This is a genomic window from Nesterenkonia sp. HG001, from assembly GCF_034438835.1.
Taxonomy (GTDB): Bacteria; Actinomycetota; Actinomycetes; order Actinomycetales; family Micrococcaceae; genus Nesterenkonia; species Nesterenkonia xinjiangensis.
In genome coordinates, this window is sequence record NZ_JAOSZD010000003.1 from 56,023 (window position 1) to 286,708 (window position 230,686).

Genomic DNA, 230,686 nt, shown 5'->3' on the forward strand with positions numbered 1-230,686 from the left:
TGTCACGGGCCCGGCCGGCGTCGTCGAAGCGTCGGCGTTCCACGGGAGTCACCAGCACCGGGATTCCGCCCTGCTCGCGGGCACGGTCCACATATCGGGTCAGGTACTCCCGATAGGTGGTGTCGGGGTCCGTGCCGCGATCTGGGTCCTCCGTCTTGGAGTCGTTGTGGCCGAAGGAGATGAGCAGCACGTCCCCGGGCTGCATGAGGTCCAGGACGACATCGAACTTGCCGGCATCGTGGAAGCTCTTGGACGAGGCCCCCGACCACGCGTAGTCGAAGGTCCGTGCACCTTGTCCCATGAGCAGCGGCAGCGCCTGACCCCAGCCGGCCCGAGGTCGGATCGCGTGCTCGTACACCGAGGCTGTCGAATCTCCGACGACGAAGACAACCAGGCCGCGGCCCTCGGGAGGCTCGGTGGGGGACATGGTCGAGTCTCCTCTGCGAGCTCGGCGGCGACTCCGGCGGCGACTCCACACCGGGGCCATGAGGTGCGTCACTGCCTGTGACGTCTCGACACGCTATCGGGATTCGGCCGCATATGGCAGAGGTCATGCTGGATGGGTACAGCATGAGTCGCGTCAGGACTCAACGGCGCCGTCAGGCTCACATCCCGCCAGCCGTTAGGCTGAGGGCACCGGGCTGGGCAGGGCCTCGTCCTGCTGACCGGCCCGGCGCCTGACCGTGCGCGCCTCCCGCTGCGCACGCCACCCTTGAAGAGGAGCCGAAGATGAGTGCAGAGACCAGCGCCTCCGCCGAGACCGGTGCCGCTTCCGGCGCCGGACGTCTGCTGATCGTCAACGGGCCGAACCTGAACCTGTTGGGCACCCGCGAGCCGGAGATCTACGGCGCCGAGACCCTCGAGGACATCCACGAGCTCTGCAGGACCTCCGCCGCGGAGCTCGGGTTCGCCGTCGACGTCGTGCAGTCCAACCACGAGGGCGAGCTGGTGGACGCGATCCAGGCAGCCCGCGGAACGGCCGCGGGCATCGTGATCAACCCGGCCGCCTACACCCACACTTCGGTGGCCATCGCCGACGCCCTGCGGGCGGTGGGACTGCCCCTGGTGGAGGTGCACCTGTCCAACGTGCACGCCCGCGAGGACTTCCGCCGCCACTCCTACGTCTCCTCTCTGGCGCAGGCCGTGATCGCCGGCGCCGGAGTGCGCGGCTACAGGTTCGCGATCGAGCTGCTGGCCACGACGCTCCGCCGCTGACCGGGGCTCAGCGCTCCACGCACTGACCGGTGGAGACCGTCTCGGTGTAGGCGTCCGGGCCGGTCAGCACCTCGCCGGCCTCCTCTGCGGTGAGCGCGAAGCCGACCGAGCTGCCCTCCATCGCGCGGGCGAAGACCACACCGACGACGTCGCCGTCGCCGTCGATCAGCGGTCCGCCGGAGTTGCCCTGCCGGACGTCGGCGTTGAGCTGGTAGATCTCCAGCGCGGCGGGGGCGCTGCCGTAGATGTTGTTGACCTGTGAGACGTCGCGGGCCTGGACCACTGCGGTCCCCGCCTGGAACGGACCTCCGGCGGGGTAGCCCATCACGAAGCCGGACTCGCCGGCGTCGAGGGGCTCGCCGACCTCCAGGGGCGCGGCGTCCACGGGGTCCACAGCGAGCAGCGCGAGGTCCTCGGAGGCGTCGAAGTGCACCACCCGGGCCGAGACCACCTGCCCGTCACGAAGCTCCACGGTCGGCTCCACCACACCTGCCACCACATGCGCGTTGGTCACCACGCGGGTGGGTGAGACGACGAAGCCGGAGCCGGACTGGCTCAGCCCGCACTGGTCGGCGACTCCGGTGATCCTCGCCACCGACTGGGAGGCGCGCTCGGCGTCTCCGCTGAGGTCCTGCGCATCCGGGGTCTCGTCGCTCTCGGGCACCAGGGTCTGGGTGAGCTCGGGGATGTCCGATTCCATGACCGTGCTGCGGATCTGCGCGATCCACGCCTCAGCGCGCTCGGGCATCACCGAGGTGATGCCCATCAGCACGGAGGACTGCCGCATGTGCTGGTTGACCTGGGGAAACCCCATGGCGCCGATGGAGAGCGAGAGCGCGGCGATGACGACCACGGCGACGACGGCGTTGAGCGCCCCGCCGATCAGCGATCCCAGGGTGCGCAGCGCCGGTGAGCGGAACATCCGCTGCACCTCGGCCCCCGCGGTGGTGCCGAGCGCGTGGCCGGCGACGACCAGCACGATCGCGGCGGCGATCACCGCGATGATGCGCCACAGCGGGTCGGGAACCCACCCGGCGACCAGGGGGATCGCGAAGAACGCGGCGACGGCTCCCACCAGGAACCCGGCGATGCCGCCGACGGTGATCCAGATTCCCTTGTGCAGGCCGGCGATCAGGAATCCGAGGAGCACGAGCACCAGGATCACATCGAGCAGGGTGACACCCATCTCTGGGCTCCTCTCAGCAGGGGCTGGGCGGCAGCCACCAGGATGACACACCGGCCTGACAGGGCCTGGATGCGCGCTCGGAGCCGCGCCGAGGCTATCCTGGACGTTTCCCAGTTCGCCCCTGACCTGATACTTTCTTACCAGCGAGAAAGCATGCATCTCGGAGAGGAAGAACGGAAGACCATGGATCTTGAAGTACTGCGTCGCGCACCCCTGTTCGCGACTGTCGACGACGACGTCTTCGCCGCACTGACCGCGGAACTCTCCGAGGTGGACCTTGCGCGTGGGAGTTCCATCTTCCACGAAGGTGATCAGGGCGACCAGCTCTATTTCATCATCTCGGGCAAGATCAAGCTCGGCCGCACCACTCCGGACGGCCGCGAGAACCTGCTGGCCGTGCTCGGCCCGGGTGAGATCTTCGGCGAGATGGCGCTGTTCAACCCCGCACCGCGCACAGCCACTGCCACGGCCGTCTCCGAGACCCGCCTGGCGGGCCTGCGGCACGAGAGCCTGCGCGAGATCATCACCTCCACCCCGGAGGTCTCGGTGCAGCTGCTCCAGGCCCTGGCCAAGCGCCTGACGCGCACCAACGAGTCGCTGGCCGACCTGGTCTTCTCCGACGTGCCCGGCCGTGTGGCCAAGGCCCTGCTGGACCTGGCGGACCGTTTCGGACGTCCGGCTCCGGACGGGGTGCTCGTCGCCCATGAGCTCACCCAGGAGGAGCTGGCCCAGCTGGTCGGCGCCTCCCGGGAGACGGTGAACAAGGCGCTGGCCGAGTTCGTCCAGCGCGGTTGGCTGCGTCTGGAGGCACGCGCCGTCGTGATCCTCGACATTCAGCGCATCCGCCAGCGCTCCCGCTGACCACAGCGCCGAGGCTGCCGACGAAGAAGGGGACCGGAATCATCCGGTCCCCTTCTTCGTGCCTGATGTGTCTTCGCCCCTGACGTGCATGCCTCAGGGGCTCAGGACGGTTCAGCGGAAGTGCGCGATGACGTCCACCTCGACCGGGGTGTCCAGCGGCAGGACGGCGACGCCGACGGCGCTGCGGGCATGCTGACCGAGGTCGCCGAATGCCTGCCCGAACAGCTCGGAGGCACCGTTGAGCACTGTGGGCTGCCCGGTGAAGCTCGGGTCCGAGGCCACGAAGCCTCCGACCTTCGCGATGCGCGTGATGCGGTCCAGATCACCCACGGCGTGCTTGAGCGCCGCAAGGCAGTTCAGCGCACACTGGCGGGCGAGGTCGTGGGCCTGCTCCGCGGTGACCTCGGCGCCTACCTTGCCGGTGAGCGGCAGCTCGCCGTTCACCAGGGGCAGCTGGCCGGCGGTGTAGACCACACCATCGGCGACGACGGCGGGCTGGTAGGCGGCCACGGGAGGGACCACCTCGGGGACGCTGAGTCCGAGGTCGGCCAGCCGGGCTTCCACAGTGCTGGTGGTCTCAGCCATGGGTCAGCTCCTCTCAGCCGTTCTTCGCACGCTTGAGATAGGCCACAGGCGCATTGCCGTCCGGACCGGGCAGCACGGTGACGAGCTCCCAGCCGTCCTCGCCCCACTGGTCCAGGATGGCCTTGGTGTTGTGGATGATGAGCGGAATGGTCGCGTATTCCCACTGGGTCACTGAAGTCATGCGTCCAGCCTATCCCCCAGCATCCGTCCAGGGACGGAATTGACCATCCCGGCTACCATGGAGCCTATGGCGCCACGTAAGTCTCCCCTCTTCGACACTGCCACCACACTCGGCAAGATCATGTCCTTCCTGGGTGTGAGTGCGCTGTGCGGTGTGCTGGCCGCGGGACTCATCTTCCCCCTGGCCGCGACCGGCGGTGCGGCAGCCACTGCCGGCTCACAGATGCTGGAGGAGCTCCCGGCTGAACTGCTGGAGGAGCCCCTGAGCGTGCCCTCGAAGATCCTGGCCGAGGACGGCACGGAGCTTGCGCAGTTCTACGCCGAGAATCGCAAGCCGGTCGGCATCGAGGACATCTCCGAGCCGATGCGTGACGCGATCATCGCCATCGAGGACGAGCGCTTCTACGAACATGGCGGCGTGGACGCCCGCGGTCTGAGTCGCGCGATGGTCCACAACGTCACCTCGGACTCGCAGCAGGGCGCTTCCACGATCACCCAGCAGTACGTGAACAACGTGCTCATCAACGCGCAGTCGCTCCGCGGGGAACGCACCACCATCTCCGGCACGAAGACCTACGCGGACAAGCTGCGCGAGATGAAGCTCTCCGTGTCCATCGAACAGGAGATGACCAAGGACGAGATCCTCGAGGGCTATCTGAACATCGTGCTCTTCGGCGGTCGCAACTACGGCGTCGAGGCCGCCGCCCAGGCCTACTGGAGCGTCCCCGCCGCCGAGCTGGACATCGCCCAGGCCGCCACGCTCGCAGGCCTGGTGCAGAACCCCAACGGCTATAACCCCCTGGTGAACCCGGACGCGGCGGAGAGCCGCCGCAACACCGTGCTCTCGGCGATGCTCCGCAACGACTACATCACCCAGGAGGAGTACGACGAGGCCGTCGAGTCCGACCTGGGCCTCGACCCCGATCCGGAGAACGCCGGGTGTTACCACGCCGAGATGGGCAACTACTTCTGCGACTACGTCGTGGAGGCCTACCTCAGCAACTCGGACATCGCCCCGACCCGCGAGGCGCGCCAGCAGCTGCTCGAGCGCGGCGGGCTGCAGATCACCACCACCCTGGATCCTGACGCCCAGGAGGTCGCCGAGGAGGAGACGCGGAACGCAGTCCCGGCCGGTGACCCCTCAGGTGCCGCGTCGTCGCTGGTGTCGGTGGAGCCGGGCACAGGCAACATCAAGACCATGGCGCAGAACTCCGAGTACGGACCCGAGGACGACGGCGGCGTGCTCGTCAACTACAGCTCCGACTTCACCTTCGGCGGCAGCCGGGGCTTCCAGGGAGGCTCGACGCTCAAGCCGTTCGTGGCCGCAGCCTGGCTGGAGGACGGCAACTCGATGTCCGACATGATCGATGCAGGGCACGGAGAGTATCCGGCCTACACCTCATGGGAGGCCACCTGCCTGGACAACGGGATCGCACGCAACACCGACCCCTGGGACCCGGCGAACGTCATCCGCGACATGCACCGGGAGATGACGGTGGACTATGGCCTGTACTGGTCCATCAACACCGCCACCGTGGCCACCGCCCACGAGCTCGACCTGTGTGACATCACGGATCTGATGACCCGCGTGGGGTACCGCAACGCCTACGACGGCTCGGAGCTGAACCCCGCCAACCCGTCCTTCGTCCTGGGCGCCTACGACGTCTCCCCGCTGGTGCAGGCCAACGCCTATGCGACGCTGGCCAACGACGGCGAGTACTGCCGTCCGCGGGCGATCACCGAGATCACCGACACCAGCGGCAACACCTACGAAGTCCCGGAGGCGAACTGCGAGCAGGTCATCGATGAGGAGGTCGTGGCCGAACTCAACGAGACCCTGATCCGCATCGCCGAGGACCGGACCGCCGACGGCGACCCGGAGTTCCCCATGGCGGGCAAGACCGGTACGAACAACACGGAGACCTCGACCTGGTTCATCGGATACTCCCGAGGGCTCTCCACCGCCAGCTGGGTCGGCAACCCCGAAGGCTCCCATGAGAGGTACTCGCTGAACGGCCAGACCATCGGAGGCGTGCTCTTCGAGGACGTCTGGGGCTCGCTCATCGCCGGACCGCTGTGGCTGGACTACATGAACCGAGTGGCCCCTGACTACTCCACCGACGAGTTCCCCGAGCCAGAGGACTCCCCCTGGGAGAACCCGGAGTCCTCGGACCGCTACTCCTGGGAGAACGACGGACGGGAGACCGGTGGAGGAAGCTCCGACAGCGACGACGTCCCGGACGTGGACGACGGAGATGCCGGGGACGACGACTCCGACTCGGACTCCGGCTCGGACTCTGACTCAGACTCTGACTCCGACTCGGATTCCGACTCGGACGACGACTGAGCAGGGCGCCGCTGATGAGCCCGTCGACGCCTGAGGCGACCCTGCCCTCCGCGCTGCGCGTTCTCAGCAGATTCGGCGCCGGCGCGGCCGCAGCCGGCGCCGTCCTCGGCGTCGGCCTGGTGGGCTATGCGAATCGAGTAGGCCTGAGCCGGTTCACCACTCGGTACGAGCAGCTGGAGATCCTGCAGGCCGGCCGCGGGCCGCTCCGGATCCTCCACATCTCAGACATCCACTATGTGCCTGGGCAGCAGAAGAAGTTCGCCTGGCTGCAGTCACTGGCGGACCTGCAGCCGGACCTGGTGGTCAACACCGGGGACAACCTCTCCCACCCGGATGCGGTGGACGAGGTGCTGGAGGCGCTGGGGCCGCTGCTTCAGTTCCCCGGAGTGTTCGTACCGGGTTCGAACGACTACTACGCGCCCCGGCTGAAGAACCCGCTGGCCTATCTGGTGGCACCCTCACGGCACAGCGAGAACCGCCCGGAGCTGCCGTGGCGCCGACTCTTCGCCGGCTTCAACGCCTCGGGCTGGGTGAGTCTGCGCAATCGCCACCACGCGATGACGCTCGGTCCGCATGCGGTGCTGCTGTCCGGAGTGGACGACCCACACATCGATCGAGACAGCTTCGCCGGGTGGCCCCGCGGAGTGGCCTCGCACCGGTCACTGCGACTCGGGGTCGCGCACGCGCCGCTGTCACGCGTGCTGGGCCGCTTCGCCGACACCGGAGCGGATCTGATCCTCTCCGGGCACACCCATGGCGGCCAGGTCTGTCTGCCGGGCGGACGGGCGCTGACCACCAACTGTGACCTGCCGACCGCGCAGGCCAAAGGCCTCTCCACGGTCACCTCAGCCACCGGGCGCGATGTGCCGCTGCACGTCTCGGCCGGGATCGGCACCTCCGCCACCGCACCGGTGCGCTTCAACTGCCCGCCGGAGGCGACGGTGCTCGACCTCTTCCCTCAGCGCTGATCTGCCCCGTCCCCACCCGGCGCGCGAGGTTCCGGGAACGACGGCGTCGCAGGTCCGAGCGATGCGGAAGCGTCTGTCACCGGCCAGGAGTAGTATGTGTCACACGGGCACTCCTGACGCGCGCTTGTTCTGCGAGGAACGGGATCACGCGCGGATCGACGGGAATGGATACGACGTCGCCAGCGCTGGGAGAAGCACCGGCGACATCGACCTCGCGGCGCCGACCCAGGCCGCAGGGTGCGACGCAAGAACGCTCGCGGCGTCGGCCTCCGCCGTGAGTCAGTACCGCCTGCTGCTGCGCCCACGGGCGCACCCGAGCGGACCGACCGTGACGCCGTCGTCCTTGCCGCCATGGAGCGCAGCCCGCCACGGGGACAGTGCTGCGCCGCTGAAGTCGCCCGCGCACCACAGCGCCCCAGTCCCAGGAATGCTCCGCACGCGGAGGGTTCCGATGCCGACCTCCGTAGACTAGGATCAGTTGCCCGATGCAACGAGAATCACGAGACCTGGAATCTGAGAGTTCCACACGCCGCCGCACCCTCTGGCAGGCGCTGGGGCGCCTCAATCCATACCTGCAGGGCATCCGCCTGCGCTGGACCCTGGGCCTGCTCTCCGCAGTCGGCGCAGGCATCGTGGCACTCACCATCCCTCAGGTGCTGCAGGTGCTGGTGAACTCCGTGCTCGCCGAGGGGGCGGAGACCGCCGCCGTCTGGACGGCGGCCGGAGTCATCCTCGCCCTGGGCATGCTGGAGGCGTTCCTGTTCTTCCTGCGTCGATTCTTCGTGCTGCCGCCGGCCTCCGACGCCGAGAGCGCCATGCGCACCCGACTCTTCGAGAAGCTGCAGCACCTGCCGGCCTCCTTCCACTCAGCCTGGGGTGCCGGCCAGCTCCAGTCCCGCGCCATCGCAGACCTGAATCTGCTGCGCCGCTGGTTCGCCTTCGGCTCCATCATGTTCGTCTCATCGGTGATCAGCGTGATCGTCGGGTTCGCCCTCATGATGCGGCTCTCCCCGCTGCTGACCGTGGTCTTCCTCGCCGCGGCGATCCCGATCATCATCTACGGGCCCACGTTCCGCACCCGGTTCGTGCACTACTCCCGGCGCGCCCAGGACCAGGCGGGCGACGTCGCCACCTCGGTGGAGGAGTCGGTGCACGGCATCCGCGTGCTCAAGGCCTTCGGCCGCGGCGAGCATGCGCTGAAGGGCTTCGTCCGCCAGGCCGACCGGCTGCGCGGCACCGAGGTCGCCAAGGCACGCACCCTGGCCCGATTCCTGCTGGTGATGATCACCCTGCCGGAGACCGTGCTGGGCATCTGCCTGCTCATCGGCCTGTGGCAGGTCGCCCACGAGGACACCACCGGGGTCACCGTCGGCGCCCTCGCGGCGTTCTTCGCCACCGCAGCAGTGCTCAAGGGCCCCATCGAAGGTGTCGGCATGCTGCTGGGCATGACCTTCACCGCGAAGACCGCCATCGACCGGCATGCCGATGTGATGGACACGACGAACACCATCACCTCCCCGGCGGAGCCGATCCGCGCCCCGGAGCACGGCACACTGGAGCTCGACGACGTCCACTTCCGCTACCCGGACGCCAAGCCCCATGAGCGCGACCAGATCGACGGCGTCAGCCTGCGCATCGAGCACGGAGAGACCATGGCGCTGGTGTCCCACACCGGCGGCGGGACCTCCACACTGCTGAACCTCATCCCCCGGCTCTACGACGTCACCTCCGGCACGGTGCGGATCGACGGCGTCGACGTGCGAGACTTCGACCTGGCCGACCTGCGCTCGCGGATCGCCGTGGCCTTCGAGGACCCCACGCTGTTCTCCTCCTCGGTGCGGGCCAACGTGCTGTTGGGAACCGCCCACGACCGTGACGAGGACGACCCGCAGCACCCCGACCGGGACGGCGCTCCTCGTCCGGATCAGCTCGAGGAGGTGCTGGCCCGCGCCCTGCGCACCGCCGACGCCGAGTTCGTCGAGGACCTGCCCGGCGGCGTCGACACCGCCATCGGCGAGGAAGGGCTCAGCCTCTCCGGCGGCCAGCGTCAGCGCCTCGCGCTGGCCCGCGCCATCGCCGCCGCGCCCTCGGTGCTGCTGCTCGACGACCCACTCTCCGCCCTGGACGTGCGGACCGAGGAGCGCGTCACCCACCGACTGCGAGAGGTCCTCGAAGGCACCACCACCCTCATCGTGGCCCACCGCCCCTCCACGGTGGCGATGGCCGACAGAGTGGCACTGCTCCATGAGGGTCGGATCGCCGACGTCGGCACCCACGACGAGCTGCTGAACCGTTCCGCCCTGTACCGGGATGTGATGAGCACGAGCCCTGAAGCTGAGGAGATCATGGACTCGATCCCTGCCGAGCAGAGGACGGACGACACCGAGGCAGACACCACCGGTGACACCGGTTCCATGGAGGAGGTGAGCACCCGTGGCTGAGACCCCCCAGAACGGCCGCCGCGGCCCCACCCGCCGCAATGAGCAGGTGCCGGACTTCGACGTCGACCCCGTCGCCGCGACGACCCGCACCAGCGTGCCCGAGGCGATCCGCCATGGCAGCTTCTCCCCGTCAGACCCGCGCTTCGACCACCTGCGGGGAACCGCCGGTGAAGAACAGATCGACATGGACAAGGAGGAGCGGAAGTTCATCCGACGCCGCTCCTGGAAGCTGCTGGTCCACCTCTCCCGAGGGGTCCGGCTGAAGCTGCTGATCACCGCGCTGTTCGTGATGGTCGCCCAGGCCGCACAGGCCGCCACCCCGCTGATCATCGCCTGGGCCATCGACTGGGGCCTGCCCCGGATGATCGACGGCCAGACCTCCGGGATGATCCTGCCCGGGGTCAGCTATGTGGCCGCGGCAGTGATCGCCGGGGTGCTGACCTGGGCCTACACCCGGATGACCGCCGAGGTCTCGCAGCAGATGCTGTTCACCCTCCGCGGCGAGGTCTTCCGCAAGACCCAGCATCTGAGCCTGGACTTCCACGAGGACTACACCTCCGGGAAGGTCATCTCCCGGCAGACCTCCGACCTCGAGTCCCTGCGCGAGCTGCTCGACCAGGGCATCAGCTCGCTGGTGTCCGGCCTCATGTTCATGTCCTTCACCGCGATCTCCATCGTCATCCTCGACTGGCGCTCCGGGCTTCTGCTGGTCGCCGCGGCGGTGCCGATCGTGTTCCTGGGCCGCTGGTACCAGCGCCGCTCCGAGGTCGCCTATCGGCAGACCCGCATCTCCTCGGCGCGGATGATCGTCCACTTCGTGGAGACCATGACCGGCATCCGCGCCGTGCAGGCCTTCCGCCGCGAGACCTCCCGCTCCCGGCAGTACGACCGGCTGGCGAAGAACTACCGCAACGACATGGTCCGTTCCCTGGGGCTCTTCGGCATCCTGCAGCCCGCGCTGCTGGCGCTGGGCAACCTCACCGTGGCCGCGGTGCTCGTCTGGGGCGGATTCCGCGTGCTGCAGGGCGATCTGGAGGTCGGGGTTCTCGTGGCCCTGCTGTTGGCCACCAAGCGCGTCTTCCAGCCGCTGGACATGATCGCCATGTTCTACAACGCGCTGCAGTCCGCCACCGCCGCCCTGGAGAAGGTCTCCGGGCTGCTGGAGGAGAAGCCCACGATCACCGAGGACCCGGAGCCGGAGCATCTCGACGAGTCCCGCGGCGAGGTGGAGTTCTCCCAGGCCGCGTTCCGCTACTCCGCAGAGGGCCCGGTGGTGCTGCACGAGATGGACCTGCACATCCCGGCTGGACAGACCGTCGCCGTCGTCGGGCGCACCGGGGCCGGCAAGTCCACTCTGGTCAAGCTGCTGGCCCGCTTCTACGACGTCACCGCAGGGTCCCTGACCCTCGACGGCGTCGACGTGCGGAAGCTCGCCGTGGCCGACCATCACCGGCACGTGGCCATGGTGACCCAGGAGGCCTTCCTGTTCTCGGGGACGATCACCGAGAACATCGCGCTCGGCCGTCCGGAGGCCCCGCAGGAGGAGGTCGTCGCCGCGGCTCGCGCAGTGGGAGCCCACGCGTTCATCATGGACCTGCCGGAGGGCTACGAGACCGACGTGAACAAGCGCGGCGGTCGGCTCTCCGCCGGTCAGCGGCAGCTGATCTCCTTCGCCCGGGCGTTCCTCGCCGACCCGGCGGTGCTGATCCTGGACGAGGCGACGTCGTCGCTGGACCTGCCCAGCGAGCAGCTGGTCCAGCAGGGCCTGCAGAGGCTGCTGGGCCACCGCACGGCGCTGATCATCGCCCACCGACTCTCCACTGTGGCGATCGCCGACCGGGTGCTGGTGGTCGACGAGGGCCGCGTGGTGGAGGACGGCTCCCCGGCCGAGCTCATCGCCGACGGCGGCTACTACGCCAAGCTGCACGCCGCGTGGGAGGCCACGATGGGTTCGCCCAACTGACGCCTGAGGAACCCCCGTTGAGATGGTGAGTTTCCGCCCGAACTGGGCCCGTCAGATGGCCATTCGGGCGGAAACGCACCATCTCAACGGGCTCAGGGAGCGGCTCAGACTCGTACCAGAGGCAACACCTCGGTCAGATCCGCGCGGATGCCGGAGGCCGAGACCCGTCCGGCGTCACGTGCCTCGGACCACGTCAGCCGGCCGGTGGCCAGCTCCAGCCAGGTGCGGGCGTCCAGCTCCACCACGTTCGGCGGCGTGCCGCGGGTATGTGTCGGACCCTCGAGGCACTGGGTGACCCCGAAGGGCGGCACCCGGACCTCCACCGAGTTCCCCGGCGCCCGCTCCGCCAGCTCCTCCAGGAGGTGACGCACCGCCGTGGCCAGGGTGCGGCGGTCGACGTCCTCCGGCGATGCGGCCCAGCGATCCAGCGCGGAGGCGCCTACCTCGGCGGTGATGCGTCGTCGTGCCATGTCTGCTCGTCTCCGTGATCTGATCTCCCCCAGGGCCGGCCCGTATGCTCAGAGCCGCTCGAGCACCGTGTGGGACAGCCGGATGCTGCCCACCTGGGCGTCGTCGACCCCTCCGGTGATCGGACGGATGATCTTCTTGAGCACCGCCCCCAGAGAGTCGACGTCGATGACGTCATGGGCCGCGAGCAGGCTCAGCGCCACCAGGTTGTTGGCCCGCTGGCTGCCGTCCAGGGTCTTCACCGCCACCGTGGTGCCGTCCGGAGCACCGATGACCAGCACCCCTTCGGCGCCGAGCTTGGCGAGCAGCCCCAGCTCCTCCATCACCACGGTGTTGACCTCGCCGCGGCCGTGGACCGCCCAGGGATAGTCGAGCATCGCCTGCGAGACGGTGAAGGCGTGGACCTCGGCGTCACGACGGGAGGTGGCGGAGGCGATCTTGGAGAATCCACGCGCCAGGCCGGTCAGGCTCATCGACGGCGCCGGAGCGCCGCAGCCATCGGTGCCGATGACTCCGGGGGTCTCCTCGCAGTACTCCTCCAGCACCGCCATCACCGCCTGCTGCATGGGGTGCCGGGCCTCGGTATAGGTCGCCAGCCGCCAGCCCTGCGTGCGGGTGGCGGCGAGGAAGGCGGCGTGCTTGCCGGAGCAGTTGAACGCCAGCGGGGTCTTCTCCCGGCCGGCGGTGATGTGGTCCACCAGGTCCCGCTCCCGGGAGGGGTAGGCGGCCGGGCAGCGCAGGTGCGACTCGTCGAGCTTCTCCTCGGCGAGCACCCCTGCCGCGACCTCCTGGTGCCGGCGGGACCCGTTGTGGGAGCCGCAGGCCAGCGCCACGGCCTCCTGCGAGATCAGCGCACCGGACCGCAGGGAGGCGATCGCCTGGAACGGCTTGAGCGTGGACCGCGGGAAGATCGGCCGCTGCGGGGCGCCCAGGGACTCGAGCACGGTGCCGTCGGGCCCGAGCAGCACCGCTGAGCCGATGTGCCGCGATTCCACGGCCCCGGCCCGGGTCACCCAGGCCAGCTCTGCCGACTCTGCGGCGGCCGCGGTGTGCGGAGCCGGAGTGTCCGGAGCGGGGGTTGCGAGGGAGGCGGCGGATGCGGTGCGGGCGGTGCGGAGGTGGTCGGCGCTCATGCGGCTAGTCTAGGGCGGCGGAAGGCGCCATGCCGTAGGCTTGACGACCGTGAAGGTACTTGTTGTGGGGCCGGGAGGCCGCGAGCACGCCATTGTCCGAGCACTCCTGCGTGACGACTCCGTCACCGACGTCGAGGCGGCCCCCGGCAACGCCGGGATCGCGCAGGATGTCCCCTGCCACCCGGTGGACGCCTCCGACGGCGAGGCCGTCGCCCAGCTGGTCACCGACCACGGCTATGACCTCGTCATCGTCGGCCCGGAGGCCCCGCTGGCCGCCGGAGTCGCCGACGCCGTCCGCGACGCCGGGGTGCCGGTGTTCGGTCCCTCCGGCGCGGCCGCCCAGCTGGAGGCCTCGAAGGCCTTCGCCAAGGAGGTCATGGGGGCCGCTCACGTGCCCACCGCGGGCGCGGTGCACGCCGCCGAACTCACCGCCGCCGAGGTCGGCCTGGACCGTTTCGGCGCTCCCTACGTGGTCAAGGACGACGGTCTGGCCGCCGGGAAGGGCGTGGTGGTCACCTCAGACCGCGACGCCGCCCTCGCCCACGCGCAGGCCTGCTTCGAGGCCGGCGGATCCGTGGTGATCGAGGAGTTCCTCGACGGCCCGGAGGTCTCCCTGTTCGTGCTCTCCGACGGCGAGCACCTGGTCCCGCTGAGCCCCGCCCAGGACTTCAAGCGCATCTTCGACGGCGACGCCGGCCCCAACACGGGCGGCATGGGCGCCTACACGCCGCTGGACTGGCTGACCGGCTACACCGAGACCCACGACGACGGCGCCACCCGCGACTTCGTGGCCACGGTGATGGACCGCGTCGCCCGCCCCACCGTGGCCGAGATGGCCCGCCGCGGAACCCCGTTCGTCGGCGTGCTGTACTGCGGCCTGGCCGTGACCTCCCGCGGAGTGCGCGTGGTGGAGTTCAACGTGCGCTTCGGAGACCCCGAGACCCAGGCCGTGCTCGAACGACTCGCCACCCCGCTGGGCCGGCTGCTGCTGGACTGCGCCACCGGCTCGCTGGGGGCGGACCGCGAGCTGGACTGGCGTGACGGCTACGCGGTCGACGTCGTCATGGCCGCCGAGAACTACCCGGACGCCCCCCGCAAGGGCGATGTCATCTCCGGCCTGGACGCCGCGGAGGAGCTCGACGGCGTGGCCGTGCTGCACGCCGGCACGGGCCGGGACGAGCAGGGGCGGCTGCTCTCCGCCGGCGGGCGCGTCCTGGCCGTGGTCGGCACCGGCTCCACGCTGGCCGAGGCCGTGCAGCGCTCCTACGCGGGCGTGGACCGCATCAGCTGGCAGGGCGCCCAGCACCGCACCGACATCGCCGCCAAGGCGCTGGCCGGGGACATCCGTGTGCACGCCCAGCTGCCCGGCTGGACGCACGCCGTCTCCGGGAAGGTCCGGGACCTCTACCGCCCCGCCCCCGGCTCCGCCTGGGACGGGCAGGATGTGGTGCTGGTGGTCGCCAGCGACCGGATCAGCGCCTACGACCACGTGCTCTCCACCCCCATTCCGGACAAGGGCCGCGTGCTCACCCAGCTGAGCCTGTGGTGGTTCGAGCGGCTGCGCGAGGCCGGAGTGGCCACCCATGTGGTCTCCACCGAGGTGCCCCCGGCGGTGGCCGGCCGGGCGATGATCTGCCGCGATCTCCAGATGGTCGAGGCCGAATGCATCGCCCGCGGCTACCTCACCGGCTCAGGGCTGGCCGAGTACCGTGGATCCGGCACCGTCACCGGCATCACACTGCCCGAGGGGCTCACCGACGGCTCCCGTCTCCCGGAGCCGATCTTCACCCCCTCGTCCAAGGCCGAGCAGGGCGGACACGACGTCAACATCAGCTTCGCGGAGCTCTCTGCGTCGGTGGGAGACGAACTGGCCGACCAGCTGCGCGAGGCCACGCTGCGGGTCTACCGCCTGGCCGAGCAGACCTGCCGCGAGGCCGGCGTCGTGCTGGCCGACACCAAGCTGGAGTTCGGCCACGACCGCGCCACCGGCGAGCTGGTGCTCGGCGACGAGGTGCTGACCCCGGACTCCTCCCGGTTCTGGCCGGCCGAGTCCTGGGAGCCGGGCACGGCCCAGCCCTCCTTCGACAAGCAGTTCGTGCGGGACTGGCTGACCTCGTCCGCCTCCGGCTGGGAGCGCGGCTCGGGCATCGCCCCGCCGGCACTGCCCGAAGACGTCGTCACCGCCACCCGCGAGCGCTACCTGGACGCCTACCGGCGGATCACCGGCGAGGAGCTGGGGCAGCGGACCTCCGGCGCCTGAGCACGCGGGGCCGACCGCAGCCCCCGCACGTTCTTCCGGCCCGTGCCGAGCCAGTAGACTGGAGTCCATGTCCTCCAGCGAGCAGCACCGTCGGGTGATGGTCCGCCCCACACCCCGGCTCGTCCCGTTCCTCGTGGCCGGTGTGGTCGTGGCGTTCGCGGCCGCCGTCGTCGTGGTCCTGGTGTCCGGCTCGGCGGAGGACTACACCGTGGCCGGGAACATCGGCTATCTGACCTTTGCGCTCTCCCTGCCGGGTCTGGCGCTCGCCGCCCTGTCCTGGCTGCTCCTCGAGCGCCGTTCGCGCCGGCTGACTCGCACGTATCGCGCAGTCCCCGCTGACCCCGCCCCCTCCGAGAGGACCGACGAGAATGGCCCGCGCTGACGGTCGCCTGAACTTCAATCTGCTCGACGACGACGCCGCCCCGCAGGACGAATGCGGCGTCTTCGGTGTCTGGGCGCCCGGCGAGGAGGTCGCGAAGCTCGCCTACTACGGCCTCTACGCCCTCCAGCACCGTGGACAGGAATCGGCCGGCATCGCCGCCTCCGACGGCAGCAGCATCCGCATCTACAAAGACATCGGCCTGGTCTCCCAGGTGTTCGACGAGTCCACCCTCACCGCGCTGAACGGCCACATCGCCCTCGGTCACTGCCGCTACTCCACCACCGGAGGCGGGCAGTGGTCCAACGGCCAGCCGACCCTCGGAGAGACCCCGCACGGCACCGTGGCCCTCGGACACAACGGCAACCTGACCAACTCCGCGGAGCTCTACGACAGGCTCGTGGAGCGCAACGGCGGGGTGACGCCGTCGTTCGGCGAGCTCGCCCAGGGCAACACCACCGACACTGCGCTGGTGACCGCACTGCTGAAGGACGAGGAGGGCGACAGTCTCGAGGAGCAGGCGATGGCGCTGCTCCCCACGCTGAAGGGTGCGTTCTGCCTGGTGTTCATGACCGAGAACACCCTTTACGCGGCGCGCGACCCGCAGGGCGTGCGCCCGCTGGTGCTGGGCCGGCTGGAGCGCGGCTGGGTGGTCGCCTCGGAGCAGTCGGCGCTGGCCACCGTGGGCGCCTCGGTCATCCGTGAGATCGAGCCCGGCGAGTTCATCGCCATCGACGCCGACGGCGTCCGTTCCCAGCGATTCGCCGCTGAGAAGCCGGCCCGTTGCGTCTTCGAGTACGTCTACCTGGCCCGGCCGGACGCCAACATCAACGGCCGCTCGGTCTACGAGTCCCGGGTTGAGATGGGACGCCAGCTGGCCCGGGAGGACACCCACGACGCCGAGATCGTCATCCCGGTGCCGGAGTCCGGGACGCCGGCCGCGGTGGGATACGCCGAGGCCTCCGGCCTGCCCTTCGCCCAGGGCTTCATCAAGAACGCCTATGTCGGACGCACCTTCATCCAGCCCTCACAGACGCTGCGCCAGCTGGGCATCCGGCTGAAGCTCAACGTGCAGGAGCACGTGGTGCGGGACAAGCGGGTGGTGGTGGTGGACGATTCGATCGTGCGCGGCAACACGCAGCGGGCGATCGTGCGCATGCTCAAGGAGGCGGGCGCGAAGGAGGTCCATGTGAAGATCTCCTCCCCGCCGATCAAATGGCCGTGCTTCTACGGGATCGACTTCGCCACCCGGGCGGAGCTGATCGCCAACGGAGCCAGCATGGACGAGATCCGGCAGGCCGTGGGGGCCGACTCGCTGTCCTACATCTCGGAGGCAGGCATGATCGCCGCCACCGAGCAGCCCCGCTCCACGCTGTGCACCGCCTGTTTCTCGGGCGAGTACCCGATCGAGCTGCCGCCGTCGAACCGTCGCGGCAAGCTGCTGCTGGAGCAGCCGGAGCTGCCGGGCATGGACCCCTCCGCAGCCTCTGCGTGCGAGCCGGGTCCGGATGCAGAGTTCGACATCGACGACCAGTCCCTTGCGGAGGCCACTTCATGACCGATCAGCCGGCACCGATCACCTATGCATCCTCCGGGGTCGACGTCGAGGCGGGAGACCGCGCCGTCGAGCTGATGAAGGCTCATATCGAGGCGACACACACGCCCGCGGTGATGGGCGGCGTCGGCGGTTTCGCGGGGCTCTATGACGCGTCGGCGCTGAAGGCGCTGCCGCGGCCGCTGCTGGCCACCTCCACCGACGGGGTGGGCACCAAGGTCGCGATCGCCCAGGCGATGGACGTCCACGACACGATCGGGTTCGACCTGGTCGGCATGGTGGTCGACGACATCGTGGTCATGGGTGCCGAGCCGCTGTTCATGACCGACTACATCGCCACCGGCAAGGTGGAGCCGGCGCGCATCGCCGCCGTGGTCTCCGGGATCGCGAAGGCCTGTGCGGAGGCCGGCACCGCGCTGGTCGGCGGGGAGACCGCTGAGCATCCGGGCCTGCTGGCCGAGGATGAGTACGACGTCGCCGGGGCCGCCACCGGCGTGGTGGACGCCTCCGCAGTGCTGGGCCCGGAGCGGGTCCGCGCCGGGGACGTGGTGATCGGCATGGCCTCCTCGGGCATCCATTCCAACGGATACTCTCTGGTGCGCCGCGTGGTGTCCTCCGCCGGCTGGGGCTACGAGCGCGAGGTGCCCGAGTTCGGACGCACTCTGGGCGAGGAGCTGCTGGAGCCGACCCGCCTGTACACCACGCCCTGCCTGGACCTGGTGAAGGCGCTCAACGGCGACCCGGCTCAGGGCGAGCTGCCCGCGGACCTGCCGGTGCGCGGGTTCAGCCACGTCACCGGCGGCGGCCTGGCCGCGAACCTGGCCCGGGTGCTGCCGGCCGGCCTGATGGCGACGGTGGAGCGCTCCACCTGGTCCTGGCCCGCCGTGTTCTCCGTGGTGGCCGAGCTGGGGCGCGTGCCCCAGGCGGACCTGGAGCGCACCCTGAACCTGGGCGTGGGGATGGTGGCCGTGGTGGCCCCGGAGAAGGCCGTCGAGGCCCTCACCCAGCTGAGCGCCTCGGGCCAGACGGCCTGGGTGATGGGCGAGGTCACCGAGTACTCCCCCGAGGACGTCGCAGGTGCCGGCGAGGACTTCGTCCAGGGTGCCAAGGGGGTCGACGGCGGCGGCGTGCTGCTCACCGGCGCCTACGCCTCCTGATCACCCCCCCACCCCTCATCGAGTGGGGGAATCCACGACAGCTAGGCCGCTCGTGAGGCCATTTAGCTGTCGTGGATTCCCCCACTCGATGCGTGTCAGCGGGACTGGCCCGCCGTAAACCCCGCGACGCGCTCCTGGGCCTCGAGGCGGCGGGCCTCGGCGAGACGCTCGTAGACGCCGTCGTCGACGTTGCCCCGGTAGACCGCGTAGAACACCAGGGTCAGGACGTAGAACACCGTGACACCCGGCAAGGACAGCCAGCGATCCCAGGCGTCGAGGGGCGCGCTGGTGGCGCGGCTCAGGAACGCGACGAGCTGGGCCGAGGCGATGAACAGACACGCCCCCACCTGAAACTTCACCTGTCCCGGTGAGACCGCGGCCGTGCCCAGGCCCCACCGGCGCCAGCCGCTCAGCCCGAGCCGGGCGGCGTCGTGCTCGGAGAGCCGGTGCCGCACCTCCTGCGGGGTCAGATGGGCCCCGGTGTGATCCAGTTCGACCATGACCAACCTCTCCCCGTCGTCGACGACGCCGACCCTCGCCGTGGGATCCACGGCGCCCTTGCTGTCACGCGTCAGCCTATCGGTGAGGGCAGGTCATGACCAGGGCCGCCCTCATCGCCCTCGCCGCACCGTGGACCTCCTCCCGCGTGAGACCTAAAGTGACATGCATCACGTCACCTGCGGCCTGCCCGGCGGCCTCGCCGCTCGACAGCGCCACGCCGGTGACCGCCGTATCCCGAGGCGCAGGAGGGCGACATGAGTGACACCCGGCAGATCCCCGAGTCATTCCACACCGGCCAGGCCCTTCTCCTCGCCTCCGTGGCAGCACTGGGCGGCTTCCTGTTCGGATTCGACACAGCGGTCGTCAACGGGACGGTGACCGCGGTCCGTGAGGGATTCGGGCTCAGCGCCGGGTTGACCGGCTTCGTGGTGTCATCGGCCCTGCTGGGCTGCGTGGTGGGCGCGTTCACCGCAGGACGCCTGGCGGATCGCATCGGCCGCATCCGGGTCATGCTGATCGCCGCCTCGCTGTTCCTGGTCAGTGCGGTCGGCTGCACCTTCGCCGTCGGCGCCGCAGACCTGATCGTCTGGCGGGTCATCGGCGGCCTCGGCGTCGGCACCGCCTCGGTGATCGCCCCCGCCTACATTGCCGAGATCTCCCCGGCGCAGATCCGCGGACGCCTCGGCTCCATGCAGCAGCTGGCCATCGTCACCGGAATCTTCGTGGCCCTGCTGTGCAACGCCTGGCTCGCCGGGCTCTCCGGAGGAGCCGCGGAGCAGCTGTGGTTCGGGCTGGAGACCTGGCGATGGATGTTCTTCGCCGAGGTGGTGCCGGCGCTGGCCTACGGCGCGTTCGCCCTGATGATCCCCGAGTCGCCCCGATTCCTCGTGAAGAAGGGTTCACCGGCCAAGGCCCGCGAGGTCCTCAGCCGGGTGCTCGAGACCGGCATCGACCAGCGGATCGAGGAGATCCGACAGTCCCTGGGCACCGAGGCCCGCACCCGCCTGAAGCACCTGCGCGGCCCGGCACTCGGCCTCCTGCCGATCGTCTGGGTGGGCATCCTGCTCTCCACGTTCCAGCAGTTCGTGGGCATCAACGTGATCTTCTACTACTCCTCCACCCTGTGGCAGGCGGTCGGCTTCACCGAAGCCGATGCCCTCGCACAGACCGTCATCACCGGCGTGACCAACATCGTGGTCACCATCATCGCGATCGCCCTGGTGGACAAGATCGGTCGTCGTCGGCTGCTGATGATCGGCTCCACCGGCATGACGCTCACCCTGGGCCTGCTGGCATGGATCTTCGCCACCGCTCCGGTGGTGGAGGCCGCCGACGGAACGCTCACCCCGCAGCTGACCGACACCGGCGGAGTCGTGGCCCTGCTGGCCGCCAACGGGTTCGTGGTCTTCTTCGGCATGTCCTGGGGCCCGGCGGTGTGGGTGCTGCTGGGCGAGATGTTCAACAACCGGATCCGCGCCACCGCGCTCGGCATCGCCGCGGCCGCCCAGTGGATGGCCAACTTCACCATCTCCACCACCTTCCCAGCGCTGGCTGACATGAGCCTCGGCGTCGCCTACGGCTTCTACACCACCTGTGCGGCGATCTCCCTGTTCTTCGTCATCAGGTTCGTCCCGGAGACCAAGGGCAAGCAGCTCGAAGACATGGAGTAGCTCGTGCGCCCGAACACCCCTCGAGCGCGCCTCAGCCACCCGTCGAGTGGGGGATTCCGCTACGGCTAACTCGCCCATGGGGCCAGTTAGCCGTAGCGGAATCCCCCACTCGACGCATATCGGGGTGCCGCCTGAGCAGGGCAAGCAGCTCGAGGACCTGCAGCGAGGCGCTGAGGCGGCGCAGGACGACGGGGGCTGGCCTGAGGACGGCACCATGGCGCCCTGGGCGGTGATCGACGTCGCCAGCGGCACCCCGGTCGGGATGACCACGTTCATGCACATCGACGCCCGCACTCCGCGCCTCGAGATCGGCTCCACCTGGCTGCTCTGCGCCGGGCCCAACGCACCGGCGTCAACGCGCCTATGAAGCGCCTGCTGCTGGCCCGGGTCTTCGGGGATTTGGGGTGCCTGGCGGTGGAGTTCCAGACGCACTTCCACAATCGTCAGTCGCGTGCCGCCCTCGAACGCCTCGGGGCGAAGCAGGACGGGTGCTGCACCAGCCGGATCAGCCGAGGATCGACTCCACGGTGTCCACCGCGGCGGGCACCAGGGAGACCACCAGCAGACCCGCCATGACCAGGTTGAACACCCGCAGATGCGCCGGCTTGGAGATCAGCCGCCCCGCGCCGACTCCCATCAGCGTCCAGGTCACGGTGCAGGGGGTGCCGAAGATCAGGAACACCGCGCCGATCACCAGCACTTCGCCGGTGAAGGACTCCCAGTGCCCTGTATAGGCGGCGATCGCGCCCACCGCCATCGTCCAGGCCTTGGGGTTGACGAACTGGAACAGCGCCAGCTGCAGGAACGACGGCGGCCGAGCACCGTGGCGCACGGACAGGTCCGTGGGCCCGGAGGCGATCTTCCACGCCAGGTACAGCAAGTAGGCGATGCCGATCGGACGCAGCACGTCGAGGATCACCGGCCACTGCGCCAGCGCCTGCCCCAGGCCGAGTCCGACGAGGACCACCATCACCGGGAAGCCGATGTTCACGCCGACGATCGCCGGTACTGTGCGGCGCAGGCCGTAGGTCGCGCCGGAGGCCATGGCGATCGTGTTGTTCGGTCCGGGGGTCCCCGCCGTCGCCAGGGCGAAGAGGATCAGGGAGAGGATGGTCACCCGGACGAGCCTAGCGCGCGCCGTGCCGACGATGCCGCGCGTGCCGCCGACGCCCGGATTCTGAGACTCCGTGCGGGGTCCCGGATCCCCCGCACCACCTGCCGTCTTCCCCGAAGGGCTGCGGTGCGGCCGGTATCATCAGGGAAGTGACCACTCGACCCCAGCACCCCGGGCCCCGCGGAGCGCAGCAGCTGACTGTGCATCCGATCAGCGCCGACGAGCACGCAGCGTTCCTGGCGCAGCACCCGACCGCCTCTTTCCTGCAGAACCCCCGGTGGCCGCAGGTGAAGACGGACTGGCGCGGAGAGTCCTTGGGCGCCTTCGACGGTGACCGGCTGGTGGCCGCCACCCTGGTGCTCCACCGCCGTCTGCCTCTCCCTTCCGCCGTCCCGGTGCTGGGCCGCAAGAGCCTCGCCTATCTGGCCGAAGGCCCGGTCTTCGACGCAGAGGAGGTCGCGCTCAGCGCTCTGCTTCCGGCGCTCGTGGACCATCTGAAGGGTCAGGGCGCCTTCCTCATCCGCATGGGCCTGCCCGGGGTGACCCGCCGGTGGGCCGCCCAGGACGTCCGCCGCGCGCTGGCCTCGGGGGAGCACACGGTGATCTCCGAGCTGGAGCCCCTGCAGGTCGACGACGACGCCGTCGCGGTCCGCGCCGAGCTGGAGGGCCTGGGCTGGCAGCCCCCGCAGGAGTCTGAGGAGTTCGAGGCCGGGCAGCCGCAGTTCCAGGCCCGCATCCCGCTGACCGACGAGGAGGGCGGCGCGCTTGACGTCGACGCCGTCCTGGCGCGGATGGACCAGACCTCACGACGGCAGACCCGTAAGTCCACGCGCTCGGAGCTGGTCATCACGACCGGAGGCGAGGAGGATCTCCCCGCCTGGCAGGCGCTCTATGCGGAGACTGCTGAGCGGGACGACTTCACCGGCCGCCCGCTGAGCTACTTCCAGCGGATGTTCCGAGAGCTCAACGCCGCCGAGGACACCGAGTGCACCTTGTACTTCGCCCACCACGAGGACGCGCTGCTCGCCGCAGCCATCTACGTACGGCAGGGGAAGTTCGCCTGGTACGTGTACGGCGCCTCCTCCTCCCAGGAGCGCAAGCGCTACGCCCCGCGAGCCCTGCAGCTGCGCCAGATCGAGGATGCCCTGGCCGCCGGATGCCGGTGGTATGACCTCGGCGGACTCAGCCCTTCGCTGGATCCCGAGTACCCGCTGGCCGGGCTCACTCGGTTCAAGACGACCATGGGCGCCGACGTGGTGCAGACCTACGGCGAGTGGGACTACCCGGTGAACCGCCTGCTGACCAGGGCGTTCACCCTCTACATGGCTCGCCGCTGAAGCGCAGGCTGAGCGGCCCGCCGACCCCGTCAGGGTGATCTCGGCCTCCCACCCCTGCCCACCGAACCATACATCCAGTACAGTTTGATGTCATGGCGACCGCATCCCTCCCCCTGGTGGACCCCGGGCCCGTTCCCCAGCTCTCCCGCTGGCAGCGCTGGACCGTGCTCGTCATCGTCTCCTCCGCCCTGCTGCTCATCACCCTGGACAACACGGTCCTGTACACCGCGCTGCCCCGGCTGACCGAGGATCTGGGCGCCTCGACCTCCCAATCCCTGTGGATCATCAACGCCTACCCGCTGGTCATCGCCGGTCTGCTTCCCGGCTCCGGCGCGCTGGGCGACCGGCTCGGCCATAAGCGGCTCTTCCAGTACGGGCTGGTCATCTTCGGGGTCGCCTCACTGGCCGCCGCCTTCTCCCCCACCCCAGAGGCTCTGATCGCCGCCCGCGCATTCCTGGCCGTGGGAGCGGCTGCGATGATGCCGGCCACCCTGGCGCTGATCCGGGTGAGCTTCCCGATGGAGAAGGAACGCAACCTGGCGATCGCCGTCTGGGCCTCGGTCTCCGTGGTGGGCATGGCCATCGGTCCGATCGTCGGCGGACTGCTGCTCGAGCGGTTCTGGTGGGGCTCGGTGTTCCTGATCAACGTGCCTATCGCCGTGGCCGGGTCCCTGGCGATCATCCTGGCCGGACCGCGCAACCTCACTAACCCGGCCAAGCGCTGGGACGGCCTCTCCTCCGCCCAGGTGATGATCGGGCTGACAGCGGCCGTGCTGGCCATCAAGTCCCTGGCCGAGGACGGGGTCGACTGGCTGCTGGTCATCGGCTCGGCACTGGTCGCCGTCGTCGCGCTCACCGTGTTCGGGCGGCGCCAAGCCAGGTTGGAGGAGCCCCTGATCGACTTCACGATCTTCCGCAACCGAGCCTTCGCCGCCGGTGTGGCCGCCGCCGGCGCCAGCATCTTCGCGATCATGGGCACTCAGCTCGCCAGCACCCAGCGCTTCCAGCTGGTCGAGGGCTACACCCCGCTGCAGGCAGGACTGCTCGTCTCGGCGATCGCCGTCGGGGCGCTGCCCATGGCGCTGATCGGTGGAGCGATCCTGCACCGCACGGGCCTGCTCGTGCTGATCTCCGGAGGGCTGTCCGTGGCGGCGCTGGGAGCAGGCGTCTCGGTCGCCGGAGCCGCGCAGGACATGCTCTCCGTGCTGGTGCTGGGATTGCTGATCATGGGAGTAGGCCTGGGCGGTTCGATCTCCGTGGCCTCCACCGCGATCATGGGCAATGTGCCGCCGCGCCGGGCGGGGATGGCCGCTTCGATCGAGGAGGTCTCCTACGAGTTCGGCGGCCTGGTGGCGGTCGCCACCCTGGGCAGCCTGCTGCACTTCGCCTACTTCCGGTTCCTCGCCCTGCCCGCCGGGGCAGACCGCTTCACCGCGGCCAGTCCCACTGAGACGCTGACCAGCGGGGAGGGCGACGTCGTCGCAGCGGCCTCCCAGGCGATGGACAGCTCCTTCCTCGTGGTGCTGGCCGCAGTGACGGCGGCGCTGGCCGCCGGCACTCTGATCACCGGTTCGCTGCTGCGCCGGCACCTGCCCGGCACCGCCTCCCAGGCGTACCCCGGGAACCACTGAGCAGATGCGCCGACCCGGGCACTCAGCCTGCGGCCCCTGCCCGGGCCGGGCCGAGCGGCGGGCTGCCACGGGCCGCTAGGCTGGGGCATCATGCGACAGTCCAAACGCACCGAGATCCTGCAGGCCGCCCAGCACATCGTCCAGCGTGACGGCGTCACGGCGATCACCTATGAATCGGTGGCCGCCGAGGCCGGCCTGACCAAGGGCGGACTGCTCTATCACTTCCCATCCCGGGAGGACATGCTCCTGGCCCTGCATGAGCACGTCGCGGGCCAGTGGGAGGCCTGCATGGAGTCTGAGGCGGGGGCTCCCTACGAGGAGCTCACCGCGGGGCAGCGGCTCGACGCCTACATCCGCGCGTCACAGAACCCGGACCGGGCGGAGCTGCTGCTGATGCTCGAGTCCGCCGGGGATCCCGCCGCCCAGGCGGCCTGGGACACGGTGCACGATCGGTGGTCGCCCCCGCCGCCCAGCGGCACGCCCGACGACGCCGGCGTGCCGGGCCGTGCGGCCGGCGTCGACCCGGACCTGCTGCCCTTCCTGGCACGGCTGGCCGCGGACGGGCTGTGGTTCTATGAGGCGCTGGCGCCCGGGCATTTCACCGAGGCGCAGCGCTCCACGATCGTGGAGGCGATCATCCGGCTGGGCGCCGGGGAGCACACGCAGACCTGACCGGCAGCTCACCTCAGCGCGGCGTCGAGACTCTCCAGCGCAGGGGCGATCCGCGTCCGCCACCGCCAGTCGGCCTTCACGTCGGCCCGGGACGGCCCGCCATTGATGATGCCGATCGGTCGCCCCGCCCGGTGCATCTGCAGGGCGATCTTGAAGCCGCTCATCACCGCCATCGACGAGCCGACCACCAGCAGACCGGAGGACCGCTCCACGAGCTCGTCCACCAGGACCTTGCGCTCAGCAGGGACACCCTCGCCGAAATAGACGACGTCAGGCTTCAGCCGGGTGGATCCGCAGACCAGGCAGCCGACCATGTGGAAGCGCTGGACCCAGGAATCCTCGAGGGCGACGTCGCCGTCGGGATTGACGTTCTCCGCGGCCTGGAGGGCCTCCTCGGCGTAGCCGGGGTTGGCCTCCTCCAGGCGGGTGTCCAGGTGTCGGCGGTCCTCCCGGTTTCCGCAGGTCAGGCAGGCCACAGTGGCGAGATCCCCGTGCAGCGGGATCAGCGGAGACTGCACTCCGGCCTCATGGTGGGCCATGGCGTGGAGGCCGTCCACGTTCTGGGTGACCAGCCCGGAGAGTGTGCCCCGCCGCTGCCAGCCGGCGAGCAGGTGGTGCGCCGGATTCGGCGTGGCCTGGTCCATATGCCGCCAGCCGACGAAGCTGCGCGCCCAGTACCGGTGGCGAGCGCCTTCGTCGTGAAGGAACTCCTGGTACGTCATCGGCCGGTGCCGGTGCAAGGATCCCTGAGGGCCGCGATAGTCGGGTATGCCGGAGTCGGTGGAGACTCCGGCGCCGGTGACGGCGAGCACCCCGCCGACGCGCAGCATCTGCAGAATACCGGCCTGGGCTGCGTCCCTGGCCTGCGGAGGCGCGGTGTCTTCGACGACGCGCTCGATGGACCGCAGCGCGGCCCGGTGGGCGTTGGCCACGGGGAGGGTGAACGACTGGGAATCGGTGACGCTGCGCACCTCGTGTGCGCCGAGGCCTCCGGCGGACTCCTCGGACACAGCAGAATCCGACCCGGCGATCATCGCCGGATCGGATTCACTGCTGCTTGTGACGGCCTGAGTGCTGGCGGGAGCAGTGCGTCCCTGCTCCACGGTCTCAGCGTCCGTAGCGTTCCGAGAGGTCGTCGTAGCCGTACGACTCATCCTCCGGTTCGGGTGAGATGGCTTCCTCGGCGGGGATTTCACCACGGGACTGAGCCAGCTCTCTCTCGAGAGCTGACAGGTCGGTGTTCGGGGTGAAGTACTTGATCTCCCGCGCCTGCTTCGTTGCTTTCGCCTTCTGACGGCCGCGCCCCATGAGCGAGACCCCCTCTGTCTTCTCAGGTCCTCGCGATGCCGGGCAGGGTGCAACGCGGGAGTATCTCTGCGATCTACTGGTTCGTGTACCTAGGTTAACATGATTGGGAACGGTGCGTCGCACGTCCGCCCAGGGCGAAGTCATCCAGGATGGCCCGCCCTGCGGTGCGTTGCGCGCCGGAATGGTCCAGTTCTCGGGGTGCTATGCCTGTCCGACGCCCGCCGGATGCTCATCGTCGACCTTCGCCGACGGCTCCACGGGCATCCGGATGGGACGGACATCACCTTCGCCTGCGCTCCGCCGGGACGCCGTTCGACACGTACCGCCGATCCCGCCACGACGCGCACAGGAGCACCGCCGCAGTGGAAGACAGCACTGAGTCGCCCGACCATTCCTCAGGTGAGCCCGCCGAACCTCTCCCCCCGACGCGCCGATCGCGCCGTGAGGCCCGGAGCCGGGCCGACCGGAGGACCACCGCAGCGGAACCCGCGGCCCGCGAGGGAGCGACGGCGGAACCCGCCGAGGACTCCCCGGAGGAGATCTCCCTGAATGACTCCGGCCACCTGGAGTCCTTCGACGTCCGGGAGACCGCGAATCGTGATCCCCGACGCCCGAACGTGCTGCCCTTCGTCCTCGCCGGCGGACTCGTCGTGCTGATCACCCTGTCCCTGCTGTGGTGGTTCCTCGTCCGAGACGAGCCGGCCGAGCTACCGGAGACCGTCGCCGAGCGCGAGGAGGATCCCGGCATCGACGGCGTGATCCTGCGGAACGCCGATCCGGACCAGTGGCTGGCCGGCGACTGCCTGACAGGCTTCCAGCCGCAGGACGAGACCGCACCGGCCACGATCATCGAGTGCGGACACAGCTATGACGTCCAGGTCATCCACTGGGAGGATCTGGAGGTCGGCGAGTACCCGGGTGACGAAGACGTCTCAGAACGGGCGCACATGGCCTGCGAGGACAACGGGCAGCTGGACCAGGACGCCGTGGACGCCGTGGACTTCGAGCTGCAGGTCCGCATCTCCCACCCGACCGAGTCCACCTGGCGCCGCGAGGGCGACCGGCGGATCAACTGCCTGCTGCAGCCGGCCAGCGGAGTCACCATGACGGGGAACTTCGTGATGGACCCCGAGGAGCACTCCTCCGCCGACGACGCCGAGGACGCCGCGCCGGGTGGCGGCGACGAGGACGACGCCTGAGGCGACGGCTGAGGCCACGACTCCCCTCAGACAGGCACCCCTTCCACGTTCTGCCTCACCATCTGATCGACACTGCACCTCCAGGGCGTCCCGGGCAGTGCGCCGGCGAACTCTCCGCTCGGGACCAGGACGCTTCGACGCCACCAGATCGGCCGGAGCCGCGCGAGCTCCAGCGCAGTGCGGCTGACCAACCCTGCGGCGCGCAACACTGCATGGGGCAGCACCCAGGGAGCCACAACAGGACGACCGGCGACGCCGGACGCACGCTCGCCGACTTCGCGCAGGGTCGGCGCCTGGGACGGTGCGATCAGCAGCCGATGCCCACCGGCTCCTGCCACCACCTCAAGCAGCTCCTCGGCGTACTCCGCACCATAGATCATCGCCGCACTGAGATCGGCGATGTCGGTGAGAGCATGCGGCACATCGGGGTCCGCCGGAATGATGGGGCGTCGGCCCGCCGCCACGCGGTCAGTGATCATCATGCGGACCACACTCGTCGCGGGCGCAGCATCCGGACCGACCAGATCTCCCGCCAGCACGCTGAGCGCGGGGGCGGGATGGGCCGACCGTGCCTCCATCAGCTGCTGACGGACCCGCCCCTTGTCCTCTGCAGGCGCGAACTCGGCGTCGTCTCTGAGCTCCTCCGCCTGGGCCGCGAAGGCGTAGGTCGACTCGGGAAAGATCACCACGCTGCCCTGCTCGGCAGCGACGTCGAGCACCACCTGTTCCAACCCGGGCAGGACATCTGCCCATAGCCGGGAGTCATACCCGGTGTGGAAGCATGCAAAGATCGCCTCAGCCCCCGCTGCGGCGCCCGCGATGTCGCCCCGACGTCCGGCATCGCCGATCACATGCCTCGCCGCTTCCGGCACCGAGGCTCCCGCAGAGCGCGTCACCACCGTCGTCTCCACGCCCTGACTCAGCAGATCCGCGACGATACGCGCCCCGATCTGCCCATAGCCGATCACCATTGCTGTGCGCATTGTCAGCCTCCCGTCGATATCCCTCACCACGAATGAGAGCACTGCTCTCCGATGACGAATCGACCATAGTCTCCTCAGAGCCCTAAAACAAGAGCGCTGCTCTCGTATGTGACTGGTGATCTCCGTCTCCTGCTAGCCTCGTGCCATGAAGTCCGACGCCGGCATGACACCTCGCCAGAAGAACCGGCAGGCCACTGAGGCCGCCGTACTCGAGATCGCCAACCGCCACCTCGACGACGACGGCGCCCAAAGCCTGTCGCTCCGCGCAGTGGCTCGGGACCTCGGCGTGGTCTCCAGTGCCGTCTACCGCTACGTGCGGAGTCGGGACGAGCTGCTGACGCTCCTGATCACTGACGCCTACGATCGCCTGGCGGACGCGGTGGACGCCTCCGTGGCACGTGACGACTCCTTGGAATCGGTCGCCTTCGCGATGTTGGACTGGTCCCGGCGCTATCCCCGACGATGGGAACTCATCCATGGGTCCCCCGTGACGGACTACCGGGCCCCACAGGACACCGTCGTCCCCGGGACACGTGTCGCCGTCCAGGTGGCTCGGCTGGTCGCGGCCCTTGACGACGACGCCGACGATCCGCGACTCTCCTCCGAGTCGGCCGCACGGGACCCAGCGGCCCTCTGGCTCGTCAGGGATCTGGAAGAGCTCGGCCTGGCCATACCCCCTCATTCAGCCTTGCGGGCCGTCTCCGTCTGGGCGAGCCTTCTCGGCATGGTCAACATGCTGCGCTTCGGTCAGCTCGGGCCGGAGAGCGCCACCTGGGAGGACCATCTGATGCGCACACACATGCTGCGCCTGACGTGCGGCACCGGAACCCCTGCGTCTGAGACCCTGGGGTCACCTCATGTTCCACCGCGCCAGGAGACCCGATGACCACCGACCCTTCCACACCGCTGCCCGAGCTGCGCTGGTGCTCCGCCTCGCTGGGCGAGCTGGGCTCCGTGGTGGTGGTCCATTCCCCCGAAGACGACACCATCCGTGCGGCGAGCCTGGCACGCCCGGAAGGAGCAGAGCCCGAGGTCGCCGCGATCGGCCGCGCCCTGGAGCAGATGATGGACCGTCTGGAAGCAACGGCCCCGGAGACCGCGGACCGGGAGATGAATCCATTGCCCACCGACCGTGGCGTCGTCGCCGAGGCGGTGGCCGCCTACGTCCAGGGCGACCATGAGGCCTTCGACGACGTCGCCGTCGTCCAACCCGGCTCCGAGTATCGGCAGCAGGTGTGGGCCGCCCTGCGCGAGGTGCCGGCCGGCGAGACGGTCTCCTATGCGGAGCTGGCCCAGATGGCGGGGCGGCCGCTGGCACACCGCGCGGCGGCGAGCGCCTGCGCCCACAACCTGGTGGCCTTCGCCATCCCCTGCCACCGGGTGATCAAGGCTGACGGCTCCATCGGCGGCTACGGCTTCGGCGGTGTGGGCACCAAGCGCAGACTGCTCGCCCGCGAGGGGATCCACCTCTGATCCACACCCCCCCCCTCGACGTCGAGTGGCCACGAATCACGGCATCTCACCTCTGACGACGGCGTGTCATCGGGCAGACGCCGCGATTCGTGGCCACTCGGTGGTCCAGGCGACGAGAATCAGGCCTTCTTCGTCACGGTGAGCCCGTGTACCGTGTGCTCCTCCAGGGAGAGCTCCTGACGGTCGACCAGGACCGTGTCACCATCCTCGACCTCGCCGCCCAGCAGCCGCTTGGCGAGCTGATCCCCGATCTCGCGCTGCACCAGCCGGCGCAACGGGCGCGCCCCGTAGGCGGGGTCGTAGCCGGTGAAGGCCAACCACTCGCGGGCCGGGTCGGTGACCTCCAGGACGAGCCGGCGGGAGGCCATCCGCTCCTGCAGAGAACCGATCTGCAGATCCACGATGCTGGCCAGCTGCTCCATGGAGAGCGGATCGAACATCACGATGTCATCGAGCCGGTTGAGGAACTCGGGCTTGAAGGAGCGGTTGACCACCTCCATGACGGCCCGGTGCTGGGCGTCGGCGTCCAGACTCTGGTCCACCAGGAACTGGGAGCCCATGTTGGAGGTCAGGATCAGCACCACGTTGCGAAAGTCCACGGTGCGCCCCTGGCCATCGGTGAGGCGGCCGTCGTCGAGCACCTGCAGCAGAATGTCGAAGACCTGCGGGTGAGCCTTCTCCACCTCGTCGAGCAGCACCACCGAGTAGGGGCGTCGGCGCACCGCCTCGGTGAGCTGGCCGCCCTCGTCGAAGCCGACGTAGCCGGGAGGCGCACCGACCAGCCGGGCCACCGAGTGCTTCTCCGAGTATTCGGACATGTCGATGCGGATCATCGAGCGCTCGTCGTCGAAGAGGAACTCCGCCAGGGCCTTGGCCAGCTCGGTCTTTCCCACGCCGGTGGGCCCCAGGAACAGGAAGGAACCGGTGGGTCGGTCCGGGTCGGCGACGCCGGTGCGTGCCCGCCGGACGGCGTCGGAGACACTGGCCACGGCCCGGTGCTGGCCGATCAGCCGCGAGCCGATCAGCTCCTCCATCTGGAGCAGCTTCTGCGTCTCACCCTGCATCAGCCTCCCGGCGGGGATCCCCGTCCAGGCGGAGATGACCTCGGCGACGCCGTCGGCGTCGACCCCTTCTGACACCATCCGGGAGCGCTGCCCTCCTGCGGAGCTCTCCTGCTCCTCGGCGTCGGCAAGCTTCTGCTCGAGCTGCGGGATCTCACCGTAGAGCAGCCGGGAGGCCTCGGCGAGATCCCCCTCCCGCTGGGCCTTCTCCGCCTGGCTGCGCAGGTCGTCGAGCTGGACCCGCAGCTCACCGGAGCGGTTGAGCTCGGTCTTCTCGACCTCCCATCGGGCGGTCAGCTCAGCGAGGTCCTCCTTCTTGTCGGCGAGGTCCGCGCGCAGCACCTGGAGGCGTTCGGCGGAGCCGGCGTCGGTCTCCTCAGCAAGAGCCATCTCCTCCATGGTGAGACGGTCCACTACACGGCGCAGCTCATCGATCTCCACCGGCGCAGAATCGATCTCCATGCGCAGCCGAGAGGCGGCCTCGTCGATCAGGTCGATGGCCTTGTCCGGCAGCTGCCGGCCGGTGATGTACCGATCCGACAGGGAGGCGGCGGCGACCAGCGCGTTGTCCGCGATGGCCACCTTGTGGTGGGCCTCGTAGCGCTCCTTGAGCCCACGCAGGATGCCGATGGTGTCCTCCACCGAGGGCTCCCCCACGTAGACCTGCTGGAAGCGGCGCTCCAGGGCGGCGTCGGACTCCACGTTCTCCCGGTACTCGTCCAGGGTGGTCGCACCGATGAGCCGCAGCTCCCCGCGGGCCAGCATCGGCTTGAGCATGTTGCCTGCATCCATGGAGCCCTCGGAGGCTCCGGCGCCGACCACGGTGTGGATCTCGTCGATGAAGGTGACGATCCCGCCCTCGGCGGACTTGATCTCCTCCAGCACGGCCTTGAGCCGCTCCTCGAACTCCCCGCGGTACTTGGCCCCGGCGATCATCGCACCCAGGTCCAGGGAGATCAGCGTCTTGTCCCGCAGCGACTCGGGGACGTCACCTGCGACCATGCGCTGGGCCAGGCCCTCGACGACGGCGGTCTTGCCGACCCCGGGCTCGCCGATGAGCACCGGGTTGTTCTTGGTGCGGCGGGAGAGCACCTGCACCACGCGCCGAATCTCGGAATCCCGGCCGATGACCGGGTCCAGCTTGCCGGAACGGGCGATCTCGGTGAGGTCCGTGCCGAACTTCTCCAGCGACTGGAAGGTGTTCTCCGGATCCGGGGTGGTGACCTTGCGGTCGCCCCGGAGTCCGGGCAGCTCGGCCTTCAGCGGCTCGGGACCGGCTCCGGACTCGGCGAGCGCGCGACCAGAAGGTCCGGCGTCGGCGGCGACCCCGAGCAGGAGGTGTTCGGTGGAGACGTATTCGTCGCCCATCTGCTCGGCCTCGGCCTGGGCGGCCTTGATGACGGCGAGACCCGCCTGGGAGAACTGCGGGGCCGCGACGGCGTCGCCGCTGGTGGCCGGCAGCTGCCTGATGGCGGCGGAAGCCCGGGTGGAGATGGCCTCGGGGTCCGCACCGGCGGCCCTCAGCAGCGCCACGGCGACAGACTCCCGCTGGTCCATCAGAGCCTTCAGGATGTGGGCAGGCTCGATCTGCGGGTTGCCTGCGGTGTTGGCGTTCATCGCAGCCGCGGAGACGGCTTCCTGCGACTTGGTGGTGAGCTTGACGTCCATGGGGTGAAGGCTCCTTTCTCAGCGCCTCGGCGGGCCCTCACCTGCTGTCCAACCAGACCTGGCGAGCCCTCTCATTCGAACTTGAGTCCATCCTACTCAACTTTGGGTGAGAAGCACATATTCCCGCACGACGGCGCCGAGAATCTCACCGTCTCAGCCCGGAGGCAGATGATCGGTGAACACTCGACGCCGTCGGACATCGATCACCAGCCTGCCCCGCCTGACGCTCGTGCCGGCGGTGCCAGGACGAGCGACAGCGACGCGAACCCTATGCCACGGCGGTGCCCTCGAGCTCTACGAGCTGGCCGGGCACGGCCAGCCGCGTGACACCCAGCATCGTGGTGGTGGGGGCGACCCCTGCCGCCCCCAGCCGGGATGCCAGCACCCCGTAGTGCTCGAAGAGCCGATCGACATCGGTGGTGAAGACGTTCAGCCGGATCAGATGCTGCACCGTCATCCCAGCCGCGCCGAGCACAGCTTCAAGGTTCTCCAGGCTCAGCGCCAACTGCGCCCCCATGTCCCCGTCATGCTGCGGGACGCCATCATCGTTCATCGCGGTCTGACCGGAGCAGTACAGCGTCCGCGTATGTCCTGAGACCACCTCCCCCTGGTTGAAGCCCAGTGCTGCAGACCACGTCACGGGATTTACTGCTGTGCGTTCCATCTCCAGATCCTCCTCGTTCGGTTCCTGTGCCGCACAGCTCCTGCTCTGCGCGCCGGGCGCCTCGGTGCGCCGTGAGATCGAGCTTTCCGGCAAATCACGACACCTCATGTCAGGTATTCCGGTAGGGTTCAGATATGCGTGCAGACCGGCTCGTCTCGCTGGTGCTCCTGCTGCGTCAGCGCGGCAGACTCTCCGCCCCCACGCTGGCCGAAGAACTCGAAGTCTCCATCCGCACCGTTCTCCGAGACATCGAGGCGCTGTCCGCGGCCGGGCTGCCGGTCTACGCGGAACGTGGACGCCATGGGGGTTTCGCGCTGCTGCCGGGATTCCGCACTGAGCTCACCGGGCTGAACTCTGAGGAGACCCTGGCGCTGCTGACGGCAGGCTCCGGCCGGGGACTGCAGGCGTTCGGGCTGAGCCCCGCGCTCGAGGGGGCGATGCGCAAGGTCGTGGACGCCCTGCCCGAGTCCCAGCGCTTCGCAGCGCGAGCCGCCGCCCAGCGCCTGCTCATCGACCCGGAGACAGACCTGCTCGCGCGCCGCGCCACTCCGGAGGACATCCCGGACGCCACCCTGCACGAGGTCCGAGGCGCCGTGCTGGCCGGGCACCGGCTGCGCATCCGCTACGCCGCCACTGGCCAGAAACCGGCGTGGCGCACTGTGGATCCCATCGGCCTGGTCACAGTGCGCAGCCGCATGTACCTGCTGGCCACCCGCTCCGGCATCGATCGGACGTACCGCGTCTCGCGGATCCTGGACGCCGAGGAGCTCTCGGAACCCGCGCAGCGCCCGGAGACGGTCGATCTGGACCACATCTGGCGCAGACGCAGCGAGCAGTTCCTCTCTGGAGGCGATCACTTCCCGGTCACGGTCCGCGTCCGTCCGGGGCGGCGGGAGGAGCTGATCGACACTGTCCTGGCGGTCCGGGCGGAACAGCACGCCAGCGGCGACTGGGCGCACCTGGAGGTCATCTTCCAAGACCTACGCCATGCGGAATGGGCACTGTGGCAGCTCGGCCTCGACGCCGAGGCCCTCGCTCCGGCCACTCTGCGCGACGCCCTGGGAGAGCGCGCCGCCAATCTCGCCGCCCGCTATCGCGGCACGGGTTGATCAGCGGCGTGGGACGAGAGACCGGTCAGCACCCGTGAGGTGCCTCAACCACCGCGGAGCCTCGAACACCCAGTCCTGCCTGAACCACTGCGCCACGGCGTAGATCACGAGCGGACCGATGACTCCGATCACGGTGGACCCCACCACGTGGATCCAGAGGACATCGATGCCCATCGTGCTCAGCGCGATGCGCGTGCCAGCCGTGAAGAACACATGAGCGACAAATATCACCAGTGAACGTTGCCCGATCCACGCCAGCCACTGCATGGTGGCTCCCATCCGGGCGAGCAGCAGCGAGAGGGCAAGGATCGACACGACGCCGGCCAATGAGCCGAGAGCCCCGAGCGTCACGCTCGACACGGTGCGGATGTTCCCATAGGCAGTGGGCGGGGTGCCCAGCAGCGTGGCGCCGAGGACCACCCACACGGCGCCGGCCACGAACACAACCACGACGGCGTGGCTGACGAGAATCCCCTTCATCCAGCCGAGCAGCCGCCGACCGGTCAGCACCACCCCGGAGAAGAAGAAGATCGTCAGCGCGAGACCCTCCCCGCCGAGGATGTTCCAGTTCAGCCCCCACACCGCCAGAGAGCCGGCCCCGGCCAGCCCCAATGTCGCGGCGGCGGCCCTGCGGCTGCGCCACGGCCGCGTCGCGGCAGTGAGCAGCATCATCAGGACGAGCCACCCGAAGAACCAGAACTGTTCCTTCGGTTCCCAGATCCTCAGGAGCTCCACGGGCGACACCGGGTCGTTGACCGCGGAGCCCACCGCGATCTTCATCAGCAGCTGCAGGGTGGACCACAGCGTGTAGAGCCAGAGGAAGGTGACCGTGCGGGCGCGGGCGTAGTGCCAGGGCCCGTCGCGGCGCATCCCGCCGGCCACGAACAGTCCGGCCACGAAGGCGAAGACCGACAGGTGCGACATGTAGATGACGGAGTCGACCCGAGTCAGCAGGGGATCCTGCACCAGTCCCGCCGGTTCCAGCGCGCGCCACACGTGCCCGACCACGATGAGGATGATGGCCAGTGCCTTCGCGATGTCGAGGGTGGCGTCGCGCACCGGCGGGGATGGGTCTGGACTCACATCTCAAGGAAACACAGGAGGCCCCGTCTCACAAGGGTTCCGGCCCGTGATCCGCCCTCGCCCCGATCCGGAGGACCGCAGGACGCATCACCGCGCACAACGTTCCCTCTCGTACCTCGCTCCGACAGGGGCTGCGACTCTCGCCGCCGGCGGACGGGACGCTGCCGCCTCCTCCCCGCTCTCGGCCCGGTCTCGGTCCGTCGCCGGCTGACGCACGGACGGTGCTCGACGAGGTCCGACTGCGTGCTGACCACGCCCTGATTCGGCGGTGCTGAGAATGATCAGCCCAGCTCCCAGGGCGAAGGCTGCGTAGAGGAATGCTCCGAGCCCGAGGGCGGCGTCGACTCCAGGACCGTAGATGGCGGCCGCCGAGGCACCGGACCCCGTGCCGGCGCCCTGGCCGATGACACCGTGGTGGATGGCAAGGGTCCCCAGGGCGGCGATGCCGGTGCCGGCGCCGAGCGCGAAGGAGGTCTCCTGGATGGCACCGGCGTCAGCGGTGCGACTCTCAGGGGCAGTGCTCATGATCGCGTTCGCCGCAATGGCCATGATGATCCCCGAGCCCAGCCCCAGGATGACCAACGCGGCCAGCTCCCCGGCCGCATCCAGAGTGGCCAGCAGCAGGAACCCTCCGGCGGCCAGGACCAGCCCTGCGGTGATGATGCGCTGCTGGCTGGACCACCGGAGCAGCAGAGGGCCGAGGAGTCCGCCGGCGGCGCTGGACACGGCGAGGGGGATCAGCGCGACGCCGGCCTGCACAGCGGAGAGCCCCTCGATGACCTGGTAGCGCTGGGTGAGCAGGTACAGCACGCCGCTGAACACGCCCAGGGTGGCCGCAATGACCGCCGCAGAGGTTCCCAACAGAGCATTGGTCAGCAGGCTCACGTCGAGGAAGGGCCGCGGCAGGCGCGTCTGCCGCACCACGAACATCACCGCTGCCGCGGCACCTGCCGCCAGGGCCGCGAGGCTGAGCCACAGGGGCAGCTGGGGCTGAGCCATGGCCTTCAGCCCCGCGATGACCAGACCCACCGCGAAGCCCGACAGGGCCGCGCTGATGCCGTCCAGGCTGGGAGGATCCGGATTCTTCGAGTCCTGCAGCACGAGCAGGGCCGCGATGAGGCAGAGCGCCAGCACCGGGACATTGATCCAGAAGACCCACCTCCAGTGGGCCAGCTCCACGAGTCCGCCGCCCAGGAGGGGCCCCAGCGCCGAGCCGGTGCTGAACGCGGTGACCCAGACCCCGTAGGCCAGGGCCCGTAAGCGCACCCCGGGGAAGCTCACCCGGATGATGGCCACAGTGCCGGCGATCAGCAGCGCCGCACCGACACCTTGACCGATGCGCCCCGCGATGACCAGACCTCCGCCCGGCGCGAACCCGACGATCATGGCGCTGAGGATGGCGATGACCAGCCCCAACACATAGATGCGTCGGCGTCCGAACCGATCGGCGGCGACCGCGCTGAGCACCAGGGCCACCCCCGCGGCCAGCGGGTAGACATCGGCGACCCACAGGGAGGTGGCCGCACTCAGAGAGAGCTCCTCGGCCAACTCCGGCAGGGCGACGACGACCTTGGTCATGTCCGTGCCTCCCACCAGCATCACTGCACCGAGCACCAGCAGGGTGCCTAGGAGATGGCGGCTGAGGGGGTGCGCGCGGGCCTGCGTCATGGGAGCGTCCTTCGGTGTCGTCGGGTCAGAGGGCATACCTCCGTTCTACGGGGAGCAGATCATTGCCGTCCAGGTTCATTTTTGACGTGGAATCATGCACGATAGGTACATGATTGATTCCAGACTCCAACTGCTCATCGCAGTGTGCGAGCACGGCACGGTCACCGCCGCGGCCGAGGCGCTGTATCGGACACCATCAGGGGTCTCCAGGCAGCTCAAGGAACTGGCCCAGGAACTGGACGTCGACCTGCTGGAGCGTCATGGCAGACGCGTGAGACTCACCCCGGCCGGCCGACGCCTGGTGACCCATGCCCGTACCCTCAATGCCCAGTGGGAGACAGCGCTGGGCGATGTCACCGCAGCAGCCAGGGAGCTCTGCGGACCGATCAGCATCGGCGGTTTCCCGACAGCGATCTCCGCGATCATCACACCCGCACTGATCCGGCTGAGAGCACGGCACCACCAGCTGCGGCCGATCGTCAAGGAAATCTACTCGCGTCAGCTGATCGCCGCGCTGGAGTCCGGGACCATCGACCTGGGGCTCTTCGTCGCCGACGAGTCCACCAGCCACCTCACGGACAGCCACATCGACGTCACCGGCCTGCTCGACGACCCGATCGACCTCCTGGTCCCGAGAGACCACCGCTTCGCCGCCGCCGGTGAGATCCAGCTCGAGGAGGCGGCGCAGGAGGACTGGATCACCGGTCACCCGCACCAGGACGCCTATACCGAGCTGCTGAGCGCCACACGGGCCGTCGGCTACGCGCCCAGGGTGGCCCACTTCGCCCAGGAGCTGACCGCCACCACGGCGCTGGTGGCCGCCGGAGCGGGCATCGCCGCCGTCCCCAGGATCGCGATGACCATCCCTCACCCGCACGTGGTGCAGATCCCGCTGAGCGGTGCGCAGGTACCGCGACGCAGGATCATGCTCGCTCAACGCCGCGGATCCGCCCAGAACCCCCGCATCGCCGCCGCGATCACCGCCCTGGAGCATCACACCGGATCCTCGGAGCCGGCCGAGGGGCCTCATACAATGAATCCGTGACGCGCACCGCTGAAGGACCCGATGCCTCCGCCGCACGTCCCCACAGGCTCGGCTCCTGGCTCCCTCCCGCCCTGGCACTCGGGCTGGCCGGCAGCTCGGTGGCGATCGGCGGCGTGGGGTATGAGCGGGTCACCGCCGAGCCGGAGGCCCAGGTGTCCTTCCTCGTGGAGGACGATCTCCCCCACGGGATCACCCAGGAGACGGTGGAGGCCGCCGCCGAGGGCCGGGCGCTCAGCTACGAGCCCTTCACCGTCCATGTGGTGGAACGCGAGCTCGACTGGGACGAGTACATGCACGGCGAGATCGAGGACGCCGAGATGATCCTCTCCGTGGGTGACGACCCGGAGGATCCGGACCTGGTGCTCGCCGACGCCACCCGCGTGGGCATCAGCGGCCTCGACTCCGACGATCGCTACGCGGTGGCCTCCACGGTGCGCGAGACCTTCGTCAACAACCGCACCATCGGCCACGGACCCAACGCGGTGGTCGGGGCGGCGCTGACGGCGGCGGACATGCACTTCGACGAGGGCGGCCGCTCCCCGGCGACGTGGGTTTCGGCGGCCGCGCTGCCGCTGCTGGCCGGCGTGGCGATCATGTTCCTGTGGGTCCGCTCACGCGGCCTCGAACGGCAGCGCCTGCAGCGCTTCTCACGGGCCAGGCTGCGCCTGGCCCGCGTGGTGCTGGAGCTCGACGTCCTGGAGCTGCGCTTCGAAACCGCCCGGGCCGCTCTGAGCAGTGCCGGCGACGCCGTCGCAACCGACTCCTTGGCCGCACTGGAGGCCGACTGGGACCGCATCCGGCAGGACAGTCTGCGACTGGCCCGCCGGGAGCAGGAGCTGGAGTATGCCTGGCTGGGCGGCCCGGCTCCCCGCGGCTCCTCGGGCCAGACCGTCGGTGAGACTCCGGATTGGTCCGACCTGGAACGGTTCGAGGAGCAGACAGCCGAGCTTCAGCGACGGGCCGACGCCCTGGCCGCCGCCTCGGAGCTGCGCGCCGGGCACGCCGGCTCCGGCTCGGTGCTGGACCGGCTGGCGCTGCCGCTGCTGCAGTCGGTGGACGAGGTGCTCGCCCAGCGGAGCCGACTCGCCCGGGCCGCCGGTGAGGGCACCGGGGAGAGCCTGGACTGCCTCCGTGGTGCCCGTGACGAGCTCCTAGCCCTAAATCAGGAGGCCGCGACGATCCCCGCGAGGAGCGGCGGTGACGACGGCGACGACGGTGCGCGGCTGGTCGCCGAGCACGCGAATCTGCTGGACCGGTGGGAGGCGGCGGAGCGGCGCATCGTCGGCGCCTGCACCGCACTGAGCGGGACCCTGAAGGCCCACCGGCGTGAGGGCCACCCCGGGAAGAAGGCGCTCCGCCGTGACGCGGAGGAGCGGGTCCGCCGTCGTGTGCAGGCCAGCTCCGCAGGCGCCACCGACTCGCTGGACGAGCTGCGCGCCACCCTGGGACTGAAGCATGGTGCCGCAGGTGGGCCGATGTGGGCCGCCGAGCGCGTGCTGGCCGCCCTCGAGCACACCAAGCTCGCTGCGGAACCTGCGACGGGAGGCATCAGCGAGGAGGGCTGGCAGGCCGTGATCGCCACCGTCGGCATGATCCTCCCGGTGGCGGCGGGGCTGCTGACCGGATGGGCCGCCGTCGAGCGCGCCGACGTCAACACCGCCTTCGGCCGGACCCTGCAGGGTGACCAGCCGCTGGCGGCCCTGGATGTCGTCGGCGACCTCGGCGCCGTGCCGGAGTTCGAGGAGCCCTCCGACCTCCGACCCTCCAACCAGGATTCCCTGACCCTGGAGTACGTGCAGGAATCCATGGCGCGCAGCGTCGAGTTCAGCGAGGATGCCGCCCTGCTGCCGGACCACCTTGAGCTGCATGTGGCGCTGCTGCCCGCCGATGACTACATCAGCTACACCCCGCGGGCGGACCACGACTACCGCATCGACATCGACTACTGGGACATCGTGGACGCCCACGCGCGGATCAAGGAGGAGGTCGGCGCCGAGGACCCCGAGGTCCTCGACCCCGCCACCGGGGAGGTGGCCTTGGGCCACGGGATCCTGCCGGTCTGGCTGCTGGACGAGGCGACCTTCGCGGTGGGCTACACGATGACCGGAGAGATCAGCTCGGGCGTGGACAGCCGCCTGGGCACCTACTCCTTCCGCGCCACGGACCTGCTGGTGTCCGGCACCGGCGACTTCGAGATCACCCTGGGCGACCAGGTAGCCAACACCCTGCAGGACCTGGGCCGCGCCATGGAGTACAACCACCAGGAGTCGGTGAAGGTGGACACCACCTCCCTGTTCTGGCTCGTGGCGGTCGCCGTGTGGACCGGGGCCCAGACGCTGCTGATGATCGGCGTCGCCGTCGTCGAGGCCGGTCGTCGGGGGATCGGGACCCGCCGGGTGCGCCGTCAGCTGGCCGGGCTGCGCGGGCGCCTCGACGACCTCGCCCTCGGCCTGGACCTCTCCCGCCTGGACATGGTCGCCGTGCTCGGCGCCGACTCCGCCATCGACGGTCGCGCCGAACAGGCCGACCAGCGCCTCCACGAGGCCGGCCTGGTCACCGCCTGGCGCGAGGTCCAGGCCCTGGAGCGCCTGCCACGCCGGGAACAGCGCGGCGCGGACTGGGAATCCCGGGTCACACACGTGGAGAAGCTCATCGACACCCTCGCCGCCCGCGAGACCGACGTCGCTACCCGCGCCGAAGAGCTGCTGCGCACCCAGCGCGACGGGTGAGCCGCCTCACCAGCCGAGCATGTCCAGGGCCGCCGAGGCGATCGAGTCCTCGTCGATGCCGTGCAGCCGGTGCATCTCCGCCATGGTGCCGGCCTGCCCGAACGCGGTGACCCCCAGCGTGTGGGTCGGGTCCCCGCGCACACCGGCCAGGAACGCGAGCGTATGCGGGTGGGCATCCATCACAGTGACCAGCGGCCGGGGGTGCTCCGCCGGGAACAGCGTCTCCAGGATCGCCGAGCGCCGCGTCGCGGCCACCTCACGGCGGGCCCGCAACGCCCGGAACAGCAGGCTCGGGCTGGTCACGCACACCACGCCGGCGCGCACACCGTGCCCGGCCAGGGACTCGGCGGCCGCGCACACCTCGGTCATGATCGCGCCGGCCCCCACCAGGGTGACGTCGTCCTCAGCGGCCGGATGCGCGGAGAGCCGGTACCCGCCGGCCACCACCTGCTCTCGACGACGACGGCGCAGCAGCTCGTCCTCCGGCACCTTCGCCAAGGACTGCTCCACCGGACGAGTGGACAGCCGCAGATAGGCGGAGCCGCCGTCGGGGTCCAACAGGTCCCGCATGGCCTCGAGCATCACCCACTCCACATCCTGGGCGAAGGCGGGCTCCCAGCTGGTCAGGCCGGGGATCTCCAGGGTCGCCGAGGGTGTGTTGATGGACTGGTGTGCCCCGCCCTCCGGCGCCAAGGTCACCCCGGACGGCGTGCCGATCATGAGGGAGCGGCCTCCCGCGTAGAGCCCGAAGGTCCACGGCTCCAGCGCCCGGTTGATGAACGGGTCGTAGAGCACCCCGATGGGGATCAGCGGCTGACCCCAGCGCTCACCGGTGAGCCCCAGTTCGCCGGCCAGGCTGACCAGGTTGACCTCGGCGATCCCGAGCTCGATGTGCTGGCCCTGCGGCTTCTCCTGCCATTTGAGCAGCCGCTCCCTGTCATCCGAGAACCAGTCGTGCCTCCCGGCCAGGGACCACACCCCGGTCTTGTTGATCCACCCGCCCAGGTTGGTGGAGCTGGCCACGTCGGGGCTGACGGTGACCACCCGATCCGTCACCTCAGGGGCTGCGCGGCGCAGGTCGGAGAGGAACCGACCCAGGGAGGCCTGGGTGGAGGTCACCGCCTTCGGGTTCCAGCCGAGCTCGGCAGGGACGGTCGGGGGCACGGCCGGGGTGAAACGCTCCCGGCGCAGCCGCCGGGCGACCTCCGCACACAGCTGACCGGCCGCAGTGTCCTCGGGGAACCGGACCCACGGGTCCTGAAGCGAGGTGCCGGAGGCCTCGGCCAGCTCGTGCATCTGCTCCTCGGTGAGCTGTGCGGCGTGGTTGTTCGGGTGACCCTCGGTGGCCAGTCCGCGACCCTTGATCGTGTAGGCGAACACCACAGTGGGCCGGGTGTCGTCGATGGCGGCGAACGCGGCCTGCAGCTCTTGAAGGTCATGGCCTCCGAGGTCGCGCACGAGCTCGGCGAGCGCACCGTCGTCGTGACCGGCGAGCAGCTCGGTCAGCGCGGCGGCGTCCTGCGCGGGGCAGCCACGCAGCAGCCGGTCACGGATCTCGGCGGGGTGGGCGCGCAGGATCCGTTGGTACTCCTCGTTGGGCATGGTGCGCATGCGCTGCTCGAGCACCTCGCCGCCGGGGCGGGAGAAGGTCTCCTGGAGCCGGCGGCCCCACGGGCACGTGATGACCTGCCAGTCGGCGGCGGCGAACATCCCGCGCAGCCGCTGGATCTGCGAGTCCGGGATAACGCGGTCCAGAGACTGCCGATTGAGGTCCACAATCCACACGACCTCACCCAGCTGGCGCACCTCGGGGTCGATGATGGCCTCCCACACCGCGCCCTCGTCCATCTCGGCGTCGCCGAGCAGCGAATAGAAGCGGCCGGCCGGAGGGGTGTCCTCGATGCGGCTGGCCAGGTAGCGGTGGGACAGGGCCGCCCAGATGGGTGCGGTGGCGCCGATGCCGACCGACCCCGTGGAGAAGTCCACGGTGTCCGGGTCCTTGGACCGGGAGGGATAGGGCTGCAGCCCGCCCAGGGAGCGCAGCCGGGTCAGATAGGAGGCGTCGAGGTCGCCGAGCAGGTAGTTGATGGCGTGCAGCACAGGAGAGGCATGCGGCTTCACCGAGACCCGGTCCCGGCTGGTCAGCTGAGAGAACCACAGGGCCGTCATGATGCCGACCATCGAGGCCGAGGAGGACTGATGCCCGCCGACCTTGAGGCCGTCGGCGTTCTCCCGCCCGCGGTTGGCGGCGTCGATGATGCCGGTGGCCAGCCACAGCGTGCGCTGGGCGATCTCGTCGAGCACGGTGGCGTCGGCGGAGGAGGAGGCCCGCAGCGGCCGCGAGTTCGTCGTCGGCGGATCATACTGGTCCGAGGTCTCGAACTGCCGGTCCTCGTCCATCGGGTGCGTCGTCATCGGTCTGTGGTCCACGTCACCGATCCTCCCCGATCAGCGCCGGAACCACCAGCGCACGGGCCAGGTCAGCGATCAGATCCTCCGGGGACTCCAGCCCGATGGAGAGCCGGACTACATCGGCATCGGGCTTCGCCTCGGCGGCCACCGGTCGGTGCGTCAGCGCCGCCGGATGCTGGATCAGGGAGTCGACTCCGCCCAAGGAGACCGCGTGGGTGAACAGCGAGACGTCGCCGGTGAGCTGCTCGGCGGCCGCGTAGCCGCCGCGCAGCCGGATCGCCATCATCGCACCGGTGCCGCGCATCTGCGCCCCCAGGATCCCGGTGGGATCGCCGTGGAGCCCCGGGTAACAGACTTCGGCGACGGCGTCGTGACCGGTGAGCCAGTCCACGATCCGTCGGGCGGAGTCCTGCTGCGCGCGCATCCGCACCGGCAGCGTGGCCAGCCCCCGGTGGAACAGATAGGCGGCCAGCGGGTGCAGGATCCCCCCGGTGATGGCGCGGACCTGCCGCAGGTGGGCGGCGATCTCCTCCGAGCAGGCCACCACGCCGCCGACGGCGTCCCCGTGGCCGCCGAGGTATTTGGTGGCGCTGTGCAGGCTCAGCGCGGCCCCGTGGTCCAGCGGATTCTGCAGCACGGGCGTCGCGAAGGTGTTGTCCACCAGCACCGGAACCTGCCCCGCCTGGGCGACGACGGCGGCGATGTCCACCAGCTCCAGGGTCGGGTTGGCCGGGGTCTCCAGCATGATGAGGCCCGTGTCCGGCCGGATCGCGGCGGCGACCTCGTCTGCGGCACAGAAGGTGACCTCGGTGCCCACCATCCCGGAGGCCAGCAGGTGGTCGGTGCCGCCGTAGAGCGGGCGGACCGCCACCACATGCGGCTTCTGCTGGCCCAGGCACAGAGCCAGCACCGAGGCGGTGACGGCGGCCATCCCGGACGAGAACGCCACTCCGGCCTCGGCATGCTCCATGGTGGCCAGGGCGTCTTCGAAGCGCGCCACGGTGGGGTTCCAGAGCCGCGCGTAGACCGCGCTGCCACCCTCGGGCACCGCACCCCCGGAGGCCAGGGACTCATAGGAGAGCCCGCCGGCCTCGATGCCGGGCAGCGGGTTCGTGGTGGAGAGGTCCAGGGGCAGGGCGTGGACGCCCAGGCCGGCGAGGTCGTCGCGACCGGCGTGCACCGCCGCCGTGTCCAGGCTGCGTGATTCACGTCTCATAGGTCATGATGGTTGCTGAGCGCACAGCACTGCGCAATGAGTCTTGCTGAAGATCCCATCGAGTGGCCCTGATGCTGTGCTCTCACCATGTCGACGCGAGAAGGGAAGGGTCATGTCGTCGAGTCGACAACTGACACCGGAGGGTCTGGACGGGCTCGACCACGCCCTCATCGCAGCACTCAGCGCGGCCCCGGAGCTGACCAACAAGGCGCTGGCCTCCCGGCTCGGCGTGGCAGAGTCCACCTGCGCGTACCGACGACGGCGGCTGCGCGACGCCGGCACCATCGGTCCCCCGCGGATGGACCTGGACCATGCGCAGCTCGGCTACGCGCTGCAGGCGGTCATCACGGTGTATATGAGCAGCCATTCGCGGGAGGCGGTGGACCAGTTCCTGGACAGCATGGTCACCACCCCGCATGTCCTGCAGGTCGTGCATCTGACCGGGCGGGCCGACTTCATGCTCACCGTGGCGATGCGCAGCGCGGAGGAGCTGAAGAACTTCGTGCTGGACCACATCACGGTCCACCCGGCCATCCGCAACACCGAGACACACATCGTGTTCGACTCCCGGCGCGGGACCTGGATCCCCGAGGCGCCGTGAGCGCAGCGCGCGATCAGCCGCCGTCGCGCCCCTTCAGCCGTCGTCGGGACCCAGGCCGAAGCGGATCGGCTGGCGTGAGGCGACCATGGTGGAGACCACCAGGTCGTAGGAGGTCACCACCAGCTCCTCGATCAGCTCGGCGGTCACGCCAGGTCCTTCGGCCACGGAGATCCAGTGCCGCTTGTTCATGTGATAGCCGGGGCGGATGCTGGGGAACTCCTCGCGCAGCACGTCGGCGGCGTCGGGCTGGACCTTCAGGGTGATGATCGGCTCTCCGGTGGCGTCGGTGGCCATGAGGAAGACCTTCTCGCGGACCTTGTAGACGTCGTGCTCCTCCCCGAACGGGTGGGTGCACGTGACCCAGGGCAACTGCCGGGCCGTGCTCGCCGCCGTCTCCTGGATGCGGCGTCCGGTGAGGGTCTCCTCCATGCCTCCACTGTAGGGGCATGCCCGCTGCTGGAGCCCTCAGGCGGGCTGCTTCAGACCGATCACGACGCCGGCAGGGTCGGAGGCGTATCCGACCCGGCCCACCCCGGGGAGGTCGTGGACCTCTCCGGCCGCCGCGCCGCCGGCCTCTGTGACGGCGGCGAGGGCGGCGTCGATGTCCTCGACCTCGATCCACATGATGGTGTGCTGGCTCTGGTAGTCGCTGCTCATGATGGCTGCGTCGATCCCCGGCCCGTCCCCGGTCTCGGCCGTGAGGTAGTCCGGGATGAACGGCGAGGCCGTCGTGCGCCAGCCGAAGGCTCGGGCGTAGAAGTCAGCGGTCGCCTGCGGCGCCGCACTGGTCAGTTCGACGTGGATGATATGTCCCATGCGTTCAGCGTAGGGAGGCGAACGCCGGATGCCTTGAACGAATCGGTCAACGCGAGGCGAGCTCGTCAGTGCGGGCCATGAGCCGGGCGATGCCGTCATAGGTGTCCCGGAAGGAGGACACCGTCATGCCGGTGAACCGGGAGAACTCGCGCACCGCATGCGGCTGGTCGGCGTATCCAGCCAGGGCCGCGGCCAGCGCGGCCGGCTCCCCGGCGGTCTCGGCCAGGAGCCGGTCGGTGAACGCCCGGTGCCGCATGACCTGGATGTACTGCTTCGGGGAGAGACCGATCCCGCGGCGGAACGCACGGTACAGCGTGGATGCCGAAGTGGCGAGCTCACGGCACAGGGTGCTGACCTCCACAGCGGAGGGATCGGCGTCGATGCGCCTGACCGCGGAGGCAAGCAGCGCTTCCTGAGGGACCGGTGGGGGCGCCAGGGCGCTGAGCCAGGCATCGAGCGTGCCGACGGGATCCTCGGCGAGCCCTTCCCCGTCCGGCAGCGCGCCGGCGGCGACCTGCACCTGGACAGGCTGCCCACCCGTGAGCTGCGGGAACAGCGCCCGGCCTCCCCACGGGGTGCACTGCACACCGACATAGTGGGAGGGGCCCTCCTGCTCAATCACCAAGGGGCGGGTGCTCACCGGCAGGTAGACGTCCGCATTCGGCACCGGCGGGGCGTCCAGGGCGCGGCGGGTCCCGGGAGTGCCGAGACAGAACTGGAGAGTGGGCCGGCCGTTGGGGACCAGCACCGCGACCAGTCGTTGCGACGCCGCCGGAGAGACCGGCCCTTCCGAGATGACAGACCAGTAGTGCTCGACGACGTGGGTCAGGGCCGCGGCGGGCCGGAACCTCCTGTACTCGGTCACACCGCGCAGTCCACCACGCCTCCACCCCACAGGGAAGGAGCCCCGACTGGTTCCGCACCCTATGTGTGAGATCGCACCGCCAACGTTGAGGGTGCGATCTCACACACAGGGTGCACCGGGATGGCAGGTCGGGTGAGCAGGTCTGGGGCGGGCTTGTCAGCGGCGGTAACGCTGCACTCCACGGACGTAGGTGCTGCGCACCTGTGTACCCAGCAGGACCTCCGGTGCCTGCTGGCGCGGGTCGGCGTCGAGCACCAGGAAGTTCGCCTCCAGCCCGGGCCGGATCCGTCCGCGCAGGCGCTCCATCTCTCCGGCCCACGCTCCCCCTGCGGTGAGCGCGGTCAGCGCCTCCTCCGGGGTGAAGGCCCGCTCCGGGTGATACGGCGGCAGCTCGGGAGACATCGCGGAGCCGCCGGTCAGGGCGATGTAGAGGTTCGGCAGCGCCTCATGCGGCGCGGTCGGCGCGTCGGTGCCCAGGGTGAGGGCCACTCCGGCGTCGCGGACCTTCTTCCAGGGGAAACCCTCCTCGCTGCGGTGGTCTCCGAGCACGGCCTTCCAGTTGTCCATGATGGCCGGGTCGCAGTGCACCGGCTGCATGGAGGCGGTCACTCCGAGGCGGGCCATGCGTCCGATGGTCTCCTCGGTGACGGTCTCCAGGTGCTCCACACGGTGGCGCCGGGGGTGCCGCCGCCTCGCGCAGTCCTCCAGCAGGTCGAGGGCGATCTCACTGGTGCGGTCCCCGATGGCGTGCATCGCGATCTGCAGCCCGGCCTCGTCGGCCGCCTGCGCCACCGGACGCAGCCGCTCGGCGCTCCAGATCGGGTCACAGTTCGTCCCGTCTGCGTAGGGGACCCGCATGGTCGCCGTGCAGGCGTCGATGACGCCGTCCATGATGAACTTCACCCCGGCGATCCGGAACCACTCCGCCTCGGACCCGACGGCGATCTCCTGCTGCAGGGCCACGATCTCCTCGATCCCGGCCAGATCCGCCACGGTGTCCGCTCCGGGCTCGATGATCATATGCGCGGTGACCGGGAACGGCAGTCCGCCGTCACGGGCGATCAGGGCACGGATCGCGGCGACGTCGGCCTGGTTCATGGCCATGTCGGTCACTGTGGTCACCCCCGACTCCAGATAGGCCTCGAAGGCGAGCTCGAGGAAACGGACCTGGTCCTCCGGCGTGCTGAGGCTCTCCAGAAAGTTCCGGGCGTACTGCCGCCCGGCGGTCTCGTAGAGCATGCCGGTCGCGCGCCCCTCGGCGTCGCGGGCGATGCGTCCACCCACGGGGTCCTGGCTGTGGGCGTCGATGCCCATCTCCTCCAGCGCCGCGGTGTTGACCCACACCGAGTGCAGATCGTTGGCATCTAGATACACCGGCACATCCGGGAGCGCCTCATCGAGCATCGCCGCGGTGGGGTGCTCGTCCCCGACGGCGTCGAAGAGCCAGCTCGCACCCAGGATCCGCGGCGCCCCAGGGTCGGCCTGGTGGGCGGCGAGCAGCCGCTGCCGGATCTCCTCCAGCGTCCGACAGTCGCGCAGCTGGACTTTGCCCACGGCCTCCCCGAACGTGGTCAGGTGCGTGTGGGAGTCGATGATGCCGGGCCCGACGAACCGTCCGCCGAGGTCCACCTCGGTGACCTCCCCACCCTCGGCGGCGACGTCGGCCCGCACCTGATCCAGAGGGCCCACGTGGGTGAACCGGCCCGCGGAGACAGTGAAGGCCTCCGCCTGAGCACCGGCGGAGCCGGCGTCGTCGGCGGTGAAGATCGTGGCGTTGCGGTAGATCGTGGTGACCATGGTGGGTGAGGCTCCTCGTGGCTCAGGTGAGATAGGTGGTCAGGCGACATGGGCGGTCAGGCGCGTGCGAGAGAGCAGGACGTAGCTGCCGGCGGCGATCACGAGCCCGGCCGGAATGGACAGGTCCAGTCCCGTGACCGCGGCCACCGGACCCACATAGACCTCGCTGTTGAGGCACATCGCGGAGGCGACGCCGCCCAGCACCAGGCTCAACAGCCCAGCCAGGTTCCAGCCCTTCCGGTACCAGAAGGTGCTCGACGGCGAGGCGTCCAGGAGGTCCACACCGTCATACCGGCCACGGCGCATCAGCACGTCGGCGACGAAGACCGCCATGAGCGGCCCGGCGGCGACCACGATGACCTGAAGCATCTGGGAGACCGCCGTGGTGAAGTCGTAGATCGCCACGGAGACGATGGTCAGAACGGTGCCGATGACGGCGATGATCAGCGCCGAGGGGATCCGGCGGATCGGGATGCCCAAGGCCTGCAGGGCCATCGAGGCGCTGTAGGTGGTCATCGCGTTGAGGGCAATGGCCGCCACGATCACTGCGATGGTGAACAGTGGGAAGAACCAGCCGGGCAGTCCGGCGTCGAAGGCACCCATGGGGTCCAGGACCATGTCGAATCCGGCCCCGGTGGCGATCAGCGCCCCGACCGAGGTGAAGACGATGCCGGGCAGCGCGCCGCCGAGCGCGGTGGCGGCGGCCACCCGCCAGCCGGGTGTCGCCTTCGGCAGGTAGCGGGCCATGTCAGGGCTGTTGATGAAGGACACCGGCGTGGAGACCAGCATGGTGAAGCCGATGGTCATCATCATGGCCAGGTGCATGCCGCCCAGCGGCTCCGCCGGGGCGTGGCTGATGTCGAAGTGCGGGATCATGAACAGCGAGGTGATCACGAACATGACCACCAGGAAGTTGGTGATGTACGGGTAGGTCTTCAGGATCAGCCCGTGCCCGTAGACGGCCACCAGCACGGTGAGCCCGGAGACCACCAACACGACGACGACACCGAGGGTCGCCGTCTGCGCCAGGCCCATCCGGCCCAGCAGACCGAGCCCGTTGATGGAGGCCGCGGACCAGGTCAGCGAGAGGTAGACGGCGGCCAGCAGCCAGCCGTAGAGGCCCACGACGATCCTGTTGCCCAGCACCCCGTACATGGCGCGGCTGATGACGGAGCCGGACGTGCCGGCGGCCGGGCCGCTGACCGCGATGATGCCGGTGAGGATCCATCCCACGGAGGCCGCGGCGATGACGATGAACGCCTGGACCAGGGAGAGGCCCAGCACCGCGATCATCACGGCACCCATGGTGAAGGTCAGGAAGCTGGCGTTGGGCGCGGCCCAGACCCAGAAGAGGGCTCCGGGGCGTCCGCGGCGGCTCGACTCGTCGATGAGCTCGATGCCTCGGGTCTCCGGCTGGGTGGGGGTTCCGGACTCGGTCGGACGGGCTGCGCCGGCGCTGGTCGCGGCCGGTCCGAGCCGGGTCTCCGGCTCCTCGACGGGTGTGGAGGGCATGGGATGCCTTTCGGTGGGCGGTGCGGGACAGGCCGCGAGCTCCGCCCGATGGCGGAGAGCGGCTCGACGGCGGCGTGGCAGGTCAAGGGGACGCCCGCCCGACGATGCCCGGGCGGGCGGGCGGGTCAGGCGGCGGCCGCCGCGCCGTTGAGGCGGCCGCCATATGTGACCCGCGTCATGCGTCAGGCCTCACAATATGACTGTCGTTCATTTAATGCAAGAGGGGCATCTGCCCCGGAGCCTGACACCGCCCTCGGCCCACGCCCTCAGCTCCGCACTCTCGCCCGCCGTCTGCGACCCCTCCTGCGACCCTGCGACGGCGGAGTCCCTCACATGGTTAAGTGGGCACATGCCTGCGCGGATCATCTCCATCGGGACGGCGCTGCCGGAGACCTCGGCGCCGCAGCCGGATCTGCGCGCCTTCTTCGCCGGGCAGCCCGGCGCGGACCGACTCACGCGCCGCCTCATCGGGGGCGCCTTCGACGCGTCGGGGATCGAGACGCGGCACACCGTGCTGGAGGGCCTTGCCGGCTCGCCCGACGGGGTGTTCATCGCTGAGGACGGCACGCTGCTGTCACCCACGACCGGCGTCCGCAACGACCTCTACCGGAGTGCCGCGCCTCCGCTGGCCACGACAGCCGCCCGCGACGCCCTGACCCGCGGCGCCGTCGCCGCCGATCAGATCACCCACGTGATCACGGTGTCCTGCACCGGGTTCTTCGCTCCCGGCCTCGACTACCACCTCGTGCGTGACCTCGGCCTGCGCGAGGACGTCGAGCGCGCTCATCTGGGCTTCATGGGCTGCTCGGCGGCGCTGCCGGCGCTGCGCCTGGCCTCGCAGATCGCCGAGGGACGCCCCCGAGCCGTCGTCCTGGTCGTGTGCGTGGAGCTGTGCTCGCTCCACGTCCGCGAGACCTCGGACCCGGAGCAGGTGGTGGCGGCCTCCGTGTTCGCCGACGGGGCGGCCGCGGCGCTGGTCACCGCCGGCGACATCCCCGGCGACCCGGGCGGGCTGGTCCTGGACCGTTTCGCCACTGCGCTGACCAGGGAGGGCGAGTCGGACATGTCCTGGACCATCGGGGACCATGGCTTCCAGATGACGCTCTCGGCCGAGGTCCCGCGGATCATCGGACGCGAGATCCGTGACGCCGTGGACCGGTTCCTCGGCGACGATCCCCCTCCGGGCATCTGGGCGGTCCACCCCGGTGGGCGCAGCGTCCTCGATCGGGTCGAGACGGGACTCGGGCTGGAGCCCGCGGCCCTGCACGCCTCCCGTGCGGTGCTGAGGGACTGCGGCAACATGTCCAGCGCGACGATCCTGTTCATCCTGCGACGGCTGCTGGAGGACCCGGCCGTCGAGGGGCCGATCGCCGCCCTCGCCTTCGGACCGGGCCTGACCGTGGAGTCCGCGCTGATGCACAGGAAGAGGTGACACCTTCCCCGATGGACCTCTCGCGACGCGATGACCTGCTGCGCGAACTCATGGACGATCCCGACTGCGACCCCGAGCGGCTGCACGCGACACTTCGCCGCTTCGGGATCGTCAACCGTGTGGTCTCCGGCTGGGACACCGTCTACCGCAGACATCTCCGTCCGGTGCTGGCCGGCCTGGGCCGACCGGCTCGGGTGCTCGATCTCGGCTCGGGCGGCGGGGACGTCATCGCGCGCCTGGCCGGCCTGGCGGTCCGGGACCGCCTCGCCGTGCACTGGACAGGAGCCGATCCGGACCCCCGGGCGCACCGGGCGGCATGCGCACGGGAGGTCCCCGGAGCCACGTTCGTCTGCGCCGACGCCGAGACCCTCCTCGCCCGAGGCGAGACCTTCGACGTCGTGATCTCCAACCATGTGCTCCACCACCTGGAGGCGCCCGAGCTGGTCGAGTTCACCGGCGCCTCCCGGGCGCTCTCCTCCGGTCTGGTCCTGCACAATGACATCGCTCGGAGCCGGCGGGCCTACTGGCTCTACGCCGCCGGCATCACCCCGCTGGCCCCAGGGACGTTCCTGCGGGTGGACGGGCTGCGCTCGATCCGCCGCAGCCACCGGCGCGAGGAGCTAGCGACCCACCTGGGCCCGGAGTGGACCGTCTCCTCGCCGGCACCGTTCCGGCTGCTCGCCGAGGCGTCGGGCCATGCCTGAGGTGATCGTCGTCGGCGCCGGCCCCGTGGGGCTGCTGATGGCCAGTGAGCTGCGGCGTCACGGGGTCGACGTCGAGCTCCTCGAACAGCGCGCGGAGCCGAGCCCCGGCACCCGTGCCATCGGTGTGCACCCGCCGGTGCTCACCGCCCTGGAGGGCTCCGGGGTCACGGAGGGCCTCCTGGAGCACGCCGTGCGGGTCGGCCACGGGCAGGCGCGCTCACGCGGGCGCCTGCTCGGCACTGTGCGCTTCGACCGGCTCTCGGCGCGCTTCCCTTTCGTCGCGACGCTCCCCCAGGCCGCCACCGAGGCGGTCCTCGCGCGCTCAGCGCCGGAGCCGGTGCGCGGGGTCCGGGTCACCGGCCTGACTCCCGCCGGTGATGCCGTGCAGCTGAGCACCGACGCCGGGGAGCGGCACGCCCCGCTGGTCGTCCTCGCTGGAGGAGCCCGCTCACGGAGCCTCGTGCACCCGGAGCTGCAGCCACACACCTACCCCGACCGCTATCTGATGACCGATGCAAAGGTGCCCGACGACGGCTCCCGCGCCACCGCCGTGGTGCACCTCGCGGAGACCGGCGTGCTGGAGTCCTTCCCCCTCCCCGCCGGGCGCCGACGATTCGTCGCCTGGGATCCTCCGGGCGCGGCGCAGGATGCGCCCGCACGTCTGGACCGCATGAAGCAGGCGCTGATCGACCGCGGGGCGGCCACCGACGGTGAGATCACCGTCGGCGAGGTCACCGGCTTCGGGGTGCGGCGCATGGTGGCGCCGACCATGCGACAGGGACGGATGCTCGTCGTGGGCGACGCCGCCCATGAGGTCAGCCCCATCGGGGGTCAGGGCATGAATCTGGGACTGCTCGACGCCGTCGCCTTAGCCCCGTTGCTGGCCACCTGGCTCCGCACGGACGTCCCTCCGGAGGCCGACCTGCGACGCTGGGAACTCTCGAGGATCCGCTCGGCCCGCCGCGCGGCCCTGCTCGCCGGGGTGAATCTGCGCCTCGGCCGCCCTGCGCCCCCGGCACTGGACGCTCTGCGGCGCTGCGGCCTGCAGGGGATGCTGGGCCCGGGCGTCGGCGGGCTCTTCGCCCGTGCCTATGCCATGGGATTCGACTCCGGAGCCAGAGCGTGGAACAGGCCTGCTGCGCGCCACTGATCAGCAGGTCACCCGGGCAGGTCATGTCAGGTCGCGAGCGAGTGACCGGAGGCCACCAGCTGCGCGGCCAGCAGCAGGGCGGCGAGCATGACGAGGCGGAAGAGCACCCGACCCGAGGATCCTGCCCGCGCGAGCACCAGGCTGACCAGCACGACCGCGACGACGAGGACGAGCACCACCCAGCCGATCGCGGTGACTTCGGGGATGCTCCCGCCGGCGGGCCCGAGTGTGGCGGAGGCCGCGCCCAGCAGCACCGAGGCCGCCGCCAGCCGGACGGAGGCCTTCGGCCCCAGCCGATGGGGTGTGCCGCGGACCCCGGTGCGGGCATCGTCGTCCAGGTCGGGGAGCACGTTCGTCAGGTGCAGCGCCGCGCCCAGCGCGCCGCCGGCGAGCCACGCCCACCCGGGGGCGAGCTGCGGATCCGCGGCCGCCAGGGTGGCCAGTGAGGGGAAGCACCCGAACGCCAGGACGTAGGGCGCGATGGACAGCGGCCCCGTCTTCAGCCCGGCGTTGTAGGACCATCCGCACACCAGCACCACGGCGTGGGCGCCGGCGAGCTCCACGCCGAGCGGAGCCGACAGTCCCAGGGCGAGCAGGGCCAGCACGACGGCGGCGGTCCATGCGGTGCGCAGAGCGACCTCCCCGCAGGCGATCGGCTTGTCCGTCCGCCCCACGGCACGGTCGCGCTCGGCGTCGATGGCGTCATTGGAGATCCCGATCGAGAGCTGCCCCGAGAACACCGCCGCGGCGAGCAGCAGGATGCGCCAGACCTCCAGCCCTGAGGCGAGTGCCAGCGCGGCCGCCAGGGTCGTGACGACGAGCGTCGGGCCGGGGTGCGAGGACCGCCACAGGCCAACGATCGACCTCAGCACCGGACCCATCACAGGACTCCTCACCGGACTCATCACGGTGCCAGTGTCTCACTCACCTCTCCAGCGTGGTGGACAGCGCCTGCTCCTTCACGAAGAGCAGGAACACCGTGGCCAGGAGCGCCAGCGGCACCAGCGCGAGGAACAGCGGCATCAGGGCGTCGTTGTAGGACTCCACCACCAGGGTGTGGACCGGCTCGGGCAGCTCGCCGACCAGCGCGGGTGTCAGCGAGCTGGCTCCGCCCTCTCCGACGGCGTCGGCAGACAGTTTTCCGGAGAGGGACTGGGTGAGCCGGGTGGCGAAGAGCGAACCGATCACCGCCGATCCCAGGGTGGCGCCCACCTGCCGGAAGTAGTTCTGCCCGGCGGTGGCGGTGCCCACGAAGCGCAGGGCGAAGGAGTTCTGCGCCACCAGCGTCAGCAGCTGCATGGTGGCGCCCAGACCCAGACCCATCACACCCAGGTACAGGCAGACGAGCACGACGGGCGAGTCAGCATGGACGGTGGAGAGCAGGCCCAGCCCGGCGGCGGTGATCACGCTGCCGATGATCATGAAGTGCCTGTACCTGCCGGTCAGTGTGACCCGACGCCCCACGACGATCGAGGTGACCAGCAGGGTGCCCATCATCGGGATCATCAGCAACCCGGCCTCGGCGGGGCTGTAGCCGGTGACCATCTGCAGATAGGTGGGCATATAGCCCAGGGCACCGAACATCGCCACGCCGGTGATCAGCCCGGCGGCCATCGTGAGGTTGAAGTTGCGATTGCGGAACAGCATCAGCGGCATGACCGGCTCAGCAGCCCGCGACTCCACCCAGATGAACAGCCCGGAGGCGACCAGGGCGAGGGCGATCAGCGAGAGGATCACCGGTGAGGTCCAGGCGAAGTCGCCGCCGCCCCACGTCGCCACGAGCACGACGGCGGTGGTGACACCGCCCAGCAGCGCCATCCCCCAGTAGTCGATGCGGCCGTTCTCGGCACGCGGATGCCGGGGCAGCTTCAGCAGCAGGGCGATCCCGAGCAGGGCGAGCACTCCCAGGGGCACGTTCATCCAGAGGGTCCAGCGCCAGCCCGGTCCGTCGGTCAGCCAGCCGCCCAGCAGCGGCCCCGCCACCGAGGAGAAGGCGAACACCCCGCCCATCACGCCCATGTAGCGGCCACGCTCCCGTGCAGGGACGACGTCGGCGATGGTCGCCTGGGAGAGGATCATCAGGCCGCCGCCGCCGATGCCCTGCACCACGCGGGCTGCGATGAGCACGTCCATGGACGGAGCGGCGCCGGCGAGCGCGGAGCCGAGGACGAACACCACGATGGCGATCAGGAAGAGCGGCTTGCGGCCGAACATGTCACCGAGCTTGCCGTAGACCGGCATCATGATGGTCGAGGCCAGGATGAAGGCGGTGATCACCCAGGCCATGTGCTCGACCCCGTGCAGCTCTCCGACGATGGTCGGCAGGGCGGTGGCGAGCACGGTCTGGCTCAGGGAGGCCATGAGCATCGCGATCATCAGCGCGGCGAAGATCAGGACCAGGCCGCGCCCTCGGGGAAGGGGGGCGTCCGGGGCCGGCGTGGCGCGCCTCTGCTGCGCAGTGGAGTCGGGGGTTTTCATCGTGTGGTGTCGACGACCTCTCGGAACATGGCGATGGACTCGTCGAGGAACTCACGCGGGTCCTCGGCGGAGGATTCTTGGTATCGGTGGAAGGCGTACTTGGCGATGACGCCGGAGAGCATGAGCAGCGCCTCGAGACGGGCGCCGTCACCGGGAGCGGCCAGCGCGACGTCGTCGCCGTCCTCCACGCGGGCCTGGATGACTTCCGCGACGATCCGCTCCACCTCGGAGAGCAGGCGGAGCACGCGCCTCTGCAGGCTGGGATGTTCACCGATGATGCGGCGACGCTGCGGGGATGTGGCCTCGGGGATCGCGGTGCGCACCACGGCCACGAAGAGGTGCACCACGCGGGTCAGCTCGTCCTCGTCCGAGGTGCGGAAGCGCTCGATGTCACCCTCGGAGACCTCGGGGGTCCGGGTGCCGAGGATCGCATCCTCCTTGGTGGGGAAATAGTTGAAGAAGGTGCGTCGTGAGACCCCGGCCCGGGCGGCGATGGCTTCGACCGCGGCCTCCTGCGGCCCCTCCTCCCAGGCGATCGCTTGGGCGGCCTCGTGGACGGCGTTCCAGGTGTCGAGGCGATTGCGCTCGCGTTGAGAGATCGTTGATTCGTGCACGCGTCCACTATATGCACGAGTGCAATATTGCACCAGTGCAAGGCGTTGTCTGGTCCATCACATGCTCTCCGTCTCCTGTTCATCAGCTGGTCACAGGCCGTGAAGATCGGCTCCCTAGGGTTCTGTGCGGCAGAGAAGCCATCCCACGAAGAAGGAGAAGCATGTCCGATCGGCACCCCCGCCTCACCCGCGGCCTGAGCCTCGCCGCAGCCGTCGTCCTCGGAACCGCCGCTCTGGGCGTCACCACACCTGCGGCCACGGCCGGGGTCGGCGCCCCCGCCCCACTCAGCGCGTCCGAGGCCGAGCAGGGGCCGAAGAACGTCATCTACATGGTCGGCGACGGCATGGGCTACAACCACCTGGCGGCGACCAACCTCTACGAGACCGGCCAGACCCGTTACCAGGTCGAGGGCGACGCGGACCCCGAGGTCCTTGAGGAGCTTCCCGGCGAGGCCGTGCAGACCTACGAGGACTGGGACCTGCTGGCCCTGAGCACCTACGCCGCCGGCGGCGAGTATGACCCGCAGGCGGCCTGGTCCGACCATGACTGGGTGCAGACCGGTGCCACCGACTCCGCCGCGGCGGGCACCGCGATGGCCACCGGGGAGAAGACTGACAACGGCGTCATCGGCCTGGATGCGGACGGGGAGTCCGTCGAGAACCTCTCCGAGCGCGCCATCGAGACCGGCCGCTCCGCCGGCGTCGTCTCCTCCGTGCCCTTCAGCCATGCCACTCCGGCCGCCTGGGCCGCGCACAACGAGTCCCGGAACAACTATCACGAGATCGCCGAAGAGATGATCGAGTCCGATCTGGACGTCATCTTCGGCGCGGGGCACCCCTACTACGACGACGACAGCAAGAAGCTCAAGGAGCCCGAGTTCACCTACGTGGCCGAGGAGGACTACGAGCGGCTCTCCTCAGGTGAGACCGAGTTCGACTTCGCCGACAAGGACTCCGACTTCGCCAAATACGCCCGCGGCAAGCAGCAGCACCTGCCCGAGCGTGCCTTCGGCATCGCCCAGGTGGCCTCCACCCTGCAGCACGGCCGCTCCGGCGAGTCCGAGCAGCCCTATGACGTGAAGCAGAACAGGGTGGTCGACCTGCCGACCATGTCGCAGGCCGCGCTGAACGTCCTCGGACAGAACGACGACGGCTTCCACCTGATGATCGAAGGGGGCGCCATCGACTGGGCGGGCCACGCCAACGACACTGCGCGCGACATCGAGGAGGTCCAGGACTTCAACGACGCCGTGGACGCCGTCATCGAGTGGGTCGAGACCGAGTCCTCCTGGGACGAGACTCTGATGATCGTGACCTCCGACCACGAGACGGGATACCTGGCCGGCCCCGATGACCAGCCTGGCTTCACCCCGATGACCGGCGAGGCGGGTCAGCTGCCTGAGCTCGGATGGTACTCCGGCAACCACACCAACCAGGTGGTGCCCTTCTTCTTCCGCGGCGCCGGCTCCGAGGCGTTCCACGAGGAGATCGTCGGCACCGACCCGGTGCGCGGCGACTTTGTGGACAACACGGTGGTGGCCGACGTCCTCATGGACGGGTTCTGGGCACTGGAGGACTGACGCTTCACTCCCGCACACACGCATTGGCTCCGCGGTTCGGACCCTTATCAGCGCCGATCGCGCGTCATAAGGGCCCGAACCGCGGAGCCAACTGTGGGTGGTGACCGATCAGAGCGCGCGGAACCGGAACCGCAGGGTCCGCGCCTGGGGCCGCAGCATCGCGGTGGGCCAGACATCGGGACCGCAGGCCCGGGATCCGAGTCCGTGCTGGGCGGCATCCAGGTAGAGATGGGTGACCCCCGACTCCGGCAGCTCGTGCGGATGGGCCGCGGCGGTGATCTCGTGGGCCGAGTGCCGACTCAGCGTGAACCCGGGACGACGCCCTGCGGCATCCGGCTCGGCGATCACCTGCAGCCAGTCCTTCCCTCCGCGGCGCAGCACCAGCTCACGCAGTCCGGGCCGATGGCCGGATTCCTGAGGGCGGGCATAGTCGACGGTCAGCTCGTCGATCGCGGCGGAGAAGCGCCCCGTGCGCACCGACCGGCGGGTGTCCGGGTAGGAGTCGTGCGGACCGAGCCCGAACCATGAGGCCCCGTCCACGTCTCCGGGCAGCTGCAGGTGCAGGCCCAGGCGCGGCCAGACGTCATCCCATGCCCGGTTGGGGACCATGATCACCTCGCAGAGGGCCTCGACGACGCCGTCCTGGGCCCACTCGGCAGTCCAAGTCTCGGTGACGTCCAGCGCGGCCCGGGACTGTGCGGCCGAGACCCGACGCCGCACAGTCACCGCCTGCTCGCCGGCGTCCACCGACTCGATCCGGCGCACCAGCCGGTCCAGTCCGGCCCGCCGCCAGCGGTCCGCCGCGGAGACGTGCCGCTCCTCATCGGCGCGGTAGTCGAAGGCGTCCACCGCGTCATAGTTCGGCCCGGAGGCGCCTTCGTCGTTGTCCGTGGGCGCGCGCCACAGCTCCACCTCCGGGCCGACGACGGCAGCTCCGGCCAGCTCACGCAGCCGGGGCCCGTCGAGCACGGCCGGGGAGTCCGCGAGCGCCGCGACGCCCTGCGCACCCGCCGGGCCGCGGGCGGTCCGGGCCGGCGACCTGCCCAGCTCCCACTGAGCACGCGCCACGGCGTGACCCTCCGGCGCCCAGGAGGTCTGCTCGGCCAGCACCACAGTCAGGTTCAGGTGCAGCTCTGCGGCCCCGCCTAAGGGCTCTCCCTCCCCGTCCTGTCCGGTGAGCGCCGACCGCACCTCGGCCAGGTCCAGCAGGCCCTCGCCGCCGGCCGGCACAGGAGCGCCGCCGTCGTCGGCCAGCGGGGCCTGGCCCTCGGCCACCGGGTGGCCGTCCCGCTCCACGGCCCAGCGCAGCAGCAGGTCCGAGGTGTCGGCGGCGAACCGCCGGCTGCGGATCCGCACCTGCCCCGGGGCCTCCCCCGGGGTCAGCAGGATCGGCTGCTCCACGGCGGCATACTCAGCCAGCCCCGGGGTGGGGGTGTGGTCGGAGAGCACCATGCCGTCCATGACGAAGTTGCCGTCATGGACCACCTCGCCGAAGTCTCCGCCGTAGCCGAAGTACCCCACGCCCTCGTCCGTCTGCGTACGGATGCCGTGATCCCGCCACTCCCAGATGAATCCGCCGTGGAGGCGCTCATAGCGGTCCACCATCTCCCGGTAGGCGTCCAGGGCGCCGGGGCCGTTGCCCATGGCGTGGGCGTATTCGCAGTGGATGAACGGCTTGGTGCGCTGCCGGGCAGACTCGGCCACCGAGCAGCCCAGCAGCGGGGTGAAGTCGTCATCGCGGGCGATGGATTCGGTCTCCGGGACCTTCGCGTACATCCTCGAGTACACATCGGTGTACTCGCCGGCGTAGTCGCCCTCGTAGTGCACGGGCCGCCCGGGGTCGCGGCGGTGGACCCACTCGGCCATGGCCGCCAGGTTCTGCCCGGTGCCGGATTCGTTGCCCAACGACCACAGCACGATCGAGGGGTGGTTCTTGTCCCGCTCGACGGTGCGGGCGATGCGGTCCAGATAGGCCTCGCGCCAGCGCGGATCGTCGCTGGGGTTGTCCGCCCAGCCCCCGGCCTCGAAGCCGTGGGTCTCCAGGTCACACTCCAGCACCACCCAGAGGCCGAACTCGTCGGCGAGGTCCAGCAGCCGCGGATGCGGCGGGTAGTGGCTGGTGCGGATGGCATTGACGTTGTGCCGCTTCATCAGCGCCAGGTCCTCACGGGCGTGCGCCTCGTCGAACACGCGTCCCCGGTCCGGATGGGTCTCGTGACGGTTCATCCCGGAGAAGGTCACCGGCCGGCCGTTGACCAGGAACCGGTCGCCGTCGATCTCCACCCGGCGGAACCCGGTCCGCAGCCGCAGCGTCTCGGCCGCGCTGGAGACCACGACCTCATACAGCTCCGGTTCCTCGGGCGACCACGGACGCACACCCTGGCCATCACCGCCGACGACGACGGCGCCCACCTCCTGCGCAGAGCCCCAGGTGACATCCACGCCCAGGTCGGGGATCTGCAGACGGACCGGGTAGGAGACGTCCTCGGCGGTGATCTCTGGGATCACAGCGCCGCGGCCGGTGGCGACGTCGTAGTCGGTGGTGAGCCAGACGTCGTCGATCCCGCCCTCGGGCCGGTGCAGCAGGGTGACTTCGCGGAAGATCCCAGGCATCCACCACTGGTCCTGGTCCTCCAGGTAGCTGCCGGAGGAGAATTGCACCACCCGCACCGCCACCGTATTGGTGCCGGCGACGACGGCATCGGTGACGTCGAACTCATGGGCCAGCCGGGAGCCGAAGGCCTCCCCGACCCGATGCCCGTTCACCCAGAGCTGCAGGAAGGACTCCACGCCGTCGAAACGCAGCAGCACCCGCCCGGCATCGAGCCAGGACTGCGGAACCTCGATCTGCCGACGGTGGTCGCCGGTGGGGTTCTCATCCGGCACATGCGGCGGCTCCACCGGGAAGGGGTACTGCACGTTGGTGTAGGCGGGCTCGCCGTAGCGGCCGTCGAGCACCCAGTGGCAGGGCAGCTCGAGGGTGTCCCAGCCGGCGTCGTCGTAGTCCGGGGCGGCGAAGGCCCCGGGAGCTTCGTCACCGATCACGCCGTGCCCGCCGGGAGTGCCGGGCACCGCCGGGGAGAGCCGGAAACGCCACGGCCCGCTGAGGTCGATCCTCTCAGCGTCGCTGGCCTCCACCAGCCAGGAGCGTGGGGCCTCCAGCGCTCCTGCCCCGGGTCGGTGCGAGGTGTGGCCCAGCGGCACGGAGGCCATGCCGGCTGCGCCGGGCCGAACGGCTGCGCCGGGCCGAACGGTTGCGCCGGGCCGAACGGCTGCGTCGGTGGGGTGGACGGTGGGGGCAAGGGTCATTTCACAGCACCTTCGGTCAGGCCGCCGCGCCAGAAGCGCTGCAGCACGATCATCGCGATGGCCAGCGGGATCACAGAGAGCAGCACCCCGCCGGTGGTCAGTTCGTAGAACTCGGGCAGCCGGTCGGTCTGACTGCGCCAGTGGTTGAGTCCCAGAGTGATGGGGAAGAGCCGCTCGTCGGTGAGCATCACCAGCGGCAGGAAGTAGTTGTTCCAGATGCCCACCAGCTGGAAGAGGAACACCGTCACCAGGGCGGGGACCATGATCCGCAGCCCGATGAGGTGGAAGATCCGGATCTCTCCCAGCCCGTCGAGCCGAGCGGCCTCGACCAATGAGGGGTCCACGGTGGCGTCGGCATAGATCCGGCACAGGAAGAGACCGAAGGGCGAGACCAGCGAGGGGATCAGCACGCTCCAGTAGGTGTTGACCATGCCCATCTGGCTGAACAGCAGGAACAGCGGCAGGGCCGTGGCGGTGCCGGGGACCAGCACTCCGCCCAGCACCAGGCCGAAGATGAGGTTGCGGCCCCGGAACATGTACTTGGAGAGCGCGTAGCCGGCCGCGGCGGCCAGGTAGGTGGCGATCAGCGAACCGACCCCTGCATAGAGCAGCGAGTTCCCCAGCCAGCGGATGAAGACGCCCCCGTCGAAGCTGAGCACCTGGGCGAGGTTGCTGAACAGCGCGACGTTCTCCGCGAAGAGGAACCCGTGGGTGCCGAAGAGATCGTCGGTGGTCTTCGACGCCGCCACCACCACCCAGTACACCGGCACCAGGAAGTACAGGGCGACGATGGTCAGCAGGCCGGTGACGATGATCGTCCGGGCCCCGCGGGCTCGACCGCCCGGGGCGGGGACCCGGCGGGCGGCGCCGTCGGAGCTCGTCTCAGGCCGGCCGTTCCCAACGACGGCGTCAGGCCCGGAGCCCGAGGCCCGGGTCTCGGCGGTGCCGGCGGTGGAGGTCATCGCGAGCTCCTGTTCGTCAGGCGGAGGAAACCGAAGGAGAGCACGAAGGCGACCAGGGCGATCAGCACGGCCTGGGCGGCAGCCACCGTGTAGTCGTTGTAGGCGAAGGCTGTGGTGTAGGCCGAGAGGTTCGGGGTGTACTGGGAGTCGATGGACGGAGCCACCTGGGCCAGCAGTTGGGGCTCCGCGAAGAGCTGGAGCGTCCCGATGATGGAGAACACAGTGGTCAGCATCAGTGCCGGGCGGATCAGCGGCAGCTGGATGCTCCAGGCCAGCCGGGCCGGGCCCGCGCCGTCGACCCGGGCCGCCTCATAGAGGTCCTGGGGGATGGACTTCAGCTGGGCGATGATGATCAGCATGTTGTAGCCGGTGTAGGTCCAGGTGACGATGTTCGCGATGGACCACAGCACGGTGTTCGCCCCGAGGAAGTCGATCTCCAGCCCGAACCACGCGTGCGCGGTGTCCACTATCGGGCTGAGCCCGGGCACATAGAGGAAGGACCACAGGATGGTGGCCAGCACCCCGGGGACGCCGTAGGGCAGGAAGTAGGCGGCCCGGAAGAATCCGGGCCAGCGGGCCGAGGCCGATTCCAGCATCAGTGCCAGCACGGTGGCCAGGGTGATCATGATCGGCACCTGCACGACGCCGAACAGCAGCATCCGCCCGATGGAGGCGACGAACGCGCCGTCGCCCAGCGCCTGCCGGTAGTTCTCGAACCAAGCGAAGGTGCTGGTCACGCCCTCCTCACCGAAGAGGCCGTCGCGCTCGACCATCGTGAAGCTCTGCCCGAGCGCCATCAGGATCGGCATCACGAACGTGAAGATGAACAGCAGCAGGAACGGGGCGACCAGGATCCAGGGGGCGACCGTGGTGGGGGCGATCCGGCGTCCGGCGGACACGGCGGTGGGGCGCGTGCTCATCTCTGCGCCCTCCGAACGGTCAGGCCCTTGTTCTGGAAGACCTCGATGGTGGCCGCCTCGGCGCGGATCACAGCGTCCACCAGGGACGCTCCACCGGCCTTCCGCCGGAACTCATCGGCCAGGATGTTGAAGGTCTGCTGGGTGGTCGGCCACCACTGCCAGTCCGGGTTCTGGTCCGCGGCGGCCGGCTCGAAGATCTCCGTGTTGTAGGACTGGCCGCCGAAGAACTCGCTGGATCCTTCACGTGGGGTGCCGATGTGATCCGGGTTGGTGGACCAACCGATGCCGCTGTTCTCGATGAGCCCGTCGATGCCCTCGGCGCTGGAGTTGAGCCATACGGCGAACTCCATGGCCTCCTGCGGATGAGCACTGTTGGCCAGCACGGCGGTGGATGAGCCGCCCAGATGGGAGGAGCCATGGCCCGTGGGCCAGGTGGGCAGCGGTGCCACCCGCCACAGGCCCTCGGCTCCGGAGACTCCGGCGAGCAGGGCGTCGCCCCAGCTGGCGGAGACCAGGGAGGCGATCTGGTCGTCCGCCGCGGCGGCGAACCAGCCCGGGGAGAAGGCCTGGTTCTGTGTGGTGACGAGGTCGGCGTCGACGACGCCGTCGAAGAACCGGGCGACCTCCAGGGTGGACTCACCGGCCATGTCGATGACCCAACCGTCCTCCTCGGCCTGGAACCAGGTGGCACCGGCCTGCATGGCGTGGGCGGCGAAGACCGACGTGTCGGCCAGCGGGAAGGCGTCCATGTACCGCCCGGTCTGGCGGATCTCCGCGGCGATGTCCGCCCATTCCTCCCAGGTGGCCGGCGGCTCGGCGCCGACCTCGTCGAAATGGTCGGGACGGTAATACATGGCGGTGGGGCCGGAGTCCTGAGGGATGCCGTAGACGCCGTCGGCGAAGCTGACCTGACCCCAGAGCGTGGGGTCGAAGCGGTCCGCATGCTGATCGACGCCGTAGCGACGCAGGTCCACCAGGCCGTTGACCATCATGAACTCGGGGATGCTGCGCAGCTCCACCTGGGCGAGGTCCGGTCCGGCTCCGGCGGCGAGCGCGCTGTACAGCTTCTGGTAGCCGCCGTCGTTTCCGCCCGGGATCCAGGCGATCTCGACCTGGATGTGAGGGTTCTGCTCGTTCCAGATGTCAGCGACGATCTGCAGGTCCTTGAGCCAGGCCCAGCAGGTCAGGGTGACGGTCTCCCCGACGCCTGCGGCGGGGATGGCGGGCTCAGCGTTGACCGAGGTGGTGCCCGGCACCGCGCATCCTGCCAGGGCCATCGCGCCGGCACCCAGCCCGAGGCCGCCGCGGAGCAGCTGGCGTCGGGAGAACGAGGTCATCGTCGGTCACCTCACTGTGTCGGCACGCGGTGCCTGCACGCACCGTGTGCAGTCACCTTTTCCAACATCTACGAACATTCTCGACCAACTATCAACGAGAGCCGACGGTGTGTCAAGGACCACACTTCGGTTCGGGCAGCGTCTCACCGGGCGTCTCATGGGGCGTCTCACAGGGCGGCCCGGACCCTGGCAGACTGGGGAGATGCGCATCGCTCTGCTGCAGGACACCGCCGTCCCGCTCGACATCAACCACAACCTCTCGCTGATCGCGCGCGCTGCGGAGCGCGCCCGCTCCGCCGGCGCCGAGCTGCTGGTGACTCCGGAGCTCTTCGCCACCGGCTACGCCCCGGCCATGATCCGCGAGCGCGTCAGCACCGAGACCGTGATCTCCGCTCGCGAGCGCCTCGCCGACATCGCGCGAGAGTCGCAGATCGCCCTGGTGCACAGCCTGCCCGGTGACGGCCCGGCCGACGCCCGTCCGATCCAGGGCACCCTGGTCTCCCCGTCGGGCGAGACCCTGGCGGTGCACACCAAGGTCCATCTCTTCGGACCTGAGGAGAAGGACTCCTTCATCCCCGGGGAGGACGCACCCCCGGTGGTGGAGTTCGGCGGCCTGACCCTGGGCCTGCTGGTCTGCTACGACGTCGAGTTCCCGGAGATGGTGCGCGAGGTCGCCCGCCGCGGCGCCGACGTCGTGCTCGTGCCCACAGCACTGGCCGGCGGCTTCACCGGGGTGACCAGCACCTTGATCCCGGCCCGCGCCCTGGAGAACCAGCTGACGGTCGCCTATTCGAACCACTCCGGGGAGGAGGCCGGGCTGGTCTTCGACGGCGCCAGCGTGGTCGCCGGACCCGACGGCGCGGTGCTCGCCTCCGCGGGCGCCGGCCCGGAGCTGCTCCTCGCCGAGGCGGGGCCCGCGGAGGGCGGACGCGCTCCGGAGGAGTCCCCCGACGGACCTTGGTACGTGCAGGACCGCCGGCCTGGGCTCTATCGCCGCTGGGCGGACGCCTGAGCCTGGCCTCCAGACCCTCGACAGCCGACAGAATCATCCCGGGGATACGCCTCCGGGATGATGAACTGCGCCTCAGGGTCCACCAGGATGAGCACCATGGAGACCATCACCCTTCTTGAACTGGCCCACCACGGCACCTTCGCGAACGCCGCCGTGCCGATGATGCCCGAGGACAGCTTCTACGGCCGCCTCCACACCTGGACGGAGGCCCTGCACCCGACCTGGCAGTGGCTCGGGCTGATCCTCATCTCCGCGATTCCGTTCGTGGAGTCCTACGGGGGCGGATTCCTCGGCGTGCTCGCCGGGGTCCACCCGGCCGTGGCGATCAGCGCCGGCGTCATCGGAAACATGATCTCTCTGATCCTGGTGGTCTACCTGGCGCATTGGATCCGCGGCTCGGTGCTCAAGCGGCGGAACCCTGAGGCCGTGGATCCGCGCAAGAGCGCCAAGCGGGAACGCGTGATCCGCATCTTCGACAAGTTCGGGGTGCCGGGCGTCTCGATCCTGGGTCCCTTGGCACTGCCCTCTCAGATCACCGCACCCCTGATGGTGTCGGTCGGGGCCTCTCGGAACGCGGTGATGGGCTGGATGCTGGTCTCAGTGGTCCTCTGGGGCGCAGCCTTCGGCCTGCTCGGCCTGGGCTTCCTGCAGCTCCTTGCCTGAGCCCCTCGCCTGAGCCCGAAGGGCCGGCACGGCACCCGGCCCTGTGGCGCGTCAGCGCTGCTCCTCGTCACGGGGGTACCGCTGCCGCTCACGGGTGCCCTGCGTGAGGTTCCGCAGATCGGAGTCATCGTCGAAGTTGGACCCGATCGCCCCGGCGAACGTTCCCAGGGAGGCTGCCAGCCAGGCGATGTCCCGGTAGTTGGAGAAGGCAGGCTCGACCTCCAGGCTCTCCGCCATGTACCCCGGCTCGATCAGCACCAGCGATATGACCAGCACCCCGAGGTAAAGCACGACGTACAGGGAGATCACGCTGACCAGCAGGCTGATCACTGTGGAGGCGTTGTACACCACAGCCAGCCTCTTGCCGCCGACCGAGGCGGGGTGGTCCCAGAGCCGGTTCCGCAGCATCAGCCACATCGTCAGGAACAGGATGCCTGACACCGTGATGATCGCCAGCCGCCAGCCTGGCAGATGGATAGCCATGTCCCAGATGGAGTCGTAGAAGATGCCGAAGGCACCGGTGGCACAGCCGGCGGCGAACACTCCGGAGAGCCGGGGCAGGGAGAGGAGCGGCTCATTATTGGCCACCATGCCCAGGGCCATCCAGGTCCGTCCGGGGAACGGCCTGCCCGGCGCGATGTAGACCGTACTGGTGTCCTCCTGAGTCTCCACGCGGGCGAGCGGGCAGCCATGTGCCCGCGCCTCGTCCAAGGACTCGTACATCAGTGCGTCCACGGCGCGGCTGACCTCACGGCGCAACCCTCGCATGACCGCCACCGGGCCCAGCGCGGCCACGGAGATCACCGCCAGATGGGACTCGAAGTCCATCTCCATGGCCTTCGCGCGGCTGCCGTTCACCCGCGGGATCTCCGTGACCACCACCGTGATGTCACTGCCGTCCTCCCGAGCCCAGCGTTGGATCTCCTCGAGGTCCAGAATGCCGTCCTCCTGCAGCGGCAGCAGGATCTGCTGGTGGGTGACCTCGCTGTTCTCTCGCCAGTTGGGGTTGTCCTCGAGCAGCTTCCTCACCAGCAGCGAGGACCGGCCCGGATCGGAGTAGATCGCGATGGTCCGTTCGACCCGCTCCTCGCCGTGGGGCGCGCCGTCGTCGGGCTCGGGCCGGTATTCTTCGCTCTGCCCCTGGTTCTCGGTGTCTGGTTCGTCCTGCTGGCCCTCGGTGCCGCGCTCCGAGACACCCTCGGGCGTCCGCTCTGACATGTCCACCTCCTGATGAAGACCCGCCTGGTGATCCGCCCACGAGCCTAGCCAGAGGTCCGGCGAATGTCGCGCCCTCCCCGTACCGGTCAGACGGATCCCCGGAGTACAGCCGGCAGCGTTCCGGGACTCACTCCCCCAGCCCCTCCAGCACCAGGGGCCTGACCCTGGTTCCGTAGAGCTCCACAGCCTGCATCATGTGCTCATGGGAGAGAGACCCGTTGCCGTACTTCATACCGAATCGCGAAGCACCCAGGAGCTTCTGCGTGGTGATGATCTTCTCCGCCACAGTCTCCGGGGAGCCCACGTAGAGCGAGCCGTGGGCGACCTCCTGCTCGAACTGGTCCCGCCCTGGCCGCCCGGTCCCCCAGCCGCGCTCGGCACCAATGGTCGCCATCGAGTCTGCCCAGGAGGGGTAGAAGATCTCGCGGGCCTGCTCATCGGTCTCGGCCACGAAGCCGTGGGAGTGCACCGCGATCCGACGCGCGCCCTCGTGCCCGAACTCGCGCAGCGCCCGGTGGTAGAGCTCCACCAGCGGGGCGAACCGACCCGGGGCGCCGCCGATGATCGCCAGCTCCAGGCCGACGCCGAGCCTCGCGGCCCGCACCACGGAGCCGGGGGTCCCCCCGACGGCGATCCAGGTGGGCAGGCCGAACTCGTGCTCGGTGGTGGGGAAGATCCGCTGGGACGTCAGCCCGGCCCGTGTGGTCCCGCTCCAGGTGACCGCCTTCTCCTGGCGCAGCTCGGTGAACAGCTCGGCCTTCTCGTCGAAGAGCTTCTCGTAATCGGAGAGGTCGTAGCCGAAGAGCGGGTAGGACTCGATGAACGAGCCGCGACCCAGCGAGACCTCTGCGCGACCTCCGGTGAGACCGTCGATGGTGGCGAATCGCTGGTAGACGCGGACCGGGTCGTCGGAGGAGAGCACGGTCACCGCGGAGATGAGCTTCATCCGTTCCGTGGTGGAGCCGATGGCGGAGAGCACGACGTCGGGGGCTGAGATCGCGTAGTCAGGACGGTGATGCTCCCCGATCCCGAAGACGTCGACGCCGACCCGGTCGGCCAGCTGCGCCTCGGCGAGGACATGGCGCAGGACCTCCGGATGGGAGAGCCGACGGTCGCCGTCGGGGGTCGAGGTGACGTCGCCGAAGGTGTGCAGGCCCAACTCGAACTGCGGGCTGTGGCGCTCGGTGCTGATGGCGGAGCGCTCGGCGCTGGGGCCTGCGCTGGTACTGGGGCTGAGACTCATGTCGGGGTCAACCGCAGAGGCCACCGCACCATTCCTTGAAATTTGAAATTCATGATCGACGGATGCTCTGTTCCCCGGAATCGTCGATGTGCCCGCCGACCAGGTATAGTGGGAGACCTTGCGAACTCTTCATGGGTTCCCTGCGTCGCCAGGACGCCTCGCCCTCTGGAGCCGAACCGGCCCACGGCCCTGATGCCTCTCTCACGGCGACCGAGAGCACCGACCGGTGCTCCCGCCACTCAGCCAGTCCTGGCACTCGACGCCCCCGTGGCCCCGAGCCGCCCCCTGGCGCCATGAAAGGCCCTGTCACAGCTTTGTCACACACCACCTTCACCGAACTCGGCGTGCCCGCACCCATCGTCAAGACGCTGGCCGCGGACGGCAAGTTCACCGCTTTCCCCATCCAGCAGGACACTCTGCCCGACACGCTGACCGGCCGCGACGTGCTCGGTCGCGGCAAGACCGGCTCCGGCAAGACGCTGGCCTTCGCCATTCCGATGATCGCCCGTCTCGGAGAGTCCGACGGCGCCCGCCGCCGTGCTCGCCGACCCCGCGGGCTGGTACTGGCTCCCACCCGTGAGCTGGCCACCCAGATCGACGCGGTCCTGCAGCCGCTGGCCGCCGCCTATGGCATGCGCACCACCACCATCTATGGCGGCATCAGCCAGAAGCGCCAGGTCGACGCGCTCAACGGCGGCGTGGACATCGTCGTCGCCTGCCCCGGACGCCTGGAGGACCTGCTGCAGCAGCAGGCGCTCAGCCTGGACGCCGTGGAGGTCACCGTCCTGGACGAGGCCGACCACATGGCCGACCTCGGCTTCCTGCCGGGCGTGACCCGGATCCTGAAGAAGACTCCGGAGCACGGCCAGCGGATGTTCTTCTCCGCCACGCTGGACAACGGCGTGGACAAGCTGGTGCGCCAGTTCCTCCACAACGAGATCCTGCACTCGGTGGACGACCCCACCTCGCACGTCTCGGCGATGACCCACCACGTCTTCGAGGTGGACCCGGACGACAAGAAGACCCTGGTCCAGCAGCTGGCCTCCGGCACCGGCCGACGGATCCTGTTCACCCGCACCAAGCACCAGGCGAAGAAGCTCGCCAAGCAGCTTACCTCGCAGGGCGTCCCCGCCGTGGACCTGCACGGCAACCTGTCGCAGAACCAGCGGGACCGCAACCTGGCCTCCTTCGGGCAGGGCGGGGTGCGCGTACTGGTGGCCACCGACGTCGCCGCCCGCGGCGTCCACGTGGACGGCATCGAGCTGGTGGTGCACGTGGACCCGCCTGCTGAGCACAAGGCCTACCTGCACCGCTCCGGCCGGACGGCACGCGCCGGCAGCGCCGGTGACGTGGTCACTGTGATGCTGCCTGAGCAGCGCCGGGACACGCAGACCCTGCTGAAGAAGGCCGCCATCAAGGTCACTCCGCAGGCGGTCTCCCCGAACTCGGAGGCCGTGTCTGCACTGGTGGGCGAGGTGGCCGAGCACGTCGAGCCGCAGGCCCACCCGCAGGGCGGCGGCCAGCAGTCCTCACGCCGCGGCGGCGGTTCGAACAACGCAGGGCGCGGTCGTGGCCGCTCCGGCGGCGGCTCCGGCCGCAGCCCCGCACGGGGTGGCCGGCGCGACGGCGGAACCCGCGGCGGCGACGCCGACTCGCGCGGCAGCCGCGGGCAGGGCTCGACCCGCCGCAGCGCAGCCCCGCAGCGCTCGGAGTCGGGCCCCGCGTCCCGTCCCGCCGCTGCTCGCCGCGGTCCGCGCCGGGCCAGCGCCCCGGCCGGCACTCCCGGCTCGCGCTGACCCAGCCCTTCCCGCGACCAGCTCGCGGACATCGGCTCCGGAGCGTGGGCCCTGACAACGGCGATTCCTGCCGCCATCAGGGCCCACACTCCGGAGCCGTTCTGTTTCCGGGCCGACCTCTCACTTCATCCGGGTGGCCGCACGACGCACCGCATCAGTGAGGCGGTCCAGCGCAGGGGTCCCGGTGGTCCAGCGCTGCCAGTGCAGATGCGCCTCCGTGGGTCCGATCTCCTCCACCAGCGTCAGATCCGGGTGCTCACCCTCCATCAGCCCCTCCGGCATCATTCCCTCGGGGATCATCCCCCAGCCCAGCCCGTGCGCCACCGCGGCATTGTAGGCCTCCACCGAGGGGATCAGATGCGTCACCCGCGGGGCGGTGACCCCGAGCCGGCGCAGCCCGGTGCGCTGCAGGGAGTCCCGGATGCTGTAGTCCACCTGCGGCACACGCTCCCACGTGATGGCGCCGTCGGCGTCCCGGTGGCGGTCCAGCAGCTCCGCGCTCGCCACCGGCCAGTAGCGCATGGTCCCCAGCGCGGTGGCCCGACATCCGGACACCGGAGCCGGGGTCTTGGCCACGGCGGCTGCCACCGTCCCGTTGCGGAGCAGCTCATGGGAGTGTTCCTGATCTTCAGCGTGCAGGTGCAGTTCGACGTCGTCCCAGGTCGCGGCCTCCTGCAGCACACGTTGGAACCAGGTGAACAGCGAGTCGGCGTTCACCGCGACCGAGAGCGTCACCACCTCGGAGGCCTCCCCGCGGAAGCCCAGGCTGCGCCGCGCCTCGTCCTCGAGCAGCATCATCTGCCGGGCGGTGCGCAGCAGCGCGGACCCGGCCTCAGTGGGCTGCACCGGGATGGTGCGGGTCAGCAGCACCTGGCCCACCTCCTTCTCGAGAGCCTTGATCCGCTGGGAGAAGGCCGAGCCGGAGATCCCCAGCAGCGCAGAGGCGGCTTCGAAAGTTCCCTCATCGACGGCCAGCACGAAGGCCCGGAGGTGATCGGTGTTCATGGGACTCGATGATACGCCTCACATCTGAAGCAGATCTTCAGATGATGAAGGATTCTGCGCTGGTGCGGACGCCGATCTCCCGGGAGCATAGAAGCCATGACCGTGCTGCTGACTGGATTCCTCACCTGCCTCGCCCTCATCGTCGCGATCGGCCCGCAGAGCGCCTGGCTCCTGCGCCAGGGGCTGCTGCGCGATCGCGTGGGCCTGGCGGTGCTGTGCTGCGTGGTCGGCGACCTGCTGCTGATCGGGCTGGGCACCGCAGGGGTCGGCGCGGTCCTGGAGCACGCACCCTGGCTGCTCCAAGTGCTGCGCTGGGCCGGTGTCGCCTATCTGCTGTGGTTCGCCTGGCGGTCCTTCGCCTCCGCGGCCAAGGTCCGCACGGGCCTGGACGTCGAGGACGACTCCTCCACCGCCCCCGAGCCCGTCCAGGGTGCCGGGGAGCACGACGACGCCCTCCCCTCCGGCGAGCCGGGGACCACCACCGCCACTCTGCCGCGCGTGCAGACCCGACCGGGAACCCGCCGGTCCCGGACGGTGAGCACCGTGGGCGCCGTCGTCGGGACGGGGCTGACGGTCAGCGTGCTGAACCCGCACGCCTGGGTGGACACCATGGTGGTGCTGGGCACCATGGCGAACTCCTTCGGCGCGGAGAAGTGGTTCTTCGCCGCCGGCGCGCTGGGCGCCTCCTGCTTGTGGTTCACCCTGCTGGGCTACGGCGGCTCCGCGCTGGCCGGGCTGCTGAACCGGCCCCGTACCTGGCAGGTCATCGACGCCGGCGTCGGCGTGACCATGCTGGTGGTAGCGGGCCTGCTGGCCTTCGGCGGCTGAGCCAACGTCTGCCCTTCACTTCCGGTGCGGCTCACTTCCGTCGAGGCGGGACGAACTCCTCGCGCACAGCGCGCGGGAGCCGCGCCACGGCGTACCGGACGGTGACCCGCTGGAGCCGCCCCCCGTGCTCCCGCAGGAACGCCACGAGCCTGTCCTGGTCGATCTTTCCGACCTCACGCAGGGCGGTGCCGACCGGCTGAGAGACTCTCTCCGAGGTCTCCCCGGCAAGGCGCGCGGCCAGGTGCAGCGCATCATCGAGCTCCCCTTGGCGGACCATCCAGAAGGTCGCGGTGACGGCGGTGCGGCGGCGCATGGGGTCAGCCGAATCAGCCAGCTCCTCGAGCAGCTTTCGGCGGGCCTCGGGACCCAGCCCCTCCATCAGATACCGGCCGACGACGCGCGGGGCCGCACGGTCCACCAAGTCCCAGACGCTGAGCTGGTCGTGGTGATCGAGGTAGAGGCTGGCGAGCTCCTCCCGCTGTCCCTGGTCGAGCCTGCGGCGGGCCCGGAAGTCCAGGATGCTCACTCCGACCATCCGCCGCTCGTAGTCCGGGCAGCGAAGCAGCTCGGGGACGAGGCCACGAAGTGAATCCAGGCGTTTCTCCCACCTGGCGGCCAGGTCGAAGACCTCGCGCATCCGTACCCCGAGGGCCTCAAGGCCCTCGGGCAGGCGGCGGCGGATCGTGATCCGCTCGGCCTCATCGGCGACGGCACACAGCTCGGAGAGGATCTGTGCGGCCTGATCCGCCGCTGCTCCCCTACCGTCCTCCGGCATGACCCTCCTCCCTTCTGGCACCTCACCTCACCCGTGTGCGCGCAGCACCGCCTGGGCGGCATTGTGCCCGTTCATCCCGTGCGCCCCGCCGCCGGGCGGAGTGGAGGAGGAGCACAGCCAGATCCCTTCGGTCCCGGTGCTGTAGGGCTGCAGGGAGAGTGCCGGCCGAGCCACGAACTGGCGCACTGTAGGCATCCCGCCGCTGATCGTCCCACCCACGAGGTTCGCGTTCATCGACTCGAGATCCTGCGGGGTCCACGCCTGGCGGGCGAGCACGGCCTCCCGGAACCCGGGAGCGTTTGCGGCGATCTCCGCGTCGATCAGCTCAGCCGCCCGCTGCGCGGCGGGACCCTCGAGCCCATGAGGCACGTGCGCGTAGGCCCATACGACACTCTGCCCAGCGGGAGCGCGGGAGCCATCGGCGGCGCTGGGCTGGCTGAGCAGCACATAGGGACGCCCGGAGAGCACTCCGCGGGCCGCTGCGGCCTCGGAGGCACCGATCTGCGCATGGGACCCTCCCAGGTGGACGGTGCCGGCACGCGCGGTGTCCGGATGGGCCCAGGGGATGGTTCCGTCGATCAGGTAGTCGACCTTCACTATCGCGGGCCCATAGGTCCAGCGCCGCAGCGCGCGACGGTAGCGGGAAGGCAGCTCGAGCCCGTCGAGCCGGAGAAGCTGGGCTGGGGTCAGATCGCACAGCACGACGTCAACAGCCTCCTCCGCGACGGCGGCACGCCCGCCGCCGGGCCCCCACCGGCGCCCGCTGATCAGGTGAGTGCGCCGCAGCCGGCCCGGGGCACGCCGCACACCCGTGACCTCGAAGCCGGTCTCGATCCGGCCCCCGTGGTGCGCCAGTTCCCCGGTCAGCGCATCGACGATCGCCTGGGAGCCGCCGCGCGCCACGGGCCAGCCCGTGGCATGGCCGGCCGCGCCGAAGAGCACCCCGAAGGCCGCGGTCAGCGGATGGGAGAACGGCACCGTGGAATGGGCAGCCATGCCGGCGAACAGGGCCCGGGCCCGGGGGGTGCGAAAGAGGCGGGCGGCGACGTCGGCCGGCCAAGCTCCGCGCAGACCCAGCCGAGCCAGCGCCGCCCCACGAGCCACCAGGGAGTCCTCGCCCAGGTGCCCGAAGGTCTGCAGCGGCGGGGCCATGGCCGCCCGACGGACCTCCTCCCAATGGGCGACGACCGGGCCGATGAGGCGGCGCCAGGCGTCGTGATCGACCCCCAGCTCAGCGGCGGTCTGCTCCAGGGAGGAGTGCAGCAGGGCAGGGGGCTCGTCGTCGAGGGTATGGGCGGCAGGGATCTCCGGATGCGTCCAGCTCAGGCCGCGCTCGGCTAGACGCAGATCCTCGAAGGCCGGGGATCCGACGCCGAAGGGGTGCACGCTGGCGCCGAGGTCACTGATGACGCCGTCGCCGAGGACCTCAGCTGAGCGCAGGGCTCCGCCGGGGACGTCGGCAGCCTCGTAGACCGTGACCTCCCATCCCGCGCGCGCCAGCACGCAAGCGGCGGTGAGCCCGTTCGGCCCGGAGCCGACGACGGCGGCACGATGGCCGGCCATCTCAGGCGCCCTCCGCGGATTCAGCGTCGGCCGCCTCCGGCTCCACCGGGCTGGGGGTGCCGCCCGTCAGGCGCACGAGCTCGGCGAAGCTGGTGCGGAAGACCGTCCTCGGGTGGCCTGCCGCCGCCCAGACCTCATCATGGGCGGCCAGCGCCGTGTCCACGTAGGTGCGCACCGGGGAAGGGTGCCCGACCGGGGCGACCCCGCCGATGGTCTGCCCCGTCGCCTGCTTCACCACGTCCTTGGAGGCACGGCCGATGGTCCCTCCCAGCCGCGCACCCAGCCAAGCGGTGTCCACGCGGTGCGCCCCAGAGGTGAGCACCAGGACAGGAGCGTCGTCGAGCAGGAAGATCAGGGAGTTGGCGATCTGTCCGACCCCGATGCCCAGGGCCTCCGCGGCGGACTGCGCGGTGGTGGCCGCGCCGTCGAGCCAGCGGATCTCAGGCTCGAGGCCGAGCCGCCGCAGCTCGACGGCCACCTTCTCCACCGCAGGATGGGAGGGCATCGTCGCAGCGGTGGCCGTCACGCCGTGTGGGGAGGTGTCTGCCATGTTCCCAGCGTAGTCGGGGCCTCGGACAGATACGACCACCTGTTCTCAGCCGCGGCCTCGCCGAGGGCACCCGCCTCCCGCCGGAGTCACGGGATCACCGCGTCCGGACGGTTCTCCATCGCAGCGCGGTTCACCGAGGCGATGCTCCAGGCGGTCTCGCGCGGGGAGACGCCCACCCGGTCGGCTTCAGCCAGCAGCCGGGCCACCTTCGCCCGCATCTCCAGGTGAAGCCGCTCGAAGGAGTCCCGCGGATCGGTGCCGACCTCGCCGAAGAGCATCCACCAGGCCCAGGCCGCGGCGCCGGTGTTGGCCACCACGTCGGGAATCACCATCACTCCGCGCCGGGCGAGCAGGTTCTCGGCCTCCCTGGTCACCCCCGTGTTCGCAGCCTCCACGATCACCGAGGCGACCACATCTCCAGCGTTCTCCGGGCGGATCGCATAGGAGATGGCCGCCGGGACCAGGATGTCGGCGTCTGCCGCGAGCACCGCATCCCGGGGCAGCAGGGTCACATGCGCGGGGACCCCTTCGCGATCGATCACGCCGTAGTCGTCCCGCAGATCCAGCAGCGCGGGCACGTCGAGGCCGGCCGGGTCATACAGGGTGCCGCTGACATCCGCCATGGCCACGACACGGGCTCCTGCCGCGTGGAGATAGTAAGCGGCCGCTCCACCCATCGTCCCCACGCCCTGCACCGCCACATCGGTCGCCCCACGGCTCCAGCCGCGGTGCTGCACGACGCCCAGGCATGCCTCGGCCACACCGTAGCCGCCGATGACGTCGCTCAGGACGCAGCCGTCTTCGGTGCGGATCTCCAGGCCCGCGCGCACTCGCTCCAGAGTGGCGCCCGGGTCGATGGAACGCTGGATCGCGGCATGGAAGCTCTGTCCCAGGCCGGCTGCGGCGAAGGCCTCATCGATGCGCTGCTGGGTCACGCCCAGGTCCTCCGCGGTGACCCAGTGAGCGTCGAGCCACGGCTTCATCTCCGTGAAGAAGCGGCCCAGCACGCCTGGCGCACGGGGATCCGTGGGATCGAAGTCGATGCCACCTTTGGCTCCTCCCACCGGAAGGCCGAAGACCGCCGTCTTCGCCGCCATTCCGCGGGCCAGGTCCTCCACTTCGCCCAGTGTGCAGCCCCGGCGCATCCGGGTGCCGCCGGTGGCCAAGCCGGCCGTCAGCGAATGGACCACCAAGTAGCCCTCGGCCCCCGTCTCGGGGTCCGTCCAGAGCACCCGACGGTAGGGCTCGGCATCCCGTGACGCTCGGCCGATGCCGCGGTCGAGGACTGGGTTGCCATCATCTGCGGGGTTCTGCCACCGCGTATCGAGAGTCGTCACCACGATCACCTCCAGGTCAGCCGATGAGATCCACTGGGTCGGGCTCCGCCGCTGGAGCGGTCCTGCACCCGTTCTCTCACTCTGAGGCGTGGCCGATGCCCCCGTCCATACCCTTCACGTGCGGGTTCATGCACAGGACCGTTCAGTTCTCCTGCACTGCCGCCCTGGACCACATGCGCTCACCTCGGCGGTGCGGAAAGACGGTGTCGAGAGTCTGTGTGCAGAGAGACCTCATGACGGCCCTGTGCCGGTACTCTGATCCCCATGGAACTGTCTCTGCGTCGACTGCGGATGCTGCGTGAGCTGCATCGGCGGGGGACGGTCACGGGAGTGGCGGCCAGCCTGCACTACAGCCCCTCGGCGGTCTCCCAGCAGTTGGCGCAGCTGGAGCGTGAAGTGGGGGCCTCGTTGTTCGAACGGCTGGGGCGCCGGATCCGGCTCACCGAGCTGGGGGTGCTGCTCACGGAGCATGCTGACGAGATCCTCGGGGCGGTCGAACGCGCCGAGATGGCTCTCGAACGCGCCCAGGACGGGGTCGTCTCGCGCCTGAAGGCAGGGGTGTGGGCATCGGTCGCCTCAGGTCTCCTCCCGATGGCGTTGACCCGTCTGGCGCAGGAGCATCCCGGCATCGAGGTGCGCACCACCGAACTGGCACCGGAGGACACGGCGAACGCGGTGCTCGACGGCGCCCTCGACTTCTCGTTCGTGATCGAGTACTCCGACTATGCGATTCCGTGGGACCCGGCGCTGGCCCGAGAGGTGATCGCCGTGGAGCGCCTCCACGCCGCCGTGGCGGCAGGCACCTGCCCCGAGTCCCCGGTCTCCCTCGCCGCCTTCGCGGAGCAGCCCTGGGTGCTGGCGGGTCCGACGTCGCATTTCGGGCGGGCGATCCGCCTCGCCTGCCGTCGGCACGGCTTCGAGCCCAGGATCGTGCACCAGGTGGAGGAGCAGGCGACGGCGCTGGCGATGGTGAGCGGAGGGCTGGGCGTCACACTGGTCTCAGACCTGGTGCTCAACACCGTCCCCGGCGGGGTCGAGGTGATCCCGCTGACCGAACCGGTGCTCCGGACCGTCTCCATCGCCCACCGCAGCGCCCACCCCACTCGGCGGCCGCTGGAACTGGTGATCGACGCCGTCAGGGCTGCCGCGGCCGCACGCGGCCTCGCTGCGGGGTCCGCGCTTCCGTAGAGTCGCCCCATGAGTTCACCGGAAAACCAGACGTCCCCACGATCGACTGGATCACGCCTTCCGGTGATCGCCTCGCTGATCGCGCTGGGAACCGTGTTCTGGATGCCTCACTTCGCTCTCACCGTGGCGCTGGGCACTCTGCTGATCTGCGGGCTCAGCTGGAAGGACGGCTCCCGCCAGCTGCTCATCGGCTCTCTCATCGCCAGTGGTCTGGCGCTCCTGATCGCCACGGCCCGCTTCAGCGGGCTGCTCCCCTGACTCAGCCCTCCCCGGACCATTCCTCCTCCTGCCAGTCGTCACCGGACCATGGCTCGGCCTCCGCACGGCCCCGCCGGCGCGATTCCTGCTCTGCGGCCGCCTGGCTGTACACCTGAGCGACGACGGCGGCGATGTTGCGGATGAACACGATCAGCCAGGCGAACAGGATCGCGGCACCGATGAGTTCCAGGGAGGTCAGGTTGTAGTAGCCGATGGGCCGCCACAGGCTCGCCGCGAAGATCAGGACCCCGGCGGAGAGCATGCTGAGCAGGAAGAACGCCCGTGGGAACCCAGGGAGCCAGTACGGCATCCCCACCAGCAGCATGAGGAAGAACAGCCCGAACAGCGCGGTGAACGTCGCATGGATCTCGTTGTGCAGGTTCACCGGGACCAGCCCGACGCCGACCAGCGAGACGCCCATGCCGATCATTCCCGTGCGTACCACCCCGATGCGTGGTGAGCGGAAATGTCGTCTGACCGCATGCCGCAGCGGCATGGTTCTAGGCACCCGGCCCTGGGCGGCACGGCGCAGGTCACGTTCGGACCGGAGCCGTCGGAGGTGCCGACGGCGCACGTGCTCGGCCCAGATCTGCAGATCCCGGGTGATGAAGGCGGTCAGCGTGGTGATGATCAGTCCGGAGACCACCAGCGTGGTGTTGAAGGTCCAGAAGGAGGTCAGTCCGGCCTGCCCGGTCCCCAGCTCGGAGAACATCACGTGCCACCAGAACGGGTTCTCCGCGAAGAGCATCGAGACCAGCACTCCGGAGGCCATGAAGACTCCCAGCAGGGTGGACAGCGAGAACGCGTTGATCCGCGCTCCCGAGTTGAAGCTGAAGTAGGCGGCCACCGCCCCACCGATCGCCAGCAGCACCGAGCCGGCGATGTAGTCCACGGTCAGACCGACGAAGGCCTCCTGGAAGACCCGGAAGATCCCCAGCGCCCCCATCACCGCGATGGAGGAGTGCACCACCAGCAGCGCCACCGTGTCCATCAGCTGCCGGATCCGAGGCCTCTCCCCCAGCCAGATGTTCGCCATCCGCGTGTTCAGCGAGAAGCCCAGCAGGAACGCCAGCCCGGCGGTCACTCCGCCGACGATCGCGCCGAAGAACTGGATGGATCCGTCCCCGGCCAGCGCCGGGCGCTCCCCGGGAAACACCACCAGGCCGAAGGCCAGCCCCAGGGCACCCCCGAGGATCGCGCTCCAGATCGCCCGCGATTCGATGAGGACCTGAAGCCGGGCCTGCGACTCGAGCTGCTCAGGCGTCGTGATCGCCGGGTGGGCGGCCTCCTCGGAGGCGGCGAAAGCGGCCAGTCGTCGAGCCGCCCCATGGGTGGGGGTGATGTCGGTGACGTCAGGGGCCTTCCCGCGGACGCCGACGCCGTCGCCGTCGTCGTCGTCCAGGCTCACCTGCCACCTGCGTGACCCTGCCATGTTCGCCTCGACCCTCCCGACCTTCTCGACCTTCTCGACGCATGTGCTGTGCACCAGATTCGCCCGCCCGCTCCGCCGATGCAACTGCGGCCGACGCGGATGACCTCACCCAGATCCACCTCCGGTCCGCTCAGCCAGGTTCGCCGTAGACTGACGCCATGAGCCAGACCCCCGAACCTGTGGACCGCGGAACCCACGTGATCGCCCGGAGGATCCGCGTCGAGGCCTCCGCCGAGGAGCTCTACACGATCATCGCGAACCCGCACCGACACCACGAACTCGACGGATCCGGCACCGTGCGCACATCCGCGATCGGCCCGAGGGAGCTGCACCTCGGGGACCGATTCCGCGTGGACATGCGCAAGTACAGCATCCCCTATGCGTTGACCATGGTCACCACCGCCGCCGAGCCCCATCGAGTCGTGGAGTGGCGCCACCCGGGCGGACACCGCTGGCGGTGGGAGCTCCAGCCCGAGGACGCCGCGACGGTGGTCACCGAGAGCTACGACTACACGGGCCAGCCGGCACCGATGCGGCGGCTGCTCGAGCTCGTCGGCGTCCACCGGGACAATGGCAAGGGGATCGCCGCATCGTTGCAGCGGGTCCATGATCGCTTCGCGAGGACCTGAGACGGAGGGCTCTGCAGAGCCACACGAGAGGTGCGGACCACCTCAGGACCGAAAGATCTGAAGGTCGTTTCTTGAGGCAACCATGCGAGAACCTCAGGAACAAGGTGACAGTTCCATCACTTTCAGCCCGTGAGACGTTCATCTCGTTACACTGAGAGGACCCGTTGCACCAGGTGCCGAGGCCGCCGTTTCCGGCCTCCGCACCCTTTCACCTTGTCAGGAGACACTGCATGTTCCACGCAGAGATCAACCGTACCCTGACGGCGGCCGTCAATCTCATGAACACCTCCGAGGGGCGTCACAGCGCCAAGCCGGCCTCCGATCAGCTGACCAGCATCGAGAGCCTGCGCAAGTACCTCACCTCCCAGGATTCTGAGCTGAAGTGGCCGTCGTCGAACCTCGACCGTGCACAGGTCGACAAGGTTCGCGAACTGCGCGCCCTCCTCCACCAGATCTGGGGCGCCGCCCCGATCACCAGCACCGAACCGGTGGAGAGGATCAACGTGCTGCTCGAGGGTGTGGGCACGCGTGTGGTTCGCACCTCCGGCGGCGAGGAGCCGCAGTTTCGCTCCGTGCCGATCCCGGTGAGCACCCAGCTCGCTGACGTGATGACCGCCGTCGTCGCCGACGCCCTGCAGTTCCTGGTGGTCAATGACGAGACGGGCCGCATGCGCACCTGTCGGGGTGACGACTGTGACGCCGTGATCGTCGATCTCACCCGGAACCGCTCCAAGCTGTTCTGCGACTTCGGCAACTGCGCCAACCGCGCTCATGTGCGGGCCTACCGCGCCCGCCAGGCCGCCCTGCGCGAGGCGGGGCGCCGGGCGCTGGCCGGCGACGGAGCATCCGAGCCCAAGGACAAGCTCACGAAGCCCAGCGCAGCGGAGAAGGCGGCGCAGATCGAGGAGCCGACCTCCGAGTCTGCGATCGCGGCCAAGGAGTTCCGGGACCGGATGCGCGACGAACTCCTGGAGAAGCGCGACAAGAAGGACAAGAAGTCCAAAAAGAAGAAGGACAAGAAGAAGGCGAAGAAGTGACCCCCTGAGGGTCACCCGCCGCTGTTGAGCTGGTGAGTTTCCGCCCGAATGCGAGCGTTTCGACGCGTATTCCGGCGGAAACTCACCAGCTCAACGCGTCTCGGGAGGGAATCAGTCCTCGGCGCGGCCGTAGCGGGGCTCTCCACCCTCGGCCTCGCGCGCCTCCTCGGCCTTCCGCCGGGCAGCCTCGGCGCGACGTGCAGCCACCTGTGCGCGGTAGAGCTCCTCGGAGTTCCGGTTGACCCCAGCTCCTGCGGAGAGGTCCTCGGGGTTCTCCCGCGAGGCCAGCTGGAGCATCGAGACCACCAGCAGCGAGATGATGAACACCAGGCCGAAGGCGATGAGCCCCAGGTCCACGCGGGCCGGATTGTCGGTGCCGCCGGAGGCGGAGATCAAGGTGACGAAGCCGGCGACGAACGCCAGGGCCGCGGAGAAGATCAGCGGAGCCTTGACCGACTCGATCAGCGAGCGGCGCTCCTTCTTGTCCTCTGCCACAGGGCTCCTCGTTCCTCGTCGGATGGAATGCTGTTCAGGCCGACTCCGATGCCGACGCCCAGCCATTCTACGCCGTGTAGTAGATCGGGTGCGAGTCCGGATCAGTCGCGTTCCCTGCGGGCCTCATGGACCAGTCCGGCGCCGCTGATCATCAGCAGCACGGCCATGATGATCACCCCCATCCCGGCGATGCCCAGGATGCCATGCACGTCCAGCTGCATGCCCACCAGCAGACTGACACCGGTGAGGGTGCCGACCGCACCCAACAGCACCTGGTCACGGGAGGGCACGAACTCGCGCCGTCCCCGGATCCCGGACACCAGCTCGGCGACGCCCATGGCGACGAAACCGACTCCGGCGATGACGGCGGCGGCCGTCGTCGTCCCCACGAACACTGTGGCGAGACCGGAGAGCACCCAGACCGCCGCACCCAGGGCCAGGGGTCCACGCACCACGGCGGGGACGACCTCCTCATCCTTGGCGTAGTCCCAGACGGCGGTGGCGCCGAGCACGAAGTAGGCGGCCACGGAGACCTTCAGCAGGGTCAGGGTCTCGTCCTGCCAGAAGATCGTCACGACGGCGAAGACGACCGTGATGACCGCGCGGAGCCAGACGGGCCGGATCAGCGCTTCGGCGGTGGGGGCAGGGATTCTCTTCACTGGCACGCAGGCGAGTCTACTCGCTCCACCGGGGCCGTTCAGGACTCAGCGAGACTCCCCGGCGATCATCCATCGGCCGCTGGCCGTCCGCAGACCCAGGGTCAGTGCGCGGGCGCCGATGAACACCACCGCGTAGCCGATCCACAGCCACACCACGGCCTCCACACCGGTCAGGCCGCGGGAGGCGATCCACCACAGGGCGGGGAGGTACAGGGCCAGGTTCACGAGTCCGGCGATCGCGAGGTATCTCACATCCCCGGCGCCCATGAGCACCCCGTCGAGCACGAACACATAGCCGGAGATCGGCTGCGCCAGGGCCACTACGAACAGCGCGGCGGTGATCATCGAGGCCACCTGTGGCTCCGGGGTGAACAGGCCGGCCCCGAAGGGTGCAACCACGGCGATGAGCGCCCCGGTGATCACTCCGAAGCCCAGGCCCCAGAGGATCATGAGGCGGGTCAGTCTGCGGGCGACGTCGAGCCTCTCGGCACCCAGCTCCTTGCCGATGAGCGCCTGAGCGGCGATCGCCAGGGCGTCGAGCACGAAGGCCAGCGTGGAGAACACGACGAAGGTCACCTGATGGGCGGCCAGGGTGTCTGCGCCGAGATCGGTGGCGACCAGCACCGTGGCGACGATGGCGGCACGCAGGCTCACGGTGCGCAGCATCATCCAGGAGCCGATGGAGAAGGACCGTCGCAGTCCGATCGGATCCACCCCCAGGGGCACGCCCTGGGCACGCAGCCGCGGGAGGATGATGACCAGGTAGACGGCGGCCATGCCCCACTGGGCGATGGAGGTGCCCACTGCCGCGCCGGTGACCCCGAGCCCCACCGGATGCACCAGCACCAGGTTCAGGACGATGTTGGCCCCGAAGCCGGCTCCGGCGACGATCAGCGGAGTCGTGGTGTCCTGCATGCCGCGCAGCACCCCGGTGGCGGCGAAGACCAGCAGGATCGCCGGGACCCCCGGCATGGACCACAGCAGGTAGTCCCAGGCGTGGGAGTGCATCGCGCCGTCGCTGCCCATGGCTCCCAGCAGCCGCTCTCCGAAGGCGACACCGGAGGCGGCCAGCACCGCACCGAGGATCAGCGAGAGCCAGAGCCCGTCGCGTCCGGCGGCCAGCGCCTTGGCCATGCGCCCGGCCCCCACGTAGCGGGCGACGGTCGGGGTGGTGGAGTAGGCCAGGAAGATCATCAGCCCGGTGACGGTGTGCATCACGGTGATGCCCAGCGCGGCCCCGGCGAGCTCGTCCACGCCGAGTCGGCCGATGATGGCCGTGTCGGCCAGCAGGAACAGCGGCTCGGCCACCAGCGCCCCCAGGGCGGGGACCGCCAGGGCGAGGATCTGCCGCGGCAGCGGGCGTGGATCGGTGGTGGGTGCGCTCATCGATCGTGATCGAACCGCGAGTCAGGGCGCGGCATTCCCCCGGGCACGGTCACAGCAGTCCCAGCGGGCCGGCCAGGGCTCGGGCTGCGGCCAGGATGACTCCGTAGGGTTCGATCCCCTCGAGGTCCTCCAAGAGAGGTGCCAGCCAGTACTGCAAGGTCACGGCCATGCAGTTGTTGAACGCGTGCAGGAGCCAGACGAACAGCAGAGATCGGCCGGAGAAGATGTAGGCCAGGGTGAAGACGATCGACATGGTCAGATACGGCACGACAGTCATCAGCACGGCCTGCATGTCTCCGGCGAACAGCTCGCTGGAGACGTGCAGGAAGGCGAAGGGCACCACGGAGATCACGGCGCAGAACCAGATGTTCAGGTGCCGGGAGAGCTTGCCGATCAGCAGGTGCCGAAAGATGTACTCCTCCACCAGGGGCGCCAGCAGACCCAGCACAAGCAGGGCGGCCCAGAACGGGGCAGCCTGAAGCATCGCCTCGATGCCGGCCTGATTCGCGCTGACATCCTGCTCAGCTCCGGTCAGCGCCATGACCAGAGCCATCAGCAGGACGTTGACTCCGACGATGGCCACCCAGAGCCCGGGGATGAGGAAGAGCTTCAGCCATGCGAGGCCATGATGCGTGAAGACCACCAGGGAACGCCACAGCGCCTTGCCCGCGACGGCAAGGATCAGCACGGTGAGGGTCCCGAACGTCAACCCGCTGATGAGGAACTCCAGCCGCGCCTCCTCCGGGGTGAGGCTGATCTCCTCGGCTGGGGAGAAGAGCATGAGAGAGACCAGGCTCACACCCACGACGAGGACGAGATAGGGCACCACCGGGAGCAGGTCCCACCAGAGGAAGCGTCCGGGCCGCGAGTCGGGCTGGCGCCAGACTCCCCGCGAATAGCGGTCCTTGGGGTCCGGGAGGGGCTGGACCCGAGGCTGCGGCACGGGAGCCGGCACCTGCGCGTACGGGCCCTGCGCGTACGGGCCCGGCCACTGAGGATGGGATGCGTAGGGCCCCGGTCCCTGCGGCGAGTTCGGAGGAACATGACCGGCGGGAGGATGACCGTAGAGATGCGGCGCCTGTGGCTGACCATACGGGTGGTCGTACTGGTGCGGCTGGGGGACGGGCTGTGCCGGCTGGTCCCAGCCCGGCTGTCCCTGGCCCTCAGGCTCCTGCGGAGGTGTGCTCATATCGCCCCACCCTAAGAGATTCCGCTGACGCCCACGTCAGCCTCAGGACGTAGTGTGCCGCCGATTCGACCCCGTGCGATGCCGGCGTCGTCATGAGCAACGATGTCGTGAACGTCCGACACGCCTGTGACGAGCGCCCCGCGGGGGATCGGACGACGGCGACGGGCCCGAACCGCGCACTGTCGTTCAGCCCTGAGGAGGGCCCCAGGCCGGTCCGGCACCGGGCGCCGGCCAGGCCGCATGCTCGCGCCGCCGTCGTCGTCGGATCACCGCCACGATGATGCCGGCGACGAGCAGCCCCAGGCCGATCGTGCCGGCGGCGATGCCGCCGAAGACGCTGCCCAGCACCCCGAACACCCCGCCCATGAGACCCACGAAGTCACCGCCCGGTGCGATCACGATGAACGACTCCCCCTCGGCGAACGGCCCGGGATCGGCGAACGCCTCGATCTCGACGGTGTGCAGGCCGGACTCATGCGCCGTGTAGCTGTACTGTCCGACGGCGTCGGTGCCGCCCATCGAGGCGGTGGAGCTGATCTGTGCCGGTCCCATGGTGCGCGACTCCCCGCTGGGCGCCGTCACCTCCGGCACGTCGGCCAGCCGCGGAGTGCTCGAGCCCGAGGGCGAGGCCACATAGAGCAGGTAGCTCTCCTCGGCGTCGAGCTGGACCTCCACGGTGATCGGAGGCTCTCCGCTGAACACGGCATCGGATCCCGGGCCGCCGCTCCGATCCAGGACTCCGAGGGGCACCGTCTGGGTGAACATCAGCGCCGCCATCACGAAGAGCCCCACCGCACCGGCCAGCAGCACGCTTCCGAGGACGATGAGCACCATGGCCAGCGGCCCGCGGGTCGGCTTCGGTGCCGGTGCGCTGTAGGGCGGATACTGGAATGGCTGTGCATGCCCCGACTGCGAGGGCCCGTACGGGGGCTGCCCATGGGGCTGCGACCCGTGCGGCTGACCCGGCTGGCCCCCTGGTGGCTGCGTCATGACCGTCCCCTCTCGCCCGCCCTGGGAGCTGTCGATCCTACCCAGGCAGGTCAGAGCGAACCAGGGTCGGCGCCCGCGACGCCAGGGATCAGCCGGCGCTGATCAGCGGACTCGGCGAGAGCAGCGTCGCATTGCGCAGATCCCGCAGCCGACGCGCCTTCTCAGCGATCGCGTGGTCCTCATCGGTGATCGGCTGCCAGGAGGTGATGTGACGGGCCGCTCCGGCCCCATCGGGGGCGACCATCACCGGCAGCCCGTAGGCGACCACCTCAGGGTGCTTCTCCCAGCGTGCCCCGGCACGGACCCGCACCAGCACGTGCATGGACTTCGAGCCGGTGAGCACCAGCCGCGCATCGACCTCCACCAGGTCTCCGGTGGTGATCGGGCGGTAGAACCGCACACCTCCGGTGAGGACGGCGGCGACGTCGCAGCCGCTGTACCGCTCGGCGCAGATCTCGGCCGCCAGGTCGATCCACTTCATCACTGCGCCGCCGCGGATCTTCCCGTCCGGGTACTTCTCCTCCGTCTCGGCCAGGAAGCGCAGGGTCAGCTCCTCCGAGGTGCCCATGTCCTCCGGCATGGAGCTGATGGTCTCCTCCACCTGCCGCCGGAAGACCATCCGCTGAGTGGCGTCCACGGAGCGTCGGCGCTCCAGCTCGGAGCTGGGCTCGAAGGGAGGCACGGGCACGGCCTCACCGTCCTCGTCGACGGCGACATAGATCATGTAGCACTCAGTGCACACCAGCCAGCCCTCCTCGGCATGCTGGATGAGCACCCGGGTCTGGATGTGCACGGAGGTGCGCCCGGTGTGCACCACCCGGGCCTGCACGCTGACCGGAGTGTCACGCGGCACTGGCTTGGTGAAATGCATGTTTCCGACGTAGGAGGTCACGCAGGCCGTGCGGGTCCAGGAGGCCGCGCAGGCGTAGGCGGTCTTGTCGATCCAGTCCACGATGACGCCGCCGGCCACGGTGGTCTCCTTGGAGGTCCCCTTGACCTCTCGGAATGTCAGTTCGATCGTGCTGCGCCGCGCCATGCCATGACGCTAGCATCACCGGCGCCACGGCGGGAGGGGACGCCCCGGCATCGGCCTGCGCTGCGCGCCGCCAGCGCCCCCACTCCGAATGTGACCAGAGACCCAGGGACATATATCCTGCTGACCCTGTGGCCGGATCCCCGAACCTGCTTAGGATGGATCCGAGCCAAGACCAGCCCGGCGTCCGTGAGACGCCGCCGAGGCACCAGGCCCTGCGTGGGCACATGCCGCCGGTACGGCACGAGGAAGACCTCAGCTCAGCATCACGACCCCAGCATCGGCCCCTGCCCGCCGACTCTCCGTCCTGAACGCCGACCTGATCACCCTGCCCCCACAGTCCACGCGAGGTATCCATGCACCCGTTCGAGAACCCCTTCCGGCACAGCGCCGAGGCCAAGCGCCACGCGCTGCGCCATTTCCGCGCCGTCCTCTTCGACATGGACGGCGTCGTCACCGACACTGCGGGAGTCCACGCCAACGCCTGGAAGGAGCTCTTCGACACTGCCCTGGGGGAGATCACTGGGGAGCCGCAGCCGGAGTTCACCGACGAGGACTACCTCAACTTTGTCGACGGCCGTCCGCGCGAGGACGGCGTGCGCACCTTCCTGCAGGCCCGCAACGTCTTCGTGCCCGAGGGCGAGCCCGGCGACACGGCCGACCAGCTCACCGTCAACGGCCTGGCCGCCCGCAAGCAAGGCTTCTTCGAAACCGTGCTGGCCCGCGACGGCGTCGAGGTCTTCGAGACCACGGTCGAGCTGGTCCACCAGCTGCGCGAGGACGGGATCCCCACGGCGCTGGTCACCTCCTCGCGCAACGGCCGCGACGTGCTCGAGGTCGCCGGACTGCTCGACGCCTTCTCCGTGATCGTCGACGGCACCGACGCCCTGGAGATGTCCCTGCCCGGCAAGCCGAACCCAGCCATGTTCCTGCAGGCCTCGAAGCTGATGCGCGTGGAGCCCCAGGACTCCATCGTCATCGAGGACGCCGCCTCCGGCGTGCAGGCCGGGCATCGCGGGAACTACGGGATGGTCCTGGGGCTCAACCGCGGGGACGACCCGCACCGGCTGAAGGAGGCCGGGGCCGACGTCGTCGTCACCGACCTGGCCATGATGAATCTGGCCACCCGCACCACCAAGCCCTTCGACCCTGACTGGGTGCTGGCCTACGACGACTTCGACCCCAAGGAGGAGCCCACCAGGGAGGCGCTGTGCACTCTGGCCAACGGCTACTGGGGAACGCGCGGCTCGGTGCCGGGCACTGCCGCCGACGCCACCCACTACCCGGGCACCTACCTCGCAGGAGTCTTCAACCGGCTCGAGACCGACATCATGGGCAGGACGGTGGAGACCGAGCACATGGTCAACGCTCCGGACTGGACCTCCCTGCAGGTCACCCCGGAGGCCGGCAACCTGCTGGTGCCCGGCTCGCCTGAGCTGATCGACTACCGCCAGGAGCTGGACATGCGCCGCGGGCTGCTCACCCGCGTGGCCCGCTACCAGGACCTCCACGGTCGCCGCACCCGGGTGACCACCCGTCAGTTCCAGTCCATGGCCGGCGTGCAGCTGGCCGCACTGGAGATGGAGATCGAGGCGGAGAACTGGTCCGGCAACGTCACTGTGCGCTCGATGATCGACGGCCGGGTCGCCAACCGCAACGTCGCCGCCGACCGCGAGCTCGCCGGCCACCACCTCGACCCGGTGGACTCCCGGGAGATCGACGGCGAGACGGTGCTGTTGGAGACCATGACCAACCAGTCGCAGGTACGCCTCGCCATCGCCACCCGCACCTCGGTGATCTTCGACGGCGGCAGCAGCCCGATGCGTCGGCCGGTCTCCGAGGGCGAGCTCGTCGCCGGACACGACATCTCCGTGAGTTTGGAGGCCGGCCGGCAGATCAAGCTGGAGAAGATCGCCGCCGTCGCGAACTCCCACGACCACGCGATCTCCACTGTGTGGCACTCCGCGGTCAAGCGGGTGCAGCGGGCCTCCTGCTTCCGCACCCTGCTGACGTACCACGAGGAGATGTGGGGCGTGCTGTGGCATCGCTTCGCTGTCTCCATCGGTTCCAGGAGCTCCCGCCAGCAGATGGCGCTGAACCTGCACACGTTCCACGTGCTGCAGACCGCCTTCGGCGCCCGGCGCGACCTCGACGCCGGCGTCGGCGCCCGGGGCCTGCACGGCGAGGGCTACCGGGGCCACCTGTTCTGGGACGAGATGTTCGTCTACCCGATGCTGACGCTGCGCCGCCCGGAGCTGACCCGTGGGCTGCTGATGTACCGCTTCCACCGCCTCGGGGAAGCCCGGGCCATGGCGCGCGCCGAGGGCCATGCCGGAGCGATGTTCCCTTGGCAGGCCGGCTCCGACGGACGCGAGGAGACGCCCACCGAACTGTGGAACCCTCGCTCCCAGATGTGGATGCCGGACAACTCCCACCGGCAGCGGCATGTCTCCCTGGCGATCGCCTATTCGGTGCTGCAGTACTTCGAGACCACGCAGGACTACACGTTCCTGGCCGACAACGGCGCGGAGATGCTGGTGGAGATCAGCCGCTTCTTCGTCTCGCTGACCTCCTACGACGCCGAGGCGGACCGGTACGACATCGACGGTGTCATGGGCCCTGACGAGTACCACGACGGCTACCCGGACTCCCCGGGCTCGGGCCTGCGGAACAACGCCTACACCAACGTGCTGACCTCCTGGATGCTGCGGCATACCGCCCGCCTGGTCCGCGAGCTCGACTCCCGGGACGACCCGCTGTCCGAATGGTTGGACATCTTCGAGGACGAGCTGGACCACTGGGAGCACATCTCCCGGCGGATGCGCGTGCCGTTCCACCAGGACGGGGTCATCAGCCAGTTCGACGGCTACGAGGACCTGCTGGAGTTCGATTGGGAGGGCTACAAGGCCAAGTACGGCAACATCGGCCGGCTGGACCTGATCCTGCAGGCCGAAGGCGATGCGACCAATCGGTACAAGCTCTCCAAACAGGCCGACGTGCTGATGCTGTGCTACCTCTTCTCCTCCGAGGAGCTCATGGACATCATGGGGCACATGGGCTACGAGGTGCCGATCGAGGACTTCGGCAAGACCATCGAGTACTACCTGGCCCGCTCATCCCACGGCTCGACGCTCTCCCGCCTGGTGCATGGCTGGGTGGCCGCACGCTTCGACCGCTCCGGTTCCTGGAACCTGTTCAAGGAGGCGCTGGAGGCCGACCTGTCCGACACCCAGGGTGGCACCACCCGCGAGGGCATCCACCTGGGGGCGATGGCCGGAACCGTGGACATGGTGCTGCGCTGCTACGCCGGCGTCGAGACCCGTGCCGACGCTCTGTGGCTCCACCCGCTGCTTCCCGACGAGCTGCCGGAGGCCACCTTCCGGATGCGGTACCGCAATCAGCCCATCGTGGTGCACATGGACCACGAGAACGTCACCCTGACGCTGTCCGGGGGCTCGGCCGAGCCGATCGACGTCAACGTGGAGGGCAAGCGCAAGCAGCTCAGCCCCGGTGAGGTGTGGACCGTGCCCCTGGAGCACCAGGCCCGGGTCTACGCGAAGACCTGAGTCTCAGCCGGCCCCGAGGTTCAGCGTCATGAAGACGCTGTGCGGGTCCTCGGTGTAGTCCCCGAAGGGCGGGCATTCGGCGAAGCCGTGCCGAGCGTAGAGGCGGCGGGCGGGGGCGAAGTGGTCCTCCGTGCCGGTCTCCAGGCTCAGCCGGCGGATCCCCCGCGCCCGGGCCTCGGTGATGAGGTGCTCCAGCATGGCGGTGGCCACCCCGCGGCCCCGGGCGACGACGGCGGTGCGCATCGCCTTGATCTCGGCCTCCCCGGACTCATGCCCGGCGAGCGCGCCGCAGCCGAGCAGCTCGCCCTGGTCCCAGGCGGTCCAGAACGTCACGCCCGCGGTGCGCAGGCCCTCCACCCCGAGGGCGTGCACGCTCTCGGGCGGGGAGGTCTCGTGCATCTCGCGCAGGTGCTCGGCGATCAGGGACTGGACCTCCGGCGCGCTGAGGTCATCGGTGCGGATCTGCATGGCACCAGTGTGCGCCGTCGAGGGTTTCACGCGCGTTTCACAGGTGCCGCGCTCCTTCTCCGTCCGTCCATGATCCACCAGAATTGACAACTAGCTAGATTATCTAGTCAAATAGGCGGCATGGAGGAGCCATGACCCAGCCGCCCGCCCCCAGCGGGCCCCGGACCGAGGTGCTGCGCACCCTCGAGGCCGTGCAGGTGCTCAGCGACTCTATGGAGCGCATGCACAACACCCTCAAGGGCCCCATGGAGATGAATCCCTCAGACGTGGCCGCGTTGCGGATGCTGGTGATCCGCGAGCGTCAGGGGCAGCCGGTCACGCCTCAGGACATCGCGCGCCACCTGCAGATCTCCACGGCCTCGGCCACCGTGCTGGTCGATCGGCTGGTGGACGCCGGCCACGCGCGGCGGCGCCCCCACCCCCGTGACCGTCGCTCGCGTGTCGTGGAACTCACCGACCTGGCTCGCCGCTCCTTCCAGCACCACTTCGGCGCACGACTGGCCGCCATGCGAGAGGTCATCGACGCTCGCGACGACGAGGAGCTCCAGCTCATCGCCGAGTTCCTCACCGCACTGGCGGACTCGATGGTCGTCTCGCTGCCGGAAGCCACCACAGCCCCACCGCAGGAGGACTCATGACGGGACACCCCACGGACACCGCCACACGCCGGCCAGGCCTGGCCGCCCAGCTCCTCGCACTTCTGGTGCTCCTCGCCATCCCGGTGGGAGTGGGGTTCCTGGGCAGCGCCCTGACCTCCGAGCAGGTCGACGGCTGGTACGCCCAGGCCGACGTCGCCCCATGGAACCCTCCGAACTGGGTCTTCGGACCCGTGTGGACGGTGCTCTACCTGATGATGGGACTCGCAGCCTGGCTGGTATGGCGGGAACGTGCCGCCCCCGGACGCTCCCGCGCCCTGGGCCTCTTCGCAGTCCAGCTGGTGCTCAACGGCCTGTGGACCCCGATCTTCTTCGGCGCATACCCGCTCTGGGGCTCCGCGGCGCTGTGGCTGGCCTTCGCCGTCATCGTGGCGATGATCGCCGCCGTCGGGCTGACAGTGCAGGCGTTCCGCCGCGTGCGCGGCCTGACCTCCGTGCTGCTGCTGCCGTATCTGGCGTGGATCCTCTACGCGTCCACGCTGAACCTCTACATCGCGGTCATGAACTGACCCCTCTTCCCTCTCCATCCCGACCTTCCCCACACAGAACAGGGCCTTCGATGCTGCACGCCGCCGATCCCTCCCGCCTCTCCCACCGTTCCCGCTGGGGTCGACGCCTGCTCCTGCCGGTGGTCCTCGTCCTGGCCTGGCTGGCCTGGACCGGTGCCGGCGGTCCCACGTTCGGGGCGATCGCCGAGGTCACCACCGATGACCAGGCCACCTTCCTCCCGGCCGATGCCGAGTCCACCAGAGCCGCTGAGCTGCGGGAGCAGTTCGCCGACTCCGATGCGGTGCCGGCCACGGTCATCGCAGAGCACGACGGCGGCACCTCCGGTTCGCTGGACGAGGCCGCCATGGGCGAGGCCGCTCAGTTGGTGTCCACCCTCGAGGGGTTGGACGGGGTGACCGACGTCATCGGGCCGGTGCCTGCGGAGGACTCCGGCGCGGTGCAGCTGATCGTACTGCTGGCCGAGGACGCCGTCGACGACGGCGCCGTGGACGCTCTGCGCGCCACCGTCGCCGGGGAGCTGGACGAGGCGGCGTGGTCAGCCCATGTCACGGGGCCGGCGGCGCTGTCCACCGATCTCTCCGAGGCCTTCGCCGGCATCGATGGGATGCTCCTGCTGGTGGCGGTGGTCGCGGTGTTCCTGATCCTGATCGTGGTCTACCGCTCACCGTTCCTCCCGCTGCTGGTGCTGCTCTCCTCAGTGGGGGCGCTGTGCGCGGCGATCACCGTGATCTACCTGATGGCTCGACTGGAGTGGATCCAGCTCAACGGCCAGGTGCAGGGGATCCTGTCGATCCTGGTGATCGGTGCGGCCACGGACTACTCGCTGCTGCTGGTGGCCCGCTACCGGGAGGAGCTGCTGCGTGCGGCTGACCGGCACGCCGCCCTGTGGACCGCGCTGAAGCGCTCCACTCCACCGATTTTGGCCTCCGGAGGCACGGTGGCCGTCGCGCTGATGTGCCTGCTCTTCTCGGATCTGAACTCCAACCGCGCGCTCGGCCCGGTGGCCGCGGCGGGCATCGTCTTCGCCATGGTCGCCACGCTGAGTTTCCTGCCCGCGCTGCTCGCCCTGACCGGCAGACGCGTCTTCTGGCCGCGAGTCCCCCTCCCCGAGGGTCCTCACGCCGACGGCACCGCCGCCGAGCACACCCCCTCCCGGGGGGTGTGGGCCCGGGTGGCCACGTGGGTGGGCGCCCACCCCCGCCCGATCTGGGTGGTCGTCACCCTGGTGCTCCTGGTGGGCGCGGCCGGCGTGACCCAGCTGCGCGCCGACGGCATCGACCAGTCCGAGGTGGTGCTGGGCGAGACGGACACCAAGGCCGGCCAGACCATGCTGGAGAAGCACTTCGACGCGGGCACCGGTGCCCCCACGGAGATCTTCGTCCCGACGGCGGAGGCCGATCAGGCGCTCGAGCTGGTCGCCGGCGTCGAGGGAGTGGCCGAGGCCCACCTGGTGGACGCCGACGGCGCCCCCGCCGGGGATCTCGCGGAGGCTCAGGAGGTGGACGGGCAGGTGGAGATCTCCGCGACCCTGGACTCAGCCGCCGACTCCTCCGCGGCCGAGGCCGCCGTCGTCGCGCTGCGCGACCAGCTGAACGCCCTGGAGGGGGAGGCTTTGGTGGGCGGCACCACCGCCACTCAGCTGGACACCAACACCACGGCTCAGCGGGACCTGATGGTGATCATCCCGATCGTGCTGGTCGCGATCCTGGTGATCCTCATGGTGCTGCTGCGCTCCGTGGTGGCGCCGGTGATCCTGGTGGTCGCCACCGTCTTGTCCTATCTGACCGCACTGGGAGTCTCCGCGCTGGTGTTCAACCACCTGTTCGGCTTCCCCGGAGCGGACCCCACGGTCCCGCTGTTCGGCTTCATGTTCCTGGTGGCCCTCGGCGTCGACTACACCATCTTCCTGATGACCCGTGCTCGCGAGGAGGCTCTGCAGGGAGACTCTCGTGAGGGCCTGCTTCATGCCCTGGTCGTCACCGGCGGGGTGATCACCTCGGCCGGACTGGTGCTCGCGGCGACCTTCGCCGCCCTGGCCGTGCTGCCACTGATGTTCATGGTGCAGCTGGCTTTCCTGGTCGCCCTCGGCGTGCTCATCGACACGTTCGTCGTGCGGACCCTGCTGGTGCCGGCGATCGGCGTGGAGCTGGGCCGACGGATCTGGTGGCCCTCCCGACTGGCTCAGCCGGCGATCGCCCGCAGCACCACGTACAGCACAGAAGGGCCGAGCAGACACCCCACACCCGTGTAGAAGGTGGCGGTCATCGCCCCATAGGGCACCAGCCGCTTGTCGGTGGCGGCCAGCCCACCGGCCACCCCGGAGGTCGTGCCCATCAGCCCGCCGTAGGCCATCGCCGACTTGGGGTTGTTCAGCCCGATGAACGGTGCGATCAACGGCGTGCCGACCATGACCACCACGGCCTTGACCAGCCCGGCCGCCACAGAGAGCGCGATGACGTCCGAGCTGGCGCCCACGGCCGTGCCGGTCACCGGTCCGACGATGTAGGTCGCCGCTCCGGAGCCGATGGTCGCCATGGATTCCGGGTCGGTATAGCCGAAGGCCGCGGCGACAGCGGCCCCGACCGCGAACGAGACGAGCACGCCCAGGATGATGGAGAGCGCCCCGGCCAGTCCTGCACGCTTGATCTCCTGGAGGTCCACGCCATAGGCGGTGGAGACGATGGCGAAATCCCGCAGCATCGCCCCACCCATCAGCCCGAGCCCGCTGAAGATGGCGATGTCGGCCATCCCGGCCTCGCCGCCGGTGACGGAGCCTCCCCACCAGGCCAGCACCAGCCCCAGCATGATCGCGATCGCGCTGCCCTGCAGACGCCCACGGGTCATGGTCTTCGACAGCCAGCCGGAGACCATCATGAGTCCGCCGATGACCACGAAGGCCACCAGAAGGTCGTTGCGCTCGAAGACGGAGACGATCAGATCCATCTCAGACCTCCTGCTTCTCGGCCTCGGTGAGCGGGGGCAATGGCTCGGCCCGCTCCCCGACCCTGGAGAGCACCGGCACCAGGGCCGCACCGGCCGCGAGCGCCCCCAGCCCAGCGAGGATGGCCATCGGACCGCCGGCCAGGGCCTCGACCACGTTCTGGGTGGATGCCATGGCGATGACGATGGGGATGTACATCGCGGACCAGAACAGCACCCCCTGTTCGGAGGCGGGCGGGAACTTGCCGCTGCGCCGCAGCTTGTCGGTGACCAGCACCAGCATGATCATGGCGAAGCCGACTCCGCCGACGTTCGCCTCGACGCCGACGACGACGCCGAGCGCCTCACCGACGAGCATGCCGACCAGCATGCACAGCGCCAGCGCTGCCACTCCATAGAGGACCATGGTCTTCTCCTGTCTCGTGGTTCCGCTTCTGTCCGGTTCCGCATCGAGTGGCCGAGAATCACGGCATCTCAGGCCCCGACACGGCGTGTCGGAGGGAAGATGCCGTCAGGTGTGGCCACTCGATCAGGCGGTGAAGAGCTCCGCGTACCGCTTCCGCAGCTCGGCCTTCTGCACCTTGCCCATCACATTGCGAGGCAGGGCGTCGACGATCTCGACGGCGCGCGGCTGCTTGAACCGCGCCAGATCATCGCTGATCGCGGCGAGGATCCCCTGCGGCTCCGGGGAGCTCCCGGGCTGGGGCACGACGACGGCCACCACAGTCTCCCCGAAGTCAGGGTGGGGCACACCGATCACCGCCGACTCGGCGACTCCGCCGACGGCGTCGATGAGTTCTTCGATCTCCTTGGGGTAGATGTTGTAGCCCCCGGAGATCACCAGGTCCTTGTCCCGGCCCACGATGCACAGGCACCCGTCCTCGTCGATGCGTCCGAGGTCCCCGGTGATGAAGAAGCCGTCCTCGCGGAACTCGGAGGCGGTCTTCTCCGGCATCCGCCAGTATTCGGCGAACACGTTGGGGCCACGGACCTCCACCAGGCCGACCTCTCCGTCCGGGACCTCGGCGCCGGTCTCCCGCTCGGTGATGCGGATCTGGACTCTGGGGAAGGGACGGCCCACGGTGCCGGGCTTGCGGGCGCCGTCGTAGGGGTTGGTCGTGTTCATGCCCGTCTCGGTCATCCCGTAGCGCTCCAGGATGGCGTGACCGGTGGCGGCTTCGAATGCCTCATGGTCCGCGGCCAGCAGCGGCGCCGAGCCGGAGACGAAGAGCCGCATCGCGGCGCAGGTCTGGGGAGTGAGCCGGTCCGACTTCAGCAGCCGGGTATAGAAGGTCGGGACCCCCATCAGCACCGTAGAGGTGGGCATCAGGTCAAGGATCGCCTCGGCGTCGAACGTCGGCAGCCAGTGCATGGAGGCTCCCGCCACCAGCGTCATGTTGGCGGCCACGAAGAGCCCATGGATGTGGAAGATCGGCAGAGCATGGATGAGCCTGTCCTGATCGGTGTACCGCCACGCCTCGAGCAGCGCCTGGCAGTTGGAGGCCAGGTTGCCGTGGGTCAGCACCGCACCCTTGGAGCGGCCCGTGGTGCCTGAGGTGTAGAGGATCGAGGCGGGCGTGTCGGCGTCAGGATGGAAGGACTCATCAGCGGTGGTCTCCGAGGAGAGCAGCGTGCCCTCCCCGCCCGTGCCGAGGGTCTCGATCACCAGGGCGACCTCCCCCGCACGATCTCCCCCGCCGGTCCGGGCGGCATGCTCCTGCTGGCGCTCCGGGGAGCAGACCAGCACACGGGGCTCGGCGTCACCGAGGAAGTAGTCCATCTCCTTGCCGGTGTAGGCGGTGTTCAGCGGCAGGAAGATCCCGCCGACGCGCAGGACGGCCAGGTACAGGGCCAGCGCTTCCGGAGACTTCTCCACCTGGGCGGCGACCCGGTCACCGGGCTCGACGCCGCCAGCAAGCAGCCGGGCGGCGATGCGCCGCACCGTGTGCTCGGTCTCCGCATAGGTGAGGGCGCCGCCGTCGGGCAGATGGAAGAGCACCTTGTCCGGCTGGCGGGCCGCCTGGGCCTCGAAGGAGCGGTGGATCGGGGTGAAGGCGTCGGCCATGGAGGCAGGTCCTCTCGGATCGTCAGGGCGGGTGGCGTCGGGTCGAGTCGAGTCGGAGCGGGTGGCGTCGGCGAGCTCGGCGAGCGGACCGTCCACCGCCACACGACGGTGGCGCACGAAGTCCTCGTGGCGCCGCTCCAGCTCATCGGGCTCATAGCGGTAGGTGATCATCGCCCCGTAGGACTGGGCGAGGGCGGCGGCCGAATCGTGGGCGGGCCAATGCAGCTGCCAGGCCGCCGCACCGTTGCCCAGGTGGAACCGGGCCACCGGGTCCACCGGTCTGCCGTCCGCACGACGCTCCTCGGTGATGTACCGAGTCAGGGCCGGCAGCAGCCGCTCGCGCAGTGCGGCCTCTGCGCCGTCCTCGCCCGAGACCTCCGCAAGCGGGCTCTCCTCGACGGCCGCGGCCAGATCGATGGCCAGCTTCAGCAGCTCCGGATCGTCCTGGGACTCCAGCCAGCGGCGGAACCCCGGGATCGGCGAGAGCGTCACGAACTGCTCCAGGTGCGGCAGCTGCTGATTGACCTGTTCGATGACCTGTTTGATGAGGAAGCTGCCGAAGGAGATCCCGGCCAGCCCCTCCAGCGCATTGTTGATCGAGTACAGCGCCGCAGTGTCGGCCTTGGCCGGGCTCAGCGCCGGACCGGAGTCCAGCAGCGGCCCCACACGACCAGGGATGCCGTCCACCAGGGCGACCTCCACGAAGATCAGCGGCACCTCCCCGGTGGCGGGGTGGAAGAACGCGTAGCAGCGGCGATCCCGGGGCTGCAGGCGGCGTCGCAGCTCGGCGCGGTCAGCCATCGGGTGGACCTTCTCGAAGCGCAGCAGGTGCTGGTGGAGCTCCTTGGGGGAATCCCAGGTGATCTCCTGCATGCGCAGGAAGCCCCGATTGAACCAGGAGACCAGCAGATGGCGGAAGTCGTGGTCCAGCGGACGCAGCTCGGGGTGCGCGGGCAGCAGTCGGCGCAGATCGGCACGCATGTCCACCAGCGCGCGGGTGGCGTCCGGAGCGTGGTTCATCCGACGCAGCAGCTGCTGCCGGGCCGGTTCGACGACGTCGAACAGTTGGGTCAGCGCCTGCTGGCGGTCCTGCCCCACGGCCTGCTCCCACTGCTGATAAGCGGCGCGGACGGCGTCGTCGTCGGCCCCGTGGGCCTCCACCACGTGGGTGAAGAAGACGAGCCGGGCGGCGTCGTCGAGCTGGCGATAGGCCTGCAGCCCACGGGCAGCGACGGCGCGCAGCGAGGCCTCGCCGATGTCGCTCATCAGCACCTCGCAGGCGGCGATGAGCTGTTCCAGCGGTGGAGCCTCGGGTTCGGGGTGAGCGTCGCCGCGGCGGCGTCGCAGGATGCGGAAAAGGTCCGCGAGCAGCCAGCCGTCGTGCCGTGCCATGCCGTTCCTCCCTCGGATGGTCGTGGAGTTGTACATCATCAGCCGTGATGTATATAACAGGGACTATAGGGCATGAACGTGATCCGCGCCACACCCGAGGGTTCGGATAATCTGGACGACGGAGGTGCCATGGTCCGGATCCCCGAATCACAGCGTGTGCGCGATGCCCTGGAGAACGCGATCGTCGAAGGACTCCACCGTCCCGGCGAGCGCCTCGACCCGGCGCGCCTGGAGCAGGAGTTCGGCTGCTCGCGCACACCGGTCCGAGAGGCGCTGCAGGCCCTGGAACGTTCCGGCCTGGTGCAGATCCGCCCCAAGCAAGGCACCTATGTCACCGAGCTGAGCATCTCCGAGCTCGCCGAGCGCTTCGAGGTGATGGCCGAGCTGGAGGGCATGGCCGCGCGGCTCTCCTCGCGACAGATCGAGCTGGAGGCCCTCGTGGCCCTGGATGAGGCCGTCCGGGAATGCGAGAAGCACGCCCTGGCCGGCGACGCCGACGGCTACTACTACGCCAACGCCCGCTTCCACGGGATCGTCTACGACTCCTGCGGCAACGAGTACCTGCGCCAGCAGGCCCATGCCCTCAAACGGGCCCTGCAGCCCTATCGGCGCCTCCAACTGCGCGTCCCGGACCGCATGCGTCGCTCGCTGGCCGAGCATTGGCGCATCGCCGAGGCCGTGCGCGCCGGCGATGCCGAGACCGCGGAGGACGCCGCCCGGGACCATGTCCTGGTGCAGGTCAGAGAGTTCAGCCAGCTGGTGCGTACCTGGCGGCACCTCAGCGCCTCGTCCGAGTGACCAGGAACGACGACGCCCCTCCCCGAACCCAGCCCGACCCACGGAAGGTGTGACGATGTCCGACCGCAGCACCCTCGCCCGCACCCTGAACTCCCTCGACGGACGCGGCTACGCCGGCTACAAGCAGCTGCGCGGCGCCCACGACCTCAGCGCGGACGATCTGGACGCCGATGGCCTGGCCGGCGTCCGGCTGGTGGTGGACCACGTCCAGGTGGATCCCTACGCACCGCCGTCGCTGATGCGCGTGCAGGTGGATCGGAGGACCGCAGCGCTGCCGGAGGATCTCCTCGAGGACGCGCGAGGCCGCACCGCCGTCGCCGACTTCCTCACCCGCCGGATCGCCGAGGCCGCGAAGCGGCTCTCCCCCACCCAGCCTGGCGACGGGTCGATCGGCATCGGCCGGCCCGGACAGCAGGTGATCGAGCGGACCAGCGTGGTGATCGGCGAGCACGACGTCGAGACGCGCCTGCACGTGGCGCTGCCCGCCTCCGGACGGCGCATCCGTGGGCGGGCGGCGGCCCGGCTGCTCACCGAGACCCTGCCGCGGATCGTGGAGTCCACGCTGCGGCATGAGGCTCTCGAGGCCGAGGCCCTGCGGGAGCATGTGACCCTGCACCGGGACCAGCAGCAGCTGCGCCACCAGCTCGCCGAGGCCGGACTGGTGGCCTTCGTCGGCGACGGAGCCGTGCTGCCGCGACGCTCCGGGGACTCCGACCTCCCACTGGCGACCTCCGACGCCGTGCCGTTCCGCTCCCCCGAGTCGCTGCGGGTGAGCTTCACCCTGTCCAGCGGTCGCCAGGTCAGCGGGATGGGTATCCCTGAGGGGATCACCGTGATCATCGGCGGCGGCTACCACGGGAAGTCGACCCTGCTGCGCGCGATCGAGCGGGGCGTGCACCCGCACCTGGGCGGCGACGGACGAGAATGGGTGGTCACCCGGCCCGACACGGTCGCGATCCGGGCAGAGGACGGGCGAGCGGTGACGGGGGTGGACATCTCTCCGTTCATCGGGGCGCTGCCCTCAGGAACCGACACCCGCCGGTTCTCCACCACCAACGCCTCCGGTTCCACCTCGCAGGCCGCCGCCCTGGTCGAGGCGGTCGAGGCGCAGGCCGATGCGCTGCTGATCGATGAGGACACTTCGGCGACGAACTTCATGATCCGCGACGACCGGATGCGCCGGCTCATCCCTGCTGAGCAGGAGCCGATCACCCCGTTCGTGGACCGCATCCGCCCGCTGCATGCGGAGCGGGGCGTGTCCACGATCCTGGTGGCCGGCGGGTCCGGGGCCTTCTTCGACGTCGCGGACCACGTGATCGCGCTGGACTCCTATGTGCCCCGTGACGTCACCGAGCAGGCCCGGGCGCTGGCCGACCCGGGGGCGGGAGCCGCCGAAGGCGCCGTCTTCGCGTCCCCGGCACCGCGCGTGCCGGAGCCGGACTCGCCCCGGGGAGGACGTGAGCCGGGCACCGGAGGCAAGGGCGGGCGCCCGAAGCCGGCGCGAGCACGAGGACGAGCGGTGGTCCAGCAGGGGAAGCAGGACATCGATCTCTCGGCGGTCTCCCAGCTGGTGGACCCCCTGCAGACCTCGGCTCTGGCCCACGCGCTGGACCGGGCGTCCGAGCTGGCCGACGGACGGCGCAGCGTGGCCGAGATCGTCGAGGAGCTGATCCGCCGGATGGACGCTGACGGCCTGGACGCGCTGTCCCCGCATGACGGGCACCCCGGCGCGATGGCGCGGCCGCGGCGCTATGAGTTCCACGCCGCGCTGAACCGGCACCGAAGCCTGCGGCTGGTCTGAGCGTCCTAGCGGCGTTCAGGGCGCGACGACGGCCTTGAGCGCCTGCGGGTCGCGTCCGGCCAGCGTCAGCGCCTCCTCGGTCTCGTCGAGGCGGAATCGATGGGTGATGACCGGACGGACGTCGACGCCGCCGCTGGAGATGAGCTCCAGGGCCGCGGGGTAGCAGTTGGCATACCGGAAGACGCCGCTGATGCTCAGCTCACGGCCCTGCAGTGCGAAGACCTCCAGCGGGAGGGTCTGCGCGCCCATGCCGATCACCACGGCACGTCCGGCGCGCGCCAGGGAGCGCACGCCGGCGGCGAAGGCCGGGGCCGCGCCGGAGCATTCGAAGAGGACGTCATGCTCGCCGGGGATCTCGGCGCCGCCGGGGACGGTCTGGAAGCCGAGATCGTCGGCGATGGCGAGGCGGTGCTCGTTGAGATCCGTGAGTGTGACGCTGCGCGCTCCGAAGGCGCGGGCGGCCTGCGCGGCGAAGAGCCCCACCGGTCCGGCGCCGGTGATCAGCACCCTGTCTCCGACGCTGACCCCGGCCTTGCGGCAGGCCCAGACTCCCACGGAGACGGGCTCGGCCATCGCAGCCTGCTCCGCGTCGAGGTTCTCCGGCGCCGGGTGGGCGAACTGGGCATCGAGGGTGACATATCGGGCGATAGATCCGTCCACCGGTGGAGTGGCGAAGAACTTCACCTCGGGGCACAGGTTGTACCGGCCCTCGCGGCACTCCCCGCAGCCCTTGCAGGGGATCCCGGGCTCCAGCGCGACGAGCTGATCGAGGCGCGCCGAGTCGACGTCGTCGCCGACCCCGACCACCCGACCGGCCGACTCATGCCCGATCACCATGGGGCTGGTGAGCACGAAGTCGCCGATGCGACCGTGCTCGTAGTAGTGGACGTCCGAGCCGCAGATCCCGACGGCGCCGATCTCCACCAGCACCTCGTGGGGCGCCGGACACGGGACGGCGCGCTCCTCGATCCGCACGTCATGGACGCCGTGCAGGACGGCGGCGGGATTCCGCCCCTCCGGGATGCTCTGCGGGGAGGATGGCGTGGCGAGGGGCATGGACATGGTGGAACTCCGTTCGTCGGGCGGCGCGCCCCGGGCGAAGGGCGAGGCAGGTGATCCCATCCTACGACCCTTAATGACGCACCGTAATACTTAATATGCGCCTGGCCCCAGAACCGGTCAGCAGAGACGCTTCACCCTGGACCTCGACGACCCGATCATGTTTAGGGTGAGACGTCACGCGCACTCCGGTGAGGCGCGGACGCAGGCCCAGCCTGCGGCCGCGGGTCCACCCTGACGCGACACGATGCAAGGAGGATGATCTGCCGTGCAGCTCACCCCGATCAAGCACCTGTTCGATCACGACGCACCCTTCAGCACCGTCTACCTGGAGAGCCGCTCCCCCGCCGAGGACGCCGAGCATCAGCTTCGGCTGCGCTGGGACGACCTGCGGGGACGCCTGGAGGAGGACGGCGCTCCTGTCGACTCTCTGGAGGCGCTGGACTCAGCGATCCTCGCCGGCGGCGAGAACCTCACCCAGGTCCATGCCGAAGGACGGGTGCTGGTCGCCGACGCCGGATCCGTCCTGTTCGACGAACCCTGGGACGCCACCCTCGGCCGGGGCGACTCGGCGCACGTCGGCCCATCCCCCGCCCTGGGCGACTACGTCCGCGAACGCGCCGGGTCGTCCCTGCTGCTGGTCGCGGTCGCGGACCAGGAAGGGGCCGTGCTGCGTCGAGTGACCGTGGCGGAGGGCCTGAGCGCCGAGCCCGAGGCCGAGAAGGAGGTCGAGGGTGCTGGCGACGGCTCGGTCCACAAGCCGCGTGAGGGCGCGCTCTCCCACCGGCAGATCCAGCGTCGGGCCGACGAGGTCGTCAAGCAGAACGCCCGCAGCGTCGCCGAGCATGTGGAGCGCCTGGCGACACGGTGGCGCCCGGACGCCCTGGTCCTCGCCGGGGAGATCCAGGGCCGCACCGCGCTGGCCGAGGAGCTTCCGGCTTCATTGGAAGAGATCGCGCACGTCGCCGAGCGCGGAGGCATCGGAGACGACGCCGCCGAGGAGGCCCTGAGCGAGGACCTTCGGCTCATCACCCGGCGGCTCTCCGCGGGCCGGGCCCAGGACCAGACATCCCGCTTCGAGCAGGCCCGGGCGGAGAACCGCGTGGCGGAGGGCACCGAGGCCGTCCGCCTCTCCGCGCAGATGGGCGGGGTGGACACCTTGATGCTGCAGGCCGAGCGACCCGCGCGGGAGGAGGACGAGCTGATCGCCGCGGCGGCCCGCGTCGACGCGGACGTCGCAGTAACTCAGACCGAGCTGCCCGATGGTGCGGCGGCGATCCTGCGCTTCGAGGCACCTGCCGAGGTCGCCCGGGCCTGATCGCCCCGGCCGCGGGTGACTGCCGGCTGAGCTCCGTTCAGGAGCTCAGCCGGAGGGAGAACGTGCCTGGCGCACGGAAGGGCACCCACACCACGACTCCCTCGGGAGTCGGCATCCGCCCGCCCATGTAGGAGTACTCCTCGCCACTGTCGAAGTCCACCTCCCCGGGGTGCGACTCGACACCCTCGAACTCCACCCCCAGGCTGTCCCCTCCGACACGATGCCGGATCCCGCCTGAGCGAAGCAGGAATGCCGCGGAGGCCTCCGGCGGCGCCTCCTGCAGCTCGTCGTGCTCGCCGTCGAACTCGAGCTCGCCCTCACCGGAGAACACCAGCTGGGCGACCACGAGCGTCTGCGGCGAGGCGCTCTCCACGGAGAGCGTCCACCCGCCGTCGGCGGGCGTGAGGTCGAAGGTGGCCTCGTAGCGGACTTCGGCGAGCTCGCGGGCGCCGAAACTCATCGCCGAGTAGAACCGCCCGTCGTCCTCGAGATCGTACATCCCGTCGGACCGCAGGTCGGGGCGCCGAGTGATCGGCTGGTGATAGCCGGTGAGGTGCGAAGCGGACATCCGCCAGCCGCTGCCCGACTCGACGAGGTCCACCGGCCGCAATGGCCCCATGGCGAAGAATCGCGGCGAGATCCGCAGCGAGGTCAGCTCGGCCGCGCCGCGGCGATATCGCAGGAAGGTCGGATTGGTGGAGAGCCCGGAGGCGGTGCGGCGGAACTGCGGATGATCGCTGCCTGCGAAGCAGGTCAGCGCCCCTGCCTCGTCGGAGACCCGGATGAGCCCGGAGGACTCGCGCAGGTCCAGCAGCTCTGCGACCTGCCGCTCCGCCCCCTCGGGCAGCGTCTGGGCGAGCGCGGGCCGAGCCAGCACGTCGGCGTAGAAGTCGCCGAGGTCGGCGGGGCCCTGTGTGAGGACCTCTTCGGCCCGACGAGCGAGCACAGCGTCGTCGTCGCGCAGGGCGAACTCGCGGTACTGCAGCAGATAGAGCCAGTCCTCACGGACGCGCCACTGGTCCTGCCGTCGGGAGTGGATCGTCTCCACGTGTCCGTCCGGATCAGTGAGGTCCACGGTGACCTTGAGATTCGCCCGCACCAAGTCCAGGAGGGCGCCGTCGTCGGTGTGCTCGGCGATGCGCAGCAGCGAGGGGTTGACCACCTCGGAGGAATACTGAGAGGAGCGCTCCGAGTACTGGCCGTCTCCGTAGACGTCGATGCCTTCGGCGAGCCACTCATCGGCTCGTTCGACCAGCATCGGATCCGGCCACTGGCCGTTCACCGCCAGGAGCGCGCCGGCCACCTCCCACCGGTGGTTGGAGGTGTGCACCCCGCCGCCGTGAGCCTCGACCACGGCGGCGGCCACCGAGGGGACCAGCTCGTCGAGCCGAGCACCGAGCGGAGCGAGGCGGTCGCCCTCGGCGGCGTCGACCAGCTTCTTCACGGTCACCAGGTCCACCAGGGAGAAGCAGGAGTCCGGAGGAGACTCGAGGTTGTTGCCGGCGTCGAAGAGCCCGACCCCCGTCTGCAGTCCCTGGACGTGCTCCAGGAGCTCCTCGGCAGAGTCCAGGACCGACTGCTCGCCGTGATGAGCGGAGTCCTCTCCCGCGAAGGCCGCCACGAGCTTCTTGACCTCCCGGACGCACCATCGAGCGTCGGGCGACCCTGAGAGGAACTCCTGCACTGAGGCCGCATCGGCAAGAATCCGGGCATCATTGTGCTCCGCGAGCACCTGGAGGACCGCCTGGTCGATGCTCTCGTCTCCGAGCCCGATGTCCGGCAGCGGTTCGAACGGCACGGGGCTGCCGGGCGGACCCTGCCGCGCCAGAGTGCCCGTTCCGAGCGCCACTGCACTGCTCACCCCGAGAAACGACCGTCGACTCAGCCCCATGACGCCCCCTGCACCGTGTTGTCCCATTTGTCCTGACACACTAAGTGTGATCGGTCACATAGACAAGAGGGGCGAGGGCGTGCTCAGCGCAGCAGGTCGGTGGCCACCGTCTCGCGGAGGATCTCCGAGGTGCCGCCGAAGATCGTCATCAGCCGCACCGCCAGATAGGCCTGCGCCACCGGATACTCGAGGATGTAGCCGTAGCCGCCGTGCAGCTGCAGGCACTCGTCGATGATCTCCTTGGCGCGCTCGGTGGCCCACATCTTCGCCTTGGAGGCGGCGACGACGTCGAGTTCCCCGGCGTCGAAGCGCTCCACCGCGGCGGCCACGTAGCGCTGGGTGACCTCCAGGGAGACCTGCAGCTCAGCGAGCCGGAACCTGGTGTTCTGGTACTCGGCCACGGGGCGGTCGAAGGTCCTGCGCTCCTGGACGTAGGTCATCGTCTGGTCCAGCACCTCTGCGGCGACGACGGCGGCCGAGGTCGCCACGGCCAGCCTGCCCTGGGGCAGGATCGCCTTGGCGATCTGCAGGCCCTGGCCCTCCTCACCGATGAGGTTCGCCGCAGGGACGCGCACATCCGAGAAGAACAGCTCGGCGGTGTCGGAGGCCTTCAACCCCATCTTGTCGAGCTGATTGCCCACCTGGTAGCCGGGGTTGTCCTGCTTCTCCACGAGGAACAGGCTGAAGGATCCCGCGCCACCACGCTGCTTGACGTCGGAGCCGTCGGTGCGGGCGAGCACCAGGGCGCCGTCGCCGGAGATGCCGTTGCCGATGAAGGTCTTCTGCCCGTTGAGCACCCAATCCTCACCATCCCGGACGGCCTTGGTCCGGACTCCGCGGAGGTCGGAGCCGGCGCCGGGTTCGGTGAACGCCACCGAGGCGATGAAGGAGGCGTCCATGAACCTCGGCAGCCAGGTCTGCTGCTGCGCGGCGGTGCCGAAGCCCCGCAGCGCGGGCAGCACCCAGTCGTCGTGGAGGTGCAGCGCCAGGGCCAGGCCGAGGGCGTCGGCGCGGGCGAGCTCCTCATCGATGACCATGCGGAACCGGTAGTCCTCCAGCCCCATCCCGCCGTGATCCTCCCCCACGGCCAGGCCGAGCAGACCGTTCTCCGCGGCCGCCTCCCAGATGCCTCGGTCCATGATGTGCTCGGCGTCCCAGCGCCGATAGTGCGGGGTCACTTCACGGGTGACGAACTCACGCACCACCTCACGGAACTCCTCGTGGATCTCCTCGTAGAAGCCGGGGAACATGGGGGTCCTTTCAGATCAGTCAGGTCATCAGCAGATCTGGGCATGTGTGCTGGGCAGGCACGACCGGACATGGTCACCGGCCCGGAGCTGATTCTCTCATTCTCCGGGCTGGCGCACGCGGGTGGCGTCGTAGCGGGACATGATCCGGCGGGCCTGGAGCACCACGGCGGCGTCGACCATCTCCCCGCGGAAGGTGAAGGCGCCCACCGCATGCGGCTCGGTCACCGGAGTGCCGTCGTCGTGGGCACCGGCCTGGTGACGGAACACCGCCAGCAGGGCCTTGGCCCACTCCACCGCCTCGGCCGCCGGGGTGTAGGCGCGGCGCACGGGCTCCACCTGGTTCGGGTGGATGCAGGCTTTGGCGATGAAGCCGCTCGCGCAGGCGTCCTCCGCCTCGACGGCCACCCGCTTGGTGTCCCTGAAGTCGGTGTGGATGGAGTCCACCGCCGGAACCCCAGCGGCGCCCGCGGCCACCAGCACGCTGTGGCGGATGTGGCGGATGACTTCACGGTAGGTGCCGTCCGGCTTCCGGGAGGTGGTGCCGCCGAGCCCGGCGATCATGTCCTCGGGCCCCCAGAACAGAGCCTCCACAGCCGGGTGGGAGGCGATGCGCAGCGCGTTGAGCACTCCGACGGGACCCTCGATCTGCGGGATGATCGCCACCTCGGGAAGGGTGGCCGCGATGCGGTCCAGCAGGTCGACGTCCTCGGCCTTGGGCGCGACGACGTGGCGCACCGGGGTCCCCCCGAGGGCCGCGAGGTCGGCGTCGCGGTCCTGCGGGGCGCGGGAGTTGATCCGGACCATGGTCAGCGCGGGGTCCAGGGCGGGGACGGCGTCGGCACCGCCGGTCAGCGCGGCGACGACGGCGGCGCGGGCCGCAGCCTTCTCCGCGGGGGTGACGGCGTCCTCGAGGTCCACGATGACGGCATCGGCGCGATCGGCGGCCTTGCCGAATCGGTCGGGCCGGCTGCCGGGGCAGAACAGCAGGGCGGGTCCCAGCGGGAACGGGGGCTGCGCGGTGGCGGTGCGCGGCATGGGTGTCCTCCAGGCGGGGTCGGAGTCTCGACGTCAGATGAGGCCCGTCCTACCGTACGCCTGTTCAGCCTCTGCCCCGCTCACCCCGCCCCGCTCACCCCGCCCCGCTGCCCATCGAGTGGTCGATTTGTCGGATGCTGATGCGCTTCACCAGCCTCGTCATCCCACCAAATCGACCACTCGATGAGAGTGGGAGGGCGACCCACGTGCACGAGGCGGCATGCCGAGGACGCCGACAACTTTGGTAGTGAGCCTCACCTCTCGCCGCTTTTCGTGGCACCATGGCTGAGATGCCTGCTGGCGGGGGACGCCCGACCCGCCTCGGCGGCACCGACGCTGCGACGGCCCCACCCGGCTCCGGCCGGGCGCTGCGGCCCGCGGCATCAGACCTGTTCTGAACACGCACTGAGAGTGAGGCGAGGTCAGCCCCATGCCTGAATCGGCAGCTGGAACCCCCCTGCACATCATCACCCTGGTCAAATGGGTGCCGGACTCCCAGCTGGAGCGACGGTTCACCGAAGAGCGGCGCATCGACCGCTCCGAAGGCATCCTGAGCGAGCTGGACGAGTACCCGCTCGAGGCTGCTCTGCAGATCAAGGAGGCCGCCGACCGCGAGGTGCGGGTCTCCGCCCTGACCGTGGGCCCCGCCGGGGCGGCCACCGCGGCCAAGAAGGCGCTGCAGATCGGTGCCGACGACGCCTTCCTCCTCAGCGACGACGCCCTGGTGGGCGCTGACGTCGCAGGCACCTCCACCGCGCTGGCCGCGGCGATCGAGCATGTGCGTGCCGACGGAGACACCGACGGCGAGCACCTGGTCATCACCGGCATGGCCTCCGAGGACGGCGAGTCCGGGGCCGTGCCGGCCCAGCTGGCGGAGCGGCTCGGCCTCAACCTGGTCACCCAGGCCACCGCCCTCTCGCTCGAGGAGGGTCGTCTGGTGGTCACCCGCGCCTCCGCCACGGAGCAGCAGCGTCTGGCGGCGGCGCTGCCCGCCGTCGTCTCGGTCACCGATCAGGCCAATGACCCCCGATACCCCAACTTCAAGGCCATCATGGCGGCCAAGAAGAAGCCGCTGACGCCGTGGAGCCTGACCGACGTCGGCCTGAGCGCCGCGGCGGTGGCCTCGAAGGCCACCGTGCTGACCACCGATGCGCGCCCGCCCCGCAGTGCCGGGGAGATCATCACCGATGAGGGCGACGCTGGCCTCAAGATCGTGGAATTCCTGGCGAAGGAGCGTGTGCTGTGAGTGCTGTGCTGGTGTTCTTCGAATCGCTGTCCGAGCAGCTGACCACGTCCCAGCAGGAGCTGCTGACCCTGGCCGGAACGCTCGGCGACGTGCATGTCGTCACCGGCACCGAGGGCGCGGCAGCCGCCGAGGTCGTCACGGTCCAGAGTGTGGAGTCCGTCTACAGCGGTGAGACCGAGATCCTCGCCCCGGACCCGGCCCTGGTGGACCTGTTGGAGACTGCCGTGCAGGAGACCTCCGCCTCCGTGATCCTCTCGCCGGACACCGCCGACGCAACCGACGCGCTGGCCCGCCTGGCTGTGCGGCTGGACACCGGGATCATCACCGACGCCGTGGGCATCGATGCCCAACGTCGGGTCACCAAATCCGTGCTGGCCGGTTCCTACACGACCACCGCACAGGTGGATGAGGGCCGCCCTCTGGTGGCCACGGTGAAGCCGAACTCGGTACAGGCCTCGATCGTGGCGGGCCACCCTCCGGAGGTCGTGTCCCTGCCGGTAGCCCCCTCCCTGACCGTGGATGGCGCGGCGAACGGCGGCGTGGAGGTCCTCGAGCGGACTCCGCTGGAGGCCTCGGAGCGCCCCGCACTGACCGAGGCGCGCGTCGTCGTGGCCGGTGGCCGCGGTGTGGACGGGAACTTCGGGCCCCTCGAGGAGCTGGCCGATGAGCTCGGTGCCGCACTGGGCGCCTCACGCGCCGCCACCGACGCCGGCTGGATCGACCACACCGCGCAGGTGGGTCAGACCGGCGTGACCGTGTCACCACAGCTCTACGTCTCCGCGGGCATCTCCGGGGCGATCCAGCAGCGCGCGGGCATGCAGACCGCCCAGACCATCGTGGCGATCAATAAGGACGAAGACGCCCCGGTGTTCGAGATCGCCAACTTCGGCGTGGTGGGAGATCTGTTCGAGGTGGTGCCGCAGATCGTGGAAGAGCTGCGCCGCCGCAAGGGATGAGGGAACCCTGACCCATGGTCCACGACGCTGAGGCGGCCGAGCGCCGCGAGATGGAGCAGCATCCTGACGTCCGGGGGATCCGCATCCTCCGATTCCTGGGGCCCGGACTGCTGGTCGCGATGGCCGGCGTGGGCACCAGCCACCTGGTCACCGCGCCGCTGGCCGGTGCGCACTTCGAGTTCGCACTTCTCTGGGTCCTCCCGGTCGCGTTCCTGTTCAAATGGCAGGGATTCGAGCTGGCCATGCGATACACCGCCGCCACCGGCGAATCCATCCTCGCGGCCTACACCCGCATTCCGGGGCCGAAGAACTGGGCGGTCTGGGCGGTGCTGCTGGCCACCGTCATCATCGGCTGCACCGCGGTCGGCGCGATCGTCGCGGCCGCGGCAGCCGTGCTGTGGGCCGCGTTCGGAGTCGGCTCCCTGCTCTTCTACGGCATCGTGCTGTCGCTGCTGGCCGTCGGGCTTCTCCTCGCCGGCAAGTATCGCGGACTGGAGATGGTCAACAAGGTGCTGGCCGTCATCCTCGTCATCGGCACCGTCGTCGCGTTCGTCATCGGCGGCGTGCGGGCCGAGGCCTGGGGCCACCTGCTGCTCCCGGCCATCCCGGCCGGTTCCGCACTGCTCGTCGCCGGACTCATGGGCTGGATGCCGACGGACCTGAGCGTCGGCGTCTGGGCCTCCCTGTGGATGAAGAACAAGCGACGGGGCATGGTGCGGGTCCGTGAGGTCCTCGGGCCGCAGGCGGTGGAGAACACTCCGGCGGAGGTCCGCCCCTATGCCGACGCCTGGTTCAAGGCCTCCCTCTATGACTTCCGGCTCGGACACATCGTCTCCTGGATCATGGCGACGATGTATCTCCTGCTGGGAGCGATGATCCTCTTCACGCGTGCGGAGAAGCCCGAGGGCGCGGGCACGATCCTCGCCATCTCGAACATCTTCACGAACACGGTCGGCCCCTGGATGTTCCCGGTCTTCATCGCGGGAGCGTCCGCCGCACTGTTCTCCACCGTGCTGATCATCTTCGACGGGTTCCCGCGCACCTTCGCCGCTTCTCTCACGGCACTGGTCGAGCCCCGTGCGGACCGACCCTGGTGGACCGAACGGACGCTGATGCGGCTCATGATGGGCGTCATGGTGGTGTGCGCGATCATCGCGCTGACCGTCTTCCCGAACCCTGCCTTCCTGGTGCCCGCGGCAGGGGCCGTCTCCTTCGCGATCAGTCCGGTGCTGTTCGCGGTCAACCTCTACGTGGCGCTGAAGTTCATTCCGGCACGATACCGACCCAGCAGGTTCGTCATCGTCTGGAGCTGGATCAGCATCGTCGCCCTGACTCTGCTCACCCTGTGGATCATCCCGCAGTCGCTGGGCTGGCTCTAGGACGCCCCGAGCAGCCAGGCGACCAGCAGCACCACCGGCAGCCCCAGCATCGAACTGGCGAAGGTGACATCCTTGGCCACAGTGATGGGCATGCCGTGGTGCATCCCGAAGACGATCACGTTCTGCGCGGTGGGCAGCGCAGCCATCGCGACGACGCCCACCAGCTCGGGGCCCTCCAGCCCCAGCCCGGGCCCGGCGAACACCCAGGCGATGACCGGCATCACCACCACCTTGCAGACGGTTCCCACGACGCCGTCGAGCCTGCGCTCCTGCACGGTGAAGGGCCGTTCCTGCCACAGCGCCATGCCGAAGACCAGCAGCATCAGCGGGATGGACGCCTCTCCGAGCATCCGCACCGGCTCCCAGATCGAGTCGGGCGGCCGCAGGTCCAGCAGGGACAGCACCGCCCCGATCAGCACCCCCACCGTGACCGGGTTCAGCATGGAGCCCAGGATGGTGCGGGCTCGCGACTCAGCGCCCGAAGAGCCCAGCAGCCCGAAGAGGGCGAGGTACAGCGGTGCGAGCACCAGCAGCTGCGCCAGCAGCACGGAGACCACGGGCCCAGTGGTCCCGACCATGTACAGGGCGATCGGCACTCCGATGTTGCCGGCATTCACATAGGAGCTGGCCATCGCACCCACGGCCACCTCAGCCCCGGTGCGCGGCCGCCCCGGGGTCTGCGCCTGGCTGCGCCGTCGACGACGCAGGGCGAGGAGTCCGTAGACCGTGAAGACGGCGGCGGTCGCCCCGGCGATGGCCAGGGCGAGCGGCGCGTACAGCCCGGCGACCAGACGCACGTCGGTCTGCGTCACCAGCACAACCATCAGGCACGGGTTGGTGATGTAGTAGACGAGCGGCGTCACTCCGCGCTGGATGGCCCTGGCCTTCTCCGGGGCGAGCACGGCCGTGCCTGCACCGATGAGCACCAGCACTGCCACCACGCTGAAGCCGAGGAGAACGCCTTCCACACACCCTGCCTATGTCATCGTCGGCGCCGTATGCGACGGCCTGCTCTCAGGCTCTGAGCTCGTCGCTCGGCTCACGATCCTGCTCACCGCACCAGGCATGGGCGTTTCGGGTCAAATTCCCACCCCGGGAGGAGGAACTGCATCGCCGCGGCGTCATCACGGGCGCCCAGCGCTTCCCGCAGGTACAGCTCGTGGGCCTCGTGCAGCCGGCTCCGATCCAGCTCGACGCCGAGTCCCGGCTTCTCGGGCACGGCGATGGCGCCGTCGCGGATCTGCAGGGGCTCACGCGTGATGCCTTCGCCGTCCTGCCAGATCCAGTGGGTGTCCAGGGCGGTGATCTCCCCCGGAGCGGCCGCCCCGACCTGAGTGAACATGGCCAGGGAGATGTCGAAGTGATTGTTGGAGTGGGAGCCCCAGGTGAGGCCGAAGTCGTGGCAGAGCTGGGCGACGCGCACGGAGCCGCCCATGGTCCAGAAGTGCGGGTCAGCCAGCGGGATGTCCACCGCGTTCCCACGGACCGCGCTGGTCATCTCCCGCCAGTCAGTGGCGCACATGTTGGTCGCCGTGCGCAGTCCGGTGGCCCGCTTGAACTCGGCCATCACCTCACGGGAGGAGAAGCGCCCCTCGGCACCGCAGGGGTCCTCTGCGTAGGCCACCACGCCCTGCATCCGTCGGCCGTACCGGATCGCCTCCTCCAGCAGCCAGCCGCCGTTGGGGTCCAGCGTGATCCGCGCCTCGGGGAACTCTTCGTGCAGGGCGGTGACGACGTCGACCTCCTCATCCCCGGAGAGCACTCCGCCCTTGAGCTTGAAGTCCTGGAAGCCATAGCGCTCCTGGGCGGCCCGGGCGAGCTCGAGGACACCTTCGGCGTCCATGGCCTTCTCGCGGCGCCTCCGCTCCCAGGCATCGGCGCCCTCCGACTCACGACGATAGGGAAGGTCCGCGGAGTCGGGGTCTCCGATGAAGAACAGATAGCCCAGCATGGGGACGCTGGTCCGCTGCTGCCCCTCCCCGAGCAGCTCGGCCACGGGCACGCCCAGGTGCTGACCATGCAGATCGAGCAGGGCCGATTCCAGCCCGGTGACGGCGTGGACCGCGGTGCGCAGGTCATAGGTCTGCAGACCGCGGCCACCGGCATCGAGCTCGGCGAAGTCCGCGGCGACCTCCCGCAGCGCCGAGCGGAACTCGCCGACAGGCCGACCCTTGAGACGCTCCCCTCCCTCACGGAGGGTGCTGGTGATCGTCTCCCCGCCGGGAACCTCTCCGAGGCCCGTGCGGCCGTCCTCGTCGGTGAGGATGACGACGTTTCGGGTGAAGAACGGCCCGTGCGCCCCGGAGAGGTTGAGCAGCATCGAATCGTGTCCGGCGACCGGGACGACCTCGACGTCAGTGATGCGAGGGGTGGTTCCTGCCATGGGTGTCTCCTCTCAGACGGCCGCTGCGTCGAGTCCGGGCCGGGTGGTTAGGTCAGAGCTGGCGATGAGCGCCTCCCTCATCGGTGCGGCGTCGAGGATGAGGGCTTCCAGCTGCGCCTGCTCCTGGGCGTCGAGGTCACGCAACGGTGGGCGGACAGGTCCGGCATCGCGGCCGACGGCGCGCAGTCCAGCCTTGATGATGGAGACGCCGTGGCCTTTCTCCCGGTCCCGAATCTCAAGATACGGGAGGACGAAGGCGTCCAGGGCATCCTGGACGGCCCCGTGATCCTGGCGGCGCACTGCGGAGTAGAAGCCGAGTGCGAACTCCGGGACGAAGTTGAACATCGCCGAGGAGTACGTGCTCACGCCCATCTGCAGCAGCGGCAGCGCGAAGGTCTCAGCAGTGGGCAGCCCACCGAGGTAGAACAGCCGATCCCCGTTGACGGAACGCACCGTGGCCAGATGCTCGAGATCCCCGATGCCGTCTTTGAACCCGATGAGATTCTCATGCGTCGCGGCAAGGCGGGCCACGGTCTGAGCAGAGTATCGGGCATTGGCCCGGTGGTAGACGATGACGCCGAGGCGTGTAGCTCTCAGCACCGCGGAGACATGGGCCTCAAGTCCTGCCTGGGACGCTTCGGTGAGGTACGGGGGCATCAGCAGGATCCCGTCTGCGCCCAGCTGCTCAGCCTGGCGGGCCATCTCCACGGCCTGGGCGGTGTTGCCGGCCGCGGAGCTGATCACCGGGACTCCGGCGCTCACCGCCTGCACGGCCGCGGCGGTGACCTCGGCGTGCTCAGCGAGCGAGAGGGAGAACCCCTCGCCGGTGCCGCCGGCGACGAAGAGTCCCGCGACGTCGTAGCTGGACTGCCACTGCAGGTGTTCGATCAGGGCGGGTCGATCCACCGCGAGGTCCGCGGAGAAGGGGGTGACAGGGAAGGAGAGCAGACCGTCTGCAAGGGTCTGGGCGAGCTCTGCCGGCATAGGACGAGACATTGACGCAACTTCCGCGAGAGTGTGTGAGCGGTTTCACGCTAGGGAGGATTATCGATGCTTGTCCAAGAGGCAGAACACATATGTCGATGCATATCGCGCATCGCGCTGTCAGACATGAGACTCACCTGTAGAACAACTTCCGCTCCAGTGCTGGGAAGAAGCGCTTTCCGGGCTCCCCATGATCTCAGCGCCTCACCGGCACGATACCCCTGACGCATCATTCCATACGCGTTGCAGTTTGGACAGGTATCACTGAACTTCTCTACGCTCAGATCATCGGGCCGCATGTGGCACCGCTCACAACGTCTTCCTGGCGGGATCCAGACACACACCACCCCTCGCCTCCCGGTCCAGGCGCCGACTCACACGCACCCCAGATCTCTCTCCCGAAGGAGACACCATGCAGACTGCCGCTCGTCCCCGTCGCACCCTGACGGCCGCCCTCACCGCCGCGGGCCTGGCCCTGAGCCTCTCCGCCTGCGGCGGCGTCACCGACGGCACCGACGACACCGACGGCTTCCCCGACGGCCCCATCACGCTGACCGTCGGGCAGGACGCCGGCGGCAGCACCGACCTCATCGCACGGGCCGTGGCCAACGGGTCCCAGGATTCCCTGGGCGTGGCCATGCCGGTGGAGAACCAGCCCGGGGCCAACGGCGCCATCGCCACCCAGCAGGTGGCTGACCAGAGTCCCGACGGCTACGACCTGGTGCTGCTCAACGCCTCGCTGATCACGATCACCTCGCTGATCGCCGCTGAGGACGAAGAGGTCGACCTGGATGAGCTCGACGTCCTGATGGGCCTCTCCCGTGATGACTATGTGATGGTGGCCCATGCCGACACGGGCTACGAGACTCTCGAGGACGTGGCTGCAGACAGCGGCGACGTCTCCTACGGCACCGCAGGCATCGGCACCGGCTCACAGCTTGCCCAGCTGCTGCTCTTCGGCGAGGCTGACATCGAGGGCAACGAAGTGCCCTTCGACGGTGGCGGCCCCGCACTGACCGCGCTGATGGGCGGACAGGTCGACGTGGCGACGGTGCAGGTCGCCGAGGCGATGCCGCAGATCGAGGCCGGGACGGTGAACCCGGTCGTCGTCTTCTCCGATGAGCGTCTCGACTTCCTTCCCGAGACGCCGACCGCACTCGAGGAGGGATACGACATCCCCGTCGCGCAGTACCGGGCCGTCGCGATGCCGGCAGGGGCCTCCGACGAGGTCAAAGCCACCCTGGAGGACGGCTTCCAGGAGATCGTCGGCACCGAGGAGTACCAGCAGTTCAACGAGGACAACTACCTCACCCCCGTCGAGATCTCCGGTGACGAGGTCGAGGAGCAGTGGAACGAGCTGGCCGAGACCTACCGCCAGCTGGTCGAGGACAACGACATCAACCTCGGAGGCACAGAATGACCCCCGCCGACACGCCGGGAGGCCGCAGCGCTCCCCGTGCTCGCCCCGCACGCCGTCTGGTCGCCTCGATGACCGCCCTCGGCCTGGCGTCCGCGCTCGCCGCCTGCGGCGGGGTCACCGACGGCGGCGGCGACTCGGAGGGCTTCCCGCAGGAACCTGTCCGCATGACCGTCGGCTACGACGCCGGCGGCCCGGCCGACGTGATCGCCCGTGCGCTGGCGGAAGGCTCTCAAGACTCCTTCGGGGTGGCCATGCCGGTGGAGAACCAGCCCGGCGCCAACGGTGCACTGGCGGTCAAGGACATCGCTGGCCGGGACGCGGACGGCTACGAGCTGACCCTGCTCAACGCCTCGCTGATGACCATCACCCCGTTGGCCGTCTCGGACGAGGAGGCGGTCAGCTGGGACGAGGTCGACGTCGTGATGAGCCTCGTGCAGAACGACTACGTGCTCATCGCCACCGAAGACAGCGACATCGACACCCTCGGCGACATGGTCGAGGCCGAAGAGCCGATCACCTACGGCACCACAGGAGTCGGCACCGGAAGCCAGCTCGCCCAGCTCGCGCTCTTCGGGGAGGCCGGGATCGACGGTACCGAAGTGCCCTTCGACTCGGGCCCGCCCGCCCTGACCGCCGTGATGGGGGGCCAGGTGGAGGTCGGCACCGTACACATCGGCGACGCCATGCCGCAGATCCTGGCCGGCACGGTCAAGCCGATCCTGATCTTCTCCGAGGAGCGCAACGAGCATCTCCCTGATACTCCCACCGCAGCGGAGGAAGGACACGACATCCCGGTGACCCAGTACAGCGCCGTGGGGCTGCCCGCGGGGGCCGACGACGATGTCGTCGCGACCCTGCAGGAGGGCTTCCAGGAGATCGTCCAGACCGATGACTGGCAGGATTTCCTGGACTCGAACTACCTGGTGCGCGCAGAGTCCCTCGGTGATGAGGTCGAGCAGGAGTGGGCGGAGCTGGGCGAGCGCTACGCCGAGTTCGCCGAGGAGTACGACATCGACCTCGGAGGCGACGACTGATGGCCGCAGCGGTGGGCAGCAAGGCCGCCGTCCAGGTCACCGGCTCCGCCGCCGCTGAGGAATCACCTCGCGCGGGGCGGCTGGCCAACCTGCTCTGCGGCGCCGCGGTGGCCGGGATCGGCGTGGCCGCCCTGTGGGCGGCCATGGAGCTGGGGCTGGGCTCGCTGACGCAGCCGCGCGCCGGCACGTGGCCGGGGATCGTCTCCGCCCTGCTGATCCTGGTGGGCGTGCTCATCATGACGCGCGCCGCCACCTACGACGACGCCGAGCGCATCACCTCTCGTGCGGTGGGTGTGCTGATCGGGGTCGCGAGCCTGGTGGCCATGGGCCAGCTGATCCCGCTGATCGGCTTCGAAGTGCCGTCGTTCCTGCTGCTCGTCTTCTGGATGAGCGTGCTGGGCAAGGAGAGGCTGCGCCTCTCCGTGCCTCTCTCGGCGATCACCGTCCTCGCCTTCTACCTGATCTTCATCACAGGCCTGAGCGTGCCGCTGCCGCGGCTGTTCTGAGCCCTTCCCCGGGTGCGCCACCTGCACCCCGTCGTCTCGAAAGGCTGACGCCCCATGGACCTCACCCCGGTCATCGAAGGCTTCCAGGTCGTGCTGCAGCCGGAGAACTTCCTCTTCTGCCTGCTGGGCGTGCTCGTCGGCATGGTCATCGGCGTGCTGCCCGGCCTCGGGCCCGCCGCGACCATCGCGATCCTGCTGCCGCTGACCTACGGCATGGAGCCGGTCACCGCGATCATCATGCTGGCCGGCATCTTCTACGGCGCCATCTACGGGGGAACCGTCACCGCCGTGCTGCTCAAGCTGCCCGGCGAGACCTCGTCGGCGATCACCGCCCTGGACGGCTATCCGCTGGCGCAGCAAGGCCATGCGGGCAAGGCGCTGGGCATCGGCGCCATCGCGTCCTTCGCCGGCGGGACGGTGTCCATCGTGGTGCTGACCCTGGTGGCTCCGACGATCGCCGGCTACGCACTGCGCTTCGGTCCACCCGAATACGCCGCGCTGACCCTGCTGGGCATCCTGCTGGTGGCGACCATCAGCAGCGGCACCATGCTCAAGGCTCTGGCCGCCGCGGCCGCTGGTCTGCTGCTGGCCACTGTGGGCCGCGACGGGTTCACCGGGGAGCTGCGCTACACGGCGGGAAGCCTCGAACTCACCGACGGTCTGCAGTTCGTGCCGATCGCGATGGGCGTGTTCGGACTCGCTGAGATCCTCTACAGCCTGGAGCGGCGCCACATCGATCCGGGGAAACCGATCAAGGTCAAGAAGGTGCTGCCCACCGGTGCCGACCTGAAGCAGTCCGCCGGTCCGATCGGCCGCGGTGGTCTCCTGGGCTTCCTGCTGGGCATCCTCCCCGGCGGTGGCGCGACCGTCTCGGCCATGGCCTCCTACGGGATCGAGAAGCGACTGGCCAAGGATCCTCGGCGCTTCGGCCGTGGCGCCATCGAAGGCGTGGCCGGTCCGGAGACCGCCAACAATGCAGCGGCGACGTCGTCCTTCATCCCGTTGCTGACTCTGGGTATCCCCGCCAACGCCACGATGGCGGTCATGTTCGGGGCGCTGCTGATCCAGGGCATCACCCCCGGCCCGCAGCTGGTGGAGACCAACCCTGACCTGTTCTGGGGCGTCATCAACTCCATGTACATCGGCAATCTGATCCTGCTGATCCTCGCGATCCCCCTGATCGGAGTGTTCGTCCGGATCCTGCACGTGCGCCCGACGATCCTGGCCCCGATCACCGTGCTGATCGTCTGCATCGGTGCCTACACGATCAACAACCGGATCTTCGAGGTCATGGTGGTCATCGTCTTCGGGGTGCTGGGCTACCTGATGAAGAAGTTCGGCTTCGACCCGGCCCCTCTGGTGCTGGCCTTCGTGCTGGGGTCCCTGCTCGAGGACAACTTCCGTCGCTCCCTGCTCATGTTCTCCGGCGACGTCACCCAGGTGGCCGGCCGGCCCATTGCGATGACGCTGCTGGTGCTCTTCGTCATCGTGGTGCTGCTGCCGCTGGTGCTGAAGGTGATCAAGCGGCGGCGTCCTGATCTGCTGGCCGTCCCGGGCGACGAGCAGACCGCGCCCGACGCCCACCACGTTGACCACCGGCCGTGATCATCGCGGCACCAGCCGCTGCAGCTGGGTGACGTGCTTGGGCTCGAGCTCCTCCACACTGGAGACCTCCAGGAGCTTCATGGTGCGCTCCACCTGCTCGCTGAGGATCTCGATCATGCGGTCGACGCCGGCCCGCCCGCCGGCCATCAGACCGTACAGGTAGGCGCGCCCCACGAAGGTGAACTTCGCACCCATGGCCAGGGCGGAGACGATGTCGGCGCCGTTCATGATGCCGGTGTCCATGGTGACCTCGAGGTCATCGCCGACCTCACGGGCCACCTCGGGCAGGAGGTGGAACGGGATCGGAGCGCGGTCGAGCTGGCGACCACCGTGGTTGGAGAGCACGACGCCGTCCACGCCCAGATCGGCGAGCTTCGTCGAGTCCTCCACGTTCTGCACGCCTTTGACCACGATCTTGCCGGGGAACAGCTCACGGATGACCTTCAGGTCCTCGAAGCTGATGGAGGGGTCCATGGCCGAATCCAGCAGCTCCCCCACCGTGCCGCCGGTGGAGGACAGTGAGGCGAACTCCAGCGGAGGGGTGGTGAGGAAGTCGATCCACCACCAGGGCCGCGGGATCGCGTTGACCACGGTCCCCAGGCTCAGCTGCGGAGGGATCGAGAACCCGTTGCGCTTGTCCCGCAGCCGGGCCCCGGCGACCGGAGTGTCCACGGTGAAGAACAGAGTGTCGAACTCGGCGGCGGCGGCGCGCTCCACCAGGCCGTAGGAGATCTCCCGCTGCTTCATCACGTAGAGCTGGAACCAGTTGCGGCCCAGCGGGTTGGCCGCCTTGACGTCCTCGATGGACGAGGTGCCCAGGGTCGACAGCGTGAACGGGATGCCCGCGGCGCCTGCGGCCGAGGCGCCGGCGATCTCCCCCTCGGTCTGCATGAGTCGGGTGAATCCGGTGGGGGCGATGCCGAAGGGCTGGGCGGAGGGCCCCCCGAAGATCGTGGTGGAGGTGTCCACCGTGGAGACGTCGCGCAGGATGGAGGGGCTGAACTCCACATCCTCGAAGGCCTGGCGGGCCCGCCGCAGGGACAGCTCACCCTCAGCAGCGCCGTCGGTGTAGTCGAAGGCCGCCTTCGGGGTGCGTCGCTTCGCGATCCTCTGCAGATCCTCGATGGTCAGCGCGGCGCTGAGCCGCCGGCGACTCGCATTGAAGTCGAACTTCTTGAACTGCATCAGCGGCGCGAGGTCGCGAGGCTTGGGGAGGCGGCGCTCAACCATGGGGGCTCCTTCGTCATCTGGTGATGCTGCTGCGCATCACGGTACATCCAACGTCTGATGGGACGGATTCAGCGTCGGGGCCGGTAGGTGACCGGCGAGTGGCTGCGGGTGATCAGCTCCCGCAGGTCCTCCAGCTCTCCGCTCAGCGTGCCGGCGGTGCGGGCCTGGATGAGCAGGTTGCCGATCGCAGTGGCCTCCACGGGACCTGCGATGACGTCGCGCCCGCTGCGGTCCGCGGTGGCCTGGCAGAGCAGGGCGTTCAGCGACCCGCCGCCGACCATGTGGACGACGTCGACCCTCCGCTCGGCCAGCCGGGCGGCGTCGTCCAGGGCGCGGGCGAACCCGGCGGCGATGGACTCCACCAGGCAGCGCACCAGCGCCGGCTTCGAGGCCGGTGTCGGCACATCATGTTCGGTGCACCAGGCTCCGACCCGGGCGGGCATGTCTCCCGGCGGCACGAATCGTTCGTCCTGGACGTCGATGATCACCACGTCGGCCTCCGGCACCTGCTCGGCGGCCTCCAGCAGCGCCGGCAGGTCCTGGGCACGGCCGGTCTCCCGTTCCCAGGTGCGCAGCGTCTCGGAGAGCAGCCAGGTGCCCATCACGTTGGTGAGGAACCGGAACCGGCCGTCCACGCCGCCCTCGTTGGTGAAGTTGGCCTCGCGACTGGCATCGGTGACCACCGCCTGCTCCAGCTCGAGACCCACCAGCCCCCAGGTGCCGCAGGAGATGTAGGCCGCGTCCGGAGTGGAGAGCGGGGTGCCGACGATCGCACTGGCGGTGTCATGGGAACCGACGAGGGTGACCGGCAGGCGCTGACCGCCCAGGAAGGGCGTCAGCTCCTCACGGGTCTCCCCCAGGGTGGTGCCGGGGGCGGCGATCTCCGGGAACAGTCCCTCTGCCAGGCCGAGCCTCTCCATCAGCTCCAGATCCCAGTCCTGGGTGTCCACGTTCACCAGCCCGGTGGTGGAGGCGTTGGTGGCCTCCGCCCGGGCCTCACCGGTGAGCCACTGGCCCAGCAGATCAGGGACCAGCAGGGCCCGCTCCACGGCGGAGGCAGCCGGTCCGGTGAGCAGCTCGTCGGCGGCCAGCTGATACAGCGTGTTGAACGGCAGGAACTGCAGGCCGTTGCGCCGGTACAGCTCGGCGAAGGGCACCCGCCGGTGCACCGCCTGGACCCCGGCGGCTGTGCGGCCGTCCCGATAGTGGAAGGGAGCACCCAGCAGGGAGAGCCCTCCCGGGGCTGCGCTGTTCGTGTCGGCCGTGCGGGCCAGCAGGCCGTAGTCCACGGCCCAGGAATCGATCCCCACCGAGGTGATGCCCCCGCCGTCCTCGGCGGCGCGCACCGCGTCACCGAGCCCGGTCAGGGCATGGCCGAACAGGCCCAGCAGGTTCCAGCGCAGCCCGTCGGGCAGGTGGACCGGCCCGTTGGTGAAGCGGGCCGCCTCGGTCAGCTCCAGGGTGTCCGGGCCGACCCGCCCGAGGACCACGCGCCCGCTGGAGGCGCCGAGGTCCACCGCGGCGTGCTGGGTGACCCGACGCGTCGTCGTCGTGCTCATATCTCTGGACTCCGGTTCAGCGCAGGAAGGCGGCCGCGACGCCGGCATCGACCGGCACGTGCAGCCCCGTGGTGTGGGACAGGTCCGAGCTGACCAGCGCGAAGGCCGCGTTGGCGACGTTCTCCGGGAGCACCTCACGCTTGAGGATGGTGCGCTGAGCGTAGAACTTGCCCAGGTCCTTCTCCTCGATGCCGTAGGTCTTGGCACGGTTGGCGCCCCAGCCGGAGGAGAAGATGCCCGAACCCTGGACCACTCCGTCGGGGTTGATGCCGTTGACGCGGATCTGGTGCTCCCCGAGCTCGGCGGCCAACAGGCGCACCTGGTGGGCCTGGTCTGCCTTGGTCGCGGAGTAGGCGATGTTGTTCGGTCCGGCGAAGACGCTGTTCTTCGAGGAGATGTAGAGGATGTCCCCACCCAGTCCCTGCTCGATGAGTGCCTTGGCGGCAGTCTTGGAGACCAGGAAAGAGCCCTTGGCCATCACGTCATGCTGCAGGTCCCAGTCCCTGGCGGTGGTCTCCAGCAGCGACTTGCTCAGGGACAGTCCGGCATTGTTGACCACCAGGTCCAGGCCCCCGAAGGCCAGCAGGGTCTCATCGATCGCCGCCTGCACTGCGTTCTCGTCGGAGACGTCCGCGGCGATGCCCACCGCCTTGTCGGGGCCGCGGAACTCCGCGGCGACCTCCTGGGCCTTCTCCAGGTTCAGGTCCGCAATGGCGACGACGGCGCCCTCGGCCACCAGACGTGCGGCGATGGCCTTGCCGATGCCCGACGCCGCCCCGGTGACCAGCGCGATGCGGGTGGCCAGCGGCTTGGGCTTCGGCATCCGCTGCAGCTTGGCCTCCTCCAGCGCCCAGTACTCGATGCGGAACTTCTCCCGCTCATCGATGGGCGCATAGGTGGACAGCCCTTCGGCGCCGCGCATCACGTTGATCGCGTTGAGGTAGAACTCGCCGGCCACGCGGGCGGTCTGCTTGTCCTTGCCGAAGGAGAACATGCCCACACCAGGGATGAGGATGATGGCGGGGTCCGCGCCGCGGATGGCGGGGCTGTCAGCGTCGGCGTGACGGTCGTAGTAGGCCTGGTAGTCCGCGCGATAGGCCTCGTGCAGCTCCAGCAGCCGGGCCTTGGCGTCCTCCACGGAGGCGTCGGCGGGCATGTCGAGGACCAGCGGCTTGACCTTGGTGCGCAGGAAGTGGTCCGGGCAGGAGGTGCCCATCTCTGCCAACCGCGGATGCTCGGCGTGGCCGAGGAAGTCCAGGACGACGTCGTCGTCGGTGAAGTGGCCGACCTGCGGCCGGTCCCCACTGGCGATGGCGCGGATGGTCGGCATCAGAGCGGCGGCCTTGGCACGCCGCTCGGCTGACGGCAGCGCGCCGTAGCCGTCCAGAGCCGGACCGAAGGGCTCGGGCCGGGAGTGCTTCTCGACGTACTCGGCGGCGGTGTCGATGATCCACAGCGAGTTCTTCTCAGACTCTTCGGAGGTCTCACCCCAGGCGGTGATGCCGTGGCCGCCGAGGATGCAGCCGATGGCCTGCGGGTTCTTCTCCTTGATCTCCGCGATGTCCAGACCCAGCTGGAAGCCGGGACGGCGCCAGGGCACCCAGACGACCTTCTCGCCGAAGATGGTCCTGGTCAGCTCCTCGCCGTCGGCGGCGGTGGCGATGGCGATGCCCGAATCCGGGTGCAGGTGGTCCACGTGGGCGGCGTCGACCAGTCCGTGCATCGCGGTGTCGATCGAGGGCGCGGCCCCGCCCTTGCCGTGCAGGCAGTAGTCGAAGGCGGCGACCATCTCGTCCTCACGCTCCACGCCGGGGTAGGTGCCGACCATGGCCCGCATGCGGTCCAGACGCAGCGTGGCCAGGCCGGTCTCCTTCAGCGTGCCGAGGTCCCCGCCGGAGCCCTTGACCCAGAGCAGCTCGACCTCCTCGCCGGTGACCGGGTCGGTGTCAGTGCCCTTGGCAGAGGTGTTGCCGCCGGCGTAGTTGGTGTTCTTCGGGTCGGCTCCGAGCCGGTTGGAGCGGGTGATCAGGTCAGCGACGGTGGGGTTCGTCATGAGGAATCCTTCGGTGTCTCGGAAGTGGTCAGACGGTGCGCAGCAGCCGGGCGGCGAACCAGTCGATCGTCTGCTCGGCGGCGGGGCCCTCCTCGGGCCGGTTGAGGTGCCCGTGCCGGACACCTTGGGCCATGTGGGTCTCGACGTCGACGCCGGCTTCGCGCAGCGCCGCGGCGTAGGCCTCGGCGGAGACCCGCAGCTCGTCCACCTCGCCGGTGACGATCGTCGTCGGCGGGTGGCCGGTGAGCTCTGCGACGGTGGCGGTGCCGGGCACCGCGCCCACCGGTGCGTGGTCGACGGCGCCGCCGAGGTAGTTCTCGTACATGCGTCGCACCGGTTCCGCACCGAACCTGTCGGCCTCCGGGTCGGCGTCGAGCAGGGCGCGCAGCTCTGCCGGGGTGGGCGGCTGCACGGCGTGCAGGGTGGGGTAGGCGAGGATCAGCTGGGCAGGCTGGTGGCCCGCCTCGTTCCCGCCACCATCGTGCCCTGATCGGCGCAGCCGGGTCAGCGCGACGCCGGCAGCCAGGTTCCCACCGGCGCTGGCCCCACCGAGGCTCACCTGGTCGGGGGCCGCACCGAGGTCGGCGGCACGTGTGCGGGTCCAGTCGAAGGCGGCGGCGAGCTCCTCGCCGGGCACGGGGTAGTGCACACCGGCCTCAGGGCCAGCCTGAGCCAGGTCTCCGGCGTCGAGCTCATGGAGGGCCGGCGCCAGCCGATAGCCCACCGAGACCACCGGGATGCCGCGGGCGGCCAGGGAACGGGCGACCCAGTCGGCCTCGGCCATCTCCAGGTCACCGTAGGCGAACCCGCCTCCGTGTGCCCAGACCAGCGCGGGCCCGGGGCGCGCCGACGCAGCATCCTGCCCGCGGTAGAGACGCACCGGCAGCGGTCCGTGCGGGCCCTCCAGCACGTGGTCCTGCGTCCCGACGGCGTCGAGCTCGGCGACGACGGTCCGGTGCATCAGGCTCCCCAGCCCACCTGGGTGCCGCCCACGCGCTCGGCCTCGATCGTCTCCTGATGGCCGGATTCGGCGTAGGCCCGCATCGGGTTCGCCGGCAGGCCGCGGGCCTCGCGCCAGGCGGCGAGGTCGGCACGGACGTCGGTGTAGAAGGCGTCCATGAAGATCTCATGGGCACCGAGCACGTCGCCCTCCTGCTGCGCGGTCTCGAGGGACGCGCGATCGACCAGCAGTGCGCGGGCGGTCATCTCCTGGACGTTGAGCACGCTGCGGATCTGACCGGGGATCTTCTTCTCCACGTTGTGGCACTGGTCGAGCATGAACGCCACCTCGGAGTCCGGACCGTAGCCGCCGCCGCGGATGACCTCGAAGAGGATCCGGAAGAGCTGGAAGGGGTCGGCCGCGCCGACGATGAGATCGTCATCGGCGTAGAAGCGGGAGTTGAAGTCGAAGGAGCCGAGCTTCCCCAGGCGCAGGAGCTGGGCGACGATGAACTCGATGTTGGTGCCCGGCGCATGGTGGCCGGTGTCCAGGCAGACGCTGGCGTTCTCCCCCAGTGCCTGCACATGGGCCAGCGCGGTGCCCCAGTCCGGGACATCGGTGTGGTAGAACGCCGGCTCGAAGAACTTGTACTCCAGCACCAGGCGCTGGTCGCCGCTGAGCTGGGCGTAGATGGTCTGCAGGGAGTCCGCCAGGCGGTCCTGGCGGCCGCGGATGTCGGCCTGACCGGGGTAGTTGGAGCCGTCGGCCAGCCAGATCTTCAGGTCACGGGAACCCGTGGCACCCATGACCTCGACGCACTGCAGGTGGTGGTCGATGGCCTTCTGCCGGATTCTCGGATCATGGTGGGTCAGACCGCCGAACTTGTAGTCGTCGTCCTGGAAGGTGTTGGAGTTGATGGTCCCCAGCTCCACGCCCAGATCATTCGCGTAGGCGCGCAGGGCGGCGAAGTCCTCGACGAGGTCCCAGGGGATGTGCAGGGCGACCTTCGGCGCCAGACCGGTGAAGCGGTGCACGGCAGCAGCGTCGGCGATCTTCTCCTCCACTGTGCGAGGGGTGCCGGGAGTGCCGAACACCTTGAAGCGGGTGCCGGAGTTGCCGTAGGCCCAGGAGGGCACCTCGATCGCCTGGTGCTCCAGCTGCGGAGCGATCTCTGCGAAGGTCGTCATGATCCTCAGTCCTGCTCGTAGTAAATCGTTTCAATCTCTCAGGCATCGTATGACGATGCTCACAGACGTGTCAACTGCCCGTCCGCCCCGCGTTCATCCCCGCACGATCACCTCGGCCATACCGGATCCGGCATCACCGAGGCGGCCCGGCAGCGCAGCGGGCAACATGACTAGGCCTTCGGCAGGCGCACCACGTCCAACCGGCTGCTCTGCGGGTACTCCTCGTAGGGCAGATCACGGTTCTCCGGCAGACTCTCCCAGCGGAGGACATGGTCCCCGTGGACCGCCTCCTTGCCGCGGCCCCTCTGGAGATTGACCTGCAGCCCGGGGAAGTCTCCGCGCACCTCGGCGAGGCCGCCGGCCCAGGGCGGCGCGGGGATCTCCGCCAGCGGCCGCAGATCCCGATCCATCATGATGGAGCGCTGCTCGCCGAAGACACGGAGGTCGGCCCGCACACGACCGCCGGGCTGCACTCGCGAGCCGAGCAGCTGCACCTCGAAGATCAGCGTCCCCCGGCCGCCGAAATCCCAGCGGCGCTGCCAGTCGGTGAGCTGACGGACCTCCCAGGGACCCGTCGAGTCCCCGGCGGACTCCGCACGGGCGGGTCGGGCGACCCAGATCTGGGAGAAGCCGTCGTCGTCGTATTTGTGAAAGGTCACGTGGACCTGGCCCTCGGCGTCGAAGCCGAGCCGCGCGTTGCCGTTCAGCAGACCCGCTCGCGCCGGGACGGGGTCCACCACGTGACCGGCTCCGTAGGTGAACGGAGCCTCCAGCGGACGGCCATGGGCATCGGTCCAGGTGAGCAGGTCCTCGCTGCGCGCATAGGAGAGCAGGGAGTTCGTGGCGGCGTCGGGGGTCTCGCGCCACATCCAGAGCAGATGGAATGCCCCATCGGGTCCCAGCTCGGGCCCCTGGAAGTAGGCGCTCCAGGGGCCCTCGCCGTCCAGGGCCGAGCCATCGAAGAGCGGCGCGTCCACGAGCCGCCGCCAGCTCCGGGAGGGTTCGTCGTAGACGTCGACGTAGGTGACGCCGTCGCCGGAGCCGCCGTCGCGATGACTAAAGGCCAGCCGCCCGTCCTGAAGCGTGAGGAACTCCGGATAGGTCACGGACTGCTCGGTGGCGGAGTCCACGAGGTGGTCATGCCTCGTGAGAGTGGTGACGTCGCCGGGCACCTGCGTGCGGAAGTAGACCATGGGGTCGTTGTGCATGTTGCCGGAGACATGCAGGTGGCCGCCGCGATCCAGGCCCAGGGAGATGTGGTTGTGGGAGTCCCAGCCGAGGGTCTCGTCGAGGACCTGATGCGTCCAGGCGGAGTGCTCGGCCCCCGAGACGCCCAGGGTCCGGTGGGCCACGGCGAGCCGCCGCTCGGCGTTCCACCAGCCCACGTATTGGTCCGCCCCCTCGGTCAGCAGGTCGAACCCGACGTGCATCCCGGCCCACGCGTGGCCGACCGGCACGCTCTCAGCAGCCTCCATCCGCCTCTTCATCCGCCTCTCCATCCGCCTCTCCTGCCGCATCGCCGCGCCCTACCGCGCTCGCTCCGCCAGCACCGTGGCGTTCTGCGGCCCACCGGCCTTCTCCTGATGGATGACCTGCGGCATCCGTGACACCCAGAACCAGCCGATGAGCCCGGCGGTGAGCAGCACCCCGGCGATGCAGTAGAAGAACAGCGTGACGCTCTGCTCGATGATCAGCGGCGTCACCAGCGCCGCACCTGCGGCCACCGCACGGGTGAAGGCGATGGCGACGCCCTGGGCGGCGCTGCGGTATTCGGTCGGGAAGATCTCCTGGGACCAGATCTTGAACATCGGCTCCCCCGAGGGCTGCTGGGCGAACCAGAAGAGCGCGGCCATCAGGAAGACCGTCGCCGTGCTCACGCCCAGCATCCCCGGCAGCACCCAGGCCGCCACGGCCAGGACAGTGCCGAGGAGGAACAGCGGCATGCGCAGCGGCGTGTCGCTGAACCGCATGACCAGGAAGGTGCCGCCGAGACCGATCACGACGGCGATGACGTTCAGCAGCGAGGCGGTGGAGACTGTGGCACCTCCGACGTCGGTGAAGAGATAGATGGCGTACTGTCCGTTGGAGTTCGCGGCGATGTTCTGGATGCCGTAGAACAGCGAGACCCCGATCAGCGCCCACAGGTACGTGGGCCCGAAGAGCACCTTCAGGCTCGCCTTGTCGATGGAGCCGGTGCGGACGGCCTCCCTCTTCTGCTGCCACATCTCCGACTCAGGCAGGCGCCAGCGCAGGATGAGCACGACGACGGCGACGACGAGCAGGTGCGCATACATCAGCCGCGCCCCGTCGGCCCCCATGTCGCCGACGAAGATCCCGATCACGTTGACGATGGGGATCACGATCATCCACAGCGCGTGGGAGAGCGTGACGAACTTGCCCTCCTCGCCATCGGGCGCGGACTCGGCGATCATCGCCAGGGCCGGCGGCAGATCCGCCCCCGAGGAGAAGCCGAGCAGCAGGATGCCGACGTACAGCCAACCCGCGTCGGGGGCGAAGACCATGATGCCCGCGGCGAGGATGTAGAGGAACAGCGTCAGGGTGAAGACCCGCCGTCGGCCGAAGCGGTCGGCGAGCGGGCCGCCGATCAGGGCTCCGACGGCGATCATCGCGGTCAGCAGAGCTGAGAGCTGGCCGTACTGGAACTCAGCGAAGCCGAACTCTTCGCGATACAGCACCAGAGCAGTCCCGGTGGTGACGATGGCACCGGCGTCCATATAGGAGGCCATGCCGGCCACACCGGCCGTCCACCAGGCTCGACGACGCTGGGCGGGGTTGAGTGAGTCAGACATCGGCTGCCCCTTCTGCAGGGAGGTCGGAGAGGCACGTGATCAGCCCTCATGACGGGGATCACGTGATCGAACACACTCAGGGTAGGAGAGATTGAATCGATTCACAAGGAGTCCGGGTCGGCTTTGTCTCCGCAGGCATCACGCGATGCCTAGACAGTACGGCCGACCTCGCATTTCTGCCTTGTGGTGAAACAAACCGCCGGATACTGTGTCTCGCACCTGGCCCCTCTGCTTCGCACCAGCCTGAGGGGCACCCCAGGCTCCGCCACCAGACCGGCACCCCGTGAACGCGAGAACAGGGCTCGCAGTCAGGGATCACCCGAGTGGCGAGCCCACCCGCTCCCCATGATGAGGACCCCATGACACGCACATCCCGCCCGCATCGCACGCTCCACCTGACCGCCGCACTGGGCGTCAGCGCGGCCCTGACGCTCTCCGCCTGCGGATCGCCCGACGAGGGATCCCTCCGCTTCGCCTGGTGGGGCAGCACCGAGCGCAACCAGCTCACCCAGGAGGCCCTCGAGGTCTTCGAGTCCGAGACCGGACACAGCGTCTCCGGGGAGTCATCCGACACCGCCGGGCACTTCGACCGCCTGGCCACAGCTGTCGCAGGCGGCGACGCACCCGACGTCTTCACCCTCGGCGGCGCCTACCCGGGAGAGTATGCCGACCGCGGCGCCCTGCTGGACCTGGACACCGTCAGCGACCATCTCGACCTGGGTACGCTCGACGAGAGCGCGCTGGAGAACGGGCAGATCGACGGCACCCAGTACGCCCTCTCCACGGGAAGCAACGCGCTGGCGGTCATCGTCAACCCCGCGCTCCTCGAAGAGGCCGGCGCTGAGAGGCCGGACCCGCAGACCTGGACCTGGGAGGACTTCGAGGAGATCGCCGAGCAGGTGGCCGAGAACACCGACGCCTACGGGGCGGACGGCTTCGACCACGACACGGTGGAGGTCTTCGCACGCCAGCACGGCGAACCCCTCTACACCGAGGAGGGTCAGGTCGGAGTCACCCAGGACGCCCTCGAGGACATGCTGACCCGCATGCAGGACATGGTCGACACCGGCGCCGCACCGCCGGCCAGTGTCATCACCGAGCAGGAGGGCGCCGCGCCCGAGGAGACCCTGCTGGCCACCGGGCAGGTCGCGATGACGATCGACTGGAGCAACTTCCTCTCCACCTTCTCGCAGTCCGTGGGCGAGGAGCTCGAGCTGTGGCCGCTGCCCGGCGAGGCGGAGACCCCCGGCGTGTGGCAGCAGTCCTCGCAGTTCTACGCGATCTCCGCCGACACCGAGGACTCGGAGGCCGCCGCCGAGCTGATCGACTTCCTGGTGAACTCCCCTGACGCGGTGGAGATCATGGGCCTGGAGCTTGGAGTGCCGGACAACCCGGAGATGCGCGAGATCCTCAGCGGCTCACTCGACGAGGACCAGCAGGCCGAGGTGGACTACATCGAGGAGGTCGCCGAGCGCGAGACGGCGCAGCGGTGGATCGGCCCGGCCGGGTCCACCGCGATCGAGGACATCACTCCGCGGATCATCGATCTGCTGCTGCACCAGGGCGCGACCCCGTCGGACGCCGCCGAGCAGTGGCTGGACGAGGCTCGCGCCGCCGTCGGGGAGTGAGCACAGGCACCGACGACGACGGCGGCGGCGTCAGCCGGCGCCGCCGTCGTCGTCCATGGCGAGCTGGTCCTCCAGGTGGAAGACCTCCTTAAGCTCCAGGAAGCCGGTGTCCGGACGGGCGCCTTCGAGGTCGACGAAGAACTCCCCCATCTCGGCCTGCCACCGGGCGTTGACCTCTTCGGCCTCCATGGCCGCCTGCGCCTCCTCGAGGGACTCGACCTCGACATAGCCGATGAGCAGGCCGTCCTCGCGCAGGAACAGTGAGTAGTTGTGCCAGCCGGAGCGCTTGAGCGCACGGAGCATGTCCGGCCAGACGGCGGCATGACGCTCCGTATACTCCTCAATCCGGTCCGGCCTGACCTGCAGCTGGAAGCAGACGCGACGCATGGGTCCTCCTCAGGTGGTTCTCACGTGATGTGAATCGTTTCACTTCTGAGGCGGAAACTCCAGAGAAAGTTCGAGTGGCCACACATGACGGCACCTGCTCTCGGGATACGGCGTGTCACCGGTCGCATGACGTCATATGTGGCCACTCGATCTCAAGGACGAGGCCTCAGGCTTTCTCCGCCACGAGCTCGAGCAGCGTGCGGTTGAAGGCCTCGAGGTCATTCGGAGTCCGCGAGGTGACGAGGCCGCCGTCGACGACGACCTCCTCGTCCACCCACTCGGCACCGGCATTGGTCAGGTCGGTGCGCAGCGCCGCGTAGCTGGTCATCCTGCGGCCGGAGACCTGGCCGATCTCGGTGAGGATCCAGGGGCCGTGGCAGATCGCCGCGACCGGCTTGGACGCCTCGAAGAAGGAGGCCGTGAACTGCTGGGCCTTCTCGTCGATGCGCAGTGCATCGGCATTCAGAGTGCCGCCGGGCAGCACCAGGGCATCGAAGTCGGCCGCGCTGACGGTGCCGAGCTGATGGTCGACGTCGAAGTGGTCGGCATGCTCCCAGTCCCCCTTCATGGCCTGCAGGGAGCTCTCCTTCGGAGAGACGATCTTCGGGGTGCCACCGGCCTGACGGATCGCGGCGATCGGCTCGGTGAGCTCGGGGAGCTCCACGCCGTCGGTCACCAGCAGGGCGATGGTCTTGCCGTCGATCGAGATGTCCGTGCGTGCAGCGGACTCAGTGTGGTGAGTCATCGGTGAACTCCTCTCATCGGGGTCTGCCTCCGCACTGTGTGTCGGCGCAGGAAGGAATCAGCGGATTCATCCGTGCAGAACACGCACACCCGGAGCACTGTTCCCGGAACCGAGAACTCCGAGGCAGATGATCCCCTCCTGTGCCGGTCGGCGCTGCCCTATGAGGCCCGGCACCTCAGGACTTGAGCCTCAGCCCAGGATGTCTTCACGCCGGTCCCGCAGATAGGGGTTCTTCCGGCGCGACTCCGCCAACACCGACGCGCTGATCCGGCCGATCAGCAGCTCCTCCCCTGAGCCGGCCGAGACGACCGGGGCTCCGTCGGGTCCGGCGATCAGGCTCAGCCCGTTGTACCGGAACTCCGCATCTGCACCGGTGTAGTTCGCGTAGGCCACGTACATCTGGTTCTCCAGGGCACGGGCGGGCACCAGCAGCCGGGAGACCACCTCGAAGCCAACCATGTTCGCCGTGGGCACCACCAGCAGGTCCGCTCCAGCCAGCGCTAGCCGGCGCGCGATCTCAGGGAACTCCACGTCGTAGCAGATCGCCAGTCCGATCGCCCAGCCGTGCCAGTCCACTACGGCCCTCGCCGCCACTTCCGACGTCGGCCCAGCCGAGCCCAGCTCGGCCCGGTCGAACTGCTGCGCATCGACGTCGCCGAAGAGGTGCAGCTTCCGCCAGCGGAGCAGCTCGCGGCCACTCTCATCGATGAACGCCGCGCTGTTGAACACCTCATCACCGTCCCGCTCCGGGAATCCGTGACAGATCGCCACACCATGTCTCCGCGCAATCTCCGCCATCCGCGCCAGCGCCGACCCACCCGGGGCCTCCGCGAGCGCCTCCACCGCCTTCCGGCCGATCGCGTAGCCGGTCAGGTGCATCTCCGGCAGCAGAAGCAGGTCGGCCCCGACGTCCGCCGCCTCGGCGGCGAGCCGGTCAGTGCGTGTCAGCGCAGCAGCGACGACGTCACCGGGTGCGTCGAGACCCTGCAGGGACGCATCAATCGGGGGCACCTGCGCCAGCGCCACTGTCAGCGTCTCCGCCGGATGCTCCGGCGGCACCGCATTCCGCTCCGACATCTCAGCCCCTCACTCCGCCAGCCGCACGGGCCGCAGCTGGTCGTAGACGTCCCCGGGCCCGGGGTTCTCCGCCGGACTGGCTCCGCCGAAGTGGGTCATGATCCCCCAGACGGCGTTGAGCGCGGTCTGCACGGCCCCCTCCGCCCAGGCCGGGGTGAAGGAGATGTCGTCCCCGGCCAGGAACATCCCCCGCTCGTGCTCGGGAAGGTCCCGCTGGTGGAAGTGCGAGTACATGCGCTCGTTGTAGCGGTAGTGCCCGGGCAGGGCGCCCTTGAAGGCCCCGAGGAAGTACGGGTCCGACTCCCAGGAGACGGTGATCGGATCCCCGATCACCCGGGAACGGATGTCGACGTCGGGATAGATGCGGCCCAACGCGTCCAGGGCGAGGTCCACCCGGCGCTGGACGGGATGCGGGAGCATCTTCAGCGCGTCGCTCATCCAGGAGTAGCTCAGGCAGATCACTCCAGGCTGGTCGGGGCCGTCGTCGAAGAGGTAGGTGCCGCGGGTGAGTCGGTCGGTCAGCGTCATGCTCATCGCCTCCCGCCCGGTGGCCGGGTCGACGTCGCGCCAGAAGGGGCGGTCCACCATGACGAAGGTCTTGGCCGACTGCATGTACCGGGCGCGGTCCAGCGCCATCCACAGCTCCTGGGAGAGCAGCTCCTCCTCCACCTCCACCTGGGTGGTGAGCAGCCAGGACTGACACGTCGCCAGCACCGCGTCATACCGCCGCTCCTCGCCCGAGGAGTCGACGACGGCGAACCGCCCGTCCGCGGCACGGGAGACCCTGGTCACCGCCCCGCGGGGGGCGCCGTCGTGCAGGTCCGCCAGCGAGGTGCCGGCCGGCCAGTGCGCCGCGTCATCCACCGGCCGGGTCCAGATCCCACGGGGCACCTGCTCGACACCGCCACGGATGAGGTGCTGATCCTCGTCGAACTCGCAGACGGCGACCCGCAGGATCTCCAGCATCGTGTTGGGGAAGTCGGAATCCCAGCCGCCGGTGCCGAAGCCCACCTGGCCGAAGACCTCCCGGTGCCGGAAGGACAGCCGGGAGAACTCCTCACTGGAGGCGATGAACTCGTAGAAGCTGTGGTCGTCCCAGGCGGGCACCAGCTCGTCCCAGATCTTTTTGACCGCGGTGGAGTCGCGACGGCGCATGGCCTCCTGCAGCGCGTTGAGGTGCAGCACGGAATCCAGGGCACCGTCCCAGGCCTCGGCGATCTCCTGGAACAGCGCCGGGAGGTCCTCCAGGGCCCGGGCGTACCAGGACTCTCCGCCGAGCTCGATGACAGTGCTGCCGGCGGCCTCGGTCAGGGGATTGGGGAAAGGGGCGGACTTCAGCCCGAGCAGGTCCACGTAGTGGAAGAACGCGGCCGAGGAGCGGGGGAACCGCATCCCGCCCAGCTCGGCGATCACCTGAGAGTCCTCCTGCCCGGGGACGCGGAACGGCTCCGAGCGCAGCCGTCCCCCGAGCCGTTCGGCCTCATGGACCACCGGACGCAGCCCCAGGCGCATCAGCTCATAGGCGGCCACCAGTCCGGCGATGCCGCCGCCGATGATCGCGACCTCTCGCCCGTGAGCAGAGGGCGGCACGCTGCCCAGCCCTGAGGAGTGCTCCAGCCACCGGTCGTAGGGGAAGGGAAAGTCAGGCCCGAAGGCCGTCAACCGGTGCGGCGTCTGCGTCATCGCATCCTCTCTGGTCAGTCGACGTGATGCTAGCAACACTGCATGCATCACACCATGCCGAGGGGGCATCCGTCGTCGCCTTCGGCCGCAACGGGCTCGTCATGGGTATCCTGTCCCCATGGCAATGGCTCAAGTGCGGGACGTCGCGGCGCATGCCGGTGTCTCGCCGGCCACGGTGTCCAACGCCCTGAACCACCCGGAGAAGGTCTCCTCGGCCACCCGCGAACGTGTGCTGAGCGCCATCGACGAGCTGGGCTACGTGCGCAACGACGCCGCGCGGCAGCTGCGTCAGCAGCAGAACCGCGCAGTGGGGATGATCGTCCTCGACGTCGCCAACCCGTTCTTCGCCGACGTCGCCTCCGGCGCGGAGAAGGGCCTGGTCGAGATGAAGCGCCCCCTGCTGCTGGGCAACTCCAGCCAGGACGGCGAGCGCGAGCTGGCCCATCTGCGGCTCTTCGAAGAGCAGCGCGTCTCCGGGCTGCTTATCTCTCCGGTGGGTGATGTCCTGCCCCGGCTCCGGCGGATCAAGGAGCGCGGGACAGCAGTGGTGATCGTGGACCGCAAGTCCGGGGCCGACGAGTTCTCCTCGGTCTCCACCGATGACCGCCTCGGCGGCCGCCTCGCCGCCGAGCACCTGATCACCCAGGGGCGCCGCCGCATCGCGGTGATCGGCGGCCCGCTGAACATCCGGCAGGTGGCCCACCGCTACGCGGGCGCCGAAGCGGCGGCCAAAGAGCACGACGGCGTCAGCGTCAAGATGTACGACACCGGCGCCATGGACGTGGAGTCCGGACGCCAGGCGACCCAGGGGCTGCTGGCGCTGCCCGCCGCCGAACGCCCGGACGCGATCTTCGCGACCAACGACTTGGTGGCCCTGGGGGTGCTGCAGGAGCTGGCGCGCGCCGCGGTGAAGGTGCCTGAGGACATCGCCCTGATCGGCTACGACGACATCCAGTTCGCCGCGTCGGCGACCGTGCCGATCAGCTCGGTGCGGCAGCCGGCGGCGGAGATGGGCCAGCGGGCGGCCGAGCTGCTCGTCGCAGCGATCGAGGACCCAGAGGCCCCGGTGCAGCACCCGGTGTTCACCCCCACCCTGGTGCCCCGCCAGTCCACCGTCGGAGCCTGAGGCTTTCCGACCTCCGACGGCGTCAGCCGAGGATGCCGGCGATGTAGCCGATGAAGATCAGCAGGAGCACCGCCACGAGCACCGCCACGATCGCGATGACGGGCTTCGACCTGGGCGGCCTCCGCGGCGCGGATTCGGGCTGCGTGTCAGCGGTGCTCCCGGAATCGGGCGGCGTCTCACCGGGCGGCACTCCTCCGCCGGGTTCGAGACCTGTGGCATCCTCAGGCTGCGGGCCAGGGTCACCCTGGGGCGACGTCGATCGTGAGGTCACGGTCGATCCTCCATCCTGATCGGGCGGCCCCACGGGACTCTCCGAGGGCTCGGCTGTCCCCATCCAGCCTACGCGGCGGCGCCCTGGCACGTCACGGAATCTGCGCCTGCGCTGCGCATCACACGATGCCGAACCAACAGTAGTCATACAAGTCTCGCACTTATACGATCACTGTCATGGCCTACTCCCCTGACGCGATCCGGCACATCCGCCTCTCCACCGCCACCCTCCCGCTGCCCACCCCCATCTCCGACGCCAAGGTCTTCACCGGCCGGCAGAAGCCGATGACCGAGGTCGTCTTCCTCTTCGCCGAGATCACCACCGCGCAGGGCCACCAGGGCGTGGGGTTCTCCTACTCCAAGCGCGCCGGCGGTCCCGCCCAGTACGCACACGCCAAGGAGGTCGCTGAGAACGTCATCGGCGAGGACCCCCATGACATCGCCAAGCTCTACGACAAGCTTCTCTGGGCCGGCGCCTCCGTGGGGCGCTCCGGAGTCGCCACCCAGGCGCTGGCGGCGATCGACATCGCCCTCTACGACCTCAAGGCCAGGCGCGCCGACCTCCCGCTGGCCAAGCTCCTCGGCGCCCACCGGGACTCAGTGCGCACCTACAACACCTCCGGGGGCTTCCTCCACGCCACCGTCGAGGAGATCACCGCACGGGCCGACCAGTCACGGGCGGAGGGCATCGGCGGCATCAAGATCAAGGTCGGGCTGCCTGATACGGCGGAGGACCTGCGCCGGGTCACCGCGGTCCGCGAGCACCTCGGCCCCGAGGTGCCGCTGATGGTGGACGCCAACCAGCAGTGGGACCGCGCCACCGCGCTGCGCATGGGCCGCCGGTTCGAGGAGTTCGACCTCATCTGGATCGAGGAGCCCCTGGACGCCTACGACGCCGAGGGCCACGCCGCCCTGACCACCGCCCTGGACACCCCCATCGCCACCGGGGAGATGCTCGCCTCGGTGACCGAGCACCAGCGGCTCATCGACGCGCGCTCCTGCGACATCATCCAGCCCGACGCCCCGCGCGTGGGGGGCATCACCCAGTTCCTGCGGCTCTCCGCCCTGGCCCATCACGCCGGACTCGGCCTGGCTCCGCACTTCGCGATGGAGATCCATCTGCACCTGGCCGCGGCGTACCCGACCGAGCCCTGGGTGGAGCACTTCGACTGGCTGGACCCGCTCTTCGAGGAGCGCCTGGAGATCCGCGAGGGCCGCATGCTGGTGCCGGACCGTCCCGGGCTGGGCATCACGCTCACCGAGCAGGCCCGATCATGGACCACCGAATCCGTGGAGTTCGGCACCCGCTGAGCCGCTCATCCGCCGTCGTCAGGCAGAATCTGGACATGAGCATCAACCGCACCACCGCACTGACCGAGCATCTGCGTCGACGCATCCTCGACGGCGAGATCGCCGTGGGCGAGAAGCTGCCCTCCGAGGCGCAGCTGATCACGGAGCACAAGGTCAGCCGCACTGTGGTGCGCGAGGCACTGGGCCGCCTGCAGATCGCCGGGCTCATCCGGACGCGCCGCGGAGCAGGCAGCTTCGCCCTGACTCCGCCGGCCGAGCACCGTCATGACGCCCCGCCGCCGCCCCACACTCCCGAGGAGCGCGCCACGCTGATCGAGTATCGGATGGCGCTGGAGTGCGAGGCCGCGGCCCTGGCCGCCCGGCGGCGCAGTCCCGCCCAGCTGGAGAACCTCCGGGCCGCACTCGAGGCCTTCGCCCGGGGCGCCGACCACCCCGCCACGGCAGTGGAGCAGGACTTCATGTTCCACCGCGAGATCGCCGCCGCCTCGGGGAACCCGCACCTGCTCTCCGCCGTCGAGCAGCTGGGCCCGTCGATGATCGCCATGCCGCGTCCTCGACTGGAGACCACCCACGACGACGCCTCCCTCCCGCAGGCCGAGCACCAGGCGGTGCTCGACGCCGTCGCCGAGAGTGACCCGACCGCCGCCTCGGCGGCGATGCGCAGCCACCTCTCAGCCTCGCGGCGCCGGGTGCTCGCGGACTGAGCACCATGCCATGCCCCTTGGGCATCACCGCCGCCCCACCTTGAACAGCTGTGACCTGCATGACACCATGATGCTCGGAAGGGATCACGCTTCCCCCAACCGATACTTGGAGTGCATGGTGTTCACGCTGGACCAGATACGCAGCTTCGTGGCGGTCGCGGAGGAGCTGCACTTCGGCCACGCCGCCGAGCGGCTCAACATGACCCAGCCGCCGCTGAGTCGCCAGATCCAGAAGCTGGAGAAGACCGTCGGGGTGCAGCTCATCGAGCGGGACAACCGCAAGGTCGCCCTGACCACCGCCGGCAAGGCCTTCCTGACGGATGCCCGCAAGCTGCTGATCGCCTCCGAGCAGGCCCCGCTGACCGCCCGGCGCATCGCCCGCGGCCAGGCTGGGGTGCTCCGCATCGGATTCACCGCAGCCTCCGGGTTCTCCGTGCTCGGCAGCCTGCTCGCCACGCTGGCCGAGCAGCTGCCCGACGTCGACATCGACCTGCGTGAGCAGGTCACCCGCGAACAGGTCGACTCCCTGGCCAACGGCGAGCTCGACCTCGGCCTCGCCCGCCCGCCCATCGATCATGAGCACTTCGAGTCCCGGCTCCTGCAGTCCGAGGCGCTGCAGCTGGCGGTCCCGGAGGACCATCCGCTGGCCGCGCTGAACCGTCCGGTCTCCGGAGAGGACCTCCAGGACGTCCCGCTGATCATGTACTCCCCCACCAAGGCGAGGTACTTCTACGACCTGGCCATCCGCAACGTGCCCATCCAGCACGGCAACGTGGTCCACACGGTCAGCCAGATCCTCACCATGGTCTCGCTGGTGGCCGCCGGCCGCGGCGTGGCCTTCGTCCCCGAGTCCGCCCAGCGGCTCGGGGTCGCCGGGGTGAAGCACCTGCAGCTGGCCGACCAGACCGACGACGTCCAGCTGCATGCGATCTGGCGCCGGGGCCAGCGCAACCCCGCCCTGCTGCGCCTGCTCTCCGCACTCGATCACCAGGAGTGAACCTGCCGAGCATGACTGGGCCACCTGTCATACCTGCACGACATAAACCCATACAAAAGCGGCCTTGGACGCCCACCCGAGGACGTTCCTACAGTGAGAGACAAGGCTCGCTCGCGGGGTCCACCGCGCCTGAGCAGTCATTCCCGGCGGCCCGCGCTCGGCCCCAGCCTCACCATCGGAAGGTCCCCCGTGTCCCAGCACCCAGTCCAGCAGTTCACACCCCAGGAACTCGCCGATCACCTCAAGGACGGCCTGCTCTCCTTCCCCGTCACGGCCTTCACCCCGGACCTCGCCGTCGACGAGGACCGCTACCGCGAGCACCTCACCTGGCAGGCTCGTCAGGGCGTAGCCGGGCTGTTCGCCGCCGGCGGCACCGGTGAGGGGTTCAGCCTCTCCCCCGAGGAGAACGCGCGAGTCTCGCGGATGGCCGTGGAGGAGGCCGGTGCACACGTGCCGGTGCTCGGCTCCGCCGGCGGCTCCACGGCCCAGGCCGTGGAGAACGCCCGCGCCGCCGAGGCCGCCGGGTGCCAGGGTCTGCTGCTGCTGCCGCCTTACCTCACCGAATGCGACCAGCAGGGCCTGCAGGCTCACGTCGACGCCGTCTGCGCCGCCACGACCATCGGGGTGATCGTCTACAACCGGGCCAACGCCGTCTACGGCCCCGAGACCGTGGCCCGGCTCTCCGAGAAGCACGAGAACTTCATCGGGTTCAAGGACGCCACCGGAGACATCGAGGCCGTCACCCGGGTCGTCGCCACCAACGGCGACCGGCTCTTCTACCTGGGCGGGCTGCCCACTGCGGAGACCTTCGCCCTGCCGATGCTGCAGCTGGGGATGAGCACCTATTCCTCAGCCATGTACAACTTCGTCCCGGAGTTCGCCCTGGAGTTCTATGCGGACGTGCGCCGGCAGGACCGCTCCGCCGTCACCGAGAAGCTCACCCGATTCGTGCTGCCCTACCTGGACATCCGCGACCGGGTGAAGGGTTACGGCGTCTCCATCGTCAAGGGCGGGCTCAAGGCCGTCGGACGCGACGCCGGCCCGGTGCGACCACCGCTGCAGGACCTCGCCGAGCAGGATCTGCAGGACCTCACCGACCTCATCGATGCCGCAGGGATCCGCCCGCAAAGCCCCTCCCCGGCACTGTCCGCCGTCTGAGACCATCACTGACAGACCCGCACAGCACCATCCGCCCCGCACCGACCAGGAGCTGAGCATGACCACACAGACCACCGCATCCACCCTCACCGGACAGTCCCTCATCGCCGGACGCCCGGTGACCGGCACCGACCGCACCGTGCACGGCTTCGACCCGTCCACCGACGAACCCCTGGAGCCGGGATACCCGCTCATCGACGAGGCGCAGCTGGCCCAGGCCACCAGCGCGGCAGCCGAGGCGTACCAGAGCTTCTCCCAGCTGGAGCCGGAGACCCACGCGGCCTTCCTGGAGAAGATCGCCTCCAGCATCGACGCCCTCGGCCCGGAGATCACCGCCCGGGCCATGGCCGAGACAGGCCTGCCCGAGGCCCGCCTGGTGGGTGAGCGCGGCCGCACCGTCAACCAGCTGCGCCTCTTCGCCGCCGTCGTGCGTCAGGGTGACTTCCGCGGTGCGCGTCTGGACACCCCGAACCCGGACCGCACCCCACTGCCGAAGCCTGATCTGCGCCAGCGCAGGATCCCGCTGGGGCCGGTGGCGGTCTTCGGCGCCTCCAACTTCCCGCTGGCCTTCTCCACCGCCGGCGGCGACACCGCCTCCGCACTGGCCGCCGGCTGCCCGGTGGTCTTCAAGGCCCACAACGCCCACCCGGGCACCTCGGAGCTGGTGGGCCGCGCCATCACCGAGGCCGTGGCCGCCTTCGACCTGCACCCCGGTGTGTTCTCGCTGATCTACGGCGCCGGCGCCTCCATCGGACAGTCGCTGGCCTCCGACCCCGCCATCCAGGCCGTGGGCTTCACCGGCTCGCGGGCCGCCGGGGTCTCCCTCATGAAGGCCGCCGCGACGCGCGAGGTGCCGATCCCGGTCTACGCGGAGATGAGCTCCATCAACCCGGTGTTCTTCTTCGACGGCGCCCTCAGCGGCGACGCCGAGGACCTGCGCGGACGGGCCCAGGCCTATCTGACCTCCGTGACCGGCTCCTCGGGGCAGCTCTGCACCGCCCCCGGCCTGGTGTTCGTGCCCACCGGTGAGGCCGGTGACGCCTTCCTGGCCGCCGTCGGCGAGGCCGCCGGCGACTTCGGCGGGCAGACCATGCTGACGAAGTCCATCGCCGAGTCCTGGAACGCCGGGGTGGAGCAGCTGGGCGGCCAGGCCGGCGTCGAACTGGTGGGCCGCGGCTCCCAGGGTGCCGGCGAGAACGCCCCCGCCCCAGTGGTGTTCAGCGCCTCCACCGCGCAGTTCCTGGACAACCCGGTGCTGCACGAGGAGGTCTTCGGCGCGGCCTCTCTGGTGGTGCGCTACGACGGCGTCGAGGACCTGGTGGCGGCGGCCTCGGCGCTCGAGGGCCAGCTGACCGCGACCCTGCACATCACCGAGGCCGACTACGAAACCGCCCGGGCCCTGGTCCCGGTACTGGAGCAGCGAGTCGGGCGCATCCTCGCCAACGGGTGGCCCACCGGCGTCGAGGTCGGCCACGCGATGGTCCACGGCGGCCCGTTCCCCGCCACCTCAGACTCCCGGACCACCAGCGTCGGCACCCTGGCGATCGAACGCTTCCTGCGCCCGGTGGCCTACCAGAACCTCCCTGAGGAGCTGCTGCCCGCCCCCGTGCAGGCCGCCAACCCGTGGGGGCTGAACCGCCGCATCGACGGCAACATCCAGCTCGACGGCTGAGGCTCGCCACAGCCGTCTACACGCAGAAGCGCCGGGCCGGTCCGAAGAGGGACCGACCCGGCGCTTCTGCGTGTTCGGCAGAGCTGGGCTCAGCGGATCAGAAGCTCTCCTGGCCCTGCGGGTTCAGCTCTTGCAGATCCGTCCGGGCGTCGCCGTCGATCGAGTCGTCCAGCTGGAACGTGTCGAAGCCGATGGACAGGTCGGAGGAGTACACGAAACCGTTGTAGTAGTACGAGGACCACGTGCCGCCGTCGCTGATGCCCTCACCACGATCGAACCAGGCGACCTCCTCCGGGTTCGCGGAATCGGTGAAGTCGAAGACCGAGATGCCGCCCTGATACCAGGACTGCACCATCAGGTCTCGACCCTGGACCGGGATCAGCGACCCATTGTGGGCCACACAGTTCTCGTTCTCAGAGTTGATGCGCGGGATCTTGTAGTAGGACGCGAACTCCAGCTCGCCGTCGACGATGTCGTAGATGGCGTTGGCGCCGAGGGTCTCTCCGAACTCCTCGGTGCAGGTGGCCCAGCCGCCTCCTCCGAGCTCGTCGGTGAAGACGACCTTGCTGGCGTCGTTGTTGAACGTCGCTGAGTGCCAGAACGCGAAGTTCTCGACGTCGCGCACCTGACTGATGACCTCAGGGTTCTCCCGGTCCGAGATGTCCATGAGGATGCCGTCGCCCATGCAGGCACCGGCGGCCAGGTCATGCTCGATATAGGTCGTGATGTCGTGGCAGCCGCTGGTCTCGGTGTAGCCGCCGCGGTCGTCACCCTCATAGCCGCCGTCGGGGAAGAGCACCGGCTCGGAGGTCACCTTGGCGGCGTGCGGGGCGTTGACGGGGATCTTGACCACGGAGATCAGGTCATGCGGCGGCTGACAGTTCGCCAGCGCCGGGTTCGGCGAGTAGGACGAGACATAGACGTAGAGGACGTTGCCGTGCATCGCCGGCGCCAGGGAGTTGGTGTGCGAGCCGCACTTCGTCTCCACGGCCTTGACATACTCCGGCTCAGCAGGGTCGCTGATGTCGAAGACCCGCAGACCCTCCCAGTAGTCCTGCGTGTCTCCGGTGCGATCGGCGCCGCAGGTGTCATCCTCCATGCGCGCGTCCACCGAGAGGATCAGGATGTCCTTGTAGACGGAGACGTCGTTCTGCGGGCCCGGGCAGTGGACCTGCACCAGCTGCTCGGGGTTCGCCGGGTCAGCGAGGTCGTAGACGGTGAACCCGTCGTAGTTGCCCACATAGGCGTAGTCGCCCTGGAAGGCGATGTCGGAGCCGGTGGACTGCAGCGGACCGTTCTTCGGGACGTTGCTCAGGTGCTCCATATTGTGGCTGGCCACCTCGCCCGGCCCCACATCGGGCTCTCCGGAGGCGCTCTGCTCGCCGTCGAGCTCCTGGCCCTCCAGCTCGCTGAGCCGCTCAACCATCGCGTCCTCGTCGAACGCCTCCTCGCCGACCTCCTCCTCGCTGAAGAACTCCTCGTGAGCGACGTCCTCCGGGGTGAAGGACCGCTCCTCGGGACTCGCCGCAGAGATCGGGGCGGTCAGAGTCATGACAGTGCCTGCGAGCAGGAGCGACATGGCCACTCCTGCGGCGGATCTCGCCTTGCTTCGGGTGATTTCTTGAAGACGCACGGGCGTCCACACCTCCTCGGTTGGATACCTGTAGTATTGCGAATCACATGACTCAGGTCTAGAGATTCTGAATATGTGGTTCGTATGAGCAAGCACCGACCGAGAGGCTCCTTCGTGAGATCCTTCACCGTCGTTCGAGCAGGTCAGCAGGCCCCAGCCCTCTACCCGGTGTCATATCTGAGGCGATCGACGAGTCTGATCGCCGCCGGCTTGGCGGGTCTGATGGCCGTCTCCGCCTGCTCCCCGGACGCCCAGGATCCGGAGGATTCCCCCACGCCGTCCTCGGCGGTGCTGATGCCGGAGAATCCCGGTGACGAGGCCGAACGAGTGGAGCCTGAGGACTACGACGGTGCACAGGGCGTCACGGATGAGTGGAATGACCTGGACGCCGAGTACATGACCATGATGATCGCCCATCACGCCCAGGCCATGGAGATGACGGGCCTGGTCCCGGACCGGGCGGACTCCGAGCAGCTGAAGACCTTCGCCGAGCGAATGCACCTGGCCCAGAAGGGCGAGATCGGCTATATGGCGGACTGGCTGGAGGAGCGCGAACTCCCTGTGCCGCAGGAGGCCCGAGACGTGGCCGAGGGCAGGACCCCGTCCCACGAGGACCACGGGCACGGACACGACCACGCCATGATGTCCGGCATGCTCAGCACGGAGGAGATGACCGCGCTGCGGCAGTCCGAGGGCGAGGAGTTCGACATGCTCTTCCTGGAGGGCATGATCACTCACCATGAAGGCGCGCTGGAGATGAGCGAGGGCGTGCAGGCCGAGGGCTACGACCTGGCCGTCCAGGAGCTGGCCGGCCACGTGCACTCCGACCAGACCGCGGAGATCTCACGGCTGGGGCAGCTGCTGGACGAACTCTGAAGCTAGAGCCGATAGTCGGACGTCAGCTCGATCAGCGGAGCAGAGAGATAGATCTCCACAATCTCTTCTGAGAGCAACCATGGCTGCAGCCCATGGAGACCCTGGCTCGCTGTCAGCGGCAGTCGCGTGGCGGTGCTGAAACCTCAGCAACCCTCCGCGACGACGGCGACCTCCCCCGCTCGCACGGTCAGCTCACCGGCCACCTCGGCTCCGGTGATCAGTTCGCGACCGTGGGCGGTGATGACGGCGTCCTGCGCCGTGTGGTTGAGCACGAAGAGGTACGCTACTCCGTCCTCGCCATGGCGGCGCACCGCCTCGACGTCCTCCGGCGCCTCGGCCTCGGGGGCCACCCCGGCCTCCTCCAGGACGGAGTCGACCAGCTGGCGCAGCGTGGCAGCGTCGGGGCGGGTGCCCACGTACCAGGCGGCGCCGGCGCCGAGAGGACGCCTCGTCACCGCCGGATGCCCGGCCAGCGGCCCCTCGGCCCAGCTGCGCACTGCCGTGGCACCCTGGTCCGGCACCAGATGCGTCTTTTCCGCCCAGAACTCGCCGCGCCCGCCGTCGTCGAGAGCGTGGGAGTCCCGCCCCTGCAGAGTCCAGAACTCCTCGGTGCGGATGCCCAGCAGCTCGCGGAACGCCCCGGGGTACCCGCCGAGGCGGACGGCGTCGTGCTCGTCGACGATCCCGCTGAAGAAAGTGATCAGCACTGAGGCCCCGGCCTCGGCGGCATCGGCCAGCGCTTGGGCGTGCTCGTCGCGCACCAGGTACAGCGAGGGCACCACGATCGCGCGATACCCGCTGAGGTCCGCCGAGGGATGGACGACGTCGACCGTCACCCCCGCCTGCCACAGGGCGCGGTACCAGTGCATGACCTCCTCCGGATAGGAGAAGTCATTGCGCGGATGGGAGTCCAGCTCGGAGGCCCACCAGGCCTCATAGTCGAAGAGGACGGCCGTCTGCGCGCGCACTGTGGATCCCCGCACCGGCTCCAGCGCCTGCAGGATCTCGCCGAGCCGCACGGTGGTGCGGAAGACGTCGGTGTCGGCGCCGGCATGCGGGACCATCGCCGAGTGGTACTTCTCCGCGCCGGCGGCGGACTGCCGCCACTGGAAGAACATCACCGCATCCGCACCGCGGGCCACATGGGACAGCGAATCGCGCAGCATCTCATCCGGCGACTTGGTCCGGTTGCGCAGCTGCCAGTTCACCGCACTGGTGGAGTGCTCCATGAGCATCCAGGGCCGACCGTCGGCCACGCCGCGGGTCAGGTCCGCGCTGAAGGCCAGCTCGATGTGCCGCTCGTCGTCATCGGCGATCGTGTAGTGATCGGTGGCGATGACATCCATGTCCGCCGCCCAGGCGAAGTAGTCCATGTGCTTGGACCGCGTGGTGCACATGAAATTGGTGGTCACCGGGACAGCGGGGGTCAGCTCTCGCAGGATGGCCTTCATGTCTCGGAAGTAGGCCAGCAGCTCGTCGGAGGAGTACCGGTGGAAGTCCAGGTTCTGCGTGGGGTTGACGAACATCGGCGCCTTGCGGGGCGGCAGGATCTCGTCGAAGCTGCTGTAGCGCTGGGACCAGAACGCCGTGCCCCAGGCGCGGTTGAGCTCCTCGACGGTGCCGTATCGGGCCTCGAGCCAGGAGCGGAACGCCGCGGCGGCGTCGTCGGAGAAGTCATGGGCGTTGTGGCAGCCCAGCTCGTTGTCCACATGCCACAGCGCCAGGGCAGGGTGGGCGGCGTAGCGCTCGGCGACCGCCCTGGTCATCCGCAGCGCATAGTCGCGGAAGACCGGGGAGGAGATCGAATAGGCCTGCCGGGCACCGGGCCAGAGGGTCGAGCCGTCGGCGTCCTGGGGCAGGATCTCAGGGTGCCGGTGAGTCAGCCACGGCGGCGGGGAGGCGGTGGCGGTGGCCAGCGCCGCGGAGACGCCGCGGGCGTGGAGTCGATCCAGGACGTCGTCGAGCCAGCCCCAGTCATACTCGCCCTCGCGGGGTTCGAGCATCGCCCAGGAGAAGATGCCGACGCTGACCAGGTTCACCCCGGCCTGCCCCATCAGCTCCACATCCTCGAGCTGAACCTCCAGGGGCCACTGCTCAGGGTTGTAGTCACCGCCGAAGGCCAGGCCGGGGACGGCGGGCCAGTCGAGCGAGGTGGTGTCGCGGGCGGTGGCGTCGTGCTCCGAGGCGGTCATGCGTCTCATCTCCTGGTGGTGGGGCCGGATGTGCATCAGTCCCCGTCTTCTTCGCTTGTCCCCGTGGAATTCCACGGGGACAAGCGAAGACGACGGGGACGAAACGCGTGATCAGCGGGGAAGGGTCAGCGGGGAAGGGTCAGCGCAGCTCGGTCTCCATCTCGGAGATCATCTGCGCGGCGGCGTCCTGCGGGGACTGACGCTCGAAGAACACCTCGAGCTCGTAGCGCTGCAGGATCTCCTGCATCGCCGAGAAGCCCATGGCCGGAACCGGCTCCGGCTCGCCGATCTCGTCGTCGATGTCCTCGATGAACTCGGCCGAGGTCAGATCCGCACCCTCGATCTGTCCCATGACGGCCTCGCGGACGTCCAGGTTGGTGGGCAGGCCACGGTCGGTGAGGTTGGCCTCGCCAGCCTCTTCGGAGTTGATCATGAAGTCGACGAACTGCTGCGCCTCCTCCGGGTGGTCGGTGGTGGCCGCCACCGACATCAGCATCGTGGACTTGAACCACATGCCATTGTCCTCGGCACCCCCGGTGTGGGACGGCATGCGGAGCGGCACCAGCTCGGTGCCGGCGGCGCCGGACATCGCGGAGAGCTGGTTGGTCCACCACATGCCCATCGCCACCTCGCCCGAGGCGGTCATGGACTCGTCCGGACCGGGAGTCTGGTCCTCGGCGATGACGGAGGCGCCCGGGTAGCCGCCCTCCTCCATGAGCTCCAGGAGGTGCTCGAAGTACTCGGCGGCGTCATCCTCGGTGAAGCCGAGCTCGCCGTCGTCGGTGGTCAGATGCTTGTCCTGCTGGCGGAGCCAGATCTGCAGGTCGGCAGGCTGACCGGGGCCGGTGGCGCCATAGACGCCGTCGACGTTCTCCGAGATGGCAGAGGTGATCTCCAGGTAGTCGTCCCAGGTCCAGGTGGAGTCATCGGGCATGTCCACCCCGGCCTCCTCGAAGATCTCCGGGTTGGCCATGAGCACCATGGCGTTGATACCGGTGGTGATGCCGATCAGCCCGTCCTCGGTGCGGCCGTTCTCCAGGACGTCCTGGTCCAGGGCGGAGGTGTCGACCTGATCCAGGTCCAGCAGGGCGCCACGGTCGGCGTACTCGCGCAGATAGGCGTCGTCCATCTGGATGATGTCCGGCATGTCTGTGGCGGCGGTCTGGGTGGCCAGCTGATCCCAGTAGCCGGACCAGTCGCCGAACTCGGCGGAGACGGAGATGCCGGGGTTCTGCTCCTCGAAGGCGTCGATGATCTCCTGGGTGGCCTGGTGGCGAGAGTCCGAGCCCCACCAGGCGAAGCGGAGCTCGACGTCGCCGCCGTCGTCACCGCTTCCTCCGCAGGAGGAGAGGGTCAGGGCGCCGACGGTGGCGGCCGCTGCGAGGGTGGCGAAGCGGCCGGTGCGGCCGGTCATACGCGAATGGGGGCTGGGCATGAGGGAGAACTCCATCTGAGGATGCTGACAGGGGCGCCCCGATCCCGGGGCGTTGAAACGATTTTCTCTCACGATAGATGTGACCGCACTCACCTGTCAACGCAGGCGGGAAAGCGCAGTCCAACTGTCCCCATCACCGCACTCGCAGTCCGCCTGAGACCTCCTCGAGCTCGATGAAGACCGCCCGCTCCTCCGGCGTCCGGTTCGGAGTGTGCAGGGTCAGCAGCAGGCGGCCGTCCAGAGCCCGGAAGATCATCCCGTGGCCGCCGTCGGCCTCGTAGAGGGGATGCGGCTCATGCCGCCACGGACCTCTCACGGTCCCTGACTCCGAGACCGCCACCCCTTGGGCGTAGCGGCCGCCGCGGAAGCTGGCCCACAGCATCAGCAGAGCACCGTCAGCGGTGCTGTGCAGGAAGGGCCCGTCCGTGACATGACCGCTGCCGTGTCGCCTCGAGTGCACCGGCTCGGACCAGGGAGCCTCGGAGGCGGCGAACAGTAGGACCGGCTCGCCGTCGGCTGCCCGGAGGTCCTCGGTCAGCGGCACCGCGCAGATGGTCCCGTCTCCGACCTGGACCCATTCGTGGCAGAACACCATCCAGGGCCGGCCTGCCTGATCCACATGGAGGGTCCCGTCCAGGCATTCCCAGTCAGGCGGGGTGACCGGCCCGTCGCTGTGCGGCACGTAGGGGCCCTCCGGCCGGTCGGCGACCAGGATCGCGGTGCCGCGGCGACTGATCGCAGCACCCGGACCGGAACTCGGCCCGAAGGTCGCGAACATGAACCAGCGCCCGCGGTGCTCATGGACCTCGGGCGCCCAGTACTCTGTCTGCGACCAGAAGCCCTCCGGCGCGCGGAACGCCGGCTCCGGGCCCTCCCAGTCGTGCAGATCGGCGGAGGTGTAGACGTCGAAGCCGGTGGCCCGCCCCTTCCAGATGTCGGCGTCGGTGGAGCCGAAGAGCAGGTGCCGGCCTCGGGCGGGATCGGGTAGCACATACGGGTCACGGATCTGGATGTCCTGGATGCTCAGCACGGGCCCATCACCGCCCGTGCCGCGGCGCGATGAACTCGGGCCCGCCACGGTCGACGACGACGCCGGCCTCCCAGCGGATGCGCTCATCCGGGGCCACCGTCAGCTCCTCGGTGCCGCCTCCGGGAGCACCGGGGCCGTCCAGCCGTCCGGTCACCGGATGCGGGGCCACACCGACGACGGCGGTCACCGCGCCGAGGCCGTCGAGCTCCACCCGCCAGCCACGAGGGATGCTCAGGTGCTCGACGCCCTCACGCAGCAGCACCGTGCCGACGTCATCGGAGAGCGCCTCCCACGCGGTGCCGGTCACGCGGCGCGAACAGGCCACCGCCTGCGCGGCCGCACCGTGGTCCAGCCGGGTGGGCGCCAACGAAGTGACCGCGAACCCACCGAGGGGCAGCGGCAGGACCCCGCAGAGCCGCTCCACGGCGTCGAGCATCCACAGCACCGCAGGCGAGTAGCCCGAGGTGTAGCCGGCCTCCCCGCTCCAGGGGTCCAGACACTGCGGGAAGCTCTCGGCCACGGCCAGCGCGGTCAGCACCGGCCGGGTGACCACGGCGAGCTCGGCGGGGCGGCCGTGGTGCTCGAAGGCGTGCGGGGCGCGGATCATGGTCAGGAAGTTCACCGGCCCGCCCCAGGAGTTGCGGGTGTGGTCGGCGTCGAACCGGGGGTCGTCCATGGCCAGGGAGGTGAACCCGTAGTGGGCGAGGAACCGGGCGGTGTTGAACAGGTGACGACGCAGCGCCTCGGCGAAGAGATCGCCGTCGCCGACCTCGCAGGCGAGCACGCGCAGCAGCACGTCGCCGAGCACCCGCACCGGCTCGCCGGTGGCATCGAGGTCGTAGAAGGTGCCGTCCTCGGAGTTCCAGCACTGGGCGAACAGCGCCTCGAGGCTGGTGCGCGCCGCCTGCCGCCACGGCTCGGGGTCCTCTCCGAGCTCCAAGGCGATGAGCGCCAGATACGCCCGCTGGCAGGCGACGTTCGCCGTGAGGTCCGGTGCCACATAGGGCACCCCGGGCGCTTCGGGGTCGCAGCGGGAGGCCTCGCCGTCCAGGCAGCGGTCCGGAGCGAACCAGAACCGCGGGGAGAGGTCATGGCCGGTGTCGAAGGTGCAGAACGCCTCGACGCCTCCGGTGCCGCGGGTGTTCCGATGGCGGGCCAGCCAGTCGTCGTTGCGGCTCATCGCCGCGTACATGCGGCGCAGCCAGGCGGCGTCTGCTCCGGCGCCCGGGCCGGCCTCCGCACCGTGCAGCCGATGGTGGGTCCACACGGACCGTGCCAGCGGAGTGACGATCTGGATCTGGCTGAAGGCCGGGCCGTCCTGGGTGACCTTGTACGAGATGAGCCCGTCCTCGCGCTGATGCTCGGCCCAGAGGCTGAAGGTGTGGGTGGCCACCTCCGGGACGAACCGCGAGAGCACCTCCGCACTGATGGTGCCGGTGGACTCGATCCAGGCGCCGTCGTAGGCCCCGCCCTCATGCAGCACCGGCACCCCGCGCTGATCACGGATGCAGGCGTCCAGCTCGAGCATCGCCTGCTTCCAGCGCCGCTGCAGCGGACCGCCGACGGCGGCGAACCCCGCCCCGGTCTGAGCCAGCCCGCCGGCCAGCGTGGAGCTCAGAAGGGAGCGATCAGGCGAGCGGAGGCGGGTGAGCGCCTCGGTCAGCCCCGGACGCAGGGCCTGGTCAGCATGGTCTCGACGTGCCGAGTGGTCACTCAAGGACGCCCTCCATCTCCCGATACACACTCTCCGCGGCCTCCTGCGGACTGAGCCGCTCGAAGTACAACTCGTCCTCGTAGCGCATCATGATCTCCTGCAGCGAGGAGAAACCCAGCGTCGGGATGGGCTCAGGGCCGGCGATGTCGTCCTCGATCTCCTCGATGAAGTCCGCGGAGACCAAGTCCTGACCCTCGATCGCCTCCAGCACGGCCTCCCGCACCTCCTGGTTGGCCGGCAGGCCACGGTCGGTGAGGCCCAAGAGGCCGGCGTCGACGTCGTTGACCATGAAGTCGATGAAGAGCTGCGCCTCCTCCGGGTGCTCGGTCTGCGCGGAGGCGGAGAGGAACATGGAGGATTTGTACCAGTGGCCGCTGTCCTCGGCCCTGCCCGTCTGGCTCGGGAATCGCAGCAGCTCCATGTCGACTCCGGCCGACTCGGAGATGCCTGCCAGGGAGCTGGTCCACATCGGCGCAAGGGCCACTCGACCGGTATGGATGAGCTGTTGCTCAGGGTCCGCCCCGCGGTTCTCCGCCATCACGCCGGCGGCGGGCATCGCCCCGGCGTGCATGAGCTCCAGCCAATACTCGTAGTACTCGGCGAGGTCCCCGACGTCGAAGCCGAGCTCGCCGTCGTCGGTGGTGAGGTGCTTGTCCTGCTGCCGCAGCCACACCTGGAACCCTCCGGGCTCATTGGTCTCGTTGGTGCCGTAGGCGTCGTCGAGATTCGCGCTGAGCTCCTCAGTGATCTCGGCGAAGTCCTCCCAGGTCCAGGTCGTGTCATCCGGGATGTCCACCCCCGCCTCCTCGAAGAGCTCCGGGTTGGCGCCCAGGGCCAGCGAGTTGATGCCGGTGGTGATCCCGAACAGCCCCTCCTCGGTGCGACCGTTGTCCACCGAGTCCTGGTCGATGCCCGAGGTGTCCACCTCGGTGAGGTTCAGCAGGGCACCGCGATCCGCGTACTCGCGCAGGTACTTGTCATCCATCTGGATGATGTCCGGGGCGTCACCGCCCGCGGTCTGCGTGGCCAGCAGCTCCCAGTGCCCCCCGAAGTCCGAGTAGGCGCCTTCGATGCTGATATGCGGGTGCTGCTCCTCGAAGGCATCGATGATCGCCTCCGACTGCTCCACCCGCAGCCCGCTGCCCCACCAGGTGAAACGCAGCTCGATCTCCTCATCGGCGGAGCCGTCGGCACCGCCAGCGTCGGCGTCGGAGGAGCAGGCAGTCAGCGCCAGTGCGGCCACGACGGCGAGCGCGGCCGTGGTGCGAGCAGCGGGGCGTGAAGCGGTCCGAGACAGGGGGCGATCGGATGCGCAGGGGATGCTGGACAGGGGCCTGGCCATGGCGGGAGCCTTCCGGAAGGGTGCCGCCCGATGATGGGCGACACGCTGATTTAATCGTTTCATGAGACTATTTGTGACCCGCTTCACCGGTCAACGCCCAGGGCCATGTCAGTGCGACATGAAGTCATACCGGCGGCGATACCCCGACGGAGAAGTGCCGACGTCGCGCTTGAAATGCACATAGAAGCTGCTCTGCGAAGAGAACCCGGACGCGTGGGCGACGTCGGCGGCCGACCAGTCGGTGGTCAGCAGCAGCCGCTTCGCCTCGGCCAGCCGACACATGGTCAGATACTCGGCCACCGTCATGCCCAGCACCTTCTTGAACACGCCCATCGCATAGGTGGGCGAGAGGTGGACCGCACCGGCGGCGTCGGAGACCGAGACCGGAAGCCGGTGATGCGCGGCCAGGTAGCGGGCCATGGCCACGGCGTGCTCGGCCGCACCCTGCCCGGAGTGCGCCGCACCCTCAGGCTCCTGCGGCGCCCCGCACGTCCCGCCCGACGCACCCGCCGCCGCCCCGGACCTGCGATGGCCGGCGAGCACGCGCCGCACCAGCGCCTGCGCCTCGAGCAGGGCGATCTCGGCGTCATCGCCGGCCAGCTCGGTGCGCCAGACCTCGAAGAGGTCCACCACGCGGACCGGGACCTCCTGAAGCGGGACCACCACCGGACGCATCCGCAGCAGCGTGCCGATCTCCTGCTCACCCAGACCCCAGCCGAGCACCGTACTCAGGGGCAGATGCACCCAACAGACGTCCGCTTCGCCCGGATCGATGAGCCGATGCGGGAAGGCGGCCCAGAACAGCGCGATCTCGCCCGGGCCGATGGAGATCCGCCGCCCGCCGAGCAGGTAGTCCAGCCTGCCGCGGACCACGATGTTGATCTCGAGATCATCATGACGGTGGGCGCGCTCCATGGCCGGAGGCCGCCCGCGCCGGACCCAGATGGCCGGTGGGATGTCCTGCACGTCGAGCATGCCGAGTGTGTCCTGAATCACTCGGACCACCCTACCCGGAGAGGAGGATCCGGGAAATTCTCCCGACTTCGACGGAGGCTCCTTCAGCATCGGCAGGCCTACTGTGACTTTCATGACCCACGTCACAGCCGAAGCTCCCGCCCCCGCCCTCGACGACCACGCACCCGCCGGACCCCGGATCGCCATCATCGGCGCCGGCGGGTTCGTCTTCCCCTTCCGCCTCATCGGCGATCTCATCAGCTTCCCCGCACTGCGCGGCGCCACCCTCGCCCTGATGGACATCGATCCCGGCCGACTCGACCGCGTGGCCACCGCCGCCCGGCGACTCGTGGACCATCACGGCTTCCCCACCGTCGTCGAGCAGACCACTGACCGCCGCGAAGCCCTGCGCGACGCCGACGTCGTCATCATCACCTTCCAGGTGGGCGGCATCGACTCCTACCGGCACGACGTCGAGATCCCGCGGCGCCACGGCATCGACCAGGCCGTGGGAGACACCCTGGGCCCCGGCGGAGTGTTCCGCTTCCTGCGCTCCGTGACCGCTTATGAGGCGATCGCCGAGGACGCAGTGGAGCTGTGCCCGGACGCGCAGTTCATCAACTACGCCAACCCCATGGCCATGGCCACGGCCTATCTCAACGCCAGAGAACTGCGCACCGTGGGACTGTGCCACAGTGTGCAGGGCACCACCCGGATGCTGGCCCGCACCCTCGGAGTGCCTTATGACGAGGTGACCTTCACCAGCGCCGGCATCAACCACCAGGCCTGGATCCTCTCCTTCCGCCGCGGGGACGAAGACCTCTACCCGCGGCTGCGGGACGTCATGGGCGGCCGGCATCAGCGCGGCCGGGCGGCGTCATCCCTCACCGCCGACGACGGCGACCACAGCGGCGAGGCCGAGGCGGCCAGCGACTACGAGGGCGGCAACGAGCAGGTCCGCACCGCGATCATGCAGACCTTCGGGCATTTCCAGACCGAGTCCAGCCACCACGCCTCCGAGTACCTGCCCTATTTCCGCAAGAACCCCGAGCTGGTGGAGGAGTACATCCCCAGTCGCTGGGACTACTTCGAGATCTGCGCCGCCCACGACGCCTCCGGGGACCTCGGCGACCAGCTGGCCGAGCTCAAGGCGGAGCTGAAGCCTTCGCTGGAGTACGGGGCGATCATCGTCAACTCGATGATCACCGGAGAGCCGGCCGTGGTGCACGGCAACGTGCCCAACAGCGACGCCGGCTTCGCCCCCGGCGCGCAGGGATCGGTCATCACCAACCTGCCGGCGACGGCCTGTGTGGAGGTGGCCTGCCTGGTGGACGGCGCCGGCCTGCGCCCGACCCGATTCGGCGACCTGCCCCCGCAGCTGGCCGCGGTGAACCGGACCAACGTCAACGTGCAGGAGCTCGCCGTGCGCGCCGCGCTGGAGGGATCACGCGAACACGTGCATCACGCCGTCGCCCTGGACCCGCTCACCGCCGCGCTGCTCACCGTGGAGGAGATCCACCAGATGACCGAGGAGCTGCTCGCCGCGCATGCGGAGCTGCTGCCGGAGACGCTGCGGAGCTGAGCGATGCCCCTGCACCGAGAAGGACGGACACGATCATCGACAGGAGATCGTGGACCGACCCGGCGGCGGTTCATCGCGCTCGCCGGCATCTCCGCAGCCGGCGCCCTGGCCGCCTGCACCGGCGAACCCACCGGGACGACCCACCTGAGACTCTCGTCCTGGAACATCCCTCTGGACCTCGAGTCCTACCAGCAGATGGCCGACGAGTTCGTCGCCGACCACCCCGGGACCTCCGTCGCCGTCGAGGTGACCACCGGTCAGTTCCACCAGTGGTTCATCACCCGGCTGGCGGCCGACCTGGCCCCGGACATCATCCGCATCACGCCACAGCAGATCGGACGATACGCCGCCAACGGCAGCCTGGTGGACCTCTCCTCGGCGATCCCAGACAGCTATCGGCAGGACTACTCGGACGCCTTCTGGGCCATCGGGGACCGGGAGGACGGCCTCTACGGCGTCTTCCAGCACACCGACAACTTCATCACCTACTACAGGCATGACGTGATGGAGACGATCGGCGTCACCCCGCCGGGGAGACTCCAGGACGCCTGGACGTGGCAGGAGTTCCTTGAGATCACCGAGGAGGCCAGGAAGGTCACCGGCGGCTACGGGTTCGGCTACGGCTGGACAGGGCCAGAGACCGCCTACCGGTGGATGCCTCTCATCCACCAGAACGGCGGCACGTTCCTGGGCGACGACGGCGAGACACCTTCTATGGACACGCCGGAGGCGATCGAGGCGCTCTCGTTCGGGCGGCGCTGGTACGCCGACGGCCTGGTCTCCCCGGGGAACATGGCCAAGTCCGGTGGCGGGGACGTCGCACGGAACCTCTTCCTGACCGGCCAGATCGGCCTCATGCTCAACAACCCGGAGTCCATCGCTCAGCTGGACGAGGAGATGCCGGACGAGTGGGGCACCACGTACATGATCAGGAACTCCCAGGAGGCCTCCGACCTCGGAGGAAACGCATTGGCCGTCACACGCTCGTCCAAGCACCCTGAGCTCGCGGCCGAGCTGGTCGCCCACATCACGAGTCGCGAGAAGGTCATCACGTTCTGCCAGCACGGGAACTGGCTCCCCGCACGCGCCTCGCTCGACGCCGATGACATCGGATACTCCGCCCACCCGGAGACGATGCAGCGGTTCATCGACCAGGGCACGACCATCCCGATCGAGATGGTCCGCGCCCAGACAGGTCGCTTCTTCAGCTCCCTGAACGCCGTGTTCGCCGACTTCCTCGACCTGTGCTTCCTCGGTGAGCTCTCACCGGACGAGACGGCCCGACAGATGATGGAGGCGATGGAGAGTGTCACTGATCAGTGAAGCCCCACGGCGGGCCCCAGGCCGCCCGGCGGACCAGGAGGCCGTCCCCGCTGGCCGAGCAGGCCGAGCAGGCCGCCCAAAGCAGCTCCGACGACGCCGCCGACCTCGCACCACGGCCCCCTACGTGTTCATCGCCCCGGCGGCGGTGCTGTTCCTGACCTTCGCGCTGCTGCCGATCATCATCGCGGTGACGCTCAGCTTCCAGGAGACCACGGCACTCGGAGGCGGTGACTGGGTGGGCCTGGACAACTACGCGACGATGACGCAGGACCGCCTCCTGATGACCGCGCTGACGAACACGCTCGTGTTCACCGTCGGAACCGTCCCGACCTCCATGGGGATCGGACTGGCGCTCGCCGTCGCGCTCAACCGAAACCTCCCGGGACGATCGATCCTCCGAGCCGCGTTCTTCGTCCCGATGGTCGCCGCCGGCGTCGTGGTCGGCGTCGTGATGTCCTGGATATTCCATGGCGACTACGGGGTCGTCAACAACGTCCTCGCAGCTCTCGGAGTCGACCGGGCACCCTGGCTGACCTCGCCGCAGCTGGCCATGTTCACGCTCATCGCCGTCGTCGTCTGGACGCGCATCGGATTCTGCATGGTGATCTATCTGGGCGCCCTGCAGTCGGTGCCCACCGAGCTCCAGGAGGCCGCGACGGTGGACGGGGCGTCCGCCTGGACCCGCTTCCGCAGCATCACCTGGCCCCTGCTCGGCCCGACGACCTGGATCCTCCTCATCCTGAACGTGGTGTTCTCCATCCAGGCCTTCGACGTCATCTACGTCATGACAGGAGGCGGGCCCGGGTTCTCCACGACAGTGCTGATCCAGTACATCTTCCGGTCGGCGTTCGCCGACGCCCGCATGGGATACGCCGCGGCACTCGGCCTGCTCCTCGTGGCGATCCTCCTGGTGTTCACCGTCCTGAGACAGCGTGCCGCACGACGCGCAGAGGAGATCGCATGAGAACCGGCGACCCCAGAACCAGCCGCCGCAGACGCCGCTGGGCCCTGACGGCAGCCCTGGCGGCGCTGGCCGTCGTCATGGTGTTCCCCATCTACTGGATGGCCGTCACCGCCTTCACGCCCGGGGGACAGTCCCAGTCCCAGGAGCCCTACCTGTGGCCCACGGAGTCCACCACGCAGAACTTCACCGAGGTCTTCACCGAGCAACCCGTCTGGCAGTGGCTCGGGAACTCGCTGTTCATCGCAGGGCTGGGCACCGCACTGAGCGTCTGCGTCTCCCTGGGAGCCGGCTACGCCCTCGCGAAGTTCCGCTTCTGGGGCCGGGGCGTCATCTACGCGTCCTTCCTGGTGACGATCATGATGCCCATCCAGGTGACACTGGTCCCCGCCTTCCTCATCGTCGCCCGCATGGGCCTGGTCGACTCTCCGTGGGCGGTGATCCTGCCGACTCTGTTCGACGTCGTCGGCATCTTCATCGCCAGGCAGTACATGCTCGGCCTTCCCGACGCGCTGTTGGAAGCCGCAAGGCTCGACGGCGCCGGCGAGTTCAAGACATTCATGAAGGTGGTGCTGCCCACCTGCGGACCCCTGGTCGGCGTGCTGGTCATCCTCGGCTTCATGACCCGATGGAACGACTTCCTCTGGCCCCTGGTGGTGCTGCAGGGCAATGAGAACCTCACCGTGCCGGTGGGACTGTCCACGCTGACCAACAATCCTGCCTTCAGCTCCCCGTGGGGTGCGGTGATGGCCGTGGCCACGGTGACGGTCCTGCCGCTGCTGGCGGTGTTCCTGATCTTCCAACGGCAGTTCGTCCAGGGGATCGCCAACACCGGGATCAAATGAGGGTCGCTCATCCGGAGCTGAGCGGGACCGGCTCCGGGCGCTTCGCCGTGGTGGTCATGACGACGGCGCGGCCCGACTCGGCAGAGGCCAGCAACCCCTCCATGACCTCCAGCACGTGGAGGCCCAGCTCGCCCTGGGACCGGCCCTTCCGGGGGTCCCCGTCCCAGGCGCCGGACCAGAGCAGGTCAGCGATCCCGTACCCCCGGGAGGCTCCCCGGTAGCCGGCGGAGACGGGCAGCTCCTGCCACGGGGCTCCTCTGCGGGCCAGGGAGACCGTTCCGTCGAAGTGGTTCGGGTCCGGCACCGCCAGCGCCCCCTCCGTGCCCTGGATCTCGATCGGCGCCGCGTGGGTGGCGGCGCCGTCGAAGCTCATCACCACAGTGGAGACGGCGCCGCCGGCGTGGACGAGGGCCCCGGTGACGTGGCTCGGCGTCGTCACCGGGATGCGCTCGCCGGTGCGTGGACCGGAACCGATGATGCGTTCGTCCCGCAGGGCGCTGGCCGCGCCGATCACCTGCTGCACCGGCCCCAGCAGGGTGACCAGGGCGGTGAGGTAGTAGGGGCCCATGTCCATCAGGGGCCCGCCGCCGGGCTGGTAGTAGAAGTCCGGGTTCGGGTGCCAGGCCTCGTGCCCGGGGATGATCAGCGTGGCCGTGGCGCTCGTCGGGGTGCCGATGCGGCCGGCGTCGAGCGCGGCACGGGCGGTCTGCACGCCGCTGCCCAGCACGGTGTCCGGGGCGCTGCCGATCACCACCTGCGCCCGGCGCGCCTGGTCGAGCACCTCGCGCCCGGCCGCGACGTCGGCCGCGAAGGGCTTCTCCACGTACACACCCTTGCCCGCGCGGATCGCCGCCGAGGACACCTCGGCATGGGCCTGAGGGACCGTCAGATTGAGCACGACGTCGACGTCGGCACGGCCGAGCAGCCCGTCCAGGTCCTCGGCCGCCGCGCCGTGGGCGGTGGCCACCGCCTCGGCCCGGCTCAGGTCCAAGTCGGCGACGGCCGTGAGCTCGAGAGCGTCCAGTCGACTGATGGTCTTCAGGTACTGGCCGCTGATGTTCCCCGCACCGACCATGCCGATGCGCACGCGGCCGCCCTTCCCGTTCACCGGCTGGCCCACAGCATCCCCCGCTCAATGATGGTGCGCACACTGGGGTGCTCCAGGACCTCCACCCGATGGCCGGGGGTGGAGACGAAGATCCTCCCCTTCCCCCACCGGCGGGTCCAGATCGCCGGATTCACATGGGGGCGCTCCCACTCATCGAAGCTGCGGCGCGGCAGGGTGGTGGTGGCCAGCACGTCGATCAGGTCGTCATGGAGCACCCAGTACTGTTCGGTGACCAGCTCGAAGCTCTCCAGGCCGCGGGTGATCGGGTGGTCCTGCGCCTCAGGCAGGATGTCCACGCGGTAGGGGATGTAGAAGTCCGACTGCTTCCCGGTGCGTTCGGCCGGGGGCACGGGCGGATGGTGGGCGAACTGCCCGCCGATGAGCTGCAGGTAGGCGTCGCTGCTCCGATACGAGTCCGCGATGCCTCCGTGCCAGCCGGCCAGCCCGGCACCGCCGGCGACGGCGGCCCGCAGCCCCTGGACCTGGTCCTTCTCGATGGTGGACATGGTCATGCACTGCACGATCAGGTCCACCCCGGACATCGTGTCCTCCTCGGCGTACACCGCCGGGGACTCGTGCACCTGGCAGTCGTAGCCGCTCTGCCTCAGGAACGGCAGAAACAGCTCGGTGGCCTCCACAGGCTGGTGGCCCTCCCAGCCGCCACGGACGATGATCGCTCTCTTGGTCATGGTGTCTCCTCTGGGGATCGTCGGCCGCCGCGTCAGCGGGCCACGGGCGTGTAGCGGCTGGCATCAGCCGCGCTGGCCTCCACCGCATGGAGGACTCGCTGCACGTCCAGCGCCTCCTGGAAGTCCGGCCGGGCAGGCTCCTCCGTGTCCAGGGCGGTGAGCACATCGGCCACCTGGTGGACGAAGAGGTCCCCGTAGCCCAGTCCGTGCCCGACAGGCCACCAGTGGTCCGTGTACGGGTGGACGGCGTCGGTGACGTGGATGGTGCGGAACCCCTGGGCCTCTTGGGGGTCCGCGCCGTCGAAGTACTCGAGCTGGTTCATCCGCTCGAAGTCGAAGGCCACCGATCCCTTGTTGCCGTTGATCTCCAGGCGGTTGGCATTGCGTCGGCCGAGCGCGAACCGGGTGGCCTCGAAGACTCCGACGGCCCCGCCGGAGAATCGAGCGGTGAAGGCGGCGGCGTCGTCGACGGTGACCGGGCCCCGCTCCCCGGACAGGTCCCCCGCGCCTCCGAGCCCCTGGGATGAGCCGGAGACCGGACGGGAGGTCACGAAGGTGTGCATCAGTGCTGAGACACCCTCGATGTGCTGGCCGCTGACCCATTGCGCGGCGTCGACGGAGTGGGCGCCGATGTCGCCCAGCGCCCCGCTGCCCGCGGTCTCCTTGTCCAGCCTCCAGGTCAGCGGGGCATCGGCGTCGGAGAGCCAGTCCTGCAGATACTGAGCCCGGACGTGCCGGATCTCCCCGAGACGACCCTCCTCCACGAAGCGTCGGGCCAGCGCCAGGGCGGGGGTGCGACGGTAGCTGAACCCGCAGAAGGTGCGGACCCCGCGCTGGGCGGCCTGGGCCGCGGCGGCCGCCATCGACTCCGCCTCGGCCACGGAGTTCGCCAGCGGCTTCTCGCAGAGCACGTGCTTGCCGGCGGCCAGCGCCGCCTCGGCGATCGCCGCATGGGTGTCTCCGGGAGTGCAGATGTCGACGACGTCGATGTCCGGCCGGGTCACGGCGGACCGCCAGTCGGTCGCGATCTCGGGGATGCCCAGGCGGTCGGCGGCAGCCTGGGTGCGTGCCTCGTCCCGCCCGACGAGCAGCGTGGCCTCGGGCTGCCGGGGCAGATCGAAGAAGCGCGGCGCCGTGCGCCACGCATGGGCATGGGCGGCACCCATGAAGGCATGACCGATGATGGCGATCCGCACTGGCTCGGGCACTCTGGACTCCTGATGAAAATACGTACAGTGGCGAAACTAACTCTATCGATACATCGGCCGCCCCACCAGGCCTTGACATGCAAGTAAGCTCTTGCCTAATCTCTGGTGGCATGGCCGACGTCTTCAAAGCCCTCGCCGACCCCACGCGCCGGGCGATACTCGACGGACTCACGGAGAACGAGGAGCAGACGCTGTTCGAGATCTGTTCGCGGCTCTACGCGACCCAGCGGCTGAGCTCCTCGCGACAGGCGATCTCCCAGCACATCTCCGTACTCGAGGAGTCCGGCCTGGTGGAGACCTCCCGCCGGGGCCGCTACAAGCTCCACCGCATCAACACGGCGCCGCTGGAGCCGATCGTGACGCGCTGGCTGCGACCGACAACGCCGGCCCCGACTGCCGACACGCCAGAGACACCCCCACCCACACCCGAGGAGAACCCCTGATGAGACTCCACCAGTTCAGCGTCCTGGTCGACGACCAAGACACGGCACGCACGTTCTACACCGAGATCCTGGGCTTCCAGGTGCGCCATGACATTCCGATGGGCGAGGCGCGGTGGCTGACCGTCGTCTCTCCGGAGGACCCCGACGGCACCGAGCTGGTCCTCGAGCCCAGCATGCATCCGGCCGTCCCTCCCTTCAAGGAAGCCCTGGTGGCCGACGGCATCCCCTTCACGTCCTTCGCCGTGGACGACGTCCACGCGGAGCACGCGCGCCTCACCGGCCTGGGCGTGGAGTTCACCCAGCCCCCGATGGACGTCGGCCCGGCCATCATGGCGGTGCTGGACGACACCTGCGGCAATCTCATCCAGCTCCTCCAGCACAAGACGTGAACGCCCGCCGCGGGCTCACAGCACCCTGCGGGCCCCGTCGGCCGGGGGCGCCCGGAAGACCGCAGGGGCGCTGAAGCCGACCTCGGCGAAGGCGGCCGTCACGGCCTCCTCGACCTGTTGATGCACGCCCAGCGGTGCCAGTGCGATCACACAGCCGCCGAAGCCCCCACCGGTGATCCGGGCGCCGAACACCCCGGCGCCGGAGACGACGTCGAACGCCAGGTCGATCTCTGGGACGGTCACCTCGTAGTCGTCCCGCAGGGAGAGATGGGAGCCACGCATCCGCTCCCCCACGCCGGCGAGGTCTCCGTCGCGCAGCAGGTCCACAGCCTCGGAGACTCGCCGATTCTCGGTGATGACATGCCGGGCACGATGCCGCAGCGTCTCATCGGTCAGCGGTGCCAGCAGCTCCGCCACCTCGGTCTCGGTGTCGCTGAGCTCCCGCAGGGACGTCACGCCGAGCGTGTCCGCGGCCTCCTCACACTGCCGGCGGCGCTCGGCGTACTCGCCGTCTACCAGCCGGTGCGGGGCGCGGGTGTCGATCACCAGCACCTCTGCGTCGCCCGTCGGCGCCAAAGGGACCAGGGTCGGCGTCAGCGAGCGCGTGTCGAAGAGCACCGCATGCCCGGCCTCGCCGAGCATCGAGATCATCTGATCCATCAGCCCGCAGGGCATGCCGACGAAGTCGTTCTCCACCAGCTGGGCGATGCGCGCCAGCGCCAGCGGCTCCAGCACGGTACCGGAGAGCTCGACGACGGCCAACCCCACCGAGCACTCCAGCGCCGCCGAGGAGGACAGCCCGGCCCCGTGCGGCACCGTCGAGTCGATCAGCAGATCCACGCCGACGACGGCGACGTCGGCCTCGCGCAGGCCCCAGCACATGCCGGCCACATAGGCGGCCCAACCGTCCACACTGCCCGGGCGCAGGCCCTCCAGGGCGAACTCCGCAGTCTCCTCGGTGAAGAGCGAATGCACCCGTACCTGGCCGTCGCCGCGCCGACGAGCGGCCACATAGGTGGACTGCGGAAGGGCGAAGGGCAGCACGAAACCCTCGTTGTAGTCCGTGTGCTCGCCGATCAGGTTCACCCGGCCTGGTGCGGCCCAGACGCCGTCGGGATCCTGGCCGAAGACCTCCCGGAAGCCGCTCTGCAGCGCCTGTGCCCGGACGCGGTCGTCCTGCTGGTTCACGTCGTCCCTCCCGATTCGCGCAGCCGCTGAGCCATCTGCTCCGGCGGGATGTCATTGATGAACACGCCTACCCCGGACTCCGAGCCGGCCAGATACTTGAGCTTGTTCTCCGCCCGGCGGATGGAGAACAGCTGCAGGTGGAGGCGGAAGTCCGTGTCCCCGGCAGAGGCGGGCGCCTGCTGCCAGCCCGAGATGTAGGGCAGGGCCGTGCCGAAGAGCCGGTCCCCACGCTGCAGGATGTCCAGGTAGAGGGCGGCGAAGTCATCGCGCTCGGCATCGGAGAGTTCCGGGAGGGTGCGCACCGCCCGGTGGGGCATGAGGTGGACTTCCACCGGCCAGCGCGCCCAGGCGGGCACGAACGCCGTCCAGTGCTCGGTGCGGGAGATGATGCGCTCTCCCGCGGCCTGCTCAGCGGCCAGGGTCCGGGCGAAGAGGTCCTCCCCGGTGGCCTTCCGCGTGGCCCGCGCGGACTCGAGCATCCGGGCGGTGCGCGGGGTGGGGAAGGGGTACCCGTAGATCTGCCCGTGCGGGTGGTGCAGCGTCACGCCGATCTCCTCGCCCCGGTTCTCGAAGCAGTAGACCTGATCCACTTCGGGCAACGCCAGCAGCGCGGCCGTGCGATCCGCCCAGGCGTCGACGACGGTGCGCAGCCTGCGCGGATCCAGTTGGGCCAGCGAGGTGGTGTGCTCCGGGGTGAAGCAGACGACCTCGCAGCGCCCCGCCCCCGGGTGCCGCAGCGCGGTGAGGTCCTCCCCGGCGGCGAGCGCCTGCTCCGGCTTGTCCAGCGGCAGCTCCGGACCTCCGGCCAGCGAGGGGAACCGATTCTCGAAGACGACGACGTCATAGTCGTCCTGCGGGATCTCGGTGGCCCGCTCGTCGGTGGTCGGGCACAGCGGGCACAGGGCCGTGGCCGGCTTGTGCGTGCGGTGCTGGCGCGCCGCCGCCACCGCCACCCATTCCCCCAGGTAGGCGTCCCAGCGCAGCTCGGAGCCTCCGCCGGGGCGGACGATGTCTCGGGTGTCGTGGACGGTGCGGGTGCGGGGGACGTCGTCGTAGAAGAAGATCTCGCGGCCGTCGGCGAGGGTGGCCTGGGTTCTGTTCACCGGTGCTCTCTCCTGAGTGGGCGGGGTCCGACGAGGATGACCTCGTCGATGTGGTCGCGCAGGGCGGCGGCCGCCTCCTCGGAGAGCGCGTCGTCGAGGATGACGGTGTCGACGTCGGCCAGTTCGGCGAAGGTGGAGATGCCCAGCACCCCCCACTTGCTGTGGTCCGCCAGGACGATCCGACGCTGGGCGGTGGCGAGCAGCGCCCGGTTGGTCTCGGCCTCGAGGAAGTTGGGGGTGGTGAACCCTTCTGGGACGGCGACCCCGTGGGCGCCCAGGAAGGCCAGGTCGACATGCAGCGTGCGCAGCGAGGCCGCCGCCAGGGGGCCCACCAGGGCGTCTGAGGGAGTGCGAACTCCGCCGGTGAGGATCACCGTGCGGTCCGGCCGGGGGTCGGCCTGGAAGACGTCGGAGATGCGCGTGGAGTTGGTGACCACAGTGAGGTCCTCGACGGCACGCAGCCGGCGGGCCAGCGCCCAGGTGGTGGTGCCGGCAGAGAGCGCCACGGAGGTCCCGGGCTGCACGAGCTGGGCGGCCTCTTCGGCCACGGACGCCTTCTCCGCCTCCATCTGCACCGACTTGACCTCGAAGCCGGGCTCCTCGGTGCGGCGTGTCTGACTGAGCACGGCGCCGCCGTGGACCTTGACGACCAGGCCGCGTCCGGCGAGCGCATCGAGGTCACGCCGGATGGTCATGTCGGAGACGCCGAACTGGTCCACCAGTTCGGTGACGCTGACGGCTCCTCGGCTCTGGACGATCTCGGTGATGCGGGTCTGACGCTGAGCTGCCAGCATATGGGTGCCTCACTGGGTCGAGTAACGCGTATCACAGCTATTGAACCATCACATTCAAACATGAATCAACACGAACGCGACAGTTCAGCCCGTGACCACCACCCGTTCGCGTCGGATGAGTCGGGCCGACCGCACCACGACACCGTCCTCCACCTCCCGTACTGACGGATGGACCCACACGCCTGTTGCGGCGCACCAGGGCAGCAGCTCCAGGGTCAGCGGACCACGCCGGAGCGCATCCCGCCACGGAGTCAGATCGATCTCCCACTCCCGGCCATGCCAGAAGTGGTCACTGATCAGCCGGTCCCCGAGTCGAGCACGGCCGACGTCGCCGGTCCAGTCCACGCGCAGGAGCAGCTGTCCGGACCCTTGGCCCCCGTCCTCCAGATGCTCCTCGGGGATCGACAGCTCCACGAGCGCGGCGCCGCTGAAGTCCGTGGGAGCCGCGAGCCTCTCCTCCGGGCCGCCCACCCTGGGCTGCGGGGCCGTCGCCGGCAGGACCAGACTGCGACACAGCACCTCCTGCTGCCCCGCTCGCGGCGCGGACACCAGCCGACGCCGCCACCGCGGCAAGGTGCCGGCGCCCTGCCAGACGTCGAGCGTCACCTCGGGCTCCTCGGTGTGGACCACCAGCCGGGTCGCGGCGGGGCGCACCGAATCAGCGGGCACCGGCTCAGCGTGCACCGGCTCAGCGTGCACCGGGGCGGAGCAGAGCACCATCGACTCCCGGCCGTCCACGGGCAGCACGGCGAGCTGGTCGGCGGTGGCCTCGTCGAGGATCAGCAGGCGGACGCTCCCGCAGGTCAGCAGGACCTCCGGACCGGGGTCGGCGGTCAGCTCGACGAACGTGTCGCCGTCATCGGTGCCGGTGGCACGGCACGGACCGGAGACCTCCACCACCCCGGCGAGCAGCAGCTGCACCGGGATCCCGCGCCGCGCCGTGAGCACGACGACGGCGCCGCCCTCCTCCTCGAAGCGGGTCAGCAGCTCCGCGGTGGCGCTGACCAGCCGGGTACGGTCATTCAGCGGTAGGTTCACCGGCCACACGGTGGAGATGCCGGCCGGCAGATCCACCGGCTCATGGGGCACCAGCTGGGAGGAGTCCAGCCCCTGCTCGGGACCGAGGCGCAGCTGCAGGGCGGGCTGAGGGTCGAGGTGGCCGTCGGGGACGTAGGTGCTGAGGAAGAGGTAGCCGGAGTCGCCGTCGGAGCGGACCGCCCAGCGCAGGCTGTGCGAGTCCTCCGCGGACCCGCCCCCGACCCGGCTGCGCATCGCGGCCAGCCGGTGCCCGTCCGCGGCGAGCCACAGGTGCTGGCGCCGCAGCATCTCGTAGTGCGGACGGACGCGGCCGTGCTCCCCGATGGGTGCACCGAAGTCGTAGCTGATCTGCGGGACGTCGTTGGGGTAGCCGGTGGCCTGCGACTCCTGCTCGCCGTCGGGATGCGCGGCTCCGCCCCCGAACGGGTTGCTGCCGCCGGCGTACATGTAGAAGCCCTGCCACACGGAACCGCTGCCGATGGTGGCCAGGGCGAGGGCGGCCACGTCCTCCCCGCTGACCAGCGGGCGTCGGTGATAGGCCACGTGCATGCCGCCGCCGAGCTCACAGGTGAGGAAGGGGGTCTGCGGGTCCGGGGACTGCGGAGCAGTCGGGAGCGGTGCCGCGGACGGTGAGACCGGCGTGGCCTCGGCGGCCAGTGCCCGGGCGACGTCGTCGCCGACTCCGAGATCATCGCGGACCTCCTCGTAGTGAAAATGGACCCGGCAGAACGACGGCCATGCGGTCAGCGAATCCGCCCAGAACCCGTCCGCGTAGCCGCTGCACACCGGCAGCAGGCTCTCAGGCAAGCGGGCGCCGCCCCATCCGGTGGCGGTCCACAGCGGGACCTGCAGCCCCAGCTCCTCAGCCATGGTCCGGAGGGTGGCCAGATGCTCGGGCTGATCTGCCAGCTCGTTCTCGATCTGAGCGGCGATGACCGGGCCGCCGTCGTCGTGGGTCAGCCCTTCCAGCTGGGCGACGATCTGCGCGTAGAAGGCACGCACCCGCCCCAGGTACTCCGGATGGTCGCGCCGGGTGGGGACTCCCGAGCCCACCAGCCAGTCCGGGAAGCCGCCGTGGCGCACCTCGCCATGGGACCAGGGGCCCAGGCGGACGACAACTTCGAGCCCGTGGGCCGCCGCACGGCGGATGAAGCGCCTCAGGTCACGGGGCCCGGACCAGTCGAACTCCCCGGGACGAGGCTCATGGTGTCTCCAGAAGACGTAGGTCGCCACCGAGGTGAGCCCGCCGGCGCGGGCCAGGCCCAGCACGTCCGACCAGCGCTCCGGGGAGATGCGGCTGTAGTGGATCTCCCCGGTGACGGGGAACCAGGGCACACCGTCCCGGGCGATCCAGCGCGGGGTGACGGTGATGTCGGCGGACGGGTTCATGCTCCTCCTGGTGCTGGGTCCTGCTCGTGCTGGGTCCTACTCGTACTGGATCCTGCTGGTGCTGGCCGGGCATGCGAGCAGGGCGGCCCCTCTGCTGAGGGACCACCCTGAGGGCTCATCCGAACCCTGACCCGCAGTCGCGGTCTCGACCGAGCCGAGGCGACTGATCAGCGCAGCTCGGCCTCCATCTCGGAGATCATGTTCTCCGCCGCGTCCTCGGGCGACTGGCGGTCGAAGAACACCTCCATCTCGTAGCGGTAGATGATGTCCTGCAGGCCGGAGAAGCCGAGCGACGGCACCGGCTCCGGTCCGGCCAGCTCATCCTCGATCTCCTCGATGAACTCGGCGGAGGTCAGGTCCGGACCCTCCAGCTCGGGCAGGATGGCCTCCCGCACCGAGTTGTTCCCGGGCAGGCCACGGTCCACCAGGTTCAGCAGCCCGGCCTCCTCGGAGTTGACGAAGTAGTCGATGAACAGCTGCGCCTCTTCCGGGTGGTCGGTGGTGGCCGAGGCCGACATCAGCATCGAGGACTTGTACCACATGCCGTTGTCCTCCGCGCTGCCGGTGCTGCTGGGGAACCGCAGCAGCTCCAGGTCCACCCCGGCGGCCTCAGAGAGGCCGTTGATCTGATTGGTCCACCACGGAGCCATGGCGACCTGACCGGTGCCCAGCAGGGACTGGTCCGGGCCGCTGGACTGGTTCTCGGACATCACGGCGGCCGAGGGGATCCCGTCGTCCACCATGTCCAGGTAAAACTGGAAGTACTCTGCTGCGTCGGCGGCGTCGAAGCCGATCTCACCCTCGTCGGTGGTCATGTGCTTGTCCTGCTGACGCAGCCAGACCTGGAAGCCGCCGGGCTCATTGGGGTCGTTGGTGCCGTAGCCGTCGTCGAGGTTCTCGCTCAGCTCGGCGCTGATCTCGGCGAAGTCGTCCCAGGTCCACGTGGTGTCGTCCGGCATCTCGACACCGGCCTCCTCGAAGAGCTCCGGGTTGGCGATCAGGGCCAGCGAGTTGATCCCGGTGGTGATGCCGAACTGGCCGTCCTCCGTGCGCCCGTTGTCCACCGAGTCCTGGTCGAACTCGGAGACATCGACGTCGCTGAGGTCCAGCAGGGCACCTCGATCGGCATACTCCCGCAGATACTTGTCGTCCATCTGGATGATGTCGGGCATGTCTCCAGCCGCAGTCTGGGTGGCCAGCTGGTCCCAGTAGCCGTCCCAGTCGCCATACTCGTCGGCTACGGTGATGTGCGGGTGCTCCTCCTCGAAGGCGTCGATGATCTCCTGGGTGGTCTGGTGGCGTGAGTCCGAGCCCCACCAGGTGAAGCGCAGCTGGACGTCCTCGTCTCCACCCGCCTCACCCCCTCCTCCGCCGTCGGCGTCGCCGCCGCAGGCCGTCAGGGCCACGGCGGACAGGGACGTCACGGCCACAATCCTGGAAAGTCGCGTGAAGTTCTTCATAGGTTCCTCATTCATCGAACGGTACGGTGCGAAGCCCCGCCGGCCACGGTCGATGCGAGATGTGATCAGCATCACCCAGCAAGCGGTTTCCATGACTGTAGGGCGGCGGCTGACGGCGCGTCAACGACGTTCCACCGGTTCACCATTGCCGCTTCGACATGCAGTGATTCACTCCGCGTATGAACAATGCCGCTCAACTGAGCATTCGTGCATCACTGAGCCGGAGGGGGACGCCTCCCGGACAATCCGGGCCGACCAGCAGAGGCCTCTGACCTGGCCCTCTCCCGCACCTGAGCGAGGGCCGCTCACGCCTGGCGCCCGATGAGCAGCCCGTCGAACTCCTGAGCGAAGAACTCGGCCGAGGCGCGCATCCGGCACACCATCTGGGCGCCGTCGCCGACGTGGACGAGCAGCTGGATCTGCGCGAGCCAGTCCCCCACGACGTGCGCGTGGACGGAGAGCGTATTCCCGTCGAGCCAGGCCCCGGAGGTGTGCGTCTCGTAGCCGTAGCCGGGCAGATCATGCCGCGCGTGCCCGCCATACCGATAGGGGAACCTCAGGCGTCTCCCGTCCGCGGTGCGCAGCGTCAGCTCGCCGAGATCCCCGGTGGAGCGGATCTCCAGGCCGACGAGCTCCTCCCCGGCCCCAAGCGCCTCGGACTGCCTGCCGGGCCCGGTCTCGAGGGCGAAGCTGGCGCGGTAGGTGCCGGCGTCATGGGCGAGCCACATCGGCAGCGGGGCCCCGGAGACCCCGGCGAGCTCGCGTGGGGCGGTGACGTCGTCGGGAATCTCCAGCAGCGGGGCCGGACCGTCGGCCACGGGACCCGAAGCCCCTTCGCGGACCTCACCCGGGGCTGCCCCGACCTGTTCCGCGAGCGGATCGAGCAGCTCGCCCCACAGCGTGTCGTGGAGGAGCTGAGCGTCGGATTCGATGTGCTGGTTGTCCCCGGTCACGACGACGGCGGCCTCCAACCAGGGCACCACGAGCATGATCTGCCCGCCCATCCCCCAGGCGGCGAAGCTCTGCCGGCGGCATCGCCAGAACTGGTGGCCGTAGCCCAGCTGCGCCTCCGGGTGGGCGAAGCCGCCGGCGACGGTGGGCGTCTGGACACTGGTGGCGGCGCACAGGAACTCCCCGGAGATCACCTGCCTCCCGCCCGCGCGGCCCTGCTGCAGGCAGAGCTGGGCGATGCGGGCGAGGTCCCGTGGGGTGGCCAGCAGCCCGGAGCCGCCGTGGGCGACCCCGGCCGGGTTCTCAGCGACCTCTCGCCAGGTGGGATGGTGGTCGAAGGCCTCCGAGGGGAGTCCCAGGGGGCTCCGCAGGGCGCGCAGCGGGGCCTCCATGCCCAGATGCCGGCCGATCCGCTCGGCGAAGAACTCCTCGAAGGGCAGCCCGGTGAGCCGCTCCACCAGCGCGGTGAGCACCAGGGTGGCCGAGGTGTCATAGGCGAACACCGTCCCCGGCGGACGGCTGGGCGGGACGGTGAAGAAGGTGCGCACCCAGTCCGGGTCCGCGACCTGGGCGTAGGTGCTCTGCCCATGGGCCGTGCGCATGCTCAGCAGGTCCTCCACACGCATCGCCCGCACCCAGGGGTGTGCCCGGGGACGATGCTCAGGGAAGTGGTCCACCAGGAGGTCGTCCAGGGCGAGGGCGCCGTCGTCGACCAGGGCACCGACGGCGAGGGACACCAGCGACTTCCCCGCCGAGTACAGCCGATGCGGCCGCTCGGGACCGTAGGGGAGCCAGTAGGTCTCGTGCCGGAGCTGCCCCTGGTGGACCGCCAGGAGCGAGTGCATGACCAGCCCGTGGGCCTGCAGCCGCGGGATCAGGTGCCCCTCGACCCGCTGACGGAACCAGTCCGCCGTCGGGGACTGCGGTCGGTGCGGCATGGGGACTCCTGGGACAGAGGCGGGGTCTCTCGTGCCGCTCAGCGCAGCGTCTTCTCGAACCACTGGGCGGTGGCGGCCAACGGCACGGAGATCTCAGGGATGTCCGGGTACCAGGCGCGCTCCCACTCCAGGGAGATCCAGCCCGAGCCGCCGGCCAGCAGCCCTCCGATCTCCTCCAGGGGCAGGTCCCCCTCACCGGTGACGGCAGGCTTCCAGTCCTGGGCCATGGAGGCGTCCTTGACCTGCACGTAGTGCACCCGCCCACCCAGCAGACTGGCAGTGGTGGAGGGCTCCTCGCCGTTGATGAACGGATGCAGGATATCCCAGAGCACCCCGACGCGCGGGTCCTCGCCGAAGGGGGCGAGCAGCTCGAGGACGTCCTCGGCGGTGGGGTGGGAGTCGTGGGTCTCCACCAGGAGCTGGACGCCGGTGGACGTGAGGTCCTCCAGCACGGCCTCGATCCGTCGGTGCGCCGCCTGCCGCCCGGCGTGCGTACCGCCGGGGAAGACCCGCACGGACGGTGCGCCCATCACCTCCGCCAGCCGGATCAGGGCCCGCAGCTCCTCGATGACGGCGTCGTCGTCCTCCTCGGTGCCGCCGCAGACCCGCACGTAGCCGGCCAGACAGGAGATCTCCAGCCCCGCGTCGGTGACATGCCGGGCGGCGTCCCGGGCGGCGCCGTCGCCCATCCCGAGAGTCACCTCCTCGTCGGGGTGCACGCGAAGCTCGACACCGTCGCAGCCGTGGTCGAGCGCGGTGCGCACCGACTCCACCACCGGACGGCCGGGCATTCCCAGGGTGCTGACGCTGAGCTTCCAGCTCATGATCCCTCGCCTCCTTCGTGCCGGCTGACCTCCGCCGGGTCGAAGCGCACCGTGGTGAGCACGTCCTCGTCAGTCCAGCGGAAGGACACTCCTTCGGAGGTCACGGTCAGGTCCACCACGCCGACGGCGGAGTCTCCGGCAGCACCGGCCCCACCGACGTCGGCTGTCCGGCCAGTGTCACCGCCAGCCTCACCTGCGGCAAGGCCTGATGACTCGGCCGCGGGCACGCGGCCGCGCAGCTGCGCCCGGGACACCAGCACCGAAGAGCCGCTCACCCCCGCGCGCAGGCACGGGATCTCGCACCATTCGGCGAAGGCGGTGCCCGCCGGGGAGGTCAGCTGCTCGTGGGCCTCCCAGCCGTGGAGCCCTTCCAGCGTGGAGGTGAGTTCACCGCCAGGGGGCACCGCCCAGCCGGTGTGCTGGACCTCCATCGGGAAGCACACCCCGAGGATCCGATCGATGCGGACCTCCTCGGCCCCGCGGGCGACCACATAGGACTCCAGGCGCAGCCCCGGCATGGCCACCGATCCGCCCGGGAAGATGGGCCGGTGCCAGGAGGCTGCCCAGGCCCAGCCGCCACCGCCGCCGGCTCCCAGCGGGTGCAGACGGCACCGTGCGCTGCTGCGCCCACGGAAGCGCAGCGCCACATGGTTGTCCGGCACATCGCCACGGGGGGTCGGGCCGGTGGCGGTGGAGTAGGCCAGCCGGGAGTACAGCGGATCCTCTCCGCGGGCGTCCTCGGCCTGATGGGGCCGCAGGTGGTCGCTGCCGTGATTGTGCACCCGGACGATGCCGTCCTCACGAGTGGCCTGGACGGCCCAGCCGGTGGACGTCATGCCGAAAGCGACGTCGTGATGATCCAGCGGCCGCTCCCCTTCGGCGGCGCTCCACAGCGGAGCATCGGCGGGCAGCAACAGCCCGATCAGTGACTTGGTGGCCCACAGCGGGGAGGCCGGTCCCGAGTAGGGCTGGACCGTGGCAGGGTGCGGGCCGTGCCAGCCGAGGCTGAGCAGCCCGTGCTCGGTGAAGGCCCCCCGGTCCAGGAAGTACTTCAACGTGGAGTTCAGCAGCCGCTTGGACTCCCCCGGGGGCATCGGAGTGTCTCCGGTGACCGCGCCGAGGGCGACGGCGGCGCCGGCTGCGAAGCGGTAGGTCATCGACCGGCCCTGAAAGAGCGGAGCCCCGTCAGCGCCGAAGAGGTGCCGATACTCCTGGAGGAACTCCTCCAGCCGGGTGCCGTGGATCCCGGATTCGCCGCGCAGGTGGGCGTCCAGCACCGGATAGAGGTGCAGCGCCCAGCCGTTGTAGTGGTCGAAGGCCTGACCGTCGCCGTCGGTGTACCAGCCCTGGCCCCTGTCCCAGGTCTCCAGCAGGTGCAGGGCCCGTTCCTGGGCGGCGGCGGTGAGCTCGTCCCCGCGTCCCACGGACTCCAGGAACCCGGCCACCGAGTAGGGGAACAGGTACCAGTTGTTGGGCGCCGGCACCGAGGTGATGGCCCCGCGCAGCCAGGTCTCCACAGAGTCCTGGACATCCTGGTCGAGCTGATCCCACAACCAGGGCCGCGTCAGCCGCAGGGACAGCGCGACGGAGGCGGACTCCACCATGGGCTGGCCCTGCACATCATGATCCCGGATGGTCAGCCACGGCTCGGCCCCGCGGACTCCGGCCGCTGCCGTCCCTGCTCGCAGACCCTCTGCATAGCGTTCCAGCCAGCCGTGCGGGTCAGCGCCATCGGCGCCACGGACCCGGAAGGCGGCCGCCAGCATGGAGCGGGCGAACCCCTCGAGCCCGTCGGATCGGACCCCGCTGCGCGAGGCCCGGCCAGGAAGGTTCAGGTGCGCCCGGCCCGGACTGGCCCAGCGCCAGGCCGAGCCGACGAGGTGGTCGGCCATGGCCTCCCAATGGGCGCGGGTGTACCCGGTGTACGGGCTGGCGTCGCGGTCCTCCTCCGGGAAGAGGATCCCGGATCCGGGCATGGTGGCTCCTGGCTGGACGACATGCGCTCCACCTGAGGTCATCGCGGGTCCCACCTTTCTCTCGCCTACTTCCATTCGTCTCATGTCAGGAGGCCCAACCGGAAGGCCCCAGCCCCGGCGCCGACCCCGACCCCCGACCCCGACCCGGTTGAGATGGTGTGTTTCGGCCGGAAAGACGCCCCCACGAGCGGAGTTCGGGCGGAAACTCACCGGCTCAACGAGAGGGCGGCTCACTCCACCCGCAGGCGCGGGACGGCCAGCAGCCCGGAGGCGACGTCGGCGAGCGCGAGCTCCAAAGCCTGCATGCCGAATCGGCGTCCGTGATGGGCGCGGGCGGTCTCCACCATGCGGGGCAGCCCCTCGTCGGCGGCGAGCCGATGGCTGGTGACGTTGGCGACCTCCACGCTCAGCTCATGCTCCTGGCCCGGGGTGACCAGGTCGGTGAGGTCCAGACGGTAGGGCGGCCTCCAGACCGTGCCGGCCCGGCGCCCGTCCACATGGACCACGGCGATCACCCCCACAGGGGGCTCCACCTCGGCGCGGAAGGAGGCCTCCATGAGGCCACTGGAGGCAGGATCGGCCAGCTGGTGAGGTGCGGCCTCCCCGAAGTCCAGGATGACCTGCCGGCTCCCTTCGGGGACGGTGATCCGGGTGGTGTACTCGGCGGTGCCGGAGTACATCTGCCGGCCATCGATCTGCTCCCACTGGTGCGGCGGGGTGACCTCGGCGGCCGCGTCCTCGTCCGGGAAGCGCACCTGCCAGGTCTCCAGCTCGACGACGGCGCCGGCCGGAACCTCGGCGGCCTCACGGAAGGACACCGGAGGAAGCGCCTGGGGCGCCTCCTCGCCGTGCTGGATCAGCACAGCGGACTCATAGGCCTCCAGGCGCAGATCCAGGTGCCTGGACCCGTGGAGCGGCAGCGCATGGAATCCCAGCACCTGCCCCGTCTCGGGATCCCAGCGCTCCAGCACGTCCCCGGAGAGGGCTCGCTCGGCGTCGTCCCGGAACCTCAGCCGCACCTCAGCCGGCTCTGAACCCGTGTTGGCCACGAAGTGCACCCGGAGGCCTCCTCCCCCGGACCCGTCCATCTCGAGCTGCCGGGTGGTCACGGCCACAGAGTCGTTGGGTGAGCCGTCCCCCCTGCTCAGGCTCACCGGACCGGCCACCCAGCGGGCGGCCTCGGCGGCGGAGTCCACGGCCACACCCAGATGCGCCTCGCCGCCAAGGTCCAGCACGGCGCCTCCGGCCTCGAGCACCGACCTCAGCCAGGCACGGGTACGCTCCGGGATGTCCCGGGCATAAGGAAGCACCACCACAGGGAACCGCGTGGGCTCCAGGCGGTCGACGGCGTCGTCGTCGAAGAGGTCATAGTCCGCCCCGGTGGTGCGCAGGGCATGGGGCAGCTCGTCTCCGATGTGCCGCCGGGTCTCCTTGTAGAGGTCGGTGCGACCGGCCGCCGCGAAGCCGGCGTAGACGTCCCGGGCGGGCACATAGACCCCGACGTCGGAGAGCCGGCTTCCCTGCCGCATGAGCCAGGAGAGCCGGTGGATCGTGCCCCACAGGGCCGGGGCGGCCGCCCACCACGTGTTGCGATCATCGAGCGCCCCGGAGGCGTAGAAGACCCGACCCAAGGTGCCGTCCTCCGGCCGCGGAGAGTTCGGCCAGCCGTGACCGATGAAGTGGTTGATCCCCATCAGCAGGTGATCCTGGGCCTCGGCGAGGATGTCCAGCGGCGTGGAGCGGTACGAGGGCGAATGCGTCCATGTCCACGCCTCGGAGGAGACGACCTGCTGACCGTAGATCTGCCCGGCGGAGCTGGCCCACCGGCAGGCGGTCACCACGTCCCAGCCCCAGCCTTCGCCCTCGAAACGGTCCGCATGGCGGTAGGAGCTCACGGTCGCCGCGGGGACGCCGTAGCCCTGGATGCGGAAGGGCACGCCCCGTGAGCGTGCCCAGTCGCCGAAGACCCGGATGAAGTTCTCCTCCAGCAGCTCGGTGACGGTGCGGTGATGGTCGGCGCGGAACGCGGCGCCGCCCTGCCCGGGCAGCGTGAGCCGCCAGAGGTGAGGCAGGACGTCGTAGCCACGCCGAGCCCTGAACTCCTGAGGGAAGGACGGCGCCCAGTCGGCGTCGTAGACCTCGAGGCTGTCGCAGAAGACAGTGCCTAGGCGCTCGGCCCCCACCGCGTCGACCAGCGGCTCGGCCACGGCGGCGATGTGCGCCCGTGCGGCCTCGGCCGAGAGGTGGTCCAGCGCCCAGCCCTCGGCACCGACGGCCGCACGCTTGAGCGACTGGCGGGTCAGCCGGGAGACAGCCAGGAGCACCACCCGTGGGCCCCGTCCGGCGGGGATGATGAGCTCCTCGCCATCGGTCTCGAGCGGGCTGAAGGACTCCGGGGTCTCGTGGGCGGTGCCGTCTCCGATGTAGCCGGCGATGAACTCGTCGCCGGGCCAGATGGCAGGGATCGGCAGTCGATGCTCTCCCATCGGGACCTCTTCATGGGTCCAGTTGAGCTTCCGTGCCCCGGTGGTCTCGTCCACATGCGGGCCGCCGTAGGGCCACCCCGAGCCGAGGGTGACGTCGAAGCGCAGCCCTCGCTCCTCGGCCGCCTCGGCGGCGTGCCGCAGATCGGCCAGGAAGGTCTCGGAGAGGAAGCGGTCGGTGGTCTCGCTGAGCGGGTACACGACGGCGACCTCCACACCTCCGATCCCAGCCTCGCGCATCCTGTCCAGGTCCCGGACGATGTCCTCCCGATCGACGTCGGGCCCGAACCACCACCAGCGCATCATCGGGCGTGCGGCGGGGTCGGGGGCGCGGAACCCCTCCAGGAGCTCGGCGCGAGCGGCGGGGGTCGACGTCGTGCTGCGCGGATCTGGGGCGGCGGCCGGGGTCATGAGGGGCTTCCCTTCGGGAGTGGGGGTCGGGTGTGCGGACGTGTTGGAGGGGACGACCTCGCACCAGGGCCGTCCCCTCCAAGAAACCCCGTGGGGTCTCCGTCGCCGGGCGGATCACAGGGACCCGACGACGCGCCTGTGGGGCGGGCGGCTGACGCCCGCCGGATCTCAGCCGAGCGTGGACTCGAACTCGGCGTGCATGGCCTCCGCGGCCTCGGCCGGGGTCATCCGTTCGAAGAACACCTCCGCCTCGTACCGGTGGATGACGTCAGCCAGCTGCCCGAAGCCGGTGGCAGGCACCGGTGCGGGCTCTCCGAGCTCGTCCTCGATCTCATCCATGAACTCGGCGGCGGTCGCGTTGGCCTCGTCCATGGTGTCCATCAGCTGGGGCCGGATCTCGGTGTTGGCCGAGAGTCCGCGGTCTGTCATGTTGATCTCCGCCGAGCGCAGATCGTTGACGAAGAAGTCCAGGAACTCCACCACCTCCTCCGGATGATCGGTGCTGGACGAGGCCGAGACCATGCCGGTGTTGTACCACTGCTGGGCATCGGCGACGTCTCCGGTGGGGCTGGGCAGCCGCAGCAGCTCGAGCTCCTCCCCGCCGGCGTCCTGCAGCGCGCCGAGGAGGTTGGTCCAGCTGAACGCCATCGCGGCACCGCCGGACGCCTCCAGGGACTGGTCCTGCGGAGCGGTGAGCTCCTCCACCATGACCTCCGCCGGAGGGTAGGCCCCTGCTCGGCGCAGCTCATCGACGTAGCTCAGATAGTCCTCCAGGTGCTGGACCTCCACACCGAGCTCACCGTCGGCGTCAGTCAGCTGCACGCCCTGCTGACGGACCCACGCCTGCAGCGACTGCGGCTCGGCCGGCCCGGAGGCGCCGTAGACGCCGTCGAGGCTCTCGGTGATCTCCGTGGCGATGTCCGCGAAGTCCTCCCAGGTCCAGGTGGTGTCGTCCGGCATCTCCACCCCGGCCTCCTCGAAGAGCCGCGGATTGACCACCACCGCCACCGCGTTCACCCCGGAGGCGAGTCCGTAGTACTCGCCGTCGATGCTGCCCGACTCGACGATGTCCTCGGGCATGGCGCTGAGATCGACGTCGGAGAGGTCCAGCAGTGCGCCGCGCTCCCCGTATTCGCGCAGGTACGGGGCGTCCATCTGGAAGATGTCCGGAGCCTCGCCGCCGGCGGCCTGGGTGGCCAGCTGATCCCAGAAGCCGTCCCAGTCGTTGTACTCGATGACGACCTCGATGTGCGGATGCTCCTCCTCGAAGACCTCGATGATCTCCTCGGTGTTCTGCACCCGGGTGTCCGAGCCCCAGAAGGCGAAGCGCAGGGTGACATCGTCGTCCTCACCGTCACCGCCACCACCTCCGCCGCCGCAGGCCGTCAGGCCCAGGGCGGCGACAAGCGCCGCACCGGTCAGGCGTGCCGAACGTGTGCTCATGCCTCTCCTTCTGATGGTCGGTCTGCCGTGCGAGTCGGGCTGCCGCGCTGGACGGACTCAGCTCACTCGAGGATGCGGTTCGCGGCGTCCACGAAGGACTCGCCGGCTTCATCGGCATCCATACGGCCGAAGAAGACGTCCTGGCTGCGCAGCGAGAGCTCGTCCGAGATGCCGGTGAAGCCGACCGGCGGCATCGGCTCGGCGGAGGTGATCTCACCCCCGAGGGCGTCCACCAGCTCGGCGACCACGAGATCCTGACCGTCGACCTCCTCGACGACGGCTTCGCGCACCTCTTCGTTGGAGGGCAGGCCACGGTCCATGAGGTTGTGCATGCCGGCGTCCACCGAGTTGATGAAGTGGTCGATGAACAGCTGAGCCTCCTCCGGATGGTCCGTGCCGGAGGTGGCGCCCATCAGCATCGTGTTCTTGAACCAGAGGCCGTTGTCCTCAGCTTGACCCGTGGGGCTCGGGAAGCGCAGCGGGACCAGCTCCACTCCGGATGCCTCGGTCAGCGCCGGCAGCTGGTTGGTCCAGGACATGCCCATGGCGGACCGATGCGTGGCGATCAGCGAGTCCTCCATGACGGCCGACTCCTCCTCCGCCATCTCGGAGGCGCTGGGCAGCGCCCCCTCCTCGACGAGCTCCTCGAGGAAGGCGAAGTACTCCGCGGCGTCGTCGGCCTCGATGCCGAGCTGACCGTCCTCGGTGAAGAGACCCTTGTCCTGCTGCCGCAGCCAGACCATGAGTGTCTGGGCGATGGGATTGTTGGTGCCGTAGGCCCCGGTCTCCTCCTGGATGGTGGAGGAGACGTCGATGAATTCCTCCCAGGTCCACGTGGTGTCATCGGGCATCTCCACCCCGGCCTCCTCGAAGAGCTCCGGGTTGGCCATCATGACCAGCGCATTCACGCCGGTGGGAATGGCGTACTGGACCCCTTCGGACTGGCCGCCCTCCACGATGGTGGGGTCGATGCCGGAGGTGTCGACGTCGGTGAGCTCCAGCAGCGCCCCGCGGTCCGCGTACTCACGGATGAACTCGTCGTCGAGCTGGACGACGTCAGGGGCGTCCCCGGAGGCGACCTGGGTGGCGAGAGTGTCCTGGTAGCCGGTCCAGTCGTTGAACTCTCCGTCGATGGTGATGTGCGGGTGCTCTTCGGTGAAGTCGTCGATGATCGCCTCGGTGTTGGCGTGGCGGTGGTCAGAGCCCCACCAGGCCACGCGCAGGTGGACCTCTTCGATCTCTCCTGCGCCGTCGGCGCCACCTTCGCCGTCGCCGCCGCAGGCGGTGAGGGCCACAGCGCCGATCACTGCTGCTGCTGAGAGTCTGGCCGGCTTCGTGTGCTTCATGTGCGTCCCCTGGTGTGTGCGGTGAGGTGCGGAGCGGGGGCCGTGCGAAGCATGTGCCACGCGGCCGCCGTCATCAATGGAACGATTCAACTATGCGCTCCGCCCTGAGTGATGAGAGTGACACCAGGCTAGGATGTGACGCACGGCACAGTCAATAAAACGATTCATATCCGTGATGCGGATCTCGCATGGAACGATGCGGCCACGAGATGATCGCCGGGGTGCCGCCTCGCAGCGGCACCCCGGAGAGGCTCAGCCGTGGACCGGGTGATCCACCACGCCCCGACCCTGTCCCTGACCCGGGTTCTCCCCGGGGCCATGGCCCCGGCCGTTGTTGTTGCCTGGACCGCGCGGCGGCGCTCCGACGCCGTCCTCCCCACCCTCGGAGCCGCTGCCGACCTCCGGCAGCAGCTCGATAACCGTGGGCTCCTCGATGGCGCCGATGCGGGCGCCGGTACCCTCGGGGGCGACGTCGGTCAGCTCCAGCAGACCGTGCATCTGCACCGAGCCGTCTTCGCCGATCTCGGGGCGGATGCCGTCGACGTCCATGGACTCGAACCAGTCCTCGGCCACCGCGGCCGGGCGGGAGTCGTCCTCGCCGGCGCGTTGCCCGTCGAAGTAGTTGCTCGGGTCCTGCAGCAGCCAGGTGTCCTCCTGGTCCAGCTGCAGCGAGTCCTCACGGCTGCCCCGCCAGGACAGCGCACCAGTGATCTCATAGGCGGTCTCCGCCGCGTTGGTGTGCAGCTGGATGCCGGACCCAGACATCTCCCCGGAGACCAGCCCGTTGCCTACCGTGGTCACCTCCTCCAGACGGACGTCCGGCCCAGAGTTGGAGGTGACCCCGTGGGAGAGGTTGTTGTAGGAGACAGAATTGCGCAGCAGGTGGTCACCCGGCATGGACTCGCCGCCCAGCTTGAAGCCGTTTCCCTGCCGCAGCACGTCCAGACCCTCTTCCTCGAGCCAGCCGTTGTTGTAGGCCACGGAGTCCTCGATGGTCACCGTGCCGATCGAGCCAGTGGTGGACTTCGCGTAGAGGTCGTAGCCGTCGTCGATATTGTGGTGCGAGATGGTGTGACGGAACACGTTGCCTTCTCCCACCGTGAGCTTCGCGGCGAAGCCGTCGGCGTCGTTGACGTTGGGGTCGGCATTGTTGTGTGACTCCGAGGAGACCACCAGGTTGTGCGAGGGCCACATCTCGAAAGACTCGTGGCCGTTGCCGGAGATCTGCAGTCCGGTGTCCCCGTTGTGGTGGGTCTCGATCCGCTCGATCACATTGTGGTGGCCCTGGATGAGCAGCGGCTTCTGATAGCCCCGGGACCGGGTGATCTCCAGGTCATGGAGGTGCCAGTGGTCGCCCCGCAGCACCAGGCCGCCGCTGGAGGACTCCGAAAGGTCCAGGGTGGCCCGGCCGTGGGGCGAGGACATCAGCGTGATGGGCTCCTCCGCGGTGCCGTCGCGGCCCCGCTCGACGACGATCGCCTCCTGGGGCTGATACGTACCCTCGGCCAGCACGATCTGCTGACCCGGCTGGGCGTAGGCGACGGCGGTAGGCAGGTCCAGCGGGCCCGCCTGGGTCCCGTCGCCGTCGGCATCGCCGTCCGGGGCCACGTGGAGGGACTCCCCCGGGTCGCCGAAGCGGGCCACATGGAAGCTCAGCTCCAGCTCCACCGGATCCGTGGAGGCTAGCTCCTCCCAGTCCTCATAGTGCGGCTGCTCCTCGTCCGGGGTGAGCCGGGCGGTGAAGGAGTTGTCGCCGGACTCCAGGCCGTCGAGCGGCACCAGCTCGCGCTGGCCGGGCTCGAGGTCCACCGTCTCGGTGACCTCCTCGCCGTCCTCGTCGAGGATGACGGCCTCGCCGTAGGCGTCGGCGAGCAGCGGCACCTCGATCTCGGCGTGCGGGGTGGTGCTGGTGATGTCTGTGGACAGGGTTGGCGTCACCTGCTCGGTGGGACGCTCCAGCGGATCCTCGTCGTCATCCGGGTGGATGGTGGTGAAGCTCCAGTCGGTGACGGCGGTGCGAATGTTGCGCGCGGTGAACAGCCCCACGTAGTAGCGCTCGTCGTCCTGGACCAGCAGCATGTCCGGGTCATAGCTGATGGACTCGAACTCCTCGCCGTCGCGATGCCAGATCGCGTGGAAGCCGGTGTTGGACTTCCGCAGGGTCAGCTCGTAGACGTCGCCGGCTTCGAAGCGCGGCGGGTTCGCGTTGTCTCCCTCGACCAGCCCGTCCTTGTGGTGCCAGTCGAAGGCACGGGAGTCGCTCATGTCCCGGTCGGAGGAGTTCTGAGTGGAAGCCTCCGTGTAGCCGTGGACGACCCTCCCGCCGGGAGTGCCGTAGCGGGTGCCGGTCTCACCGTCCAGGCTGGTGTGGAACTTGGCGATCTGGGTGCCGGCGGAGTTGAAGTAGCGGGCTGCGCCGGAGTCAGGGATGAAGTCATCGACGGCGATGAGCCCGAAGCCGGATTGGTTGTCCTTCTGCGCTGCCTCCTGCACCTCGAAGGTGGCCTCGAGGGTGAAATTCTCGGCCTCCGGGTCGATCTCCGTGTAGTGGTACCAGAAGCCGTCCTCGGAGTCAGCGATCTTGCCGCTGTTGCCGACGGCGTCAAAGGTCAGCGTGCCGTCGTCGTGCTCTGTCACCTCACCGCCGGAGCCGACCCCGGCATGGGCGGTGTGCCATCGCTCAACCTCCTCAGGGCCAGTGGGGGCCTCGGGCGATGCGGTGGCGCCGGCCATACTGGTGGCCAGCAGCGCGGAGGCGGTGAGCAGCGCCAACGAGGCGCGGCGACGTGTGGAGTGCATGGATCCCCTCATGGAACGGGCAGAGCGACTCCATGACCCTATGTGTGAGGTGTGTCACGCCTCAATGGGCGAGAGGTCATTCCACAGTGCCGGTTCGACATGCGACGATACGGCTCGGGAATGCACCTGAGCACCCGCCTAGCGCAGCTCGCCCTCCATCTCGCCGACCATCGCCTCGGCGGCGTCAGCCGGGGACATCCGCTCGAAGAGCACCTCGTCCTGATAGCGGTAGAGGATCTGCTGGAAGGCCGATCCGCCCATCGCCGGCACCGGCTCCGAGGGGCCGAGCTCACCCTCGATCTGGTCGATGTACTCGGCCATGGCCAGCTGAGGGCCCTCGAGCTCCTCCGTGACGGTCTGCCGGATCTCGTTGTTCGGCGGGATGCCGCGCTCCGCCATGTCGATCAGCGCAGCCTCCTCAGAGTTCACGAAGAAGTCGATGAACAGCTGCACCTCCTCGGGATGATCCGTGGCAGCGCTGCCGGAGAGGAACATGGAGGACTTGTACCAGGGCGCCGCGTCCTCAGCATCGCCGGTGTGGCTCGGGAAGCGCAGCAGCTCCAGCTCCGTGCCAGTCGACTCGGAAAGCGCCACCGACTGGTTCGACCACCAGGCGCGCATGGCGACCTCCCCGGCGGTGGTCAGCGACTGGTCCGGACCGACACCCTGGTCCTCCGCGAGCGCCGAGGCCGAAGGCGTCGCCCCGGAGTCCAGCAGTTCCGCGATGTACTCGAAATAGCTCTCGGCATCCTCGACGGTGAAACCGAGCTCACCCTCGTCATTGCTCAGATGTCCGCCCTGCTGGCGCACCCAGGTCTGGAATCCGCCGGTCTCGTCGAAGCCGCCGGCGCCCCAGGCGCCGTCGAGGTCCTCACTGAGCTCCACGGCGATGTCCCGGTAGTCGTCCCAGGTCCAGGTGGCGTCGTCGGGCATCTCCACCCCGGCCTCGTCGAAGAGGTCCGGGTTGGCCAGGATGGTGAAGGCGTTGATGCCGATGGTGATCCCATAGAGACCCCCTTCGGTGCGCCCGTTGTCCACGACCGTGTCGTCCATCTGCGAGGTGTCGACCTGGTCCAGGTCCAGCAGCGATCCACGGTCCGCGTATTCGCGCAGGTAGAGCTCGTCCATCTGGATGATGTCCGGGGAGTCGGCGGCGGCGGTCTGGGTGGCGAGCTGGTCCCAGTACCCGTCCCAGTCGCCGAAGTCACCACTGATGGTGATGTCCGGGTGCTCCTCCTCGAAGGCGTCGATGATCTCCTGGGTGTTCTGGTGGCGCGCATCGGATCCCCACCAGACGAAGCGCAGGGTGACCTCATCGTCGTCGCCACCCCCTCCTCCCCCGCAGGCGGTGAGCGCCAGAGCGGCGGCAAGCCCGGCGGTCAGGGCAGAGGTCCCGCGACGTCGGCGCGGCTGCAGCGTCCAGGCAGGTCTGGCGGCGGAACGGCGGTGTTCCATGGTGTCCCCCTATGGTGTGATCGTTCACCTTGTCCTGACAATCTAGGGTGACATGCCTCACAGGTCAATGATGGTGTCACAGCCCAACTATCCCCGAAGAGATGTGGGAAGGTCCCGGATATGCTGGCCACGATCTCCGTCAACGTGCCGAGGAGTCCACATGAGTCGTCGCCCCACCGGTCGGCCGACGGTCTGGCAGGTCGCAGAGCGCGCGGGCGTGTCCGCTCAGACCGTGTCGCGCTACCTCCGGCGCGACGGCGGCTTTCGCACACGAACCGCCGAAAGCATCGAGGCTGCCATCACCGAGCTGGGCTATCGCCCGAACCTGGTGGCCCGATCCATGCGAACTCGTCTGACAGGCGTCCTCGCACTGGTCATGCCCCCGCGGATCCAAGCCGTCCCCACGCGCTCCGTGATGGCGGCCGCCGACGTGGCACACCAGGCCGGATTCGCCCTGGAGATCACCCTGACCGAGGGGGCCCCGGAAGACCGGGCGCGCGTCGTGGAGGATCTCGTGGACTCAGGCCGCGTCGAGGGGGTCCTGTCGTTCGGCTCCATCTCGGGCCTCGCAAGCCATGGCCCGACGGCGACCTCCTGCGCGCTGCACATATTCGACCACTTCGATGCCGACTTCCGCGGCCAGGGCCCGCTGGCTGACAGCACATTGGTCGGGGGCATCATCGAACACCTAGCCGAGCTCGGACACCGCCGATTCATCCACCTGGCGGGCCCCCAGGAGTGGACCACCGCTGCCTCGCGACGACGCGCCTATGACGAAGCGATCGCTGCGCTCGGCCTGACATCGCGTGGCGTCAAGGAATGCGGATGGTCTGTCACCTCAGGCCATCAGGCGATGACCTCACTTCTGGACCTGGACGCGACGGCCGTCGTCTCAGCCAGCGACCACATCGCGATCGGCGCCATTCGGGCAGCCTGGGAAGCAGGCTTGAGCACTCCCGAGGATCTCAGCGTCACGGGATGGGACGACCTTGACGTCAGCCACGCCCTCGTCCCCTCCTTGACGACAGTGGCCGTCGACAGAGAAGCGCAGGGTCGATTCGCGATGCAGGCACTCCTGTCCCGCGTCACAGGGAGACCATGCCCCGAGGAGCTGCAGGAGATCAATGAGCTGATTATCCGCGAGTCAACAGGACCCGCGCCCTCCTGAGCGACCGATCTCTCCCGGGCACTGCGAGCATGTGGATCATGCAGTTCACGAGAGCTGAGCGGAGGCTTCTTCGACCAATGAACGCCCAGCCTCATCGGGGCTCAGCCGACCAAAGATGACCTCGAGCTCATATCTCGCCAACACTGAACTGAAATCAGACCCACCCTCTGGCGTGATCGGCTCCGGTCGGCCAAGGTCCGACTCGATTCCGTCGATATAGTCGAGCGTCTCAGCAGCCATACCGCTGAGATCCTCCGCGACCAGCTCGCGCATCTCCTGGTTCGGCGGGATACCGCGCTCCACTCCCACGATTTCCGCTGCGGATTCTGAATTGACGAAGAAGTCGATGAAGTCCTGCACCTGCTCAGGATGATCTGTGCCGGCGGACGCCGAGAGGTACATCGACGATTTGTACCAGGGCTCGGCATCCGCGGCGTCGCCGGTGAAGCTCGGGTACCTCAAGATCTCCAGGTCACGATCCGCAGCGGCGGACAGGGCCACAGCCTCGTTGCTCCACCACGTGGAGATCGCCTGCTGACCCGTAGCCGCAAGGGACTGCTCCATCGTGCTCCCCGCGTTCTCCTGGATGAGTTCAGCCGGGGGCAAGACTCCGTCATCCATGAGGGTCTGGAAGTATTGGAAATATCCGCTGGCGTCCGAGGCCTCAAAGCCAAGCTCTCCCGCGTCCGTGGCCACGCTCCTTCCTTGTTGACGCATCCACGTCTGGAAGGCACCCATGCCACCTGGGATGGAGGTCCCCCAGGCATCCTCGTGCTGCTCGGTGATCTGCGCGGAGATGGACGCGTAGTCCTCCCAGGTCCATGTCATGGGATCGGGAAGCTCGACCCCCGCCTCATCGAAGACCTGCGGATCGGCGACGAGCACCTGGGCGTTGATCCCCATGGTGACGGCGAACTGCTGGCCGTCTACCTTCCCGTTCTCTACGGCCGCCTCGTCATGCTTGGTCAGATCGATGCCCTCAAGCTCCAGCAGGGAGCCGCGATCTGCGTACTCACGCAGGTACTGTTCATCCATCTGGATGATGTCCGGAGCCTGGCCTCCCGCCGTCTGGGTGGCCAGCTGATCCCAGTGATCGTCGAACCCGCCATACTCCGCACTGATCGAGACCCCCGGATTCTCCTCCTCATAGGCTTCGATGACCTCTTCCGTGAGGGCATGACGCGTATCCGAACCCCACCAGAGGAAGCGGAGCTCCACATCCCCCTCCTCCCCTGCGGAGTTTCCGCACCCAGCCACCAGCAGGGCAGTCACGGCAACGATCGTCACGCCTAGTCCATGGGTCGTAGTCTTCATGCCGCCACCTTTCACCAGGCCTGCCTTCTGCGCCTTGCGAAAGCAAACGTTATCGATAACATTTAGTCGCCGTTACGCTATATGAGATCTTCATCACACGTCAATGCATGGACGCAGAAGGATCGAGGGGGCGCAAGCGGGGGCCCGTCCCGCCAGCCCTGACGAGCATCTCGGAGCCCACGAGGCGTCAGAAGTCCCGGAACATCCTGCGGTGCAGGCGGCCGAGGGCGGGGGCTCAGTCCAGCCGGGTGGAATCGCGCAGAACGGGCGTGCCCTCCACGACCATGCGGCGCTCCGCCTCGCCGTTGTTGAGCGTCATCGATGCCGTCATGCGGCCGATCTCCTCCAGCGGCAGCCGCACCGTGGTGATCGAGGGGAACTGGTCGCCCAGCGTGGGGATGTCGTCGAAACCGGCCAGCGCGACGTCGTCGGGAACGCGCAGACCCGCCGCCCGGATCGCAGCCATCGCGCCCAGCGCCATGACGTCATTGACGCAGAACACGCACAGCGGCGCCGACGAGGACGCCACAACGCCCGAGCTGATCAGCTCACTCATCATGAAGTAGCCGCCGTCGCGGGTGAAGGTGCCCTCACGGACCACCTCAGGGACGACGCCGGCCGACTTCAGCTTGGCCAGGAACCCTGCCGAGCGCTGGGCGGAGGTGGAGAGCTCAGCCTCGCCGCCGAGCACCGCGAACCGCCGATGTCCGAGCTTCAGCAGCTCCGCGGCCAGGGCAGCGGCCCCGCCCTCGTTGTCGATCTGCACGCCCCCGGCACTGGGAAAGGGCTGGCCGATCATAGCGACCTTGCCGCCGTTGTCCTGATAGGTCTCCAGGACCTTCTGCAGCAGCGCGTCGTCCTGCGTACCCCGGGAACCCGCAAGAAGTATCGCGTCAGTCCGATAAGACATGAAAGCACGGACAGCTTCGATCTCGGCGGCGGCCTCGCGCTCGGTGGAGGCCAGCATGAGCTGCACCCCGGTGCCGGCCAGGCCACGCTGTGCGCCGCGGGCGATCGAGGAGAAGTACGGGTCCGCGATGTCATGGACGATCAGCCCCATGAGCCCTGCCGAGGATCGGGCAAGCGCTTGCGCCTGCGCATTGGGAAAGTACCCGAGCTCCTCGGCCGCAGCACGCACGCGGTCGGCGATCTCAAGCTTGGGCCGGCGCGTGGATCCGTTGAGAACACGCGAGGCCGTGGACTGGGAGACCCCTGCGGCTTTGGCCACATCAGCCAGGCGGACAGCCATCTGACGCTCCTACTGTGACAGTTGACACACACTTTCCCTCGATACTACCGTGGAAAGCGCATTCCGACCTCATCGGCCCGCCACCACCTTCAAGGAGCCCCGATCCCATGACCGAGCCCCGCGTCCTCCGCATCGCCATGAACGGCATCACCGGCCGGATGGGCTACCGCCAGCACCTGCTGCGGTCCATCCTCCCGATCCGCGACCAGGGCGGCATCACACTGCCCGACGGCTCCCAGGTGACCGTCGAGCCGATCCTCATCGGCCGCAACGAGGCCAAGATCAAGGAGCTCGCCGCCACGCACGACGTCGAGCACTTCACGACCGACCTCGACGGCGCCATCAACGACCCCTCCATCGACATCGTCTTCGACGCCTCGATGACCTCCCTGCGCTACGCGACGCTCTCCAAGGCCATCTCCGCCGGCAAGCACGTCTTCACGGAGAAGCCCACCGCCGAGAGCCTCGAGGAGGCCGTGGCCCTCGCATCCCAGGCCAAGTCCGCCGGCATCACCGCCGGCGTCGTGCATGACAAGCTCTACCTCCCCGGCCTGGTCAAGCTGCGCCGCCTGGTGGAGGAAGGCTTCTTCGGCCGCATCCTCTCGCTGCGCGGCGAGTTCGGCTACTGGGTCTTCGAGGGAGACCACCAGCCCGCCCAGCGACCCTCCTGGAACTACCGCCTGGCCGACGGCGGCTCCATGACCACGGACATGTACTGCCACTGGAACTACGTGCTCGAGGGCATCATCGGCAAGGTCAAGTCCGTGACCTCCAAGACCGCCACCCACATCCCGAAGCGCTGGGACGAGAACGACAAGCCCTATGACGCTGACGCCGACGACGCCGCCTACGGCATCTTCGAGCTGGAGACCCCCGAGGGCGACGAGGTCGTCGGCCAGATCAACTCCTCCTGGGCCGTGCGCGTGTACCGCGACGAGCTCGTCGAGTTCCAGATCGACGGCACGCACGGCTCCGCCGTCGCCGGGCTGAACAAGTGCGTGGCCCAGCAGCGCGCCCACACCCCGAAGCCCGTGTGGAACCCCGACCTGCCTGTCACCGAGTCCTTCCGCGACCAGTGGATGGAGGTGCCCGCCAACGCCGAGCTGGACAACGGTTTCAAGCTGCAGTGGGAGGAGTTCCTCGCCGACGTCGTCGCCGGCCGTGAACACCGCTTCGGCCTGCTCTCCGCCGCACGCGGCGTCCAGCTGGCCGAGCTCGGGCTGCAGTCCGCCGCCGAGCGCCGCACCATCGACATTCCGGAGATCACCCTGTGAGCACCCTCAGCACCGAGACCCCCGTGGCGAACGCGCAGGCCGCCGGCCTGCCCACGCTGACCCTGCCCACGCTCGAGGGCGGCACCGCCGAGTACACGATGACCGGCCAGGCCGACTCCTCGCTGGGCCCTTTCACCCGCCCTGAGAAGCCGCTGACCTCCCGGAAGGTCTATGCGGCCGCCCACGTGGTGCCGGTGATGACCGCCGACAACGCCCCCGGCTCCCCCGCCCAGCTGGACTGGGACGCCACCCTCGCCTACCGCCATGAGCTGTGGTCCTACGGGCTCGGCGTCGCCGACGCCATGGACACCGCCCAGCGCGGCATGGGCCTGGACTTCGAGGCCACCAAGGAGCTGATCCGCCGGTCCGCCGCCGAGGCCGCCTCGGTCGTCGACGCCGGCACCTACCCCGCCCTGGCCGGTCGCACCGTGCGCGACCTAGTCGCCTGCGGGGCCGGCACCGACCAGCTCGACCCCGCCACGGTGGAGCCCGGCGAGGCCGGGGTCAAAGCCGTGCTGGACGCCTACCTGGAGCAGCTGGAGGTCGTCGAGGCCTCCGGGGCGAAAGTGATCCTCATGGCTTCCCGCGCCCTGGCGAAGGTCGCCTCCAGCCCCGAGGACTACCTGGGCATCTACTCCCATCTGCTCCAGGCGGCCCAGCAGCCGGTGATCCTGCACTGGCTGGGTCCGATGTTCGACCCGGCCCTGGCCGGCTACTGGGGCTCCGACGACGTCGCCGCCGCCACCGAGACGTTCCTGACCCTGATCCGGCAGAACCCGGCGAAGGTCGACGGCGTCAAGGTGTCGCTGCTCGACGCCGAGCACGAGACCCAGCTGCGCGCCGCGCTGCCCGAAGGGGTGCGGCTCTACACCGGGGACGACTTCAACTATCCGGAGCTGATCGACGGCGACGAGACCGCCTACTCGGATGCGCTGCTGGGCATCTTCGCCGCCATCTACCCGGCGGCCTCAACAGCCCTGCAGGCCTACGACGCCGGCGACGCCGCCCGCGGCCGGGCGATCCTGGACTCCACCCGGGAGCTGGGCAAGCACATCTTCTCCGCGCCCACGCTCTACTACAAGACCGGCATCGCCTTCCTCGCCTGGCTCAACGGGCACCAGGCCGGCTTCCAGCTGGTCGGGGGCCTGCACTCGGGACGCTCGCTGCCGCATCTGGCGCACACCTTCGTGCTCGCCGATCAGGCCGGCCTGCTGACCGACCCGCAGCTCGCCGCCGAGCGGATGACCACGCTGCTGAAGACTGGAGGCGTCTCATGAGCTTCGACCTGTCACTGAACACCGGCACCACCCCGAAGCTGTCCCTGCAGGAGGCGGTCGACGCCGTCGCCGCGGCCGGGCTGCGGCACATCGGCCCCTGGCGGCACCTGCTCGAGCAGGCCGGAGGGGCGGAGAAGGCCGCGCAGATCATCTCCGTCGCTGGCCTGACCGCCACTACGCTCTGCCGCGGCGGCTTCCTCACCCCGGCCGATGCCGAAGGCCGGTCCGCCGCGCTGGAGTCCAATCGGGCGGCGATCCGTGAGGCCGCGACGATCGGCACCCGTGAGCTGATCATGGTCGTCGGGGGGCTCCCCTCGGCCGCGCACCTGCTCGGCGGGACGGGAGACCGCGCCGACAGGTCCGTGGTGGACGCCCGGGCCCGGGTGGCCGACGGGATCGCCGAGCTGGTGCCCTATGCCGCCGAGCACGACGTCCGCCTGGTGCTGGAGCCCCTGCATCCGATGTATGCCGCCGATCGCGCGGTGCTCTCCACCCTGGGCGAGGCACTCGAGATCGCAGCGCCGCACCCGGCCGAGACGGTCGGCGTCGTGGTCGACACCTTCCATGTGTGGTGGGACCCGCAGCTTCAGCAGCAGATCGCCCGCGCCGGTCGCGAGGGTCGGCTGGCGAGCTACCAGGTGTGTGATTTCAACCTGCCGATCGCCGATGACGCGCTGAAGTCCCGCGGGATGATGGGCGACGGTCATGTGGACTTCCCGACGATCTCCCGCTGGGTGGCCGACACCGGGTACACGGGGCCGGTCGAGGTGGAGATCTTCAACCGCGAGATCAACGACCAGGACGCCGCGGTGACCCTGGAGACCATGAAGGAGCGCTACGCCGAGCTGGTGGAACCGTTCCTGAGGGCTGCGTCCGCGGACGCCTCCTCTGCACCCACCTCATCCGCCACCGTCTGACCACCTCATCCGTCGAGTGGCCATGAATCACGGAACCTCCTGCCTGACACGCCGTGTCGGGAGGGCAGATACCGCGATCCGTGGCCACTCGATGCGTCTGTCACTCCAAGGAGAGCCATGACTGCTGAAGGAACCACCCCGACGTCGGTGCTGCTGGTGGGCCTGGACGGCTTCGGCCGCCAGCATCTGCGGAACCTGAGGCGGCTCTCCGAGCTGGGCCGGGCCAGGCTGATCGCCGGCGCCAGCTACAGCGACCCCGGGCCCGAGGTCCGCGGGGACATCCCGGTCCATAAGACCCTCGCCGAGGCACGCGAGGCCGGGCACCGTCCCGACGTCGTGATCATCTCCACCCCGATCAACACGCATCATGACCTGGCGCTGGAAGCCCTGGCGATGGGCGCCGACGTGCTGCTGGAGAAACCCCCGACGGCGACCTTCGCCCAGTTCGAGGACCTGCTCGCCGCGGCGGAGCGTGCCGGACGGCGGGTGCAGGTGGGCTTCCAGTCCATCGGCTCCCACGCCCTGCCCGCCCTGGAAGAGCTTCTCAGCACCCCCGAGGCCCCCGGCGGCATCGGTGAGCTGCGCGCCGTCGGCGCCACCGGGCTCTGGCTGCGCCGAGAGGCCTACTACGCTCGGGCTCCCTGGGCGGGCCGCCGCGTGCTCGACGGAGTCCAGGTGGTCGACGGCGTGGTCACCAATCCGCTGGCCCACGCGGTGCGCACGGCCCTGCACATCGCCGGGGCCCGCGACGCCGACGACGTCGCCGGACTCGCCACCGAGCTGCACCACGCCCACCGCATCGAGGCCGATGACACGTCGATCGTCTCGCTGCGCACCACCGCCGGGATCCCGGTGACCGCCGCGCTGACACTCTGCGCTCCGGAAGACCACCGGCCGCCGTGGGTGACGATCTACGGCACCGAGGGGCAGGCGCAGCTCTACTACACCGAGGATCGCCTCGAGATCACGCCCAACCGCGAGGCTCCGTTCAACGCGGGCGAGGCCGGACGTCCGCGCACAGTGGAGTTCGCCCGCACCGACCTGCTGGAGAACCTCCTGGACGTGCGCGAGGGCAGGGCCGAGGCGCTGCTCTCCCCGCTGCGCGAGGCCGGGGCGTTCATGCGGGTGCTGGAGGCGGTGCGCACGGCGGAGGACCCGGCACCGATCGAGGAGCGGCATGTGCAGCAGGTGGACTCCGGGCCCGAGAGGCACCCGGTGATCCCGCACATCGAGGACTACCTCGCCCGCGCGGTGAAGGCTCCTTCGACCTTCTCTTCGCTCGGCGCCCCCTGGGCCGCTTCCGCCGCCGCTAGCGGTGAGCTGAGCCTGCCCGGAGGCCCGACGATCGCCCAGCTCCGCACCGGGGAGGACATCTCCCCCACTGACTCCCCGCGCCCCTTCCTGGACCAGGTGCGGACCCGGGCCGGCGTCGTCGTCACCGACCAGCAGCCGCTGGACCACACCTGGCATCTCGGCGTGAACGTGGCCCTGCAGGACGTGGACGGCACCAACTTCTGGGGCGGACGCACCTACGTGCGCTCCGCAGGCCGCTACATCTGGCGCGACGACCACGGCCGCATCCTCACCCGCGCGCAGCAGATCGACGATGTCGACGACGGCCAGCGACTGACCCAGCAGCTGGAGTGGCTCGACCGCTCCGGGGAGGCGCTGCTGCGCGAGGAGCGGACCGTCACCGTGACCGCCCGGGACGAAAGCGCCTGGGAGCTCGACGTCGCCTTCGCTCTCACGCCTGCGGTGGAGCGGCCCGTCTCGCTGGGGAGTCCGGGCTCCAACGGGCGGCTGGGCGGCGGCTACGGCGGCTTCTTCTGGCGGCTGCCCTCCCTGGCGGACGCGCAGATCTTCACGGCGGAGGCCTCCGGAGAGGAGGCTGTGCACGGCAGCGTCAGCGACTGGCTGGCGGTCTCCGGGCGGTTCGGCTCCGTGCACGGCCCGGGCGACGCGACGTTGGTGCTGGTCTCCACGGACGAGGATCCCTGGTTCGTGCGGCACGCCGGCTACCCCGGGGTGGGCATGTCCCTGGCCTGGGACTCCCCGGTGCTGGCCGCTCCGGATGAGCCGGTGGCACGCCGGGTGCGGGTCGCCGTCGTCGACGGCCTGCTGGACCGTGCGGAGGCCGCCGCACTGGGAAGCGGACTGTCGGCAGAGCTGACCGCGACCCGCATCTCACGATGACTCCGCACTGTGGGCCCTTGTGATCGCTGATCGTCGCTCATCAGGGCCCACACCGCGGAGGCAACGCCGATCACATCGACCACGAGGAGAAGCATGACCCCTGAGCAGGAGTTCCACGCGAAGCACGCACGTCTGACAGCCGTCCTCGAGGAGGCCGGGGCCGACGCCCTCGTGCTCTCCACCGCGGGCTCGCTGTCCTGGCTGCTCGCAGGGGCACGGGTCCACATCAGCCTGGCAGGCCCACCGATCCTGCGCGCGGTGGTGCACCGTGACGGGGTCGCGGTGGGGGTGTTCAGCAACGAGTCGGCACGCATCCGCGAGGAGGAGCTGTCACCTCTGGTTTCACTCCTCGACGACGGTACGGTGAGCCTCCACGAGCTGGACTGGTACGCCGACGTCGACGACGTCCGCGCATGGCTCCCGCAGGCCGCCGGCTGGACGCTCACCGGCGAATCCGCCGCCGCCCTGCCGCTGCGCAGCGCCCGCGCCTCGCTGCTCGAGGTGGAGGTGGAGCGCTACCGCGCGCTGTGCCGGGCCTCCGCCGAGGCGCTGACCGATGTGCTCGGCGAGGTCACCCCGGAGACGACCGAGCGGCAGCTGGCCGCGGCCCTGGCGCCACGGATCATCGAGGCCGGGGCGGACCCGGTGGTGCTGCTGGTCAACGGGGAGTCCCGGGCGGTGCACCGCCACCCGCTGCCCACCGATGCGCCGCTGGGCCGCCGGGCGATGGCTGTGGTGTGCGCGCGTCGGCAGGGCCTGATCGCCAATGTGACCCGCTGGGTCGGGTTCGGCGACGTCGTCGCCGGAGAGGAGGAGATGGACGCCCGCATCCTCTCCGTGGAGGCCGAGGCCTTCGCGGCGCTGAGCCCGGGCGCCCGGCTGGAGTCCGTGCTCGGCACCCTCAAGGAGTCCTATGTGCGCCACGGCTTCGCCGCCGATGAATGGACGAAGCATCATCAGGGTGGGGCCGCCGGCTACGAAGGCCGTGACCCACGCGTCTTCCCCGGGGTCCCGGACCTGATCCATGAGAATCAGGCCTTCGCCTGGAACCCGACCGGCTGGGACCGGCAGCTCGGCCTCGGGGCGAAGGTGGAGGACACCGTGGTGCTGCGCGCCGGGACCGACGGGGGCCGGATTGACGTACTCAGCGTGGACGAGCGCTGGCCCACCGTCGAGGTGGCCGGCATCGCCCGCCCTGCGGTGCTGCGCCGCTGAGCCTGACCGGCCCCGGATGGGGCGGCGGCGCGACCAGGGGCAGCTCGGTCGGCATCCCACGATGCCGCACCGACACCGTCGATCCCAGCCCTGGCCCTTGACGGTCCCCAGGAGTCTCACTAACGTCGTGGTCCAACACCTCTGAGAAACCGGTTTCTCAGCACCATGACGCGGATGGAGACCATCATGTTCACCCCCATCACCTGCCCCGCCCCTCGGGGGCCACGCGCCGCGGCCCTCGGCCTCGCCGTCGTCGTCGGGCTGACCGCCTGCGGCGACGGCGGAACCACGCAGGGGTCCGACGACGACGTCACCCTGGAGTTCGCCTTCTGGGGATCCGACTATCGGCTGCAGCTCACCGAGGAGATTATCGAGACCTTCGAGGCCGCCCACCCGGGGATCACCGTGGAGGCCGCCTATGGTGACTCCGGATACTGGGACCAGATGGCCACCCGCACCGCGGCCGGGGACATGCCCGACGTCGTGCAGATGGACGACAAGTACCTGCGCGAATACGCCGACCGTGACGCGCTGATGGAGCTCTCCGGGGTGGACGTCGACGGCCTGGACCCGGACATCGTGGACAACGGCCGCACCGAGGACGGCCTCTACGGCGTGACCATCGGCATCAACTCCTTCGCCCTGGTGGCCAATCCGGACCTCTTCGACGAGGCCGGAGTGGACATGCCGGACGACTCCAGCTGGACCTGGGACGACTACCGGGACATCACCGTGGAGCTCAGCGAGAACCTCGACGACGGCTGGGGCGCGGTCTCGCTGAACCAGCCCGGCGCCTTCCAGGTGTGGCTGCGGCAGCACGGCGCCCACCTGACCACCGAGGACGGCGAGCTCGGCTTCGATGAGGAGCTCGCCACCGACTACTTCCAGTACTTCCGCGACCTCATGGACGACGGCGGCATGCCCCCGGCCGATGCGCTGTCCGAAGACATGGAGCTGGGCCCGGAGCAGTCCCAGGCCGGGCTCGGACACGCCGCGCTGAGCGGCTGGTGGACCAACGAGCTGCCCACCCTGGCCAACGCGAGCGGCGCCGAGATGGAGCTGCTGCGCTTCCCGTCCGAGACCGGACAGGCCGAGGACCACGGCATGTGGTTCAAGTCCTCCATGCTGCTCTCCGCCTCCTCCGACACAGAGCACCCCGAGGAGGTCCAGGCGTTCATCGAGCACTTCATCAGCTCCGAGGACGCCGGCCTGATCTCCCTGACGGACCGCGGCCTGCCGGCCGACGAGAACGTCCGCGCCGCGGTGCTGGACGAACTCGAGGGCGCGGACGCGCGCTCCGCGGAGTTCCTCCAGGACATCGAACCGGAGCTCGGCGAGCCGGAGCCGGTGCCCGCCATCGGGTTCTCCACGATGCGCGAGACGCTCTTCCGCTACGAGTCCGAGGTCTACTTCGACCGCCTGACCCCGCAGGAGGCCGCCACGGAGATGATGGCCGAGATGGAGTCCTCCCTGCAGTGACCCACCGATCCGGGGCGGGCGCCTGAGCGGTGCGTCCCGTCCCTGGGCCGCCCCTCTGGTGCGAGAGGGGCGGCCCGCCCCCCCGTCAGCTTGAGCCAACGACCCCGGCAGAGAAGGACCCGATGGACCACCCCCACCTGATGACCTCGTCCCCCGGGCCCTCCTCCACGGCCGACCCGAGCACCACCCGGTCCGGGGCGACGTACTCCAATCCGATCCTCGACGCCGACTGGCCGGATCCGGACGCCATCCGGGTGGGCGAGGACTACTGGATGGTCGCCTCCAGCTTCAACCGGGCGCCGGGGCTTCCCGTGCTGCACTCCCGGGACCTCGTGAACTGGGAGCATGTGACCAACGCACTGCCGGCTGTGCCGCCGGCACCACACTTCGCCGCGCCTCGCCACGGTCAGGGCGTCTGGGCACCGAGCCTGCGCCACCACGACGGCGTCTTCCACATCGTCCACCCGGACCCGGACCACGGCATCTTCGTCACCTCCGCGACGGACCCCCGGGGGCCGTGGAGCACCCCGCATCTGCTGCTGGAAGGCCGCGGGCTCATCGATCCCTGCCCGGTGTGGCACGAGGATGGCAGCGCCCATCTGGTCTTCGGTTGGGCGCGGAGCCGCGCCGGGGTGAAGAACCGGATCAGCCTCGTGGAGGTGGATCCGCAGCTGCGTGGACCGTTGGACGACGCCCGGGTCATCATCGACGGCGATGCCATACCCGACTGCACCACGCTGGAAGGCCCCAAGATCTACCGCCGGGACGGCTGGCACTGGATCTTCGCCCCGGCCGGAGGGGTCGCCACCGGCTGGCAGTACGTGTTCCGCTCCCGGAACATCGCCGGCCCGTATGAGCACCGGATCGTCCTCGAGCAGCACGACTCCGACATCAACGGCCCGCACCAGGGCGCCTGGGTCACCACGCCTCAGGGCGAGGACTGGTTCCTGCACTTCCAGGACCGCGGCCCCTTCGGCCGGGTGGTCCACCTGCAGCCGATGCGCTGGGGCGACGACGGATGGCCCCGCCTGGGCGAGCCGGTGGACGAGATCAGCGGCCGCCCCGTGCGCCGGCACACGCTGCCTCATCCGCCATCGTCCACCGGGGCCGCATCCGGTGCGCCGCCGCAGCGCGAACCGTCCCGCAGCGACGAGTTCCGCAGCACCGTGCTCGCCCCCCGCTGGCACTGGCAGGCCAACCCGCAGCCGCACTGGCTCCACGTTCGGGGGGATGGCACGGTGGACCTCGCAGCCCTGCCGGTCTCGACCGAGGACCTGCGTCAGCACGGCGCTGTGCTGGGCCAGCAGCTGCCGGGCCGGGCCAGCCGCTGGACGACGCGTCTCCATCTGACCGGGGCCGTCCCCGGCGCGCAGGCAGGCCTGACCGTCCTCGGAAGCAGCTATGCCTGGATCGGCCTGGAGCAGAGGCCGGACGGCACCTGGTTGATCTGCCGCACGGGCGACGACGCCGGCGAGAACGTGGTGCACGAGGAGCCGGTCTCCTCCGCAGTGGAGCTGAGCATGGCCCACGACGACGACGCCCGAGCCACCTTCCGCTGGCGGCACCACCCGCAGGACGACTGGCACGACGTCTCCCCCAGCTTCACCGCCACCAAGGGACGGTGGATCGGGTCTGAGGTCGGGCTCTTCGCACGGTGCGTCTCCGGTGCTCAGGCCGGTGCGTCGATGCCGTCCGGTCCTGCGGACGGAGGCACGGCTCCCCGTGACGCCCGCGGTGTATTCTCTGCCGTGACGGTCTGTATGGACGGCAGGAGAGTGTGATGGGACGGGTGCTGAAGGACGGCCCGAAGATCGGCGAGGTCGCCGTGGCCGCGGGCGTCTCTCGGGCCACCGTCTCCCGAGTCATGAACGGCCAGGACACTGTCGCCCCGGACATCGCCGACCGCGTGAGGGAGGCCGCCGCGCAGCTGAACTACCGCCCCAGCACCCTGGCCCGCAGCCTCTCCCTGGGGCGCTCCAGCACAGTAGCCGTCGTCGTGCCGGATCTGCGCAACCCGATGTTCCACCAGGTGCTGCGCGGCGTCATGGACGCCTCCGAGGCGCAGGGCTACCGCACCCTGGTGGCCGAGACTGCGGACCGCACCGCCGATGAGGCCACCCTCGCCCAGGAGGCCCGGACCCGCTGCGATGCGCTCATCCTGGTGAACCCGCGCATGCCGCAGCAGACCCTGGATGAGCTGCTGCCCCAGCTGCGCCCCGTGGTGCTGGTCAATCGCACCAGTTCCCACGCGGACATCCCCAGCCTGGTGATCGACCACGCCCAGGGGATCCACCGGCTGGTGGAGCATCTCACCAGCCTGGGCCACCGGCACCTCGCCTATCTGGGCGGGCCCGACGGCAGTCTCTCCGACATCCCCCGCCGGGAGGCCCTGGAGACCTCGCTGACCCGCCACCCCGATCTGCGGATCGACCAGCTGCCGGGCGGGGCGACCATCGACGCGGGATTCGAGGCAGCCGAGCAGGTGCTGGCCTCGGAAGCCACTGCCGTGGTGGCGTTCAACGATCTGACCGCCTTCGGGCTGCTGGCTCGCCTCAACGAGTCCGGGGTGAGGGTGCCGGACGGCCTCTCGGTCACCGGCTTCGACGACATCGAGCTCGCCCGCTATGCGAATCCGGCGCTGACGACCGTCAACGTGCCGCACGCGGAGCTGGGACGCCGGGCCTGGCAGCTGCTGGCCGAGGCCATTGCCGCCGCTTCAGGCAGCACAGCTCCGGGGCCTACGCGGGGCACCGCACCGGAGACGTTCACCCCGGAGCTCACGGTGCGCACCAGCACCGGCCCGGTGCCGCCGGCCCGGGAGCTCACCGCCCCCTCCACCGATCTCTCCGGCACCGCCCACCGACCCGCTCGTGGATCCGCGGGCGACGACGACGGGGCCCGCTGGTCCCGGCGCGGCGCAGGCTGGCAGTTGCGGCTCGGAGAGCTGGTCCTCGCGCACAGCATGGGCGGGGAGCGGATGCCGACGGTCCACAGCCCTCGACCCCACCTGCACCCGGTGCGGAGTCTGCGTGGGCGGCTGCTGACGGACCGCAGCCCGGATGACCACCGGCATCATTACGGCGTCTCCATGACGATCCCTGATGTGGACGGCACCACCTACTGGGGCGGTCGCACCTTCGACGCCGACCACGGCCCGATGCTGCTGCCGAACCATGGACACCAGCATGTGGAGCACATGGAGACTCTCCACGGAGGGGCCACGCTGCACCAGCAGATCCGCTGGAGCGACCAGGACCAGCGCCTCCAGCTGCAGGAGAGCCGGGAGATCACCGGGACCGGGATGGCGGAGACGGAGGCCTGGGCGATGCGCTGGTCCTCCCTGCTGCGGGCGGAGCGGCCGCTGACCATCGCCAGCCCGGCGGTCCGGGGCCGCCCGGGTGCCGGCTATGGAGGCTTCTTCTGGCGCCTGGCATCCGGCGCGGAGGTGGAGGTGATGAACTCCGAAGGGGTTCAGGACGTCCATGGGACACCCGCCCGGTGGGTCTCGGTGGCGGTCCGCCACAACGATCAGTGGGCGAGCCTGGTGCTGGCCCAGCAGTCCGAGGACCCGTCGCCCTGGTTCGTGCGGGCCTCCGACTACATCGGGCTCGGTCCGGCCCTGGCCTGGGACGTCCCGCTGACGCTGGCCGCCGGTCAGGTGCACCCGGTGGAGCTGCTCGCCGTCGTGGTGGATCGACGGGTCGGCGCCGGCGAGGTGGACCGCCTGCTGGAGCTCGGTGAAGGCCGGGTGCGGGCTGCCCGGAGCGCCTGATCATCCGGGCCGGGAGCGGCGTCAGCGGAACCACCGGTGCCGGCCCCGCACGCTCTCAGCCGCGCCGCAGCTCCAGGGTCAGCGGCTCCTCCCCCAGCTCCACGGTGCGGCTCGGCGTCCCGTCGGCGTGCCGCCAGCCGGTTCCGGCCGTGACCTCCAGCCACCGTGACGTCCAGGCCGCCTGGGACCCGGGGCGACGGCGCAGCGTCGCGCGGGCGTGACCCGTGCCCCAGACAAGCTCCTCGAGGATGAGCCCCTCCGGTCCACACAGACCGCTGACGGCGCCGGTGGACCACCTCTCGGGCAGCGCCGGCAGCAGGACGGCCTGGCCGGGCCGGCTGGTCAGCAGCATCGCAGCGACAACGGCCGGGAAACCTCCCGAGGCGTCAGCGTTGAGGATGGATGACGGGTCGTGGGTGGACATCATACTGGGGTGCCAGTGCTGCTGGGCGAGCGTGTGCACGATCCTCAGCGCCAACTCGGCCTCGCCGAGGCGGGCCGCCACCACACCGAGCTCGCACAGGCCGAAGGCCATCTGCATGGTCTCCGGCGGGTCCGACTCGCGGTAGGTGAGCCGCTGCCGCACCGTGGTCAGGGCGGCAGCCCGCATCTGCGGGGTGTCGAAGACCTCGTCCCCCTCGGCTCCGAAGGCGTACAGGTGGGAGGCGTGCCGATGGTGCGGCTCATCAGGGAAGCCGGGGTGCGCCCACTCGGCCAGCGCGCCGTCGGGGGTCAGCATCGGCGCCGGGAGGCTCTCCCGCAGCCGAGCCCAACGCCGGGCATGCGTCTCATCGCCGACCAGCCGCCCGATCCGGGTCGCCACGACGGCGGCGTCGCGGATCGCAGCGATGTCGGAGGTGGCGTCCACGGCCAGGGGGTTCGACGCCCGGTGCGGGGTGTTCTCCGGCGAGTAGCTGGGCACCAGATGGGCGGTGCCGTCGTGGTGGTGCACGGCGGTCTCGCAGCAGCGCATCACCTCCTGGGCGAAGGACCACAGCCACGGCAGCAGGGTGGTGTCTCCGGTCGCCGAGAACAGGTCCCAGCCCTGCCGCAGCACCCAGGACCCGCAGCCGATCCAGAAGAGGTGAGGAAATTCCACGGAGAAGTGGGTGGAATGCCCGTGGGTGCTCAGCCGAGCGGGCAGCAGCAGCCCTTCGGCGCCGAGGACCCGGCGCGCATTCTCTCGGAAATCCGGCAGGTGGCGGGAGATCAGTCGCAGCAGACTCCATCGCAGCTCCGGCATGCCGGTGGAGATCATCGAGGCGGTCGCCCCCAGCGTGACGTTGCCGTTGAGCGTATAGTCCCCGGACCAGGCCGGAGACCGGGTGCCCTGCCACAGGCCCGTCAGGTTCGGCGGCAGCACCCCGGTGGAGGAGATGATCGTATGCCGAGAGGCCGCGTAGACCAGCTCCACCAGGGCATCTTCGGCTGCGGGCTCGCCCTGGCGGGCGGCGGCGAGCAGCTCCTCGGTGGACCGATCGGTCCAGGAATGCTCCGCGGCCTCGTGCCGCACCCCGAGGCTGAACCGGCTGCGCGCTGCCAGCACCTCCCGCGGCGTCGACAGGCATGAGGCGTTCGCGCCCAGGAGGGGGTCATGGGCCGGCGCCCCCTCCACCGTCACATGGAGCCGCAGCACGGTCTCGACTCCGGGCCGCAGGGGCAGCCGCGCGACGACGGCGCCGTCGCCGTGCCGCTCGGCCTCCGGCAAGGGGCCCACTGTCGTCTCCGCCGTCTCATGAGCTGTCCGCTCGGCGCCGACGCGCAACCGTGCCTGCCCCTCGTCAAGGACAACGTGGGACCGCATCTGAGCGGCGGGGCCCTCTGTGGACGAATCCCCGCCCCCCTCCGAGAGTCGCAGTCCGAGCTCGCCCGAAGCCTGGGAGCTGAGCGTGAGGAGGACGCTCTGCTGACCGTGGTGCGGCTGCATCCGCAGCGTCTGCCGGCCTCGACGGGCGTCCTCCCAGCTGATCTCGGCGACGCCGGTGCTCAGATCCACGTGCCGTCGTCGGCTGCCCGGCACGGGTGCGGCCTCCGGATCGGTGATCGTCAGCCGTGCCGCCGGGACGAAGGGATCCGTCCAGATCAGGGACCCGTCCGGGCTGTGCTCGGCGGCCGCGGCGGCCAGCAGATCACCGGCTCTCGCGGCGTCACCCTCCATCATCGCCTGCCGCATGCCCGGAAGTCGGGACCGCAGATCCGGCGCCGGACCGCGCGGATTGACCGGGAGGAAGAACTCCTCATGGGTGAGGTCCACCCGGTGCTCCCCGGGAGCCCCGTGCAGGAGGGCGCCCACCCGGCCGGTGCCCACCGGGATGCCATGCTCCCAGTCCTCTCCGGCGGAGATGCTGGTGAACGTGGCAGGGGGCGGAGATGGCGCGACCATCCGATTCCTCTCAGCTGAGGGTGATACCCCTGGCAGGACGGGCCGTCACGCCAGGATCACTTCAGGCCTGTGGTGGCGATGCCCTTGACCAGGTATTGCTGACCCATGATGAAGAATGCCACGATCGGAAGCAAGGACACCACTGACATCGCGAACATCGGACCCCACGCGGACTGACCTTCGGCATCCATGAACTGCCGCAGAGCCAACGGCACGGTGTAGAGGTTGGGATCGGTGATGTAGATGAGCGGGGAGAAGAACTCGTTCCAGGTGCTGATGAAGGTGAAGATCGCCGTCGTGGCGAAAGCGGGCACGCACAGCGGGGCGATGATCTGGAAGAAGATCCGGAACGGACCGCAGCCGTCGATCCGGGCGGCGTCGTCGAGCTCCTTGGGCAGGGCCCTCATGAACTGGACCATCAGGAAGATGAAGAAGGCGTTCGAGGCCAGGAAGTTCGGCACCACCAGCGGCAGGTAGGTGTTCAGCCAGCCGAGCTCGGAGAAGATGATGTACTGCGGGATCAGCAGCACATGGCCGGGCAGCATCAGAGTGATCAGCGCCAGTCCGAAGAAGAACCGCCGTCCCGGGAACTCAAGACGGGCGAAGGCGTAGGCGGCCAGAGCCGAGCTGACCACGGTGCCCACGATGCTGAGGCTGACCACGATCGCCGAGTTGACGATGTAGTGCCCGAAGGGGTGCTGCAGCGAGTTCCAGCCGTCCGCGTAGTTCTCGAACCGCCACTCCGAGGGCCACAGCCCCTGCTCGGTGAAGATGTTGGCATCCGGCTTCACCGAGCTGGAGAGCATCCACAGCAGCGGATACATCATCAGCAGCGCGACCCCGCACAGGATCACATGCCTCAGGAACCTCCGCTGGGCGGTGTCCTGGGCGTCCACCGGACCGGGATCGAGGTCCCCGGAGTCGCCTCGAGACCGCTGTCTCCGGGTCAGTGCACGGGCCGCCGTCGGGGTGGCCGTGGTGGTGGGGATGGCCATCTCAAGCCTGCTTTCTGTCAGTTCTCGTAATAGACCCAGTACTTCTGCGCGATGAAGTTCACCGCGGTGAACGCGGCGATGATCACCAGCAGCAGCCAGGCCATGGCTGAGGCGTAACCCATGTTGAAGCGGCTGAAGCCCTCGATGTAGAGGTTCAGGTTGTAGAAGAGCGCTGAGCCGGCCGGCCCTCCGGAGCCGTTGGAGAGGACGTAGCCCTGGGTGAAGGTCTGCAGCGTCCCGATGGTGGCCAGCACCAGGTTGAAGAAGATGATGGGGCTGATCAGCGGCAACGTGATGGATCGGAACTGCCGCCATCGGGTGGCGCCGTCGACGGCGGCGGCCTCGTAGTACATGGTGGGGACCTGTCGCAGCGAGGCGAGGAAGATCACCATGGGGGCGCCGAAGGTCCAGACATTGAGGATGATCAGTACGCTCAGCGCCGTGCTGGGGTCAGAGACCCACGCCGGACCGTCGATTCCGAACCAGCCCAGGAAGGTGTTCACGATCCCCCGGGTGCCGAAGATCTGCCGCCACAGCATGACGATGGCGACGCTGCCGCCCAACAGCGAGGGCAGGTAGTACACGGCTCGGTAGAGCGGAAGTCCCCGCAGGCCTCGGTTCAGCGCGAGCGCCACGCCGAGAGCCGCGATCAGCGACAGCGGCACCGAGACCAGCGTGTAGGTGAAGGTCACGATCAGCGACTGGCCCACCCGCGGATCCCGGAAGAGCTCGATGAAGTTCTCGAGGCCCACCCAGCTGGGCGGGGTGAGCAGGTCATAGTCCGTGAACCCTAGGTACAAGGACGCGCCGAAGGGCACGATCGTGAACAGCATCCCGAGGAACCAGGGCAGCAGGAAGATGTATCCGGCCCACTGGATCGGGCGGCGCCGTCGTCGTGTCCTCCGCTGCGGTGACGGCGTCGGCCGCGCCTCGTCGGACGCCCGCTGGGGGGCCTCGGTCGCCATCACCGCCATGTCAGGCTCCTCCTTCTCGACACCCGGATCATGCCAGTCCCATGGCGCTGTCGGCCGTCTCGCGAAGTCGGGCGGCGGCCTCCTGCGGCGTCAGCCGACCGAACTGGACCTCTTCGTCGATCTCGGTCAGCATGTCCTGCACTGCCGAACCTCCCGCCGGATCCGGGCGGGACTCGGGCAGATCCTCCTCGGACAGGTCCATGAGGTACTGCATGGACTCCTGGTCGGCCTCGCTGAGGGAATCGGCGATCTCCTCGGCGACGGCTTCGCTGCAGGGCAGGCCCCGTGTGACCCCGACGGCGGCGTTGCCCTCGGCGTCGTTGACGATGAAGTTGAGAAGGTCCAGGGCGCCTTCGACGTTCGGGGCCTCGGCACCGATGGACCAGTACATGGCTGTGTCGATCGACATCCCCCGACGCACAGACTGCACCTCGCCCGGAAAACGGCAGAGCTGCAGCGGACCATCGACGACCTCGCCGTGGACCTCGAGGTTGTTGGTGGGAATGACCTGCCCGGCCACACGGCCCGCCGCGATGGCTGACTCGGCGGCCGAGCTGCCGGTCACGTCGAGGAATCCCGCCGGCGGAAGTCCCCCACTCTCGCGCTGCTCCACGGACATCTCGAACCACGCGGCCAACGTCTCCTCGCTGGCGCCGAAGAGGCCGTCCTCCGTATAGACGTCCTCCCCGGCCTGCCGCACCCAGACCACCAGGTTCTGGATGGTGGTGAAGGAGAGGTCGACTCCGTAGACCTCGTCGCCCCCGGACCGTGCGGCTTCGGTGATCTCCCGGCTGAAGTCCCAGAGATCGTCCCAGGACCAGGTCAGGTGATCGGGAACTTCGGCCCCGTAGCTGCCCGCCAGGTCCGTGTTGATGATGAACCCGACCGCGTTGAGACCAGCAGGGATGCCGTAGAGGTCATCGCCGACGCGTCCCAGGGGGTAGGTGTCAGGCACATCGCTCAGGTCCAGGACGTCGAGGTGGTCATTGAGGTTGAGCAGCGTCCCGCGATCCGCGTACTCCCGGAGGCCGTCACGACGCTGGTTCATGATGTCGGGGATGTCTCCGGCGGCGAACCGTGTCGCCATCCGGTCCTGATAGGGACCGGAGTCCGCGTAGTCGGTGACGATGGTGACGTCGGAGTGACGGCCCCGGTAGACGTCGAGCATGGCTTCGGTCTGCTCGGACCGTGCCGCATCGCCCCACCAGATCATGTTGATCGAGTCAGCAGCTCCGCCCGCGGAGGCGCTGCCGCCCCCGAACCGATCGCAGCCGGCGAGGGTCAGCGCGGCCGCACCTCCCATGCCGAGGTTGAGCAGTGTGCGTCGGGAGAGCCCCGAGCGCGCCGTGTGTCGCCGATCCAGTTCCATGCAGACCTCCTTGTCGCTGGTGACGGATCCCCGCCACACCGGCTAGAAACCGGTTTCTCGTTGTGAGTGAGCGTCACGATACTCTGTGATTCAGAACACTTTCAACAGGTCGCAGGGGCCTGGATCATGCCCGTTGCATGTCTCTCCATGCCCAGCGCGCATGAAGCCGGCACAGCCCGGGGGACTGAACGACCCACCACACCCACTCCCGCGACAACGCGTCCTCGACTACGCTGAACACGTCACATCGCGCAGTCCCATGAAGGAGCACACCATGTCAGGTCCGATCATCGTCGGCGTCGACGGCAGCCCCACGGCCCGCAAGGCCGCAGAGAAGGCCCGCACCCTCGCCATCAAGCTGAACGCCCCGCTGCATGTGGTCTCGGCCTACGCCGACGACCGCACCGAGGTCGTCAGCAGCGGATCGGACCAGTGGGTCGTCTCCGACGCTGACAACGCCCGCTACATCGCCGAGAAGGTCGCCGAGACCCTCAAGGCGCCCGAGGCGGAGATCCTGCCCCGCTCGGTGCACGGCAAGCCTGCCGATGCGCTGATCGGCTATGCGGAGAAGGTCGACGCCGACATCATCGTCGTCGGCAACCAACGCATGCGCGGCGTGAGCCGAGTGCTGGGCAGCGTGGCCAACTCGGTCTCGCACAACGCCACCTGCGACGTCTACATCGCCAACACCTACACGGACTGACGCCCCGCGTCACCACCAGCGCGACGACGGCCCCGGCAGATCACTGCCGGGGCCGTCGTCAAGTCAGATCCTGTCACCGCTGCTCGCGGCTCACGCCATGCGGTCTTCCACTGTGTATCCCCTTCTTGTTCGTCTGTCCCCGTGGAACTCCACGGGGACAGACGAACAAGACGGGGACAGATCAGGAGACCCGCTCACTCACCAGCTCGGTGCGCCAGCTCCGCCTAGGCTCCCAGCCGAGCACCCGGCGGGCCTTCTCGATGGAGAACGCCGGAGCATCCCCCGTGAGCTCCCCGGCCAGATGTGCCAGGGCGGGGAAGTGCTCCGGGATCAGTTCGGCGAGCGGCCGCCGGGCCAGCGCGTCCTTGGCCCCGACGAAGAACACCGAGCCGTTCTCCACCTGGTCGATCTTGGCCAGCAGCGTCAGCAGGAAGTCGGTGACGTCTCGGGCATCCACATAATTGAACATCGCCACCGCGGAGAGCGCCGGGTCGTCGAGCCGTTCGGCCAGCGTGTGGCCCTGCTGGGTGGGAGCGCCCTCCCATTCCTCCGGAGCGATCACGTAGCAGGGCCGGAAGGAGACGAACGTGACCTCATCCGTCTGCTGGGCGAACATCGCGGCCACCTGCTCGGCCACATGCTTGCTCAGCCCGTAGGCATGCCACGGCTGCGGCGGCACGTCCTCATCCAGGGGCAGCCGCGGCGGCACCCAGCCGGCAGGGGATCCGTATCCCATGATCGAGGGGCTGGAGGCGATCACGACCTTCGTGGCCCCGGAGGCCACGGCCGCCGCGGTCACATTGTGCGCGATCCCCGCGTTGGTCTTGAGGATCACGTCCTCGGGAGCGCTGAAGGGCACGGCGATGGCGGCCAGCGAGACCACCGCAGTCGGTGCCAGCTCCTCAAAGAGCTCCCGCGTGGCCTCAGCATCGAGCAGGTCGATGCTGCGATACGCCACCCCGTCAGTGGGCTCCTCGGGCAGCGCGCGGTCCACGCTGATGATCTCGTGCTCGGTGGCGGCGAAGCCTGCCACCACGCTGCGGCCCAGGCGGCCCGAGCCGCCGGTGACGATGATGCGTTCGGCCATCGGAGGTCTCCTGTGCTCTGCTCGAGTGTCAGTTCGCGACGGCGGCGGCGCCGGCCGCCTCGGAGAGGCCCAGGTCGACGTCGGCCACCCGGACCGGGCCGCCGCTCTCCAGGGACGTGTTGCCGCACACGCCCACGATGATCGCCTGGATGCCGTCGACCAGCCCTGCCGGGCGCTTGTACGGATCCTCGCCGGGACCGTTGAAGATGTCGGCCAGCAGCAGCCCGTCGCCGCCGCCGTGGGACCCTTCGCCCTGGACGATCTCGATCTCCTGAGCCTCGCCCCAGTGCCGCTGCAGCACCAGGCGCTCCCCCTTGGAACGGAGCGCTCCGGACTGGCCGTCGTCCGAGACCGAGGGGTCCACCGGGGCCCCGCCCTCGGCCGGGAGCACGGCGGCCCGCTCGACCACCTCGAGTTCCAGCCGACCCTCGGTGCCGTTGACGGCCACCTGGTAGCCCTCCCAGGGCGCGTGGGCGTTGAGCGAGTAGTTCAGCACCGCGCCGCGGGCGTAGTCCACGATCAGCGCGAGGTTGTCCTCGATGGTGATGCCCTCGCCGAAGACGTCCTGGTCACGGATGTAGCCGTCGTGGTGCTCGTTGTCGAGGTAGAGCTTCTGCAGCTTCTCGTCACTGCGCAGGTCCAGCGCGAAGGGGTCCTGCTCGGAGCCCTCACGGGTGCCGCGCTCAGCCGGAGCGATGCCCCGAGCCGCGGCGTTCTCCGCTCCGTAGAACTTCAGTCCCCCGGAGGCGTAGACGCGTGCCGGGGCGTCGGCGAGCCACCAGTTGACCAGGTCGAAGTGGTGGGAGGCCTTGTGGATCAGCAGGCCACCGGAGTTCTTCTTGTTCCGGTGCCAGCGGCGGAAGTAGTCGGCGCCGTGGACGGTGTCGAGCACCCAGGTGAAGTCGATCGAGGTGACTTCCCCGATCTTCCCGTCGAGGATGGCGGCCTTCAGCGCGGTGTTGCGCGGAGAGTACCGGTAGTTGAAGGTCACGATGACCTCGCGCCCGGTGGCCTCCACGGTCCGGGCGATCCGCGCACTGGACTCTGCGTCCACGGTCAGCGGCTTCTCCACGACGACGTCGGCGCCTGCCTCCAGGGACTCGACGATGTAGTCCGCGTGAGTGAAGTCAGGGCTGGTGATGATGACCCGATCGATGCCCTCGGCCTGGATGCGAGTGGTCAGCTCAGCAGGGTCGAAGGTCGCGATCTCCGCGCCGTGGACCTCCGCGATGCGCTGCTGGTGGTAGGCCGCGCGGCCAGGATTGGTGTCGGCCAGTCCGACGAGCTCGGCGACGTCGGCGTGGGGTCCGTGGATCGCGTCGATGTACATCTGGCAGCGGCTGCCCATGCCGATGATCGCGTAGCGGGTTCGTGTGTTCTCAGTGCTCACGGGGGAGCCAGCTCCTTCTGCGGTGTGCGCTGGGGATGTCCTCCCCAACAGTCTTGTCGTGTCGGCAGGGAATGAGAAGGCGTGCTCTCATGCTTTCCGTGGATCGCAGGTGTTCCGTCGGGGTATCTCACCCTGAGACGCCGACGACGGCCGCCCGCCGCGGGGAGCGGCGGACGACCGTCGTACGGACGGTGCGGCACGGACCTACTTGATGCCGGTGGTGGCCATGCCCTTGATGAGGAACCGCTGACCGAAGAGGAAGATCAGGAACAGCGGCAGGATCGAGATGATCGACATCGCGAACATGCCTCCCCAGTTCGACTCGCCGGTGGAGTCGATGAAGGCTCGCAGCGCCAGTGGCACCGTGTACATGTCCGGCGAGGTCAGGAAGATCAGCTGGCTGAAGAAGTCGTTCCACGTCCACATGAAGGTGAAGATCGTGGTGGTCGCCAGGGCGGGGACCATCAGCGGCAGGATCACCTGGAAGAAGATCCGGATGTGACCGGCGCCGTCGATGCGGGCGGCCTCGTCCAGGTCCTTCGGGATGCCGCGGATGAACTGCACCATCAGGAAGATGAAGAACGAGTCCGTGGCGAGGATCTTGGGCACGATCAGCGGCAGGAACGTGTTCACCCAGCCGAGGTTCGAGAACAGGATGTACTGCGGAATGATCACCACGTGCACCGGCAGCATGATGGTCAGCAGCATCGCCGCGAACATCGGGATCTTGAACTTGAAGTCCAGGCGGGCGAACGCGTAGGCCGCCATCGAGCAGGCGATGAGGTTCGCCAGGATCGAGGCGAAGACGACGATCGCCGAGTTCCACAGGAAGTGGCTGAACGGATGGCTCAGCGCGTTCCAGCCCTGGACGTAGTTGTTGAACTCCAGGGTGGTGAGCAGGATCCCCGGCTCCCGGAAGATCGCCTCGTTGGGGCGCAGCGAGGAGACCAGCATCCACAGCAGCGGATAGATCATCGCCAACGAGGCGAGGATCATCAGGATGTGCTTGACGGTGGCCTTGACCGCCCGCTGGGTCGGCGTCGTCGACTTCATCGGCGCCCGGTCCTCGGAGGTGAGGGAGCTCGCCCCGGCCAGGGCCGCTGTCGCGTCGGCCTTCTGGGCTTCGGCGCGGCTCTTTGCCGGCGCGCCGGACGGTGTGGTCGTCGTGGAATCAGTCATCGTAGTGCACCCAATACTTGGAGAGCCAGAAGTTGACGGCGGTGATCGAGGCGATGATCAGCACCAGGAGCCAGGCCATGGCTGAGGCGTAGCCCATGTCGAAGCGGCCGAAGCCCTGCTGGTAGAGGTACAGCGTGTAGAACAGCGTGGAGTCCGCCGGGCCGCCGGAGCCGCCCGAGACGATGAACGCCTGCGTGAAGTTCTGGAACGCGCCGATCAGCTGCAGCACGAGGTTGAAGAAGATGATCGGGGTCAGCAGCGGGATGGTGATCGCGAAGAACTGCTTGAACCGGCTGGCGCCGTCGATCGAGGCGGCCTCGTAGTACATGTCCGGGATCTGCCGCAGACCGGCCAGGAAGATCACCATCGGGGCACCGAAGGTCCACACGTGGAGGATGATCAGGGTGCCCAGCGCGGTGTCCGGGCTGGAGACCCAGCCCTGACCCTCGATCCCGACCATGGCCAGCAGCTGGTTGATCAGGCCCGAGTGACCGAAGATCTGGCGCCACAGCACCGCGATCGCCACGGAGGAACCCAACATGGACGGCAGGTAGAAGACTGAGCGGTAGAACGACAGGCCTCGCATGCCGCGGTCCAGCAGCATGGCGATCGCCAACGACACCGCCAGCTGGATCGGCACTCCGACGAACACGTAGGTGAAGGTCACCTGGATGGAGTTGTGCAGGCGATCATCCCCGAGCATCCGGGTGATGTTCTCCATGCCGATCCACTCGGGCGACTGGAGCAGGTTGTAGTTCGTGAAGGCCAGGTACAGGGACGCGGCCATCGGGAACAGGGTGATGCCGATCAGACCGATGGTCCACGGCAGCAGGAACAGGTGGCCTGCCTTGTTCTCCTTGTGCTTCCGCTTGCGCCCCCCTGCGGGGCCCTTCTTGAGCTGCTGGAGCTCGGCGACGACGCTCATGGCGCCGCCTTCCGACCCACGGCGGGACGGTGCTCCGCGCCGGGATCGATGCTCTGCATCTGGGACAGCATCGCTGCCTCCTCGAAACTTTGGGAAATCGCTTTCCGTGTACGTGCTGTCCACGGTAAGTGAGGCCACATTGTGAGGTCAAGCACACCGATCGCTGTGAATACAGGCTGAACGGCAGTCGCCGGGCTCACGGACGGCACGGACACTCTCTGACCGCGCGAACATCCCCGGAAAACCGGGGAACACCAATTGAATCGTTTTTTCTCATGTCATCTGGGTATCAATCCATGCATCCTCACCCGTGGACGGCATCATGAGACCCCACTAGGCTCGGAGACGCAGCCCACGACGACCTCACCGAAGGCCCGCGCGGACTCACCCGCTCCACTGACTCCTCTGCTCGCCCGCCCGTTCCGCCCCCCCACCCAGGAGAGAGATGGCCGAGAGCCTCCCCACCGTCGCAGGCATCGAGCTGCTGCTGACCTCCATGCCGTTCTCCGCCGCGCGCCGGGTGATCGGCGAGGAGTCGATCGACGAGTACAACGCCTCCTCCCACACCTTCACCCGGATGGAGTCCCTGCTGGTGAAGCTCACCGACTCCGATGGCGCCGTGGGCTGGGGCGAGGCGTTCGGCCACCGGACCAATCCGGCCACCTGGGCCGCACTGGAGGGCATCGTCGCCCCGTTCCACCTCGGACGCCCCGCCGATCCGGCGACCGTCCGTCGAGATGCGGAATACGCGTTCCATGCGTTCGGGCGTACAGGACCGGTGCATTTCGCCCTCTCCGCGGTGGACATCGCCCTGTGGGACCTGGCCGCCCAGCGTGCCGGGATGCCGCTGCGCCACCTCCTCAACCCGCAGTCCCGGGACACCATCGACTGCTATGCCTCCCTGGTCCACTACGGGGATGACCCGGTGGAGGTCGCCCACCACATCTCGCGAGCTCAGAAGGCCGGATACACCTCCTTCAAGCTGCACGAGTCCTCCCCCGAGTCTGTCGCGGCGGCCCGCGCCCAGGCTGGCCCGGAGGCAGGCCTGATGACTGACGTGAACTGCCGCTGGGATGAGTCCGAGGCCTCCGCGGCGCTGGAGGCCTTCGCCCCCGCGGATCTGCTCTGGCTGGAGGAGCCCGTGTTCCCCCCGGATGACACCGCCGCCCTCGCCCGGCTCAACGCCCGGCACGGCAGGATCTCCGCCGGGGAGAACGCCTCGGGGGTCCAGGGGATGGTGGAGCAGATGCGCGCTGGGGCCGTGGACTACGCTCAGCCCAGCGTGGGAAAGATCGGCGGAATCTCGGCGATGCGTGAGGTCTTCGCCGCCGGGGAGGAGACCGGAGTCGCCGTCGTCCCCCACTGCTTCTACTACGGACCGGCGCTGAACGCCTCCGCAGAGCTGATCGCCACCCTCGGCGAGGAAGTGCGCTTGGAAGTGCCGTTTCTGCAGTGGCCGCAGCGACTGCACAGCCTGCACGGGGCCGGGCCGCGGATCACTCTCGGCGATGCCCCCGGGCTCGGCTTCGTCCCAGATGAGCGGGTGCTGAGCGAACACCTGGTGCGCCGGGCCGTGGTCCAGCCGTCGTAGAGTCATCATCATGAGCCACCTCACAGCAGCACCGCGCGTCGTCTGCGTCCCCGATTCGTTCAAGGGCTCCGCCAGCGCCGCCGAAGCTGCGGCCGCACTGGCCCGAGGCGCCCGGCAGGTCTTCCCTCAAGCGGAGATCATCGAGCTGCCCTTCGCCGACGGCGGCGAGGGCACCTTGGAGGCGCTGCTGGCGGTCTGGGGGCAGGAGGCCGAGCAGATCGAGGTGGTCGACGCCATCGGCCGCCCCGGCACCGCCCTGGTGGGCCGCTCGGCTGACGGCCGGACTGCCGTCCTCGAAGCAGCCCAGGGCAACGGCCTGCCTCAGGTCAGCGACGTGCCGCTGCAGCCTGGCCGGGCCGACACCTACGGAGTGGGGCTCATCGCGCGGCACCTCCTGGACAGCGGCCCTCAGGGCGGGGAGCTGGCGGTGGGCGCCCGGGTGGAGGAGGTCCTCCTCTGCATCGGCGGTTCGGCCAGCACTGACGGGGGCACTGGGCTCCTGCGCGCCCTGGGCGTGGAGTTCCTCGACACCTCCGGCGCACCCGTGGCCCCCGGCGGACAGGGGCTGACCCAGATCGCCTCGGTGGACACCACGGGGCTGCACCCACGGGCCGCCGCGGTTCGCTGGAGGATCGCCGTAGACGTGGACAACCCGCTCACCGGGGAACGTGGCGCGGCCGCGGTGTTCGGCCCGCAGAAAGGCGCGGACGACGACGCCGTCGCGGCGCTCGACGCCGGGCTCTCCCACCTGGCCGAGGTACTCGCCGCACACACCGGAGTCTCTGCAGAGCAGTACCGTCAGGCCCCAGGCTTCGGCGCGGCCGGCGGCATCCCGGTGGGCATGGTGAGCCTGCTCGACACCGAGGTGGTGCCAGGCTCACAGATGGTCGGCGAGGCCGTGGGACTGGCTGAGACGCTGGCCGAGGCGGACATCGTGCTCACCGGGGAGGGCTCGCTGGATTCCCAGTCCCTGGGCGGGAAGGTGGTGGAGGCGGTGCGACGTCACGCTCCGCAGGCCGCCGCCGTCGTCGTCGTCGCCGGGACCGTGAAGCTCAGCGCGGCCGAATGCCGGCAGGCGGGGCTGACGGGGGCGTTCTCCATCGCCCCCGGCGCAGCCGCCCTGGAGGAGCTGCTGGAGCGGGCTCCGGAGCTGATCGAACAGAGCGCCGCCCAGGCCTGCGGACTGCTGGCCCACGGGGCGGGCTGACGCTCTTCTCAGGAGTGCTGCTCCACCCAGGTGGTCAGGGCGTCCATGTATTTGGCCGCCCGGCGGACCAGTGCCGCGTCGGCACCGTCCTCAGCGAAGGTTCCCTCGGTGACCTGCACGGCCATCAGCGGGGTCCCCATGAGCTTCACCCCAAGCAGGGGCAGGAAGCTGCGCAGCTGGGTCTGGCCGTTGATCGTGCCGAACCGACTCGGCGAGGCCCCCGCGATCCCCATCGGCGTGCCGGCCAGCACGCCCTGCTTCGGGGGCCGGGTGAGGATGTCGAGGGCGTTCTTCACCGGTGCGGGAAAACTCTGGTTGTGCTCGGGGCTGACGAGCAGCAGACCGTCGACCGCGGCGGCCTCCTTCTTGAAGGCGGACATCTCTTCAGGGAACTCCGCGTCGAGGTGCCGGTCATAGAGCGGCAGCGGCCGGATGTCGATCTCCGCCAGCTCCGCGCGCTCGGGCGCCTGAGCCACCAGAAGCTCGGCGAGCTTCCTGTTCACCGAGTCCTCCGCGAAGCTGCCGACGATGTACCCGATCCGCACCATGGATGATCCTCCTCTGTCGGTGACGTGACTGACCTGGCCAGTCTCACATGACCGGCGTCACCGAGGAGAGAGGCATCTGGTGCGGACGGCCCCTCACAGCCAGCGGAAGTCCCCCGAACCACCGACCCTCCAGCGTCTGGCCGTCTGCTCGGCTTCGAATCGCAGGTAGGCCCGCTCACGGGCGCGGGCGCGTCTGATCTCGCGGGCCAGCGCCCGACGACGCCGACGCCCCTCGCGCCGCGCCTCAGGCGTCTCAGGCGTCTCAGGCGACCGGGGCGGCACCGTCGACGTCTCCCGCCGGGGGTCGGGGGTCGGTGATGTGCATCCGGCCTGTGGGTCTGCCGTGGACGCTCTCCGCATGGTTTCCGTCATGGAACTCACGCTACGGAGCTATGCGGTCAGATCCTGTCCTCAACCGGAGACAACACAGGGCGTCAGCCGCGGGGCTTCATCCGTGCGGTCGGCAGCGCCGGGGCCGGCAGCGGCGCATCCTGGCCGGGAGGGAAGTCACCGAACTGCGGAAACGGGAGGCCGTCCTCATACGTCGCACCGGCGAGCGCCTCACGCAGCTCTCCCTGCACAGGTGCCCCGAGTGCGGCATCCGTCCGCACACTCATCGGCGACCCCGGCGGCGGCGTCTCGAAGCCCATCTCCGCCTGGTAGGCGGCCCGGTACGCGGCGACCTCCTCGTGGGATCGGCCTACGAAGTTCCACCACATGACGATCTGTTCATCCAGTGGCTCCCCGCCGATCAGCAGCGCCAGCACCGGCTCCGCACCGGCCTCGACCCGCAGCACGGTGGGACCGGCTCCGACCACGCCCAGATGGTCGGCTGGGATGTCGGCTCCGTGGAGGCGCACCGCGCCGCGGACCGAAAGCAGCCCGTGCTCATGACCGGGGGGCACCTCGATGTCCAGCACCGCCCCGGGCTCCAGTCGCAGTTCCGCGCCGGTCAGCGGGATATAGGTGCGCGCCGGGGAGCGGCTGCCCAGCAGCTCACCGAGGAAGACCTTCGCCTCCCAGCCTTCACCGGCGACGGTCTCCGGACGGTGCGCATCCAGGGAGGGCTCCACGAAGCGGTGCTCGTCCGGGAAGGCGTACCAGAGCTGCGCGCCGTGCAGCATCGTGGTGTCCGCCGCGGAGTGCTCGGAGTGGCTGATCCCGCGGCCGGCGTTCATCAGTGCCAGCTCACCGGGCCGGACGGTGGCCCAATGTCCGGCGGAGTCGAGGTGGTCGATGCGCCCGGAGAAGAGCCAGGAGACGGTGGCCAGGCCGGTGTGCGGGTGGCGGGGGATGCGCATGGGCCCGAACTCGGTGACATCATGCGGTCCGAAGAAGTCCAGGAAGCACCAGGCACCGACCAGTGAGCGGGCGCGCTGGGGCAGAGTGCGGCGCACGTTCATCGCTCGGGGACCACCCAGGGGGACATCGCGGGGCTCGAGCACCTCCACGCCGGATTCAGCCACCGCGACGCCGTCCCGCAGCCCTCCGGAAGCCTGGGAACCGTTGACGCAGAGCTGCTCCTGCGGGTCACGCTCAGTGTTGCTCATGATGCCCCCTCCGCAGACCGGGAGATCCGGCCGTTTCAAATTTGAATGACACGTCCGTCTCCACTCTATCCAACCCCTCAAGGCGAGGGGAGTGCCAGGGGCCCTGCGCCCTTCCCCAGGCTCCGACGTCGGCCGGCGGATCTCTCATCCTGCTCTCACCTTCAGCGCGCATTCTGGATGTCATGTGGAAACGAGTCTTCGTGGTCCTCGGTGCGGTCACGCTCATCGGCGCCGCACTGCTAGGTGTGCGCGCCTTCCAGCTGGCCACGGAACCGGCCAGCCTGCCCACTGAGATCCTCGACGTCGAGCGTCGACTCGATCCTTCCCGCTCGGTGACGGACGACCAAGCCCACCGGGAGCCGGGGGACCCTCCTTCCGCACCCGAAGCCTCCCCCTCCCCTTCTCCTGAGCAGCCCGAGGTGGCCGAGCAGACCCCGGCGGAGCAGTCCCAGATTCCCCAGCCGGCGCCCCAGTGGGATGACGACGACGACTGGGACGACGACTGGGACGACGACTGGGACGACGATGACGACGACTGAGCCTGTCCCGCCCGCCGCCGGCCCCCGGCTCAAGCTGGTGACCTGGAGCCTGCTGATCAGCACCCTCGCCCTGGGTGCGACCCTGGCGGCGGGCCGCACAGTTCTGCTGGTGGAGGTGGACCAGCAGGCCGATGCGACCATCACCCAGGAGGTGCAGGCCTTCATCGGCTTCGTCGAGGGCTCTCACCACATCGGCAACGGCGAGGAGGAGCAGTTCGCCTCCGAGGCCGAGCTGATGCGCAGCTTCCTGGCCCGGCAGACGCCGGAGAGCCACGAGGCGCTGATCGCCATCTCCGACGGAGAGGTGATGCTTCTGGACAATGCGCGGCACGACGCCGGCCTCCGCTTCGCCGAGTCAGAGACCGCCATGGACGCCGTGCTCTCCGCCGAGGCCAGCTCCGGGGCCCTGCACACCGACGGCTTCGGAGAGGTCCGTTGGGGCCGGGTGACCACCGACCAGGACGGAGCGTTCCTGGTCCTGCACTTCACCACCCCGGCCGAGGCTGACGTGCAGACCACCACCGCCACCTTCGCCCGGCTCGGCGCGGGGTCCCTGCTCCTAGTGGCGGCCCTGGCATGGCTCATCTCCCGCTGGACCGGCACGCCGCCGGCGCAGCGGTCCATCACCGCTGAGGCGCAGGGACCGAGCCGCTCGCAGCCCACGCCCCCTCCCCCGGACATCCACCCGCAGGCCACGACAGCGGCCCGGCTGCTGCTGGGGGTCCAGCGCGAGGCCGCTGTGACACACCCTCAGCGGCGGTTCCTGCTCGCCACGGAACCCCTCCAAAACCCTGACGTCGTCGAGGCGGCCCTCCGGAGTGAGGCGTCGGTCGTCCGGGTGCTCGGAGAGCTCGCCCAGATCGAGGCAGAGGTCGACACCGACGCCGTCCACACCGGCCTACTGGCGCTGGTCGACCATGCACTGGGCACCGAGAGCGGGCGCTCCACAGCACCCGTGGACGCCGCCGTGGTGCTCACCGCCGGCACAGTGGCCGCGCAGCAAGATCCACCGAGCAGGCTGCGGCTCACAGTCCGCAGCCTCACTCCACAGACCCCCGACCCGGAGCCCGGCGCGACGGCGGCCGTCCCCGCCGGACGCGCCACGACGACCCGACTCAGCCACGCTGCGATCAGCAGCGCGGAGGCTGCCCGCCCGTCCCCATCGGGCGCCTCCGCCTACTGGGAGCTGGCCGAGCAGGTCGCCGCTGCCCACCAGGGATGGTGCTGGCGGGACTCCGGGTCGGGTCCAACCATGAGGATCGGCATGGATCTGCCGCTCTCCGCGTCCGATGAGACGTGCACTCCTGCTGGGCTTGGGGCTGATCCAGGGGCCATGTAGCCTCTCATGATCATGGGACGGACGCGCGACGACGGCACCGAGGGCGGGCCACGCCGTGGCCGCCGGGTGACCATCTCCGACGTCGCCCACCACGCCGGAGTCTCGACGGCGGCGGTCTCGAAGGTGCTCCGCTCGGCCTATGGAGTCAGTGATGGGATGCGGCAGAAGGTCCGCGCCTCGGTCCAGGAGCTGGGCTACCGGCCGCATACTGGTGCCCGGGCCATGCGCGGCCGCTCCTACACGGTCGGCGTGATGCTGCTGGACCTCGCCGCGCAGTTCCAGCCCGAGATCATCCAGGGCATCAGCGCCCACCTGGCGGACACCCCCTACCAGGAGATCCTCATCACCGGGGGCATAGATCCCGAGCGGCAGAAGCGCGCGATCGAGGCCCTGACTGACCGCCAGGTGGACGGGCTGATCGTCATCACCCCCAGCATGGAGCCGGAGTGGCTGGAGGACCTCGGCCGACGGCTTCCGTTGGTGACGGTGGCACGGCATGGAGGCTCCCAGCACTTCGACTCCGTGGTCACCGACGACCATCTGGGTGCCCGGCTGGTGGTCGACCACCTCGCCGCGCTCGGTCATGAGCGGATCATGCACATCACCGCGCCCATCGAGGGCCTGCAGCGTCCCTCGGTGCTCTCCCAGACCCCTCGCCTGGACGGCTATCTGGACGCCATGGCCCGCCACGGGCTGACTCCGCAGGTGATCGAGTCCGACTATTCCGAGGCAGGCGGCCACACCGCGACGCTCCAGGCGCTGCGCGGTGCGGCACCACCCAGCGCCATCTTCGCCGGTGCCGACGGCAGCGCGCTGGGGGCCCTGCGGGCCGCGGAGGAACTCGGCGTCGACGTCCCGCGCGACCTCTCCGTGGTGGGCTTCGACAACACCTTCGTCTCCGGCATCGGCCGCATCTCGCTGAGCACCGTGGATCAGGACGGCGCCACCACCGGAGCGATCAGCGCGGATCTGCTGCTGCAGCGCCTCGGTGGCCGATCCGAGCCGATGCGTCGGGTGATCGTGCCCGAGCTGGTGACGCGCGGGACCAGCGCCCCACCCCGCTGACCTGGACATTCTCCAGCGCGCCCCACAAACCTCATGAAACGATTCATGTCGCGTCTTGTAAAACGTTCTACATGCTCGTACGCTGGGTGATCACGCACACGTGACCAACCTCACCGGGTGACATCCCGCACCCGCTCCCCCAGGAGTTCCCCATGCCACTGACCACCATGACCCCTGAGCGTCGCCGCGCCTGGTGGACCGCCGGCGTCGCCGGCATGGCGTCGTACCTCGACGCCGGCGCGATCGTCACCACCGGCACCGCCCTGGTGCTCTATCAGGACGAGCTCGGCATCACCTCGGGCCAGTTCGGCCAGCTCTCCGCCCTGCTGATGGTCATGATCGGCATCGGCGCCCTGATCGGCGGCAATCTCTCCGACCGCTTCGGCCGCCGCCGGGTCTTCACCCTGACGATCATGATGTACGCGGTCGGGGCGCTGGTCCTCGTCGCCGCCCCCGGCGTGGAGGCCCTCTACGTGGGGATCCTGCTGCTGGGCTTCGCCTCCGGCGCGGACCTGCCGCCGTCGCTGGCGATGATCGCCGAGTCCGCCCCGGAGAACGACGAGGGCAAGATGGTCGCCTTCTCCCATGTGCTGTGGATGATCGCCATCCCCGTGGTGAGCGTCTTCGGCATCATCGTCGGGGACATGGGAGCCACCGGTGCCCGCATCATGTACGGGCACCTGCTGGTCGTGGCGCTGATCGTGCTCGCACTGCGCATGCGGCTGCCCGAATCACCCCTCTGGACGCGTCGGCAAGTCGCAGTGCAGACCGGCACCGTGGACCGCTCCAGCCTCAAGGACCTGTTCTCCCGCCGGTGGCTGCCCGCACTCACCGGTGTCGCGCTGTTTTACGCGATCACCAACATCGCGGCCAACACGAACGGCCAGTTCTCCACCTACATGTATGTCAACGTGGCCGGCGCCGATGTCTCCACCGCCTCCGCGATGAGCCTGGTCGGCCTGGCCTGCAGCATTGCGGCCTCGCTGTTCCTGATGCGGATCGTGGACACCCGGTACCGGATGCTCGGCTTCGCGCTGGGCACCGTGACCGCCGTGATCGCCTGCCTCGTCCCGGCCGTCGTCGGCGTCTCCATCCTGGCGTTGGTGCTCTTCGGCGTGGTCTACGGCATCGCGGGGATCGTCTCCGGAGAACCGATGTTCAAGGTGTGGTCCCAAGAGCTGATCCCTACGGCGCACCGCAGCACCGCCCAAGGCATCAGCATCGCCTTCGCGCGGGTGGTGGCCGCCGGCGTGGGCCTCTTCACCCCGCTGATTCTGGACCAGTCCGCCGAACTGATGTTCCTCTTCCTGGCCGCGGTGATCCTGGTGGCAGGACTGATCGGGTTCTTCTGGGTGGCGCGCCGCCCGAAGGTCCTCCAGTCTGAGAAGGACGCCGACACCCCGGCCGCAGATGATTCCAGCGATGCTCTCCGACCTGCCACCTCCAACGCGCCGACCATCCACAGCTGACCCTAAGCGTCGCTGCCCCCCCTCCGCCACAGACGCCGCCGACTCCACCGATCGCGAGGACCCCATGACGCAGAACACCACCGACACACGCACAGCCTCCGCACCGAGCGAGAGGGCTCGCCCCGCCGTCGGGCTGCCGCCGCTGACCACCCGCGCCATCACTCCGGCCGCCCCACTGGACTCGGCCCCACGGTTTCGGAAAGCGTTCACCCTGGAGACCGGCCACGGCGAGGTGCTGCGGGCCACTCTGCGCGCGAGCGCGTTGGGCGTCTACGAGGCCCAGCTCGACGGCGTCCCGATCAGCGAGGACGTGCTGGCCCCCGGATGGTCCAGCTACGAGTGGAGGCTGCGGTACCAGACCTATGACATCACCGCCGAGCTGCAGGGCTCCGCGGACGTCCGCCACGAGCATGTGCTGAGCGCCACCGTGGGTAACGGCTGGTACCTGGGCCAGCTCGGCTGGCAGGAGCGCCGGAGGCTCTACGGCGAGCACCGCGGGCTGATCATGCAGCTGGACGTGGAGTACGACGACGGCCACATCCAGTCCCTCGCCACCGACGAGTCCTGGTCCGCCTCCGGATCCGAGATCCTCTCCGACGACCTCTACGACGGACAGACCATCGACGCACGCAGACGCGGGGAGGACGCCACCGCGGTGCCGGTGCGCACCGTCGGTTTCGACGCCGAGCTGGTGGAGCCGACCGGCCCGCCGGTGCGCCGCCAGCAGGAGATCTCCCCGCAGCGGATCTGGAGCTCCCCGAGCGGCAAGACCCTGGTGGACTTCGGGCAGAACCTGGTCGGCTGGCTCCGGCTGTCCGCCTCGGGGGCCCGCGGGGAGACCATCACCGTGAAGCATGCCGAGGTGCTCGAGCAGGACGAGCTGGGCACCCGTCCGCTGCGGCACGCTGATGCCACAGACCGCTTCGTCCTCTCCGGCGGCGAGGACACCTTCGAACCCACGTTCACATTCCACGGGTTCCGCTACGCCGAGGTGACCGGCTACCCCGGCGAGCTGACCGCAGACGCGCTGACCGCCGTCGTCGTGCACTCCGAGATGCCGCGCACCGGGACCTTCCGCTCCTCGCACCAGCTGGTGAACCGGCTGCACGAGAATGTGGTGTGGGGGCTGCGCGGGAACTTCCTGGACGTGCCCACCGACTGCCCGCAGCGCGACGAGCGGCTGGGCTGGACCGGTGACATCGCCGTCTTCGCACCGGCGGCGGCGCATCTGTACGACGTTCACGGCTTCCTGGCGGACTGGCTGCAAGACCTCGACGCCGAGCAGCGGGCGGCCGCCGGGTTCGTGCCCTATGTGGTGCCGGATGCTTTGAAGTACCAGGACATGCCGGAGGAGTTCCAGCCTGTGGAGTCGGCCGCCATCTGGTCCGATGCGGCGGTGTGGGTACCGTGGGCGCTGTGGGAGGCCTCCGGGGAGGCCGACGTCCTGGCCGCCCAGTACGACTCGATGACCGCGCATCTGCGCCGCGTGGAGTCCCGGCTCTCGCCGACCGGGCTGTGGGATCAGGACTTCCAGTTCGGCGACTGGCTGGACCCTGACGCCTCACCCCACGAGCCCTGGAACGCCAAGGCCGACCGTGCGGTGGTGGCCACTGCCTGCGTGGTCCGCACCGCCCGCATGGTCGCCGAGACTGCACAGATCCTGGGCCGCGACGACGATGCCGCCACCTTCCGTGCACTGGCCGATCGCGTCCAGGCCGCGTACCTGGAGCACTATGTGGACGCCGAGGGACGCATCCGCTCGGACTCCACCACCGTCTACACCCTGGCGATCGTCTTCGACCTGCTGGACGAGACACGGCGTGCCGCCGCCGGCCAGCGCCTGGCCGAGCTGGTGCGCCAGGCGAAGTTCCGGGTGTCCACCGGCTTCGCCGGCACTCCGTACATCACCGAGGCGCTGAGCAGCACCGGGCACACCGAGGAGGCCTACGGACTGCTGCTGGAGACCGGCTGCCCGTCCTGGCTGTACCCGGTGACCATGGGGGCCACCACCATCTGGGAGCGCTGGGACTCGATGCTTCCGGACGGGTCTATCAACCCCGGGGAGATGACCAGCTTCAACCACTACGCGCTGGGGTCGGTGGCCGCCTGGATGCACCGTGTGGTCGGCGGTCTGGCTCCGGCGGAACCGGGCTATGCGCGGGTGCGGGTGGCCCCGCAGCCTCCCGTCGGGGTCTTCGCCGAGGAGATCACCTGGGCGGAGACCACGCAGCAGACGCCCCACGGGCTGGTCACCGTGGCCTGGCGGCGCGAGGGGCAGGCGCTGGTGCTGACGGTGGAGCTCCCGGAGGGCGTAGAGGCCGACGTCGACGTCTCCTCCACGTTCCCCGGCGCGGAGACGCAGGTGATCGGCGCGGGGAGGCACGAGCTGCGGTTCGGCTGAGCGGAGGCGATCACCAGTCGTGGATGGTGCCGTCGGCGAGGCGGTTGTACGGCAGGTAGGCCTGCTCGTACGGATACTTGCCCGCCTCGCCGACGTCGAGCTCGACGCCGAGGCCAGGTTTGGTGCCCGGGTGCAGCAGCCCGTTCTCCCACGTGTACGACTGGTGGAACACCTCGTTCGTCTTGGCACCGTGCTGCATGTACTCCTGGATCCCAAAGTTGTGGATCGCGAGCCCCACGTGCGCCTGGGCGGCCATACCGACCGGCGAGATGTCGGTCGGGCCGTGGAAGCCCGACTTCACCTGGTACATGGCGGCGTAGTCCATCGTCTTCTTCAGCGGCGTGATGCCGCCCATGTGCGTGACGGCGCCACGCATGTAGTCGATGAGCTGCTCGCGGATGAGGTCCTTGAAGTCCCAGATCGTGTTGAAGACCTCTCCGATGGCGAGCGGCGTCGTCGTGTGCTGGCGCACGAGTCGCAGCGACTCCTGGTTCTCGGCGGGCGTGCAGTCCTCGAGCCAGAACAGGTCGTACGGCTCGAGCTCCTTGCCGAGCTTCGCCGCCTGGATCGGCGTCAGGCGGTGATGCCCGTCGTGCAGGAGCGGGATCTCGGGTCCGAACTCGTTCCGCACCGCCTCGAACACTCCGGGGAGGTGTCTGAGGTACGCCCGCGTGTCCCAGTCCTCCTGCACGGGGAGAGCCCCGCGGCGAGCGGGCTCGTGGTCATAGCGGGCCTCTCCTCCGCCCGTGTCGGCGGACTGTGACGCGATCCCGTAGATGGCCTGCAGCCCTGGGACGCCCGTCTGGATCCGGATCGCCCGGTATCCCTCGTCGAGGTGCTCGCGCACGGAGTCGAACAGCTCGGGCAGCTCCTTGCCAGAGGCATGCCCGTACGCCAGCAGGCCCTGGCGGGAGGCCCCGCCGAGCAGCTGGTAGACGGGGAGCCCGGCAGCTTTGCCCTTGAGGTCCCAGAGGGCCATGTCGACGGCGGCGATGGCCGCCATGGTGACGGGCCCGCGCCGCCAATAGGCGGAGCGGTAGAGGAACTGCCAGGTGTCTTCGATGCGGTGGGCATCGCGCCCCAGGAGCAGCGGCACCACGTGCTCCTTCAGGTAGGCGACCACGGCGAGCTCGCGCCCATTGAGGGTGGCGTCACCGAGACCGGTGAGACCGTCTTCGGTGGTGAGCTTCAAGGTCACGAAGTTCCGGTCCGGACTGGTGACGATGACCTCGGCCTTGTCAATGCGCATGGTCGGTTCCGCTCCTCATGTCATGGGGCATGTCCTGGGGCGTGGGCGCGGCAGACCTACGGGCACGCCTGGGTGGCACCACGGTACTACGTGACAGAAGACACAGGCTTCTCGACGCTGACCGCGGCAGGCCCCTGCGGGCCTCCGACCCCGTGGGCGACGTGCGGCAGACCGGTGCATCAGCAGCCACCGGCCTGGTGTCACGACGACGGCGGCCCGCCTCCCCGATTCGGGGAGGCGAGCCGCCGTCGTTCTGCAGAGGGTCGGTCAGTCGTCGCTGACGACGACCTTGACCTCGATGTTTCCACGCGTGGCGTTGGAGTACGGGCACACCTCGTGGGCCTTGTCGGCCAGCTTCTGCGCCTCGTCCTGCGGCAGGTTGGGCACGACGACTTCGAGGGTGACCCCGAGACCGAAGCCGCCCTCGGGCAGCTTGCCGATGCCGACCTTGGCACCCACGGAGGAGTCGCCCAGCTCGGCCTTCTCCTGCCCGGCAACCAGCTGCAGGGCACCGTGGAAGCAGGCGGCGTAGCCTGCCGCGAAGAGCTGCTCCGGGTTGGCTCCTTCACCCGATCCACCCATGGCCTGCGGTGCGGCCAGGGCGAGGTCGATGCGGCCGTCGTCGGTCCGGGTGTGGCCGTTGCGTCCAGCTCCGGCAGCGATGGCCTCTGCGGTGTACAGGGTCTCCATTGGTGATGTCCTCTCAGTCGACGATCAGTCCACCCTCAGCTCAACACATCGTCCTGGGCTTGGCCAGGGGTTCCGCTGCGTATTCGCTCAGAGCTGTCATCTGTTCAGCCGGCCCTCCCCCGGTGCTGCGTCATGTCGCCCCGTCATGTCGCCACGGCGGTGCGCCCCGATGCCGCGCCGGGGCCGGTAGGCAGGCAGAATAGGGGACCATGCATTCCGACGACGTCGCCCGCCTCGAGCCCGGACACCAGCGCGAGATCAGCGAAGGGCTGCACGCCCGGTTCGCTGAGCAGTTCGGGCGGCGGGCCGACGGCGTCTGGTTCGCCCCGGGGCGCGCGAACCTCAACGGCGAGCACGTGGACTTCCACGGTGGCCGCTGCCTGCCGATGGCGCTGGCGCACGGCACCTATGTGGCCGCCGCCCCCCGGGAGGACGGGCTGCTGCGGCTGCGGACCCTGGACCCCGGGCTCGACGACGGGATCCAGACGGTGAGCATCGCGGCGATCGACGCGCTGGTGCGCGCCGATGCAGGCGAGGGCAGCGCCGGGGAGGTTCCGCCGATCACCGATGTGCACTCGATCGTGCCGGGGGTGACCTCCGGCTGGACCCATTACGTCGCCGGAACCCTGTGGGCGTTGCAGCAGCTGGGTGCCGAGCTCCCGGAGCTGGCGGTGCGTCAGGGCTTCGGTGCGGACCTGCTGATCTCCTCCACGCTGCCGATCGGCGGCGGACTGTCCTCCTCGGCGGCGCTGGAGTGCTCGGCGATGCTGGCGTTCGTGGCACTGGCCACCCCGCTGGGGGAGCAGAATCCAGGCCCGGCACTGGGTGCGGCTCTGGACGATGCGCTGCGCGCCCGTCTGGCGGCGGCCTGCATGCGGGCCGAGGTGGAGGTGGTCGGCGCCGGCACCGGAGGCCTGGATCAGACGGTGAGCCTGCGCGGACGAGCCGATCATCTGGTCTCCCTGGACTGCCGGAACTTCTCTGTGGAGCACCGGCCCACCTCGCGGCTCCTGGGGGAGCACACGTTCCTGGCGATCGACACCCAGCAGGCGCACTGGCTGGGCGATGGTCAGTTCGACGACCGGCGCGCCGACTCCGAGGCGGCGATGCGCCTGCTCGGGGCGGACCAGCTGCGGGACGTGCTCCCGGAGAGCCCGCACCTTGGTGACGTCGACGCCGGCCTGGCCCGGTTCGACACGCTGACCGGCGGTGCAGAGGCGATCGAGGGTCGCCGCACCTCCGCATGCCGAAGGCGGCTGCGCCATGCGCTGACCGAGATGCTGCGCTCCGAGCAGCTGGACCGGATCCTGGGCGACGAGAAGCTGGAACCCGGTGCGGGGGCCCAGCAGGTCGGACACATCCTGGATGCCGGCCACGCCTCCATGCGCGACGACGCCCAGGTCTCCTTTCCCGCGGCGGACGCGATCGTGGAGTCCGCCCGTGCCGCCGGAGCGCTGGGCGCCCGGCTGATCGGCGGAGGGTTCGGGGGCTCTGTCCTGGTGCTGGTCCCGAGGAGCCGAGAGGACGACGTCGTACAGGCTGTGCACCGGATGTGCGTGGAGCAGAGCTTCACCGCCCCGAGGTTCCTGCACGTGGAACCGTCCGCGGCGGCACGCCCGGTGGGGTGATCTCGGTGCGGGCCGGGACATTGCGCCCTCTGGTCCGCACTCCATCGAGCCAGCCCGTCCGCAGGAATCTTGGGTTCCTCCGCGCAGTGATGCCGGGGAGCGCCGTCTCAGCCTGACGCAGCGTCCGGTCCCATACGATCCCGGGTCTACTGCACGTGTTCCAAAGTTCACCCTCGACTCATGGACGAGCCACCTGGCTTTCATGGGGCCTCAGCAGAATGGCGCAGGTGCGGGAACGCTCCCGCACTCGCACCGCGCTCGCACCACCACTCTTGCTGAGGAGAGAATTTCCGATGACACTCCGTTCCCGCGTCACCGGTCGGGCCTTGCCCGCCGTCGCCACCACCCTTGCAGGACTCTTCGCGCTCAGTGCGTGCGGAACTGACGACGCCGCCGCGGAGGGGGAAGCCGGCGGCACCCTCGTGGTGTATACGAACTCCGACGGCGAAGGTCGCGGCGACTGGCTCACCGAGCGCGCCGAAGAGGACGGTATGGACATCGAGATCGTGGGCATCGGCGGTGGTGACCTGACCGACCGGCTGATGGCGGAGGCTGGAAACCCGGTGGCCGACGTCGTCTTCGGCCTCAACCACGTGTTCTTCTCCCAGCTCGTCGAGAACGACGTGGTCGCCCCGTACACCCCATCCTGGTCCGAGGACGTGGCGTCGCCCGAACTGGGCGATCCCTCCGGGGACGGGAACTTCTGGCCCGTGGTGCAGCAGGGCATCCCCCTGGTCTACACCCTTGATGCGGTCGCTCCAGAGAGCGCCCCCACCGACTGGCTCGATCTCTGGGAAGACCCCCAGTGGCATGGCCGCTACGAAACCGTCGCTGACCTCGGCGGCGCCACCACGCAGATGGTGATCTCCGGGATCCTGGACCGCTACCAGGACCCCAACGGTGAGCTCGGCGTCTCCGCGGAGGGCTGGAAGCAGATCGAGATGTACTTCGATCACGGAGACCCGGCCGTTCCCGAAACGGACCTCTGGCTGCGCATGGCCGAGGGGGAGGTCGATATGGGCCAGCAGCCCGGCACCTCCAGCCTCGCGAACCGCGAAGAGGAATACGGCATCGAGGTCGGCCTGGTCGAGCCTGAGATGGGCATCCCCTTCGCCGTGGAGCAGGTCGCCGTGGTCAACGGCACCGACCAGGAGGCCCAGGCCCAGGAGTTCATCGACTGGTTCGGCAGCGCCGAGACCCAGGCCGCATGGTCCGAGGAGTTCGGCTCCATGCCGGCCGTCCAGGGCGCCATCGACGAGGCGGACCCGGAGATCGTGGAGCTGCACGAAGATCTCCGGCAGCAGGACATCGACTGGGACTTCGTCGGCGAGAACCTGCCGTCCTGGATCGAGAAGATCGAGCTCGAGTACCTGCCGTGATCCACTACGAAGACATCGAAGTCAGCTTCGGAGACTTCACGGCGATTCCCGCACTGAACCTCGACGTGGCCGAGGGGGAGTTCTTCACCCTCCTCGGCCCTTCGGGATGCGGAAAGACGACGGCCCTGCGCGCGCTGGCCGGCTTCGTGCAGCCCTCACGAGGTGAGATCTTCGTTGAAGGCAGGCCGGTGAGTCGGCTGCCCAGTGATAAGCGCGGCGTGGGCATGGTGTTTCAGAACTATGCCCTCTTCCCCTCCATGACGGTCTGGGAGAACATCGCCTTCGGACTACGGCTGCGCAGGCACAGCGCGGCGGAACGCCGTGAACTGGTGGCCGAGGTCGCCGAGCGAGTGGATCTGAGCGCCGAGCAGCTTCAGAAGCACCCCTCCGAACTCTCCGGCGGGCAGCAGCAGCGCGTCGCCATCGCCCGCGCCCTGGTGCTGCGCCCGAAGATCCTGCTGCTCGACGAGCCGCTGTCCAACCTGGATGCGAAGCTGCGCCATCAACTGCGCTCCCAGCTCAAGGAGCTTCAGTCTGAATTCGGGATCACCACGCTCTACGTCACCCACGATCAGGATGAAGCCCTGACCATGTCGGACCGGATCGCCGTCTTCAACGCGGGACGAATCGAACAGGTCGGCACTCCGGAGGAGATCTACGACCACTCGGCCAACGAGTTCGTCTGCCGGTTCATCGGCGCGGCCACTCAGCTCTCCGGCGAGCTCGCTGCGGACCTGGGCCACGAGGTCACCAGCTCGTGCTTCCTGCGGCTCGAAAAGCCCCTGCTCGAGACGCCCGGAGCCCCGCTTCCCCCGGTCTACCGCCGGATCAGCGCAGTCGTGCAGTCCCTTGCCTATCACGGCACGCACACGATCTACACGGTGGAGGCCCGCGGGACGGCGTTGAAGATCCTGGTGCGCGAGGACGGCGGGGGCAAGGCCGGCCCGGGAGATGAGGTCGAGGTCGGTGTCAATCCTGAGCATGTCCTCGCCTACCCCTCGGCAGGCGTCTCATGACCACCTCCGTGTCCACGATGCTCCGCTCCCCCTTCGCCGTCATCACCCTGGTGGTGCTGACCTGGTTCACCGTGGTGCTGCTGCTCTGGCCCAACCTGAACCTGCTCATCGAGACGTTCTTCCCTGACGGCACGTTCTCCGGACGTGCGGTGGAACGCCTGATGTCCTCCGAGCGTGCCATGCGGTCGCTGCTGAACTCGGTCGTGTTGGCCGTGGCGTTGGCCATCAGCACCAATGTCGTGGGCATCTTTCTGGTCCTGGTCACCAGCTACTTCAAGATCTTCGGATCCCGCGTGCTGTGGCTGGGTTACGCCACCACGCTGATCTACGGCGGCATCGTCTTGGCCGCCGGGTTCAAGTTCGTCTACGGACGAGACGGAATAGTCACCGGAATCCTGCTGCGCTTCCACCCCGAGCTGGATCGCGACTGGTTCACCGGCTTCTTCGCGGTCCTGATCGTCATGACCCTCGCGACGACGACGAACCACCTGCTGTTCCTCTCCTCGGCCATCGCCAAAGTCGATCAGCAGACGGTGGAGGCCGCGAAGAACCTCGGCGCGAGCCAATGGACCATCCTGCGACGGGTGGTGCTGCCCACCGTGAAGCCGATGATCTTCGCGATCACCATCCTGAGCTTCCTGACCGGCCTCGGCGCGCTGTCGGCTCCGATCGTCCTGGGTGGCCGGGATTTCCAGACGATCACCCCGATGATCCTCTCCTTCGCAGGGTCCCCGGCCTCCCGTGACCTGGCCGCGCTGCTCGCCATCGTGCTGGGTCTGGCGACGATCGCCATGCTGGTGTTCCTGACCCGCATGGAAGCAGGGGGGACCTACTTCTCACTGTCGAAGGTGGCCACACCGCTGGCGAAGCAGAAGATCCAGAGCCGGGCGGCGAATGTGGTGGTGCATCTGGCCGCGTACCTGATCTTCCTGTTCTACCTGACGCCGTTCCTGCTGATCATCCTCTACTCCTTCGTGGACTCCTACAGCATCCAGACCAGCTCGTTCGCCATCGAGAACATGTCACTCGCGAACTATGAGCGGGTCCTGACCCAGCGCCGTGCACTCCAGCCCTTCCTGATCTCCATCCTCTACAGCGCGGCGGCAGCAGGTGTCGCCGTCGTCGGGCTGCTGCTGGTGACGCGGGTGCTGGTCCGGCACCGCAACTGGATCTCCATCGGCTTCGAGTATCTGCTGCACGTGCCGTGGCTGCTGCCGGGTGCGATGATCGCACTGGGCCTGATCATGAGCTACGACCAGCCCAGTCCGCTGATCGGCAACAACGTGCTCACCGGCACGGTGTGGATACTTGGCATCGCGTTCGTCGTCATCAAGGTCCCGTTCACGCTGCGGCTCCTGAAGGCATCCTTCTCCTCCATCAACCATTCACTGGAGGAGGCCGCCGTGCTGATGGGTGCCGGCACCTGGACGATCTTCCGCCGGATCCTGCTTCCCGCGGTCCTTCCGGTCGCTGCGGCCGTCTTCGCGTTGAACTTCATCTCGCTGCTCGATGACTACGACACGGCGATCTTCCTGGCGCACCCGCTGTATCAGCCCCTGGGACCCGTCATCCACGCCAATGCGGAATCCTCCACGGACCTCGACGCCCGAGCCAACACGTTCGTCTACACGGTGCTGCTGATGATCATCTCCACGGCGGCGATGTGGCTCGCCTATGGCGGGGCCACCCGCCGGCGGAGGAGGCGCAGACCAGCGGTGGCCCCCGCCGCCCCGGTGACGCTCAGCTCCAGCACCAAAGGGCCCCTATGAGAAACACGATGGCCACGCTGCGCGCTGACGCGGGGATGCTGATCATGGCTCACCGCGGCACTGCGGTGGGGTCGATCACCGAGAACACAGTGGCAGCGGTGCATGCGGCGCTGCGCTCGGGTGCCGACATGGTGGAGATCGACATCGTCGCGTCCACCGATGGTGACTTCTTCTGCTTCCACGACGGCGCGGAATCACGCCTGTTCGGGCAGGAACTCAACATCGTGGATCTGTCCGGCCGAGAGATCCGTCAGCTTCGGTACATCCATACCGACCGGACGGACCGCTCCGCCCGGGTGGCATCCCTTGCGGATGTTCTTCACCACCTGCCACCGAGGGCGGTGCTCAACATCGACCGGTCGTGGCGCTGGTGGGACACGCTCCTGCCGTGGTTGGAGGAGTGGGAGGTGACGCATCAGCTGACGCTCAAGTGCTGGGCGAAGGATGACTCCTCAGTAGACACGCTCCGCCGCCAGGGGCCGCAGCTCCCGTTCATCCCCATCTGCGAGAGTCTGGACCAGGCCCACGCCATGGTGGCCGATCCGCGGCTGAACACAGTGGGCGTGGAGCTGCTGGCAAGAACCCCGGACCACCCGGCACTGGACCGAGAAGCCATCTCCGAGCTCAAGGAGCTGCGCCCCACGGACGAGCCCTTGCT

188 protein-coding genes (2 of these 188 running past the window's edge) are annotated in these 230,686 nt (G+C 69.4%); 84 read left to right on the forward strand and 104 right to left on the reverse strand.

Translation table 11 applies throughout. From position 1 onward, the window contains the following. Positions 1–427 carry the 5' portion of a rhamnogalacturonan acetylesterase gene (locus ODE13_RS05840; RefSeq protein WP_322478413.1) on the reverse strand. The gene continues 386 nt to the left of window position 1, outside the view, so only the first 427 of its 813 coding nucleotides appear in the window; the start codon lies at positions 425–427; its stop codon lies off the left edge, out of view. 302 nt (positions 428–729) lie between these two features. Between ODE13_RS05840 and aroQ the strand changes: the two genes are divergently transcribed. Next, complete coding sequence (gene aroQ, locus ODE13_RS05845; RefSeq protein WP_322478414.1) at positions 730–1,215, forward strand: type II 3-dehydroquinate dehydratase; 486 nt, start codon at positions 730–732, stop codon at positions 1,213–1,215. 7 nt (positions 1,216–1,222) lie between these two features. On the opposite strand, the gene ODE13_RS05850 is transcribed toward aroQ, so the two are convergent. Next, positions 1,223–2,401, reverse strand: coding sequence for a MarP family serine protease (locus ODE13_RS05850; RefSeq protein ID WP_322478415.1), 1,179 nt, complete (start codon positions 2,399–2,401; stop codon positions 1,223–1,225). Between the two features lie 183 nt (positions 2,402–2,584). Here ODE13_RS05850 and ODE13_RS05855 point away from each other — a divergent pair, with 183 nt between their 5' ends. Then, the gene (locus ODE13_RS05855) at positions 2,585–3,262 is read left to right on the forward strand and encodes a Crp/Fnr family transcriptional regulator (RefSeq protein WP_179541161.1); all 678 of its coding nucleotides are present in this window, start codon (positions 2,585–2,587) and stop codon (positions 3,260–3,262) included. A gap of 111 nt (positions 3,263–3,373) precedes the next feature. Here the strand turns inward: ODE13_RS05855 and ODE13_RS05860 are convergent, their stop codons facing one another. Both ODE13_RS05860 and ODE13_RS05865 read right to left on the reverse strand, forming a co-directional pair. After that, positions 3,374–3,847: a RidA family protein gene (locus ODE13_RS05860; RefSeq protein ID WP_322478416.1), complete on the reverse strand. Its 474-nt coding sequence runs from the start codon at positions 3,845–3,847 to the stop codon at positions 3,374–3,376. Between the two features lie 13 nt (positions 3,848–3,860). Then, a complete protein-coding gene (locus ODE13_RS05865) occupies positions 3,861–4,028 on the reverse strand; it encodes a hypothetical protein (protein WP_179541163.1) in 168 nt (55 codons plus the stop codon). A 66-nt stretch (positions 4,029–4,094) separates the two neighbouring features. Here ODE13_RS05865 and ODE13_RS05870 point away from each other — a divergent pair, with 66 nt between their 5' ends. From ODE13_RS05870 to ODE13_RS05885, 4 genes are all read left to right on the forward strand, one after another. Continuing rightward, the gene (locus ODE13_RS05870; RefSeq protein WP_322478417.1) at positions 4,095–6,374 is read left to right on the forward strand and encodes a transglycosylase domain-containing protein; all 2,280 of its coding nucleotides are present in this window, start codon (positions 4,095–4,097) and stop codon (positions 6,372–6,374) included. A 14-nt stretch (positions 6,375–6,388) separates the two neighbouring features. Further along, on the forward strand, positions 6,389–7,342 hold the full coding sequence (locus ODE13_RS05875; RefSeq protein ID WP_322478418.1) for a metallophosphoesterase: 954 nt from the start codon (positions 6,389–6,391) through the stop codon (positions 7,340–7,342). Between the two features lie 485 nt (positions 7,343–7,827). Further along, positions 7,828–9,783 carry an ABC transporter ATP-binding protein gene (locus tag ODE13_RS05880; protein ID WP_322478419.1) on the forward strand — a complete coding sequence of 652 codons (1,956 nt, stop codon included), beginning with the start codon at positions 7,828–7,830 and terminating at the stop codon, positions 9,781–9,783. A 184-nt stretch (positions 9,784–9,967) separates the two neighbouring features. After that, on the forward strand, positions 9,968–11,746 hold the full coding sequence (locus ODE13_RS05885; protein ID WP_322478727.1) for an ABC transporter ATP-binding protein: 1,779 nt from the start codon (positions 9,968–9,970) through the stop codon (positions 11,744–11,746). 104 nt (positions 11,747–11,850) lie between these two features. Here ODE13_RS05885 and ODE13_RS05890 read toward each other — a convergent pair whose 3' ends face one another. Together ODE13_RS05890 and ODE13_RS05895 are read right to left on the reverse strand one after the other, a co-directional pair. After that, on the reverse strand, positions 11,851–12,216 hold the full coding sequence (locus ODE13_RS05890; RefSeq protein WP_322478420.1) for a sterol carrier family protein: 366 nt from the start codon (positions 12,214–12,216) through the stop codon (positions 11,851–11,853). A gap of 48 nt (positions 12,217–12,264) precedes the next feature. Continuing rightward, the gene (locus ODE13_RS05895) at positions 12,265–13,347 is read right to left on the reverse strand and encodes an asparaginase (protein ID WP_322478421.1); all 1,083 of its coding nucleotides are present in this window, start codon (positions 13,345–13,347) and stop codon (positions 12,265–12,267) included. 49 nt (positions 13,348–13,396) lie between these two features. Here ODE13_RS05895 and purD point away from each other — a divergent pair, with 49 nt between their 5' ends. The 4 genes from purD to purM all read left to right on the forward strand — a co-directional run bounded on the left by purD (position 13,397) and on the right by purM (position 18,698). Beyond that, positions 13,397–15,607: a phosphoribosylamine--glycine ligase gene (gene purD, locus ODE13_RS05900; RefSeq protein WP_322478422.1), complete on the forward strand. Its 2,211-nt coding sequence runs from the start codon at positions 13,397–13,399 to the stop codon at positions 15,605–15,607. Between the two features lie 67 nt (positions 15,608–15,674). After that, positions 15,675–15,989 carry a hypothetical protein gene (locus ODE13_RS05905; RefSeq protein WP_322478423.1) on the forward strand — a complete coding sequence of 105 codons (315 nt, stop codon included), beginning with the start codon at positions 15,675–15,677 and terminating at the stop codon, positions 15,987–15,989. Next, on the forward strand, positions 15,976–17,544 hold the full coding sequence (purF, locus tag ODE13_RS05910) for an amidophosphoribosyltransferase (RefSeq protein WP_179541171.1): 1,569 nt from the start codon (positions 15,976–15,978) through the stop codon (positions 17,542–17,544). The genes ODE13_RS05905 and purF overlap by 14 nt, the downstream gene beginning before the upstream one ends. Next, entirely contained in the window at positions 17,541–18,698 is a 1,158-nt protein-coding gene (gene purM, locus ODE13_RS05915; protein ID WP_322478424.1) for a phosphoribosylformylglycinamidine cyclo-ligase, read from the forward strand. Before purF ends, purM begins: the two co-directional genes overlap by 4 nt. A 95-nt stretch (positions 18,699–18,793) precedes the next feature. Here purM and ODE13_RS05920 read toward each other — a convergent pair whose 3' ends face one another. Beyond that, positions 18,794–19,249, reverse strand: coding sequence for a hypothetical protein (locus ODE13_RS05920; protein WP_322478425.1), 456 nt, complete (start codon positions 19,247–19,249; stop codon positions 18,794–18,796). Positions 19,250–19,453: 204 nt separating this feature from the next. Here ODE13_RS05920 and ODE13_RS05925 point away from each other — a divergent pair, with 204 nt between their 5' ends. After that, complete coding sequence (locus tag ODE13_RS05925) at positions 19,454–20,869, forward strand: sugar porter family MFS transporter (protein WP_322478426.1); 1,416 nt, start codon at positions 19,454–19,456, stop codon at positions 20,867–20,869. A gap of 124 nt (positions 20,870–20,993) precedes the next feature. Further along, entirely contained in the window at positions 20,994–21,236 is a 243-nt protein-coding gene (locus ODE13_RS05930; RefSeq protein ID WP_322478427.1) for a hypothetical protein, read from the forward strand. 138 nt (positions 21,237–21,374) lie between these two features. On the opposite strand, the gene ODE13_RS05935 is transcribed toward ODE13_RS05930, so the two are convergent. Beyond that, positions 21,375–21,986, reverse strand: coding sequence for a LysE family translocator (locus ODE13_RS05935; RefSeq protein ID WP_322478428.1), 612 nt, complete (start codon positions 21,984–21,986; stop codon positions 21,375–21,377). Between the two features lie 146 nt (positions 21,987–22,132). On the opposite strand from ODE13_RS05935, the gene ODE13_RS05940 reads away from it, so the two are divergent. The 3 genes from ODE13_RS05940 to ODE13_RS05950 all read left to right on the forward strand — a co-directional run bounded on the left by ODE13_RS05940 (position 22,133) and on the right by ODE13_RS05950 (position 25,623). Beyond that, entirely contained in the window at positions 22,133–23,320 is a 1,188-nt protein-coding gene (locus ODE13_RS05940) for a lipid II:glycine glycyltransferase FemX (RefSeq protein ID WP_322478429.1), read from the forward strand. 92 nt (positions 23,321–23,412) lie between these two features. Next, positions 23,413–24,951, forward strand: coding sequence for an MFS transporter (locus tag ODE13_RS05945; protein WP_322478430.1), 1,539 nt, complete (start codon positions 23,413–23,415; stop codon positions 24,949–24,951). A gap of 90 nt (positions 24,952–25,041) precedes the next feature. Then, on the forward strand, positions 25,042–25,623 hold the full coding sequence (locus tag ODE13_RS05950; RefSeq protein ID WP_322478431.1) for a TetR/AcrR family transcriptional regulator: 582 nt from the start codon (positions 25,042–25,044) through the stop codon (positions 25,621–25,623). 8 nt (positions 25,624–25,631) lie between these two features. Here the strand turns inward: ODE13_RS05950 and ODE13_RS05955 are convergent, their stop codons facing one another. Together ODE13_RS05955 and ODE13_RS05960 are read right to left on the reverse strand one after the other, a co-directional pair. Continuing rightward, a complete protein-coding gene (locus ODE13_RS05955; protein WP_322478728.1) occupies positions 25,632–26,594 on the reverse strand; it encodes a Sir2 family NAD-dependent protein deacetylase in 963 nt (320 codons plus the stop codon). A 136-nt stretch (positions 26,595–26,730) separates the two neighbouring features. After that, positions 26,731–26,931 carry a DUF3073 domain-containing protein gene (locus ODE13_RS05960; RefSeq protein WP_322478432.1) on the reverse strand — a complete coding sequence of 67 codons (201 nt, stop codon included), beginning with the start codon at positions 26,929–26,931 and terminating at the stop codon, positions 26,731–26,733. A gap of 362 nt (positions 26,932–27,293) precedes the next feature. Between ODE13_RS05960 and ODE13_RS05965 the strand changes: the two genes are divergently transcribed. Beyond that, positions 27,294–28,130, forward strand: a complete 837-nt coding sequence (locus ODE13_RS05965) for a hypothetical protein (RefSeq protein WP_322478433.1) — start codon at positions 27,294–27,296, stop codon at positions 28,128–28,130. A gap of 26 nt (positions 28,131–28,156) precedes the next feature. Here ODE13_RS05965 and ODE13_RS05970 read toward each other — a convergent pair whose 3' ends face one another. Further along, positions 28,157–29,113, reverse strand: a complete 957-nt coding sequence (locus ODE13_RS05970) for an NAD(P)H-binding protein (protein ID WP_322478434.1) — start codon at positions 29,111–29,113, stop codon at positions 28,157–28,159. 145 nt (positions 29,114–29,258) lie between these two features. Between ODE13_RS05970 and ODE13_RS05975 the strand changes: the two genes are divergently transcribed. Next, the gene (locus ODE13_RS05975; RefSeq protein WP_322478435.1) at positions 29,259–29,999 is read left to right on the forward strand and encodes a TetR/AcrR family transcriptional regulator; all 741 of its coding nucleotides are present in this window, start codon (positions 29,259–29,261) and stop codon (positions 29,997–29,999) included. After that, positions 29,996–30,586: a methylated-DNA--[protein]-cysteine S-methyltransferase gene (locus ODE13_RS05980; RefSeq protein ID WP_322478436.1), complete on the forward strand. Its 591-nt coding sequence runs from the start codon at positions 29,996–29,998 to the stop codon at positions 30,584–30,586. The genes ODE13_RS05975 and ODE13_RS05980 overlap by 4 nt, the downstream gene beginning before the upstream one ends. A gap of 119 nt (positions 30,587–30,705) precedes the next feature. On the opposite strand, the gene clpB is transcribed toward ODE13_RS05980, so the two are convergent. Then, positions 30,706–33,315 carry an ATP-dependent chaperone ClpB gene (gene clpB, locus ODE13_RS05985; protein WP_322478437.1) on the reverse strand — a complete coding sequence of 870 codons (2,610 nt, stop codon included), beginning with the start codon at positions 33,313–33,315 and terminating at the stop codon, positions 30,706–30,708. Positions 33,316–33,583: 268 nt separating this feature from the next. Then, complete coding sequence (locus tag ODE13_RS05990; protein ID WP_322478438.1) at positions 33,584–33,979, reverse strand: RidA family protein; 396 nt, start codon at positions 33,977–33,979, stop codon at positions 33,584–33,586. Between the two features lie 134 nt (positions 33,980–34,113). Between ODE13_RS05990 and ODE13_RS05995 the strand changes: the two genes are divergently transcribed. Further along, positions 34,114–35,088 carry a helix-turn-helix transcriptional regulator gene (locus ODE13_RS05995; protein ID WP_322478439.1) on the forward strand — a complete coding sequence of 325 codons (975 nt, stop codon included), beginning with the start codon at positions 34,114–34,116 and terminating at the stop codon, positions 35,086–35,088. Here the strand turns inward: ODE13_RS05995 and ODE13_RS06000 are convergent, their stop codons facing one another. Both ODE13_RS06000 and ODE13_RS06005 read right to left on the reverse strand, forming a co-directional pair. Beyond that, positions 35,089–36,171 (reverse strand): acyltransferase, encoded by a 1,083-nt coding sequence (locus tag ODE13_RS06000; protein ID WP_322478440.1) that lies wholly within the window; start codon positions 36,169–36,171, stop codon positions 35,089–35,091. It abuts the gene before it with no gap. An 87-nt stretch (positions 36,172–36,258) separates the two neighbouring features. Then, a complete protein-coding gene (locus ODE13_RS06005; RefSeq protein WP_322478441.1) occupies positions 36,259–37,839 on the reverse strand; it encodes an MFS transporter in 1,581 nt (526 codons plus the stop codon). 109 nt (positions 37,840–37,948) lie between these two features. Here ODE13_RS06005 and ODE13_RS06010 point away from each other — a divergent pair, with 109 nt between their 5' ends. Then, the gene (locus ODE13_RS06010) at positions 37,949–38,884 is read left to right on the forward strand and encodes a LysR family transcriptional regulator (protein WP_322478442.1); all 936 of its coding nucleotides are present in this window, start codon (positions 37,949–37,951) and stop codon (positions 38,882–38,884) included. After that, positions 38,881–41,613 carry a hypothetical protein gene (locus ODE13_RS06015; protein ID WP_322478443.1) on the forward strand — a complete coding sequence of 911 codons (2,733 nt, stop codon included), beginning with the start codon at positions 38,881–38,883 and terminating at the stop codon, positions 41,611–41,613. The genes ODE13_RS06010 and ODE13_RS06015 overlap by 4 nt, the downstream gene beginning before the upstream one ends. A gap of 6 nt (positions 41,614–41,619) precedes the next feature. Here ODE13_RS06015 and ODE13_RS06020 read toward each other — a convergent pair whose 3' ends face one another. Then, on the reverse strand, positions 41,620–44,013 hold the full coding sequence (locus ODE13_RS06020) for a transketolase-like TK C-terminal-containing protein (RefSeq protein WP_322478729.1): 2,394 nt from the start codon (positions 44,011–44,013) through the stop codon (positions 41,620–41,622). Positions 44,014–44,044: 31 nt separating this feature from the next. Further along, positions 44,045–45,241 (reverse strand): PLP-dependent aspartate aminotransferase family protein, encoded by a 1,197-nt coding sequence (locus ODE13_RS06025; RefSeq protein ID WP_322478444.1) that lies wholly within the window; start codon positions 45,239–45,241, stop codon positions 44,045–44,047. A gap of 112 nt (positions 45,242–45,353) precedes the next feature. Between ODE13_RS06025 and ODE13_RS06030 the strand changes: the two genes are divergently transcribed. After that, entirely contained in the window at positions 45,354–45,842 is a 489-nt protein-coding gene (locus ODE13_RS06030; RefSeq protein WP_322478445.1) for an Lrp/AsnC family transcriptional regulator, read from the forward strand. 33 nt (positions 45,843–45,875) lie between these two features. On the opposite strand, the gene ODE13_RS06035 is transcribed toward ODE13_RS06030, so the two are convergent. From ODE13_RS06035 to ODE13_RS06055, 5 genes are all read right to left on the reverse strand, one after another. Continuing rightward, positions 45,876–46,271: an MmcQ/YjbR family DNA-binding protein gene (locus ODE13_RS06035; protein WP_322478446.1), complete on the reverse strand. Its 396-nt coding sequence runs from the start codon at positions 46,269–46,271 to the stop codon at positions 45,876–45,878. A 36-nt stretch (positions 46,272–46,307) separates the two neighbouring features. Next, positions 46,308–46,658, reverse strand: coding sequence for a VOC family protein (locus ODE13_RS06040; protein WP_322478447.1), 351 nt, complete (start codon positions 46,656–46,658; stop codon positions 46,308–46,310). 46 nt (positions 46,659–46,704) lie between these two features. After that, positions 46,705–47,523 (reverse strand): helix-turn-helix domain-containing protein, encoded by an 819-nt coding sequence (locus tag ODE13_RS06045; protein ID WP_322478448.1) that lies wholly within the window; start codon positions 47,521–47,523, stop codon positions 46,705–46,707. A gap of 156 nt (positions 47,524–47,679) precedes the next feature. After that, positions 47,680–49,320, reverse strand: coding sequence for an amidohydrolase (locus ODE13_RS06050; protein WP_322478449.1), 1,641 nt, complete (start codon positions 49,318–49,320; stop codon positions 47,680–47,682). A 39-nt stretch (positions 49,321–49,359) separates the two neighbouring features. Then, positions 49,360–50,832: a purine-cytosine permease family protein gene (locus tag ODE13_RS06055; RefSeq protein ID WP_322478450.1), complete on the reverse strand. Its 1,473-nt coding sequence runs from the start codon at positions 50,830–50,832 to the stop codon at positions 49,360–49,362. Positions 50,833–51,181: 349 nt separating this feature from the next. Between ODE13_RS06055 and ODE13_RS06060 the strand changes: the two genes are divergently transcribed. The 3 genes from ODE13_RS06060 to ODE13_RS06070 are packed head-to-tail and all read left to right on the forward strand — an operon-like array spanning position 51,182 to position 54,118. Then, positions 51,182–52,264, forward strand: coding sequence for a type III polyketide synthase (locus ODE13_RS06060; protein WP_322478451.1), 1,083 nt, complete (start codon positions 51,182–51,184; stop codon positions 52,262–52,264). Between the two features lie 11 nt (positions 52,265–52,275). Next, positions 52,276–52,968: a methyltransferase domain-containing protein gene (locus ODE13_RS06065; protein ID WP_322478452.1), complete on the forward strand. Its 693-nt coding sequence runs from the start codon at positions 52,276–52,278 to the stop codon at positions 52,966–52,968. Further along, complete coding sequence (locus ODE13_RS06070) at positions 52,961–54,118, forward strand: NAD(P)/FAD-dependent oxidoreductase (protein WP_322478453.1); 1,158 nt, start codon at positions 52,961–52,963, stop codon at positions 54,116–54,118. The genes ODE13_RS06065 and ODE13_RS06070 overlap by 8 nt, the downstream gene beginning before the upstream one ends. 26 nt (positions 54,119–54,144) lie before the next feature. Here the strand turns inward: ODE13_RS06070 and ODE13_RS06075 are convergent, their stop codons facing one another. Genes ODE13_RS06075 through ODE13_RS06085 form a run of 3 tightly spaced genes read right to left on the reverse strand, consistent with a single transcriptional unit; the run spans position 54,145 to position 57,210 of the window. Then, positions 54,145–54,999: a UbiA family prenyltransferase gene (locus tag ODE13_RS06075; RefSeq protein WP_322478454.1), complete on the reverse strand. Its 855-nt coding sequence runs from the start codon at positions 54,997–54,999 to the stop codon at positions 54,145–54,147. A gap of 43 nt (positions 55,000–55,042) precedes the next feature. Then, a complete protein-coding gene (locus tag ODE13_RS06080; RefSeq protein WP_322478455.1) occupies positions 55,043–56,596 on the reverse strand; it encodes an MDR family MFS transporter in 1,554 nt (517 codons plus the stop codon). Beyond that, entirely contained in the window at positions 56,593–57,210 is a 618-nt protein-coding gene (locus ODE13_RS06085; RefSeq protein WP_322478456.1) for a TetR/AcrR family transcriptional regulator, read from the reverse strand. The genes ODE13_RS06080 and ODE13_RS06085 overlap by 4 nt, the downstream gene beginning before the upstream one ends. 161 nt (positions 57,211–57,371) lie before the next feature. Here ODE13_RS06085 and ODE13_RS06090 point away from each other — a divergent pair, with 161 nt between their 5' ends. Further along, positions 57,372–58,790: an alkaline phosphatase gene (locus ODE13_RS06090; protein ID WP_322478457.1), complete on the forward strand. Its 1,419-nt coding sequence runs from the start codon at positions 57,372–57,374 to the stop codon at positions 58,788–58,790. A 108-nt stretch (positions 58,791–58,898) separates the two neighbouring features. Here the strand turns inward: ODE13_RS06090 and ODE13_RS06095 are convergent, their stop codons facing one another. The 4 genes from ODE13_RS06095 to ODE13_RS06110 are packed head-to-tail and all read right to left on the reverse strand — an operon-like array spanning position 58,899 to position 65,318. Then, positions 58,899–62,099, reverse strand: coding sequence for a glycoside hydrolase family 2 TIM barrel-domain containing protein (locus ODE13_RS06095; protein WP_322478458.1), 3,201 nt, complete (start codon positions 62,097–62,099; stop codon positions 58,899–58,901). Then, positions 62,096–63,061, reverse strand: a complete 966-nt coding sequence (locus ODE13_RS06100) for a carbohydrate ABC transporter permease (protein ID WP_322478459.1) — start codon at positions 63,059–63,061, stop codon at positions 62,096–62,098. The genes ODE13_RS06095 and ODE13_RS06100 overlap by 4 nt, the downstream gene beginning before the upstream one ends. Then, complete coding sequence (locus ODE13_RS06105; RefSeq protein WP_179541203.1) at positions 63,058–63,981, reverse strand: carbohydrate ABC transporter permease; 924 nt, start codon at positions 63,979–63,981, stop codon at positions 63,058–63,060. The genes ODE13_RS06100 and ODE13_RS06105 overlap by 4 nt, the downstream gene beginning before the upstream one ends. Further along, positions 63,978–65,318 carry an extracellular solute-binding protein gene (locus tag ODE13_RS06110; protein ID WP_322478460.1) on the reverse strand — a complete coding sequence of 447 codons (1,341 nt, stop codon included), beginning with the start codon at positions 65,316–65,318 and terminating at the stop codon, positions 63,978–63,980. The genes ODE13_RS06105 and ODE13_RS06110 overlap by 4 nt, the downstream gene beginning before the upstream one ends. 202 nt (positions 65,319–65,520) lie before the next feature. Between ODE13_RS06110 and ODE13_RS06115 the strand changes: the two genes are divergently transcribed. After that, entirely contained in the window at positions 65,521–66,330 is an 810-nt protein-coding gene (locus ODE13_RS06115; RefSeq protein WP_322478461.1) for a nitrilase-related carbon-nitrogen hydrolase, read from the forward strand. A gap of 96 nt (positions 66,331–66,426) precedes the next feature. Next, a complete protein-coding gene (locus ODE13_RS06120; RefSeq protein ID WP_322478462.1) occupies positions 66,427–66,993 on the forward strand; it encodes a hypothetical protein in 567 nt (188 codons plus the stop codon). A gap of 51 nt (positions 66,994–67,044) precedes the next feature. On the opposite strand, the gene ODE13_RS06125 is transcribed toward ODE13_RS06120, so the two are convergent. Together ODE13_RS06125 and ODE13_RS06130 are read right to left on the reverse strand one after the other, a co-directional pair. Then, complete coding sequence (locus ODE13_RS06125) at positions 67,045–68,211, reverse strand: hypothetical protein (RefSeq protein WP_322478463.1); 1,167 nt, start codon at positions 68,209–68,211, stop codon at positions 67,045–67,047. Positions 68,212–68,338: 127 nt separating this feature from the next. Beyond that, positions 68,339–69,454: an LLM class flavin-dependent oxidoreductase gene (locus ODE13_RS06130; RefSeq protein ID WP_416210598.1), complete on the reverse strand. Its 1,116-nt coding sequence runs from the start codon at positions 69,452–69,454 to the stop codon at positions 68,339–68,341. A gap of 314 nt (positions 69,455–69,768) precedes the next feature. Between ODE13_RS06130 and ODE13_RS06135 the strand changes: the two genes are divergently transcribed. Beyond that, a complete protein-coding gene (locus tag ODE13_RS06135; RefSeq protein WP_322478465.1) occupies positions 69,769–71,250 on the forward strand; it encodes a DEAD/DEAH box helicase in 1,482 nt (493 codons plus the stop codon). Positions 71,251–71,370: 120 nt separating this feature from the next. Here the strand turns inward: ODE13_RS06135 and ODE13_RS06140 are convergent, their stop codons facing one another. Continuing rightward, positions 71,371–72,255 (reverse strand): ArgP/LysG family DNA-binding transcriptional regulator, encoded by an 885-nt coding sequence (locus tag ODE13_RS06140; RefSeq protein ID WP_322478466.1) that lies wholly within the window; start codon positions 72,253–72,255, stop codon positions 71,371–71,373. Between the two features lie 96 nt (positions 72,256–72,351). On the opposite strand from ODE13_RS06140, the gene ODE13_RS06145 reads away from it, so the two are divergent. Next, complete coding sequence (locus ODE13_RS06145; RefSeq protein WP_322478467.1) at positions 72,352–73,083, forward strand: LysE/ArgO family amino acid transporter; 732 nt, start codon at positions 72,352–72,354, stop codon at positions 73,081–73,083. Between the two features lie 31 nt (positions 73,084–73,114). Here the strand turns inward: ODE13_RS06145 and ODE13_RS06150 are convergent, their stop codons facing one another. From ODE13_RS06150 to ODE13_RS06165, 4 genes are all read right to left on the reverse strand, one after another. Beyond that, a complete protein-coding gene (locus ODE13_RS06150) occupies positions 73,115–73,858 on the reverse strand; it encodes a DNA alkylation repair protein (RefSeq protein ID WP_322478468.1) in 744 nt (247 codons plus the stop codon). Between the two features lie 27 nt (positions 73,859–73,885). After that, positions 73,886–75,421: an NAD(P)/FAD-dependent oxidoreductase gene (locus tag ODE13_RS06155; protein WP_322478469.1), complete on the reverse strand. Its 1,536-nt coding sequence runs from the start codon at positions 75,419–75,421 to the stop codon at positions 73,886–73,888. 1 nt (position 75,422) lies between these two features. After that, positions 75,423–75,926: a YbaK/EbsC family protein gene (locus tag ODE13_RS06160; RefSeq protein ID WP_416210599.1), complete on the reverse strand. Its 504-nt coding sequence runs from the start codon at positions 75,924–75,926 to the stop codon at positions 75,423–75,425. 131 nt (positions 75,927–76,057) lie between these two features. Further along, positions 76,058–77,308, reverse strand: coding sequence for a Glu/Leu/Phe/Val family dehydrogenase (locus ODE13_RS06165; protein ID WP_322478471.1), 1,251 nt, complete (start codon positions 77,306–77,308; stop codon positions 76,058–76,060). A gap of 264 nt (positions 77,309–77,572) precedes the next feature. Here ODE13_RS06165 and ODE13_RS06170 point away from each other — a divergent pair, with 264 nt between their 5' ends. After that, positions 77,573–78,496: a LysR family transcriptional regulator gene (locus ODE13_RS06170; protein WP_322478472.1), complete on the forward strand. Its 924-nt coding sequence runs from the start codon at positions 77,573–77,575 to the stop codon at positions 78,494–78,496. A 9-nt stretch (positions 78,497–78,505) separates the two neighbouring features. After that, positions 78,506–78,754 carry a hypothetical protein gene (locus tag ODE13_RS06175; protein ID WP_322478473.1) on the forward strand — a complete coding sequence of 83 codons (249 nt, stop codon included), beginning with the start codon at positions 78,506–78,508 and terminating at the stop codon, positions 78,752–78,754. Position 78,755: 1 nt separating this feature from the next. Here ODE13_RS06175 and ODE13_RS06180 read toward each other — a convergent pair whose 3' ends face one another. Continuing rightward, the gene (locus ODE13_RS06180) at positions 78,756–80,240 is read right to left on the reverse strand and encodes a hypothetical protein (protein ID WP_322478474.1); all 1,485 of its coding nucleotides are present in this window, start codon (positions 80,238–80,240) and stop codon (positions 78,756–78,758) included. A 104-nt stretch (positions 80,241–80,344) separates the two neighbouring features. Between ODE13_RS06180 and ODE13_RS06185 the strand changes: the two genes are divergently transcribed. Both ODE13_RS06185 and ODE13_RS06190 read left to right on the forward strand, forming a co-directional pair. Beyond that, positions 80,345–80,815 carry an SRPBCC family protein gene (locus ODE13_RS06185; protein ID WP_322478475.1) on the forward strand — a complete coding sequence of 157 codons (471 nt, stop codon included), beginning with the start codon at positions 80,345–80,347 and terminating at the stop codon, positions 80,813–80,815. A 230-nt stretch (positions 80,816–81,045) separates the two neighbouring features. Then, the gene (locus ODE13_RS06190; RefSeq protein WP_322478476.1) at positions 81,046–81,852 is read left to right on the forward strand and encodes a CGNR zinc finger domain-containing protein; all 807 of its coding nucleotides are present in this window, start codon (positions 81,046–81,048) and stop codon (positions 81,850–81,852) included. A 111-nt stretch (positions 81,853–81,963) separates the two neighbouring features. Here ODE13_RS06190 and ODE13_RS06195 read toward each other — a convergent pair whose 3' ends face one another. From ODE13_RS06195 to ODE13_RS06220, 6 genes are all read right to left on the reverse strand, one after another. Beyond that, positions 81,964–82,347: a hypothetical protein gene (locus ODE13_RS06195; protein ID WP_322478477.1), complete on the reverse strand. Its 384-nt coding sequence runs from the start codon at positions 82,345–82,347 to the stop codon at positions 81,964–81,966. A 101-nt stretch (positions 82,348–82,448) separates the two neighbouring features. Continuing rightward, entirely contained in the window at positions 82,449–83,012 is a 564-nt protein-coding gene (locus tag ODE13_RS06200; protein WP_179541218.1) for a DUF308 domain-containing protein, read from the reverse strand. A 39-nt stretch (positions 83,013–83,051) separates the two neighbouring features. After that, entirely contained in the window at positions 83,052–84,392 is a 1,341-nt protein-coding gene (locus ODE13_RS06205; RefSeq protein WP_322478478.1) for an MATE family efflux transporter, read from the reverse strand. Positions 84,393–84,441: 49 nt separating this feature from the next. Continuing rightward, positions 84,442–85,335, reverse strand: coding sequence for a type II CAAX endopeptidase family protein (locus ODE13_RS06210; protein WP_322478479.1), 894 nt, complete (start codon positions 85,333–85,335; stop codon positions 84,442–84,444). Positions 85,336–85,767: 432 nt separating this feature from the next. Continuing rightward, positions 85,768–86,571: a hypothetical protein gene (locus ODE13_RS06215; RefSeq protein WP_322478480.1), complete on the reverse strand. Its 804-nt coding sequence runs from the start codon at positions 86,569–86,571 to the stop codon at positions 85,768–85,770. 88 nt (positions 86,572–86,659) lie between these two features. After that, positions 86,660–87,607, reverse strand: coding sequence for an acyl-CoA thioesterase (locus ODE13_RS06220; RefSeq protein ID WP_322478481.1), 948 nt, complete (start codon positions 87,605–87,607; stop codon positions 86,660–86,662). 353 nt (positions 87,608–87,960) lie between these two features. On the opposite strand from ODE13_RS06220, the gene ODE13_RS06225 reads away from it, so the two are divergent. After that, the gene (locus ODE13_RS06225) at positions 87,961–91,170 is read left to right on the forward strand and encodes a beta-phosphoglucomutase family hydrolase (RefSeq protein WP_322478482.1); all 3,210 of its coding nucleotides are present in this window, start codon (positions 87,961–87,963) and stop codon (positions 91,168–91,170) included. A 3-nt stretch (positions 91,171–91,173) separates the two neighbouring features. Here ODE13_RS06225 and ODE13_RS06230 read toward each other — a convergent pair whose 3' ends face one another. Further along, a complete protein-coding gene (locus ODE13_RS06230) occupies positions 91,174–91,638 on the reverse strand; it encodes a GNAT family N-acetyltransferase (protein WP_322478483.1) in 465 nt (154 codons plus the stop codon). Between the two features lie 131 nt (positions 91,639–91,769). Here ODE13_RS06230 and ODE13_RS06235 point away from each other — a divergent pair, with 131 nt between their 5' ends. From ODE13_RS06235 to ODE13_RS06245, 3 genes are read left to right on the forward strand one after another with little or no spacing between them, the layout of a single operon-like run. Continuing rightward, the gene (locus ODE13_RS06235) at positions 91,770–92,276 is read left to right on the forward strand and encodes a MarR family winged helix-turn-helix transcriptional regulator (RefSeq protein ID WP_322478484.1); all 507 of its coding nucleotides are present in this window, start codon (positions 91,770–91,772) and stop codon (positions 92,274–92,276) included. Further along, positions 92,273–92,803, forward strand: a complete 531-nt coding sequence (locus ODE13_RS06240; protein WP_322478485.1) for a TspO/MBR family protein — start codon at positions 92,273–92,275, stop codon at positions 92,801–92,803. Before ODE13_RS06235 ends, ODE13_RS06240 begins: the two co-directional genes overlap by 4 nt. A gap of 50 nt (positions 92,804–92,853) precedes the next feature. After that, the gene (locus tag ODE13_RS06245; protein WP_322478486.1) at positions 92,854–95,055 is read left to right on the forward strand and encodes an MMPL family transporter; all 2,202 of its coding nucleotides are present in this window, start codon (positions 92,854–92,856) and stop codon (positions 95,053–95,055) included. On the opposite strand, the gene madM is transcribed toward ODE13_RS06245, so the two are convergent. From madM to ODE13_RS06260, 3 genes are all read right to left on the reverse strand, one after another. Then, positions 94,986–95,747: a malonate transporter subunit MadM gene (gene madM, locus ODE13_RS06250; protein WP_179541228.1), complete on the reverse strand. Its 762-nt coding sequence runs from the start codon at positions 95,745–95,747 to the stop codon at positions 94,986–94,988. The two genes, ODE13_RS06245 and madM, sit on opposite strands and share 70 nt — an antisense overlap. A 1-nt stretch (position 95,748) precedes the next feature. Beyond that, complete coding sequence (gene madL, locus ODE13_RS06255; RefSeq protein ID WP_179541229.1) at positions 95,749–96,150, reverse strand: malonate transporter subunit MadL; 402 nt, start codon at positions 96,148–96,150, stop codon at positions 95,749–95,751. Positions 96,151–96,273: 123 nt separating this feature from the next. Further along, positions 96,274–99,201, reverse strand: a complete 2,928-nt coding sequence (locus ODE13_RS06260) for an AMP-binding protein (protein WP_322478487.1) — start codon at positions 99,199–99,201, stop codon at positions 96,274–96,276. A 72-nt stretch (positions 99,202–99,273) separates the two neighbouring features. On the opposite strand from ODE13_RS06260, the gene ODE13_RS06265 reads away from it, so the two are divergent. Together ODE13_RS06265 and ODE13_RS06270 are read left to right on the forward strand one after the other, a co-directional pair. Next, the gene (locus ODE13_RS06265; protein ID WP_322478488.1) at positions 99,274–99,999 is read left to right on the forward strand and encodes a GntR family transcriptional regulator; all 726 of its coding nucleotides are present in this window, start codon (positions 99,274–99,276) and stop codon (positions 99,997–99,999) included. Between the two features lie 55 nt (positions 100,000–100,054). After that, positions 100,055–101,800: an ABC-ATPase domain-containing protein gene (locus ODE13_RS06270; RefSeq protein WP_322478489.1), complete on the forward strand. Its 1,746-nt coding sequence runs from the start codon at positions 100,055–100,057 to the stop codon at positions 101,798–101,800. 15 nt (positions 101,801–101,815) lie between these two features. Here ODE13_RS06270 and ODE13_RS06275 read toward each other — a convergent pair whose 3' ends face one another. Further along, a complete protein-coding gene (locus ODE13_RS06275) occupies positions 101,816–102,862 on the reverse strand; it encodes an NAD(P)-dependent alcohol dehydrogenase (RefSeq protein WP_322478490.1) in 1,047 nt (348 codons plus the stop codon). A gap of 265 nt (positions 102,863–103,127) precedes the next feature. Here ODE13_RS06275 and ODE13_RS06280 point away from each other — a divergent pair, with 265 nt between their 5' ends. Further along, on the forward strand, positions 103,128–104,177 hold the full coding sequence (locus tag ODE13_RS06280) for a hypothetical protein (protein ID WP_322478491.1): 1,050 nt from the start codon (positions 103,128–103,130) through the stop codon (positions 104,175–104,177). 37 nt (positions 104,178–104,214) lie between these two features. Here ODE13_RS06280 and ODE13_RS06285 read toward each other — a convergent pair whose 3' ends face one another. From ODE13_RS06285 to ODE13_RS06295, 3 genes are all read right to left on the reverse strand, one after another. Further along, entirely contained in the window at positions 104,215–106,038 is a 1,824-nt protein-coding gene (locus ODE13_RS06285) for a hypothetical protein (protein ID WP_322478492.1), read from the reverse strand. A 113-nt stretch (positions 106,039–106,151) separates the two neighbouring features. Then, positions 106,152–107,318: an acyl-CoA dehydrogenase family protein gene (locus ODE13_RS06290; RefSeq protein WP_322478493.1), complete on the reverse strand. Its 1,167-nt coding sequence runs from the start codon at positions 107,316–107,318 to the stop codon at positions 106,152–106,154. A 96-nt stretch (positions 107,319–107,414) separates the two neighbouring features. Further along, positions 107,415–108,353 carry a CoA ester lyase gene (locus tag ODE13_RS06295; RefSeq protein ID WP_322478494.1) on the reverse strand — a complete coding sequence of 313 codons (939 nt, stop codon included), beginning with the start codon at positions 108,351–108,353 and terminating at the stop codon, positions 107,415–107,417. Positions 108,354–108,783: 430 nt separating this feature from the next. Between ODE13_RS06295 and ODE13_RS06300 the strand changes: the two genes are divergently transcribed. From ODE13_RS06300 to ODE13_RS06310, 3 genes are read left to right on the forward strand one after another with little or no spacing between them, the layout of a single operon-like run. Continuing rightward, positions 108,784–109,599, forward strand: a complete 816-nt coding sequence (locus tag ODE13_RS06300) for an electron transfer flavoprotein subunit beta/FixA family protein (RefSeq protein WP_322478495.1) — start codon at positions 108,784–108,786, stop codon at positions 109,597–109,599. Continuing rightward, positions 109,596–110,555 carry an electron transfer flavoprotein subunit alpha/FixB family protein gene (locus ODE13_RS06305; RefSeq protein WP_322478496.1) on the forward strand — a complete coding sequence of 320 codons (960 nt, stop codon included), beginning with the start codon at positions 109,596–109,598 and terminating at the stop codon, positions 110,553–110,555. The genes ODE13_RS06300 and ODE13_RS06305 overlap by 4 nt, the downstream gene beginning before the upstream one ends. Before the next feature lie 14 nt (positions 110,556–110,569). Further along, positions 110,570–111,934: an Nramp family divalent metal transporter gene (locus tag ODE13_RS06310; RefSeq protein ID WP_322478497.1), complete on the forward strand. Its 1,365-nt coding sequence runs from the start codon at positions 110,570–110,572 to the stop codon at positions 111,932–111,934. On the opposite strand, the gene ODE13_RS06315 is transcribed toward ODE13_RS06310, so the two are convergent. The 3 genes from ODE13_RS06315 to kdgD all read right to left on the reverse strand — a co-directional run bounded on the left by ODE13_RS06315 (position 111,931) and on the right by kdgD (position 115,313). Continuing rightward, complete coding sequence (locus ODE13_RS06315) at positions 111,931–112,902, reverse strand: AEC family transporter (protein WP_322478498.1); 972 nt, start codon at positions 112,900–112,902, stop codon at positions 111,931–111,933. The genes ODE13_RS06310 and ODE13_RS06315 overlap by 4 nt on opposite strands. A gap of 83 nt (positions 112,903–112,985) precedes the next feature. Then, positions 112,986–114,317 carry an enolase C-terminal domain-like protein gene (locus tag ODE13_RS06320; RefSeq protein WP_322478499.1) on the reverse strand — a complete coding sequence of 444 codons (1,332 nt, stop codon included), beginning with the start codon at positions 114,315–114,317 and terminating at the stop codon, positions 112,986–112,988. A gap of 12 nt (positions 114,318–114,329) precedes the next feature. Next, entirely contained in the window at positions 114,330–115,313 is a 984-nt protein-coding gene (gene kdgD / locus ODE13_RS06325) for a 5-dehydro-4-deoxyglucarate dehydratase (protein WP_322478500.1), read from the reverse strand. A gap of 400 nt (positions 115,314–115,713) precedes the next feature. Here kdgD and ODE13_RS06330 point away from each other — a divergent pair, with 400 nt between their 5' ends. From ODE13_RS06330 to ODE13_RS06345, 4 genes are read left to right on the forward strand one after another with little or no spacing between them, the layout of a single operon-like run. Next, entirely contained in the window at positions 115,714–116,721 is a 1,008-nt protein-coding gene (locus ODE13_RS06330) for a tripartite tricarboxylate transporter substrate binding protein (protein WP_322478501.1), read from the forward strand. Then, positions 116,718–117,755 carry a tripartite tricarboxylate transporter substrate binding protein gene (locus ODE13_RS06335; RefSeq protein ID WP_322478502.1) on the forward strand — a complete coding sequence of 346 codons (1,038 nt, stop codon included), beginning with the start codon at positions 116,718–116,720 and terminating at the stop codon, positions 117,753–117,755. Before ODE13_RS06330 ends, ODE13_RS06335 begins: the two co-directional genes overlap by 4 nt. After that, positions 117,755–118,261, forward strand: coding sequence for a tripartite tricarboxylate transporter TctB family protein (locus tag ODE13_RS06340; RefSeq protein WP_322478503.1), 507 nt, complete (start codon positions 117,755–117,757; stop codon positions 118,259–118,261). The genes ODE13_RS06335 and ODE13_RS06340 overlap by 1 nt, the downstream gene beginning before the upstream one ends. Before the next feature lie 54 nt (positions 118,262–118,315). After that, positions 118,316–119,866 (forward strand): tripartite tricarboxylate transporter permease, encoded by a 1,551-nt coding sequence (locus tag ODE13_RS06345; protein WP_179541244.1) that lies wholly within the window; start codon positions 118,316–118,318, stop codon positions 119,864–119,866. Here ODE13_RS06345 and ODE13_RS06350 read toward each other — a convergent pair whose 3' ends face one another. From ODE13_RS06350 to ODE13_RS06380, 7 genes are all read right to left on the reverse strand, one after another. Then, positions 119,867–121,096, reverse strand: a complete 1,230-nt coding sequence (locus ODE13_RS06350; protein ID WP_322478504.1) for an alpha-hydroxy acid oxidase — start codon at positions 121,094–121,096, stop codon at positions 119,867–119,869. Positions 121,097–121,164: 68 nt separating this feature from the next. Continuing rightward, entirely contained in the window at positions 121,165–122,655 is a 1,491-nt protein-coding gene (locus tag ODE13_RS06355) for a rhamnulokinase family protein (protein ID WP_322478505.1), read from the reverse strand. A gap of 16 nt (positions 122,656–122,671) precedes the next feature. Continuing rightward, positions 122,672–124,708, reverse strand: coding sequence for a bifunctional aldolase/short-chain dehydrogenase (locus tag ODE13_RS06360; RefSeq protein WP_322478506.1), 2,037 nt, complete (start codon positions 124,706–124,708; stop codon positions 122,672–122,674). Positions 124,709–124,736: 28 nt separating this feature from the next. After that, the gene (locus tag ODE13_RS06365) at positions 124,737–125,669 is read right to left on the reverse strand and encodes an alpha/beta hydrolase (protein WP_322478507.1); all 933 of its coding nucleotides are present in this window, start codon (positions 125,667–125,669) and stop codon (positions 124,737–124,739) included. Then, positions 125,669–126,835 (reverse strand): L-rhamnose isomerase, encoded by a 1,167-nt coding sequence (gene rhaI / locus ODE13_RS06370; RefSeq protein WP_322478508.1) that lies wholly within the window; start codon positions 126,833–126,835, stop codon positions 125,669–125,671. Before rhaI ends, ODE13_RS06365 begins: the two co-directional genes overlap by 1 nt. A 170-nt stretch (positions 126,836–127,005) precedes the next feature. After that, positions 127,006–128,322, reverse strand: a complete 1,317-nt coding sequence (locus tag ODE13_RS06375; RefSeq protein WP_322478509.1) for a BNR repeat-containing protein — start codon at positions 128,320–128,322, stop codon at positions 127,006–127,008. A gap of 39 nt (positions 128,323–128,361) precedes the next feature. Then, on the reverse strand, positions 128,362–129,645 hold the full coding sequence (locus ODE13_RS06380) for an MFS transporter (protein ID WP_322478510.1): 1,284 nt from the start codon (positions 129,643–129,645) through the stop codon (positions 128,362–128,364). A gap of 359 nt (positions 129,646–130,004) precedes the next feature. Here ODE13_RS06380 and ODE13_RS06385 point away from each other — a divergent pair, with 359 nt between their 5' ends. Then, the gene (locus ODE13_RS06385) at positions 130,005–131,273 is read left to right on the forward strand and encodes a sugar ABC transporter substrate-binding protein (RefSeq protein ID WP_322478511.1); all 1,269 of its coding nucleotides are present in this window, start codon (positions 130,005–130,007) and stop codon (positions 131,271–131,273) included. 30 nt (positions 131,274–131,303) lie between these two features. On the opposite strand, the gene ODE13_RS06390 is transcribed toward ODE13_RS06385, so the two are convergent. The 4 genes from ODE13_RS06390 to ODE13_RS06405 all read right to left on the reverse strand — a co-directional run bounded on the left by ODE13_RS06390 (position 131,304) and on the right by ODE13_RS06405 (position 135,165). Beyond that, positions 131,304–131,660: an L-rhamnose mutarotase gene (locus ODE13_RS06390; RefSeq protein ID WP_322478512.1), complete on the reverse strand. Its 357-nt coding sequence runs from the start codon at positions 131,658–131,660 to the stop codon at positions 131,304–131,306. 166 nt (positions 131,661–131,826) lie between these two features. Further along, positions 131,827–132,405 (reverse strand): type 1 glutamine amidotransferase domain-containing protein, encoded by a 579-nt coding sequence (locus ODE13_RS06395; protein ID WP_322478513.1) that lies wholly within the window; start codon positions 132,403–132,405, stop codon positions 131,827–131,829. 189 nt (positions 132,406–132,594) lie between these two features. Beyond that, positions 132,595–133,482 (reverse strand): carbon-nitrogen hydrolase family protein, encoded by an 888-nt coding sequence (locus ODE13_RS06400; protein ID WP_322478514.1) that lies wholly within the window; start codon positions 133,480–133,482, stop codon positions 132,595–132,597. A 9-nt stretch (positions 133,483–133,491) separates the two neighbouring features. Beyond that, positions 133,492–135,165 carry an NAD(P)/FAD-dependent oxidoreductase gene (locus ODE13_RS06405; protein WP_322478515.1) on the reverse strand — a complete coding sequence of 558 codons (1,674 nt, stop codon included), beginning with the start codon at positions 135,163–135,165 and terminating at the stop codon, positions 133,492–133,494. A 118-nt stretch (positions 135,166–135,283) separates the two neighbouring features. Here ODE13_RS06405 and ODE13_RS06410 point away from each other — a divergent pair, with 118 nt between their 5' ends. Continuing rightward, a complete protein-coding gene (locus tag ODE13_RS06410) occupies positions 135,284–136,291 on the forward strand; it encodes a LacI family DNA-binding transcriptional regulator (protein ID WP_322478516.1) in 1,008 nt (335 codons plus the stop codon). Positions 136,292–136,313: 22 nt separating this feature from the next. Here the strand turns inward: ODE13_RS06410 and ODE13_RS06415 are convergent, their stop codons facing one another. Continuing rightward, positions 136,314–136,562, reverse strand: coding sequence for a DUF6480 family protein (locus ODE13_RS06415; protein WP_322478517.1), 249 nt, complete (start codon positions 136,560–136,562; stop codon positions 136,314–136,316). 176 nt (positions 136,563–136,738) lie between these two features. Here ODE13_RS06415 and ODE13_RS06420 point away from each other — a divergent pair, with 176 nt between their 5' ends. The 5 genes from ODE13_RS06420 (at position 136,739) to ODE13_RS06440 (ending at position 142,403) form a co-directional block, all read left to right on the forward strand. Then, positions 136,739–137,872, forward strand: a complete 1,134-nt coding sequence (locus ODE13_RS06420; protein ID WP_322478518.1) for an L-talarate/galactarate dehydratase — start codon at positions 136,739–136,741, stop codon at positions 137,870–137,872. A gap of 35 nt (positions 137,873–137,907) precedes the next feature. Next, positions 137,908–138,576 (forward strand): FadR/GntR family transcriptional regulator, encoded by a 669-nt coding sequence (locus ODE13_RS06425; RefSeq protein WP_322478519.1) that lies wholly within the window; start codon positions 137,908–137,910, stop codon positions 138,574–138,576. A 118-nt stretch (positions 138,577–138,694) separates the two neighbouring features. After that, the gene (locus tag ODE13_RS06430) at positions 138,695–139,573 is read left to right on the forward strand and encodes a LysR substrate-binding domain-containing protein (protein WP_179543049.1); all 879 of its coding nucleotides are present in this window, start codon (positions 138,695–138,697) and stop codon (positions 139,571–139,573) included. A gap of 189 nt (positions 139,574–139,762) precedes the next feature. Continuing rightward, on the forward strand, positions 139,763–140,731 hold the full coding sequence (locus ODE13_RS06435) for a 5-dehydro-4-deoxyglucarate dehydratase (RefSeq protein ID WP_322478520.1): 969 nt from the start codon (positions 139,763–139,765) through the stop codon (positions 140,729–140,731). A 58-nt stretch (positions 140,732–140,789) separates the two neighbouring features. Next, positions 140,790–142,403 carry an aldehyde dehydrogenase (NADP(+)) gene (locus ODE13_RS06440; protein WP_322478521.1) on the forward strand — a complete coding sequence of 538 codons (1,614 nt, stop codon included), beginning with the start codon at positions 140,790–140,792 and terminating at the stop codon, positions 142,401–142,403. Between the two features lie 97 nt (positions 142,404–142,500). Here ODE13_RS06440 and ODE13_RS06445 read toward each other — a convergent pair whose 3' ends face one another. Beyond that, positions 142,501–143,982, reverse strand: coding sequence for a hypothetical protein (locus tag ODE13_RS06445; RefSeq protein WP_322478522.1), 1,482 nt, complete (start codon positions 143,980–143,982; stop codon positions 142,501–142,503). Positions 143,983–144,120: 138 nt separating this feature from the next. Here ODE13_RS06445 and ODE13_RS06450 point away from each other — a divergent pair, with 138 nt between their 5' ends. Beyond that, positions 144,121–144,912 (forward strand): DUF305 domain-containing protein, encoded by a 792-nt coding sequence (locus tag ODE13_RS06450; RefSeq protein ID WP_322478523.1) that lies wholly within the window; start codon positions 144,121–144,123, stop codon positions 144,910–144,912. A gap of 143 nt (positions 144,913–145,055) precedes the next feature. Here ODE13_RS06450 and ODE13_RS06455 read toward each other — a convergent pair whose 3' ends face one another. The 6 genes from ODE13_RS06455 to ODE13_RS06480 all read right to left on the reverse strand — a co-directional run bounded on the left by ODE13_RS06455 (position 145,056) and on the right by ODE13_RS06480 (position 153,621). Continuing rightward, positions 145,056–147,113 carry a beta-galactosidase gene (locus ODE13_RS06455; protein WP_416210586.1) on the reverse strand — a complete coding sequence of 686 codons (2,058 nt, stop codon included), beginning with the start codon at positions 147,111–147,113 and terminating at the stop codon, positions 145,056–145,058. 130 nt (positions 147,114–147,243) lie between these two features. Next, complete coding sequence (locus ODE13_RS06460; protein WP_322478525.1) at positions 147,244–148,554, reverse strand: ABC transporter substrate-binding protein; 1,311 nt, start codon at positions 148,552–148,554, stop codon at positions 147,244–147,246. 118 nt (positions 148,555–148,672) lie between these two features. Continuing rightward, the gene (locus ODE13_RS06465) at positions 148,673–149,569 is read right to left on the reverse strand and encodes a glycoside hydrolase family 43 protein (protein WP_322478526.1); all 897 of its coding nucleotides are present in this window, start codon (positions 149,567–149,569) and stop codon (positions 148,673–148,675) included. Between the two features lie 7 nt (positions 149,570–149,576). Beyond that, positions 149,577–151,286 (reverse strand): MGH1-like glycoside hydrolase domain-containing protein, encoded by a 1,710-nt coding sequence (locus tag ODE13_RS06470; protein WP_322478527.1) that lies wholly within the window; start codon positions 151,284–151,286, stop codon positions 149,577–149,579. Continuing rightward, complete coding sequence (locus ODE13_RS06475; RefSeq protein WP_322478528.1) at positions 151,279–152,625, reverse strand: ABC transporter substrate-binding protein; 1,347 nt, start codon at positions 152,623–152,625, stop codon at positions 151,279–151,281. Before ODE13_RS06475 ends, ODE13_RS06470 begins: the two co-directional genes overlap by 8 nt. Before the next feature lie 108 nt (positions 152,626–152,733). Beyond that, positions 152,734–153,621, reverse strand: coding sequence for a helix-turn-helix domain-containing protein (locus ODE13_RS06480; protein ID WP_179541266.1), 888 nt, complete (start codon positions 153,619–153,621; stop codon positions 152,734–152,736). 91 nt (positions 153,622–153,712) lie between these two features. Here ODE13_RS06480 and melA point away from each other — a divergent pair, with 91 nt between their 5' ends. The 4 genes from melA to ODE13_RS06500 all read left to right on the forward strand — a co-directional run bounded on the left by melA (position 153,713) and on the right by ODE13_RS06500 (position 158,290). Then, entirely contained in the window at positions 153,713–155,161 is a 1,449-nt protein-coding gene (melA, locus tag ODE13_RS06485) for an alpha-galactosidase (protein WP_322478529.1), read from the forward strand. Between the two features lie 3 nt (positions 155,162–155,164). Then, entirely contained in the window at positions 155,165–156,484 is a 1,320-nt protein-coding gene (locus ODE13_RS06490; RefSeq protein ID WP_322478530.1) for a sugar ABC transporter substrate-binding protein, read from the forward strand. 124 nt (positions 156,485–156,608) lie between these two features. Continuing rightward, positions 156,609–157,448 (forward strand): sugar ABC transporter permease, encoded by an 840-nt coding sequence (locus ODE13_RS06495; RefSeq protein WP_322478531.1) that lies wholly within the window; start codon positions 156,609–156,611, stop codon positions 157,446–157,448. Further along, positions 157,445–158,290, forward strand: a complete 846-nt coding sequence (locus ODE13_RS06500) for a carbohydrate ABC transporter permease (protein WP_322478532.1) — start codon at positions 157,445–157,447, stop codon at positions 158,288–158,290. The genes ODE13_RS06495 and ODE13_RS06500 overlap by 4 nt, the downstream gene beginning before the upstream one ends. 7 nt (positions 158,291–158,297) lie before the next feature. On the opposite strand, the gene ODE13_RS06505 is transcribed toward ODE13_RS06500, so the two are convergent. From ODE13_RS06505 to ODE13_RS06515, 3 genes are read right to left on the reverse strand one after another with little or no spacing between them, the layout of a single operon-like run. Beyond that, positions 158,298–159,377: a Gfo/Idh/MocA family oxidoreductase gene (locus ODE13_RS06505; RefSeq protein ID WP_322478533.1), complete on the reverse strand. Its 1,080-nt coding sequence runs from the start codon at positions 159,375–159,377 to the stop codon at positions 158,298–158,300. 17 nt (positions 159,378–159,394) lie between these two features. Continuing rightward, positions 159,395–160,087 carry a ThuA domain-containing protein gene (locus tag ODE13_RS06510; RefSeq protein ID WP_322478534.1) on the reverse strand — a complete coding sequence of 231 codons (693 nt, stop codon included), beginning with the start codon at positions 160,085–160,087 and terminating at the stop codon, positions 159,395–159,397. Positions 160,088–160,119: 32 nt separating this feature from the next. After that, positions 160,120–161,295, reverse strand: coding sequence for a Gfo/Idh/MocA family oxidoreductase (locus tag ODE13_RS06515; protein ID WP_322478535.1), 1,176 nt, complete (start codon positions 161,293–161,295; stop codon positions 160,120–160,122). A gap of 110 nt (positions 161,296–161,405) precedes the next feature. On the opposite strand from ODE13_RS06515, the gene ODE13_RS06520 reads away from it, so the two are divergent. Further along, positions 161,406–161,738: an ArsR/SmtB family transcription factor gene (locus ODE13_RS06520; RefSeq protein ID WP_179541272.1), complete on the forward strand. Its 333-nt coding sequence runs from the start codon at positions 161,406–161,408 to the stop codon at positions 161,736–161,738. Then, on the forward strand, positions 161,738–162,127 hold the full coding sequence (locus ODE13_RS06525; protein WP_322478536.1) for a VOC family protein: 390 nt from the start codon (positions 161,738–161,740) through the stop codon (positions 162,125–162,127). The genes ODE13_RS06520 and ODE13_RS06525 overlap by 1 nt, the downstream gene beginning before the upstream one ends. 15 nt (positions 162,128–162,142) lie before the next feature. On the opposite strand, the gene galK is transcribed toward ODE13_RS06525, so the two are convergent. The 13 genes from galK to ODE13_RS06590 form a co-directional block, all read right to left on the reverse strand. Next, positions 162,143–163,315 (reverse strand): galactokinase, encoded by a 1,173-nt coding sequence (gene galK / locus ODE13_RS06530; protein ID WP_322478537.1) that lies wholly within the window; start codon positions 163,313–163,315, stop codon positions 162,143–162,145. After that, positions 163,312–164,418: a galactose-1-phosphate uridylyltransferase gene (gene galT / locus ODE13_RS06535; protein ID WP_322478538.1), complete on the reverse strand. Its 1,107-nt coding sequence runs from the start codon at positions 164,416–164,418 to the stop codon at positions 163,312–163,314. The genes galK and galT overlap by 4 nt, the downstream gene beginning before the upstream one ends. Beyond that, positions 164,415–165,212 (reverse strand): DeoR/GlpR family DNA-binding transcription regulator, encoded by a 798-nt coding sequence (locus ODE13_RS06540; protein ID WP_322478539.1) that lies wholly within the window; start codon positions 165,210–165,212, stop codon positions 164,415–164,417. Before ODE13_RS06540 ends, galT begins: the two co-directional genes overlap by 4 nt. A gap of 84 nt (positions 165,213–165,296) precedes the next feature. Next, the gene (locus tag ODE13_RS06545) at positions 165,297–167,639 is read right to left on the reverse strand and encodes a beta-galactosidase (RefSeq protein WP_322478540.1); all 2,343 of its coding nucleotides are present in this window, start codon (positions 167,637–167,639) and stop codon (positions 165,297–165,299) included. 167 nt (positions 167,640–167,806) lie between these two features. Continuing rightward, positions 167,807–169,063: a sugar ABC transporter substrate-binding protein gene (locus ODE13_RS06550; RefSeq protein WP_322478541.1), complete on the reverse strand. Its 1,257-nt coding sequence runs from the start codon at positions 169,061–169,063 to the stop codon at positions 167,807–167,809. Between the two features lie 341 nt (positions 169,064–169,404). After that, on the reverse strand, positions 169,405–170,988 hold the full coding sequence (locus tag ODE13_RS06555; RefSeq protein ID WP_322478542.1) for a serine hydrolase: 1,584 nt from the start codon (positions 170,986–170,988) through the stop codon (positions 169,405–169,407). A 38-nt stretch (positions 170,989–171,026) separates the two neighbouring features. Continuing rightward, positions 171,027–171,812: a sugar phosphate isomerase/epimerase family protein gene (locus ODE13_RS06560; protein ID WP_322478543.1), complete on the reverse strand. Its 786-nt coding sequence runs from the start codon at positions 171,810–171,812 to the stop codon at positions 171,027–171,029. Continuing rightward, the gene (locus ODE13_RS06565; RefSeq protein WP_322478544.1) at positions 171,809–173,788 is read right to left on the reverse strand and encodes a DUF2264 domain-containing protein; all 1,980 of its coding nucleotides are present in this window, start codon (positions 173,786–173,788) and stop codon (positions 171,809–171,811) included. The genes ODE13_RS06560 and ODE13_RS06565 overlap by 4 nt, the downstream gene beginning before the upstream one ends. A 230-nt stretch (positions 173,789–174,018) precedes the next feature. Then, positions 174,019–176,682: a glycosyl hydrolase gene (locus ODE13_RS06570; protein WP_322478545.1), complete on the reverse strand. Its 2,664-nt coding sequence runs from the start codon at positions 176,680–176,682 to the stop codon at positions 174,019–174,021. 168 nt (positions 176,683–176,850) lie between these two features. Next, a complete protein-coding gene (locus ODE13_RS06575; protein ID WP_322478546.1) occupies positions 176,851–178,125 on the reverse strand; it encodes an ABC transporter substrate-binding protein in 1,275 nt (424 codons plus the stop codon). 62 nt (positions 178,126–178,187) lie between these two features. Continuing rightward, positions 178,188–179,471: an ABC transporter substrate-binding protein gene (locus tag ODE13_RS06580; RefSeq protein WP_322478547.1), complete on the reverse strand. Its 1,284-nt coding sequence runs from the start codon at positions 179,469–179,471 to the stop codon at positions 178,188–178,190. A 252-nt stretch (positions 179,472–179,723) separates the two neighbouring features. Then, complete coding sequence (locus tag ODE13_RS06585) at positions 179,724–182,270, reverse strand: right-handed parallel beta-helix repeat-containing protein (RefSeq protein WP_322478548.1); 2,547 nt, start codon at positions 182,268–182,270, stop codon at positions 179,724–179,726. A gap of 138 nt (positions 182,271–182,408) precedes the next feature. Next, positions 182,409–183,725 (reverse strand): ABC transporter substrate-binding protein, encoded by a 1,317-nt coding sequence (locus ODE13_RS06590; protein WP_322478549.1) that lies wholly within the window; start codon positions 183,723–183,725, stop codon positions 182,409–182,411. 160 nt (positions 183,726–183,885) lie between these two features. Between ODE13_RS06590 and ODE13_RS06595 the strand changes: the two genes are divergently transcribed. Then, complete coding sequence (locus ODE13_RS06595; protein ID WP_322478550.1) at positions 183,886–184,893, forward strand: LacI family DNA-binding transcriptional regulator; 1,008 nt, start codon at positions 183,886–183,888, stop codon at positions 184,891–184,893. A 45-nt stretch (positions 184,894–184,938) separates the two neighbouring features. On the opposite strand, the gene ODE13_RS06600 is transcribed toward ODE13_RS06595, so the two are convergent. Then, complete coding sequence (locus ODE13_RS06600; protein ID WP_322478551.1) at positions 184,939–186,207, reverse strand: ABC transporter substrate-binding protein; 1,269 nt, start codon at positions 186,205–186,207, stop codon at positions 184,939–184,941. 235 nt (positions 186,208–186,442) lie between these two features. After that, positions 186,443–187,456, reverse strand: a complete 1,014-nt coding sequence (locus ODE13_RS06605; protein WP_322478552.1) for a LacI family DNA-binding transcriptional regulator — start codon at positions 187,454–187,456, stop codon at positions 186,443–186,445. A gap of 107 nt (positions 187,457–187,563) precedes the next feature. Here ODE13_RS06605 and ODE13_RS06610 point away from each other — a divergent pair, with 107 nt between their 5' ends. From ODE13_RS06610 to ODE13_RS06645, 8 genes are all read left to right on the forward strand, one after another. After that, positions 187,564–188,730: a Gfo/Idh/MocA family protein gene (locus ODE13_RS06610; protein WP_179541289.1), complete on the forward strand. Its 1,167-nt coding sequence runs from the start codon at positions 187,564–187,566 to the stop codon at positions 188,728–188,730. A 47-nt stretch (positions 188,731–188,777) separates the two neighbouring features. Next, a complete protein-coding gene (locus ODE13_RS06615; RefSeq protein ID WP_322478730.1) occupies positions 188,778–190,007 on the forward strand; it encodes a dihydrodipicolinate synthase family protein in 1,230 nt (409 codons plus the stop codon). Beyond that, on the forward strand, positions 190,004–190,924 hold the full coding sequence (locus ODE13_RS06620) for a sugar phosphate isomerase/epimerase family protein (RefSeq protein ID WP_322478553.1): 921 nt from the start codon (positions 190,004–190,006) through the stop codon (positions 190,922–190,924). Before ODE13_RS06615 ends, ODE13_RS06620 begins: the two co-directional genes overlap by 4 nt. A 117-nt stretch (positions 190,925–191,041) precedes the next feature. Next, positions 191,042–193,117, forward strand: coding sequence for a DUF6807 family protein (locus tag ODE13_RS06625; RefSeq protein WP_322478554.1), 2,076 nt, complete (start codon positions 191,042–191,044; stop codon positions 193,115–193,117). A gap of 93 nt (positions 193,118–193,210) precedes the next feature. Next, on the forward strand, positions 193,211–194,332 hold the full coding sequence (locus ODE13_RS06630; RefSeq protein WP_322478555.1) for a M24 family metallopeptidase: 1,122 nt from the start codon (positions 193,211–193,213) through the stop codon (positions 194,330–194,332). A gap of 186 nt (positions 194,333–194,518) precedes the next feature. Next, positions 194,519–195,811 carry an ABC transporter substrate-binding protein gene (locus ODE13_RS06635; protein ID WP_322478556.1) on the forward strand — a complete coding sequence of 431 codons (1,293 nt, stop codon included), beginning with the start codon at positions 194,519–194,521 and terminating at the stop codon, positions 195,809–195,811. 122 nt (positions 195,812–195,933) lie between these two features. Then, positions 195,934–197,592: a glycoside hydrolase 43 family protein gene (locus ODE13_RS06640; RefSeq protein ID WP_322478557.1), complete on the forward strand. Its 1,659-nt coding sequence runs from the start codon at positions 195,934–195,936 to the stop codon at positions 197,590–197,592. Continuing rightward, entirely contained in the window at positions 197,592–199,583 is a 1,992-nt protein-coding gene (locus ODE13_RS06645; RefSeq protein ID WP_322478558.1) for a DUF6807 family protein, read from the forward strand. The genes ODE13_RS06640 and ODE13_RS06645 overlap by 1 nt, the downstream gene beginning before the upstream one ends. Before the next feature lie 55 nt (positions 199,584–199,638). Here ODE13_RS06645 and ODE13_RS06650 read toward each other — a convergent pair whose 3' ends face one another. Genes ODE13_RS06650 through ODE13_RS06665 form a run of 4 tightly spaced genes read right to left on the reverse strand, consistent with a single transcriptional unit; the run spans position 199,639 to position 205,304 of the window. Then, positions 199,639–201,966 carry a glycosyl hydrolase family 95 catalytic domain-containing protein gene (locus ODE13_RS06650; protein ID WP_322478559.1) on the reverse strand — a complete coding sequence of 776 codons (2,328 nt, stop codon included), beginning with the start codon at positions 201,964–201,966 and terminating at the stop codon, positions 199,639–199,641. 56 nt (positions 201,967–202,022) lie between these two features. After that, positions 202,023–202,961, reverse strand: coding sequence for a carbohydrate ABC transporter permease (locus ODE13_RS06655; protein ID WP_322478560.1), 939 nt, complete (start codon positions 202,959–202,961; stop codon positions 202,023–202,025). A 17-nt stretch (positions 202,962–202,978) separates the two neighbouring features. After that, positions 202,979–203,935: a sugar ABC transporter permease gene (locus ODE13_RS06660; RefSeq protein WP_322478561.1), complete on the reverse strand. Its 957-nt coding sequence runs from the start codon at positions 203,933–203,935 to the stop codon at positions 202,979–202,981. 28 nt (positions 203,936–203,963) lie between these two features. Further along, positions 203,964–205,304, reverse strand: coding sequence for an ABC transporter substrate-binding protein (locus tag ODE13_RS06665; RefSeq protein ID WP_322478562.1), 1,341 nt, complete (start codon positions 205,302–205,304; stop codon positions 203,964–203,966). Between the two features lie 274 nt (positions 205,305–205,578). On the opposite strand from ODE13_RS06665, the gene ODE13_RS06670 reads away from it, so the two are divergent. After that, positions 205,579–206,007, forward strand: a complete 429-nt coding sequence (locus tag ODE13_RS06670) for a universal stress protein (protein WP_322478563.1) — start codon at positions 205,579–205,581, stop codon at positions 206,005–206,007. 181 nt (positions 206,008–206,188) lie between these two features. Here the strand turns inward: ODE13_RS06670 and ODE13_RS06675 are convergent, their stop codons facing one another. From ODE13_RS06675 to ODE13_RS06690, 4 genes are all read right to left on the reverse strand, one after another. After that, positions 206,189–207,094, reverse strand: a complete 906-nt coding sequence (locus ODE13_RS06675) for an NAD(P)-dependent oxidoreductase (protein WP_322478564.1) — start codon at positions 207,092–207,094, stop codon at positions 206,189–206,191. 28 nt (positions 207,095–207,122) lie between these two features. After that, positions 207,123–208,484 carry a Gfo/Idh/MocA family oxidoreductase gene (locus ODE13_RS06680; protein WP_322478565.1) on the reverse strand — a complete coding sequence of 454 codons (1,362 nt, stop codon included), beginning with the start codon at positions 208,482–208,484 and terminating at the stop codon, positions 207,123–207,125. Between the two features lie 204 nt (positions 208,485–208,688). Then, positions 208,689–209,537, reverse strand: coding sequence for a carbohydrate ABC transporter permease (locus ODE13_RS06685; RefSeq protein WP_322478731.1), 849 nt, complete (start codon positions 209,535–209,537; stop codon positions 208,689–208,691). A 118-nt stretch (positions 209,538–209,655) separates the two neighbouring features. After that, complete coding sequence (locus tag ODE13_RS06690; protein WP_322478566.1) at positions 209,656–210,588, reverse strand: sugar ABC transporter permease; 933 nt, start codon at positions 210,586–210,588, stop codon at positions 209,656–209,658. Positions 210,589–211,033: 445 nt separating this feature from the next. Between ODE13_RS06690 and ODE13_RS06695 the strand changes: the two genes are divergently transcribed. Both ODE13_RS06695 and ODE13_RS06700 read left to right on the forward strand, forming a co-directional pair. Then, positions 211,034–212,179, forward strand: coding sequence for a mandelate racemase/muconate lactonizing enzyme family protein (locus ODE13_RS06695; RefSeq protein WP_322478567.1), 1,146 nt, complete (start codon positions 211,034–211,036; stop codon positions 212,177–212,179). A gap of 10 nt (positions 212,180–212,189) precedes the next feature. Then, positions 212,190–213,386: a glycerate kinase gene (locus tag ODE13_RS06700; protein WP_322478568.1), complete on the forward strand. Its 1,197-nt coding sequence runs from the start codon at positions 212,190–212,192 to the stop codon at positions 213,384–213,386. Positions 213,387–213,394: 8 nt separating this feature from the next. Here the strand turns inward: ODE13_RS06700 and ODE13_RS06705 are convergent, their stop codons facing one another. The 3 genes from ODE13_RS06705 to ODE13_RS06715 all read right to left on the reverse strand — a co-directional run bounded on the left by ODE13_RS06705 (position 213,395) and on the right by ODE13_RS06715 (position 215,484). Further along, positions 213,395–213,934: an NAD(P)H-dependent oxidoreductase gene (locus tag ODE13_RS06705; RefSeq protein WP_322478569.1), complete on the reverse strand. Its 540-nt coding sequence runs from the start codon at positions 213,932–213,934 to the stop codon at positions 213,395–213,397. 93 nt (positions 213,935–214,027) lie between these two features. After that, positions 214,028–214,216, reverse strand: coding sequence for a hypothetical protein (locus ODE13_RS06710; protein ID WP_322478570.1), 189 nt, complete (start codon positions 214,214–214,216; stop codon positions 214,028–214,030). A gap of 152 nt (positions 214,217–214,368) precedes the next feature. Next, positions 214,369–215,484, reverse strand: a complete 1,116-nt coding sequence (locus tag ODE13_RS06715) for a pirin family protein (protein WP_322478571.1) — start codon at positions 215,482–215,484, stop codon at positions 214,369–214,371. Between the two features lie 182 nt (positions 215,485–215,666). Between ODE13_RS06715 and ODE13_RS06720 the strand changes: the two genes are divergently transcribed. The 5 genes from ODE13_RS06720 (at position 215,667) to ODE13_RS06740 (ending at position 222,297) form a co-directional block, all read left to right on the forward strand. Continuing rightward, the gene (locus tag ODE13_RS06720) at positions 215,667–216,023 is read left to right on the forward strand and encodes a hypothetical protein (protein WP_322478572.1); all 357 of its coding nucleotides are present in this window, start codon (positions 215,667–215,669) and stop codon (positions 216,021–216,023) included. Beyond that, positions 216,010–217,362 (forward strand): hypothetical protein, encoded by a 1,353-nt coding sequence (locus tag ODE13_RS06725; RefSeq protein WP_322478573.1) that lies wholly within the window; start codon positions 216,010–216,012, stop codon positions 217,360–217,362. Before ODE13_RS06720 ends, ODE13_RS06725 begins: the two co-directional genes overlap by 14 nt. A gap of 12 nt (positions 217,363–217,374) precedes the next feature. Continuing rightward, complete coding sequence (locus ODE13_RS06730) at positions 217,375–218,427, forward strand: LacI family DNA-binding transcriptional regulator (RefSeq protein WP_322478574.1); 1,053 nt, start codon at positions 217,375–217,377, stop codon at positions 218,425–218,427. Between the two features lie 152 nt (positions 218,428–218,579). Further along, entirely contained in the window at positions 218,580–219,896 is a 1,317-nt protein-coding gene (locus ODE13_RS06735) for an MFS transporter (RefSeq protein ID WP_322478575.1), read from the forward strand. A gap of 64 nt (positions 219,897–219,960) precedes the next feature. Further along, positions 219,961–222,297 (forward strand): alpha-L-rhamnosidase, encoded by a 2,337-nt coding sequence (locus ODE13_RS06740; protein ID WP_322478576.1) that lies wholly within the window; start codon positions 219,961–219,963, stop codon positions 222,295–222,297. Between the two features lie 10 nt (positions 222,298–222,307). Here the strand turns inward: ODE13_RS06740 and manD are convergent, their stop codons facing one another. Both manD and ODE13_RS06750 read right to left on the reverse strand, forming a co-directional pair. After that, complete coding sequence (manD, locus tag ODE13_RS06745) at positions 222,308–223,546, reverse strand: D-mannonate dehydratase ManD (protein ID WP_322478577.1); 1,239 nt, start codon at positions 223,544–223,546, stop codon at positions 222,308–222,310. Positions 223,547–223,813: 267 nt separating this feature from the next. Next, positions 223,814–224,236 carry an organic hydroperoxide resistance protein gene (locus tag ODE13_RS06750; RefSeq protein ID WP_179541313.1) on the reverse strand — a complete coding sequence of 141 codons (423 nt, stop codon included), beginning with the start codon at positions 224,234–224,236 and terminating at the stop codon, positions 223,814–223,816. 209 nt (positions 224,237–224,445) lie between these two features. Between ODE13_RS06750 and ODE13_RS06755 the strand changes: the two genes are divergently transcribed. The 5 genes from ODE13_RS06755 to ODE13_RS06775 form a co-directional block, all read left to right on the forward strand. Further along, a complete protein-coding gene (locus ODE13_RS06755) occupies positions 224,446–225,864 on the forward strand; it encodes a galactokinase (protein WP_322478578.1) in 1,419 nt (472 codons plus the stop codon). 293 nt (positions 225,865–226,157) lie between these two features. Continuing rightward, complete coding sequence (locus ODE13_RS06760) at positions 226,158–227,243, forward strand: extracellular solute-binding protein (protein ID WP_322478579.1); 1,086 nt, start codon at positions 226,158–226,160, stop codon at positions 227,241–227,243. Continuing rightward, a complete protein-coding gene (locus tag ODE13_RS06765; RefSeq protein ID WP_322478580.1) occupies positions 227,240–228,259 on the forward strand; it encodes an ABC transporter ATP-binding protein in 1,020 nt (339 codons plus the stop codon). The genes ODE13_RS06760 and ODE13_RS06765 overlap by 4 nt, the downstream gene beginning before the upstream one ends. After that, positions 228,256–230,028 (forward strand): iron ABC transporter permease, encoded by a 1,773-nt coding sequence (locus tag ODE13_RS06770; RefSeq protein ID WP_322478581.1) that lies wholly within the window; start codon positions 228,256–228,258, stop codon positions 230,026–230,028. Before ODE13_RS06765 ends, ODE13_RS06770 begins: the two co-directional genes overlap by 4 nt. Positions 230,029–230,036: 8 nt before the next feature. Beyond that, positions 230,037–230,686: the 5' portion of a glycerophosphodiester phosphodiesterase family protein gene (locus tag ODE13_RS06775; protein ID WP_322478582.1), read on the forward strand. 193 nt of this gene lie beyond the right edge of the window; the window shows 650 of its 843 coding nt (coding positions 1–650); its start codon is at positions 230,037–230,039; its stop codon lies beyond the right edge, outside the window.

Bases quoted from the DNA above. Each gene is read 5' to 3' on its own strand.
- madM (WP_179541228.1), bottom strand. From the start codon at position 95,747: ATGGATCTGATCGTCTCCGTCTTCGAGCGCAACGACCTTCTGGTGGCC.
- ODE13_RS06490 (WP_322478530.1), top strand. From the start codon at position 155,165: ATGCCCCTGCACCGAGAAGGACGGACACGATCATCGACAGGAGATCGT.
- ODE13_RS06640 (WP_322478557.1), top strand. From the start codon at position 195,934: ATGGACCACCCCCACCTGATGACCTCGTCCCCCGGGCCCTCCTCCACG.
- ODE13_RS06365 (WP_322478507.1), bottom strand. From the start codon at position 125,669: ATGCACCGGACCGTCGTCGCCGAGCTCGACGCCGTCGGGACGCAGGAC.
- ODE13_RS06310 (WP_322478497.1), top strand. From the start codon at position 110,570: ATGGTCCACGACGCTGAGGCGGCCGAGCGCCGCGAGATGGAGCAGCAT.
- madL (WP_179541229.1), bottom strand. From the start codon at position 96,150: ATGGTCCTCTATGGAGTGGCAGCGCTGGCGCTGTGCATGCTGGTCGGC.
- ODE13_RS06625 (WP_322478554.1), top strand. From the start codon at position 191,042: ATGACTGCTGAAGGAACCACCCCGACGTCGGTGCTGCTGGTGGGCCTG.
- ODE13_RS05865 (WP_179541163.1), bottom strand. From the start codon at position 4,028: ATGACTTCAGTGACCCAGTGGGAATACGCGACCATTCCGCTCATCATC.
- ODE13_RS06560 (WP_322478543.1), bottom strand. From the start codon at position 171,812: ATGAGCTGGAAGCTCAGCGTCAGCACCCTGGGAATGCCCGGCCGTCCG.
- ODE13_RS05855 (WP_179541161.1), top strand. From the start codon at position 2,585: ATGGATCTTGAAGTACTGCGTCGCGCACCCCTGTTCGCGACTGTCGAC.
- ODE13_RS06700 (WP_322478568.1), top strand. From the start codon at position 212,190: ATGAGCCACCTCACAGCAGCACCGCGCGTCGTCTGCGTCCCCGATTCG.
- ODE13_RS06650 (WP_322478559.1), bottom strand. From the start codon at position 201,966: ATGGTCGCGCCATCTCCGCCCCCTGCCACGTTCACCAGCATCTCCGCC.
- ODE13_RS06540 (WP_322478539.1), bottom strand. From the start codon at position 165,212: ATGCTGGCAGCTCAGCGTCAGACCCGCATCACCGAGATCGTCCAGAGC.
- ODE13_RS06475 (WP_322478528.1), bottom strand. From the start codon at position 152,625: ATGGCCAGGCCCCTGTCCAGCATCCCCTGCGCATCCGATCGCCCCCTG.
- ODE13_RS06715 (WP_322478571.1), bottom strand. From the start codon at position 215,484: ATGAGCAACACTGAGCGTGACCCGCAGGAGCAGCTCTGCGTCAACGGT.
- ODE13_RS06050 (WP_322478449.1), bottom strand. From the start codon at position 49,320: ATGGTCACCACGATCTACCGCAACGCCACGATCTTCACCGCCGACGAC.
- ODE13_RS06660 (WP_322478561.1), bottom strand. From the start codon at position 203,935: ATGGCGGTGATGGCGACCGAGGCCCCCCAGCGGGCGTCCGACGAGGCG.
- ODE13_RS05950 (WP_322478431.1), top strand. From the start codon at position 25,042: ATGCGACAGTCCAAACGCACCGAGATCCTGCAGGCCGCCCAGCACATC.
- ODE13_RS06185 (WP_322478475.1), top strand. From the start codon at position 80,345: ATGAGCCAGACCCCCGAACCTGTGGACCGCGGAACCCACGTGATCGCC.
- ODE13_RS06685 (WP_322478731.1), bottom strand. From the start codon at position 209,537: ATGAAGTCGACGACGCCGACCCAGCGGGCGGTCAAGGCCACCGTCAAG.
- ODE13_RS06030 (WP_322478445.1), top strand. From the start codon at position 45,354: ATGTCGTCGAGTCGACAACTGACACCGGAGGGTCTGGACGGGCTCGAC.
- ODE13_RS05980 (WP_322478436.1), top strand. From the start codon at position 29,996: ATGACCACCGACCCTTCCACACCGCTGCCCGAGCTGCGCTGGTGCTCC.
- ODE13_RS05850 (WP_322478415.1), bottom strand. From the start codon at position 2,401: ATGGGTGTCACCCTGCTCGATGTGATCCTGGTGCTCGTGCTCCTCGGA.
- ODE13_RS06335 (WP_322478502.1), top strand. From the start codon at position 116,718: ATGACCCCCGCCGACACGCCGGGAGGCCGCAGCGCTCCCCGTGCTCGC.
- ODE13_RS05960 (WP_322478432.1), bottom strand. From the start codon at position 26,931: ATGGGGCGCGGCCGTCAGAAGGCGAAAGCAACGAAGCAGGCGCGGGAG.
- ODE13_RS06245 (WP_322478486.1), top strand. From the start codon at position 92,854: ATGCTGCACGCCGCCGATCCCTCCCGCCTCTCCCACCGTTCCCGCTGG.
- ODE13_RS06160 (WP_416210599.1), bottom strand. From the start codon at position 75,926: ATGCCCTCCCATCCTGCGGTGGAGAAGGTGGCCGTCGAGCTGCGGCGG.
- ODE13_RS06405 (WP_322478515.1), bottom strand. From the start codon at position 135,165: ATGACGCAGACGCCGCACCGGTTGACGGCCTTCGGGCCTGACTTTCCC.
- ODE13_RS06380 (WP_322478510.1), bottom strand. From the start codon at position 129,645: ATGTCTGACTCACTCAACCCCGCCCAGCGTCGTCGAGCCTGGTGGACG.
- ODE13_RS06320 (WP_322478499.1), bottom strand. From the start codon at position 114,317: ATGGCAGGAACCACCCCTCGCATCACTGACGTCGAGGTCGTCCCGGTC.
- ODE13_RS06125 (WP_322478463.1), bottom strand. From the start codon at position 68,211: ATGTCAGAGCGGACGCCCGAGGGTGTCTCGGAGCGCGGCACCGAGGGC.
- ODE13_RS06070 (WP_322478453.1), top strand. From the start codon at position 52,961: ATGCCTGAGGTGATCGTCGTCGGCGCCGGCCCCGTGGGGCTGCTGATG.
- ODE13_RS06350 (WP_322478504.1), bottom strand. From the start codon at position 121,096: ATGGTTGAGCGCCGCCTCCCCAAGCCTCGCGACCTCGCGCCGCTGATG.
- ODE13_RS06455 (WP_416210586.1), bottom strand. From the start codon at position 147,113: ATGAGACGCATGACCGCCTCGGAGCACGACGCCACCGCCCGCGACACC.
- ODE13_RS06605 (WP_322478552.1), bottom strand. From the start codon at position 187,456: ATGGCTGTCCGCCTGGCTGATGTGGCCAAAGCCGCAGGGGTCTCCCAG.
- ODE13_RS06580 (WP_322478547.1), bottom strand. From the start codon at position 179,471: ATGAAGCACACGAAGCCGGCCAGACTCTCAGCAGCAGCAGTGATCGGC.
- ODE13_RS06750 (WP_179541313.1), bottom strand. From the start codon at position 224,236: ATGGAGACCCTGTACACCGCAGAGGCCATCGCTGCCGGAGCTGGACGC.
- kdgD (WP_322478500.1), bottom strand. From the start codon at position 115,313: ATGTCTCGTCCTATGCCGGCAGAGCTCGCCCAGACCCTTGCAGACGGT.
- ODE13_RS06235 (WP_322478484.1), top strand. From the start codon at position 91,770: ATGACCCAGCCGCCCGCCCCCAGCGGGCCCCGGACCGAGGTGCTGCGC.
- ODE13_RS05975 (WP_322478435.1), top strand. From the start codon at position 29,259: ATGAAGTCCGACGCCGGCATGACACCTCGCCAGAAGAACCGGCAGGCC.
- ODE13_RS05895 (WP_322478421.1), bottom strand. From the start codon at position 13,347: ATGAGCGCCGACCACCTCCGCACCGCCCGCACCGCATCCGCCGCCTCC.
- ODE13_RS06205 (WP_322478478.1), bottom strand. From the start codon at position 84,392: ATGAGCGCACCCACCACCGATCCACGCCCGCTGCCGCGGCAGATCCTC.
- ODE13_RS06155 (WP_322478469.1), bottom strand. From the start codon at position 75,421: ATGGCCGGCCATCGTGCCGCCGTCGTCGGCTCCGGGCCGAACGGGCTC.
- ODE13_RS06400 (WP_322478514.1), bottom strand. From the start codon at position 133,482: ATGTCGGAGCGGAATGCGGTGCCGCCGGAGCATCCGGCGGAGACGCTG.
- ODE13_RS06150 (WP_322478468.1), bottom strand. From the start codon at position 73,858: ATGCCGGAGGACGGTAGGGGAGCAGCGGCGGATCAGGCCGCACAGATC.
- ODE13_RS06665 (WP_322478562.1), bottom strand. From the start codon at position 205,304: ATGGAACTGGATCGGCGACACACGGCGCGCTCGGGGCTCTCCCGACGC.
- ODE13_RS05945 (WP_322478430.1), top strand. From the start codon at position 23,413: ATGGCGACCGCATCCCTCCCCCTGGTGGACCCCGGGCCCGTTCCCCAG.
- ODE13_RS06230 (WP_322478483.1), bottom strand. From the start codon at position 91,638: ATGCAGATCCGCACCGATGACCTCAGCGCGCCGGAGGTCCAGTCCCTG.
- ODE13_RS05925 (WP_322478426.1), top strand. From the start codon at position 19,454: ATGAGTGACACCCGGCAGATCCCCGAGTCATTCCACACCGGCCAGGCC.
- ODE13_RS05890 (WP_322478420.1), bottom strand. From the start codon at position 12,216: ATGGCACGACGACGCATCACCGCCGAGGTAGGCGCCTCCGCGCTGGAT.
- ODE13_RS06040 (WP_322478447.1), bottom strand. From the start codon at position 46,658: ATGGGACATATCATCCACGTCGAACTGACCAGTGCGGCGCCGCAGGCG.
- ODE13_RS06725 (WP_322478573.1), top strand. From the start codon at position 216,010: ATGACGACGACTGAGCCTGTCCCGCCCGCCGCCGGCCCCCGGCTCAAG.
- ODE13_RS05875 (WP_322478418.1), top strand. From the start codon at position 6,389: ATGAGCCCGTCGACGCCTGAGGCGACCCTGCCCTCCGCGCTGCGCGTT.
- ODE13_RS05970 (WP_322478434.1), bottom strand. From the start codon at position 29,113: ATGCGCACAGCAATGGTGATCGGCTATGGGCAGATCGGGGCGCGTATC.
- ODE13_RS06630 (WP_322478555.1), top strand. From the start codon at position 193,211: ATGACCCCTGAGCAGGAGTTCCACGCGAAGCACGCACGTCTGACAGCC.
- ODE13_RS06115 (WP_322478461.1), top strand. From the start codon at position 65,521: ATGCGCATCGCTCTGCTGCAGGACACCGCCGTCCCGCTCGACATCAAC.
- purM (WP_322478424.1), top strand. From the start codon at position 17,541: ATGACCGATCAGCCGGCACCGATCACCTATGCATCCTCCGGGGTCGAC.
- ODE13_RS06655 (WP_322478560.1), bottom strand. From the start codon at position 202,961: ATGGCCATCCCCACCACCACGGCCACCCCGACGGCGGCCCGTGCACTG.
- ODE13_RS06555 (WP_322478542.1), bottom strand. From the start codon at position 170,988: ATGCCGCACCGACCGCAGTCCCCGACGGCGGACTGGTTCCGTCAGCGG.
- melA (WP_322478529.1), top strand. From the start codon at position 153,713: ATGACCCACGTCACAGCCGAAGCTCCCGCCCCCGCCCTCGACGACCAC.
- ODE13_RS06265 (WP_322478488.1), top strand. From the start codon at position 99,274: ATGAACGTGATCCGCGCCACACCCGAGGGTTCGGATAATCTGGACGAC.
- ODE13_RS06590 (WP_322478549.1), bottom strand. From the start codon at position 183,725: ATGGAACACCGCCGTTCCGCCGCCAGACCTGCCTGGACGCTGCAGCCG.
- ODE13_RS06525 (WP_322478536.1), top strand. From the start codon at position 161,738: ATGAGACTCCACCAGTTCAGCGTCCTGGTCGACGACCAAGACACGGCA.
- ODE13_RS06270 (WP_322478489.1), top strand. From the start codon at position 100,055: ATGTCCGACCGCAGCACCCTCGCCCGCACCCTGAACTCCCTCGACGGA.
- ODE13_RS06110 (WP_322478460.1), bottom strand. From the start codon at position 65,318: ATGACCTCGTTCTCCCGACGCCAGCTGCTCCGCGGCGGCCTCGGGCTG.
- ODE13_RS06385 (WP_322478511.1), top strand. From the start codon at position 130,005: ATGACACGCACATCCCGCCCGCATCGCACGCTCCACCTGACCGCCGCA.
- ODE13_RS06675 (WP_322478564.1), bottom strand. From the start codon at position 207,094: ATGGCCGAACGCATCATCGTCACCGGCGGCTCGGGCCGCCTGGGCCGC.
- ODE13_RS06340 (WP_322478503.1), top strand. From the start codon at position 117,755: ATGGCCGCAGCGGTGGGCAGCAAGGCCGCCGTCCAGGTCACCGGCTCC.
- ODE13_RS06620 (WP_322478553.1), top strand. From the start codon at position 190,004: ATGAGCTTCGACCTGTCACTGAACACCGGCACCACCCCGAAGCTGTCC.
- ODE13_RS06065 (WP_322478452.1), top strand. From the start codon at position 52,276: ATGGACCTCTCGCGACGCGATGACCTGCTGCGCGAACTCATGGACGAT.
- ODE13_RS06645 (WP_322478558.1), top strand. From the start codon at position 197,592: ATGGGACGGGTGCTGAAGGACGGCCCGAAGATCGGCGAGGTCGCCGTG.
- ODE13_RS06035 (WP_322478446.1), bottom strand. From the start codon at position 46,271: ATGGAGGAGACCCTCACCGGACGCCGCATCCAGGAGACGGCGGCGAGC.
- ODE13_RS06190 (WP_322478476.1), top strand. From the start codon at position 81,046: ATGTTCCACGCAGAGATCAACCGTACCCTGACGGCGGCCGTCAATCTC.
- ODE13_RS06010 (WP_322478442.1), top strand. From the start codon at position 37,949: ATGATTGATTCCAGACTCCAACTGCTCATCGCAGTGTGCGAGCACGGC.
- ODE13_RS06020 (WP_322478729.1), bottom strand. From the start codon at position 44,013: ATGGACGAGGACCGGCAGTTCGAGACCTCGGACCAGTATGATCCGCCG.
- ODE13_RS06130 (WP_416210598.1), bottom strand. From the start codon at position 69,454: ATGAGTCTCAGCCCCAGTACCAGCGCAGGCCCCAGCGCCGAGCGCTCC.
- ODE13_RS06730 (WP_322478574.1), top strand. From the start codon at position 217,375: ATGGGACGGACGCGCGACGACGGCACCGAGGGCGGGCCACGCCGTGGC.
- ODE13_RS06215 (WP_322478480.1), bottom strand. From the start codon at position 86,571: ATGACGCAGCCACCAGGGGGCCAGCCGGGTCAGCCGCACGGGTCGCAG.
- ODE13_RS06105 (WP_179541203.1), bottom strand. From the start codon at position 63,981: ATGAGCACGCGCCCCACCGCCGTGTCCGCCGGACGCCGGATCGCCCCC.
- ODE13_RS05905 (WP_322478423.1), top strand. From the start codon at position 15,675: ATGTCCTCCAGCGAGCAGCACCGTCGGGTGATGGTCCGCCCCACACCC.
- ODE13_RS06375 (WP_322478509.1), bottom strand. From the start codon at position 128,322: ATGAAGAGGCGGATGGAGGCTGCTGAGAGCGTGCCGGTCGGCCACGCG.
- ODE13_RS06100 (WP_322478459.1), bottom strand. From the start codon at position 63,061: ATGACCTCCACCGCCGGCACCGCCGAGACCCGGGCCTCGGGCTCCGGG.
- ODE13_RS06450 (WP_322478523.1), top strand. From the start codon at position 144,121: ATGAGCAAGCACCGACCGAGAGGCTCCTTCGTGAGATCCTTCACCGTC.
- ODE13_RS06175 (WP_322478473.1), top strand. From the start codon at position 78,506: ATGAGTTCACCGGAAAACCAGACGTCCCCACGATCGACTGGATCACGC.
- ODE13_RS06420 (WP_322478518.1), top strand. From the start codon at position 136,739: ATGGCCTACTCCCCTGACGCGATCCGGCACATCCGCCTCTCCACCGCC.
- ODE13_RS06095 (WP_322478458.1), bottom strand. From the start codon at position 62,099: ATGACCCTTGCCCCCACCGTCCACCCCACCGACGCAGCCGTTCGGCCC.
- ODE13_RS06225 (WP_322478482.1), top strand. From the start codon at position 87,961: ATGCACCCGTTCGAGAACCCCTTCCGGCACAGCGCCGAGGCCAAGCGC.
- ODE13_RS06585 (WP_322478548.1), bottom strand. From the start codon at position 182,270: ATGCACTCCACACGTCGCCGCGCCTCGTTGGCGCTGCTCACCGCCTCC.
- manD (WP_322478577.1), bottom strand. From the start codon at position 223,546: ATGCGCATTGACAAGGCCGAGGTCATCGTCACCAGTCCGGACCGGAAC.
- ODE13_RS06295 (WP_322478494.1), bottom strand. From the start codon at position 108,353: ATGCCGCGCACCGCCACCGCGCAGCCCCCGTTCCCGCTGGGACCCGCC.
- ODE13_RS06595 (WP_322478550.1), top strand. From the start codon at position 183,886: ATGAGTCGTCGCCCCACCGGTCGGCCGACGGTCTGGCAGGTCGCAGAG.
- ODE13_RS06545 (WP_322478540.1), bottom strand. From the start codon at position 167,639: ATGAACCCGTCCGCCGACATCACCGTCACCCCGCGCTGGATCGCCCGG.
- ODE13_RS06220 (WP_322478481.1), bottom strand. From the start codon at position 87,607: ATGGCGCGGCGCAGCACGATCGAACTGACATTCCGAGAGGTCAAGGGG.
- ODE13_RS06360 (WP_322478506.1), bottom strand. From the start codon at position 124,708: ATGACGAACCCCACCGTCGCTGACCTGATCACCCGCTCCAACCGGCTC.
- ODE13_RS06760 (WP_322478579.1), top strand. From the start codon at position 226,158: ATGACACTCCGTTCCCGCGTCACCGGTCGGGCCTTGCCCGCCGTCGCC.
- ODE13_RS06355 (WP_322478505.1), bottom strand. From the start codon at position 122,655: ATGAGCACGACGACGACGCGTCGGGTCACCCAGCACGCCGCGGTGGAC.
- ODE13_RS06695 (WP_322478567.1), top strand. From the start codon at position 211,034: ATGGCCGAGAGCCTCCCCACCGTCGCAGGCATCGAGCTGCTGCTGACC.
- ODE13_RS05870 (WP_322478417.1), top strand. From the start codon at position 4,095: ATGGCGCCACGTAAGTCTCCCCTCTTCGACACTGCCACCACACTCGGC.
- ODE13_RS06390 (WP_322478512.1), bottom strand. From the start codon at position 131,660: ATGCGTCGCGTCTGCTTCCAGCTGCAGGTCAGGCCGGACCGGATTGAG.
- clpB (WP_322478437.1), bottom strand. From the start codon at position 33,315: ATGGACGTCAAGCTCACCACCAAGTCGCAGGAAGCCGTCTCCGCGGCT.
- ODE13_RS06275 (WP_322478490.1), bottom strand. From the start codon at position 102,862: ATGTCCATGCCCCTCGCCACGCCATCCTCCCCGCAGAGCATCCCGGAG.
- ODE13_RS06395 (WP_322478513.1), bottom strand. From the start codon at position 132,405: ATGACTCACCACACTGAGTCCGCTGCACGCACGGACATCTCGATCGAC.
- ODE13_RS05860 (WP_322478416.1), bottom strand. From the start codon at position 3,847: ATGGCTGAGACCACCAGCACTGTGGAAGCCCGGCTGGCCGACCTCGGA.
- aroQ (WP_322478414.1), top strand. From the start codon at position 730: ATGAGTGCAGAGACCAGCGCCTCCGCCGAGACCGGTGCCGCTTCCGGC.
- ODE13_RS06740 (WP_322478576.1), top strand. From the start codon at position 219,961: ATGACGCAGAACACCACCGACACACGCACAGCCTCCGCACCGAGCGAG.
- ODE13_RS06565 (WP_322478544.1), bottom strand. From the start codon at position 173,788: ATGCCCGGATCCGGGATCCTCTTCCCGGAGGAGGACCGCGACGCCAGC.
- ODE13_RS06770 (WP_322478581.1), top strand. From the start codon at position 228,256: ATGACCACCTCCGTGTCCACGATGCTCCGCTCCCCCTTCGCCGTCATC.
- ODE13_RS06600 (WP_322478551.1), bottom strand. From the start codon at position 186,207: ATGAAGACTACGACCCATGGACTAGGCGTGACGATCGTTGCCGTGACT.
- ODE13_RS06500 (WP_322478532.1), top strand. From the start codon at position 157,445: ATGAGAACCGGCGACCCCAGAACCAGCCGCCGCAGACGCCGCTGGGCC.
- ODE13_RS06520 (WP_179541272.1), top strand. From the start codon at position 161,406: ATGGCCGACGTCTTCAAAGCCCTCGCCGACCCCACGCGCCGGGCGATA.
- ODE13_RS06120 (WP_322478462.1), top strand. From the start codon at position 66,427: ATGGAGACCATCACCCTTCTTGAACTGGCCCACCACGGCACCTTCGCG.
- ODE13_RS06055 (WP_322478450.1), bottom strand. From the start codon at position 50,832: ATGCCCTCCACACCCGTCGAGGAGCCGGAGACCCGGCTCGGACCGGCC.
- purF (WP_179541171.1), top strand. From the start codon at position 15,976: ATGGCCCGCGCTGACGGTCGCCTGAACTTCAATCTGCTCGACGACGAC.
- ODE13_RS06300 (WP_322478495.1), top strand. From the start codon at position 108,784: ATGCCTGAATCGGCAGCTGGAACCCCCCTGCACATCATCACCCTGGTC.
- ODE13_RS06575 (WP_322478546.1), bottom strand. From the start codon at position 178,125: ATGAGCACACGTTCGGCACGCCTGACCGGTGCGGCGCTTGTCGCCGCC.
- ODE13_RS06140 (WP_322478466.1), bottom strand. From the start codon at position 72,255: ATGAACACCGATCACCTCCGGGCCTTCGTGCTGGCCGTCGATGAGGGA.
- ODE13_RS06570 (WP_322478545.1), bottom strand. From the start codon at position 176,682: ATGACCCCGGCCGCCGCCCCAGATCCGCGCAGCACGACGTCGACCCCC.
- ODE13_RS06735 (WP_322478575.1), top strand. From the start codon at position 218,580: ATGCCACTGACCACCATGACCCCTGAGCGTCGCCGCGCCTGGTGGACC.
- ODE13_RS06075 (WP_322478454.1), bottom strand. From the start codon at position 54,999: ATGGGTCCGGTGCTGAGGTCGATCGTTGGCCTGTGGCGGTCCTCGCAC.
- ODE13_RS06690 (WP_322478566.1), bottom strand. From the start codon at position 210,588: ATGAGCGTCGTCGCCGAGCTCCAGCAGCTCAAGAAGGGCCCCGCAGGG.
- ODE13_RS06755 (WP_322478578.1), top strand. From the start codon at position 224,446: ATGCATTCCGACGACGTCGCCCGCCTCGAGCCCGGACACCAGCGCGAG.
- ODE13_RS06330 (WP_322478501.1), top strand. From the start codon at position 115,714: ATGCAGACTGCCGCTCGTCCCCGTCGCACCCTGACGGCCGCCCTCACC.
- ODE13_RS06240 (WP_322478485.1), top strand. From the start codon at position 92,273: ATGACGGGACACCCCACGGACACCGCCACACGCCGGCCAGGCCTGGCC.
- ODE13_RS06425 (WP_322478519.1), top strand. From the start codon at position 137,908: ATGAGCATCAACCGCACCACCGCACTGACCGAGCATCTGCGTCGACGC.
- ODE13_RS06025 (WP_322478444.1), bottom strand. From the start codon at position 45,241: ATGAGACGTGAATCACGCAGCCTGGACACGGCGGCGGTGCACGCCGGT.
- ODE13_RS06260 (WP_322478487.1), bottom strand. From the start codon at position 99,201: ATGGCACGGCACGACGGCTGGCTGCTCGCGGACCTTTTCCGCATCCTG.
- ODE13_RS06145 (WP_322478467.1), top strand. From the start codon at position 72,352: ATGACCGTGCTGCTGACTGGATTCCTCACCTGCCTCGCCCTCATCGTC.
- ODE13_RS06670 (WP_322478563.1), top strand. From the start codon at position 205,579: ATGTCAGGTCCGATCATCGTCGGCGTCGACGGCAGCCCCACGGCCCGC.
- ODE13_RS05995 (WP_322478439.1), top strand. From the start codon at position 34,114: ATGCGTGCAGACCGGCTCGTCTCGCTGGTGCTCCTGCTGCGTCAGCGC.
- ODE13_RS05990 (WP_322478438.1), bottom strand. From the start codon at position 33,979: ATGGAACGCACAGCAGTAAATCCCGTGACGTGGTCTGCAGCACTGGGC.
- ODE13_RS06170 (WP_322478472.1), top strand. From the start codon at position 77,573: ATGGAACTGTCTCTGCGTCGACTGCGGATGCTGCGTGAGCTGCATCGG.
- ODE13_RS05880 (WP_322478419.1), top strand. From the start codon at position 7,828: ATGCAACGAGAATCACGAGACCTGGAATCTGAGAGTTCCACACGCCGC.
- ODE13_RS06080 (WP_322478455.1), bottom strand. From the start codon at position 56,596: ATGAAAACCCCCGACTCCACTGCGCAGCAGAGGCGCGCCACGCCGGCC.
- ODE13_RS06445 (WP_322478522.1), bottom strand. From the start codon at position 143,982: ATGTCGCTCCTGCTCGCAGGCACTGTCATGACTCTGACCGCCCCGATC.
- ODE13_RS06005 (WP_322478441.1), bottom strand. From the start codon at position 37,839: ATGACGCAGGCCCGCGCGCACCCCCTCAGCCGCCATCTCCTAGGCACC.
- ODE13_RS06090 (WP_322478457.1), top strand. From the start codon at position 57,372: ATGTCCGATCGGCACCCCCGCCTCACCCGCGGCCTGAGCCTCGCCGCA.
- ODE13_RS06705 (WP_322478569.1), bottom strand. From the start codon at position 213,934: ATGGTGCGGATCGGGTACATCGTCGGCAGCTTCGCGGAGGACTCGGTG.
- rhaI (WP_322478508.1), bottom strand. From the start codon at position 126,835: ATGACGACCTTCGCAGAGATCGCTCCGCAGCTGGAGCACCAGGCGATC.
- ODE13_RS06345 (WP_179541244.1), top strand. From the start codon at position 118,316: ATGGACCTCACCCCGGTCATCGAAGGCTTCCAGGTCGTGCTGCAGCCG.
- ODE13_RS06720 (WP_322478572.1), top strand. From the start codon at position 215,667: ATGTGGAAACGAGTCTTCGTGGTCCTCGGTGCGGTCACGCTCATCGGC.
- ODE13_RS06290 (WP_322478493.1), bottom strand. From the start codon at position 107,318: ATGTTCCCCGGCTTCTACGAGGAGATCCACGAGGAGTTCCGTGAGGTG.
- ODE13_RS06610 (WP_179541289.1), top strand. From the start codon at position 187,564: ATGACCGAGCCCCGCGTCCTCCGCATCGCCATGAACGGCATCACCGGC.
- ODE13_RS06460 (WP_322478525.1), bottom strand. From the start codon at position 148,554: ATGGAGTTCTCCCTCATGCCCAGCCCCCATTCGCGTATGACCGGCCGC.
- ODE13_RS06635 (WP_322478556.1), top strand. From the start codon at position 194,519: ATGTTCACCCCCATCACCTGCCCCGCCCCTCGGGGGCCACGCGCCGCG.
- ODE13_RS05885 (WP_322478727.1), top strand. From the start codon at position 9,968: ATGGACAAGGAGGAGCGGAAGTTCATCCGACGCCGCTCCTGGAAGCTG.
- ODE13_RS06440 (WP_322478521.1), top strand. From the start codon at position 140,790: ATGACCACACAGACCACCGCATCCACCCTCACCGGACAGTCCCTCATC.
- ODE13_RS06410 (WP_322478516.1), top strand. From the start codon at position 135,284: ATGGCAATGGCTCAAGTGCGGGACGTCGCGGCGCATGCCGGTGTCTCG.
- ODE13_RS06060 (WP_322478451.1), top strand. From the start codon at position 51,182: ATGCCTGCGCGGATCATCTCCATCGGGACGGCGCTGCCGGAGACCTCG.
- ODE13_RS06510 (WP_322478534.1), bottom strand. From the start codon at position 160,087: ATGACCAAGAGAGCGATCATCGTCCGTGGCGGCTGGGAGGGCCACCAG.